Consider the following 225,648-nt stretch of genomic DNA (forward strand, 5'->3'; position numbering starts at 1 on the left):
TCGCGCGGGTCGTAACGCGTAGAAAGCGATTGGCCTTTGTTCAAAACAGGACGTGCCGACAGTCAGGACAGGTGGCAGCCACTGCCCGAAAAACAGGGCTCAGCGTGGCTGCATACAATAGCAGGATCGTGGATCAGCGGCTGCGAACTCGCTGTTCCAGCAGCGCACGGTTGGCCACGGAGACCAGCTCGCCATCCTCGGTCAGGAGGATGGTCTTGACCGTACCGATCTCTTCGATCACCCCTACGACCTCGTCGATCGTCACTTGTTGCCCGACCTCATACAACTCGCGGACATAGATGCCAGCGAGAATCTGCCCGGCGATGTCGCGACTGCCCAGCCCCAACGCCAGCGCAACAGCAAGGCCGACCGAGATCAGCACGATGGCGATGACGTTGTTGAGCAGATCGGTCTTCACTTCCAGCTGGCCTATAGCCACCGAGATGCTGATGATGATGACCAGTCCCTGGGCGATGCGCCCCAGGCCATTGGCGTAATCGAGACCGACGCCCTCGGCTGCGCCGCGCACCAGCCCGCTGACCAGTTGCGCCAGCAGCACACCGGCGAGCAGCACCAGCGCAGCACCAAAGACCTTCGGCAGGTACAGGGCCAGCACGTCCAGGGTCGCGGAAACCCGCTCCAGCCCCAGAGACTCGGCTGCAGAAACCAGGAAGATGAGCAATACGAACCAGTAGACGATTTTGCCGATCAGCGTCGATACCGAAACCTGGATACCCGCACGAGCCAGTATCTTGGTCAGGCCGGTTCCAGCCATCAGTCGATCCAGACCTACCTTGGCGAGCAGCTTGGACAGCAGGGTGTCCAGCAGTTTGGCGACCACGAAGCCTAGCAGCACCAGGATCAGTGCCACGAACAGGTTCGGGATGAAGCTGGCTACCTTGGTCCACAACGCTGTCATCGCGGTGACCAGGCTATGAGTCCAGGGGTCGAGTTCCATATCAGTCAGCCTTCTGTTCAGTACGTGCGGAAACGGAGCGCGAAACCGGCGTCACATGGTGCGAGCCGTTGTTGAGCGCGATCATCATGGCCTCGAAGCAATGCCCGATCAGGCTGAACAGATCGCCAACACCGACCTGCCGATTGGCCGTCTTGAGGACGCGACCAAGGGTAGCGTCATCGTCGTGCGGGGTTGCGTGCGAGCGCAAAAGATCTCGCAGGGATTCTTCGAATGGATCGTGCATACGCGCCTCGCGTGAGTATGTTGCCTAGACGTGCCCGCCATTGGCAGCGTCACATCTACAGCCAGCGCAATCGCCGGAACAGCCACCACTGGAACGTGGCTACGCCGCCGATCAGCGCGCAGGCAATCATGAAACCGTGGTCGCTGGACACACCCGGCAGGCCACCAACGTTTACGCCGAGAAGCCCGGTAATGAAGCTCATCGGCAGAAAAAAGCCGGTGATGATACTCAAGCGGTACATCGTCCGGTTCATCTTCTCGCTCAGCCGCCGGTGTTCGGACTCCAGCACCAGCCCTACCCGCTCGCGAATCAGCTCCAGCTCTTCCAGATACCGCGTCAGGCTGTTGTTGAGCTCGTTCCAGTAGTTGGTGTCGCTCTCGACGAACCAGCTGAAGCCGTTGCGCGCCAGCTGCGCATAGATGTCCCGCTGTGGTGCGAGGAATCTTCGCAGCCCTGCGGCACGTCGGCGGACCTGCAGCATTAGCCCGTGCTCCGGCATGTAGCGCTCGTCCGCGTCGAGGTGTTCTTCCTGGCCGTCAACCTGTTCGGAAAGACTGCTTACCAGCGCATCCACGCGATCGGTCAGGTAGTGCGCCAGATACAGGATCAGCTCTGCGGACGTCTTCGGCCCGCTGCCTTTTTCCAATTGGGCGATCAGCTCTTCGGTCGCCCACAAAGGCCGCAGACGCAGAGAAATAGTGCGCTTCGCGTCGGCGAAGATACGCACGGAGACCATGTCTTCCGGTTGCGCATCGGGATTCAGATTGACCCCGCGCAGAAACAGCAGCAACTCGTTACCCGGCAACGCCAGCAAGCGTGGCCGGGTATTTTCCTCCAGCAGCAGGTCACAGCTGAAACGACTGAGGCCACTCTGCTCGCGCAACCAGGTCTGCGCCAACGGGTGGCCGCGGTCCCAATGCAGCCAGATACTTTCTTCATCGCCGAGCTGCAGGTCCTCCAACTCGGCACGGGTAACGGCCCGGGCACCACCGCGTCCATCAAGGACATAGGCGTGCACCAGCCCCCACTGAAGATTGTCTTGCTCCTGCATCGGCTACCGCTACCTCTCTGCTAAGCCCCGTCTCTCAACGGGAGCGGCGGATCATTCCGGCATTTTCAGGGCTTGGGGGGAAACGACGATGCCGTTGTTGTCGGCATAGACGAACTCACCCGGGCGGAAGGTGACGCCGCCAAAGGTGACCACGACATTGAGGTCGCCGATGTTGCGCTTGTCGGTCTTCAGCGGGTTGCTGGCCAGCGCCTGCACGCCCAGGTCGGTCTGCGCCAGGACGTCGACGTCACGCACGCAGCCATAGATGACCATTCCTTCCCAGCCGTTCTTCGCCGCCTTCTCGGCGATCATGTCGCCCAGCAGCGCGCGACGCAGCGAGCCGCCGCCATCGACCACCAGCACCTTGCCCTTGCCAGACTCATCGGCCTGGGACTTCACCAGCGAATTGTCCTCATGACATTTGACGGTGACGATCTCGCCGCCGAAGGAATCGCGCCCACCGAAGTTGGCGAACATGGGCTCGACCACCTGCACCAGTTCCGGGTAGGCGTCACACAGGTCGGGAGTGATGTATTGCATGGGAAAGCTCCTTCTTAGGAAATGATCAGAGATCGACACCAACACGCTCGCCATCGTAGGCGAGAGTGAAGCGCTTGAGGCTGCTGCACGAGGCATTCAGCCCCGGCCCGATCAACAGGCTGAATGCCAGGTTGTGCCGCGAACAGCACAGGACCGCGCCAGTCAGAATCGCGTCGAGCCCTGGTGCGGGGAGCGGTTCTCGACAACACGCGCTGGCTCTTTACCACGGTCAGCAGCAAGCGGCCCCACCCCATTGAACTTGCTGGCGATAACCCTCATTGAGGTTGATCACGCGTTCAAGTGCGATGAACATGCCGGCATCCTCAAGCAGCCAGGCTGCAATGCGGCATATCTTAGCCGCATGCCAGAGCCCTTGTAACCTCAGTCCTGTGCGATCTCGCTCGGCAAACGCCCCACGCTCAGCCAATGCGCCACCAGCGGCCAGACTTCCTGCTGCGCCTCTTTGCTGATGAGCATTTCGACGTGACCGTAGTCACTGGCAAACCCTTGCTCCTTCGCCAGGCACAGATAGCGGCTCGGTACTGCCTTGAACTGCTCGGCGAGCTTGCGACAGGCCCAGGCCGGATCCTGCTGATCGCCAGCCGCGGTGACGGCCAACACAGGCACCTGTACCTCACTCAAACCTGCCCACCAGTCGCGCTCGGCATCACCGAAACGGCCAAACAGGCGATGCCAGCGCAGGCTTTCCAGCACCAGCCCCATCGGCTCGTCCTCGGGGCCGCGCTTGAAGCGAGAACCGGACACATGATCGAAGCCCTTGAGCAGCAATCGGCTCCCCCACTCCAGCGGTGGTAGCTTGAGTGGCCAGTACACGCGACTGACCTGGCTCCCAAACAGCGCCACCGATGCAGCCGACTGTTCGTTCAGATAATGCCCACCCAGGGCCGCGGCCAGCGTGATGCCGCCGAGCGAATGCCCCACCCAGTGCGGCATCTGCCCAGACTGCTCGCGGACGAAGGCTGCAATGGCCGGAAGGTCATAGCGGGCGTAGTCCGCCACGGTATTGCCCGAATAGGACTGGTTGCGCGGCGACAGGCCGTGCCCGCGCATTTCCGCGATCCACACATCGAAACCGGCACGCGCCAGGTGCGGCCCCAGGCCGATGCCTTTCGGCGAATACCAGAAGCGACGATTGGAAAAACTGCCGTGCAGCAGGATGACCGGCACGCCGCGCTGTTCCTGATTGGCCACGCCGAGGCGGGTCAGGGCCAGCTCCACGGAATAGTCGGGGCTATTGCCTGGTTTGAGGCGATAGACGTCCTCGCTCAGGTCGCCGCGAAATTCGGCACTGAGCAAGGCGACGGGGAACAACTCACTACTGCTTTGCATACTGTTTCTTGCACAAAAAAGGGCGGGTAACACCCGCCCTTCGTTGATGGATGGCGACCGGAATCAGGCCTGTTGCTGGCCTTCGGCGAGGAAGAACCAGGTGTCCAGAACCGAGTCAGGGTTCAGCGAAACGCTTTCGATGCCCTGCTCCATCAGCCATTTGGCCAGGTCCGGATGGTCAGACGGACCCTGGCCGCAGATGCCGATGTACTTGCCAGCCTTGTTACAGGCCTGGATGGCATTGGACAGCAGCTTCTTCACCGCCGGATTACGTTCATCGAACAGGTGCGCAATGATGCCCGAGTCGCGGTCCAGGCCCAGGGTTAGCTGGGTTAGGTCGTTGGAGCCAATGGAGAAACCGTCGAAGAACTCAAGGAACTCATCGGCCAGCAGCGCGTTGGACGGCAGCTCGCACATCATGATGACCTTGAGGCCGTTCTCGCCGCGCTTCAGGCCATTGCTGGCCAGCAGATCGACCACCTGGCTGGCTTCGCCGAGGGTACGCACGAACGGCACCATGATCTCGACGTTGGTCAGGCCCATCTCGTTGCGCACTTTCTTCAGCGCACGGCATTCCAGCTCGAAGCAGTCGCGGAACGACTCGCTGATGTAGCGCGACGCGCCACGGAAGCCCAGCATCGGGTTCTCTTCTTCCGGCTCGTACAGCTTGCCGCCGATCAGGTTGGCGTATTCGTTGGACTTGAAGTCCGACAGACGCACGATGACCTTCTTCGGCCAGAACGCCGCGGCCAGGGTGCTGATGCCTTCCACCAGCTTGTCGACATAGAAGCCAACCGGCTCGCCGTAACCGGCGATGCGCTTGTCGACGCTGTCCTTGATTTCGGCAGGCAGGCCCGCGTAGTTCAGCAGCGCCTTGGGGTGCACGCCGATCATGCGGTTGATGATGAATTCCAGACGCGCCAGGCCTACGCCTTCGTTCGGCAGCTGGGCGAAGTCGAAGGCGCGATCCGGGTTGCCGACGTTCATCATGATCTTGAACGGGATATCCGGCATGGCATCGACGGAGTTCTTGCGCACATCGAAGCCCAGCTGGCCTTCAAAGATGAAGCCGGTGTCGCCCTCGGCGCAGGACACGGTTACGCCCTGGCCATCGGTCAGCACCTGGGTGGCGTTGCCGCAGCCGACGACAGCCGGGATGCCCAGCTCACGGGCGATGATTGCCGCGTGGCAGGTACGCCCGCCACGGTTGGTGACGATGGCGCTGGCGCGCTTCATCACCGGCTCCCAGTCCGGGTCGGTCATGTCGGAAACCAGCACGTCGCCCGGCTGGACCTTGTCCATTTCGGACACGTCGTTGATCACCCGGACCTGGCCGGCGCCGATGCGTTGGCCAATCGCACGGCCTTCGACCAGTACGGTGCCCTTTTCTTTGAGCAGGTAGCGCTCCATGACGTTGGCCGTGGTGCGGCTCTTCACGGTTTCCGGACGGGCCTGGACGATGTACAGCTTGCCGTCATCACCGTCTTTGGCCCACTCGATGTCCATCGGACGCTCGTAGTGCTTCTCGATGATCAGCGCCTGCTTGGCCAGTTCGGTGACTTCGGCATCGCTGAGGCAGAAACGCGCACGGTCGGCACGGTCGACATCGACGGTCTTGACCGACTTGCCGGCCTTGGCTTCTTCGCCGTAGATCATCTTGATCGCCTTGCTGCCCAGATTACGGCGCAGGATGGCGGGACGACCGGCCTCGAGGGTCGGCTTGTGCACGTAGAACTCGTCCGGGTTCACGGCGCCCTGAACCACGGTTTCACCCAGGCCGTAAGCACCGGTGATGAACACCACATCGCGGAAACCGGATTCGGTATCCAGGGTGAACATCACGCCGGCAGTACCGGTTTCCGAGCGCACCATGCGCTGTACGCCGGCCGACAGGGCGACCAGCTTGTGATCAAAGCCCTGGTGTACGCGGTACGAAATAGCGCGGTCGTTGAACAGCGAGGCGAACACTTCCTTGGCCGCGCGGATCACGTTTTCCACACCGCGAATGTTCAGGAAGGTTTCCTGCTGGCCGGCGAAGGAGGCGTCCGGCAGGTCTTCGGCGGTAGCCGAGGAACGCACGGCGACAGCCATGTTGTCGTTGCCGGCGGACATCACGGCAAATGCTTCGCGGATTTCGGTGTTCAGGCGTTCGGGGAACTCGGCATCCATGATCCACTGACGGATCTGCGTGCCAGTCTTGGCCAGTGCGTTGACGTCATCCACGTCCAGCGCGTCGAGGGCGGCGTGGATACGGTCGTTCAGGCCGCTGAGTTCGAGGAAGTCACGGTAAGCCTGTGCAGTCGTAGCAAAGCCGCCAGGAACGGACACGCCAGCACCAGCCAGGTTGCTGATCATTTCGCCCAGGGATGCGTTTTTGCCCCCTACATGCTCCACATCGTGGACGCCGAGCTTATCGAGGGAAACTACGTACTCAACCAAGGTGAACTCTCCACTATGCTTGGCCCAGCCACGGCAGCGGTGCTGCATTCTGTGGCTTTGCCTCAAGGAAATAAGTCACAATGCCGGCCAGTACGGGCCCAGCAGAGCGGGCCTATGATAGCCAAGAATCGTTCCTGACTTAAGGCCTTTGGCGCAAATGAAACGAACAGCCTTCTTCATCTCCGATGGCACCGGCATTACCGCCCAAACCCTGGGGCAGAGCCTGCTGGCCCAATTCGAAACCATCAGCTTCACCAAGCTCACACGCCCCTATATAGACAGCGTGGACAAGGCGCGGGCCATGGTACAGCAAATCAATACGGCGGCAGAACGCGACGGCACTCGTCCGATCATCTTCGACACCGTGGTCAACCAGGATATCCGCGACATCATCGGTCAGTCGCAGGGTTTCATGATCGACATTTTCTCTACATTCTTGGCCCCGCTCGAACAGGAGTTGAGTTCGCACTCCTCCTATTCGGTCGGCAAGTCGCACTCCATCGCCCACAGTTCCAACTACATGGAGCGCATCGAGGCGGTGAACTTCGCCTTGGACAACGACGATGGCGCACGGACTCACTATTACGACAAGGCCGATCTGATTCTGGTCGGTGTTTCCCGCTGTGGTAAGACGCCCACCTGCCTGTACATGGCCATGCAGTTCGGTATCCGTGCGGCCAACTATCCGTTGACCGAGGAAGATATGGAGCACCTGCAGCTACCTGCGGCTCTGCGCACCTACAAACATAAGCTGTTCGGCCTGACGATCGACCCCGACCGACTGGCCGCAATCCGCAACGAACGCAAGCCCAACAGCCGCTACGCCAGCTTCGCCCAGTGCGAGTTCGAGGTGCGCGAAGTGGAAAACCTGTTCCGCCGCGAGAACATCGCCTTCATCAACTCCACGCATTTCTCGGTGGAAGAGATCTCGGCAAAGATCTTGGTGGAAAAAGGTGTAGAGCGTCGTTTGAAGTAACGCGTGACACCGATGAAGAGCCCGTCCTGTACGGGCTTTTTTATTGGCGCCAGCGATGGGAACTGCCCTTCAGGGCTCCGTGCGACTACCTTCGTCCAGCTCACGCTGCATCAGCACGGTATCGAGCCAGCGGCCGTGCTTTTGGCCAACTGCCTGGAACACCCCGACGCGGCGAAACCCCAGGCTCTCGAGCAGTGCAATCGCGCAGGATGATCGGATTCACGGCAGTTCTCGGCAAACGAACCGCCGGCGACCCTTGTACCGGTCAGCACAGGAGCGGCATCAGAACGCGTCGCCCGGCACCCGCACCCAGCCTTCCATCAAGATGCGCGCACTGCGGCTCATGATGGCTTTCTTGACCACCCATTCACCGTTTTCCTGGCTCGCCTCGGCGCCCACTCGCAGGGTCCCGGACGGATGGCCAAAGCGCACGGCTTCACGCTCACCGCCACCGGCTGCCAGGTTCACCAACGTACCGGGAATCGCCGCCGCCGTGCCAATAGCCACCGCCGCAGTGCCCATCATGGCGTGGTGCAGCTTGCCCATCGACAGCGCGCGCACCAGCAAATCCACCTCGCCGGCCTGCACGACTTTGCCGCTGGAGGCTTTGTAATCCCTGGCCTTGGCGACAAAGGCGACCTTCGGCGTGTGCTGGCGGGTCAGCGCCTCTTCGGCGTTTTTGATCAGGCCCATACCCAGCGCACCCGCCACCCGAATCGCCTCAAACCGCGCCAAGGCCTTGGCATCGCTATTGATGTCTTCACGCAGCTCGGTGCCTTGGTAGCCGATGTCTTCGGCATTGACGAATACCGTGGGAATCCCGGCAGTAATCAGCGTCGCCTTGAAGGTGCCAACACCCGGCACGTCCAGGTCATCGACCAGATTGCCGGTGGGGAACATTGAACCGCCCTCCTCGCCGTCATCCGACGGGTCGAGGAATTCCAGCACGATCTCCGCCGCCGGGAAGGTCACCCCATCCAGCTCGAAGTCACCGGTTTCCTGCACCTGGCCGTTGCTGACCGGCACATGGGCAATGATGGTTTTCTGGATATTGGCCTGCCAGATGCGCACCACGCACACGCCGTTCTCAGGAATGCGCGAGGGGTCGACCAGCCCGGCATGCAAGGCAAACGCCCCGGCGCCGGTGGACAGGTTGCCGCAGTTGCCGCTCCAGTCGACAAACGCCTTGTCGATCGACACCTGGCCGTAGAGGTAATCCACGTCGTGGTCCGACTGGCTGCTTTTGGACAAGATCACGCACTTGCTGGTACTGGACGTGGCGCCGCCCATGCCGTCGATCTGTGCCGAGTACGGGTCGGGGCTGCCGATCACTCGCATAAACAGGCGATCACGGGCCTCGCCCGGCACCTGGGCGCTGGCCGGCAGGTCCTGCAGGCGGAAGAACACGCCTTTACTGGTGCCGCCACGCAGATAAGTGGCGGGAATCTTGATTTGCGCTGCGTGAGACATGGCCAGTTTTCCTGAATTCGTCGAGTCCCTTCTCCCTCTGGGAGAAGGTGCCGAAGGGTGGATGAGGGTTGCCGTAGCGACGCCCCTCACCCCAGCCCTCTCCCAGAGGGAGAGGGCGTTATCGAGGGTTAAGCAGTTACCGTCGCTTCCAGGAAATCCTGGGCGAAGCGTTGCAGCACGCCACCGGCTTCGTACACCGACACTTCTTCGGCGGTATCCAGACGGCAGGTCACCGGCACTTCCAGGCGCTCGCCATTGCGGCGGGTAATCACCAGGGTCAGCGTGGCGCGTGGGGTGCGGGCACCTTCCACGTCGTACAGCTCGGTACCGTCCAGGCCCAGGGTCAGGCGGTTGGTGCCGGGTTTGAACTCCAGCGGCAACACGCCCATGCCCACCAGGTTGGTGCGGTGGATACGCTCGAAACCTTCGGCGGCAATCGCCTCCACGCCGGCCAGACGCACGCCCTTGGCCGCCCAGTCACGCGACGAACCCTGGCCGTAGTCGGCGCCGGCGACGATGATCAGCGGCTGCTTGCGTTCCATATAGGTTTCGATGGCTTCCCACATGCGGGTGACCTGGCCTTCCGGCTCGATCCGCGCCAGCGAACCCTTTTTCACCTGGCCATCGACCACAGCCATTTCATTCACCAACTGTGGGTTGGCAAAGGTGGCGCGCTGCGCGGTCAGGTGGTCGCCGCGGTGGGTGGCGTAGGAGTTGAAGTCCTCTTCCGGCAGGCCCATTTTCGCCAGGTATTCGCCGGCGGCGCTGTCCAGCAGGATGGCGTTGGACGGCGACAGGTGATCGGTGGTGATGTTGTCCGGCAGCAGCGCCAGGGGGCGCATGCCCTTGAGCGTGCGCTCACCGGCCAGCGCACCTTCCCAGTACGGCGGACGGCGAATATAGGTGGACTGCGGACGCCAGTCGTACAGCGGACTTTCCGCTTCTTCGAAGCTGCCCAGATCGAACATCGGGATGTAGATCTGCTTGAACTGCTCCGGCTTCACCGACGCGGCAACGATGGCGTCGATTTCTTCATCGCTGGGCCACAGGTCCTTGAGGGTGATCGGGTTGCCGGCCGGGTCGTGACCGAGCACGTCCTGCTCGATATCGAAGCGCACGGTGCCGGCAATCGCGTAGGCCACTACCAGCGGCGGCGAGGCCAGGAAGGCTTGCTTGGCGTAAGGGTGGATACGGCCGTCAAAGTTGCGGTTACCCGACAGCACCGCGGTGGCGTACAGGTCGCGGTCGATGATTTCCTGCTGGATCACCGGGTCCAGCGCGCCGGACATACCGTTGCAGGTGGTGCAGGCATAGGCCACGATGCCGAAACCCAGCTGCTCCAGCTCGCTCAGCAAGCCGGCCTCTTCCAGGTACAGCTTGGCCACCTTGGAGCCCGGCGCGAACGAGGTTTTCACCCAGGGTTTGCGCAGCAGCCCCAAGGCGTTGGCCTTCTTCGCCAGCAAACCGGCCGCCACTACGTTGCGTGGATTGGAGGTGTTGGTGCAGCTGGTGATCGCGGCGATGATCACCGCGCCATCGGGCAGCAGGCCATCCGCCTCTTCCACTTTCGACGCCGCCAGCATCGCCTCACCGGCAATGCCACGTTCCTGCAAGGCGGAAGTCGGCAGGCGTTTATGCGGGTTGCTCGGCCCAGCCATGTTGCGCACCACGGTGGACAGGTCGAAGCTCAGCACCCGCTCATACTCCGCGGTCACCAAAGCATCGGCCCACAACCCGGTGAGCTTGGCGTACTGCTCCACCAGCGCCACTTGCTCAGGCTCGCGGCCGGTGAGCTTGAGGTACTCGATGGTTTGCTGGTCGATGTAGAACATCGAGGCGGTGGCGCCGTATTCCGGGCACATATTGGAGATGGTCGCGCGGTCGCCGATGGACAGGCTGTCCGCCCCTTCGCCGAAGAACTCGACATAGGCACCGACCACCCGCTCCTTGCGCAGGAATTCGGTAATCGCCAGGACGATATCGGTGGCGGTAATGCCGGGCTGACGCTTGCCAGTCAGCTGCACGCCGACGATATCCGGCAGGCGCATCATCGAGGCGCGGCCGAGCATCACGGTTTCCGCTTCCAGGCCGCCCACACCAATGGCGATCACGCCCAGCGCATCGACGTGCGGGGTGTGGCTATCGGTACCGACGCAGGTATCCGGGTAGGCCACGCCGTCGCGCGCCTGGATCACCGGGCTCATTTTCTCCAGGTTGATCTGGTGCATGATGCCGTTGCCGGCCGGGATCACATCGACGTTCTTGAACGCAGTCTTCGTCCACTCGATAAAGTGGAAGCGGTCTTCGTTGCGACGCTCTTCCACGACACGGTTCTTCTCGAACGCATCCGGGTCAAAGCCAGCGAATTCCACGGCCAACGAGTGGTCGACGATCAGTTGCGTCGGCACCACCGGGTTGACCTTGGCCGGGTCGCCGCCCTTGTCGGCAATCGCGTCACGCAAACCGGCCAGATCCACCAGCGCGGTCTGGCCGAGAATGTCGTGGCACACCACACGGGCCGGATACCAGGGGAAATCCAGGTCGCGCTTGCGTTCGATCAGTTGCTTGAGCGAATCGGTAAGCATGGCCGGGTCGCATCTGCGAACAAGCTGCTCGGCCAGGACACGGGAGGTGTACGGCAGCTTGGCGTAGGCGCCCGGCTCGATGGCATCGACCGCCTCGCGGGTGTCGTAGTAGTCCAGCGCGCTGCCGGGCAGGTTCTTGCGGTAGAGGGTGTTCATCAGGATGCTCATTTGGCTGTCCATAACAATCAGGCACGGTCCTTGAGCGGCACGAACTTCAGGTCTTCAGGGCCTGTGTAGTTGGCGCTCGGACGGATGATCTTGCCGTCGATACGTTGTTCGATCACATGGGACGACCAGCCCGAGGTACGGGCGATGACGAACAGCGGGGTGAACATGGCGGTGGGCACGCCCATCATGTGGTAGCTGACGGCACTGAACCAATCGAGGTTGGGGAACATTTTCTTGATGTCCCACATGATGGTTTCCAGGCGCTCGGCGATATCGAACATCTTGCTGTTGTTCTGCTCGGCCGACAGCTCGCGGGCCACTTCCTTGATCACTTTGTTGCGCGGGTCAGCCACGGTGTACACCGGGTGGCCGAAGCCGATCACCACTTCTTTCTTCTCCACGCGCGCACGGATATCGGCTTCGGCTTCGTCCGGGTTGTCGTAGCGTTTCTGGATTTCGAAGGCCACCTCGTTGGCACCGCCGTGTTTCGGGCCGCGCAGTGCGCCGATGGCGCCGGCGATGCAGGAATACATGTCCGAGCCGGTGCCAGCGATCACCCGCGAGGTGAAGGTGGAGGCGTTGAATTCGTGTTCGGCGTACAGGTTCAGCGACGTGTGCATGGCGCGCACCCAGCTGTCGCGCGGTTTTTCGCCGTGCAGCAGATGGAGGAAATGGCCGCCGATGGAGTCATCGTCGGTTTCCACGTCGATGCGTTTGCCGTTATGGCTGAAGTGATACCAATACAGCAGCGCCGAACCCAAGGAGGCCATCAGCTTGTCGGCGATATCACGGGCGCCGGGGTGGTTGTGGTCGTCTTTCTCAGGCGACACGCAGCCCAGCACCGACACGGCGGTGCGCATCACATCCATCGGATGGGCCGACGGCGGCAGTTGCTCCAGTGAGGTTTTCAAAGCGGCGGGCAGACCACGCAGGGCCTTGAGTTTGGCCTTGTAGCCAGCCAGCTCGGAGACATTCGGCAGCTTGCCATGTACCAGCAGGTGGGCGATTTCTTCGAATTCGCAGCGGTTGGCGAAGTCGAGCACGTCATAGCCGCGGTAGTGCAGGTCATTGCCGGTACGGCCGACGGTGCACAGCGCGGTATTGCCAGCAGCGGTGCCGCTCAGGGCTACCGATTTCTTGGGTTTGAAACCCGGCGTGGTCGTCTCTGGGGTTGCGCTCATCGCGGGTGTCTCCTCATCTGATCCGGTTGGATTTCTTGTTTTCTGCAGGCTGCCCGTTCAAGCAGGCAGCCTGGAATCGATCACTTCTTGGCAGCGAACAAGGCATCGAGGCTCTGCTCGAAAGCGTGGTAGTTGATACGCTCGTACAACTCCATGCGGGTTTGCATGGTGTCGACCACATTCTTCTGGGTGCCGTCGCGGCGCACTGCGTTGTAGACGTTTTCCGCCGCCTTGTTCATGGCACGGAAGGCCGACAGCGGATACAGCACGATGCCGACGTCGACCGAGGCCAGCTCTTCGGTGGTGTACAGCGGCGTGGCACCGAATTCGGTGATGTTGGCGAGGATCGGCGCCTTAACCCGGTCGGCAAAGGTCTTGTACATCGCCAGCTCGGTGATGGCTTCCGGGAAGATCATGTCAGCGCCAGCCTCAATGCAGGCGGCGGCACGGTCCAGTGCCGAATTCAGGCCTTCCACGGCCAGCGCATCGGTACGCGCCATGATCACGAAGCTGTCATCGGTGCGCGCATCGACGGCGGCCTTGATGCGGTCGACCATTTCCTGCTGGGAAACGATTTCCTTGTTAGGACGATGACCGCAGCGCTTAGCACCGACCTGGTCTTCGATATGGATCGCCGCAGCACCGAACTTGATCATCGATTTCACGGTGCGGGCGACGTTAAAGGCCGAGGCACCGAAACCGGTATCGACATCCACCAGCAGCGGCAGGTCGCAGACATCGGTGATGCGGCGCACGTCGGTGAGCACGTCGTCCAGGCCGGTGATGCCCAGGTCCGGCAGACCCAGGGAGCCAGCCGCCACGCCACCGCCCGACAGGTAGATGGCCTTGAAGCCGGCGCGCTTGGCCAGCAGGGCGTGGTTTGCATTGATGGCGCCGATGACCTGCAGCGGATGCTCGCTGGCAACGGCATCGCGAAAGCGTTGGCCTGGGGTGTTCAAACTCATGATTCACCTCGTTTCGTGGATGCGGATGCGCCCTGCCCGGCCTGGCCGGTGTAATGGCGCTCGATATTGCGTTTGGATGCGGCGATATGGCGGCGCATGAGCAGCTCGGCCAACTCGCCATCGCGTTCGGAAATCGCGTCGAGAATGCGGTGGTGCTCGTTGAACGCGTGCCGCGGGCGATTCGGCGTGGCCGAGAACTGCAGGCGGTACATGCGCACCAGTTGATAGAGATCGCCGCAGAGCATCTGGCTCAGCGTCTTGTTGCGGCTGCCTTGGATGATCCGGTAGTGGAAGTCGAAATCGCCCTCCTGCTGGTAATAACCGACACCGGCCTGGAACGCCGCATCGCGCTCGTGCAGGTCAAGCACCCGACGCAGGTCGTCGATCTCGGCCTGGGTCATGCGTTTGGCCGCCAGGCGACAGGCCATGCCCTCCAGAGACTCACGAATTTCGTACAGCTCGATCAGTTCGGCGTGATCGAGCGAGACCACTCTGGCCCCCACATGTGGCACGCGCACCAACAGGCGCTGGCCTTCCAGGCGATGAATCGCCTCGCGCAGCGGGCCACGGCTGATGCCGTAGGTACGCGCCAATTCCGGCTCGGAAATCTTGCTGCCAGGGGCGATCTCGCCCTTGACGATTGCCGCCTGAATGCGCCGAAAGACGTGCTCCGAAAGTGTTTCGGACTCGTCCTGAGCGGTAGCAAGAGGTTCGAGGGACTCGAGCATGATTGTCGACAACGCCTAAAATTAGTCAGGCAAAATTATGCGCTAGAGCGGTAAAGGTCAACAGGGAAAGAAAGATTGTCGACAATCTTAAAATTCACAATTGTTCGGTTAGCTACCGATCTACCCGCACAAACGCTTATAAGCGTCTGTCGCCGCAGAAAAAGCCCATGCTAGAATGCCGCCCGCATGCGCCCTGCCAGGGCTTTCATCCGTGCCTGCTAGACTCACCCAGCTGGCTGGCGACATGCCGCCGGCAACCGGACCCGACGAAGCGAACATCATCAGGATTTATGAGACTCAATCCCTTCGCCCTCTGCCTTGGCAGCATCCTTCTTCCCGGCCTGAGTCTCGCCGCCGAAAAGACCGTCTATGGCCTGAACGAATACGTCAGCCTGGCCGACATCGACCTGCAGGTCGCCGCCAAGCTCGACACCGGCGCCAAGACCGCCTCGCTCAGTGCTCGCGACATCAAACGTTTCAAACGTGACGGCGAAACCTGGGTGCGTTTCTATCTGGCCATCGACGACGCCCACGCACACCCGATCGAGCGCCCACTGGCACGCATCAGCAAGATCAAGCGCCGCGCCGGCGACTATGATCCCGAAGAAGGCAAAACCTACACCGCACGGCCGGTCATCGAGCTGGAATTCTGCATGGGCACGGCCCGTCGCATGATCGAAGTGAACCTGACCGACCGTAGTGCATTCCAATACCCGTTGCTGATCGGCTCCGAAGCACTCAAACGCTTCGATGCGCTGGTCGACCCAAGCCTTAAATATGCTGCCGGCAAGCCCGGCTGCTCCCTAGACATCACCGCTGCCGAGTAACTGCTCATGCGCTCCCTGACCCTGCATCTGAAAGTCCTTATCACCATCCTGGTGACTGTGGGCATTCTGGTTACGGCCTACCAGATCTTCGTTCTTGGCATCCCGGTGACCGAGGACGAGACCGATGATCTGTGGAATATCGACGCCAAGGTCGAGTTCCAGGCCAGCCCGCGCGACCCGGTCAAGGTCCAGATGTTCGTGCCTCCGCTGAACCAGGACTACGTGAGCCTGAACGAGAGCTTCATCTCGAACAACTACGGGGTGAGCATCAACCGCATCGACGGCAACCGTAAGGTCACCTGGTCTGCGCGCCGCGCCAATGGCAGCCAGACCCTGTACTACCGCCTGGTGCTGACCAAGCGCTACAGCGGCGAGCAGCCCAAGGCCAAAGGCCCGATCTACCGCGACAGCATCGCCGTCGAAGGCGCCGAGAAGATTGCCGCCGAAGCCCTGCTGGCGCCGATCCGCCAGCACTCGGCGGACGTCGAGACCTTCATCAGCGAGACCATCAAGCGTGTCAACAATGTCGGCGACGACAACGTCAAGCTGCTGATGGCCGGTGATGCCTCCACACCGAACAAGGCGCGCATCATCGAACTGCTGCTGTCCATCGCCCACGTGCCGATGGAGCGCGTGCACACCATCCGCCTCGCCGCCGACATCCAGCAGAGCCCGGAGCTGTGGCTGCGCAGCTTCAACGGCAAGGACTGGTTGTACTTCAACCCGGAGACCGGCGAGCAGGGCCTGCCGGTCGATCGCCTGGTCTGGTGGACCGGCGACGATCAGCTGGTCAGCGTAGAGGGCGGCAAGAAGCCACAAGTCAGCTTCAGCCTGAACAACAGCGAGATGAACGCCATCCGCCTGGCCAAGCTGACCGACGAGAACACCGACGTCGATTTCCTCGAATACTCGCTCTACGGCCTGCCGCTGCAGACCCAGCAGACCTACCAGATCATGATCATGATCCCGATCGGTGTGCTGGTGATCCTGATCCTGCGCAACCTCGGTGGCCTGCAAACGCTCGGCACCTTCACCCCGGTTCTGATCGCCCTGGCCTTCCGCGAAACCCAGCTGGGCTTTGGTATCGCCCTGTTCACCATCATTACCGCGCTCGGCCTATCACTGCGCTCGTACCTCGAGCACCTGAAGCTGCAGATGCTGCCAAGGCTATCGGTGGTGCTGACGTTCGTCGTGGTGCTGATCGCGGTAATCAGCCTGCTCAGCCACAAACTCGGCCTTGAGCGCGGCCTGTCCGTCGCCCTATTCCCGATGGTGATCCTGACCATGACCATCGAGCGCCTGTCGATCACCTGGGAAGAACGTGGCGGTGGCCATGCCTTCAAGGTCGCCATCGGCACCCTGTTCGCCGCTACCCTGGCGCACCTGCTGATGAGCGTGCCGCAGCTGACCTACTTCATCTTCACCTTCCCGGCCGTGCTGTTGATCATGGTGGGCTTCATGCTGGCGATGGGTCGCTACCGCGGCTACCGCCTGACCGAGCTGTTCCGTTTCAAAGCCTTCCTGAAGGATTGAGCCCATGTTCGGTCTGATCAAGACGTGGAAAGCCCTGGAAGCCAAAGGCATCATGGGCATCAACAGGCGTAACGCGGACTACGTGCTGAAGTACAACAAACGGCACCTGTACCCGATCGTCGATGACAAGATCATCACCAAGGAGCGCGCGATCCAGGCCGGCATCCATGTGCCGGAGATGTACGGGATCATCTCCACCGAGAAGGAAATCGACAAACTCGACGAGATCATCGGTGGCCGCAGCGATTTCGTGATCAAGCCGGCGCAAGGCGCTGGCGGGGACGGCATCCTGGTGATCGCCGATCGCTTCGAGGGGCGCTACAAGACTGTCTCGGGCAAGATCATCAGCCACGAGGAAATCGAGCACCAGATTTCCAGCATTCTCACCGGCCTCTACTCCCTCGGTGGTCACCGCGACCGCGCGCTGATTGAGTACCGCGTGACGCCGGATCCGATCTTCAAGAGCATCAGCTACGAAGGCGTGCCGGACATCCGCATCATCGTGCTGATGGGCTACCCGGTGATGGCCATGCTGCGCCTGCCAACCCGTCAGTCCAACGGCAAGGCCAACCTGCACCAAGGCGCCATTGGCGTCGGTGTCGACCTGGCCACCGGCCTGACCCTGCGCGGCACCTGGCTGAACAACAAGATCACCAAGCACCCGGACACTACCAACGCGGTCGACGGCGTGCAGCTGCCGAACTGGGACGGCTTCATGAAGCTGGCCGCCGGCTGCTATGAGCTGTGTGGCCTTGGCTACATCGGCGTGGACATGGTCCTGGACCAGGAAAAGGGCCCGCTGATCCTTGAGCTCAACGCCCGCCCTGGCCTGAACATCCAGATCGCCAACGACTGCGGCTTGACCCATCGCGCCCACGCGGTGGAAGCGCACATCGCCGAGCTGGCGAAGAACGGTGTGCAGGAAAGCCCGGAAGAGCGCGTGCGCTTCTCCCAGCAACTGTTCGGCCACGTCAAACCCAAGGAAGTCTGAGCCGATCCGCAGCAACGAACAGCCCGGCCCTCGCCGGGCTTTTCATTAGAAATGCCGTGCCAGCCGTTCTACAATCGGCCTCCGCGACCAGTCGACCCAGCCGCATGTCCACCTGCCAACGCTACCCACTGCCCTATCGCCCCGACCCCGCCGGCTATTTCGCCGCGGTACGCCATGCGCCGGGCGCAGTACTGCTGGATGCGGGCCGGCCGGATGCGCAGCGCGGGCGTTTCGACCTGCTCAGCGCCTGGCCGCAACAGACCTTTCTCGCCGCGGATAGCGAGTCCGCCGCCTCGTTTTTTCAGCGCTTGCGGCAGGGCCTGACCACGCTCGGCCCCTGCGAAGCGCCGGAAGGCACCGACCTGCCCTTCACCGGCGGCCTGATCGGCTACCTGGCCTATGATTTCGGGCGCCGCATTGAGCAGTTGCCGGAATTATCTCAGGATGACCTGCTGCTGCCGGACGCACGCTTCGGCCTGTATGCCTGGGCGCTGATCAGCGATCACCAGCAGCAGACCAGCCAACTGGTGTTCCACCCGCGCCTGGACGATGCCGAGCGTACACGCCTGATCACCCTGTTCAGCACCCTGCCCGCCGTCGAAGACGCCACGTTCAGCCTGCGACAGCCGTTCCAGGCCGATCTCGCCCCAGAGACCTATCGCCAGGCCATCGAACGCATCCAGGCCTATATCCAGGCTGGCGACTGCTACCAGGTCAACTTTGCCCAACGTTTCCAGGCGCCCTGCCAGGGCGATCCCTGGGCTGCCTACCTGGCCTTGCGCGCCGCCTGCCCCACGCCATTCGCCGGCTTCCAGGCCCTGCCCGATGGCGGCGCGATTCTCAGCTTGTCGCCCGAGCGCTACCTGCAGGTCAGCCAGGGCCGCGTGGAAACCCGACCGATCAAGGGCACCCGCCCGCGGGGCGCGACGCCCGAAGCCGATGCCGCCGAGGCGCAACGGCTGCTCGCCAGCCTCAAGGACCGCGCGGAAAACCTGATGATCGTCGACCTGTTGCGCAATGACCTCGGCCGCAGCTGCCGTGTCGGCTCGGTGCAGGTGCCGGAGCTGTTCGCGCTGGAGAGCTATCCCAACGTGCACCACCTGGTCAGCGCCGTGACCGGCGAGCTCGATGCCGACAAGGACGCCCTCGACCTGATCGCCGGCAGCTTCCCGGGTGGCTCGATCACCGGCGCACCGAAGATCCGCGCCATGCAGATCATCGACGAACTCGAAGCCACCCGCCGCTCGCTGTACTGCGGCTCCCTGCTCTATCTCGACGTACGAGGCGAGCTGGACAGCTCCATCGCCATTCGCAGCCTGCTGGTCAAGGACGGGCAGATCAGCTGCTGGGGCGGTGGCGGCATCGTCGCCGACTCTGACTGGCAGGCCGAGTACCAGGAATCCCTGACCAAGGTGGACGTGCTGCTACGTACTCTCGAGTCTCTGTAACACGCCCACAAAAAAGGCCCGCATCTGCGGGCCTTTTTTGATCACCGAGCGTGTTACAGGCTCAGCGTGCGATTGGACGCCTTGAGGAACTCGCGCTTGAGGTCTTCATAGGTGTGCACCGCCGGGAACTGCGGGAACTCGCGAATGACGTTTTCCGGCGCATGGAACAGGATGCCGGCATGGGCCTCGCTGAGCATGGTGGTGTCGTTGTACGAGTCACCCGCGGCGATCACGCGGTAGTAGAGGCTCTTGAAGGCGATAACCGACTGGCGCTTGGGATCTTTCTGGCGCAGTTGGTAACCGACCACACGGTCGCTCTCGTCGACTTCCAGCTTGTGGCACAGCAGCGCGGGAAAACCCAGCTGGCGCATCAGCGGCTGGGAGAACTCGTAGAAGGTATCCGACAGAATCACCACCTGGAAACGCTCGCGCAGCCAGTCGACGAATTCGACGGCGCCGTCGAGCGGCTTGAGCGTGGCGATCACGTCCTGGATGTCCGCTAGCTTCAGGCCGTGCTCATCGAGAATGCGCAGGCGCTGCTTCATCAGCACATCGTAATCAGGGATGTCGCGGGTGGTCGCCTTGAGGGCGTCGATGCCGGTTTTCTCGGCAAAAGCGATCCAGATTTCCGGAACGAGCACACCTTCCAAGTCGAGACAGGCGATTTCCACGGGAGTCTCCCAAAATGCGGTTATTTGAGGGGCGGCACTCTAACAGCCGGCCATGGCAAAGGCTACCGGGCAGCCGCGCCGATCAGCATTCGATGGTCCCTGGCCGGCCTCGCTGCTACCATCTGCCACCCTGACTGCAGCCAACCGATTGGGAGCCTGAGATGACGCTGGATCTGGATCGCATCAACGCCGAACTGGGCAACGATGCCGAGAAACTCGTGGAGTGGGCACTGAGCCTGGGCAAGACGGCAATCTGCACCACCAACTTCCGCCCGTTCGAAGCGGTGATCCTGCACATGGTCACCCAGGTCAAACCGGACACGCGGGTCATCTGGATGGACAACGGCTACAACACCGAAGCCACCTACCGCTTCGCCGATGAAGTGACCAAGCAGCTCAACCTGAACCTGAGCATCTACCTGCCCAAGCGCTCCAGCGCACACCGCGACGCGGTCGACGGCCCGGTTCCGGCGCTCGATGACCCACGCCATGAAGCATTCACCGAAGAGGTCAAGCTCGAACCGTTCGCCCGCGCCCTGCGCGAAGCCGCACCGCAGGTCTGGTTCACCGCCCTGCGCGCCACCGACACCGCCGTGCGCGCACAGATGGACCCGGTCAGCATCAACCCGGACGGCCTGATCAAGGTCGCCCCGCTGCTGCATTGGAGTTCGAAGGATCTTTACGAGTACCTGGTCAAACACGGCCTGCCGAACAACTTCGACTACTTCGACCCGACCAAGGGCGAAGACAATCGCGAGTGCGGCCTGCACATCAGCCACTGATGGCGATGGATCGGACATAAAAAAACGGCGCACCTCGGTGCGCCGTTTTGCTATCTGCCGCGGACCGAGCTCAATAGGTCGGCAGCTCGACCCCGTCGAACAGCTCGTCCAGCTCGGCCTTGGTGTGGCATTGCACGGCCTTGGCCATCATGTCGCGGGTCAGGTGCGGAGCGAATTTCTCGATGAAGTCGCACATGAAGCCACGCAGGAAGGTGCCGCGACGGAAGCCGATCTTGGTCACGCTGGACTCGAACAGGTCGCTGGCATCGAGCACCACCAGATCACTGTCGAGCTTGGTGTCGACCGCCATGCGCGCGACGATGCCGACGCCCAGGCCCAAGCGCACGTAAGTCTTGATCACGTCGGCGTCGGCCGCGGTGAACACCACCTTAGGGCTCAGGCCGCGATGGCTGAACGCCTCGTCAAGCTTGGAGCGGCCGGTGAAGCCGAATACGTAGGTGACGATCGGGTGATCGGCCAGGGCTTCCAGGGTCAGCTTCGGCAATTTGGTCAGCGGATGGCCCTGCGGCACGATCACGCAGCGGTTCCAGCGGTAGCACGGCATCATCACCAGGTCGTTGAACAGCTCCAGACCTTCGGTGGCGATGGCGAAATCGACCGTGCCGTCAGCGGCCATCTCGGCGATCTGCATCGGCGTGCCCTGGTGCATGTGCAGGGCCACTTCCGGGTATTGCTTGATGAAGCCGCTGATCACCGGTGGCAGTGCATAACGTGCCTGGGTGTGAGTGGTGGCGATCGACAGGGTACCCTTCTTCTCGTTGGAGAATTCCTGGGCGATCTGCTTGATGCTCTCGACCTTGCGCAGGATTTCCCCGGCAGTGGTGATGATTCGCTCACCAGCAGGTGTCACGCGGGTCAGGTGCTTGCCGCTGCGGGCGAACACCTCGACGCCCAGCTCGTCCTCGAGTAAACGGATCTGTTTGCTGATGCCGGGCTGGGAGGTGTAAAGGCTCTGTGCGGTCGCGGAGACGTTCAGATCGTGATGCGCCACTTCCCAGATGTACCGCAGTTGCTGGAGCTTCATTCGATATCCCTCAAAGCAGATAGACGCTGTCTGACTGTGCCAGCGGCGTTATATAACCATATTAATGGTTTAAGGAATAAAGCTAGACGCTTTTTTCAGTTCTGCACGCCGTTTGTCTAGCCGTCCGCCCGACCACGGTGCTGCAGCATCGGCACCAGGTACACCGGTCGCTCGGCCAGCTGCAACACGCGCGCGGCGGTTCGCCCCAGTGGCCCGGCCTGCTCAGCCCCATGGCTGTGGCTGCCGACGATCAGCAGGTCGACGGCCAGCTTGCGCGCTTCGTCGAGAATCACCTGCGCGGAGTCCCCTTGTACCACCCGTACATTACGGATCAGCTGGCTCTCCTGCTGCGCATCACCCAGCTCGTCGCGAAACCCTTCCAGCACGCGCTGCTCGATGCTTGCCATCACGGTACTCAAGCCCTTGCTGCGCAGCTCACGCAAGGTCTTTTCATCCAGGTAGGTCTGCAGCACCGACTCGGCAAACAGCCCGAGCGGCTCCACCGCGTGCACCACGTAGAGTTCGGCATTGAACGAGCGGGTGATCGACAGCGCGTGCTGCAGCACGTAGGGCGCGTACAGCCCCAAGTCTGTCGCGTAAAGAATGGAACGGATCATGTGGCCTCCCACTGCCAACCACGGCCATTTCAGAGCTTAGCAGTGGCATGGCAGCTGGGCGCCCAACGGACCGACGGCCTAGGGTGCGGCCAAAAAGCGCAGGGCCTGCAACAGCATGCGCATCTTCGGCAATTCGCAGCCCGCCGCGGCGGCAGCGTCCAGCGGCGCCTGATAGATGGCCTGCAGCTCCAGCGGCCGGTGCTCTGCGAAGTCGTGGTACATGCTGGGCAGGTAGTCCGGCATGCGCTCGGTGGCCTTGAGCAGGCTGTCGGCATAGCCCGCCGGCAGACTGTAACCACAGGCCGCAGCACCCTGCACCACTTCCTCCATCAGCGCGTGGATCAGTGCGCGACTGTCAACGTTGGCCATCAAGCGCGTGGTGCCGGCATCGAACAGTACCGACAGGCCGTTGTAGGGCACGTTCCACACCAGCTTCTGCCAACGAGCCTGCTGCAGGTTGGCCATCGCCGTGGATTCCAGGCCGGCCTGCTGAAACAGTGCCGCCCCCTCTTCGACGATGGCCATGCGCGCGGCGGTGTCTTCCGCCGGCCCCGAGTGATACCCCAGATTGACCATACCCAACGCCTGATGCTCGACGACGCCCGGTGCGGAGCGGTGTACGCAGATGAAACAGAGCCCACCCAGCAGATGCACCGACTCCGGCAGCAGCGGCTGCAGCTGCTCCTCGACGCCCAGACCGTTCTGCAGCAGCACGATGCGCGTATCCGGCGCCGCAAGCTGTGCCAGCAGAGGCGCCAGCTCGGCATTGGCAGTGGTCTTGGTGCCGACCAGTAGCCAGTCACACGCAGGCATCTGTCCTGCATCCTGCCATGCATGAACCTGCGGTTCGTGCAATTTGCCATGCACGGCGCTGTTGACCCGCAACCCCTGCGCCTTCACCGCGGCGTATTCGCTTCGCAGCAGAAAATGCACCTCGAACCCGGCACGAGCCAGCATCAGGCCATAGAAACCACCGATCGCGCCGGTGCCGACAATACCGATGCGCGGACGTTTTTGTTCAGCCATCAGGGTAATTCCTCTGTGGGGTTGTTCAGCGTGATTGTGATCGCCGCGGCCAGTAATGGCGGGCTCAGACGTGAATGAACGGCTCCGTGGAACAGGCCGTCGCGGACCAGGAACAGGCTCGGCAGGTGGAACACCTCATAGCGCTGTACCAGGCCGCCGTTGCGCCCGGCATCCACCCAGCACAACCGGTCGACCGGCAGCGCCATGCCAGACAGCTCGCGCCGTGCCCAGCGACAACTGGCACAGCCTGTGCTGGTGAATACCAGTAAAGAGGTGCCCGGAAGCTCGAGAAGGCGGCGCTCCGCGTCAAAATCGGTCAATTCGAGCTCAGGAATGTTTCCGGTCACTATACTGTCCATCAGTGATGTCAAATCAGTGGCACTCGGAGAAGTAAGAATGCGCCGTTTTTTGCGCCATCCCAGTGATATGCCAGTCGAACTGGTGCAACGAAAGCATGCCTTCCTGCCGCGCCAACGCCTGAACAATATCAGCGTTGGCGGCGTCGCCTGCAATTCAACCAAAGGCTTTCGCAAGGGTACCGCCGTCGAACTTCGTGTACCGCTGCTCGGCGAACAGGCCCGCTATCCCGGCGTGGTGGCCTGGTGCCGCAAACGCTCCGACGACTATCTGGTCGGTATTGCGTTCATCGACGAGGACACCCTGTTCCGTGCGCGCATGGTGGAACAGGTCTGCCAGATCGAGTTGTACCGCCATCAGCGCGAACTGGAACTCGGCGAGCACGTTGCCGTCGAGAGCGTCGCCAGCGAATGGATCGCCCTGCATGCCACCGAGTACTCCAGCGCCAGCCTGAACTAGCCACTGGCCATATCCTGGCCGATTTCACACCCGCGCCCATTGTCGAGCCAGCCCGTAACGCGCTAAGGTTCCGCCTCCCCGCGACCATAATGATGCCGAGCCTCTGCCGCCCGGCACCCGTGACTGATGAGTAACACGATGGCTGATTTACCGATCGACGATCTCAACGTTTCATCCAACGAAACCCTGATCACCCCGGCGCAGCTCAAGCGCGAGATTCCCCTCACCGAAGCAGCTCAGCGCACCGTCACCCATGGTCGCGAAGTGGTCCGCAACATTCTCGACGGCAAGGATCACCGCCTGTTCGTGGTCGTCGGCCCCTGCTCCATCCACGACATCAAGGCCGCCCACGAATACGCCGAGCGCCTCAAGGTACTGGCTGCCGAGGTCTCCGACAGCCTGTTCCTGATCATGCGCGTGTACTTCGAGAAGCCGCGCACCACCGTCGGCTGGAAGGGCCTGATCAACGACCCGTACCTGGATGACTCCTTCAAGATCCAGGATGGCCTGCACATCGGCCGCCAGCTGCTGCGTGACCTGGCCGAAATGGGCCTGCCAACCGCCACCGAAGCACTCGATCCGATCTCCCCGCAGTACCTGCAGGATCTGATCAGCTGGTCGGCCATCGGCGCCCGTACCACCGAATCGCAGACCCACCGCGAAATGGCCTCCGGCCTGTCGTCCGCAGTCGGTTTCAAGAACGGCACCGACGGCGGCCTGACCGTGGCGATCAACGCCCTGCAGTCCGTCTCCAGCCCGCATCGTTTCCTCGGCATCAACCAGGAAGGTGGCGTATCGATCGTCACCACCAAGGGCAACGCATACGGCCACGTGGTTCTGCGTGGTGGCAACGGCAAGCCGAACTACGACTCCGTCAGCGTCGCCATCTGCGAGCAGGAACTGGCCAAGGCGAAGATTCGCCCGAACGTGATGGTCGACTGCAGCCACGCCAACTCCAACAAGGACCCGGCCCTGCAGCCGCTGGTGATGGAAAACGTCGCCAACCAGATTCTCGAAGGCAACAACTCGATCGTCGGCCTGATGGTCGAGAGCCATCTGGGCTGGGGGGCGCAGTCGATTCCGAAGAACCTTTGCGACCTCCAGTACGGGGTTTCCATCACCGATGCCTGCATCGACTGGGACGCTACCGAGAAGACCCTGCGCAGCATGCACGCCAAACTCAAGGACGTGCTGCCGAAACGCCAGCGCAGCTGATAGCGCAGAAATGAAAACGCCGGGCAATGCCCGGCGTTTTTGTATATGCTGCTCAGCGCGACTGGCGCTGGCGCCGCTCCATGTAGCGTTCGACATAGGAGCAGGAAGGAATCACCGTGTAACCCAGGCCGTCGGCATATTCCAGTGCCTGTTCGGTCAACGCCGCGGCGATGCCGCGACCACGCAGGGCATTGGGCACGAAGGTCCGATAGATATCGAGCGTCTGCTTACCCAGATCCATATACGCCAGATACGCCCGATGACCATCGATGGTGGTCTCGAACTGATGACCTGCCAGGTCATGGTGGATGGAGAGCGCCTCGCTCATCTCTGCTCCTCTACCTCAAACAAAACTGCCCCTACCTTATCGGTCTTTGCCCGAGGGATAAATGCCTCAGGTCATTCGTTGTGCAAAGTCGATTGGCTCCACGCACCAACGGGTTGCGTCACGAGTCGTCATCATAAGACAAAAACATGTAATTACTTAACGGCATATCTGCAGTTGCGCGAGTCGGTATCGCAACCACACGGGCTCTTTCAGCTAGACAACTAAATGCATCGGCCGTTTGAGCTCTTTGTCGGCGCCACATACTCACAGGAGAAAGTCCGAAAAGCGGCTTATCAGGAGTCCCATGCAACTGCGCTATATGCGAGCCTGCACTTTCAGTGAACAGCACCAAGTCTGTGCACCATCCAGTGGAAAAACTATGCGTTCGAGCCTGTATTTTCTGACGCACGAGTCATGCGCATTGTTGCTCGATCCCTCACAGCAAAAGGCCTTGCGGCGACTCGACAGCTAACTTGAACTGTATGTTTTTTAAACAAAAACTGAATGTATGTGGCAGGGAGCAAAAAAAACTGCTTGTCTTACGTTTGGTCAGTTTACTTACTACAACTAATGGGTAGTATGTAGCCCGGCTAATTTCCCAGCTTTGGGAGATTGCTTTTATGGAAAGTCCACCTTAAGGGGAACACGATGAACAACGTTCTGAAATTCTCTGCTCTGGCCCTGGCAGCAGTTCTGGCTACCGGTTGCAGCAGCGTCTCCAAAGAAACCGAAGCTCGCCTGACTGCAACTGAAGATGCAGCCGCTCGCGCTCAAGCCCGTGCCGACGAAGCCTACCGTAAGGCTGATGAAGCTCTGGCTGCTGCTCAGAAGGCTCAGCAGACTGCTGACGAAGCCAACGAGCGCGCTCTGCGCATGCTGGAAAAAGCCAGCCGCAAGTAATTCTTGCCAAGGCTTTGAGAAAAGCCGATCCGGTTCGCCGGGTCGGCTTTTTTTATTGCCCGAATTTCTGGCAATAAAAAACCGCTGACACGCTTCGGCGCATCAGCGGTTCTGTGTACAGCGACGACTTAGAACTCCAGGGTTTCGCTGTTCGCCACTGCCGGATCCTGAGGCACGGCGATCTCGATCGGCATGCCATCTTCCGCTGCGACCACTTCACGTACCACTTCCCAGTCCAGGCGCAGCTGACCAGCCAGATCATCACGCTTGAGCAGCGCGTTGATCACTGCGGTGTGCTTGTCGACCACCGACGGCTCGCCGTGGTCATCGAGCGGCGCATGCGCTTCGAGGTAGATGCGGCCATTGCTGGTACCGAACTTGTAGGGCTCATTTATGATGCGCAGCGGCGTGCCCACCGGCGCCATCTTGGCCAGCTCCAGCACGTTGTGGTTGAGCATGCGGAAGCAGCCATGGCTTACGCGCATGCCGATGCCGAACTTCTTGTTGGAGCCGTGGATCAGATAGCCCGGAACGCCCAGGGTGAACTTGAACGGCCCCAGCGGATTGTCCGGGCCCGGCGGCACATAGGTGGGCAGCGGATCGCCATCGGCAGCGTGTTCGGCACGGATCGACGCAGGCGGCGTCCAGCCCGGGTTGGCGGTCTTCGCGGTGATAGTGGTTTTCGCGATCGGCGAACCCCAGCCTTCACGACCGATTCCCAGCGGGAAGGTGTGCACCACGTTCTGCCCTTTCGGGAAGTAATACATGCGGTACTCGGCCAGGTTGATCACGATGCCTTCGCGTGGGCCTGCCGGCAGGATGTAGCGCGTCGGCAGAATGATCTCGGCGCCGGCGCCCGGTAGCCACGGGTCGACGCCCGGGTTGGCGGCGACCATCTCCAGGTAGCCAAGGTCGTTGGCCGCGCCGAGGTCGGCAAAGGTGTCTTCGTACTGGGCCTTGATGACCTGCACCTGGCCGACGATATCTTCACCTGGCGGCGGCAGAGGCAGTTCCAGCGCGGCAACGGGACCCGCAGCACAGAGGCTGGCGAGCGTCAGGGAACGGGCGACGACAGAAACGCGCGACAACATCCAAAAATCCTTGGCATTGATGGCTGATGGGAAAGGTCGGGATTGTACACGGCCGAAACAGGCGCCGGGAGGTTACAGGTCCGGCCACATGGGCCGCTCGCCGCGACGCTGGGCGTCGAGCACCAACCTGCAGTTCACGCACAAGCGCTTGTCACGCAGACTGGCCCGGTCCACCCCACGCATCACCGGCAATGCCGGAAGCAATCCGCCACACAGCGTACGGTCGGCAAAACCGCTCAACTCCAGCTGCCGGGCGACCAGGTGCACGCGCGCTTCGCGGCAGGCGAACAGGTCGAGCTGTTCGTCCGGCACGATCAACTGGTAAGCATGCAGAGACCAGACGGGACGCGGCATTCAGAGCTCCGGGGCGGGGGCGCAACGATAGCCGAAAGCCAGCAGGCTGGGAAGATTCAGAGCAGCGGTTTCAGGGTCGGCCAGACGTTGTCCAGCAGGCGCGGCTGGGCGCCCAGCGCAGGGTGCAGACCATCGGCCTGCATCATGCCGTCGACCCCGCCGACACCGTCGAGGAAGAACGGTACCAACGGTAGCTTCTTCTCTTCTGCCAGGGTGCTGAAAACCTGGGCGAAAGCCCCGGTGTAGCGCGCTCCGTAATTCGGCGGCAGCTGCATGCCAAGCAGCACCACCTCGGCCCCGACCGCACGGGACTGATCAACCATGCTGGCAAGATTCTGTTGCAATTGCGCTGGGGGCTGGCCACGCAGGCCGTCGTTGCCTCCCAGTTCGAGAATCACCCACTGCGGACGATGCTGTGCAAGCAGCGCAGGCAGCCGCGCCAAGCCGCCTGCGCTGGTGTCACCACTGATCGAGGCATTCACCACGCGGTGGTCGAAACCCTCGTCGGCGAGGCGTTTTTCTAGCAGGGCGACCCAGCCCACGCGGGTATCCAGGCCAAAAGCCGCGCTGATACTATCGCCAACGACCAGCACGGTGCCGGCCATCGCCCCCTGGGCCCACAGCATCAACGCCACGGCACCGCCAACCCACCACGTACGCATCGGACTCTCCATGAGCGCAAGCATTCTTTCTGCGCGGCACCTTAGCAAAGTGGTACCCAGCACGGAAGGCGAGCTGCACATCCTTCATGACCTCAGCTTCGACCTGGCCCGCGGCGACAGCCTGGCTATCGTCGGCAGCTCCGGCTCGGGCAAATCCACCCTGCTCGGCCTGCTCGCCGGCCTCGACCTGCCCAGCAGCGGCGAGGTCACACTGGCCAAACACAACCTCAGCCAACTCGACGAAGACCAGCGCGCCCGCGTGCGTGCCGAGCTGGTCGGTTTCGTCTTTCAGTCCTTTCAGCTGCTCGACAACCTCAACGCGCTGGAAAACGTCATGCTGCCTCTGGAGCTCGACGGCCGCCGTGACGCCCGCGAGCGTGCCCAGGAGCTGCTGCAACGTGTCGGCCTCGGCCAGCGCCTGACCCATTCGCCGCGCCAGCTCTCCGGTGGCGAACAACAGCGCGTGGCGATTGCCCGCGCGTTCGCCGCCGAACCGGCGGTGCTGTTCGCCGACGAGCCCACCGGCAACCTCGACAGCCACACCGGCGAGCACATCAGCGATCTGCTCTTCGCGCTCAACCAGGAGCAAGGCACCACGCTGGTTCTGGTGACCCACGACGAACGCCTGGCGCACCGCTGCCGACGCCTGATTCGCCTCGAAGGTGGTCGCCTGGTCGACAGCGTGGAGCCCTGAAATGCCCCTTACCCGCCTGCTGAGTTTGGCCAGCCGCCAGTTGCGCCGCGATGCCCGCGCCGGCGAGCTGCGCGTGCTGGTCTTCGCCCTGATCATCGCCGTCGCCGCCAGCACCGCCATCGGCTACTTCAGCGCACGCCTGAACGGCGCCATGCTGCTGCGCGCCACCGAATTCCTCGGCGCCGACCTGCTGCTTTCCGGCAGCTCGCCGGCAGCACCCGCGCAGGTCGACCGCGGGCAAAAGCTCGGCCTGGAGCACGCCCAGGTGGTCGAGTTCTCCAGCGTGATCGCCACCGACCAGGGCATCCAGCTCGCCAGCGTCAAGGCCGCCAGTGATGGCTACCCGCTGCGCGGCGACCTGAAGAGTGCTGCCGCCCCTTATGAGCCGGAGCAGTTGAGTGCCGGGCCGCGGCCTGGTGAAGCCTGGGCCGAGTCGCGCCTGTTCGCCGCGCTGGATCTGAAAATTGGCCAGCAGATCGAGGTCGGCAACCTGTCGCTGCGACTGACCCGCGTACTGACCTACGAACCCGACCGTGCCGGTGACTTCTACAGCCTGACCCCGCGCGTGCTCATGCACCTCGACGACCTGGCCGCGACCGGCGTGGTGCAGCCCGGCAGCCGCGTGCGCTACCGCGAGCTCTGGCGCGGCGAAGAGGCGGCACTCAAGGACTATCGCGCCGCGCTCAAGGACACTCTCGCCCCGCACCAGCGCATCGAAGACGCGCGCGACGGCAATCGGCAGATCGGTGGCGCGCTGAGCCGTGCCGAACGCTACCTCAACCTGGCCAGCCTGGCCGCCGTGCTGCTGGCCGGCGTGGCCGTGGCCCTGTCGGCGGCACGCTTCGCTGCGCGCCGCTACGACGCCAGTGCGCTGCTGCGCTGCCTGGGTCTGTCGCGACGCGAAGCCTTGGGAATCTTCACCCTGCAATTGGCCCTGCTCGGCATCGTCGCCAGCCTGATCGGCGCCCTGCTCGGCTGGCTCGCGCAACTGGTGCTATTCGAACTGCTGCGCAACCTGCTGCCGGCCGGCGTACCGCCTGGCGGCATCCTCCCGGCAATCACCGGGATCGCCACCGGGCTGGTGGCGCTGGCCGGTTTCGCCCTGCCGCCGCTGGCCGCTCTCGGCCGCGTGCCGCCGCTGCGGGTGTTGCGTCGCGACATGCTGCCCGTGCCACCCAGCTCCTGGCTGGTGTACGGCGCTGCGCTGCTGGCGCTCGGCGTGATCATGTGGCGCCTGAGCCTAGACCTCAAACTGACTCTGTCGCTGCTCGGTGGCGGCCTGCTGGCCACGCTGCTGCTCGGCGGCCTGTTGCTGCTCGGCCTGCACAGCCTGCGTCGTCTGCTGGCCAAGGCTTCCCTGCCCTGGCGCCTGGGCCTCGGGCAGCTGTTGCGCTACCCGCTGGCAGCTGCTGGTCAATCGCTGGCTTTTGGCCTGATCTTGTTGGCCATGGCGCTGATCGCCCTGCTGCGTGGCGAACTGCTCGACACCTGGCAGGACCAACTGCCCAAGGAGGCGCCCAACCACTTCGCCATGAACGTATTGCCCGCCGACAAGGACGCGTTCGCTGCGCGCCTGGCCGAACTGTCGCCGCACCCCGCGCCGCTGTACCCGATCGTGGCCGGGCGCCTGGTGCAGATCAACGGCGAGGCGGTGAAGCGCAGCGTCAGCAAGGAATCCGAAGGCGACCGCGCGGTAAGCCGCGATCTCAGCCTGACCTGGGCAGCCGAGCTGCCGGCCGGTAACGTGGTGCAGGCCGGACAATGGTGGGATGGCCAGCCACGCGAACTGCCTGGTGTGTCGGTGGAAGCCAAGCTGGCGGGCAGCCTGAACCTGGAACTGGGCGACGTGCTGACCTTCAACGTCGGCGGGCTGGAGCGCCAGGCGCGCGTGAGCAGCCTGCGTGAAGTCGAGTGGGACAGCTTCCAGCCGAACTTCTACATGATCTTCGAACCCGGCACGCTGCAGGATCTGCCGGCGACCTACCTGACCAGCTTCTACCTGCCGCCGGGCAGCGAGCGGCAACTGGTCGAGCTGGCCCGCGCGTTTCCAGCCGTGACTCTACTACAGGTCGAGGCGCTGCTGGAGCAGCTGCGCAGCATCCTCGCCCAGGTCACACTGGCGGTGGAGTATGTGCTGCTGTTCGTCCTCGCCGCGGGCCTGACGGTGCTCTTCGCCGGCCTGCAGACCACGCTGGATGAGCGTATCCGCCAGGGTGCGCTGCTGCGTGCGCTGGGCGCGGAACGCCGTCTGCTGGTGGCCGCACGGCGCAGCGAGTTTGCCCTGCTCGGTGCGGTCAGCGGCCTGCTCGCGGCGCTCGGTTGCGAGGTGGTGAGCTTCCTGCTCTACCGCTTCGCCCTGGATCTGCCGTGGCAGCCACACCCCTGGCTACTGGTGTTGCCACTGATCGGCGCACTGCTGGTGGGCACTGCCGGGATCATCGGCACGCGCCGCGCGTTGAACGCCAGCCCCTTGTCGGTGCTGCGCGAAGGGTGATGGTGGCTGCGGGCGAGCTCACGAGCTTGTTAAACTCGCCCGGCCTCCCTCATCCAAGAATCCCATGAGCCGCTATCGTCCGCCCCGCTCCGCCGGCACCCCGCTGATCACCCCCGAGGGCGAGGCGCGCCTGCGCGCCGAACTGCACGAGCTGTGGCACGTGCGCCGTCCGCAGGTAACCCAGTCGGTCAGCGAAGCGGCCGCCCAGGGGGATCGCTCGGAGAACGCCGAGTACACCTACGGCAAGAAGATGCTGCGCGAGATCGACAGCCGCGTGCGCTTTCTCACCAAGCGTCTGGAAAGCCTCAAGGTGGTCGACGCCCGCCCGAGCGACCCGGACAAAGTCTATTTCGGTGCCTGGGTCACACTGGAAGACGAAGACGGCGTCGAGGCGCGCTATCGCATCGTCGGCCCCGACGAACTCGATCTCAAGCAAGGCCTGATCAGCATCGACTCGCCCCTGGCCCGCGCCCTGATCGGCAAGGCGCTGGACGCCGAAGTGCGTGTGCAGACGCCCACCGGCGACAAGCTCTGGTACGTCGTGGCGATCGAATATCCCTGACGCTCAGCGCCGGGTGATCAGGCCCTGACGTGCCACCCGGGTCAGCTCGCGCACCAGTTCCTCCACCTCACCCGCTACAGGCGTCTGCACCACAGCCAGGTCGAAACTGTTGTCCGCGAAGCGCGCCAGCGACTCGCCGGTACGGCTGAACTGGATGAGGAAGCTGCGGCGCCCGCCCCAGCGCTTCGGCCAGCCGTCGAGATAGCGCAGCAACGCGGGTTGGTGGTCGCCACCGAGAAGGATCTTGGGATTGTGCTTGAGCAGCCCCGAGGTGATGGGGGCCAGGCGTATCTGCGGGAGTGCGCGGGTCATTTTGCTGTGTCTCCGCCTCGTGGGTCCGCTGGGCAGCGGTGAGAGGCGACACCGAACCAGCGCTTTAGCGGTATTTCGGAACCATTGATGGTCCCCGCGCCCCGCAAGTAGCTGACTAAATCGGCGCTGGACGGGGATGCTAGGAAATCCCCCTCCGAGCTGTCAAGACAAGCCGCTTGCGGGCAACCCGGCACAATCGCCACTGTGACCTCACGGGACACCCCGCGTTTCCCCAGGTAACACTTCAAGCAATCTCGTCATCCCTTTAACCATGCACCCTGCAGCTCAAACGCCTGTTTAGAGCCTGCGCTCTAAATTGGCATGTTTCCTGCCATACCTACCGCGCTGTCGTGCCCACCAAGGATGGATGGAGCTAGCCGCAAGGAGCTTGTCAAACTGCCCAATGACGTGTTGAGAGCGCCCCAATGAACAATAAGAAGAAGACGTTGCTCGCCTGCTGTATCGGCGCCACGCTGCTGATGTCAGCGCAAGCCCAAGCCGGACTTTTCGGCTCCACCGGTTACACCAAGACCAAGTATCCAGTCGTCCTGGCCCACGGCATGCTCGGTTTCGACAGCATCCTCGGTATCGACTACTGGTACGGCATTCCCAAGGCCCTGCGCTCCGATGGCGCCAGTGTCTACATCACCGAAGTCAGCCAGCTGAACACCTCCGAACTGCGCGGTGAAGAACTGCTCGAGCAGGTCGAGGAAATCGCGGCCATCAGCGGCAAGGGCAAGGTCAACCTGATCGGCCACAGCCACGGCGGCCCGACCATTCGCTACGTTGCTGCCGTACGCCCGGACCTGGTCGCCTCGGCCACCAGCGTTGGCGGCCCGCACAAGGGCTCCGAGACGGCCGACTTCCTGCGCCAGATCCCGCCGGGCTCGGCGGGTGAAGCGCTGCTGGCAGGCATCGTCAACGGCCTCGGCTCGCTGATCCATTTCCTCTCGGGCAGCCCGAGCAAGGCTCCGCAGAACTCCCTGGGTTCTCTCGAGTCGCTGAACAGCAAGGGCGCGGCGGTGTTCAACGCCAAGTACCCGCAAGGCATCCCGACCAGCGCGTGCGGCGAAGGCGCGTACAAGGTCAACGGTGTCAGCTACTACTCCTGGAGCGGCACCAGCCCGCTGACCAACGTCCTCGATATCAGCGACCTGCTGCTCGGCGCCAGCTCGCTGACCTTCAAGACGCCCAACGACGGCCTCGTCGGCAAGTGCAGCTCGCACCTGGGCAAGGTCATCCGCGACGACTACCGGATGAACCACCTGGACGAAGTCAACCAGACCTTCGGCCTCACCAGCCTGTTCGAGACCGACCCGCTCACCATCTACCGTCAGCACGCCAACCGCCTGAAGACCGCCGGTCTTTAACCCTGCGTCCGGGGCCGCAAGGCCCCGGTCCGTTGCGCTATTCGAGTACTGCCGTGAATCGAAAACTGTTGTTGGCCATCCCGCTGGTCGTGGGCGGCAGCATCGCGCTGACCCTCTACCTCAACCCGAATCCAGCCAGTGTCGCCCCTTCGCCAAGCGCTTCATCCGAACCCACCAGCAACCTCCCCGAAGCCCCAGCAGAACTGGCGACGCAGCAGAACCAGGCACCGACCCTGGCTCCCGGCGTGGCACCGCTTCCGCCCTCCTTCGGCGGCACCCAGGTGGACGGCGAATTCCATGTCGACGCGGCTGGCAACCTGCTGATTAGCGACGACATCCGTCGCATCTTCGACTACTTCCTCAGCGCCATCGGCGAGGAGACCATCCAGGCCAGTATCAAGCGCCTGCAGGCCTACATCACCGCGCAGCTGCAAGCGCCGGCCCGCGAACAGGCCCTGGCGCTGCTCGATCAGTACCTCGACTACAAGAAACAACTGGTTCAGCTCGAGCGCGACCTGCCGCAACTCGCCAGCCTGGATGCCATGCAGCAACGTGAACAAGCCGTGCAGGCCCTGCGCGCTTCGATCTTCAGCGCCGACGTGCACCAGGCGTTCTTCTCTGGTGAAGAGGCCTACAACCAGTTCACCCTGCAGCGCCTGGCGATTCGTCACGACCAGCGCCTGAGCGACGAGCAGAAGGCCGAAGCCCTCGACCAGCTGCGCGCCAACCTGCCGGAGCAGCTGCAGGATGCGGTAATCCCGCAGATGCAGACCGAGCTGCGCCAACAGACTGCGGCCTTGCAGGCCCAGGGCGGCAGCGCCGAGCAGATCCAGCAGCTGCGCCTACAACTGGTCGGTGCCGAAGCCACTGCGCGCCTCAACGAGCTCGACCAGCGTCGCCAGCAATGGACCTCCCGCCTGAACGATTACCGCCAGGAAAAGGCCCGTATCGAAGCCAGCGGCCTGAGCGACAGCGACAAGGAAAGCGCCCTGCAGGAGATCGCCGAAGAACGCTTCAACGAGCAGGAACGTCTGCGCCTGGCCGCAGCCGAAGAGCTGGCCAGCGAGCGCGAAAAGCAGAACTAGCGGTAGAAAAACGCAAAAAGGCCCGCATCAGCGGGCCTTTTTGAGCAGTAGGCGATCAGCCGGCGATGCGCCGGTCCAGGGAAAGCTTGCCGGCGCCTTCGATCAGCAGCACCGCACTGATCAGGCCGAGAATCATCGCGTACTCGTAGCCATTGGCAGTGATGAAGAAGCCGTTGACCCAGTGCACACTGAAAATCGCGACCAGCATTGCCACCAGCAGGGAAACCGCTGCAGGACGTACCAACAGGCCGATGATCAGGGCCAGGCCACCGAAGAACTCGGCGCTACCCGCCAAGCCTGCCATCAGGTAGCCGGGGGCGATGCCGATGCTTTCCAGCCACTGGCCGGTGCCGGCCAGGCCGTAGCCGCCGAACCAGCCGAAGAGCTTTTGCGAGCCGTGGGCAGCGAAGGTCAGGCCGGTGACGATGCGCAACAGGGTGATGCCGTAGCCGGCGTTGGTAGCGAGAGCGGATTTGATCAGTGCGTTCATGGGTTGCTGTCCTTGTGTTGGGGTGTGAGCAGTTGGTGAAGCACAGATTAAATCAATTAATAGATTATGAAGGCGCATTTTTACGCTAATAAATATCTAATTAATTGATATCAGCGTGTGCTCGCACGTTGCTTGCCCGGCTCCAGCAGCGCGCGCTCCCGATCAAACGCCAGGTAGTACTTGTTGACGCTGTTGACGTAGCTGACCACGCCCATGCCGACCTGCTCCATCGCCACCCGCTCGACCTGGAAGAACCACTGATTAGGGTTGAGTCCGCGGCGACGGGCCTCGGCCCGCAAGCCCTGAACCCGCTCCGGGCCCATGTTGTAGGCCGCCAGAACGAAGGCCATGCGTTCGCGCTCGTTGAGCTGGTTGCTGGCGAAGAACTTGCGGCGAATCATCGCCAGGTACTTCGCCGATGCCTGCACGTTGCCGTCCACGCCCTGGATATTGCCCACTCCAACGGCACGCGCGGCCGACGGCGTAATCTGCATCAGCCCGGTGGCGCCGCCGGCACCACGCGCCTTGGGGTTGAGGGTCGACTCCTTGAACGCCAGTGCGGCGAGTGCCAGCCAGTCGAGGTCTTGCTGGCCGGCATGTTTCTGCAGCACCGGGCGCACCTGCTCCAGACGCCGCAGGTCGGCACTGGCCAAGGGATAATGCACTTTGTACAGGCGCCGGTAGACGCGCTGCAGGGTGACATCCTGGTCGTCCGGGTTACGGTAGCTGGCGAGAAAACGATCGACGCTGGCGCGCAGCATCGGCGCATCGCGGCGCACGAACCAGCTCATGTCGCTCTTGTCCTCCAGCACCATGTGCTCATCCACCCGCAGTTTGGGCATCACCCGGGCCCAGCGCTGGGCGATCGGCTGCTCGACCACGGTGAAGGGATAGATACCGGCCTGGACCATCTCCAGCACATCCTCAACGGCCAGGCTCGGGTCAGCCCATTCGATGAGGATCGGCGCCAGCTTGCGGTCGGCCAGATTCAGGTTGAACGTGGCGATGGCCTCGCCCGCCGCACTGCCGGCCGGCAGCACCACGGTACGCCCGGCCAGCTGCAGGAAGTCCTGATAACGACGGTTGCCCTTGCGCGCAACGAACACCAGCGGCACATCCTTGCGAATCGCCGCGCTGGCACTAACCGCCTGGGTGTTGCGGGTATCGAGCAGCTCGCCGGGAGCGACCACGTCGCCTTCCCCACGGGCCAGGGCGCCGAGCAACTGGTCCTTGCTCCTAGGGACGATCTTCAGGCGCAGGCTGCGACCGTCACGGGCATTGCGGTTGAGGTACTGCTCGAAGGCCCGCACGCGGTGGTGCTCGCTGCCGATCACCTGGCCCTTGATTTCGCCCGAGCTGTTGCGACTCTGGTTGACCAGCACCCGCAGCTCGCCGCTCTTGCGCACCTCGGCCAGGTCACGCACCGGCGCACCGCCATGCCCCACCTCCAGCGGCCCGGCCAGGCGCGCGTGCACCGGCAGTGCCAGGCAGCAGAGGAGAAGCAGCAGAGCGCGGGTCATCCAGCCTCCAGGGGGCGCCTGGGAATGATCGAGGGGGCTGGCTGGATGGGCTCGCAGCCGCGCGAGTTCCGAAACAGCGGCGCGCAGCCTGCGGCAATCATTCGCTGGGCGCCAGTCAAATCGTGTATCTGACTTTAAATAGCATTGATAACTCTATGTAATTATTGATTTTATCAATAAACAATCGGCTTTGTTATGCTGGCCAGCTTCGACAGCGAGGTAGCACGATGCAGCTCATCGACATTGGCGTCAATCTGACCCACCCGAGTCTTGCCCGGGAGCGTGACGCGGTGCTCGCCCGGGCACAGGCCGCCGGTGTCTGCCAGTTGGTCCTGACCGGTACCAGCCTGGACGAGAGCGAAAATGCCCTGGCCCTGTGCCGTGAATTGGACGATGGCGGCCAGCGCCTGTTCAGCACTGCCGGCGTCCACCCGCACGACGCCAGCCAGTGGAGCACGGACAGCGCCCGACAGCTGCGCGCGTTGCTGGAGCAGCCGCAAGTGCGCGCGGTGGGTGAATGCGGCCTGGACTTCAACCGCGATTTTTCACCGCGTCCGCAACAGGAAAAAGCCCTCGAAGAGCAACTGGCGCTGGCCGTCGAGCTGCAACTGCCGGTATTCCTCCACGAGCGCGAGGCCAGTGAGCGCCTGCTGGCCATTCTGCGCGAGTTTCGTGACCGCCTGCCGGCGGCGGTGGTGCACTGCTTCACTGGCGAAAAGGCTGCGCTGTACGCCTACCTCGACTTGGACCTGCACATCGGCATCACCGGCTGGATCTGCGACGAGCGCCGCGGCACGCATTTGCATCCACTGGTGCGCGAAATCCCCGAAGGCCGCCTGATGCTGGAAAGCGATGCGCCTTACCTGCTGCCACGCAGCCTGCGGCCTAAACCGAAGAGTGGCCACAACGAACCGGCCTTTCTCACGGAAGTGCTGCGCGAGGTGGCGCTGCACCGTGGCGAAAGCCAAGAGAGCGTGGCCCGGCACACCACCGCCAGCGCACGGCAGTTCTTCGACCTGCCGGCACTGGCACACGACTGACTCAGCCGAATACGGTGACCGTCTGCCGGCTCATCGCCAGCAACTCGCCAGACGGGCTCCACAGCCCGGCAGCGATGTGCCCGTAGCCGTCACGCGCGTGCTCGATCTGCGCGTGATACAGGCACCACTCATGGGTATTCAGCGCCGCCACCGGCTGCACGAACTCGATGGTCCAGGTCAGCGAGCTGCCAGGGGCCGGCGCACTGAGGTGCGACAGCACCGCCGGTGGCCAGGCGTCGACCAGAGCCAGCAGATGCGCTTCGCTGACCTTGTCGTGGGAAATGTCGCTGCGCAGGCGCACCCAGCCGCCCATTTCGCGTGACGGGTTGTTGGTGAACGGCATGCCGCCCAGGCCCCAGCGCATGGCCAGAAAACGGGTGAACTCCGGCGTGACGTCCTTGATGTAGGGCAGCTCCTGGCACTCCTCCACGGCCTTCATCGCTGGTGCCGGCAACTGCTCGACATGCACTGCCGACTCGCGAGAGGCGCCGAAGCTGCCCTGCACCAGCGCCACCACCTGGCCATTCTGCACGGCCTTGCCGAGCACCTGGCTGACCGCCTTGCCCTCGCGCAGCAGCTCGGCCTCGAAGGCCACCGGCTCGCCCATCTGCAGCGGACCGATGAAGCTGATCGACAGCGAACGTACCGGGCGGCCGGGCGTCACCTTGCCACGCATGGCCTCGTACACCAACGCCGCCACCAGGCCGCCGAAGGTGGCCCGACCCTGCCCCCACAAGGGCGGCACCACGACGTGGTGCGGACGGGTGTGCACGGCATGCAGCAGTTCAGCAAAAGTCATTCAACGGTCTCCCTCGGATAAGGAATGCAGCTTAGGAGAAAAGCGTATCGACGCGGGAGGGTCACTCCGGCCAATTCAGCGGCGGAATTCCCGCTCATTCAGTGGCGGGATCAGCGGCCTGCGGGTAATGCTCGAGCAATTCCAGCAGCGCCTGGTCCGCCCGACTTTCGGCCTGCAGCATGCGTGTCTGCCACTGTTCGGCGCAGACCGCGAGCGTCGGCTCGGCCGAAACTCGCGTCAGCCACTGCAGCTGATCGTGCCAGTCGCCCAGCGCGCCCTGGGCCTTGCGCAGGGCCTTGGCAGTCGCCTTGGGCAACCCGACCAGTTGCGGGTAGATCTCCGCGCAATAGCGCACGCGCTTGATCAGCAGGCGCAGGCGGTGGCGATCATGGGCCGGATCGCGCAAGGCCTCGGCCAGCGTATCGCGCTGCTTGGCCATGTACTTGAGCACCCGTTTCTCGCCCATCCGCCACTCCCCCGCGGCGACACTGGCACGGCATTCCTCCGGCCAGTCGTCGAGCAGGATCAGCAGACGTCGCAGGGGCAATCCATCGAGCAATTGCCGATAGCCCTGCCGCACATCATCGGCATAGCGGCCAGCCAGCTCCAGATGCCCCTGGCGCTGCAGCTCGGCCATCAGCACTTCCAGATCACGCAACGGGCCGCTGGCCTGGCCCAGGGCCGCAGCGGCCTCCTCCAGGCGCGCACATTCCGGCTGGCGGCGCAGTGGCCGCAGCAAACTGCGCAGACGGCGCACGGCGATACGCAGGTCGTGCAACGCCTCGCTGTCGGTCGGCGCCTGCATTCGCGCCTGGCAGGCGTACAGACGCACCTGCAGCGTGATGACCTGGGCCTGCAGCGACTTCAAGAACTCGTACATCGAAACTCTCCCGAACAATCCTTCATAGGCGGCTTGCCTGGTTCATCTAGCACGGCGGGCATGACGGCATCAGGACGCTGCGCGGCGCCACGGCAACTCGCGACGCAGACGCCGCAACGCCGCGCGCAACTCGTCCGCCGCCAGCGTCGCGCCGGCATAGCGCTGCGCCTCGAAGGCACTGGCGAACGCCTGGATCGCCGCCGCCTGCACCGGCAGCGCCTGGCTCGCCCGCACGGCGAACGCTCGGATCCCCTCGCCCGTTCCTCGCCGCACGCCCTGGCGCGCCAGCAACCGCTCGAAACGACGCAGCAGTTGCTGCTGCGGATCACGCCGGTGCTGCCAGGGGCGGAACAGCAACAATGCCACCACCCCCAGCAGCACGGCACCACCACCCACCAGGGCCAGAACCAGGCGCCGCCACTCCAGCTCCCCGAACCAGCGGCGCAGGGTCTGCAGTTGCTCTTCGGACTGGTAGCCGAGCACCCAGCGCTGCCAGCCGTAATTGATGTTGTCCCAGGTCATGCGCAGGCCGTTGACCCAACTGACGTTGCGATAGCGCAACAGCGACAGGGGCGACTCTTCGAGGAAACTCTGCTCGGCGGAAACCGCTTCCTCCAGGCCCAGCTCGATCCGCTCCGGGGCGACCTGGAAGGTTGGGTCGACGGCGATCCAACCCTTCTCCGGCAACCAGTACTCGACCCAGGCGTGAGCATCGAACTGGCGCACCGATACGTAGCTGCGGTCGCCGCTCAGTTCACCGCCCTGGTAGCCCGCCACCACGCGCGCGGGAATCCCGGCGGCGCGCAACACGAAGGTCATGGCGCCGGCGTAATGGGCGCAGAAACCATTGCGCGTGGTGAAGAGGAAATCATCGATGCTGTTCTCGCCCACGGGTGGCGGTCGCAAGGTGTAGCCGTAGGGTTCGCGATTGAAATGCTGTAAAAGCGTGTCAACCAGCGCCTGCGGGCCCGCCGTCGAGGCTTTCAGCTCTTCGGCCCAGGCGCGCGCACGGGGGTCGCCCTGTGCCGGTAGCTGCAGGGCGAGGCGGCGCATGCCAGGTGCCAGTTCGGGGTCACGCACGGCGTCCGGCCAGGAGCTGGCCCGATAGAGCAGGTTCTGCACCACCGGTCGCACGTTCTGCAGACGGAAGTCGCTCATCTGCCGCACCCGCTCGTGGTCGCTCTGGCCGACGTCGAGCACGTACATCCACGGCCTGCCGGTGGGCTGCATGACGACGCTGTAATCGAGTTTCTCGCCGCGCTTCTCCCACTTCGCACCGGGGGCGATCAGGTCCCGCGATTGCGACCAGCGACGCCCGTCGAAGTGATCCATGGTCAACGCGCGCCAGTACAGGTCGCGGCGCTCGGGTACCGTGCCGTCGAAGCTGGCGCGGAAGGCCAGCCCGTCGGTACGGCTCAGCTCGGCGATGTCCGCCGGTGCCATGCTGTCGGACAGGCCACTGTAGGCCTTGTTCGGATTGGGCAGGCTCCACAGCGGGCCGATGCGCGGGAACAGCATGAACAGCAGTAGCATCAGCGGTACGGCCTGCAGCAACAGACCAGCGGCCAGCTTGAGCGTGGCCTTGGGCTGCACCGCAACACCGCTCTGCTGCAGACCGATCAAGGCGGCCAGTAGCGCGGTGACCGGCAGCAGGCTGTACAGCGCGGCGAGCAAGCTGTCATCGAACAGGTAGGCGGTCACCACCACGAAGAAACCGAGGAAGATCAGCACCAGTGCATCGCGCCGGCTGCGCAACTCCACCAGTTTGAGGATGAAGGTCGCCACCAGCAGCAGCACGCCAGCCTCCAGGCCGATCAGGCTGCCCCGCGAGAGGAACACCGCGATGCCCATGGCCAGCACCAGCACCACACGCTCCGGGCCGGACGGATAACGGGCGCGCATGCGAAACACCTGCACCCGCCAGCCAGCGCAGATCAGCCACAGGCCGATGATCCACAGCGGCAGGTGCAGCAGGTGCGGCAGAATCACCAGCACCTGGGCCACCAGCAGCCAGGTCAGGCTGATACGCGGAATGCTCGGTTCGACCCGGCTCATGTCGCTTCTCCGTACAGCGCCAGTGCGCGCAGGCAGGCCTCGCGGTGCGCGTCGCCGTAGTCGGGGCGTAGTTCCACTCCCGGTAGGCGCAGACCGTAAGCCTGCTGGCGGCTGTCCAGCTGCAGCACCCAGTGACAGAGCAGCGACAGACGGGTTTCCGGGTCGCCGCCCACGGCCAGGTAATCCAGCCACAAGTCACGCCCGGCCAGCGCGGCGAAGTCTTTGACCAGCAAGCCCTGCCCCCGCGAATAGGCTTTCCAGTGCAGGCGTCGGCGGTTGTCGCCGGGCTGGTAGGTTTTCAGTCCCTGGTAATCGTCGGCACCCTGGCCGACCGCGCGGACGCCCTCGTCCTCATCCTCGGGACTGCCGCCTCCGCCAAGCGGCAGATCGCCGGGAATCGGCAGCGGATAGACCAGCACCGCCTGGTCCAGGTCGACCCAGCTCCAGGCGACGAGGATGCCCAGCGGAAAACAGCTTTCCACACGAATGCGCTCCGGGCGCAGCCAGCCGCGGCGCTGCGCCTGCATTACCAGTTCGCACTCGCGCTGCCCTTCGGCGGGCACATCGGCCTGCTGCAACGGCTCCGGTGGCCAGCCCAGTGCAACCGCGTGATGGGCATGGCCGACGCTTTCCAGGCGCACGCGAAAGCGCGCCTGCTCGCCAACGAACACCGCGTTACTGACCCCGGCCTTGAGCACCAGCCCGCTGAAATTGCGGTAGGTGTGCAGGATGGCGATGATGAATACCGAACCGAGCAGGAAGGTCAGGCCGTAGGCCAGGCTGTTCTGGTAGTTGATCCCGGCAAGCAACAGCAGAAACAGCAGCAGGCCAAAGGCCGCGCCGACCCGGTTGGGCATGATGAAGATCCGTCGCTGGGTCAGCTGCACCTGCGCGGCGGCGGGTATGCGCCGCGCCAGCCAGCGTTTCCAGCGTGGTTTCAGACCGAGTGCCTCGCTCACACCGCAGGCACTTCGCGCAGCAGCCACTGCACCAGCGAGCCGCCGCCGTGACCACTAGGGTCGGCACGCTCGCGCAGGCGATGGCCGACCACCGAGGGCAGCACCGCCTGCACGTCTTCAGGAATCACGTACTCGCGGTTGGCCAGGAAAGCCCAGGCCCGCGCGGCGGCGAGCAAGGCCAGGCTGGCGCGTGGCGACAGGCCCCAGGCGAATTGCGGCTCGCTGCGCGTGGCCTCGACCAGGCGCAGCACGTAGTCGACCAGCGCATCACTGGTGCGCACCTGCGGGATCAGCGCCTGGATCGCTGCCAGCTCACTGTGGTCGAGCAGTGGCTCGATCTTCGGCAGCAGCTCGCGCCGTGCCTCACCCAGCAGCAGCGCCTTCTCCGCCGCACGGGCCGGATAGCCCAGCGACAGGCGCATGAGGAAGCGGTCGAGCTGCGACTCGGGCAAGGCGAAGGTGCCACCCTGGGTCACCGGGTTCTGTGTGGCAATGACGAAGAACGGATCGGGCAACGGCCGCGTGGCGCCCTCGATGGTCACCTGGCCCTCTTCCATGGCTTCGAGCAGCGCGCTCTGGCTTTTCGGCGTGGCGCGGTTGATCTCGTCGGCCAGTACCAGCTCGGCGAAGATCGGCCCGGGGTGGAAAGTGAACTGTCCACTGTCCTTGTCGAACACCGAGGTGCCGAGAATGTCGCCGGGCAGCAGATCGGAGGTGAATTGGATGCGCTGGAAGCTCAGGCCGAGAATCCGCGCCAGGGCATGGCTGAGGGTGGTCTTGCCCATGCCGGGCAGGTCTTCGATGAGCAGGTGGCCGCGCGCCAGCAGGCAGGTCAGCGCCAGCCGCACCTGCGGCTCCTTGCCCAGCAGAATCTGGTTAACGGCGTGCAGAACGGCATCCAGCTTGGTACGCATGCGTCACTCCTTCAGGTCAGGCGCACGATGCTACTGCGCGACGCCGGGCGGGCATAGCCGCCTGCAACCTTTGTTGACGATTAGGGCCGTTGCAGACTCAGCAGTTCCTGCGTGCGGCAGTAGTGGCTGCCACCCAGGCGCCCGATCAGATCCAGGCGCTGCGGGTCGATGCGCCCCTGCTCGGTGAGCACGGCATCATCGACATGCGCCAACAGCACTTCGGCAAAGATCAGGTGGCAGTTCGGTTGTGTCCGTGGATACGGCTGCACCTCGACCACCCGGCACTCGAACGCCACGGGGGCGCCGGCCACCCGGAGCGGGCGTACGCGAGTCGAAGGCTGGCTGGCGATGCCGCACTGCTCGAACTCGCTGACTCCGAGGGGCAGCACCACCGAGCTGGCATTCATCGCCTCGGCCTGGGCGAACGACACCAGCTGGATGACCAGCTCGCCGGTGGCCTGAATATTCTGCAGGGTGTCCTTGAGACCGCCGTCGGCGCGGTTGTTGACGTTCACCATCAGCGTTGGCGGCTCGTCGCTGATCACCTGGAAGAAGCTGAATGGCGCCAGGTTGTTGTGCCCCTGCGGCGACTGGCTGGAGACCCAGGCGATCGGTCGCGGGGTGACGGTGGACGCCAGCCAGCGATAGGCCTCCAGCGGGCTCAGACTGCTGAAATCAATGAGCATGGCGCTCTCCTGGTGGCCGACGGCGACGCGCTGATCAGCGTCCGGCGCGCGATTCGCGAATATAGAAGCGGGCCTTCTCGGCCTTGGATGTGCAGCCCTCGAACGCTTCGAACTGCTGCTGGGTTTTCGCCCCGGTCAGCAGCGACAGTGCCTTGGAGTAGCTGACGGTGCCGGCGAAGCCTTCGGCCTTGGCGATGTCCAGCTCGCGCCAGGCGGCATCCAGCTGGTTGCCGCAGCTGTCGCGGTAGGCGGTCTTGGCGGCGCAGCCGGTAAGGGCCAGGCCGAGCACGAGCAGCATGCTGATTCTCTTCATCGGTGGAGCTCCTGAACTACAAGGCCACTATGGATAGCGACTGACCGAAAAAGTGCCGGAGGGGGCGACCTTTCGCGGGCTTCTGCGATGCAGCACGCAAACGTATCGCCGGCCCCATCGCAGCCGTCTCATGCCTCGACCGCTGCCAGCGGATTCTAGCAAATGGCCGCTTGGCGGCGCCTGGCCGTGCGGGTATGGTCGGCTGATCTTTTGGGGGAGTGACGATGAGCAAGAAAGTGGCGCTGGTGCTGGGCTCCGGCGGTGCGCGCGGCTATGCGCACATCGGTGTGATCGAGGAGCTGGAAGCGCGGGGGTATGAAATCGGCTGCGTCGCTGGCTGCTCCATGGGCGCTGTGGTCGGCGGCATCTACGCCGCCGGCAAGCTCACCGAATACCGCGAATGGACCGAAAGCCTCGACTACCTCGACGTGCTGCGCCTGCTCGATGTCAGCTTCCGACTCGGCGCCATCCGCGGCGAAAAGGTCTTCGGCAAGATCCACGAGATCCTCGGCGAGATCGACATCGAAGACCTGCGCATCCCCTACACCGCCGTCGCCACCGACCTCAGCAACCAGCAGGAAATCTGGTTCCAGGAAGGTTGCCTGCACAAGGCCATGCGCGCTTCAGCGGCGATTCCCAGCCTGTTCACCCCGGTGATCCAGGGCAACCGCATGCTGGTCGACGGCGGCCTGCTCAACCCGTTGCCGATCGTGCCGGTGGTGTCCAGCCACTGCGACCTGATCGTCGCGGTCAACCTCAACGCGCTCAACCAGAAGCAGTACCAGCTGCCGGTGATCGAACGTCCGGCGGCGTTCAAGAACCGCATCGACCAGTTGATGACCTCGCTGAGCACCCGCCTGCCCTTCCTCAAGCGCGAGCCTGGCGAAGAACTGCAGATCGCCACCGAGATCGAGGAAAGCAATCCCTGGATCGAAAGCACCATACCGGCGGCCAAGGCCGAGGAAGAAGGCGCGCCAAAATCGGCGAGCAATTCGAAGGTGCTCAGCAACGTCGGCCCGGCCTCGCTGCTGGAGCTGGTCAACCAGAGTTTCGAGGTGATGCAGACCTCGCTGGCGCAGTACAAGATCGCCGGCTACCCGCCGGACATTCTGATCAACGTGCCGCGCCGGGTGTGCCGTTTCTTCGAGTTCCACAAGGCGCCGGAGCTGATCCAGCTCGGCCGGCAGATCGCCAGCGACACCCTCGACAAGTACGAGCGCAACCATTCCTGATGATCGCAGGGTGCGCACGGCGCACCCTGCGGTGATGGCTCGCTCACTACAGCGCCAGCAGGCGGTAGCCGACACCGGCCTCGGTGACGATGAAACGCGGCGCGGTCGGATCATCGCCGAGCTTCTGCCGCAGATGGCCGACCACCACACGCAGGTAATGGCTGTCGTCGACGTGGGTCGGCCCCCAGATGTCCTTGAGCAGTTGCTGCTGGGTGACCACGCGGCCCAGGTGACGGGCGAGCATGGCCAGCACGGCAAACTCCTTGCGCGTCAGGGCGATGTCCGCGTCGTCGAGGCTGACCCGGCGGTAGGCGAAGTCGATGCGCAGCCCGCCACTGCTGACCACCGCCTCCTGCTGTTCGCCGCTGCCGACCTGGCGCAACAGCACGCGCACCCGCGCCAGGAACTCCTGAATGCCGAAGGGCTTGGTCACGTAGTCGTTGGCGCCGCCATCCAGGGCCAGCACCTTCTCGCCCTCGCTGGCGCGCACCGACAGCACCAGCACCGGCACCTGCGACCACTCGCGCAGTTCGCGCAGCGCCTGCTGGCCGTCCATGTCCGGCAGGCCGAGGTCGAGCACCACCAGGTCCGGTTTGGCCAGCGCGGCCTGGGCCAGGCCGTCGCCACCATTGGCGCCTTCGAGCACTTTGTAGCCCTGGGCGGCGAGGCTGATGCGCAGGAACTTGCGAATCTGCGCCTCGTCGTCGATCACCAGAATGGTCGGTTGATTAGTGCTCATCGGCGTCATCGTCCTCCCACTGGGGTTGATGCTGCAACGGCAGGTGCAGGATCAGGCTGGCGCCCCGGCCGTCGAGCCCCTCGCCCACGCTGACCCGCCCGCCATGCGCGCCGAGCATACCCTGGCAGATCGCCAGGCCGAGGCCGGTGCCCTGGCCGCCGCGGTCGCCACGGGCGGCGGTGTAGAACATGTCGAAGATCTTTTCCCGCTCGTGTTCCGGAATGCCCGGCCCCTGGTCACTGACCACGAAGCGCAACTCGTCCTCGCCGCAATCCACGGCGATGCGCAGGCGACCGTCGAGCGGCGAAAAACGCGCGGCATTTTCCAGCACGTTGACCAGTGCCTGTTCGATCAGCGCCGCGTGCACATAGAGCAGCGGCAATTCGGTCGGCACCGCGAGCTGCACCTGCAGCGGCGCCAGCACCGGGCGCAGACGCTGCACGGCGCTGGCAACGATGTCGGCCGGCGCCACCCAGTCCCGCGCCAGCTTCAGGCCGCCGTGGCCGAGACGGGTCATGTCCAGCAGGTTCTGGATGTAACGGTCCAGCCGCTCGGCTTCATCGCGGGTGCCTTCCAGCAACTCGCGACGGTCGCTCAGCGGAATCGCCTCGCCAAGCGCCAGCAGGCTGTCGATGGAGCCGCGCATGGCCGTCAGCGGTGTGCGCAGGTCGTGGGAAACCGAGGCCAGCAGCGCGCTGCGCAGTTCTTCGGTTTGCCCGTGCAGGCGCGCAGCTTCGAGGTCTTCAGCCAGCTGCGCGCGCGCCAGCGCCTGGGCCAGCGGCTGCCCCAGTGCGGCGAGCAAGCGGCGTTGCTCCGGCGCCAGAGGCCGGCCATCACGCGGGCTGACGCCGAGCAGCGCCAGCGGGCCATCCTCACCGGACAGCGGCGACCACCACCAGCGCCCACCCGGCAAGGTGCCCGTGCCGAGGCCGGCTGGTTGGTCGTGCTGCCAGGCCCAGTCGGCGGCGGCGCGTTCCTGTTCGGCGAGCAGGCGCTGCACGCCGCCCTCGACCTTCCAGATGCCATCGGCACTGCGCGCAAGCACGGCAATATCGAGCTCGCTCCAGGCAGAAAACTGTTGCAGCGCAGCGGCCAACACCGCCTGGCGATCGGTCGCCGCGCTGAGCTTGCGCGACAGTTCGAGCAGCGCCGTGGTTTCCGCCTGGGTCTCGCGCAACGCCGCCAGCTGCCGGCGCTGGCGGCTGGCCAGGTTGCCGGTCAGGGCGGCCATGAGCAGGAAGAACAGCAGCGTCAGCACGTCCTGCTGGCGTTCGATCTTCAACGACAGCAGCGGCTCGATGAACAGCAGGTTGTAGGCCAGGAACGACAACCCGGCGCAGGCCAGCGACGGCCCGAGGCTGCTGCGCACCGCCACCAGCAACACGGCGGCGAGGAAGATCAGCGAGATGTTCGGCAATTCGAGGAAATGCGCCAGGCCGCGCGCCAGGGCCGCCGCGGTGAGGGTGGCGAGCAGCGCCAGCAGGTAGTCACGCCAGACCGGCGGCGCGCTGGCATGCCGAGGCGCCGGCAGTTGCTGCGCATCGCTGTCGAGCACGCTGATCTCCAGGCCCTCGCCCAGCGCCAGCAGACGCTCCGCCAGGCCTCGCCCGAACCACCAGCGACGACGCAGGCGCTGGCGGCTGCGCCCGACCAGGATCAGGCTGGCGCGGCGTTCGTAGGCGTGTTCGACCAGGGTGCGCGAGACCTCGCCACCCCGCAGGCTGACCACCTCGCCGCCGAGGCGTTCGGCCAGCTGCTGCGCCGACTGCAAATGCGCCAGGCGCTGCTCGTCACGCTCGCCGCCGGTGTCGACGTGCACCACCGACCAGGGCAGATGACGCCGTTCGGCCACGCGACAGGCGTGCCGCACCAGGCGCTCGGCCTGGGCATCACCGTCGATGCCGACCAGCAACCGGCCGCGCACGGTCGGTGCCTCCTGGCCCTGCTGGCGGTAGCGCCGGGCCAGGTCGGCATCCACCCGGGCGGCAGCAGTCTGCATCGCCAGCTCGCGCAAGGCGGTGAGGTTGGTCTGGCTGAAGAAGGCATCGATGGCCGCGCGCGCCTGCTCCGGCACGTAGACCTTGCCGTCGCGCAGGCGCTCGAGCAGCTCGCGCGGCGGCAGGTCGATCAGGAGGATCTCGTCGGCTTCCTGTAACACCCAGTCCGGCAGGGTTTCGCGGACCTGCACGCCGGTGATGTCGCGGACCTGATCGTTGAGGCTTTCCAAGTGCTGCACGTTGACCGTGGTGTAGACGTCGATACCCGCGGCCAGCAGCTCCTGCACGTCCTGCCAGCGCTTGGCGTGGCGGCTGCCGGGGGCGTTGCTGTGCGCCAGCTCGTCGACCAGCACCAGCTGCGGTGGCTGGGCGAGGATGCCGTCGAGGTCCATCTCGTTCATCGCCACGCCACGGTACTCCAGGCGCAGCGGTGGCTGTTGCGGCAGGCCGATGAGCATCGCCTCGGTCTCGGCGCGGCCGTGGGTCTCAACGACCCCGGCACGCAGGTCGACGCCCTGGCGCAAGCGGCTCTGCGCCGCCTGCAGCATGGCGAAGGTCTTGCCTACACCGGGCGCCGCACCGAGAAAGACCTTGAGCCGGCCCCGGCCATCGCGCGGCATGTCGGCTAGCAAGGCATCGGCGCGTACGGCATCACTCATCGCGGTCACTCGGTCGGGGCGGGTTGGCGATTGTCGGCCAGGGCCATGTTCAGCGCCAGTACGTTGACCACCGCGGGGCCGATCAGGGGCTGCTGCACATGCTGTTGCAGCAGGCGTTCCAATTGCTCCGCGGGAATACCGCGAGCCGCGGCGATCCGCGCGATCTGGTAGCGCGCCGCCGCTGGCGACAGGTGCGGGTCGAGGCCGCTGGCGGAGGTGGTCACCAGTTGCATCGGCACGTCGCCCTGCCCGGCCACGGCCAGGCGCTCGGCTTCGGCGGCAATGCGCATGGCCAGCGCCGGGTTGCTCGGCGCCAGGTTGCTCGCACCGCTGGCCACCGTGGCGAGACCGGCGGCCGAGGGCCGTGGCTGGAACCATTCGGCACCCTCGAAGTTCTGCGCCAGCAGCGCGCTGCCGCGCAGCTCGCCGCTGGCATCGCGCACCAGGCTGCCGTTGGCCTGCTCGGGGAACGCCACCTGGGCGATGCCGGTGACGGTCAGCGGGTAGATCACCCCGGTAATCAGGGTCATGAACGCCAGCACACTCAGGGCTGGGCGGATGTGTTTGAGCATGATCAATTCCTCAACAGTTGAAATACAACGCAGCGCCACCGGGTGATTCCCCTTTGGGCCAGCGCAAGCGCTGTTCAGCGATAAAGCCTCTGTCCCGTCTGCGCGGGCGGCCCCAGACAGGCCGTTACACCAGGCCCAGCGCCACCAGCAGCAGGTCGATCAGCTTGATGCCGACAAAGGGCGCCAGCAGGCCGCCGAGGCCGTAGATCAGCAGGTTGCGGCGCAGCAGGCTGGCGGCATCCGTGGCCTGCACGCGCACGCCACGCAGGGCCAGGGGAATCAGCGCGACGATGATCAGGGCGTTGAACACGATGGCCGAGAGGATCGCGCTCTGCGGGCTGTGCAGCTGCATCAGGTTGAGCACGCCGAGCTGCGGGTAGATGCCGGCGAACAGCGCGGGCAGGATGGCGAAGTACTTGGCCACGTCGTTGGCCACCGAGAAGGTGGTCAGGGCGCCACGGGTCACCAACAGCTCCTTGCCCACCTGCACCACGTCGAGCAGCTTGGTCGGGTCGGAGTCGAGGTCGACCAGGTTGGCGGCCTCGCGGGCAGCCTGGGTACCGTCGTTCATCGCCAGGCCGACATCGGTCTGGGCCAGCGCCGGCGCGTCGTTGGCGCCATCTCCGCACATGGCGACCATCTTGCCTTCGGCCTGCTCGCTGCGAATGCGCTGCAGCTTCTTCTCCGGCGTGGCCTCGGCGATCACGTCATCGACCCCCGCTTCGGCGGCGATGGCGGCGGCGGTCAGCGGGTTGTCGCCGGTGACCATCACCGTGCGAATACCCATCTGCCGCAGCTCGGCGAAGCGCTCGCGGATACCCGGTTTGACCACGTCCTTGAGGTGAATGGCGCCGAGCAAGCGGTCGCCGCCGGCCACCAGCAACGGCGTGCCACCGCTCTGGGCGATCTTCTCCACCTCGCGTGCCAGTGGCGCCGGCATCTCGTCGCGGCTCAGGCCCAGGTAAAGCAGCACTGCATCCACCGCGCCCTTGCGGTAGCTGACGCCGGCCCAGTCGACACCGGACAGCCGCGTTTCGGCGCTGAACGGGATCGCCTTGAGCTCGCTGCGCGGCGGCTCGATCAGGGTGTTCAGCGCGCGCAGGTACTCGACGATCGACTTGCCCTCCGCCGTGTCGTCGGCCAGCGAAGCCAGCAGCGCGGCGTCACTGAGTTCCTTGCCGCTCACGCCCGGCGCCTTGCACAGTGCACTGCAACGGCGGTTGCCGAAGGTGATGGTGCCGGTCTTGTCCAGCAACAGCACATGCACGTCCCCTGCCGCTTCCACCGCACGGCCGGACTTGGCGATGACGTTGAGGCGCACCAGGCGGTCCATGCCGGCGATGCCGATGGCCGAGAGCAGCCCGCCGATGGTGGTCGGGATCAGCGTCACCAGTAGCGCCACCAGGTACACCAGCGGCAGGTCGCCGCCGGCAAAACGGGCGAACGGCTGCAGCGTCGCCACCACCAGCAGGAAGATCAGGGTCAGGCCGATCAGCAGGATGTCCAGCGCCACTTCGTTCGGCGTCTTCTGCCGCTTGGCGCCTTCGACCAGGGCGATCATCCGGTCCAGGGTCGACTCGCCCGGGTTGGCGGTGATCTGCACCAGCAGCCAGTCGGACACCACGCGGGTATTGCCGGTGACGGCCGAGCGGTCGCCGCCGGATTCGCGGATCACCGGCGCCGACTCGCCGGTGATCGCCGCTTCGTTGACCGCGGCGATCCCGGCGATCACCTCGCCGTCACCAGGGATCAGTTCGCCGGCCTCGACACGCACGATGTCGCCGCGGCGCAGGCTGCTCGCCGGCACGGTTTCGTACTGTTGCGCGGCGGTCTGCCGACGCGCGCCGAGACCCTGGCTGCCAGCCTTGAGGCTGTCGGCGCGGGCCTTGCCGCGGCCTTCGGCCAGCGCTTCGGCAAAGTTGGCGAAGAGCACGGTGAACCACAGCCACAGGGCGATCTGCACCGCCAGGCCAGTGGACACCGCAGGGTTGGGCACGAAGCACAGCAGCGTGGTGACCAACGCGGTCAGCTCGACCACGAACATCACCGGCGAGCGCAGCAGCTGGCGCGGGTCGAGCTTGACGAAGGCTTGCAGCAGCGCGGGCTTCCACAGGGCCGCCAGGCTGGTACGCGGTTGCGTCTTGGTGCTGCCGGTGGCCGGCAGCTGGGTTTGAGTTCGGGCGTTCATCATGGTTCTCCCTTAGAGGCCCTGGAACATGGCGAGGTGTTCGGCAAGCGGGCCCAGGGCCAGCGCCGGAAAGAACGTCAGGCCGCCGACCAGGAGGATGGTCAGGGTCAGCAGGGTGACGAACAGCGGGCCGTGGGTGGGGAAGCTGTTGCTACCCAGTGGCGCGCTCTTCTTCGCCGCCAGGCTGCCGGCGATGGCGAGGATCGGCAGGATGTAGCCGAAGCGGCCGATGAGCATGGCCAGGCCGAGCATCAGGTTGTGGTACGGCGTGTTGCTGCTGAAGCCGCCGAACGCCGATCCGTTGTTGGCCGCACCGGAGGTGTAGCCATAGAGCAGCTGGCTGAAGCCATGCGCACCGGGGTTGCTGACCGACGCCGCCGGGCCCGGCAAGCTGGCCGCCAGGGCGCCGAGTACCAGCACGCCAACCGGCATCACCAGCAGCGTGGCGACCAGCAGGCGCACTTCGCGGGCCTCGAGTTTCTTGCCTAGGTACTCCGGCGTGCGGCCGATCATCAGCCCGGCGAGGAACACCGCGATCAGCACGAACAGCAGCATGCCGTAGAGCCCCGCACCGACGCCGCCGAAGACCACCTCGCCCAGCATCATGTTGAACATCGGCACCAGGCCGCCGAGCGCGCTGAAGCTGTCGTGCATGGCATTGACCGAACCGTTCGACGCCGCCGTCGTGGTCACCGCCCACAGCGCCGAGGCCGCGATGCCGAAGCGGCTCTCCTTGCCTTCCAGCGACCCGCCCTGCTCGATCGGCAACGCGGCCAGCGCCGGGGTGACCTGATGCTCGGCCCACAGCGTCACGCCCAGGCCGATGACGAACAGGATCAGCATGCTGGCGAGGATCGCACGGCTCTGGCGCAGGTCCTTGACGTAGTGGCCGAAAGTGAACACCAGCGCCGCCGGGATCAGGATGATCGACGCCAGCTCGAACAGGTTGCTCCACGCCGTGGGGTTCTCGAACGGGTGCGCCGAGTTGACGCCGAAGAAGCCGCCACCGTTGGTGCCGAGCTGCTTGATGGCGATCTGGCTGGCCGCAGGACCCAGCGGAATCACCTGGTCGGCACCCTGCAGGGTCAGGGCATGGGCGTAGTCGCTAAAGGTCTGCGGCACGCCGAACCAGACCAGCAGCAGCGCCAGCACCAGGCAGAACGGCAACAGTCCGTAGAGGATGGCGCGGGTCAGGTCGATCCAGAAGTTGCCCAGGTCGTGGGTCGAGCGTCGGGCGATGCCGCGGCACAGCACCACCAGCACCGCAAGGCCGACCGCCGGGCTGACGAAATTCTGCACGCCGAGGCCGACCATCTGGCTGAAATAGCTCAGCGAGGCTTCGCCGCTGTAGGCCTGCCAGTTGGTGTTGGTAACGAAGCTCACCGCGGTGTTGAACGCCAGGGTCCACTCCAGGCCCGGTAAGCCTTGCGGGTTGAGCGGCAAGGCGCCCTGCAGCATGAGGATGGCGAACAACACCAGCAGGCTGGCCAGGGTGAAGGACAGCAGTGCCAGGGCGTAGCCTTTCCAGTCCTGCTCGGCATCGGCATCGACGCCGGCGACGCGGTAGCACAGCCGCTCGACCGGACCAAGCAATGGCGTCAGCAGGGTCTTCTGCCCTTCCATGGCGCGGAACAGGTAGCGCCCGAGAAACGGTGCCGGCAGCAGCACCAGCACGAAGAAGGCCAGCAGCAGTGCGTAATCTTGAACCTGCATGCGGCCTCCCTAGCTGCGATCGGCGCGCAGCAGCGCCACCAGCAGATAAATGAAAAGTCCCGAGGCCAGGCCCAGGGACACCCCGTCGAGAATGCTCATGTGTGATGCTCCGTGAGGCGGTCGCTACCGCTGTGCGGTCATTCTCGGCAGGCAGGGCGTAAAGGAACGAGACACGCAGGAGCGACGCGGCATAAAGAAGGCGTAAAGAAGCGCGGCCACTGCATTACAACGGGCGGGAGGGGCAGTGACTGGACAGCGGCCCCGCCACTCCGGAGAAACGAGCGCGCGAAGGAAGGACGCAGTGTTGAAGATGTACAGAAGGCGGCAGCGTCATCGGCCGGGCCGCACCGACAACTGATTGAGCGCCCCATCCATAGCGCTTGAACGCACAACGGCCGACCACCCCGCGGGTGCGGAGTGGTCGGCCGTTGATCGTGCCTGGCGCCAGCGGCGCCTGCTTCTTACTGCAGCTCGACGCTGTCCTCGGACAGGCCTTCGAGGTCCAGCTCCGGCTCGGCGCCAGCTTCATCGGCGGCACCACCGCCCATACCGCCGGCCATCGCCATGACCATGCCGACGAACTCTTCGACGGTCATCTTCTGGCCGTTGAAGTCGACCTGATTGTTGGCGTATTGCAGGCTGGAGACGATGTCGTTGCCTTCCAGTCTGGCCAGCTGGGTGGACAGCGCCATGCCACTGGCCATCTCGGTCATCATCGACGCCTGCTGGGCAATCGCTTCCTGGTCGGCCTGGCCGTCGAAGGCCGCCTGCACGCTGACCACGTCACTGATCATCGGCTTGGACACCACCAGCCTGGCGCTCAGCTGGCCGATCAGTTGCTGGGCCAACAGCGGTGCCGGCAATTCCAGCGACTCCGGCTTGTTGAAGTCCACCGCCAGGGCGAAATGGCTCTCGCCATTGGCGGTCTTGAACGACAGTTTCTCCAGGGCCAGTTGCGGCTTGGCGGCCAGCAACTGGTTCACGTCGGCCAGCAGCTGGGCCTTCTCCGCGTCATTCAACTCCGGCACTGCAGCGGCGTCGTCATCGTTGGCCGCCTGCAGCGACTGCAGCTTGCTCTCGTAGAGTCTGGCCAGTGACTGGGTGGCCGGAATGTCCAGGTTCTTCAGGCCCCAGATCATCTGCGCGCCGCCGATGTCCTTGCCGTTGTAGCTGATCATGCCGATGTCGTAGACGACGCGGCCGGCCAGGTTGCTGCCGGTTTCTTCCAGGGTGTCGCTCTGGCTGAAATCCTTGAACAGCAGCGGCAGGCGCTCGCCAACTTTGACTTCGGCGCTGGCCAGTTTCACATCGTTGCGGCCCAGGTAGAAACCCGAGGTGCCCTTGAAGCGGTCGCTGTCCAGGCTCAGGCCGCGCAGCTCCATCAGCACCGGCTCCTGGTTTTCCGCGTTGACCGACAGCACCAGGCTGTCCATGTTGCCGCCGATGCGGATCTTCTCGGCCTCGGCGCTGGCGTCCACGTCGAGGATCAGGCCGGAAAAGGTCAGCTTGCTCGACTCATCGAGGGCGACGTCCAGCGGCAGCAGTTCGACGGTGCCGCTGGTGGCGCGGTCGTAGCCGAGGCTGACTTGGCCTTTGAGCGGGGACTCGCCCTTGCTCGCGGCAAACCATTTTTCGGTGAAGGCATTGGGCTGCAGCGCGTAATTGCTGGTGGCCATTACCGGCATCAGTTTGCCGGCCTTGAGGCGCGACAGCGGCAGCGGGCCGTGCTCGATATGGTCGACGAAAAGCAGTTCGACGTTCCTGTACTCGTCGCCGAAGGTGGCACTGTCGGCCTTCAGGCGGTAGTGCGCGGTGCTGGTGAAGAGGCTCTTCTCCAGCGAGACCAGTTCCAGGGTGACGCTGCCGTCGAAGCCGACCAGCGCGGTTTTCATTTGCTGATTGGCCTGCTCGACGGACGTGCGCAGCACGCCATCCAGTTGCTCGCCGGTGTACCACGCCCCAGCGGTACTCAGCGCCCCGACCGCCACGATGAGGCCTACAGCGATTCCTGCTGATTTTTTCATGAGTCTGTCCGTTGTATGTAGGTGTTGGTTGTCTTCCCTGCCCCCGTGACGGGCCCGACTCACGCCTGGCAGACCAGGTCGTCACGCGCCCCGCAAGGTGCGAGTGGGCCTGTGGTTAAGGGCGTCAGCTCGCACGGCGAAGCGGCCGTGGAAAAGCCGCGCAAGGTTATCACCGGCACTGCCGGCCACCAATGCGCGGCGTGGTGCCTATGGCTCGCGCCGCTGGTTCTCGATCGATTCTGTGACCAGGGGCGCACCGCGCACCCAGTCACCGAGCAGGCTGTAGGCCACCGCCAGCAGCGTCGGGCCGAGGAACAGGCCGATGAAGCCGAACGCGAGGATGCCGCCGAACACGCCGAGCAGTACCACCACCAGCGGCAGGTTGCCACCACGGCTGATCAGGTACGGCTTGAGCACATTGTCCACGCCGCTGATGATGAAGGTGCCCCAGATGCCGAGGAAGATGGCGAATCCGTACTCGCCCTGGCTGACCAGCCAGGCCGTGGCCGGCACCCAGACCAGCGGCGGCCCCATGGGAATCAGGCTGAGGATGAAGGTGACGATGCCGAGTACCAGAGCGCCCGGCACACCGGCGATCCAGAAGCCGATCAGCGCCAGCAGGCCTTGCGCCGCTGCCGTGCCGATCACCCCGTTGACCACCCGTTGCACGGTGCCGGCGACCAGTTGCAGGTAGTGTTCGGCGCGCACGCCGATCAGGCGCTCCAGCAGGCTCTCGGCGAAGGCCGCCAGGCGCGGACCGTCGCGGTAGAAGAAGAACACCAGGATCAGGCTGAGCACCAGTTCGAGCATGCCGCCGCCGATCTGCGCGCTGCGTGCCAGCAGCCAGTTGCCGACTTGGCCGAGGTACGGGCGCAGGCTGGCGAACAGCTCCGAACCTTCGCGACCGACCTGCTCCCACAGCGCCACCAGACGCTCGCCCACCAGCGGCAGGCTGCCCAGCCAGCTCGGCGGCGACGGCAGGCCGTCGACCTGCACATCCTTGAACAGCGTGGTGGCGTCGCGCACGTGATCGGCCAGGTTGAAGCCCAGCCACACCAGCGGCACTGCCACCAGCACCATCCAGGCCAGGGTCAGCAGCGCCGCGGCAGCGGATTCGCGGCCCTTCAGCCAGCGCGTCAAAAGGCGCATCAGCGGCCAGCTGGCGAAGGCCAGGACCGCAGCCCAGAACAGCGCGGAGAAGAACGGCGCCAGCACCCAGAAGCAGGCCCCGAGAAGCGCCAACAGAAGAATCTGCACCAACAGCCGGTCGTTGTTCAGCATCAGAGGAATTCCAGAAGATCAGCGGTAGAGGGTCGCAGATAGTCGCAGCGGCTGCTGGAAAACCGCTCACCGGCACAGCGCGCTGCAGAATAGCGGAGGCAGCTTACGCCAGCACGGTGACGGTTTCGCAGAAACCTGACGACCTCAACGCAGCTTGGTCAGGCGCAGGCCCGCCCCGCTTTCCTCGCCCAGTTGCAGGCGGTTGTCGCGCACGCGCTGGCTGAGCAGCAGGTCGCGCCAAGCCGCCGCACCTTCGCCGCTCAGGCTCACGCGCAACGTGCTGTCGAGCTTGAGCGTGCGCAGCAGCAGCGCGCTCCAGGCCTCGTCCGGGGTCGCCGGCAAGTGTGGCAGGGCCAGCTCGCCTTCGCTCTGCAGCTGACGCAGCAAGGTGGCGGCGGTCGGCAGCACGGCAGTCAGCGGTGCGCTGGCGTCGAGCTGCTCGACGTGCAGGTAGGAGCGGCGGTTGCCGCGGGTGATGCCGTACAGCGCGACGAGGCTGTCCTGCTGCGGTTCGGCCAGGCGCAACAGCAGGTAGATCTGCCGTTCCTCCGGGCCATACAGCTTGGCGTTGTCGAAGATGTTGTTGGCCCACAGGCTGCTCGAGCCGCACTCGCGGCCCTCGCACCAGTAGAGCAATTGTGCGCCGCCCTGCTGCAGGGTCTTGCGCGCATTCAGCGCCGCCTCGACAGGCGAATGCTGTTCGGCCATGCGGTAGGTTGGCGCGCGCAGGCGGCCTTCCACCAGGACCGACTCGTTGAGGCGCACCTGGCCGCTGATGCGCTGCACCGGCTCCTGCGGATAGCGGCGCTCCAGGCTGGCGACGTCACGGTAATCGACGATTTCGGCGTGGGCCGGGCGCGGCAGGACATCGAGGTCCCGAGGGTCCGGCGTGGCGGCGATGGCCGCGCTGCCGGTGAGCATGAGCAGGCAAACGAAAAGAGAGCGCATCCGGTTCCTCAGCGGGTCAGCATGTCTTGCGCGGTTTTCACCACGCGACTGTCTTCGGCACGCGGCGGAATCTGCAACCCGCGCTGCACAGCCGGGCGTGCGGCGATCTGGCCCATCCAGCGCTGCAGATGTGCCAGCCCGTCGACCGAGACCCCGGCCCATTCGTGAATGCGCACCCAGGGATAGGTGGCGATGTCGGCAATGCTGTAGGCGTCGGCCAGGTACTCGGCCTCACCCAGACGAGCGTCGAGCACTTCGTAGAGGCGCCGGGTTTCATTCTGGTAGCGGCTGATCGCACCGGGCAGTTTTTCCGGGAAATAGCGGAAGAACACATTGGCCTGCCCCTGCATCGGGCCGACCCCGCCCATCTGGAACATCAGCCACTGCAGCACGCGTGAACGGCCTTTTACGTCGGTTGGCATCAACTGGCCGGTCTTCTCGGCGAGGTAGATGAGGATCGCGCCGGACTCGAACACGGCGAAGTCGTCGTTCTCGCGATCGACGATGGCCGGGATACGTCCGTTGGGGTTGATGCGCAGGAATTCGGCGGTCTTCTGCTCCTGCTTGTCGAACGACAGGGCATGGACCTGATACGCCAGGCCCAACTCCTCCAGGGCGATGGACGCCTTGTGGCCGTTGGGCGTGGCGGCGGTGTAAAGATCGATCATGACGGACTCCTTACAAGGGTCCGCCCAGCCTCGGCAGTTGGCGGGGGCAAGTCAAGCCGTGGCGAAGAATCGATTGAAACAGTCTGCGACGAGCGTTGCGCCCGCCTCGTCGTTGAGGTGCAGGTGATGACCGCCGGGCTGCCGGTGCACCTCGAACGTGGTGCCTTCGAGGATGCGGGCGATACGCGGCTCGACGGCAGCATGGCCCTGCTCCGCCAGCACCAGGCAGGTCGGGCAGCGCACGCTTCTGACGAACTGCTCGGCGTGGGCCAGGGTCAGGCGCATCAGCGAGGGCAGCGTCAGGCGGATGTCGGTGCGCCAGGTGTAACCACCGGGCACCGGCTCCAGACCACGCTGGGCAAGGAACTCCGCCGCCTCGCGACTGACCGCGACCACACCCTTCATGCGCACCTCCACCGCGCGCTCGATATCGGCGTACACCGGCTTCTGCTTGTGGTGCAGGGCCAGACGCGCACGCAGCGCATCGCCCAGGCGTTGCGGCGCGCTGTCCGCCTCGCCGGTGTAAGGGATCAGCCCATCAATCAGCGCCAGGCGCTCGATGCGCTCGGGCATCGACGCCGCCAGCAGCACGGAGATGATTGCGCCCAGCGAATGGCCGAGCAGCGAAAAGCGCTGCCAGCCCATCTGGTCGGCCACGCGGATCACGTCCTCGGCGTACTCCCACATGCTGTAACTGGAGCCCGCCGCGTAATGCCCGGAATGGCCGTGGCCGGGGAAATCCAGGGCGACGATGCGCAGCCCCTGGAGCTTCGGCGCCAGGCGCGCGTAGGTCATGGCGTTATCCAGCCAGCCATGCAGGGCGATCACCGGAATACCGTCCTCGGGGCCGAATACATGCGCCGCCAGTTCGACGTGGGGCAGGCTGAAACGGACTTCCTCGACGCTGAAACTCATGCGGAATGCTCCTGATGGCGGCCCTGCCAGCGGCCGAACAGCGCCTTGAGCAGTTGCGCGGTGTCCTGTGGTCGCTCCAGCGGGAACATGTGCCCGCCCGGCAGCGTCAGGTACTCGCCCTTCGGTGCGCGGCTGACCAGCCGCGCATGATGCGGCAGCACCACACGGCTATGCCGACCGCGGATCACCGCCAGCGGCACCTGCAACTGCTGCGGGCGACCGGGGCTGATGTGCGGCACGCTGCGGTAAATGTCGATTTCCGTGGCCGGGTCGAAACGCAGGCGCAAGCCCTGCCCTTCACTGCGCAGGCCATGCTGCACGTAGGCGTCCAGGCAATCGGGATCGAAGCGGCTGAACAGGCTCTTGCCGGCGAAGTAGTCGCGCGCCTCGGCAAGGTCGGCGAACGCCTCGCGGCGGCCGATGGTGCGTCCGGCCGGGGTGATCCGGTCGATGAAGCCGAAACGCTTGGCCGCACGAATCACCATGCGGTCGACACCGGTCAGTAGCGGCGAGTCGAGCAACGCCACGCCGCGGTACAGCTCCGGGCGGCGCAAGGCGGCATGGTAGTGCAGCACGCCACCGAGCGAATGTCCCACACCCCACACCGGTTCGGCGCCCCGCTCCAGGTGCAGGATCAGCTCGTCGACCAGGTTGTTCCAGTTGTCATCCACCGGAAAGCGCGGGTCGTGACCGTGCTGCTCCAGGTGCTGGACCTGGTAGTCCGGGGCCAGCGCGGCAAACAGCTTGCCGTAGGTGGCGGAGGGAAAACCGTTGGCGTGGGCGAAGAAGATCGATTGCGACATGGCGGACGGACTGCGGAAGAATTCCCGCAGATTGTCCGGCACACCCGCGCAGGCGGCAATCGGTAGAAGGCGCCAGATGTGCCAAAGATCAGGCGCAGCGCGCCAAAAGGCGCGCTGCAGAGCGTTCGGGCCGCCTTTGCACGGCCCCGGAAGCGAGCTCAGACGGGCTGAGTGCCCGGCTCGCCGCGCAGGCGATCGAAGATCGCCGCCGCCAGCAGTGTCACTGCTACAGGTAGCAGCCAGCCAAGTCCCTGGGCGGCAAGTGGCAGGTTGGCGAAAAGGCTCGGCACCAGAGCCTTGAAACCTGCGGCATTGAATGCATCCGCGAGGCCGAAGATCAGCGTCACGGCCATGGTCGGCACGAACACCCGCGGTGCCGAACACCACAGACTGCTCAACAGACTCAGCGCAACCAGGACGATAGCCAGCGGGTAAAGCCCGACCAGTACCGGCACCGACACACTGATCAATTGGGTCAGCCCCTGGTTAGACACCACCAGGCTGAACAGACCGAAGACCAGCACCACCGTGCGATAGGAAACCGGCAGCATTTTGCTGAAGTATTCCCCGCAGGCGGTCAGCAGCCCAACTGCTGTGGTCAGGCAGGCCAGGGTAATGACAACGGCCAGGAGCAGGCTGCCATAGATACCGAACGTGTGCTGCACGTAGTGGATAAGTATCTGCACGCCATTCAACGCGTCGCCGGCGATGCCCTGGCTGGTCGCACCGAGGTAGAACAGCGCCAGGTAGACCACCGACAGCCCCGTGGCGGCAATGAGCCCCGCCACTACCGAATAGCGGGTGATCAGGCGACGATCACTGACGCCGCGATCCTTGATGGCAGTGGCAATGACGATGCCGAATACCAGCGCGCCCAGGGTATCCATGGTCAGGTAACCCTCCAGGAAGCCCTTGACGAACGGATTGGCCTGGTAGGCCTCGGTACTCTGGCCGATCTCGCCAGCCGGCGACATCAGCGCAGCCCCACCCAGCACCAGCAGCGCCGCGAGCAGCACCGGGGTCAGGAACTTGCCGATGCTGTCCACCAGCTTGCCCGGATTCAGGGCCAGGAACAGCACGGCGGCGAAATAGGCGACGCTGTATATCAGTAGCGCGCTCGATTCGTGGCCGGAGAACGGTGCCACTCCCATCTCGAAAGACACCGTGGCAGTGCGAGGAGTAGCGAACAGCGGACCGATGGCCAGGTATACGGCCACAGCCAGCAGCGTGCCGGCACGTCGACCGAGAGGAGCGGTCAGCTCGTTCATGCCTCCGCCGACACGCGCCAGCGCAACCACGGTAAGCAGTGGCAGGCCGACACCGGTGATGAGGAAGCCGAAGGCGGCAGACCAGACATGCTCCCCGGCAGCCATGCCCGCGCCGGGCGGAAAAATGATGTTACCGGCGCCGAGAAACAGGGCGAAGGTCATGAAGCCCAATGCCAGAAGGTCGAGGCTTTTCAAACGAGTCATAGCAGGGAGTACCACAGACAGGAATTCATGGAGAAATGCAGGGTTGGCGCTGGCTTGGGAAACGCCACCGAACCGTTGCGGCGCGGCGATCCGAGACCGGGCCAGGACTCTTGTGAAGCCGGGCAGCAAAATCGTTGCAAGCCTAACGAATTTTCTCGTCGACCGCGGCAGTCCACGGTCGGGCTGTCGAACAGTGACAACAATCTGTCGCCTCGCGAAAAATTTCCATTTCACCGCAAACCCTGCGCCTAGCACCTAACGCCATGCTATTGCAGATGTGCTGGGCGCACCGTCTCGCCAGGGTCATTGAATCCGCCCGATGGCTCGGACCTAACCTACGCCATACGCAGCATCCGGCAAGGACATGGCAATAAAAAAGGCCACCCGAAGGTGGCCTTTTTAGATCAAGTCAGCCTCAGGCTTTCTTGACTTCCCAACCGGTCAGCTCGGCCAGGGCCTTGCCGATGTCGGCCAGCGAACGCACGGTTTTCACACCCGCGTCCTGCAGGGCAGCGAACTTCTCGTCCGCAGTGCCTTTACCACCAGAGATGATGGCGCCGGCGTGGCCCATGCGCTTGCCGGGCGGCGCGGTGACACCAGCGATGTAGGACACCACCGGCTTGGTCACGTTGGCCTTGATGTAGGCAGCAGCTTCTTCTTCAGCGGAACCGCCGATCTCACCGATCATGACGATCGCTTCGGTCTTCGGGTCTTCCTGGAACAGCTTCAGGATGTCGATGAAGTTGGAGCCCGGGATCGGGTCACCACCGATGCCGACGCAGGTGGACTGACCGAAACCGGCGTCAGTGGTCTGCTTGACAGCTTCGTAGGTCAGGGTGCCGGAACGCGACACGATGCCTACTTTGCCTGGCAGGTGGATGTGGCCTGGCATGATGCCGATCTTGCACTCGCCGGGAGTGATCACGCCTGGGCAGTTCGGGCCGATCAGGGTAACACCCAGCTCGTCGCACTTGACCTTGGCTTCCAGCATGTCGATGGTCGCGATGCCTTCGGTGATGCAGACGATCAGCTTGATGCCGCCGAACGCTGCTTCCAGGATCGAGTCCTTGCAGAACGGAGCCGGAACGTAGATCACCGAAGCGGTAGCGCCGGTGGTCTCAACGGCTTCCTTGACGGTGTTGAACACCGGCAGGCCCAGGTGAGTGGTGCCGCCCTTGCCCGGCGTTACGCCGCCAACCATCTTGGTGCCGTAGGCGATGGCTTGTTCGGAGTGGAAAGTACCTTGCGAGCCGGTGAAGCCCTGGCAGATGACTTTGGTGTCTTTATTGATCAGGACGCTCATTACTTGCCCTCCGCAGCTTTGACGACTTGCTCAGCAGCGTCGGTCAGGCTGGTTGCCGCGATGATGTTCAGGCCGCTTTCGGCCAGGACCTTGGCACCCAGTTCGGCGTTGTTACCTTCCAGACGAACCACGACCGGAATCTTCACGCCGACTTCTTTCACCGCGCCGATGATGCCTTCGGCAATCATGTCGCAGCGAACGATGCCGCCGAAGATGTTGACCAGTACGGCCGCGACGTTGCTGTCGGACAGGATGATCTTGAAGGCTTCGGTCACGCGCTCTTTGGTAGCACCACCACCTACGTCGAGGAAGTTGGCTGGCTTGCCGCCGTGCAGGTTGACGATGTCCATGGTACCCATGGCCAGGCCGGCACCGTTGACCATGCAGCCGATGTTGCCTTCCAGGGCTACGTAGTTCAGTTCGAACTTGGCAGCGTGGGCTTCACGCGGATCGTCCTGCGACGGGTCATGCATGGCGCGCAGCTTGGGCTGGCGGTACATGGCGTTGCTGTCGATGTTGATCTTGGCGTCCAGGCAGTGCAGGTTGCCGTCTTTCTTGATGACCAGCGGGTTCACTTCCAGCAGTGCCAGGTCGTAGTCCTGGAACAGTTTGGCCAGGCCAACGAAGATGTGAGTGAACTGCTTGATCTGGTCGCCCTTCAGGCCCAGCTGGAAAGCCAGGTCGCGGCCCTGGTACGGCTGAGCGCCGACCAGCGGATCGATAGTGGCCTTGAGGATCTTCTCGGGAGTGTCGTGCGCGACTTTCTCGATGTCCACGCCACCTTCGGTGGACGCCATGAACACGATGCGACGGCTGGAACGGTCGACGACGGCGCCGAGGTACAGTTCCTGATCGATGTCGGTGCAGGATTCAACCAGGATCTTGGTGACCGGCTGACCGTTGGCGTCTGTCTGGTAAGTCACCAGACGCTTGCCCAGCCAGTTGGCGGCGAACGCCTTGGCGTCTTCCTTGCTCTTGACCAGTTTTACACCGCCAGCCTTGCCGCGACCGCCAGCGTGCACCTGGGCTTTGACGACCCACTCAGTGCCACCGATCTTGTCGCAAGCTTCTGCCGCTTCTTCCGGGGTGTCTACAGCAAAGCCTTTGGAAACAGGCAGGCCGTATTCAGCGAACAGCTGCTTACCCTGATACTCGTGAAGATTCATGCTTATCTACCGTTCTTCGTTTAGGTATTGCGCATTCGGTGCTGCGCTCGCGGCGCCGCACCACCTGTGACTGCTCTGGTTAGCAGTCCCGGCGCACATTCCTGCGTTTGCCAGAGGCTGACGCGGGCCGTGCACCGTGGTTGTTCCTGCGGAGAGATGCCCCAAGCCTCTGGGGCACCGTTCTTTTCTATCGAGCCTTAGCGCTTCTTGCGGTTGGCGATGTGGATGGCGTGGCCATTCACCGCCAGCGCTGCTTCGTGCAGGGCTTCGGACAGGGTCGGGTGCGAGAACACCATCATGCCCAGGTCTTCGGCGCTGGTGCCGAACTCCATGCCGATGGCGCCCTGCTGGACCAGTTCCGCAGCGCTTGGGCCAATCACGTGGACGCCCAGGACGCGGTCGGTCTTGGCATCGGCGATGACCTTGACGAAACCGGCGGTGTCATTGGCCGCCATGGCGCGACCGCTGGCAGCGAACGGGAAGGTACCGACGTTGATTTCAACGCCTTCGGCCTTCAGGCTCTGCTCGGTCTTGCCGACCCAGGCGATTTCCGGGTGGGTGTAGATCACGGACGGGATCAGGTCGTAGTTCATCTGGGCCTTGTGGCCGGCGATGCGCTCGGCAACCACGATGCCCTCTTCCGAGGCCTTGTGCGCGAGCATCGCGCCACGGACCACGTCGCCGATGGCGTAAACGCCCGGCACGCTGGTTTCGCAGTAGTCATCGACGAAGATGAAGCCACGCTCGTCCAGGTTCACGCCGCTATCGGCAGCCAGCAACTCGGTGGTCACCGGGCGACGGCCGACAGCCACGATCAGCTTGTCGAACACCTGCTTCTGCTCGCCCTGGGCGTCGGTGAAAGTCACAGTCACCTGCTTCTTCTTCACTTCGCTGCCGGTGACGCGTGCGCCCAGGCGAATGTTCAGACCCTGCTTGGTGAGGACCTTCATGGCTTCCTTGGAAACCTGGTCGTCGGCAGCCGGGAGGAACTTGTCCAGGGCTTCCAGTACGGTGACTTCAGCACCCAGGCGAGCCCAGACGGAGCCCAGCTCGAGGCCGATCACGCCAGCACCGATGACGCCCAGCTTCTTCGGCACGGCCTGGAATTCCAGGGCGCCGGTGGAGTCGACGATGACGTCCTGGTCCACCGGAGCCGGCGGGATGTCGACCGGGCGCGAGCCCGAGGCGAGGATCACGTTGCCGGCTTCGACGATCTGGGTCTTGCCGTCCAGACCGGTGACTTCGACTTTCTTGCCGGACAGCAGCTTGCCGTGGCCTTCCAGCAGGGTCACACCGTTGGACTTGAACAGGCCGGCGACGCCGCCAGTCAGGTTCTTGATGATGGTGTTCTTGCGCGCAACCATGGCCGGTACGTCCATGGTGACGCCCTTGGCTTCGATGCCATGGATTTTGAAGCCTTCGTGGGCCTCATGGTACTTGTAGGAGCTGTCCAGCAGTGCCTTGGACGGGATGCAACCCACGTTCAGGCAGGTACCGCCCAGGGCGACCTTGCCGTCCTTGTCCAGGTACTTCTCGATGCAGGCGGTCTTCAGACCAAGTTGCGCGGCCTTGATAGCGGCTACGTAGCCCCCTGGGCCCGCGCCAATCACTACCACGTCGAATTTCTGGGTCATAACTCGTTCCTTTTCGGATAAAACCGGGCGGCCCCTCGTGAGGACCGCCGCGCGCACAGCGTGATCAGATGTCCAGCAGCAGACGAGCCGGGTCTTCCAGCAGGTTCTTGATGGTCACCAGGAAGCTCACGGCTTCCTTGCCGTCGATCAGACGGTGATCGTAGGACAGCGCCAGGTACATCATCGGGCGGATGACGACCTGACCGTTGACGGCCATCGGGCGCTGAAGGATGTTGTGCATGCCGAGGATTGCGGCTTGCGGCGGGTTGACGATCGGGGTCGACATCATCGAGCCGAAGGTGCCGCCGTTGGTGATGGTGAAGGTGCCACCCGTCATCTCGTCGATCGACAGCTTGCCGTCACGCGCCTTCTTGCCGAAGGTGGCGATGCCGCCTTCGACTTCGGCCAGGCTCATCAGCTCGGCATTGCGCAGAACCGGGACCACCAGGCCGCGGTCGCTGGATACGGCAACGCCGATGTCCTGGTAACCGTGGTAGACGATATCGGTGCCGTCGATCGAGGCGTTGACCGCCGGGAAGCGCTTCAGCGCCTCGACGGACGCCTTGACGAAGAACGACATGAAGCCCAGGCGCACGCCGTTGTGGGTCTTCTCGAACAGGTCCTTGTACTTCGAACGCAGGGCCATGACTTCGGTCATGTCGACTTCGTTGAAGGTGGTCAGCATGGCCATGTTCGACTGGGCTTCGACCAGACGCTTGGCCACGGTGGCGCGTACACGGGTCATCGGCACGCGCTTCTCGGTGCGATCCCCCCCGGCGAACACCGGAGCCTCGGCAGCCGGAGCGGCCGGCTTGGCAGCAGCGGCCGGCGCAGCTTTCTTGGCAGCAACGGCAGCGACAGCGTCTTCCTTGGTCACACGACCACCTTTGCCGGTGCCGGTGATGCTGTTCGGGTCGATACCACCCTCTTCCGCGATTTTGCGCGCAGCAGGCGACAGGATCGCGTCGTCATCGCCAGCAGCAGCCGGAGCGGCGGCGGCAGGTGCGGCAGCCGGCGCAGCGGCAGCGGCCGGAGCAGCAGCGGCGGCACCTGGCGCACCGAGTTTGCCCAGCAGTTCGCCGGACAGGACGGTGTCGCCTTCGTTCTTGACGATCTCGGCGAGGACGCCGTCAGCTTCGGCAAGCACTTCCATCACGACCTTGTCGGTTTCGATGTCGACGATCAGCTCATCGCGCTTGACGGCATCACCCGGCTTCTTGTGCCAGGTTGCGACGGTACCGTCGGCAACCGATTCGGGGAAAGTCGGGGCTTTGATCTCGATAGCCATTGTCTGTGGTTCCTTAAATTCGGTTTCTTCTGGTCGAAGGCGTTAAACAGTAAAGGCGTCTTGCAGCAGTTTTTCCTGCTGTTCGGCGTGCAACGAGGCATAACCGCATGCCGGCGCGGCGGATGCATCGCGGCCTGCGTACTCGAGGAACAACGCCTTCTTGTGCGCCGAAGCGACACGTCGCATGTGGTGCTGGCTGCAGTACCAGGCGCCCTGGTTCATCGGCTCTTCCTGACACCAGACGATGTGCTTGAGGTTCTTGTACGGCGCCAGGGCTTCGGCCAGGTCCTCTTCCGGGAACGGATAGAGCTGCTCGATGCGCACGATGGCGATGTCCTCGCGACCTTCGGCACGGCGCTTGGCGAGCAGGTCGTAGTAGACCTTGCCACTGCACAGTACGACGCGTTCGACTTTCTTCGGATCGATCTGATCGATTTCACCGATGACGGTCTGGAACGAACCTTCAGCCAGATCTTCCAGGGTCGAGATGGCCAATGGATGCCGCAGCAGGGACTTCGGCGTCAATACGACCAATGGTTTACGCAGCGGGCGAATGACCTGGCGACGCAGCAGGTGATAGATCTGCGCCGGGGTGGTCGGCACCGCCACCTGCATGTTGTGCTCGGCGCACAGTTGCAGGTAACGCTCCAGACGCGCAGAGCTGTGCTCCGGGCCCTGCCCTTCATAACCGTGCGGCAGCAGCATGGTCAGGCCGCACAGACGACCCCACTTGTGCTCACCGCTGGAGATGAACTGGTCGAACACTACCTGGGCACCGTTGGCGAAGTCGCCGAACTGGGCCTCCCAGATCACCAGTGCGTTCGGCACAGTGGTCGAGTAGCCGTACTCGAAAGCCAGTACCGCTTCCTCGGAAAGGAAGGAGTCGTACAGGTCGAACTTCGGTTGGCCCTTGTACAGGTTCTGCAACGGCAGGTAGGTGGTCGCGTCCTTCTGGTTGTGCAGCGCCGCATGGCGGTGCGAGAAGGTACCGCGGCCAACGTCCTGACCGGTGATACGCACCGGGTGGCCTTCGAACAGCAGTGTGGCGTAAGCCAGGTTCTCGGCGTAGCCCCAGTTGATCGGCATGGCACCGGCGGTCATCTTGACCCGGTCTTCCAGCACCTTGGCCACCTGGCGCTGGAGCACCAGACCTTCAGGAAACTCCAGCAGTTTGCCGGCCAGATCCTGCAGGGTCTTGAGCTCGAAGCGGGTGTCGTGACGCGCGGTCCAGGCATGGCCCAGGTACGGACGCCAGTCGACGAACAGCTCCTTGTTCGGCTCCTTGACCAGGCTTTTTACCACGTGCTGACCGTTGTCCAGCGCGTTGCGGTACTCGTCGATCTTGGCCTGGATGCGTTCGTTGTCGAGACGACCGGACTGCATCAGGTTTTCCGCGTACAGCTCACGGGTGGTGCGCTGTTTGGCGATTTGCTGATACATCAGCGGCTGCGTGCCACTTGGCTCGTCGGCCTCGTTGTGACCGCGGCGGCGGTAGCAGACCAGGTCGATGACTACGTCACGCTTGAACTGCATGCGGTAGTCGACGGCCAGCTGGGTAACGAACAACACGGCTTCCGGGTCGTCGCCATTCACATGGAAGATCGGCGCCTGGATCATCTTCGCCACGTCGGTGCAGTACTCGGTGGAGCGCGAGTCTTCCGGACGGCTGGTGGTGAAACCCACCTGGTTGTTGATGACGATGTGGATGGTGCCGCCAGTCTTGTAGCCGCGGGTCTGCGACATCTGGAAGGTTTCCATGACCACACCCTGGCCAGCGAATGCAGCGTCGCCATGCAGGGAGATCGGCAGAACCTTGTCGCCGGTCGGGTCGTTGCGCCGATCCTGACGGGCACGCACGGAACCTTCGACCACCGGAGAGACGATCTCCAGGTGAGACGGGTTGAACGCCAGCGCCAGGTGAACTTCGCCGCCAGTGGTCATCACGTTGGACGAGAAGCCCTGGTGGTATTTGACGTCGCCGGAGCTCAGGCCCTCGACCTTCTTGCCTTCGAATTCGTCGAAGAGGTCGCGCGGGTTCTTGCCGAAGGTGTTGACCAGTACGTTCAGACGACCACGGTGGGCCATGCCGATGACGATTTCCTGGGTGCCGTAGGCGCCGGAGCGCTGAATGATTTCATCCAGCAGCGGAATCAGGCTCTCGCCCCCTTCCAGACCAAAGCGTTTGGTGCCTGGGTACTTGGTGCCCAGGTATTTTTCCAGACCTTCGGCGGCGGTGAGACGCTCGAGCAGGTGGCTCTGCACTTCGGCGGAGAACGCCGGGCGGCCACGCACGCTTTCCAGACGCTGCTGGAACCACTTGCGCTGCTCGGAATCGACGATATGGGTGAATTCGGCGCCAATGGTGCGGCAATATGTCTGCTGCAGCGCTTCGTGAATTTCCCGTAGAGTCGCCTCTTCCTTGCCGATGTAAAGCTCACCGGTACGGAAAGTGGTATCGAGATCGGCGTTGGTCAGACCGTAATGGTTGATCGCCAGGTCAGCCGGAGCCGGACGCTGCCACAGACCCAACGGGTCGAGCGTCGCAGCCTGGTGGCCACGCATGCGGTATGCCTGGATCAGACGCAGGACTTCCACCTGCTTCTTCTCGTGCTCACTGCTCACGCTCCCGGCGGACACCGGTTGAGCACGACGCTGGTTCTTGGCCAGCAGCACGAAATGATCGCGGACGGTGGAGTGCGAAACGTCGGTGGCGGAATTCCCGTCAGCCGGCAGTTTCTGAAAATAGGTGCGCCACTCTTCTGGCACAGCGTTGGGATCGTGCAGGTAGAGCTCATAGAGCTCTTCCACATAGGCAGCGTTACCACCGGATAGGTGGGCACTGTCCCACATGCGCTGCATCACGCTTTCTTGCATGCTTGGTCACCCTCGGTAAGGGGACACCACCGGCGTGGAGGCCGTATTGAGGCTCAAAGTCCTGAAGCAGCGACTGGTAAGCCACTACGGATCCCGCAGATAGTCCGGGCACCAGCCCGGATGCCCCTGCTGGTCGTCATTTCTTTTCAAGTAAGAGCCAAAGCTTTGTGAGCGACGGCTCGAGTTTTACTGCGACACCGGAGTTACGCCGATGTCGCAGGTGCAACGTAAATCAGGTACCGCTTTGCAGCAGCATGTTCCGCACGTGGCCGATTGCCTTGGTCGGGTTCAGACCCTTCGGGCAGACGTTCACGCAGTTCATGATGCCGCGGCAACGGAACACACTGAACGGATCGTCCAGCGAGGCCAGGCGCTCGGCAGTCTTGGTGTCACGGCTGTCGGCCAGGAAACGGTAGGCTTGCAGCAGTGCAGCAGGACCGAGGAACTTGTCAGGGTTCCACCAGAAGGACGGGCAGCTGGTGGAGCAGCAGGCGCACAGGATGCACTCGTACAGACCGTCCAGCTTCTCGCGCTCTTCCGGAGTCTGCAGACGCTCGATCGCCGGGGCAGGCGTGTCGTTCTGCAGGAAAGGCTGCACCTTCTCGTACTGCTTGTAGAAGATGCTCATATCGACAACCAAGTCACGAATGACCGGCAGGCCTGGCAGCGGGCGAATCACCAGCTTGTTGCCCTTGACCACGGTGGAGATCGGCGTGACACAGGCCAGGCCGTTCTTGCCACTGATGTTCATGCCATCGGAACCGCATACGCCTTCACGGCAGGAACGACGGTAGGAGAAACCCTCGTCCTGTTCCTTGATCAGGGCCAGTACGTCCAGCACCATCAGGTCTTTGCCGTCGATGGTGACGTCGAAGTCCTGCATGAACGGCGCAGCATCCTGTTCCGGGTTGTAGCGATAAACGCTGACTTTCAAAGTTTTGGCTAGCGACGACATATCAGCCACCCTTAATAAGTACGAATCTTAGGTTCAAACGCCGGAACGGTCTTCGGCGCGAAGTTGACAGCACGCTTGGAAACACGCTTCTCGCCTGGGAAGTACAGGGAGTGGCACAGCCAATCGGTGTCATCACGATCTTCGTAGTCTTCGCGAGCATGCGCACCACGGGACTCGGTACGAGTATCCGCCGCGATCGCAGTAGCCTCGGCCACTTCGAGCAGGTTCTGCAGCTCCAGCGCTTCGATACGCGCGGTGTTGAAGGCCTGGCTCTTGTCGGCAATCTTGACGGTAGCGATACGCTCGCGCAGATCGGCCAGTTGGGCGATGCCCTTCTTCATGTATTCGCCGGTACGGAATACGCCGAAGTAGTTCTGCATGCAGGCCTGCAGCTCTTTACGCAGCGGAGCCACGTCTTCGCCGCTGCTGCGCTCGTTGACGCCGGACAGACGCTTGAGCGACAGCTCGATGTCGGTTTCGCTGGCACCACGGACTTCCACGCCTTCTTTCAGCGCTTTTTCCAGGTGCAGGCCAGCGGCGCGGCCGAATACCACCAGGTCGAGCAGCGAGTTGCCGCCCAGACGGTTGGCACCGTGCACCGATACGCAGGCTACTTCACCTACGGCGAACAGACCGTCGATGATCTTGTCATTGCCGTTGGCGTCCTGGGTGATGGCCTGGCCATGAATGTTGGTGGCAACGCCGCCCATCATGTAGTGGCAGGTCGGGATCACTGGAACCGGCGCGAGGACCGGGTCGACGTGAGCGAAGGTCTTGGACAGTTCACAGATGCCTGGCAGGCGACTGTGCAGTACTTCTTCGCCGAGGTGGTCGAGCTTCAGCAGCACGTGGTCCTTGTCCGGGCCACAGCCGTTGCCGGCGATCACTTCCTTGACCATGGACCGCGCAACGACGTCGCGGCCGGCCAGGTCTTTGGCGTTCGGCGCGTAACGCTCCATGAAGCGCTCGCCATGGGCGTTGATCAGGTAACCACCCTCACCACGGCAACCTTCTGTGACCAGTACACCCGCGCCAGCGATGCCGGTCGGGTGGAACTGCCACATCTCGATGTCCTGCACCGGCACGCCGGCACGCAGGGCCATGCCCACGCCGTCGCCGGTATTGATCAGGGCGTTGGTGGTCGAGGAGTAAATGCGACCGGCACCGCCGGTGGCCAGAACCACGGCCTTGGAGCGGATGTAGACGGTTTCACCGGTTTCGATGCAGATGGCGATGACGCCGACTACCGCGCCGTCCTGGTTCTTCACCAGGTCCACGGCGTACCACTCGTTGAGGAACGAAGTGCCGGCCTTCAGGTTGGCCTGGTACAGGGTGTGCAGCAGTGCGTGACCGGTACGGTCGGCAGCGGCGCAGGTACGGGCAGCCTGGACGGACGGATTATCCGGGCCCTTGGACTGACCACCGAACGGACGCTGGTAGATACGGCCTTGTTCGGTACGGGAGAACGGCAGGCCCATGTGTTCGAGTTCGAACACGGCCTCCGGGCCAACGGAACACATGTATTCGATCGCGTCCTGGTCGCCGATGTAGTCGGAACCCTTGACGGTGTCGTACATGTGCCAGCGCCAATCGTCGTTCGGGTCGGCCGACGCAATGGCGCAGGTAATGCCGCCCTGGGCGGATACGGTGTGCGAACGGGTCGGGAAGACCTTGGTTACTACAGCAGTCTTGTGGCCGCCCTGGGCCAGTTGCAGCGCGGCACGCATGCCGGCGCCACCACCACCAACGATGATGGCGTCATAGGAGAGAGTACGAATGCTAGCCATGGATCAGACACCCCAGAGAATCTGTACGCCCCAGACGAAGTACGCAAACATCGCGATACCGCAGACAGCCTGGAACAGGAAACGCACGACAGTCGCCCACTTGCCCAGCGCCATCGGCGTCAGGTAGTCGGTGGAAATGGTCCACATGCCGACCCAGGCGTGTACGCCGAGGGCCACCAGGGCCAGCAGACTGAAGATACGCATCGCTGTGTGAGCGAACAGAGCGTGCCATTCGGCGTAGCCGAGGCCCGGGTTCACCACGAGGAAGCCGATCAGGAAAATGAAATACGCCGCGAGAACGACCGCAGACACACGCTGAGCCATCCAGTCATAGAGGCCCGAACGCGAGAAGTTCGTAACGTTGGTTACCATATCCACACCCCCGCCAGTACGATCACGACCGCAGAAACGGCGATGACGATTTTCGAGCCCAGTTTGCCGCCTTCCAGCGACTCACCGACTCCCGAGTCCATGACGAGGTGGCGGATACCTGCCACCAGGTGATACAGCAGTGCGGACAACAGACCCCAAACGATCAACTTGGCCAGAGGGCTGGTCAGGCATGCTTTAACGTCTGCAAAGCCTTCCTCGGACGCCAGCGACTTGTCGAGCGCGAACAGCAGCACGGCAAGACCGACAAAGAGGATGACACCGGAAATGCGGTGCAGAATGGACGTATAAGCGGTGATCGGGAGTTTGATTGTCCTGAGATCTAGGTTTACAGGTCGTTGGCTATTCACGGCTTTTTTCACACTAGAGGCCCCTAACAAACAGGGCAAGTTGTCGGGAAGTGCACTGGTCAGGTACCCCTCACCAAGGGAGTGCCAACCGCCAAAATGCAGGCCCTAAAGCCCCTGGCGGCCGGGCGCAGAGTATAGACAGTTAGGTAACTAATGACAACGTAAAGACCCTCGCTAAAAGCGGATTGCGCGACTGTAATAAATGACGTATTAGCGCAACTTCCAGCATTGCCAAACAGGGCTGAAACCCCTCTGCCATCTGGCTTACGGCAAATTGACATTCGAATTTATGTCTCTATAGTGTCCCGGGCCCTGCGTGGGGGGCTTCTGATGATTTCAAGCATAAACAGGAGGCCGAACATGGCTGACAAAAAAGCGCAGTTGATCATCGAGGGCAATGCCCCCGTAGAGCTGCCCGTTCTGACCGGCACAGTTGGTCCCGATGTAGTTGACGTACGGGGCCTAACCGCCACGGGTCGCTTCACCTTTGATCCTGGCTTTATGTCGACCGCCTCTTGCGAGTCGAAAATCACCTACATCGACGGCGACAAGGGTGTCCTGCTGCACCGTGGCTATCCGATCGAGCAGCTGGCAGAGCAGTCCGACTACCTGGAAACCTGCTACCTGCTGCTGAATGGCGAACTGCCCACCGTCGAACAGAAAGCCACCTTCGTCAGCATCATCAAGAACCACACCATGGTTCACGAGCAGTTGAAGAGCTTCTTCAACGGCTTCCGCCGCGACGCCCACCCGATGGCGATCATGTGCGGCGTGGTCGGCGCCCTCTCCGCCTTCTACCACGACTCTCTGGACATCAATAATCCGCATCACCGCGAAGTTTCGGCCATGCGCCTGATCGCCAAGATGCCGACCATCGCGGCCATGACCTACAAGTACTCCATGGGTCAGCCGATGATGTACCCGCGTAACGACCTGAACTACGCGGAAAACTTCCTGCACATGATGTTCAACACCCCGTGCGAGATCAAACCGATCAGCCCGGTACTGGCCAAGGCGATGGACCGCATCTTCGTCCTCCACGCCGACCATGAGCAGAACGCGTCGACTTCCACCGTACGCCTGGCCGGTTCGTCCGGTGCCAACCCGTTCGCCTGTATCGCTGCCGGCATCGCCGCGCTGTGGGGCCCGGCTCATGGCGGCGCCAACGAAGCCGTACTGAGCATGCTGGACGAGATCGGCAGCGTCGAGAACATCGACACGTTCATCGCCAAGGCGAAGGACAAGAACGATCCGTTCAAACTGATGGGCTTCGGCCACCGCGTCTACAAGAACCGCGACCCGCGCGCCACCGTGATGAAGCAGACCTGCGACGAGGTCCTCGGCGAGCTGGGCATCACCAACGATCCACAGCTGGAACTGGCCATGCGCCTGGAAGAGATCGCCCTGACCGATCCGTACTTCAAGGAACGCAACCTGTACCCGAACGTCGACTTCTACTCGGGGATCATCCTCAAGGCGATCGGCATTCCGACCAGCATGTTCACCGTGATCTTCGCCCTGGCGCGTACCGTCGGCTGGATTTCGCACTGGAAAGAAATGCTCTCCAGCCCGTACAAGATCGGCCGCCCGCGCCAGCTGTACACCGGTTACACCCAGCGCGATATCGAACCGCTGGACAAGCGCAAGTAAGCATTGCGCACACAAAAAAGGCTGCCAATTGGCAGCCTTTTTTCATTCCCGCGGCGACTGGCTCAATTCCCTTCGGCCTTGTCACGCATGCTTTTCAGGGTATTGAACGGCGCGTCCACCACGAAACTGTTGGCCAGCAGCGACGGCACGCTACCACCCGGCTCGGTGTGCAGCTGGTAGGTCACCTCTACTTCGCCGGCAGCCTTGGGCACGAAGACCCACGAACCCTTCACGCTGCTGACGCGCACGTAATCCTTGTCTTCCGGCTGGTAAGTCGGCACGCCTTCCAGTGTACGGGTCAGGCTGCCATCGGCGCCTTCGCTCGAGGTCACGTGCAGGATCGAATCCCGCGCCGTGACCGGCCACGGCATCTTGAAACGGGTGTAGACCCAGCTCTGCTCGCCTTCGCGCTTGAGCAGCTTCTGCTCGGCACAGGCATGGATCCAAGCGCAGGAGCCTGTGACATCCTCCTGCAGCTCGCGCAGCTTGGCCACGTCACTCTTGATCGTGACCACCCCCTTGTAGGCCTTGTACTTGGAACCGGGCACGGCACTGAGGTAGACACGGATACCATCCTCGTCCTTGGCCAGCTGCCAGTCCTCTGCCTGCGCGGTGCCCGTCAGTACCAGCACGCCCAGGCCGCAGATCGCGGTCACTCGACTCAACGAAACCATCATTGCTCCTTGGAAGGAAAAGGCCCGCACGAACCGTACGGGCGAGAACTCACTAAGCCGTCGCCTGCTCGAGCCAACCCAGCAGGCGGATGGCGTCCTCACGGCTGTCGCCACAGACCTCCAGGTCCGCACCGAAGCCGGAACACACGGCCGGACGCTGCGGGTGCGTGAAGATCGCGCACAGGTTTTCGAGCGTCAAATGCAGACAACGTTCCCCAGCGGGCTTACCGCCGGGGAGTCCGGGAATCGGCGAACTGATTGACGGCGCGATGCAGCAGGCACCGCACCCTGCACGGCATTGCATGGGAGGCCACTCTCGAATTGAACGGCGGCGATTCTAGCCGCTGGCACCGCGCCTCGACAGCCCGGCCGCATCGCACGACCGGGCCGATTGCGTCAGCCCTGACGCCAGACCGTCAGGATTTGGTCTGCTTGAGACGGGCGATCAGGCTGGAGGTGTCCCAGCGGTTGCCGCCCAAGGCCTGCACGTCGGCGTAGAACTGGTCGACCAGCGCAGTGACCGGCAGCTGCGCGCCATTGCGCCGAGCTTCGTCCAGCAGGATGCCCAGGTCCTTGCGCATCCAGTCCACGGCAAAGCCGAAATCGAACTTGCCCTCGAGCATGGTCTGGTGGCGATTCTCCAGCTGCCAGGACTGCGCAGCGCCCTTGCTGATCACCTCCATCGCCGCATGGCCGTCGAGACCGGCGCACTGGGCGAAATGCAGCGCCTCGGCCAGGCCTTGGACCACACCACCGATGCAGATCTGGTTGACCATCTTGGTCAGCTGGCCACTGCCCACCGGACCCATAAGCTTGATCATCTTGGCGTAGGCGTCGATTACCGGTTCGGCACGGTCGTAGAAGGCCTTGTCGCCGCCCACCATCACCGTGAGCATGCCGTTTTCGGCACCGGCCTGGCCGCCGGATACCGGCGCATCGAGAAAGCCCAGCTCACGCTCGGCAGCCAGCGTCGCCAGCTCACGCGCCACATTCGCCGAGGCGGTGGTGTGGTCGACCAGCACGCTGCCTGGTGCCATGCCGGCGAATGCACCATCGGCGCCGAGCAACACGCTGCGCAGGTCGTCATCGTTGCCCACGCAGGTCATCACGAACTCGGCGCCCTGCGCCACTTCGCGCGGCGTGGCGGCGGACTCGCCGGCAAATTCGTCCAGCCACAGCTGCACCTTGGCTGGCGAGCGGTTGTATACGCACACCTCATGACCTTCACAGGCCAGATGCCCGGCCATGTGGAAACCCATCACGCCCAGGCCGATAAACGCCACCTTAGCCATCACACACCTCCTGAATTCATCGTTGAAACAGCCTAACACGGGGTTTGCCGGGGCGAGCAAGGCGCACCATACTGCCCCGGATGCAACGGAGGGCTTATGCCGCATTGGCTGGTAATCGACCTGGAAGCCACCACCGAAGAAGGTGGCTGGCCAGTGAGCGAAATGGAAATCATCGAAATCGGCGCCAGCCTGGTGAATGGCGAAGGCCGCGAGGTCGATCATTTCCAGCGCTTCGTCCGCCCGTTACGTCGGCCGTGCCTGACCACCTTCTGCCGCGAACTCACCCATATCAGCCAGGCCAGCGTCGACAGCGCCGCGCCGTTGAGTGAAGTATGGCCGCAGTTCGAACGCTGGATTCTTACCCATCAGCCCCGCCTGGTCGGCTGGGCCAGCTGGGGCGACTACGACCGCCAACAGTTGTATCAGGACTGGCAGCAACATGACCTGCACAGTTGCCTGGAACATTTGCCGCACAGCAACCTGAAGCAGCGCTTTTCCGAAGCCCGGCAACTGACGCGCCCGGTCAGCCTGACCACGGCCCTGCAGATGGCCGGCCTGTCCTTCAGTGGCCAGCAGCACCGCGCGCTCGAAGACGCGCGCAACACCGCCCGCTTGCTGCCGCTGATCTTTGCCGCGTAATCCCCGCAAAGCGGATGACGCCCGGACAACCCTTGGGCATACTGGCCGACCTTTTTAACCCCTCGAGGAAACCCGCATGTTCAAGGTCAACGAGTACTTCGACGGCACCGTCAAATCCATCGGTTTCGCCATGAGCGAAGGCCCGGCCACCATCGGCGTGATGGCACCGGGTGAATACGAGTTCGGTACCAGCCAACTGGAAGTCATGCACGTCGTCGCTGGCGCCCTGACCGTCAAGCTGCCGGGCAGCGAGAACTGGGAAACCTTCGCCGCCGGCAGCAAGTTCACCGTACCGGCCGACAGCAAGTTCCAACTGCAAGTGGCCGTCGACACCGCGTACCTCTGCGAATATCGCTGATCACTGCGGCGTCAGAGAAACCGGCCCAGGTGGCCGGTTTTTTTATTCAAGAACCCGCGCAGACGGGCTCATGGAATTACCTTGAATGCCTCGTTCCAACTCGTTCAGCCTGATCATCCTGCCCATTGCCCTGCTGCTGGTGGCGATGGTGTCCATCCAGAGCGGCGCCTCGCTGGCGAAAAGCCTGTTCCCGCTGGTGGGCCCCGAGGGCACCACGGCACTGCGCCTGACCCTCGGCGCACTCATCCTGACTCTGATCATGCGCCCGTGGCGTGCACGCCTGACGCTGGCCTCGTGCCGCTCGCTGCTCGGTTACGGCCTGGCGCTGGGCGGAATGAACCTGATGTTCTACATGTCGCTGAAGACCATCCCGCTGGGCATCGCCGTGGCCCTGGAGTTCACCGGTCCGCTGGCCCTGGCGCTGCTGTCGTCGCGGCGCCTGCTGGATTTCGTCTGGATCGCTCTGGCTGTGTTCGGCCTGTGGCTGCTGCTGCCCACCCAGCAATCCGAAGCGCACCTTGACCCGCTGGGCATGGCCCTGGCCCTGGCTGCGGGGCTGTGCTGGGCGCTGTACATCGTCTTCGGCCAGAAGGCCGGTGCCGAGCATGGCACCCACACCGTGGCGCTGGGCACCATCGTCGCGGCGCTGCTGGTGATTCCAGTGGGTCTGTACAGCGCTGGCGGTGCGCTGTTCTCAGTAGACCTGTTGCCAGTGGCATTGGCCGTGGCCGTGATGTCCTCGGCGCTGCCCTACTCGCTGGAAATGGTCGCCCTGACCCGCCTGCCGGCGCGCACCTTCAGCATCCTGATGAGCATGGAGCCGGCGATTGCCGCGCTGTCCGGCCTGCTGTTCCTCAGTGAGAAGCTGACCACCCATCAATGGCTGGCGATCGGCGCGATCATCCTCGCCTCGGCCGGTGCGGCGGCGACCATCAAACCGAAGGGCCCGGCTCACTAGACAGAACCGCCCGCGACGGGCTATGCCCCGTCTCTTAGGGCGCGCCCTACGTGAGCCTTGCCTCAGAGTCCGGGACCGATCACAGCGTGCGCAGCGCGCTGCTGATCGCCAACCCGTCTAGCTCGGCCAGGTAGTCGTCGAGCGTTAGCAGGCCGACGCAGGGCATCGCCCCGCGCGCCTCCAGACTGCCTGCCGCCAGCTTGCGCGCCAGGGCCACGGCGGCCATGCACGGGATGTTGGGGCCATCGTTGTGCAATGCCTGCAGTTCCCAGCAGAGGGTCTGCGCCTGCCCGGCCTGGTCCAGCCCACGCAGGCGTACGAACATGCCGGAGAGGCCATTGCCGAAGGGTTCGAGCATCACCGCGCCACGGCGCAGGAAGCCGGCCAGCGGCACGCCACTGCGCAGCAGGCCGCCGCGCACCAGCCAGGACAACAGCCAGGTGCCGAACTGGGTCACGCGCAAGCCCACGCCTGCCGAAAATCGCACGCTGCGCACAGCGGGGTAGCGCGCGGGGAACAGTTCGAGATCGGGAATATCGCAGTTGCCCACCCAGCGCCGTCCCAGCGGTGCGGCAAAGTCGTGTGGGCTGAGATCCTGCCAGCCGTGCACGGTCTGCCAACGCCCCTCGCGCCACTGGCTCAGCGGCTTGCCGCAGTAGTCGAGCACCGCGGCGAGGGTCGAAACGCCCGGGGTCTTCTCCGACGAGCTGATGCCATGCCAGATCTCGTCGAGCCGCGAGAAACGCGGCAGCAGGCTGTCGATCACCGCCGCGGCAAGCGCCGGCACCGAGCTGGCACCGGCGCAGACCAGCACGCCGGCCTCACGCGCCACCACATCCAGCTCGCCGATGGCGCAGACGAACTGCCGCGCATCGGCCAGGTCGGCGTAGTGCAGGCCCGCGGCGATGGCGGCCTTGGCGACCCGATAGTCCTGCCCCTGAAATGGCCCGGCCGTGGAAATCAGCATGCGGGCGCCGGTTTCGCGCAGGCGCTCGCTCAGCTCGGCGCTGTTCATGTCCAGCACCAACACCTCGGCGCCCGTCTCCCGGGCCAGCGCCTCCGCTTTGCGCCGGTCACGCCCGGCCACCCACACACGCATGCCAGGCATGGCGCACAGGCGGCGCACGATCACCGTGCCGAAGTTGCCGTAGCCACCGAGCACCACCACGCCGAAATCCCTTTCCGCCACGCTCATTCCTCGTCGTTGTTGAATTGCAGTTCGGCCAGCCGCGCATACAGCGGGTTACTCGCCACCAGTTCGCCGTGCGTGCCGATGGCCACCAGCTTGCCGTGTTCGATCACGGCGATGCGATCGGCGCTCTTCACCGTGGCCAGGCGATGGGCGATCACCAGCGTGGTGCGACCCTGCATCAGCGTCGGCAGGGCCTGCTGGATCAGGTGCTCGCTTTCCGCATCGAGGGCGCTGGTGGCCTCGTCGAGCAGCAGGATCGGGGCATCTACCAGCAGCGCGCGGGCAATCGCCAGGCGCTGGCGCTGGCCGCCGGACAAGCCGAGGCCGGCGTCGCCCAGGTGAGTCTGGTAGCCCTGCGGCAGACGCAGGATGAATTCGTGGGCGTGCGCGGCGCGGGCCGCAGCCTCGACCTCGGCCTGGGTGGCGTCGGGCTTGCCGTAGCGCAGGTTGTCCTCGACGGTGCCGAAGAACAGCGCCGGGTTCTGCGACACCAGGGCGAAGCTGCGGCGCAGATCGGCGGGGTCGAGCTGATCGATGGGCAGGCCGTCGACCCGCAGCTGACCTTCCTGCGGGTCGAAGAAACGCAGCAGCAGATCGAACAGCGTCGACTTGCCGGCACCGGACGGGCCGACCAGGGCCAGAGTTTCCCCCGGACGTACCTGCAGGCTGATGCCATCGATGGCGAAATGCTCGGGCCGCGAGGGATAGGAGAAGCGTACGGCGTCGAGTTCCAGCGCGCCGCTGACCCGCTGCGGCAAGTGCAACAGGCCCTCGCTCGGCGCGGTGATGATGCTGCGCGTCTGCAACAGCTCGGCAATGCGCTCGGCGGCACCGGCGGCGCTCTGCAGCTCGCCGATCACCTCGCTGATGGCGCCGAAGGCCATGCCGACGATCAGGCTGTAGAAGACGAAGGCGGCCAGGTCACCACCGGAAATCCGCCCGGCGATCACATCCATGCCGCCGACCCAGAGCATCACCCCGACCGCGCCGAGCACTAGGATGATCACCACGGTGACCAGCCAGGCGCGCTGCTTGATGCGCTTGCGCGCGGTGTCGAAGGCAGCCTCGGCGGTCTGGCCGAAACGGGCCTTGTCCTGGGCCTGGTGGTTGTACGCCTGCACCGTCTTGATCTGGCCAAGCGTCTCGCCGACGTAGCTGCCGACGTCCGCCACGCGGTCCTGGCTCTGCCGCGACAGCGCACGCACGCGGCGGCCAAAGATCAGGATCGGCGCCACCACCAGCGGCAGCGCGACGATGACGATGGCGCTGAGCTTGGGGTTGGTGATGAACAGCAGGACGATGCCGCCGAGCATCATGATGATGTTGCGCAGGGCCATCGACAGCGAGGAGCCGATCACCGTCTGCAGCAGGGTGGTATCGGCGGTCAGCCGTGACTGGATTTCCGAGGCACGATTGCTCTCGTAGAAGCCCGGGTGCAGCTCGATCAGGTGGTTGAACACGCGCTTGCGGATATCCGCGACGAAGCGCTCGCCAATCCACGAGACCAGGTAGAAGCGGCTGAACGTGCCGAACGCCAGCGCCAGTACCAGCACGAAGAACAGCCCGATGGAGTGGTTGAGCGCCTCCTGCGACTGGGTCGCCAGGCCCTGGTCGACCAGCAGCCGGATGCCCTGCCCCATCGACAGGGTGATGGCCGCAGTGAACAGCAGCGCCAGCAAGGCGCCGATCACCCGCCAGCGGTACGGCGCGACGAAACGCCCGGCCATGCGCAGGGCGTTGCGCTGGCGGGAGGACAGGATCGAAAGCATGGGGCACTCGCAGATGGGCCGCAGCCCAGGAATGGGACCAGATCGGGCTCGCGAGCCGACCGCTTCAGCCTACTGCATGACGACGGTCGGCCTCAGCAGCAGATGGGGGCGATAGCGCGCAACATCAAGCCGCCTCAATCGTGCAGGAAGCGCCCGGCGTGGTCGGCGGACGGCAACAGGCAACTGTCGTAGCGGCCGAACAGCCGGTAGCGATTCAGGGCGATGCGGTCGTAGGCCCAGTCGCGCAGCGCGCGCGGCAGCACACGCAACAACGCGGCCCAGCGCCACGGCGCCGGCAGCTGGGCGACGACGCGCAGCACCGCGTCGGAGCGCACGAACAGCACGCCGTTCTCGACATAGGCCATGGTGTCGAAGCGCTCGGTGGGCAAGCCGAAGTGCTGGAGGATTGCCTGGCCTTCGCTCGACTGCACCGACGCCAGCCTGAAACGCTGCGCACGGTCGTGGCGGATGAGAAACGTCGCCCAGCCATTGCACAGTTTGCAAACACCGTCAAAGAGCACCACGCGGTCGCCCGGCTGGGTGAACGGTGGCAGGTCGTAGGCGCTCATGCGGGCTCCTGTCAGGACGCGGGGAAACGGTAGTGGCCGATGATGGTGAAGCGGAACAGGATGTCTTCCTCCTGCGTGCCGCGGCCGATGTTGTGCAGCACCAGGGGGACGCCGGCGGCGCTGCGCTGGTCGGAGACGATGCCGATATGGGTCAGGCCGCGGCCCAGATCCCAGGTGACGATATCGCCAGCGCGGTAGGCGCCGGCCTCGTCGCTGATCGCCTGCGCCATGCCCTGGCGGCGGAACCAGGTCATCAGGTTCGGCACGCGGCGGTGGTCGATGTTGCGGTCGGTGCTGCGCAGCCCCCAGTTCTTCGGGTACGCCGAGAAATGCCCGCGCATGTCTTCGTGCACCGTTTTCTGCAGGTCCAGCCCCTGGGGGCGCAATGCGCGGATGACCACATCCGTGCACACGCCGGTGGCCAGCGGCACGTCGCCACCGGGGTAATCGATACGCCGGTAGACCGGGTCGTAGCTCAGCGTCACGCCGACCTGGCTGCGCGCGGCGCTGATCAGCTGCTCGGGCTGGATCGCCTGGGCGCATGCGGGCCCGGCGACGAGCAGGATCAGGGCGAGAATCAGATGGCGCATCGCTTTACTCCTGCCGCTCGGCGTAGCGTGGCAGTTCATCGTCCAGCGTCCACCAGTTGGCCTTGGACGCGACGAAGGAATGCGCGATCGGCCGCGTTTTCAGCTCACCCTCGAGCAGCCCGGCGCGTACACGCAGCACACCGGGAACCTGCACATGACGGCTGAATACCGGCGAGCCGCACTGGCGACAGAACACCCGCTGCTTGCCTGGCGAGGACTCGTAAGGCTGCAGCAGCTCCGCCCCTGCGAGCAGCTGGAAGGCGCCCTCGGCGACCGGAATATTGCTGGCGAACGCCCCGCCCTGAGCCTGGCGGCACTGGCCGCAGTGGCAGAGCTGGATCGGCGCCAGCTCGCCCGCGATCTGAAACCGTATCCCACCGCACAAACAACGTCCCTGCTGCATGGCCTGTTCTCCTGATCGTGATGGCTGGTTCAAACGCTCCCGCGCACGGGATACAGCAACTCTTCCTTATACCCGGCCCATACCCGCACGGCATCCGGGAAGGCGTCGTCGAGGGCCGGGTCGCCGCTGTCGACCAGCAACGCGCGGCCTTCGAGGGTGCCGAGCTTGCGCTTGGTGGCGACCACGCGCAGATGGTCCAGGCCGATGGCGCGCAGCACACGAGGGCTGATCTGCTGGTTGCCGCGGCCGATGATGTGGCCCTGGCCGCCGATGGCGGTGACCAGCAGGCGGCTCGGGTGGCCGTCGACCAGCTCGAACAGCTGCTGCTCGGTGACGTCGCGGGCGATCACTTCGCCGTTCTCGATCACGTCGACGCCGAGCAAGGTGGTCTGCAGGCCGAGGTTGTCGGCCAGGCCCTGCAGCGTCGAGCCGGGGCCGAACACGTAGCGCACGTCGTCTTCCCAGACGTTGCGCAGCCAGTCGGCGATGTCCACCAGCACCAGCTCTTCGGACTCCACGCCCGCCTGTTTGACGTGCTGCATGAAGTCGCCTTCCTCGGGCACCGTCAGCTCGCCGTACCAGCGCGCGCTGACCTTGCCCTCGCGCAGCGCGGCTTCGTCGATGTCGCGCACCTCGCCACTGGCCAGACGCACCAGGCCGCCCTCGACCAGGCGCCGGGCCATGGCACCGGCCGCCCGCGGGCTGATGGCGTAGACCCCGGAATGGATCTTCACCCCGGCCGGAATGCCCAGCACCGGCTGGCCCTCGCGCACCGCGGCGCAAACGTCCCGCGCGGTGCCGTCGCCGCCGGCGAACAGCAGCAGCGCGCAATCAGCGTCCTGCAACGCCTCGACCGCGCGGCGAGTGTCAGCGGCGCTGGTCGGGCCGTCGCCCAGGCTGCCGAGCACGCGATGGGCGAACCCCAGTTCGGCGAGCAGGTCAGCGCCCATGGCGCCGGGAAAGGTCAGGAACTCCAAGCGCTCGGCCAACGGCAGCAGGCATTGCAAGGCGATGCGCGTGCGCTCGGCGGCGCGCGGTTCGGCGCCCAAGGCCAGGGCCTGCTCGGCCACGCCATCGCTGCCCTTGAGCGCAGCGGTGCCACCGAGGCCGGCGAGCGGGTTGATGATCAGGCCCATGTGAAAGGCGCTCATGCGTTCTCCTGAAGCGGTACTAGGCCGGTAGGCCCTGACTGTCTACATACAAGGTCTGATTGGCAGGCGGCTGATTTTGCCCAACAGTTGCCACTCAGTCGATTGTGCCGTTCAACGGTTGAACACCTGCAGCTCGTCACGGTCACTTTTTTCAGGACCGAACGATGGCGAGCGTTTGGCACGATGACTGCTAAACCTGGTTTCGGCCCTGAATTTTTGGCGCTTTTTTGGCGCCCAGGACTGTCACCGCGCGTTCATATAACCGTCTTAGACTGCGCGCACCACCTGATGAGGAGACAGGCTATGAGCTTGAATGACAACAGTTCCAACCGTCACCGTGTCGTTGCGTTGAAGCCGCAGCAGCCGGTGGGTGGCTCGATCATCGATGCCCAGGGTCGTGAAGTTCCGATCACCGAAGGCATGATCCAGCACGCGTGCCGCGAGCTGGAGAAGAACTGGTCCATCCCCAAACAGGCTTGAGCCTTACCCCTCGCCCTTCGGGGTTGAATGACCCGGGCACTGCCCGGGTTTTTTATGCGCGCTTTCCGCAGGACGCGCCATAACGCTCCCGGGTTTCGGTGCGCACGGCGCACCCTACGACAGCGTCGCTCCCAGCGCGGTGACTACCTGACCCAGCGCGGCAGGCTGCCCCGCCACGCTCACCGTCAGACCGTCGATTTCACGGCGCGGTGGGTAATGCTTGCGCAGGGCGTCGAACGCCGCGCGGCGCTGAGCTTCATCGCCATGCAGGCTGCGACGGAAATCCGCATCGTCGCGACGCGGGTCGTACACCGCGCGGCAAAGCGTGGCCAGGGCCCAGTCCGGAGCCGTGCCGGCAGCGAGCTGCACCTGTTGCAACCAGGCCGGCGGCAACAGGTCGGCCAGGTGCACCTGCTCGGCGAGGCCCATGGCGGCGCAGTAGGCCTGGTAGATCTGCGCGGTACCGCGCAGCTTGCCGTCGAGGCTGTAACCGGCGATGTGCGGCGTGGCGATGTGACACAGCGCGGCCAGGTCGACATCGGCCAGCGGCTCGCCTTCCCAGACATCCAGCGCCACGTGCAGGTCGGCACCGCTGCGCAGGTGGGCGAGCAGCGCCTTATTGTCGACCACCGCGCCGCGGCTGGCGTTGATCAGCCAGGCGCCGGGGCGCAGTGCCCGCAGCTGATCGGCGCCGATCAGGTGGCGCGTGCCGGCATCCAGCGGCGTGTGCAGGCTGATCACCTCGCACTCGCGCAGGATCTGCTCCAGTTCGACGAAATCGCCGCCCTCCGCCGCCTGACGCGGTGGATCGCAGACCTGCACATCCCAACCCAGCCCTTGCAGCACCTTGACCAGGCGCCCGCCGACCTGGCCAGCACCGACCACACCGTAACGCAGCGGCGCCAGCGGCCGGGCATGCTTTTCCGCCAGCGAGAGCAGGCAACCGAGTACGTAGTCCACCACGCCACGGGCGTTGCAGCCCGGCGCGCTGGACCAGACGATGCCGGCTTCGGCGAAGTAATCGAGGTCGAGGTGGTCGGTGCCGATGGTGCAGGTGCCGACGAAGCGCACGCGGCTGCCTTCGAGCAGCGCACGGTCAACGCGGGTCACCGAGCGCACCAGCAGCACCTCGGCGTCGCCCAGCGTGGCGCGGTCGATGGCTCGGCCGGGGCTGCGGCGCAGCGTGCCGAAGCCGGCGAAGAACTCATTGAGCAGGGGAATGTTTTCGTCGGCGACTATGTGCATGCGACCTCCAGAAGCGAGGCGCCATTCTAGGCGCTATGCCGGCAACCGGGTAAGCCCGTCGCCCGGCGCTTTCCTGAGCGATCGGCCAGGGCGTAGAATGCGCCGCCTCGCGCACTCCCCCGCCGGTCCCCCGATGCTCGCTCAATCCCGCTCCACCCGCGTGTTCACCGAACTGCGCGCCCTGCTGTCCCTGGCTACTCCAATCATCATCGCGCAGCTCGCGCACACCGCCATGGGCTTCGTCGATGCGGTGATGGCCGGCCGCGTCGGCCCGCATGACCTTGCTGCCGTGGCCCTGGGCAACTCGCTGTGGGTGCCGGTGTACCTGCTGATGACCGGCCTGCTGCTGGCCACCACGCCGAAAGTCGCCCAGCACTTCGGTGCCGGGCAACAGGCGCAGACCGGCCCGCTGGTGCGCCAGGCGTTGTGGCTGGGCCTGGCAATCGGTTGCGCCGCGGCCGCGCTGCTATGGAGCGCCACGCCGGTGCTGCGCCTGATGCGGGTCGATGCAGAGCTGACCGACATGTCCATGCGCTACCTGCACGGCATCGCCTTCGGCTTCCCGGCGGTGGCGGTCTATCACGTGCTGCGCTGCTTTAGCGACGGCCTCGGCCATACCCGCCCGAGCATGATCCTCGGCATCGGCGGCCTGCTGCTGAACATCCCGCTCAACTACGTGCTGATCTACGGCCATCTGGGTATGCCGGCGCTGGGCGGCGTCGGCTGTGGCTGGGCCAGCGGCATCGTCATGTGGGCAATGCTGCTGGGGTTGCTCTGGTGGGTGCACCGCGCGCCGTACTACCAGGCCAGTCAGCTGTTCAGCCGCTTCGACTGGCCGCAGTGGCCGGTGATCAAGCGCCTGTTGTCGATTGGCGTGCCGATTGGCGTGTCGGTGTTCGCCGAGGCGAGCATTTTTTCGGTGATCGCCCTGCTCATCGGCGGGCTCGGTGCCACGGTGGTCGCCGGGCACCAGATCGCGCTGAACTTCAGCTCACTGGTCTTCATGATCCCCTATTCGCTGGGCATGGCTGCCACCGTGCGCGTCGGCCAGGCCCTGGGGCGTAGCCAGCCACGCGAGGCGCGTTTCGCTGCTGGCGTCGGCATGGCCACCGCACTGGCCTATGCCTGCCTGTCGGCGAGCCTGATGTACCTGCTGCGCCACGAGATCGCGCAGATCTACACCTCGGCGCCGGAGGTGATCGCCATCGCCAGCGGCCTGATCGTCTACTCGGCGCTGTTCCAGTTCTCCGACGCCATCCAGGTCACCGCGGCCGGTGCCCTGCGTGGCTATCAGGACACCCGAGCGACGATGATCTTCACCCTCTTCGCCTACTGGGGCATCGGCTTGCCGGTGGGTTACGCGCTGGGGCTGAGCGATGTGTTCGGCGAGCCATCCGGGCCGAAGGGCCTGTGGCAGGGCCTGGTGGTCGGCCTGACCTGCGCTGCGGTGTTGCTCGGCATCCGCCTGCAGCGCAGCTCGCGGCGCTACATCCGCATGGTGCGTTGATCGCGCCTGGCACTTGAGCGGCCGGGCTCAGTCGAGTTTTTTGCGGATCCAGTACAGGTAGGCGCCGCCTTCCTCGCCCTGCTCGACCAGCTCATGGCCGAGAAACACGCAGAACTTGGGAATGTCGCGCTTGGTCGAGGGGTCGGTGGCGAGCACCTTGAGCAGGCCGCCGGCCGGCAGATCGCGCACCTTGTTGTGCAGCATCATCACCGGTTCGGGGCAGTTCAGGCCGCTGGCATCGAGAATCGCGTCGGCGTGCAGGGATTGGGACATCGTGGGGCTCCGGAAAACGGCCGGCATTGTCGCGCAAAGCCGGGCTTCAGGTCACGCCGGGCTCACAGCCGGCGCAGGTGACAGGTGACCTCTTCGCGGTCGTGATAAAGCTGCTTGCAGGCGATCGACACCCTGATCTTGCGTGCGGCAAAACTCTCTTCCAGGCGCAGCAGCAGACGCCGCACCTCGGCATAACGCTGCTTCATCGGCAGCTTGAGGTTGACCACCGCCTCGCGGCAATGCCCTTCACCGATCCAGCTTTCCAGCAGCGCGGCATTGCGCGCGGGCTTCTCGACGATGTCGCAGACCATCCAGTCCACCGGCTGCTTGGGCTTCCAGGTGAAGCCGTCGACCATCAGGTGCTGCACCAGGCCGGTGTCCATCAGGCTCTCGGCCATCGGGCCGTTGTCGATGGCGGTGACCAGCATGCCGCGCTTGACCAGTTGGTAGGTCCAGCCGCCCGGCGCGGCGCCGAGGTCGACGCCGGTCATCTCGTCCGACAGGCGCGTGTCCCACTGCTCGCGCGGGATGAAGGTGTGCCAGGCCTCTTCCAGTTTCAGCGTCGAACGGCTCGGTGCCTCGCGGGGGAATTTCAGCCGCGGGATACCCATCGGCCAGATCGCCGAATTGTTCGCCTCGGCCAGGCCGAGGAATACCTCACGACCGCTCTTGAACGTCAGCAGCAGGCGCGGCTTGCTCGTGTCCTCGACCAGGCGACCGGCGCCCATCAGCGCCTTGCGCAGCGGGGCCTCGAACTTCTTGCAGAAGTTCGACAGCTCCTTGCCGTCGTTGGTATCGAGCACCTCCAGCCACAAACTGCCGCACACCGGGTACGCAGCCAGGCTTGCGAGCAGCACGCTGATGCGATCGGTTTCCGGCAACTGCACGTAGCCGCCGCGCGCCCACTGGCGCGGGAAGATCAGCCGGCTGAACTTCAGCCCCTGCATCAGGCGCTGTGCGCCGCCGTCTTCGCTGCAAATGAATTCGGCGTGGGCGCTACTCGGCTTGCTCTTGGCATAACCGGCCACCTCAAGGCGTGCGGCGTGTTCGGCGATCTCGGCACAGACCTCACCCTCGAAGCCGGGGCGGCAGTGCAGCAACAAAGTATTCATCGGGGCGTCTCCTCAGGCCGCGCATGATAGCCGAGACGGGGAACCCTGGATGCAGCTGGCGAGTCCAGTGATTGGCGGCGGCGCAGCTAAAGGGCTAGCTTCATGAAGTTGTTCGCCCGTGTCGCCGAGCCTAGAGGAGAACGTGATGCCATCGCTGGATAGCCTGAAGACCCGCCGCAGCCTGACCGTCAGCGGCAAGACCTACCACTATTACAGTCTGCCAGAGGCCGCCAAGAGCCTCGGCGACATCGACCGCCTGCCCATTTCGCTGAAAGTCCTGCTGGAAAACCTGCTGCGCTGGGAAGACAACGTCACCGTCAGCGCCTATGACATCAAGGCCATTGTCGACTGGCTCAAGCAGCGCCGCTCCGACCAGGAGATCCAGTACCGCCCCGCGCGCGTGCTGATGCAGGACTTCACCGGCGTGCCGGCGGTGGTCGACCTGGCGGCCATGCGCGCGGCGATGGCCAAGGCCGGCGGAGATCCGCAGAAGATCAACCCGCTGTCGCCGGTGGACCTGGTCATCGACCACTCGGTGATGGTCGACCGCTACGCCAGCGCCGAGGCCTTCGGCGAGAACGTCGACATCGAGATGCAACGCAACGGCGAGCGTTACGCGTTCCTGCGCTGGGGCCAGAGCGCCTTCGACAACTTCCGCGTGGTGCCACCGGGCACCGGCATCTGCCACCAGGTCAACCTCGAGTACCTGGGGCGCACCGTGTGGACCAAGGAAGAAGGCGGCGAGACCCTGGCCTTCCCCGACACCCTGGTCGGCACCGACTCGCACACCACCATGATCAACGGCCTCGGCGTACTCGGCTGGGGCGTCGGTGGCATCGAGGCGGAAGCGGCCATGCTCGGCCAGCCGGTGTCGATGCTGATTCCCGAGGTGATCGGCTTCAAGCTCAGCGGCCAGCTCAAGGAAGGCATCACCGCCACCGACCTGGTGCTGACGGTGACGCAAATGCTGCGCAAGAAAGGCGTGGTCGGGAAATTCGTCGAGTTCTACGGCGACGGCCTGGCCACCCTGCCCCTGGCCGACCGCGCGACCATCGCCAACATGGCCCCGGAGTACGGTGCCACCTGTGGTTTCTTCCCGGTGGACGACATCACCCTCGGCTACTTGCGCCTGTCCGGTCGCCCGGACGACACCGTGGCGCTGGTCGAGGCCTACAGCAAGGCCCAGGGCATGTGGCGCGAACCTGGCCACGAGCCGCTGTTCAGCGACACCCTGGAACTGGACATGGGCAGCGTCGAGGCCAGCCTGGCCGGGCCCAAGCGCCCACAGGACCGCGTCGCCCTGGGTGACGTGCAGAAGGTCTTCAACGACCTGGTCGGCCTGCAGCTCAAGCCCGACAGCAAGGAAGAAGGCCGTCTGCTCAGCGAAGGCGGTGGCGGTGCGGCCGTCGGCGCCACGGCGAGCAACGGCGAAGTCGATTACGAAGATGAAGGCCAGACCCATCGCCTGAAGAATGGCGCGGTGGTGATCGCCGCCATCACCTCCTGCACCAACACCTCCAACCCCAGCGTGATGATGGCCGCCGGCCTGCTGGCGAAGAAGGCGGTGGAAAAGGGCCTGCAACGCAAGCCGTGGGTGAAGAGCTCGCTGGCACCCGGCTCCAAGGTGGTCACCGAATACTTCGCCGCCGCCGACTTGACCCGCTACCTCGACCAGCTCGGCTTCGCCCTGGTCGGTTATGGCTGTACCACCTGCATTGGCAACTCCGGGCCGCTGCTCGAACCTATCGAGCGCGCCGTGCAGCAGGCCGACCTGACGGTCGCCTCGGTGCTCTCCGGCAACCGCAACTTCGAGGGTCGCGTGCACCCGCTGGTAAAAGCCAACTGGCTGGCCTCGCCGCCATTGGTGGTGGCGTACGCCCTGGCCGGGACCGTGCGCATCGACCTGAGCAGCGAATCGCTGGGCACTGGCAAGGATGGCCAGCCGGTATTTCTGCGCGACATCTGGCCCAGCCAGCAGGAAATCAGCGAGGCCATCGCCAAGGTCGACACGGCGATGTTCCGCAAGGAATACGCCGAAGTGTTCAGCGGCGAGGCCCAATGGCAGGCCATCGAGGTGCCGCAGGCCGCGACCTACGTCTGGCAGGACGACTCGACCTACATCCAGCACCCGCCGTTCTTCGAGAACATCGCCGGGGCGCCGCCGCATATCGGCGATATCCACGGCGCACACATCCTCGCGCTGCTCGGCGACTCGGTGACCACCGACCACATTTCCCCCGCCGGCAATATCAAGAAGGACAGCCCCGCCGGCCGCTACCTCAGCGAGCACGGCGTCGACTACCTCGACTTCAACTCCTACGGCTCACGCCGCGGCAACCATGAAGTGATGATGCGCGGCACCTTCGCCAACATCCGCATCCGCAACGAGATGCTCGGCGGCGAAGAAGGCGGCAACACCCTGCACGTACCCACCGGCGAGCGCCTGGCAATCTATGACGCAGCCATGCGCTACCAGGCCGAAGGCACGCCGCTGGTGATCTTCGCCGGCCAGGAGTACGGCACCGGCTCCAGCCGCGACTGGGCCGCCAAGGGCACCAACCTGCTGGGGGTCAAGGCGGTGATCGCCGAGAGCTTCGAGCGCATCCACCGTTCCAACCTGGTCGGCATGGGCGTGCTGCCGTTGCAGTTCAGCAACGGCCAGAGCCGCAAGACGCTCAAGCTGACCGGCCAGGAGACGGTCGCCATCAGCGGCCTGGACGGCGTCGAACTGCGCCCGCAGATGAACCTGACGCTGCAAATCGGCTACCTCGACGGGCGCAAGGAGGATGTGCAGGTGCTCTGCCGCATCGACACGCTCAACGAGGTCGAGTACTTCAAGGCCGGCGGCATCCTGCACTTCGTGCTGCGCCAGCTACTCGCCGAGTAGAACGCGCCGGGCCGGCAGCATCTGGCTGCCGGCCCAGGCGCATTCACCGTCGCCGACATCACTGACAGATCCATTCTTTTCGCTGCCATTCGGGCTTTTTGACGCTCAAGCACGGGCTCGCGCGATACACTGAAAACCTGACCGTTGATTAAACTTTCACGCTCGACGGCCGATGCCTCCTGACATACGTCTAATAAAAGAACCCGATGCCATGCGAAACAATCAGCCGGTCACCCAGCGCGAGCGCACTTTCCCGGCCCAGCAGCGACTGATCTCCACCACGGACATCAAGGGCCAGATCACCTACTGCAACGAAGCGTTCATCGAGATCAGCGGCTTCAGCCGCGACGAGCTGACCCGCTCCCCGCACAACATCGTGCGCCACCCTGACGTGCCGTCGGCGGTGTTCGAACACATGTGGACCACCCTGAAGAAGGGCCGCCCGTGGATGGGCATCGTCAAGAACCGCAGCAAGAACGGCGACCACTACTGGGTCAACGCCTACGTCATCCCGATGCTGGAAAACGGCCAGGTAGTCGGCTACGAGTCGGTGCGGGTCAAGCCCACGGCCGAGCAGGTACGTCGCGCCGAAGCGCTGTACGCACGCATCAACGCCGGCAAGGCCGCCATCCCCAGTGTCGACCGTTGGCTGCCGGTGGTGCAGGCCTGGTTGCCGTTCATTCTGGTCAGCCAGATCGGCTTTCTGATCGGCCACTGGATCGGCTCCAGTTGGGGCTTCCTCATCGCCGCCCTGCTCTGCGTGCCGCTCGGCCTGTTCGGCCTGGCCTGGCAGAACCGTGGCGTACGCCGCCTGCTGCGCTTGGCCGAGCAGACAACCTCCGACCCGCTGATCGCGCAGATGTACACCGACAGCCGGGGCGCCGAGGCGCGCCTGGAAATGGCCATGCTCAGCCAGGAAGCGCGCCTGAAGACCTGCCTGACGCGCCTGCAGGACACCGCCGAGCGCCTCACCAATCAGGCGCGCCAGGCCGATACCCTGGCGCACAACAGCTCCGCCGGCCTCGAGCGCCAGCGCGTGGAGACCGAACAGGTCGCCACCGCGGTCAACGAGATGGCCGCCACCACGCTGGAAGTCGCCAGTAACGTCGCACGCACCGCCATCGCCACCCAGGAAGCCAACCGCCTGACCGGCGAAGGCCGCAACGTCACCGCCGATACCCGTGCGGCGATCCAGCGCCTGTCGGTATCGGTGGGCGAAACCGGCGAGACCGTGTCGCGCCTGGCCCAGGACAGCAACGAGATCGGCGGTGTGGTCGATGTGATCAAGGGCATCGCCGACCAGACCAACCTGCTCGCTCTCAACGCCGCCATCGAGGCCGCGCGCGCCGGGGAAATGGGCCGCGGTTTCGCCGTGGTCGCCGACGAGGTGCGTTCGCTGGCGCAGCGCACCGCCGAGTCCACCGGACAGATCCACGCCCTGATCGCCAAGCTGCAGCGCACTGCCGAAGAAGCGGTGCTGACCATGGAAGTCGGCCGCAAGCATGCCGACGAAGGCGTCGAGCGCGTGTTGCAGGCCGACCAGGCGCTGGTCGGCATCAGCGAAGCGGTCAGCAACATCACCGACATGGCCAACCAGATTGCCGCGGCGGCCGAGGAACAGAGCGCGGTGGCCGACGAGATCAACCAGAACATCACCACCATCGCGCAACTGGCCGACCAGACCTCGGCCGAGGCACAGAGCACCGCACAGCTAAGCAAGGAACTCACCGCTACCGCGCAGGACCAGTACTCGCTGGTCGACCGCTTCAACCGCTGAGTCGATGCCTCCAAAAAAAGCCGGCTGATGCCGGCTTTTTTCATGGTGCGGCTGAGCGGCCAGGTGGATAGGTGCTTGTCGTACGCCTGCGCGGCAATGTCGGCGATTGCCCGTAGGGTGGACAATGCGCAGCGTGGCCACCAGCCAAGGCGAGATGAAGCGCCGACTCTCTCGGCCAGCTTTCCTGTGGAAAACGCTTCGCGGTTTTCCACCCTACGTTCAGCCCTTCACTCGGCGCAGGAATGTGGCAATCGCATCGGCAACACTGGCCAAATGCTGCTCATGGTTGAAACCCGAGGCTTTGAGCGGCTTCAGGTCGTGGTCGGCGGCCGCCAGCCACAGCAGCTCGATGCTCGCAGCCAGCTCATAGCCACTCACCGTGTCCCGGTTGCCGAGGGCATCGCGCTCGCCCTGCACGATCAACGTCGGCGTGCGCAACCCGGCCAGGTGCGCCACTCGCGGCTTTTCCGGCTTGCCCGCGGCATAGAAGGGGTAACCGAGGCACACCAGCGCGTCGGCGCCCAGCTCGTCGGCCAGCAGGCTGGCCATGCGCCCGCCCATGGACTTGCCGCCGATCGCCAGCGTCCCGCTCACCTGCCCACGCACCGTGTGGTAGACCTCACGCCAGCAGTCCAGCAACTGCGCCTGCGGGTTGGGTGGGCGCTTGCCGCCATCGCGTCGACGCGCGGCCATGTACGGAAACTCGAAACGCACCACGCCGACGCCGCGCTCGACCAGCAGTTCGCTGATGCGCTGCATGAAGGTACTGTCCATCGGAGCCCCCGCGCCATGGGCGAGGATCAGGGTGGCCTGCGACATTTCGCCCACCCCGTCCAATAGCCAATCGCCAGCTCCGCATTGATCCCCGTCAATACCCGCCTTATCGCCTTTATCCATGCTTGCCCTGCTTTTCATAAACCGTGGATGGAAGCCCAACACATGAACACAACCAGCAGCGCCGCCTACAACTATAAGGTGGTCCGCCAGTTCGCCATTATGACGGTGGTTTGGGGCATAGTCGGGATGGGGCTCGGCGTGTTCATCGCCGCGCAGCTAGCCTGGCCGGACCTTAACTTCAACTTGCCGTGGACCAGTTTTGGTCGCTTGCGGCCTTTGCACACCAACGCGGTGATCTTCGCCTTCGGTGGTTGCGCCCTGTTTGCGACTAGCTACTACTCGCTGCAGCGCACCTGCCAGACGCGCCTGATCTCCGACAAACTCGCTGCCTTCACCTTCTGGGGCTGGCAACTGGTGATCGTCCTCGCGGCGATCAGTCTGCCCATGGGCTGGACGTCTTCCAAGGAATACGCCGAGCTCGAGTGGCCGATCGACATTCTCATCACCATCGTCTGGGTCAGCTACGCCATCGTGTTCTTCGGCACGCTGGTCAAGCGCAAGACCAAGCACATCTATGTGGGCAACTGGTTCTTCGGCGGGTTCATCCTCACCGTGGCCCTGCTGCACGTGGTGAACAACCTGGAACTGCCGGTCAGCCTGACCAAGTCCTACTCGCTGTACGCCGGCGCCACAGACGCCATGGTGCAGTGGTGGTACGGCCACAACGCCGTGGGCTTCTTCCTCACCGCCGGCTTCCTCGGGATGATGTACTACTTCGTGCCCAAGCAGGCCGAGCGTCCGGTGTATTCCTATCGCCTGTCGATCGTGCACTTCTGGGCGCTGATCACCCTGTACATCTGGGCCGGTCCGCACCACCTGCACTACACCGCGCTGCCGGACTGGGCTCAGTCCCTCGGCATGGTCATGTCGCTGGTACTGCTCGCGCCGAGCTGGGGCGGCATGATCAACGGCATGATGACCCTCTCCGGGGCCTGGCATAAGCTGCGTAGCGACCCGATCCTGCGCTTCCTGGTCGTGTCCCTGGCGTTCTACGGCATGTCGACCTTCGAAGGCCCGATGATGGCCATCAAGACCGTCAACGCCCTGTCCCACTACACCGACTGGACCATCGGCCACGTGCACGCTGGCGCCCTCGGCTGGGTCGCGATGATCTCCATCGGTTCCCTGTACCACCTGATCCCGAAAGTGTTCGGTCGTGAGCAGATGTACAGCCTGCCGCTGATCAACGCGCACTTCTGGCTCGCGACCATCGGCACCGTGCTGTACATCGCCTCCATGTGGGTCAACGGCATCACTCAAGGCCTGATGTGGCGCGCAGTCAACGAAGACGGCACCCTCACCTACTCCTTCGTCGAAGCCCTGGAAGCCAGCCACACCGGCTTCGTCGTCCGCCTGCTCGGTGGCGCGATCTTCTTCGCCGGCATGGTGCTCATGGCCATCAACACCTGGCGCACCGTGCGTGCCGCGCAACCGGCCGAATATGACGCCTCTGCCCTGATTGCCGAAGGAGCCCACTGATGAGCAGCAAGCACGAGATCCTCGAAAAGAACGTCGGTCTGCTGGCCTTGATGATGGTGTTCGCCGTCAGCATCGGCGGCCTGACCCAGATCGTTCCGCTGTTCTTCCAGGATGTGGTCAACGAACCGGTGCAGGGCATGAAGCCCTACACCGCGCTGCAACTGGAAGGTCGTGACATCTACATCCGCGAAGGCTGCGTCGGCTGCCACTCGCAGATGATCCGTCCGTTCCGTGCCGAAACCGAGCGCTACGGCCACTACTCGGTCGCCGGCGAGAGCGTCTGGGACCACCCGTTCCTGTGGGGTTCCAAGCGTACCGGTCCGGACCTGGCCCGCGTCGGCGCCCGCTACTCGGACGACTGGCACCGCGCCCACCTGTACAACCCGCGCAACGTGGTACCGGAGTCGAAGATGCCGGCCTACCCGTGGCTGGTCGAGCACACGCTGGATGGCAAGGACACCGCGGCCAAGCTCAACGCCATGCGCACCCTCGGCGTGCCCTACACCGACGAGGACATCAATGGCGCGCAGGCGGCCGTGAACGGCAAGACCGAAATGGACGCACTGGTCTCCTACCTCCAGGTCCTCGGCACCAGCCTGAAGAACAAGAGGTAAGCATGGCCGTTCACGACCCTATCCCGTTTCTGTATCGGAGTATTCAGCCATGACATCCTTCTGGAGTGGCTACATCACCCTGCTCACCCTCGGTAGCCTGATCGCTCTGCTCGCCCTGATCTTCGCCACACGCAGTGGCGAGAAACCGGGCACCACCGACCAGACCATGGGGCATGCCTTCGACGGCATCGAGGAGTACGACAACCCGCTGCCGCGCTGGTGGTTCCTGCTGTTCGTCGGCACCATCGTCTTCGCCCTGATCTACCTGGTGCTCTACCCGGGCCTGGGCAACTGGAAAGGCGTGCTGCCGGGCTACGACAACGGCTGGACCCAGGTCAACCAGTGGCAGCGCGAGATCGACAAGGCCAACCTGCAATACGGCCCGATCTACGCCAAGTACGCCGCCATGCCGATCGAGGAAGTGGCCAAGGACGAGCGCGCCCTGAAAATGGGTGGCCGCCTGTTCGCCTCCAACTGCTCGGTCTGCCACGGCTCCGACGCCAAGGGGGGCTACGGCTTCCCCAACCTGACCGACAACGAGTGGCGTTGGGGCGGTGCCGGCGACGTGATCAAGCACAGCATCAGCGCCGGTCGTACCGGCATGATGCCGCCGCAGGGTGCGGTCATCGGTGAAGACGGCGTGCGCAACGTCGCCGCCTTCGTGCTCACCGAACTGGGTGGGCGCAAGCTGCCGGAAGACGCGGTAGCCGATGTCGAAGCGGGTCGCACCATCTTCAACAGCACCTGCTTCGCCTGCCACGGCGCGGACGGCAAGGGTACCGCCATGCTCGGCGCGCCGAACCTGACCAACCCGGCAGCGTTCATCTACGGCAGCAGCTTCGCCCAGCTGCAACAGACCATCCGCTACGGCCGTACCGGCAGCATGCCGAGCCAGGAACCCTTCCTCGGCCCGGACAAGGTTCACCTGCTCGCCGCCTACGTCTACAGCCTGTCGCAACAGGCGCCGGCCGAACAGGAGGTCGCGGTCAGCCAGTAAGCACGTCACAACCGAAGGGCGTCAGCCGACGCCCTTCATCCCCCACCCCGCACCACAACGTCCAGACCGCCTGCCACACCGGCAATTGCGGCGCACCGTTGTGCGACCCAGTGTCGCACCCCGACGACCAATTGCACCCGCCCAGATCGGACTTGCGCTAAGCTTGCGCACAGTCGCACTCGGTAACAATTCCAAGCGATCCCTTCATTTGCGCCGCACTCTGGCGTGCACAGTGGATTTTTGGCCCGCTCCCGGAGCCCTCGGTCAGCCATCGCCAAAACCCTGTAAAACCTTGATCGTACAGGCATGTAGCGTTGCAATGGCACCATCGTTTCTCCATACTGCCGCCGTTTTTTACCCCCTAAGAAAGTCCATTAACCGTGGAACCCCTAGCATGAGCACAGCAATCACTCCGACTGCTTATAACTACAAGGTGGTTCGCCAGTTCGCCGTCATGACGGTGATCTGGGGAGTCATCGGGATGGGTCTGGGCGTGTTCATCGCCGCACAACTCGTGTGGCCTGAACTCAACCTGAACCTGCCGTGGACCAGCTTCGGCCGTCTGCGTCCCCTGCATACCAACGCGGTGATCTTCGCCTTCGGTGGTTGCGCCCTGTTCGCCACTTCTTATTACGTGGTGCAGCGTACCTGCCAGACCCGCCTGATCTCCGACAGTCTGGCTGCGTTCACCTTCTGGGGTTGGCAAGCGGTGATCGTGGCTGCTGTGATCACCCTGCCGCTGGGCTACACCAGTTCCAAGGAATACGCCGAGCTCGAGTGGCCGGTGGACATTCTGCTGGGCATCGTGTGGATCACCTATGCCGTGGTGTTCTTCGGCACCATCGTCAAGCGCAAGGCCAAGCACATTTATGTAGGTAACTGGTTCTACGGTGCCTTCATCCTCGTGACCGCCATGCTGCACATCGTCAACAGCGCAGAGATGCCGGTCAGCCTGTTCAAGTCGTACTCCATGTACGCGGGCGCTACCGATGCGATGGTGCAATGGTGGTACGGCCACAACGCCGTGGGCTTCTTCCTGACCACCGGCTTCCTGGGGATGATGTACTACTTCGTGCCGAAGCAGGCCGAGCGTCCGATCTACTCCTATCGCCTGTCCATCGTGCACTTCTGGGCGCTGATCACCCTGTACATCTGGGCCGGTCCGCACCACCTGCACTACACCGCGCTGCCGGACTGGGCCCAGTCCCTCGGCATGGCCATGTCGATCATCCTCCTGGCACCGAGCTGGGGCGGCATGATCAACGGCATGATGAGCCTGTCGGGCGCCTGGCATAAGCTGCGCAGCGACCCGATCCTGCGCTTCCTGGTCGTGTCCCTGGCGTTCTACGGCATGTCGACCTTCGAAGGCCCGATGATGGCCATCAAGACCGTCAACGCCCTGTCCCACTACACCGACTGGACCATCGGCCACGTACACGCTGGCGCCCTCGGTTGGGTCGCGATGATCTCCATCGGTTCCCTGTACCACCTGATCCCGAAAGTGTTCGGCCGTGAGCAGATGCACAGCATCGCCCTGATCAACGCGCACTTCTGGCTCGCGACCATCGGCACCGTGCTGTACATCGCCTCCATGTGGGTCAACGGCATCACCCAGGGTCTGATGTGGCGTGCAGTCAACGAAGACGGCACCCTCACCTACTCCTTCGTCGAAGGCCTGGTGGCCAGCCATGAAGGCTTCCTGGTGCGCATGATCGGCGGTGCGTTCTTCGTCACCGGCATGCTCCTGATGGCCTACAACACCTACCGCACCGTGCGTGCTGCCAAAGCGGCCGAATACGACGCCGCTGCCCGCATCCCTGCCGAGGTTGCTCACTGATGAAAAGCCACGAAATAGTCGAGAAGAATATCGGCCTGCTGGCGCTGTTCATGGTGATTGCCGTCAGCATCGGCGGCCTGACCCAGATCGTTCCGCTGTTCTTCCAGGACGTCGTCAACGAGCCGGTCGAAGGCATGAAGCCGCGCACTGCGCTGGAACTCGAAGGCCGCGACATCTACATCCGCGAAGGCTGCGTCGGTTGCCACTCGCAGATGATCCGTCCGTTCCGCGCCGAGACCGAGCGCTACGGCCACTACTCCGTTGCCGGCGAAAGCGTCTGGGACCACCCGTTCCTGTGGGGTTCCAAGCGTACCGGCCCGGACCTGGCCCGCGTTGGCGGCCGCTACTCCGATGACTGGCACCGCGCGCACCTCTACAACCCGCGCAACGTGGTACCGGAATCGAAGATGCCGGCTTACCCGTGGCTGGTCGAGAACAAGCTGGACGGCAAGACTACCGCTACCAAGCTCGAAGTCTTGCGCTCCATGGGCGTGCCCTACACCGATGAAGACATTGCCGGCGCCAAAGACGCTGTCAAAGGCAAGACCGAGATGGAAGCCCTGGTGGCTTACCTGCAAGGTCTGGGCACCTCAATCAAGAACAAACGGTAACGCATGATGGATATCGGGATGCTTCGCGGTATTGGCACCGCAGTGGTTTTCATCGCTTTCATCGGCGTCGTGCTCTGGGCCTACAGCAGCCGACGCAAGGACAGCTTCGACGAGGCCGCCAACCTGCCCTTCGCCGACGACACTCCCGCCAACAAGCGTGACGAGCAAGCTTCTGGGAGCAATAAAGAATGACTACCTTCTGGAGTCTGTACATCACCGTTCTGAGTCTGGGCACCATCGTTGCCCTGACCGTGCTGCTGCTCAGCGTACGCAAGGGCCAGCGTCAGGACGCGACGGAAGAAACCGTCGGCCACGAATTCGACGGCATCGCCGAGTTCGACAACCCGCTGCCGAAATGGTGGTTCATGCTGTTCATCGCCACCGTGGTTTTCGCGGTCGCCTACCTGATCGTCTATCCGGGTCTGGGTACCTGGAAAGGCGTTCTGCCGGGCTATTCGGAAGTCGCCGAAGGCAAGCCGTTCGCCAATGGCGAGCCAGGCTGGACTGGCGTGCACCAGTGGGAAAAGGAAATGTACAAGGCTGATGCCAAGTACGGTCCGATCTTCGCCAAGTACGCCGCCATGCCGATCGAGGAAGTGGCCAAGGACGAGCGCGCCCTGAAAATGGGTGGCCGCCTGTTCGCCTCCAACTGCTCGGTCTGCCACGGCTCCGACGCCAAGGGCGCCTACGGCTTCCCCAACCTGACCGATAACGAATGGCGCTGGGGCGGCGACGCGGCCACCATCAAGACCACCATTCTGGCGGGTCGCCATGGCGAAATGCCGGCGCAGGGTCCGATGATCGGCGATGCCGGCGTGCGTGACGCTGCGGCCTACGTGCTGACCGAACTGGGCGGCCGCAAGCTGCCGGAAGGCGCGGTTGCCGACGTCGAAGCGGGTCGCAAGATCTTCAGCACCACCTGCTTCGCCTGCCACGGCGCGGACGGCAAGGGTACGCCGATGCTCGGCGCACCGAACCTGACCAACCCATCAGCGTTCATCTACGGCAGCAGCTTCGCGCAACTGCAACAGACCATCCGCTACGGCCGCAAGGGCAACATGCCGAGCCAGGAAGCCTTCCTCGGCAACGACAAGGTCCACCTGCTGGCTGCGTATGTGTACAGCTTGTCGCACGGCAACGCGGTAGAGAAGTAAAACGCGTCACCGGCCCGGGAGCGCGACCCGAAGTCGCACCCGGGCCTCGCCTTATCAGGCGTACCATAGGGCATCCGTGAAACAAAGACTTCGTCGGCATGTACTGACGAGGCACTTATCCAAGGCCGTGGTACGCACTGATGAGCGAAAAGATACCTGTCCACAACATTACACCCCCTCCTGCCAAGAACAGCGGTAACGATCTCTACGCCAGCCGCGAAAAGATCTACACCCGCGCGTTCACCGGTCTGTTTCGCAACCTGCGACTGAGCGGCGGCGCCTTCCTCTTCCTCCTCTACTTCGGCACTGCCTGGCTGAGCTGGAACGGCCGTCAAGCCGTCTGGTGGGACCTCCCCGAGCGCAAGTTCTACATCTTCGGCGCCACCTTCTGGCCGCAGGACTTCGCCCTGCTCTCCTGGCTACTGATCATCTGCGCCTTCGGCCTGTTCTTCATCACCGTGTTCGCCGGCCGCGTCTGGTGCGGCTACACCTGCCCGCAAAGCGTGTGGACCTGGGTGTTCATGTGGTGCGAAAAAGTCACCGAAGGCGACCGCAACCAGCGCATGAAGCTCGACAAGCAGCCCATGAGCGCCGAGAAATTCGCGCGTAAGCTGGCCAAGCACAGCCTGTGGATTCTCATCGGCCTGGTCACCGGCCTGACCTTCGTCGGCTACTTCTCGCCGATCCGCGATCTGCTGCCGAGCCTGTTCAGCGGCGAGGCCGATGGCTGGGCCTATTTCTGGGTCGGCTTCTTCACCCTCGCCACCTACGGCAACGCCGGCTGGCTGCGCGAGCAGGTGTGCATCTACATGTGCCCGTATGCGCGCTTCCAGAGCGTGATGTTCGACAAGGACACCCTGATCGTCTCCTACGACCCGCGTCGTGGCGAACACCGCGGGCCGCGCAAGAAGAACGCCGACTACAAGGCCGAGGGCCTGGGTGACTGCATCGACTGCACCATGTGCGTCCAGGTCTGCCCGACCGGCATCGACATCCGCGACGGCCTGCAGGTCGAGTGCATCGGCTGCGCCGCGTGCATCGACGCCTGCGACAGCATCATGGAGAAGATGAACTACCCGAAAGGGCTGATCAGCTACACCACCGAGCACAACCTCTCCGGGCAGAAGACCCAGCTCATGCGCCCGCGCCTGATCGGCTACGCCGCCGCGCTACTCGGCATGATCGTGCTGTTCGGCTGGACCGTGGCGCACCGCTCGCTGGTCGAGCTGGACGTGATCAAGGACCGCTCGATGTTCCGCGAGAACCAGGAAGGCTCGATCGAGAACGTCTACACCCTCAAGCTGATGAACAAGGCGCAGAACGACCTGACCTTCACCATCACCGCCGAAGGCCTCGACAGCCTGACCTACGAAGGCCGCAAAGAGGTCAGGGTCGCCGCCGGTGAGGTACTCTCCGTGCCGGTCGGCCTGTCCGTACCGCCGGAAAAACTGCCTTCGAGCACCAATACCGTGGTCTTCAAGATCCAGGCCGTCGAAGACCCCAGCATCCAGAGTGACACTGACAGCCGCTTCATCGGCCCCAGCGTCCGCTAACCACAGGTAACCGCATGCAATCGGAAAACCCCGTCAGACCCTGGTACAAAGAATTCTGGGTCTGGTTCATCCTCGGCCTGCTCGGCATGTCCGTGGTCCTCGGCACATCGATGCTGGTGATCGCCACGAAGAACCCGCCAGGGCTGATTTCGGACAATTATTACGACGTGGGCAAGGGCATCAACACCTCGCTGGAGCGCGAGAACCTCGCCCAGCGCCTGCAGCTCAAGGCCAGCCTGGTGCTGGACAACGAAGCTGGCACGGTCACCCTGCACCTGTCCGGCAACAGCGGTCCGCGCCAGCTGACCCTGAACCTGCTCTCACCGACCCAGCCCGAGCGCGACCGCCGGGTGATCCTGCAGCCGCAGGGCGACGGCAGCTACTTCGGGCAGATGATCGATGCGGTCGAAGGCCGCCGTTTCGTCGAGCTGATCGGCCAGGAAGGTGGCAAGGACTGGCGCCTGTTCGAGGAAGAAGAGGTGCAGAACGGCGTCACCCTGAAACTGGGTGAATGACGCGCACCCGGCCATGACCCAGCCCCTGCCCTGCTACCACTGTGGCCTGCCGGTTCCTGCCGGCAGCCACTTCGAGGCCCGCGTGCTCGGCGAGACGCGGGCCATGTGCTGTCCGGGCTGCCAGGCCGTGGCGGAGGCCATCGTCGCCGGTGGCCTGGAAAGCTACTACCGCCACCGCAGCGACAGTGCGGTCAACCCGCAGGCGCTGCCCAAGGCGCTGCCGGACGAGCTGGAGCTGTATGACCGCGACGAAGTGCAGCGCGGTTTCGTCCTCCACGAGGGCGACCTCAGTGAAACCTGCCTGCTGATCGAAGGCATCAGTTGTGCTGCCTGTGGCTGGCTGATCGAAAAACACCTGCGTGGCCTGCCCGGCGTCGCCGAGGCCAGCCTCAACCTGTCCAACCAGCGCCTCAACGTACGCTGGGCCGACAGCCAGCTGCCGCTCAGCCAGTTGCTCAAGGAGCTGCGCGCCATCGGCTACGCCGGGCACCCCTGGCAGGCCGACGAGGCCAGTGCGCGGCTGGCCGAGGAAAACCGCAAGTCGTTGCGCCAGATCGGCGTCGCCGGCCTGCTGTGGATGCAGGTGATGATGGCGGCGATGGCCACCTGGCCGGAGTTCAACATCGACCTCTCCGCCGAGCTGGATACCATCCTGCGCTGGGTCAGCCTGTTCCTCACCACGCCCATCGTCTTCTACTGCTGCGGCCAGTTCTTCCGCGGCGCCCTGCGCGACCTGCGCACTCGCCACCTGACCATGGACGTCTCAGTGTCGCTGGCCATCGGCGGCGCCTACGTCGCCGGCATCTGGTCGACAGTGACCGGCGTCGGCGAGCTGTATTTCGATGCAGTCGGCATGTTCGCCCTGTTCCTACTCGCCGGCCGCTACCTGGAGCGCCGTGCCCGCGAACGCACGGCCGCCGCCACCGCCCAGCTGGTCAACCTGCTGCCGGCCTCCTGCCTGCGCGTCGATGTCCAGGGCCAGACCGAGCGCGTGCTGCTGCGCGAGCTGCGCGTCGGTGACCAGGTGCGCGTGCCGCCCGGCTCGCTGCTGCCGGCCGATGGCTGCATCCTCGACGGCCAGTCCAGCGTCGACGAATCGCTGCTCACCGGCGAGTACCTGCCGCTGCCGCGTATCGCCGGCGATCTGGTCACCGCCGGCACGCTCAACGTCGAAGGCCCGCTGACCATCGAGGTGCAGGCGCTGGGCAACGACACGCGCCTGTCAGCCATCGTCCGCCTGCTGGAGCGCGCGCAGGTCGACAAGCCGCGCCTGGCCCAGCTGGCCGACCGCGTGGCGCAGTGGTTCCTGCTCATCGTCCTTGGCGTCGCCGCCATCGTCGGCCTGGTCTGGTGGCAAATCGACGCCGAGCGCGCCTTCTGGATCGTCCTCTCGCTGCTGGTCGCCACCTGCCCGTGCGCACTGTCGCTGGCCACGCCGACCGCACTGACCACCGCCACCGGCAGCCTGCACAAGCTCGGCCTGCTGCTGACCCGCGGCCATGTGCTCGAAGGGCTGAAGCACATCGATACGGTGATCGTCGACAAGACCGGCACACTCACCGAGGGCCGCCTGACCCTGAGCAGCGTGCAGCCCCTGCGCGACCTCGACCAGGACCACTGCCTGAGCCTGGCAGCCGCCCTCGAACACGGCTCCGAGCACCCGATTGCCCGCGCCTTCGGCCACCGTAACGAAGGCGCCGAACAGATCGTCAGCACTCCGGGCCAGGGCCTGGAGGGCGTGATGGAACAACGCCGCCTGCGCATCGGCCAGCCCGCCTTCGTCGCGGCCCTCAGCGGGCAGGCGGCGCCAGCGATTCCCGGCAATCAGGGCCAATGGCTGCTGCTCGGCGATGAGCAGGGCCCGCTGGCCTGGTTCGTCCTCGACGACCGCCTGCGCGAGGACGCCGGCGAACTGTTGCTGGCCTGCCGCGAACAGGGCTGGAACGTGATCCTGCTGTCCGGCGACAGCTCGCCGATGGTCGCCGACGTCGCCCGCCGCCTGGAAATCAGCGACGCCCGCGGTGGCCTGACTCCGGACGCCAAACTGGCGGTGCTGCACGAGCTGCACCAGAACGGCCACCGTGTGCTGATGCTTGGCGACGGCGTCAACGATGTGCCGGTGCTGGCCGGCGCCGACATCAGCGTGGCAATGGGCAGCGCCACCGACCTGGCCAAGACCAGTGCCGATGCGGTGCTGCTGTCCAACCGTCTGTCGAGCCTGGTGCAGGCCTTTGCCGTGGCCAAGCGCACGCGGCGCATCATCATCGAGAACCTGCTCTGGGCCAGTCTGTACAATGGCCTGGTGCTGCCGTTCGCCGCGCTCGGCTGGGTCACCCCGCTGTGGGCCGCCTTCGGCATGTCGATCAGCTCGCTGCTGGTGGTCATCAACGCTCTGCGCCTGGCCCGCGTGCGTTGATGAACCCACTCGACTAGCACTCACCACGCCATGGTGGATGCAAGAAGCGACATCCACCCTACGCTCTGTTAGCCGCATCCCGGAGTCTCCATGTCCGCCATCTACATCCTGATTCCGATTGCCGTGGGCCTGGTCGCGTTCGCCATCTTGCTGTTCATCTGGTCGGTGAACAGCGGCCAGTACGACGACCTCGACAGCCCGGCGCACAGCATCCTGTTCGACGACGAAGACCCGCAGCACGCCGCCGGTATCGCCGAAGCCGACGAGACCGAACAGGACCGGCAGGAGCCGCCTCGTGCTTGAACTGGCGCCACTGCTGGTTTCCGCGCTGATCCTCGGCCTGCTCGGCGGCGGTCACTGCCTGGGCATGTGCGGCGGCCTGATGGGCGCACTGACCCTGGCCATCCCGCCGGAGCAGCGCGCGCGGCGCTTGCGCCTGCTGCTCGCCTACAACCTCGGCCGCATCCTCAGCTACACCCTCGCCGGCCTGCTCATCGGCCTCGCCGGCTGGGCCGTAGCCAGCAGCCCGGCGGCGATGGTGCTGCGGGTGATCGCCGCCCTGCTGCTGATCGCCATGGGCCTGTACCTGGCCGGCTGGTGGAGCGGGCTGACGCGCATCGAAGGCCTCGGCCGCTACCTGTGGCGCTACCTGCAACCCATCGCCAGCCGCCTGATGCCGGTCAGCAGCCTGCCACGCGCATTGCTGCTGGGAGCGATCTGGGGCTGGCTGCCGTGCGGCCTGGTCTACAGCACCCTGCTCTGGGCCGCCAGCCAGGGCTCGGCGCTGGACAGCGCGCTGTTGATGCTCGCCTTCGGCCTTGGCACCTGGCCAGTGCTGCTGGCCACCGGCATGGCCGCCGAGCGGCTCACCGCGCTGCTGCGCAAGCGCGGCGCGCGCATGGCCGGGGGCCTGCTGGTGATCCTTTTCGGCCTGTGGACCCTGCCCGGACCGCACCAGCACTGGCTGATGGGCCACTGAGCGCGGCACTCGCCGCCCAGCCCCGAGCCTGCGACGAGCTGCCGCCCTCTTGATACAGGTCAAGATCACCTGTCGCTCAGCTCCCTAGACTCGCAGGCATTGCTCGCCATTCCAGGGACCACAGCATGCTCGACGCCATCCGCTGGGACACCGACCTGATCCGCCGCTACGATCTGCCCGGTCCACGCTACACCTCCTACCCGACTGCCGTGCAGTTCCGCAACGCGGTCAGCTCGTTCGACCTGCTGCACGCCCTGCGCGACAGCCGCAAAGCGCTGCGCCCGTTGTCGCTGTACGTGCACGTGCCGTTCTGCGCGAACATCTGCTACTACTGCGCCTGCAACAAGGTCATCACCAAGGACCGCGGCCGCGCCCTGCCCTATCTGGAAAGCCTGGAGCGGGAAATCGCCTCCATCGCCTGCCACCTGGACGGTCAGCAGGTCGTCGAGCAGCTGCACTTCGGCGGCGGCACGCCGACCTTCCTCAGCCACGACGAACTGCGCCGCCTGATGACCAGCCTGCGCCAGCACTTCACCCTCAAGGATGACGATTCCGGCGACTACGGCATCGAGATCGATCCACGCGAGGCCGACTGGTCGACCATGGGCCTGCTGCGCGAACTCGGCTTCAACCGCGTCAGCCTCGGCGTGCAGGACCTCGACCCGGTGGTGCAGCGCGCGGTCAACCGCCTGCAGAGCCTGGAAGAGACCCGCGCCATCGTCGAAGCCGCACGCACCCTGCAGTTCCGCTCGGTGAACATCGACCTGATCTACGGCCTGCCCAAGCAGACCCCGGAGAGCTTCGCCCGCACCGTAGCCGAAATCATCGCCCTGCAGCCGGACCGCCTTTCGGTGTTCAACTACGCGCACCTGCCGGAACGTTTCATGCCGCAGCGGCGCATCAACAGCGAAGACCTGCCCAGCCCCGGCGACAAGCTGGCCATGCTCCAGGGTAGTATCGAGCAGCTCACCGCAGCGGGTTACCGCTACATCGGCATGGACCACTTCGCCCTGCCCGACGACGAGCTGGCCACCGCCCAGGAAGACGGCAGCCTGCAACGCAACTTCCAGGGCTATACCACCCACGGCCATTGCGACCTGATCGGCCTGGGGGTTTCCGCGATCAGCCAGATCGGTGACTTGTACTGCCAGAACAGCAGCGACCTGGGCAACTACCAGCAGAGCATCGACAACGGCCAGTTGGCCACCTTGCGCGGCCTGAACTGCAACGACGACGACCGCATTCGCCGTGCGGTGATCCAGCAACTGATCTGTGAGTTCCAGCTGGAGTTCGCCGCCATCGAACGGCAGTTCGAGATCGATTTCCGCTGCTACTTCGGTACCATCTGGCCGCAGCTGCAACAGCTCAACCGCGACGGCCTGATCGCCCTGACCGAGCGCGGTATCGATGTGCGCCCGGCGGGCCGCCTCCTGGTGCGCTCGCTGTGCATGCTGTTCGACCGCTACCTGGAGCAGCAGAACAACCAGCGTTTCTCACGGGTGATCTGAGAACCTGTTTCGGACTTCCCGCAGTTATCCGCGAGCTGGCTGACGCAACCCGGCGCGAGCTGAATGCCAAACAGAATTGAGCGGCGCCGAGGCCGCTCAGCCCAGCGCCAGCGTGCCGGCGGTCTGCATCTGCTCCGGGCTCAGGCCGGCGTCGCGCATGGCCTTGATCAGGCTGGCGTTGGCCCCGGTGAGTGCGCTCTGCAGCGAGTTGATCTCGGTCTGCAGCGCCTCGGTCTTGGTCCGCCGGCTGTCGTCGAGGTTCTGTGCGGCCATCAGCGCGTCCAGCTCGGCCTGCTTGGCGGCCAGTTGCTGTTTGAGCGAACGGATCATCTTCAACAGGTCCTTGACCGTGTCCGGCAGGTCGCTGTCGTCGATGTCCTTGTTCTTTTCCGTCGAACGGGCGCGGCCCAGTTCGGAAAGCGTGACACGCACGCCCTCCTGCACACTGCCGGTGACCGTGTTTTCGCCGCTTTCAACGCTATCGGCGGCGTTGCGCGCGGCCGGTCGCTGGACACTGGCGGCCAGCCGTTCGGTGAGATGTCCCGCGTCAATGCGCATGTCGAGCACGTTGAATATCCATGCCCGGTTATCGGTGCCACGCAGCGAAACTTGAACACCCAGTCAGCCTGCGACGCCACATCGCTGGCGATAACTGCTCGCCTTGCGTTAACCTTGCGCTTCATGGGTGTTTAGCAAGGATCTTCCCTGATGTCCGAGACCATCAAAGTGCACGCGCCACACCAGGCCCACTGCAAGGATTGCAGCCTGGCGCCGCTGTGCCTGCCCCTGTCGCTGAATATGGAAGACATGGATGCCCTGGATGAAATCGTCAAGCGCGGGCGCCCGCTGAAGAAGGGCGAATTCCTGTTCCGCCAGGGCGATGGTTTCGATTCGGTGTTCGCCGTGCGCTCCGGCGCGCTGAAGACCTTCACCCTCACCGACGGCGGTGAAGAGCAGATCACCGGTTTCCACCTGCCGAGCGAACTGGTCGGCCTCTCCGGCATGGACACCGAGACCTACCCGGTCTCGGCCCAGGCGCTGGAAACCACCTCGGTGTGCGAAATCCCCTTCGAGCGTCTCGACGAACTCTCCGTACAGCTGCCGCAGTTGCGCCGCCAGCTGATGCGCGTGATGAGCCGCGAGATCCGCGACGACCAGCAGATGATGCTGCTGCTGTCGAAGAAGACCGCCGACGAGCGCATCGCCACCTTCCTGGTCAACCTCTCTGCACGCTTCCGCGCCCGCGGCTTCTCGGCCAACCAGTTCCGCCTGGCCATGTCGCGCAACGAAGTCGGCAACTACCTGGGCCTCGCGGTGGAAACCGTGTCCCGCGTGTTCACCCGCTTCCAGCAAAACGGCCTGCTCGTCGCCGAGGGCAAGGAAGTGCAGATTCTCGACCCCATCGAGCTGTGCGCGCTGGCCGGCGGCAGCATGGATGGCTGATAATCCTCGGCCCAGCGCAGCCGCAGGAGCGTGCCGATGATTTTCGACGAATTCAGCATCAAATCCCTGATCCGCCCGGTGCCGGATTTCCCCAAGGCGGGCGTGGTGTTTCGCGACATCACCCCGTTGTTCCAGTCGCCGCGCGCGCTGCGCATGGTTGCCGACAGTTTCATCCAGCGTTACGTCGAGGCCGAGTTCAGCCATATCGCGGCGATGGATGCACGCGGTTTCCTGATCGGCTCGATCATCGCCTACGAACTGAACAAGCCGCTGATCCTGTTCCGCAAGCAGGGCAAGCTACCGGCCGACGTGCTCGCCGAGAGCTACCTCACCGAGTACGGCGAATCGCTGCTGGAAGTCCACGCCGACAGCCTCTGCGAAGGCGATTCGGTGCTGATTTTCGATGATCTGATCGCCACGGGCGGCACCCTGCTGGCCGCCACTCGCCTGGTGCGACGCATGGGCGCCAGCGTGCACGAAGCCGCGGCCATCATCGACCTGCCCGAGCTGGGCGGCTCGCGCAAGCTGCAGGACATGGGCATTCCCACCTTCACCCTGACGGCCTTCGAACTCAGCGAGCGCTGAGAACCGTTTTACGATCTCTTGTCCGTCAGCCAGACCGCGTTAAAAGCAGTCTCGGATGCGAGTCCAATCGGAATGCTCATTTACAGCTCGTAAACTCCGCTTCCTCGACTGCTTTTGCCTTGTCTGGCTCTAGTCCAAAAAATCGTAAAGCGGTTCTACGTTCGCTGGAGTTCCTAAAAAAGCTCCTGACGCGGCAGCCACACCCGAATCAGCGAGAACAGCCGCTCCAGATCGAGCGGCTTGGCCAGGTAGTCGCTGGCACCGGCCGACAAACACTGTTCCTGATCGTCCTTCATCGCCTTGGCCGTCACCGCGATGATCGGCAACTTGCCCCAGCGCGGGTTCTGGCGAATCCGCCGCATGGCCTCGAAGCCATCCATCACCGGCATCATCACATCCATCAGCACCAGGTCGATTCCGGGGTTCTTCTCCAGCTTGTCCAGCGCCTCCTGGCCGTTGCTCGCGCTGACCACCTTGACGCCCTTCTCGTCCAACGCGCTGATCAGCGCATAGACGTTGCGCATGTCGTCGTCGACCACCAGCACCTGGCGGTTCTCGAACACCTTGTCACGGTTGCGCGCACTAAGCTGGCGCTGGGCGTCGCTGGCATGCGGCGCTTCGACCTTGTGCAGGAACAGGGTGACCTCGTCGAGCAGACGCTCCGGTGAGCGGGCACCCTTGATGATGATTGAGCGTGAATGCTTGCGCAGGTCCTCTTCCTCGCCACGGGTCAGCGGCCGCGAAACGTAGACGATCACCGGCGGGTAGCCGTCGATGCGCTCGCCGGCCATGCGCGTGAGCAGTTCGTTGCCGTGCATGTCCGGCAGTTTCAGATCGGTGATCATGCAGTCGAACGAGGTCTGCCGCAGCAGCTCCAGGGCCTGTTCGCCGTGGGAAACGCCGGTGACCTCGATGTCCTCGTCATCCACCAGTTGGCTGATGCTGTCGCGCTGCTGGGCATCGCCCTCCACCACCAGTACGCGCTTGACCTTCTGCGTCAGCTTGGCCTCCAGGCGCGAGAACACCTCGACCAGCGACTCGCGCGTCGCCGGCTTCTGCGCGTAGCCAATGGCGCCTAGGTGCAGCGCCAGCTCGGTGCGGTCGTCGGTGGAGATCACGTGCACCGGGATGTGTCGGGTGCTCGGCTCCTCCTTCAGCCGCTGCAGCAGCGACAGGCCCGGCTCGTCCGGCAGGCGCATGTCGAGCAGAATCGCATCGATGCGATGCTCCCTGAGCAGGCTCAGCGCCTCGGTGGAGCTGTGCGCGACCAGGCAGCGGTAGTTCAGCTCACGGGCCAGGTCATAGAGAATCTGCGCGAACTTGGCTTCATCCTCGACCACCAGCACGCAGCGCCCGGCGGCTTCGCGTTCGCGGTCATCGGCGAAGCTCGGCGGCAGCCGCGGCACATTCTCGGGTACAGCAGCTGGCTGCGGCGGTGGCGCAACGAACAGCTCGTGCCCGCCCGCCAGGGCTTCGTCGATAGCGTCGATATGTTGCGGGTAGTCGAGCGGCAGCCACAGGGTGAATACGCTGCCCTGCCCCGGCGTGCTGTTGACCGAGATATGCCCGCCCAGCACCTGCGCCAGGTTGCGCGAAATGGACAGGCCCAGGCCGGTGCCGCCGAACAGCCGGTTGGTGCTGCCATCGGCCTGGCGGAAGGCCTCGAAGATGATGCCCTGCTGCTCTTCGCTGATGCCGATGCCGGTATCGCTGACGGCGAAGGCAATGCCGTCCTCGGCCGCGCTCACCTGCAGCCCGACCTTGCCGGCGCGAGTGAACTTGAAGGCGTTGGACAGCAGGTTCTTGATGATCTGCTCGACCCGCTGGCTATCGCTGACGAACTGCGCCGGCGTCCCCGCAGCGATGCTCACCGCAAAGTCCAGTTGGCGCTCCACGGCCTGCGGGCGGAACAGGTTCTCGAGGTTTTCCGTGAGGCGCTGCAGCGAAGTTTCCTCGGGGCGCAGCTCCAGCCGCCCGGCCTCGACCTTGGACAGGTCGAGGATGTCGTTGATCAGGTTGAGCAGATCCTTGCCGGAGGAGTAGATCAGTTCGGCGTACTTTGTCTGCTGTTCGTCGAGGTTGCCCTTGCGGTTGTCGGCCAGCAGCCGCGAGAGGATCAGCGAACTGTTCAGCGGCGTGCGCAGCTCATGCGACATGTTGGCGAGGAACTCGGACTTGTAGCGGCTGGCGCGCTGCAGCTCGACCGCGCGGGTTTCCAGCTCGCCCCTCGCCTCGGCCAGGGCATGGTTGCGCTGGTCCAGCTCGTCGCGCTGGTGGGTCAGGAAACGGGTCTGGTTGCTCAGCTGTTCGTTGGTCTGCTCCAGCTCGGCTTGCTGCACCTCCAGGCTGGCCTGGGATTCGCGAATCATCTGCGCCTGGTGCTCGAGCTCTTCATTGGCGCTTTTCAGCTCCTCCTGCTGCACCTGCAATTCTTCGTTGAGCTGTTGGGTTTCGCTGAGCACCTCGTGCAGGCGCTGGCGGTAGCGGGCGACCTCAAGGGCCGTGCCCAGGTTGCTGCCAATCGCGCGAAGCAGCGTCTGCTCCTGCTCGCTCACCGGGCGCAGGAAGCCCAGTTCGATCACCCCGTTGACCACACCCTCGTTCTCCAGGGGCGCCAGGATCACCGCCAACGGATCATCGTGGCCCAGGCCCGAGTTGACCTGCAGGTAATTGGTCGTCAGCCCCTCCAACACGCGTACACGGCGCTCCACCGCAACCTGACCGACCAGGCCGACGCCATCCTTGAACGACTGCGGCTGCGCCTGCTGCTCCGGAGAAAAGCCATAATCGGCCACGCGCTGCAGGCTGCCGTCGTCCTGGCGCACGTAGAAGGCACCTACCACCATATCCAGGTAATGGCCGATGAAGGCCAGGGCCGTACGACCGATGGCGACCATGTTCGGCTGGCCGACGATGCGCTCGGCCAGTTGCGACTGCCCTTCGCGCAGCCAGGCCTGCTGTTTGAGTTGTTCGTTGTGCGCCTGCTGCTGCTCCAGCATGCGCCCGTAGAAGGTCGAGAGGCCGAGCAGCTCGCGCCGCCCGACGAACGCCAGCAACCCGCTGAAGGAGAAGTTGAACAGCAGGTACAGGGCAATGGTGATAATGGCGGTGGAGCCAGCCTTGTCGTTGCGGTCATGGCGCAGCTGCTGTTCGGTGGCAATGAAACTGTTGAATTGCTCGCGGATGCTCTCCATCACCCGCCCGCCGCTCTCACGCACCCGGGTGGTGATGTCCTGCCCGCTGCGGCGCATCTCGATCAGTTCAGCCGCCGATTCCGCCCACTGCGCCTGCAGGCTCTCGATGCGCCGTAATTTTTCCAGCTGCGGGGCGTTGTCGCGCACCAGGTCACGCAGGCCCTGCATCTGCGGGCCCAGGCGCGAGCGGGCATCCTGGTACGGCGCCAGGTAATGCTCCTCGCCGGCAATCAGGTAACCCCGCAACCCCGACTGCTGCTCGATGGACAGGCGAAAGCCCTCGTTGGCCTGGTTGATCACCGCATCGGTGTGCTCGACCCAGCTCAGCACGTACAGCAGGTAGGCGATCAGGGAGACGAACAGCCCGGCGCCCAGGACTCCCGTGCCGATTGGCAACGCCACGTTGCGGGTCAGAATGCGGCGAAAACTCTTCTCATCGACACTGACGGCACTGCTCATCTCGAATCCCCCGACCTGAACATTTTTGTGGCATGGCTGCAGGAATGGGCGCCCGGTCCTCGGGCGCCCGCGCACGGCCGGGAAAACCTGACCGCGCAGAAAGAATGTAGCCCGCTACGGGGCTACGCGCAGGGTTGGATGCTCTATCGTGCGGCAGGGTTCGACCGCGCGACGTGGCCGGGCCGGGAAATGCCGGGCTACAGGCCCATCTGCTTGCTGATGATCTCGTGCATGATCTCGCGCGAGCCACCGCCGATGGAAAGGATGCGGTTGTCGCGATACAAGCGCTCCACGAGGCTCTCACGCATGTAGCCCATGCCGCCGAGGATCTGCACCGCGTCATAGGTGACGCGGTCGGCCATGTCGGTGGCGAAGTTCTTGGCCATGGAGATTTCCTTCACCACACTCTTGCCGGCAGCCATCTTCGCGGCCTGGCGGTAGGTGAATTCGCGCGACACTTCCAGTTCCGTGGCCATCTCCGCCAGGCGGTGCTTGAGCACCTGGAACTTGCCGATCGGCTTGCCGAACGCCTGGCGCTCGCGGCCCCAGCGCAGTGCCTCTTCCAGCGCCAGCTCGGCGGTCATGTTGGCCATCAGCGCCAGCGACAGGCGCTCGCTCTGGAAGTTGGCCATGATCCCGGCAAAACCCATGTTCTCCATGCCGATCAGGTTGCCCACCGGCACCTTGCAGTCATCGAAGAACAGCTCGGCAGTGTCCGACGCCCACCAGCCCATCTTCTTCAGCTTGCGGCCGACGGTGAAACCGGGCGTGCCTTTCTCGATCAGCAACAGGCTGACGCCGCCGAAGCCTTCACCACCGGTGCGCACGGCCACCGTGTAGTAGTCGGCGCGTACGCCGCTGGTAATGAAGGTCTTGCTGCCGGTCACCCGGTAGAAGTCACCATCACGCACGGCGCGGGTTTTCAGGTTGGCCACGTCGGAACCGCCGGACGGCTCGGTGACGGCCAGGGCCATGATCTTCTCGCCGGCCAGCACCTGCGGCACCACGCGGTCACGAATCTCCGGGCGCGCCCACTTGAGCACCGGCGGCAGGCCGATATCCAGTGAACCGAGGCCGGCGACCAGGCCGCCGGAGCCGGAGCGCATCAGTTCTTCGCTCGCCGCCACCTTGGCGAACAGGTCGCCTTCGTGACTGCCACCGAAGCGCTCCGGATAGCCGATACCGAGAATCCCGGCGGCACCGGCCTTGAGGTACAGCTCACGGGGAAACTCCTCGGCTTCCTCCCAGTCCGCTACGTGCGGCAGGATCTCGCGCTCGACGAAACGGCGCACCGAATCACGAACCAGTTGGTGGGAGTCGTCGAAGTATTCCTGGAACGCGCTCATGGGCAGCTCTCGGTTATTGTTTCCGACAACCCTAACCGAGCGCTTGCTTGGTTTTCAAGCGGCATTCGAGCAAGCGCTCTACTGCGTGCTCTTCACTGGCCGCGACGCAGGGCCTGGGACACCTTGATCTGCACCTCATAGGCCGGCGCCTCGACGGCATCGAAATCGCGGGTGTAGCGCCGGGCGAATTCCTGCACGCCCCAGTGCTGGTATTGCTCGACGTGCTTGAGCTCGTGGGCCCACAACGCAACATCGCTCTGCGCCGCCTGCTGGGTGCGAAAGACGATGATGTCGACCAGGGTCACGGCACGGATGTCCGGGTTCTGCAGCATGGCCGTGGCAGCACCGCGCTGGTCGTTGCTGCCGACCTTGTAGCGCGCCGCGTCGAGCAACTGGGCCGGGTAGTAGGCCAGCAGGTGTTGGCGAATCGCCGGCGGCATCGGCAGCACGCCCTCGGCCTGAGCGGTATCACGTGAGCGCAGCAGCCAGTCAGCCAGGGCCGGCGCGGCGGTATGGCTCATGTCCTCCTGCACCTGGCGTGGGTCGGGAACGCACACGCACATGCCCATGCACACCGGAAACTGCCCCGCCGGGCAGGATGCAGCCTGCGCCGCGAGACTCAGGCCGAGCCACAGGAAAAGGCCATACAGCGTTCTGGTGTACAGGGTCATTGATTGGGAATACCGAGCTTGGGGGCGCCATCTTGGCACAGCCACTGACTTCTATGACCGCGCACTGGGGGGGGAAATCCGTCGTGCTGGCTATGCTGAAGATAAGCCGTCGTACACAAGGAGACTGCCATGCACCGAATCTGGATCGGACTGCTTGCCTGCCTGCTGAGCGCCTGCACCTCGACGCTGGTCGAGTACCCGGCGCAGACCATCGCCGAGCGCGACGCCTACAGGGTGATCGAGGATGTGGTGATGGCCCAGCCACAACCGCTGCGCCCTACCTCGCTGTACATCGATCGCAATTTCATGGGGTTCAACGAACCAGCCGCCGCCGGGGAGGCGGTGACGGTGGACACCAAGGCCGCTGGTGAGCGCATCTACTTCAACTCCATCGACGCCGTGCAGCTGTATAAGCTGCGCGGCCGCTACACCGTGCAGCTGTTCCGCGTCGATGGCCAGGCCCAGCGCGGCTTCTCCATGGACAGCCGCGAGCAGGCCGAACGCTTCGTCGATGCCATCGAGTACTACCGCAGCCAGGCACCGGAGTCCGGTGGCTTCAACTGAGCGCGCTCACCTTTTGCAGTCGACAGCGCTCGCCGTTCAGCCCTCGATTGGCCGGCGCCCGGCGAAGGCATGGGCCAGGGTGCCGCCGTCCACCAGCTCCAGCTCGCCACCCAACGGCACGCCGTGGGCGATGCGCGAGAGGATGATGCCCTTGCCGGCGAGCATCTGCGCGATGTAATGCGCCGTGGCCTCGCCTTCCACCGTCGGGTTGGTGGCCAGAATCATCTCGCGAAAGGCGCCGGCCGACACACGCGCCAGCAGCTCGGGAATACCGATGGCTTCCGGGCCCAGGCCATCGAGCGGCGACAGATGGCCCTTGAGCACGAAATAGCGCCCGCGGTAACCGGTCTGCTCCACGGCGAACACATCCAGCGGCCCCTCCACCACGCACAGCAACGCATCATCGCGACGCGGGTCGGCGCACTGCGGGCACAGCTCGTCCTCGCACAGCGTGCGGCAGCGCGTGCAATGCCCGACCCCTTCCATCGCCTGGGTCAGCGCACTGGCCAGGCGCAGGCCGCCGCTGCGATCACGCTCGAGCATCTGCAACGCCATGCGCTGCGCCGTCTTCTGCCCCACACCCGGCAGGATGCGCAGCGAATCGATGAGTTGGCGGATCAGCGGGCTGAAGCTCATGGAAGGTACCGACGTGGGTTCGAATAAAGGGGTCGTGCGGTCGCAGGGTGGGCGATGCTCTACTGCCACCTCGGCACGCTATGGTGGATGGGTGAAGCGACATCCACCCTACTGCTGCGACCTGCTCACATGCCGCGCACGGAGCGAGTGGTGATCAGACGCGGTGCAGAGCAAGGCGCGCTTCGGCCCGGGCAGCGGAGTTTACTGAGCGTAAATGAGCATGCCCGGGCCGAAGTGCAACGCCGCTATGTGCTGCGGCTGGGCACCACGTCTAGAAGGGCATTTTGAAGCCGGGGGGGAGCTGCATGCCTGCAGTCATGCCCGACATCTTGTCCTGGCTGTTCTGCTCGATCTTGCGCACCGCGTCGTTGACCGCCGCGGCGATCAGGTCTTCGAGCACTTCCTTGTCTTCCTGCATCAGGCTGTCGTCCAGGTTGATGCGCTTGACGTCGTGACGACCGGTCATCACCACGCTCACCAGGCCGGCGCCGGACTGGCCGGTGACCTCGGCGTTGGCCAGCTCTTCCTGCATCTTCTGCATTTTTTCCTGCATCTGCTGAGCCTGTTTCATCAGGCCTGCCATGCCACCTTTCATCATGGTGAACTCCTTAACTGTTCACGGGTTCGATGGAGTCGGCGCGGATCACCGCGGCGAACTGTTGAATCATCTGTTGCACCAGCGGGTCGTCGTGGATCGACTGCTCGGCCAGGCGCTGGCGCTCGGCACGCTTGCGCGCGGCGGCCTGGGCCGGGGTTTCCTGCTGCGGCAGGATCAGCTCGATGCGCAGGTTGATGGTGCGCGTCAGGTGCTGGTTCAGCGCGTCGTTCAGGCGGCGCTGCTGGGTCGGGTTGAACAGCGCGCTGTGGCCCGGATCCAGGTGCAACAGCCAGTCGTCGCCATTGGCTTCGATCAGCGTGCAGTTGGCGCCGATGCTGCCGGTCATGCCGGACAGGCCCAGGCGCGGGAACAGCTCCAGCCACTCCGCCGCCAGCCCGGTGGCCGGCATCGCGGCAGGCAGAGGCTCGGGCTCAGCCACCGGTTCCGCCGCCGAAACGTCGAAATCATAGTCGAGGCTGTCGCCATCCACTTCGGCGTAGTCGTAATCGCCGGGCGGCGGCTCGTCGTCATCGCCCTCCTCGGCTTCAGCGACCTGGGCCAGGACCGGCGCAGCTGCTACGGACTGCGGCGCCACGGCGACGGCAACCGGTTCGGCCTGAACAGGCGCCGCCACGACGGGTTCGACTGCCTGCACGGCCACCACTGGCACGTCGGCTGGCGGCTCGCTGATGGCGGGGGCTACCGGCTCGGGTACAGCCGGCGTATCCCAGGGTACATCGACCACCGGAGCGGGAGCCTCGGCCACAGCCGCCTCAGCGACGGCGACCTGCGCAGCTGGCGCAACAACGGCGGCACCCGCCGCGACCGGAGCCACGGGCGTCGCAACCAGCGCCGGTGCCAGCGCAGGCGCTACGGTCTGGGCAACCACCGGAGCGGCGGGCGGGGCAATGGCAACAACCGGTGCAGCAACGGCAGCCGCACCGGCCACTGGGGTTGTTGAGGAATCAGCCGTGGCCTTGCTGATTCCCAGGTCCTTTAACGGTGACCTCGGCGCCCCGTCGGCATCCGCCGGGCGGAACGCCAGCATGCGCAGCAGGACCATCTCGAAGCCGCCGCGCGGCTCTGGCGCCAGGGGCAGGTCACGGCGACCGATCAACCCCATCTGGTAGTAGAACTGCACATCTTCGGCAGGCAGCGCCTGGGCCAGGGCCAGCACGCGATCACGGTCGCCCTGGCCATTGTCCACCGCTTCCGGCAACGCCTGGGCAACAGCCACGCGGTGCAGCACATTGAGCATTTCGGAAAGCACGCCGTTCCAGTCCGGGCCCTGCTCGGCCAGGTGACGCACGGCTTCGAGCAGCGCGCGGGCATCACCTTCGAGCAGCGCGTGCAGCACGCCGTAGACTTGACCGTGATCGAGCGTGCCGAGCATCGAACGCACATCGGTCGCCAGCACCTTGCCTTCACCGAAGGCGATGGCCTGGTCGGTGAGGCTCATGGCGTCACGCATCGAACCATCGGCGGCGCGGCCGAGCAGCCACAGGGCGTCTTCCTCGAACGGGATGCTCTCGGCGGTCAGCACGTGGGTCAGGTGCTCGACCACGCGCTCCGGCGGCATGTTCTTCAGGGAGAACTGCAGGCAGCGCGAGAGGATAGTGACCGGCAGCTTCTGCGGATCGGTGGTAGCCAGCAAGAACTTGACGTGGGGCGGCGGCTCTTCGAGGGTCTTGAGCAGCGCGTTGAACGAGTGCGTGGAGAGCATGTGCACTTCGTCGATCAGGTAGACCTTGTAGCGACCGCGGCTGGGTGCGTACTGCACGTTTTCCAGCAGCTCACGGGTGTCTTCGACCTTGGTGCGGCTGGCGGCGTCGACTTCGATCAGGTCGACGAAGCGGCCCTCGTCGATCTCCCGGCACACCGAACAGGTGCCGCAGGGGGTCGAGCTGATGCCGGTTTCGCAGTTCAGGCACTTGGCGATGATCCGCGCGATGGTGGTCTTGCCCACGCCGCGAGTGCCGGTGAACAGGTACGCATGGTGCAGGCGCTGGCTGTCCAGGGCGTTGATCAGGGCCTTGAGCACATGAGTCTGGCCGACCATTTCGCGGAACGAGCGCGGACGCCATTTACGTGCAAGAACCTGATAACTCATCGAAAACCGTCGCAGCTGGAGGGCGGAAGGGGCTAATCCTAGCGGAGCACCGGGTAAATTGCATCCGCGCTGCGACCGCACGCCGAAACTCCACTGATCGGCCGCACTTGCACGCCAGTGGCTGCGCCAATTACTGTATTTATATACAGTAATTTCGAGCTTGAGCCATGCAGCACATTGTCATCTTCCCAACCCTGTCGCTGCGTTACGCCGACATCGTCGGACCCCGCTGATGGGTGCCGTAGTAGCCCTGGATGCCCTACTCGATGCGCGGCGCATCTGGAAAGGCCAGCACAGCGCGCCGCCACCCGGTAGCCAGCCGACCGGCCATGCCACGCTGGACGCTGCTCTGCCCAGCGGTGGCTGGCCAGACGCGGCATTGAGCGAGTTGCTGATCGCCGAGCCGGGCATCGGTGAACTGCAGCTGCTCTGGCCGACGCTCGCTCGTCTCAGCCAGACCCGCGAACGTGTAGTTCTGGTCGGCCCGCCTCACCTGCCCTACCCAGTCGCCTGGGAGGCGGCCGGTGTCGATTTGCGCCAGCTGCAGATCATTCAAGCCAGCGGCCGCGATGCACTGTGGGCAGCCGAACAATGCCTGCGCTCGGGCAGTTGCGGTGCGGTGCTGTGCTGGCCGCAACAGGCCGACGACCGCACCCTGCGCCGCTTGCAGGTCGCTGCGGAAACTGGCGCTACCCTGGCGTTCGCCTACCGGCCGTTACGCGAAGCAGTGAACCCTTCACCGGCGGCACTGCGCCTGGCGGTGGAAGCCAACCCGGCGCAACTGCGCGTGCTCAAGTGCCGTGGCGGGCTGGCGCCGGCGCGACCGATCCCGGCCGTCTGGCACTGAGGCGCGCATGCTCTGGGCCTGCATCCTGCTGCCACAACTGGCCATGGATGGCGTGCTGCGCCAGCGCGTCGACGCCGACGCACCGCTGGTGCTGCTCAGCGGTTCGGCGCAGCGCCGTGTACTGCAGGCGGTGAACCCGGCTGCCCGCGCTCTGGGCTTGAAGCCCGGCCAGGCATTGAGCGCGGCCCAGGCCCTGAGCCGCGACTTTGCCGCCGCCGAATACGACCTGGCGCAGATCGAGCGCTGGCGCCAGTTGCTGGCCGCCTGGGCCTATCGCTTCAGCTCGCAGGTCAGCCTCGATCATCCGCGTGCCTTGCTGCTGGAGGTGCAATCGAGCTTCAGTCTGTTCGGCCCCTGGCCGCGCTTCGAAGCACGCCTGCGCGAGGAGCTGGCCGCTCTGGGCTTTCGCCACCGCATCACTGCCGCGCCAAACCCGCTGGCCGCACGTGTGCTGGCCAACGCCCACGATGGCCTGCTGGTCGACAACGAGACCACGCTGCAGCCACTACTTGGACAACTGCCACTGGATCGCGCCGGCCTGCCCCGCGAGGTGGCGACCGCGTTCACCCGCATGGGCCTGCGTACGCTGCGCCAGGTCCTGGCCCTGCCACGCGATACCTTGGCCCGGCGCTTCCCCGCCGAGGTATTGCACCATCTCGACGTGCTGCACGGCACCCGGCCGCACGCACTGAATTTCTATCTGCCACCTGACCGCTTCGAGTCGCGCATCGAGCTGAACTTCGACGTCGAATCGCACCAGGCCCTGCTGTTTCCCGTGCGCCGCCTGACCGCCGACCTCGCCGCCTACCTGGCCGGGCGCGACAGCGGCGTACAGCGCTTCACCCTGCACCTGGAGCACCACGAGCGCGAAGACACCCAGCTCACGGTCGGCCTGCTCAGTGCCGAACGCGAACCGGCGATGCTCTTCGAGCTGACCCGCGGCCGTCTCGAGCACCTGCAACTGCCCGCACCCGTGCAGGCTCTGCGCCTGATCGCCCGCGACCTGCCGGCCTTCGTTCCGGAGCACCGCGAGCTGTTCAATGAACGGCCACAGCAATCCCTGCCCTGGGAGCAGTTGCGTGAACGTCTGCGCGCGCGTCTCGGTGACGAAGCCGTGCATGGTTTGCATGCCGTGGCCGACCACCGCCCCGAGTGCGCCTGGCGTGGAGCCAGTGCTAGCACGCCCCCGCCACCGATGAGCCACGCTCCGCGGCCGGGTTGGCTGCTAGGAGAGCCGATCCCGCTGCGCGGCGCACCACGCCTGCTCGCCGGCCCCGAGCGCATCGAGTCCGGCTGGTGGGACGGCGGCGACGTACGCCGCGACTACTACCTGATCGAAACCCGCAGCGGTCAGCGCGGCTGGGCCTATCGCGCAGTCGGCAGCGACGGGCCGTTGCTGCTGCACGGCTGGTTCGCATGAACGCCGGGTATGCCGAGCTGCACTGCCTGTCCAACTTCAGCTTCCAGCGCGGCGCCTCCAGCGCCCAGGAACTGTTCGAGCGTGCCAAACGCCTCGGCTATCGCTCGCTGGCGATCACCGACGAGTGCACCCTGGCCGGCATCGTTCGCGCCTGGCAGGCGGCCAAGGCCTGTGAACTGCCGCTGATCATCGGCAGTGAGATGCACATCGAGAACGGCCCCAAGCTGGTGCTGCTGGTGGCCGACCTCACCGGCTACCAGGCCCTCTGCCGCCTGATCACCCTCGCCCGCCGCCGCGCCGAGAAAGGCCGCTATCGCCTGCTGCACGAAGACTTCGATGCACCACTGAGCGGCCTGTTGGCGATCTGGCTGCCGAGCGACGAGAACCCGCAGCACGGCGATTGGCTGCGCCAACGCTTCGGTGCGGACCTGTGGCTGGGCGTGGCGCTGCACCGCGGCCCGGACGATGCAAGGCAGCTGCAGCGCCGGCTCGCTCTCGCGGCCCAGCTGGGCCTGCGTGCGGTGGCCTGCGGCGACGTGCACATGCACGCCCGCGGACGCCGCGCCCTGCAAGACTGCATGACCGCTATCCGCCACCACCTGCCAGTGGCGGAAGCCGGCCTGCACCTGTACGCCAATGGCGAGCGCCACCTGCGCCGGCACGAGGAGCTGGCCGAGCTCTACCCGAGCGAACTGCTCACCGAGACACTGCAGATCGCCGCGCGCTGTCATTTCGATCTCGGCCAACTGCGCTATCAATACCCACGGGAACTGGTGCCCGAGGACCATACGCCGACCACCTGGCTGCGCCATCTGGCCGAGAAAAACATCCCCTGGCGCTGGCCGAGAGGCATCCCCGAGCAGGCGCGGAAAAACCTGGAGAAAGAGCTGAGCGTGATCGAAGAGCTCGAGTACGAAAGCTACTTCCTCACGGTACACGACATCGTCCAGTTCGCCCGCCAGCAGCACATCCTCTGCCAGGGCCGTGGTTCGGCCGCCAACTCCACGCTGTGTTTCGTGCTCGGCATCACCGAGCTGGACCCGGCGAACTCCAACCTGCTGTTCGAACGCTTTCTCTCCAAAGAGCGCAACGAGCCGCCGGACATCGACGTGGACTTCGAGCACGAGCGCCGCGAGGAAGTCATTCAGTACGTGTTCCGCCGCTACGGCCGCGACCGCGCCGCGCTCACCGCCGTGGCCAGTACCTACCACGGCGCCGGTGCGGTGCGCGATATTGCCAAGGCACTCGGCCTGCCACCGGATCAGGTCAATGCCCTGGCGGCCTGCTGCGGCCGCTGGACCGACAAGCTGCCACCGGCCGAACGTCTGCGGGAAGCCGGCTTCGATCCCGACAGCCCGATCCTGCGCCGGGTCCTGGCCCTCACCGACCAGTTGATCGGCTTTCCCCGGCATCTGTCGCAGCACCCAGGCGGCTTCGTCATTTCCGAGCAACCGCTGCACCAACTGGTGCCGGTGGAGAATGCCGCGATGGCCGAGCGCAGCATCATCCAGTGGGACAAGGATGACCTCGACCTGATCGGCCTGCTCAAGGTCGATGTACTGGCACTGGGCATGCTCAGCGCGCTGCGGCGCTGCTTCAACCTGATCGAACGCTACCGCGGCAAGCGCTGGAGCATCGCCAGCATTCCTCCAGGCGACAAACCGACCTACGAAATGATCAGCCGCGCCGACACCGTGGGCGTGTTCCAGATCGAATCCCGCGCACAGATGGCCATGTTGCCGCGGCTCAGGCCGCAGAACTTCTACGACCTGGTGATCGAAGTGGCGATCGTGCGCCCGGGGCCGATCCAGGGCGACATGGTTCATCCCTACCTGCGGCGCCGCAACAAAGAGGAGGCAGTCACCTACCCGTCCGAGGAGCTGAAACCGGTGTTCGAGCGAACCCTGGGCGTGCCGCTGTTTCAGGAACAGGTCATGCAGCTGGCCATCGTCGCCGCTGAGTACACGCCCGGTGAAGCCGACGAACTGCGCCGCTCGATGGCGGCCTGGAAGCGTCACGGCGGGTTGGAACACCATCGCGACAAGCTGATGACGAAAATGACCGCACGCGGCTACACCGCGGAATTTGTCACACGCATCTTCGAACAGATCAAAGGCTTTGGCAGTTACGGCTTCCCCGAATCCCACGCCGCCAGCTTCGCCTTGCTCACCTATGCCAGCTGCTGGCTCAAATGCCACGAGCCGGCGGCCTTTGCCTGCGCCTTGATCAACAGCTGGCCGATGGGCTTCTACAGCCCCGACCAGGTGCTGCAGGACGCCCGCCGCCATCGCATTCAGATCCGTCCGGTGGACGTGCGTCACAGCGACTGGGACTGCAGCCTGGAGCCCTGCGACGGCGCGCAGCCGGCGATCCGTCTCGGTCTGCGCATGGTTCGCAGTCTGCGTGAGGAGGTAGGCCAGCGAATTGCCGATGCCCGTCAGCGCGGAGCGTATGTCGATATCGACGACCTCAGCCGCCGCGCCAATCTGGATGCCCGCGCCCGCGAACTGCTGGCCGATGCCGGCGCCCTGCGCGGGCTGGTCGGCCATCGGCACCGTGCGCGCTGGGCGGTGGCCGGGGTGGAAGCACCGCTGCCGCTGTTCGCCGAGCAACCGGCCCGCCACGAAACAGCGGTGGCCCTACCGTTGCCCAGTGCAGGCGAGGACATGCTTACCGACTACGCCACCCTCGGCACCACCCTCGGCCCACACCCACTGAAGCTGCTGCGCAGCCAGTTACACGCCAGACGCTGTCGCAGCTCGCGCGAGCTGCCGGGCATCGAACACGAGCGGCCCGTGCGCGTCGCCGGCCTGGTGATCGGCCGCCAGCGCCCGCAAACCGCCAGCGGGGTGACCTTCGTCACCCTGGAAGACGAGTTCGGCATGATCAACGTAGTGGTCTGGCACGACCTCGCCGAGCGCCAGCGCCGTGTGCTGCTGCAGTCGCAGCTGTTGCAGATCGATGGGCGCCTGGAGTCCCACCAAGGTGTACGTCACGTGATCGCCGGGCGCCTGATCGACCTGACCCCGCTGCTGACCGGACTCAATGTGCGCAGCCGCGACTTTCACTAGGCATGGCTATGAATATCAAGGCACACATCATGTCGGTCAGGACTACGCAGCAGCCGTCTGTGCACCGGCGAGCAATACCTCGGCGGCCGCGCGGGCGATCAGCGCCTGATCGCCCGGACCCTGCACGTGGGCCATGCTCATCGCGCCTTCCAGTAGAAACTGCAGCTGCAGGGCCAGCGCCCCGGGCTGCGCCACGCCCAGTGCGTCCACCAGCTCATGGAAATGCGCAGTGGATGCCGCCTTGAACAGCGCCGCCTGGCGGTGAATCGGGTGTGTGCGGTCCTGGAACTCAGCGGTGGCGTTGGCGAAGCTGCAACCGCGGAAACCGTCCTGATGGATCCACAGGTGCAAGCCATCGAAGGTGCGCAGCAGCGCCTCGCGCGGCGGCAGTTGCTGGCGGATCACTGCGAGTTGCTGCAGCGTGCCCTCCTGCAGCATGTCGAGCACGGCGAGGATCAGTTCGTCCTTGGACTTGAAGTGCTTGTACAGGGTCATCTTGGCCACGCCAGACTCGGCCAGGATGCGGTCGATGCCGGTGGCGTGATAGCCCTCGCGGGAAAACAGCGCCTGGGCGGTCAGGATCAGCTGCTCGCGTTTGTTCGAAGCCATTGGGGGTCCTCCACGGGCGGCCATTATGCGCAGCCGTTCGGGACGGCTCCACTGTGGTGGCGAATTGCCGCTTGAAATATACAGACCTGTCTGTCTAATATCCAGGCACTTTCTTCCCACGAGAACCATCATGCGTGCCGTCGTCGCCCTGCTCCTGATTCTGCTCAGCCTGCCCAGCTTCGCCGCCGGCATCCGCTTCGCGCTGGTGAAAACCGCAGAAACCGAAACCCGCGACGCGTTCACCGTCGAGGATGGCGCCTGGACCGAGAAGGTCGTCGCCAACCATGTCGCGGTGCTGATCGAGCACCACGCTGCCACCCTGCTGCTCGACACCTCGCTCGGGCGCCAGGTCGACAAGCAGTTTCAGAGCGAGATGCCCTGGTGGGACAAGCCGCTGCTGCAGTACGGCGCGGTGACCCCGGTGCGCGACCAGCTCGAGCGTGCCGGCATCCGCGTTGACCGCATCCTGCTTACCCACAGTCACTGGGATCACGCCTCGGGCCTGGTGGACTTTCCCGAGGTGCCGGTGTGGGCACCGTATGAAGAGATCGAGTTCAGCCAGATTTCCACGCCGCCGGCGGTGCTGCCCAGCCAGTTCCGCCATCCGATCAAATGGGTGCCGTTCAGCTATGAGTCGCAGCCGTTCATGGGCTTTGCCGCGAGCCACGACCTGTTCGGCGACGGCAGCCTGGTCATGGTGCCGCTCGATGGGCACACGCCAGGCTCGGTCGGCCTGTTCCTGACGCTGGAGGACGGCCGGCGTTTCTTCTTCACCGGCGATGCCAGCTGGCGCCTGGAAGGCTTTACCGGGCCGCGGGAAAAGTTCTGGATCAGCCGCAACATGGTCGACAACGACCGCGAACGCACCCGTGAGCAGTTGCAGACCGTGCACGACCTGTTGCTGCAACAGCCGAACCTGCGCGTGGTCCCCGCCCACGACGAAGCCGTGCATCGCCAGCTAGGCTACTTCCCGCAGTGGGTGCAATGACGGCCTCGTAACTCGACCAATGTCTAAAGGTGTTGGACGTTACGAAATGTTTTAGTCATGCCGCTGTAACAGACCGTTGCCCTCGCTTTCAACGGTCTGGCAACAGGGTGGCCCATCCGCCCTGCAACCCCAAGCCGAGGAAACAATAACAATGAGCAAGTCTCTTCTCGCCCGCAGCGTGGCTCTTGCCGCACTGGGCACCAGCCTCACCCTGCCAGGCATGGCGCACGCGGACTTCATCAAGGACAGCAAAGCCGGCATTGAACTGCGCAACTTCTATATGAACCGCGACTTCCGCCAGGACGGGGGCCCGAATCCACCGGCCATCCCGGGCAAGGGCGGTGAACTGCGCAGCAAGGCGGAAGACTGGGCACAAGGCTTCATCCTGCGCTACGAATCCGGCTTCACCGAAGGCACCATCGGCGTCGGCGTCGATGCCATCGGCACCCTGGGCATCAAGCTCGACTCCGGCCGCGGCAGCACCGGTACCGGTGTCCTGCAGCTGGACCGCGAAACCGGCCGCGCCCAGGACGACTACGGCGACTTCGGCGTGACCGCCAAGCTGAAGGCCTCCAACAGCGTTCTCAAGCTCGGCACCCTGATGCCGAAATTGCCGACAGTTGGCTCCAACGATTCGCGCCTGCTGCCGCAGAGCTTCCAGGGCGGCTGGCTGAATTCGGCCGAGATCGAAGGCCTGACCCTCGACGCCGGCCAGCTGAGCCGCGTCAACCAGCGCGACTCGTCCGACCACGAAGCCATGACCATGACCGGCGGTACCGGCCGTGGCATCACCGGCACCGCCGGCGTGACCAGCGACGAGTTCAACTTCGCCGGCGCCAGCTACAAGTGGAACAGCCAGCTGACCACCAGCTACAACTACGGCGAACTGGAAGACTTCTACAAACAGCACATCCTCAACGCCGTGCACGTGCTGCCGCTGGGCGAAGGCCAGAGCCTGAAGTCCGACCTGCGCTTCGCCCGCTCCACCGACGACGGCACCACCAACGTCGACAACAAGGCGCTGGGTGCGATGTTCACCTATACCCTGAGCGGCCACTCCTTCGGCCTCGGCTACCAGAAGATGAGCGGCGACACCGGCTACGCCTACATCGGCGGCACCGACCCGTTCCTGGTCAACTACGTGCAGATCGGCGACTTCGCCTTCAAGGACGAGAAATCCTGGCAGGCGCGCTATGACTTCAACTTCGCCAGCATCGGCATTCCCGGCCTGACCTTCATGACCCGCTACCTGAGCGGCGATAACGTCGACCTGGGCGCCGGCGTCGCCGATGGCAAAGAATGGGAACGCAACACCGACATCGCCTACGTGTTCCAGGACGGCCCGATGAAGAATCTGGGCATCAAATGGCGCAACGCGACCACCCGCTCCACCTTCGGCAATGACCTGGACGAAAACCGCCTGATCGTCAGCTACACCCTGCCGATCTGGTAATACCGGCCGCTCTTGCAGCCGCCATGAGGTTGCAGCGCCCAAGAAAAAGCCCGCCAATTGGCGGGCTTTTTTATTGGCGTTTTCCTGACGCAGACATGTGCGCTCAACCCATCGAAGGGTGCGCCATTGATCGCTTGATCGTTCCCACGCTCCGCGTGGGAACGCGGCTGCAGACGCTCTGCGTCTGTGGGACGCGGAGCGTCCCTGGATCAGATTCCCACGCAGGAGCGTGGGAACCATCGGACACCCTGCCGATCTGGTAATACCGGCCGCTCTTGCAGCCGCCATGAGGTTGCAGCGCCCAAGAAAAAGCCCGCCAATCGGCGGGCTTTTTCATTGGCGTTCCTGACGCTGACCTGTTCGCTCAGGCGCACCCTGCAACGACCATCGTGCCTTTTTTACTGTGCCGGGCTCAGTCCTGCGCCGTAGCGCCGATCTTGTGGATCGACAGGTCGGCACCGTAGTACTCCTGCTCCTGATCCAGGCGGATACCCACACTCAACTTGAGCACGCCATACACGGCAAAGCCGCCGACCAGCGCGACCATCACACCCAGGCCGGTACCGATCACTTGGCTGATCAGGCTGACGCCGCCGATACCGCCCAGGTATTGCTGGCCGAAAATGCCGCAGGCGATGCCGCCCCACACACCGCACAGGCCATGCAGCGGCCACACGCCCAGTACGTCGTCGATCTTCCAGCGCACCTGAGTCGCGGTGAACGCCCAGACGAACAGCGCACCGGCGATGCAGCCAGTGACCAGCGCGCCAATCGGGTGCATCAGGTCGGAACCGGCGCAGATCGCCACCAGCCCGGCCAGCGGACCGTTGTGCAGGAATCCGGGGTCGTTGCGCCCGACTACCAGCGCGGTGATGGTGCCGCCGACCATGGCCATCAGCGAGTTCACCGCCACCAGGCCGCTGATGCTGCCCAGGGTCTGTGCGCTCATCACGTTGAAGCCGAACCAGCCGATGATCAGGATCCACGAGCCCAGGGCGAGGAACGGAATGTTCGACGGCGCGAACGCCACCAGCCGGCCATCACGATAACGTCCGTCACGGCGGCCCAGCAGGATGACTGCGCCGAAGGCCAGCCAGCCACCGACCGCATGCACCACCACCGAACCGGCGAAGTCATGGAACGCCGCGCCGAAGCGCTCGGTCAACCAGGCCTGCAGGCCGAAGTTGCCGTTCCAGATCAGGCCTTCGAAGAACGGGTAAACGAACGCCACGATCAGCAGCGTCGCGCACAGCTGCGGGCCGAACCGTGCGCGCTCGGCGATGCCGCCGGAGATGATCGCCGGGATCGCCGCGGCGAAGGTCAGCAGGAAGAAGAACTTCACCAGCGCATAACCGCTGCCGGCGGTGAGCTGCGCGGCGGGTGCGAAGAAGTTGACCCCGTAGGCGACCCAGTAGCCGATGAAGAAGTACGCCAGCGCCGAGACGGCGAAGTCGGAAATGATCTTCGACAGGGCGTTGACCTGGTTCTTGTGGCGGACGGTACCCACCTCGAGAAAGGCGAAACCGGCGTGCATGGCCAGCACCATGATCGCGCCAAGCAGGATGAACAGCGTGTTGGAGCCGTGGATCAGGGTTTCCACGGCACTGTTGAGGTTTTCCATCAGGGCCTCGGCAGAAAAAGCACCAAAAGCGATCTCGACCTCGCTCAATCGCACCACCTCGGTGCCACACCAGGCTTTTCAGCCTGGCGCTCGTGCCCCAAGAAAAAGCAGCGATTCAACGAAAACGCTTCGCTCACGATTTTTATTGATTGTTTTCAACGCGCTAGAGCGGTTGAATCCAGACTGGTCGCGCCCCGCTTGCGCCCTCAAAGAGCGCGAACGGATCGCAACGCACCAGATTGCAGCAAAAGCTGTACCAGCCCGCGCCGTGCAAATACTTGGAACCATCGTCGGAGGCTCTGGCTCGAAACCTGAGAGTCGTCAATCCGTCCCCGGAAACATCAGGAGAGCGCCATGACTGTGCAAAAAAAACCGATCAGCGATTTTTCCAGCACCCCTACCGCCGCCGAACTGGGCGAAGAGGTCACCCGCGGCATCGACAAGGAAGAGCACAAGCGCAACCTGCGTGCAGCGCAGACCGCGCTCTCCGCTGAATTCCATGCCCTGATCGGCGACACCGAGCGCCTGCTCAGCCAGACCGCCGAAGTGGCCGGTGCCCAGGCTACCGAGCTGCGCGCCAAGATCAGCGAAAACCTGAGTCGCGCCAAGGACATGCTCAAGGACACCGAGGTGACGCTGCAGGAACAGGGTCGCGCCGCGGTACAAGCCACCGAGGAGTATGTCCACTCGCACCCGTGGCAAACCCTCGGCATCGCGGCCAGCGTCGGCTTCCTCCTCGGACTGCTCGCGGGCCGTCGCTAAGGGAGGCCGGCATGGATGACACCACCGAGCCAGGACCAGAAGCACCCAGACCGTCGCTGAAGAAGCTCGGTGGTGCCGCCGTCAGCCTTCTGCAAGGCCATCTCGAACTCCTCGGGATCGAATTCCAGGAGGAGAAGTCGCGCACCTTCCAGCTGTTCATCTTCTCCGGGCTGAGCCTGATATTCGGCCTGCTGGTGCTGTTGGCGATCTCCACCCTGGTGCTGATCGTCTTCTGGGACACCTATCGTCTGCAGGCTGCCCTGGGGCTCTGCCTGGTCTACGCCATCGCGCTAGCGGTCAGCGTGATCCGCACCGTGGACCTGGCTCGCAAGGGTGAATCGCCCTTCCACGCCACCGTCGAAGAGCTGGCTCGCAACCGCGAGCGCCTACTGCCATGAATGAGCGACTGCCATGAGTGAAACGTTGTCCAGTTCGGCCCGCCGCCAGATGCGCAAGGACCTCGTGCGCCTGCGCATGGAGTTGAATCGTCAGCAGCTGCGCTACCACGCGCAGCCGGTGACCAACCCCTTGCAGCATCTCAAGCAATGGGCCACGTCGGGCCAGGCCATTGGCCATTCCCGCTCGTCCAGTGCAGCCAAGACACCGGTGATGATTGCCGCGGGGCTGTTCCTCACCCTGTTCGGCAAACGTCTCGGCACGTTCGGCCGTCTGGCGCGTACCGGGCTGGCGCTGTACCCCATCGTGCGCAGCCTGCAAGCGAGCAGAAGCGAAACCACGGTGATGGAAAAACATCGCTGACCGGACAGGAAATGGCCGCATTCTTGCAAACCTGAAAGGATCGGCCGGGCGCGCCCCGGCCCTCCTATTCAGCAGTTTAAGGAATCGGCCGTGATCAACGGGCAACCCCTTGCCAGTTTCCAGCCTTTCATCGACACCGCCACCGGCCGCATCGCCGGAATCGAAGCCCTGGGCCGACTACGCCAGGACGATGGGCGGCTGTTGTCGGTAGGCCCTCTGTTCACCGATCCAAAAGTCTCGCCTTCCATCCTGCGCCGCCTCGATAGGCAGATCCGCGACAACGCCCTCGACCGCCTGCATGAAGCGCCAGCCGACTGGTTCCTCAGTATCAATATCTCGCCACGCTGGATCAGCCGCCTGCGGCCGAACCAGGCGCTGCCGAGCCTGAAGCAGCTGGAACGCAGTGGCGTGCCGCCGGAACGCGTGGTGTTCGAGATCACCGAACTGGGCGGTGGCAGCCAGAAACTGCCAGAAGTAGTGGCCCGCTATCGCGAGGCCGGCGCCCGCATCGCCATCGACGACTTCGGTGCCGGCTATTCGCAGCTCGACCGCGTGCTGGCCCTGCAACCGGACATCCTCAAGCTGGACATGCGCCTGTTCCAGGAAGCCGCGCGTGGCGGGCCGAGTGGCGAAGTGGTCAAGGCCCTGGCGCAAATGGCCGAGAAGACCGGTTGCTGGATCATCGCCGAGGGCGTGGAAACCGAAGCCGAACTCGACTTCGCCCTCGAATGCGGCGCGCGCTATGTACAGGGTTTCCTGTTCGCCAAACCGGAATTGGAGTTCTTCGCCGCCGATGCCTTCGTCGCCCGCTTCGCCAGCCTGCGCGACCGCTACGTGCAGGGCAAACTCGCCGAGCGTGCGCGGCTGATGGCCCTGCGTCAGCAGCTCTCCGAACTCATGGGCAAGCTCAAGAGCTGGGCCGATGGCGAATCGAGCACCCAGCACTTGCCGCACCCTGGCGAGTACCCGTGGCTGCTGCGCATCTACCAGTGCGACCGCCACGGCACGCAGCTCACGCCCAACCTGGAGTGGAACGGCAAAGGCTGGGAGGAAGACCCGCGCTACCTGGGCCACAACTGGTCGTGGCGGCCCTATTTCTACCAGTTGCTGGCCGAAGGCTGGGAAGAACGGCGCCTGACCCTGTCGAGCACCTACCGCGACGCCACCACCAACCAGTACTGCCTGACGGCCGGGCAATTCACCGGCAACGGCCGGCGCCTGCTGCTGCTCGACATCGACGCCGCCGGGCTCTAGCCGCGCCTACTTGAGCAGTACCGGCCGAGCGAACGAGGCCAGCTCCATGCGGTCACGGCCGTTCTGCTTGGCCCGGTACAGGGCCTTGTCGGCGCGCTCGATCAATTGCGGAATATTTTCCTGCAGGTAGTACTGCGCGACGCCAATCGAGGCAGTTATACGAAAGCCCTCCGGCAGCCCCTCGTAGGCGGTGCCGGCCAGCCCTTCCTGGATGCGCCGGATGCAGTGCTGGGCCATCTCCAGCGAGGTCTGCGGCAGGAACAGGAGGAACTCCTCGCCACCGTAGCGGGCGAAGAAGTCGGTGCTGCGCAGCAACGGCTCGACGGTGCTGGCAAAGGTCTTCAGCACCACATCCCCCGCCGTGTGGCCGTGGGTATCGTTGACTCGCTTGAAGTGGTCAAGGTCGAACAGGCACACGCAGAATCCCCCGCCGCCGCGGTCGGTGCGGTTCTTCTCGTGGTTGAGCATTTCCAGCAGGTAGCGCCGGTTGTAGGCACCGGTCAGTTCGTCATGGGTCGCCAGTTCGGTGACCTGCTGCAGTACCTCCTGCAACTGCGCGTTGCTCGACACCAGTTTCTTGCGCAGCTCGCTGATGCTGCCGCCGAGGATGGAAATGAACGGCAGGAAGGTCGAGAAGCTGCACCAGAGGATGATTTCCACCGCCAGGTTGAACGACTCACCCTCGACCTGGCGCACCAGCGGGATGGTCAGGCCGTAGGCGAGAATGGTCAGCAGGCTGAGGGTGAACAGCTGGCGCGTGCGCAGCTTGAAGCAACCGAACACGGTGATGATCAGCAGCACCACCAGGTAGGCACCGCGCGCCTGGCCGGCATACACCTGGGTGAACAGCACCAGGGCAATGGCCACCACCATCTGCGCCACGGTCAGGCTGGGGTCGCGAAAACGCAGGTTGAAGTTGGTGCGGAAGGCCAGGTAGAAGCCGAGGTTGAAGACGATCGCGTAGCCGGCCCAGACGTACATGACCCAGGCCGGCGAGATGCCGTTGATCAACGACACGCCCTGTGGCACGGCGCTGAGGAAGTACATGGCCACGCTCATCAGGAAGCGGCGGATGCGCAAACGCTGATGCGGGTCCTCGTGCAGAGCTGCACCTGAAATCACGTCGATTCTCTTTTTTATGTACGCGATGGCCCGACGATATCATTGTGATCACAAACTTCCTACGCCCCGGCAAATGCCACCGGTCGCCTGCCCGAGCGGTCGAATCCGCCGCCCTGAGCGCCACGCCCCTTGCGGTGATGCGCGCCAGGCACGAAGCTAGGCGCACCCCACTCGGCGAGGACAGCCCTTGGACTGGCAAACACTGCTTACCCGCGAACGTCTCGGCAAACCCGTGCACAGCACTGACGAACTCGGTCGCAGCCCGTTTCACAAGGATCATGACCGCATCATCTTTTCCGGCGCCTTCCGCCGTCTGGGCCGCAAGACCCAGGTTCATCCGGTCTCCAGCAACGATCACATCCACACCCGCCTGACCCACTCGCTGGAAGTCAGCTGCGTCGGCCGCTCGCTGGGCATGCGCGTGGGCGAAATGATCCGCGAAGAGCTGCCGGATTGGTGCGACCCGGTCGACCTCGGCGTGGTCGTGCAATCCGCCTGCCTGGCCCACGATATCGGCAACCCGCCATTCGGCCACTCCGGCGAGGATGCCATCCGCTACTGGTTCCAGCAGGCTGCCGGGCGCGGCTGGCTGGATGCGATGAGCGATGCCGAGCGTGCCGACTTCCTCAACTTCGAGGGCAACGCCCAGGGTTTTCGCGTCCTGACCCAGCTGGAATACCACCAGTTCGACGGCGGTACGCGCCTCACCTACGCGACCCTCGGCACCTACCTCAAGTACCCTTGGACCGCCCGCCACGCCGAGGCCCTGGGCTACAAGAAGCACAAGTTCGGCTGCTACCAGAGCGAACTGCCCCTGCTCGAACAGATCGCCGGCAAGCTCGGCCTGCCGCAGCTCGAGGAGCAGCGCTGGGCGCGCCATCCGCTGGTGTACCTGATGGAGGCGGCAGACGACATCTGCTACGGCCTGATCGACCTGGAAGACGGTGTGGAAATGGAGCTGCTCGACTACAGCGAGGTGGAAGCGCTGCTCCTCGACCTGGTTGGCGACGACATTCCGGAAACCTATCGCCAGCTCGGCCCGCAGGACTCGCGCCGACGCAAACTGGCCATCCTGCGCGGCAAAGCCATCGAACACCTGACCAACGCCGCCGCCGAGGCCTTCGTCAACCAGCAGCCGGCGTTGCTGCGTGGCGCCCTGGAGGGCGACCTGGTCGAGCACATGCATGGCCCGGCCAAGCACTGCGTGCAGCAGGCCAAGGGCCTGGCGCGGGAGAAGATTTTCCAGGACAAGCGCAAGACGCTGCATGAAATCGGCGCCTATACCACCCTGGAAATTCTCCTCAACGCCTTCTGCGGCGCCGCGCTGGAACAGCATGGCGGGCGCACACCGTCGTTCAAGAACCGGCGCATCATCGATCTGCTCGGCCACTACGCACCAGACCCAGACTGGCCGCTGCATCGCTCGTTCCTGCGCATGATCGACTTCATCGCCGGCATGACCGACAACTACGCCACCGAGATGGCCCGGGAAATGACCGGCCGCTCCAGCCCGGTATGAGCCGATGAAGGCGCTGCTGCGCGAGGTCTTCACCTGGCACGCGGGCCCTCCGGCCTGGGGCCCGGCGATGGTCGCCGGGATCGGCTGCGCACTGCCGTTGCTGCTCGGTCTGTTCAGCGGTCACCCGGGGTTTCTCTGGGCCTCGGCCGGCGCCTTCCAGGCCGCCCAGGCCAACCCGTTGCACCGCTTCGGCATGCTCCGCCTGCTGCTGCTCACCTTGCTCGGCGCCTGCAGTGCCGGGCTGGGGTTCTGGGCGGCGGATCATTCCCTGCTCAGCCTCGGCATCTTCGCCGCGTACGGGTTCCTCCTCGCCTGGCTGCAACGCTTCGGCACCGAAGCCGGCAAGCTGGGTATCGGCCTCGCGGTCTGTCTGTGTCTCGGCCAGGGCCAGTACGGCATGGGCAGCCTGAAGAATGCCGATGCTGTGGCTGCGCTGTTCATCCTCGGCGGCCTCTGGGTCGCCCTGCTCGCCTTCGGCCTGCGTGGCCTGCACGGCCTGCGCATGTGGCCACACATGCCGCGCTTCGTGAGCATTCTCAAAGTGCTCAAGCGCCATGCCCGGCGCATGCCACAGCAACGTTGGCGCCTGCACGCCCTCGGCTGCACCCTGGCCTGCGCGGGCGCGGGGCTGATCGTCAACCTCGCCAGCCTGCCGCGTGGCTACTGGCTGACCCTGGCGGTGATCGGCACCCTGCGCCTGGAGTTTCAGGTCAGCCTGGTGCGCGCTCTGCAGGCCAGCATGGGCAGCCTGTGCGCCGCCGTGCTGCTGATCTACCTCGGTCACAGCCTGCAGAGCCCGCCGCTGATGGTCGCCACCATCCTGCCGCTGATCCTGCTCAGTCGCGCCTTCCAGGCACACCACTACGGCCTGTTCGTGCTGCAGGTGACCCTGAGTTTCGTGCTGCTCGCCGAGAGCCTGTCGCAGGACTGGCACCTGGCCCAGCTGCGCCTGCTCAACAGCCTGATCGGCGTGGTTCTGGCGATGCTCGTGGCACTGCTGATCTATGGTCTCGAACAGTGGCTGCAGCGCCGCAATGGGCTCCCGCCGGCCTGACCTTCGCAGCACGTATTGCCAGCAGATATCGCGCGGCGTCACTATGCTCTGGCTCTGCCCTTTTGCAGTCATGGAGTGAGGCAAATGCACGCGAAAGCCAAGCCACGGCAATTCCCGCTCCATGTCCATATCAGCGTGCTGTTCACCCTGCTGCTGGTCGGCACCGGCGTGGTGCTGGGCATCTTCAACTACCGGCAGACCAGCGCCATCATTCTCTCCAGCAGCGACCAGCTGTTCGGCCAGATGCGCAACGAAGTCGAGACCGACCTGTGCCATACCTACCAGCCGATCCGCCAGTTGCTCAGCCTGCTCGCCCTCAACGAGCGCAACCAGACCGCCGACGGTTACCAGCGCCTCGCCCTACTGCCGACCTTCGCCCAGGCACTGCGTGACAACCCCAAGCTGTCCTCGCTGTACCTGGGGTTCGAGGACGGTGACTTCTTCATGGTGCGGCCCCTGCGCACGCCGGCCCTCAAGCAGATGTTCGATGCCCCCGACAACGCCGCCTACCAGGTCTGGAGCATCGACCGCAGTGGCGCGGCGCGGCCGATTTCCGAGTCGCAGTACTTCGACGCCGACCTGCAGCTGATCAGCCGCCGGCAGAACCTCAGCGAGCGCTACGACCCCCGCACCCGCCCCTGGTACAAGAGCGCGCTGGAAAATGGCGAGCAGATCACCACCGAGCCCTATGCCTTTTTCTCCACCGGCGATGTCGGCACTACCCTGGCGCGGATCAGCCAGGGCTCCACGGTGCTCGCCGCCGACCTGACCCTCGCCGAGCTGTCCGAGACCCTGGCCCGGCACCGCGTCACGCCATCGACCGAGGTGGTGCTTTACCGCCCCGATGGCCTGGCCGTCGCCTACCCGGACAGCAGCAAGCTGGTGGTGCGCAACGGCACCGTGCACCTGACCAAGGTCGAGCAGCTCAGCCCGGCGCTGGGCGAACTGTTCGAGCGCGACCTGCAGCAGGACAAGCGCGGCGCCATGGAGCTGGCCAAGCGCCGTTGGCAGGTGTCCTACACCCAGCTCGATGAAGGCGGCCCGCAGGGGTTGCGCCTGGCCCTGCTGGCGCCGGAAGACGAGCTGCTGGCCGACGCCTACCGCATTCGCTGGCAGGGCGCGGTACTCACCCTGGGCATCCTGCTGCTGTGCATCCCGCTCGGCTGGCTGATGTCGCGCCTGCTGGTCAAACCCTTGCGCGCGCTGGTCGGCGAGGCCGAGGCGATCCGCAGTTTCGACTTCTCACACCCACCCAGCGGTCGCTCACCCGTGCTGGAAATCGACCAGCTCGCCGTGGCGATGGGCAAGATGAAGGACACCATCGCCAGTTTCCTCGACATCACCGCCAGCCTTTCGGCGGAGACCCGCTTCGATGCCCTGCTGCGCCGCGTGCTACGCGAAACGGTGGAGCTCAGCGAAGCCGACGGCGGCCTGCTCTACCTGCGCGACGCCAGCAGTGGCGAGCTGCAGCCGCACGGCCTGTTCATCAACGCCGAACTGCACAACCTCAGCGAACACCGCGTCCCCGCCTTCACCCGTGAGCAAGCCGACCTGCCGGCCTGGCTGGCGCAACCCGCCGGCGGCGGTGACAGCGTGGTGGTATCACTCGGTTTCGATCAGGCCACCGGCTTCCAGAGCCTGCTGCACACCCTCGACAGCCCGCGCGTGCACCTGGTCAGCACCGGCCTGCACAACCGCCAGGGCGAAACCCTCGGCGTGCTGGTGCTGCTGCACCGCGACACCGGCGAGGACGATGACCTGAAGATGCTGCGCCCCGAGCGCATCGCCTATGTCGAAGCCGTTTCCGGCGTCGCCGCGCTGTGCATCGAAAGCCAGCGCCTGCTGGAGCAGCAGAAGCGCCTGCTCGACGCCTTCATCCAGCTCATCGCCGGCGCCATCGATGCCAAGAGCCCCTACACCGGCGGTCACTGCCAGCGCGTACCGGAGCTGGCGCTGATGCTCGCCCGTGCCGCGGCCGACAGTAACGAAGCGCCCTTCCAGAGCTATCAGCCAACGGACGAGGACTGGGAAACACTGCACATCGCCGCCTGGCTGCACGACTGCGGCAAGGTCACTACACCCGAGTACGTGGTCGACAAAGCGACCAAGCTGGAAACCATCCACGACCGCATCCATGAAATCCGCATGCGTTTCGAAGTGCTCAAGCGCGATGCCTGGGTCGATTACTGGCAAGGCCGCGCCGAAGGGGGCGATGACGCCGCGTTGCGCAGCCTGCGCGAGGCGACCCTGGCTGCGCTGGACGACGAATTCGCCTTCGTCGCGCGCTGCAACCTCGGCGGCGAAGCCATGGCCGATGCCGACCTTGAACGCCTGCGCAGCATCGCCGGGCGCACCTGGACGCGTACCCTGGATGACCGCATCGGCGTGTCCTGGGAAGAGAACCAGCGCCAGGCGCGCACACCGGCAGCGCCCTTGCCGGTCGAGGAAGCGCTGCTTGCCGACAAGCCCGAACACCTGCTGGAGCGCCCGGCCAGCGAGCTGATCGCACCCGACAATCCCTGGGGCTTCCAGCTCGATGTCCCCGCGTACAAGCTCAACCGTGGCGAGCTGTACAACCTCGGCATCGGCCGCGGCACGCTGACCAACGAGGAGCGCTTCATCATCAACGGGCATATGGTGCAGACCATTCGTATGCTCGACCACCTACCCTTCCCGCCGCACCTGGCCCAGGTCGCCGAGATCGCCGGCGGCCACCACGAGAAGATGGACGGCAGCGGCTACCCGAAACGCCTGACCCGCGAACAGATGAGCCTGCCGGCACGGATGATGGCGATCGCCGATATCTTCGAGGCACTCACTGCAGTCGACCGCCCCTACAAGAAGGGCAAGACCCTGACCGAGTCGCTGCAGATCATGGCCGGCATGTGCCGCGGCGCGCACATCGACCCCGAGCTGTTCGGCCTGTTCGTGCGCAGCGGTATCTACCAGCAGTATGCCGAACGCTTCCTCAGGCCCGAGCAGATCGACACGGTGGACACCGCCGCGATCCTGGCCAAGGCCGGACTCGACTAGCGCGACAGCTTTATTGCGGACATGAAAAAGCCCGGCCGAAGCCGGGCTTTTCATGTATCCATGCCTCGACTGGAGTCGAGGGGAAAATCAGGCCGGGTTGACGGCGTTTTCCGGATACCACACGTCCATCAGTGGGCTGAGGGTGAAGCTGCTCAGTTCGCTGCGGGCTTTCAGCCAGGCTTCCACCTGGGTGCGCTGTTCGGCGCTCATCGAGCCGCGCTTGCCGAGGCAGACGAAGCCGTAGTCGTCGCCGCCGACGTAGCCCAGGCCATTGCCTTCTACGGCGTCGCGCAGGAACTGTTCAACGAAAGCGTCCATGTCCGCGTCGGACAGACCCTCGTTGAAATTCAGGGTCAGCTCGCAGCCCAGCTCCTGGAATTCGTCGACGCAGAGTTTCTTGCGCAGACGACGGGAACGGTTAGTGGCCATGTAACACTCCTCAAAAACTCGACAGTAAATAACCGGCGGCACTTTAGCAGTTCGCCGCGTCCGCCGCTTGCCCGCAGACACCCGCGCGGGAAAAAACCGCCGCGCGGCGCCGCCTGGCGCCCCACCACGCTGGAGCTTGGGGCATAATGCCCGCACTTTCAGATTCGCCGTACGACCTCGTCGAGGTCCTACATTTTTTCGCCCTCGTCTTTTTTCGGGCTCTGCCAATGATCAAATCGCTTCGCTGCATCGCGCTCGCCACGCTTCTTCTGCCCCTGGCCCCCTCCGTTTCCGCTACCGTCAGCAACACCCTGCCCGCCAAGGTCCAGCAGGCCCTCAAGGCCAACAAGCTGGGCGGCAACAGCCTGTCGCTGATGGCCGTACCACTCAACGGCCCCGGCACCAGCATCATCTACAACGCCGATGTGTCGGTGAACCCGGCCTCGACCATGAAGCTGGTCACCACCTATGCCGCCCTGGAACTGCTCGGGCCCACACATCAGTGGCGCACAGAGTTCTACAGCGACGGCCCGCTGAAGAATGGCGTGCTCAACGGCAACCTCTTCCTCAAGGGTGGCGGCGATCCGAAACTGAACATGGAGAAACTCTGGCTGCTGATGCGTGACCTGCGCGCCAACGGCGTGGAGCGCGTCACCGGCGACCTGGTTCTGGACCGCAGCCACTTCAACCTGCCGCAACTACCGACCTTCAACGACGACGGCGGCGACAAGAACAAGCCATTTTTGGTCGGCCCCGACTCGCTCCTGGTCAACCTCAAGGCCGTGCGCATGATCACCCGCAACGAAGGCGGCAAGGTCAGTGTGCAGATGGACCCGCCGCTCGCCAACGTGCGCATCGACAACCAGATCAAGGCGCTGCCGGCGGCCAAGTGCCCAGGCTGGCCGGACGTGCGCTTCAACCCGGTGAGCCAGTTCGACGGCACCACCCTGGTGGTCACCGGCAAGCTGGCCGACGGATGCAGCGGGCAGAGCTACCTGTCGCTGCTCGACCACCCGGCCTACACCGCCGGCGCGATCCGCGGCATCTGGCAGGAACTGGGCGGCAGCATCGCCGGCAAGGACCGCCAGGCCGAAGTACCGAAGAGCGCCCGCCTGCTGGCCCGCGCCTACTCGCCAGACCTGGTCGAGGTCATCCGCGACATCAACAAGTACAGCAACAACACCATGGCCCGCCAGCTGTTCCTCAGCCTCGGCGAGACCTTCCGCGACAAGGCCGACCCGGACGATGCCAAGGCCGCACAGCGAGTGATCCGCAGCTGGTTGGCGCGCAAGGGCATCACCGCGCCGCACCTGGTGATCGAGAATGGCTCGGGGTTGTCGCGTGACGAGCGCGTCAGCGTGCGCGAGATGTCAGCCATGCTCCAGGCCGCCTGGCAGGGCCCGTACGCCGCCGAGTTCATCGCCTCGATGCCGCTGGTGGGTATGGACGGCACCATGCGCAAGCGCCTCAAACGCACGGGCATGGAAGGCCAGGGCCACATCAAGACCGGCACCCTGAACAACGTGCGCGCCATCGCCGGCTTCAGCCGTGACGCCAAGGGCACCACCTGGGCGGTGGTGGCGATTCTCAACGATCCGCGCCCGTGGGGCGCTTCCGCCGTGCTGGATCAGGTCCTGCTGGACATCTATCGCCGCTGACCGGCCTTGAGCAGGGAGCGGCCGCGCCGCTCCCTCTGCGCCATCAACCGCGCGCGGTCAGACGCCAGGCGCGATGGATCTTCGGATTGCGCGCGAAGTCCTGGTCGATGGTGCTGGCGCTGATTTCCTCTACCGCATAACGCGCACTCAAGCCCTCATCGAGCTGGAACTTGCGGAAGTTGTTGGAGAAATACAGCACGCCGTCGCGGGCCAGGCGATTCATCGCCAGGTCCAGCAGTTGCACGTGGTCACGCTGCACATCGAACACGCCCTCCATGCGCTTGGAGTTGGAGAAAGTCGGCGGGTCGATGAAGATCAGGTCGTACTCGCCACGGTCCTCTTCCAACCAGCCCATCACGTCGCCCTGCTCCAGACGGTTCTTGTCGGAGAAGCCGTTGAGCGACAGGTTGCGCCGCGCCCAGTCCAGGTAGGTTTTCGACAGGTCGACGCTGGTGGTGCTGCGCGCGCCGCCCTTGGCCGCATGCACACTGGCCGTGGCGGTGTAGCAGTAGAGGTTGAGGAAGCGCTTGCCGGCCGCCTCGCGCTGGATACGCAGGCGCATCGGCCGGTGGTCGAGGAACAGGCCGGTATCCAGGTAATCGGTGAGGTTGACCAGCAGCTTGATGCCGCCTTCGTTGACTTCCATGAACTGGCCCTGGGCCGCCTGGCGCTCGTACTGCTTGGTGCCACTCTGGCGCTCGCGACGCTTGATCACCACCTTGTCCTGGGACACGCCAAGGGCCACGGGAATCGCCGCCAGGGCATCGAGCAGACGGGTCTGCGCCTTTTCCGGGTCGATCGAGCGTGGCGGTGCGTATTCCTGCACATGCACCCAGTCGTGGTACAGGTCGATGGCCAGGGCGTACTCGGGCATGTCGGCGTCATACAGACGGTAGCAATCGATGCCCTCACGGCGCGCCCATTTGCCCAGCAGCTTGAGGTTCTTCTGCAGGCGGTTGGCGAACATCTGCCCGCCTTCGGACAGCCGCGCGGCCTCGACCACCGGTGCGCTCGGCGCGGCCTTGCGCTCACCCGGACTGGCCTGCGCGGCCGCAGCGGCCTTCTGTTGCTGCTGAGTGCCGGAGCGGCGCTCACCGGTGACGAACTGGTCCGGCAGGATCTTGAACAGCAGCAGACGGCACGGCAGAGCGCCGTTCCAGAAGGCGTACTGCTTGTGGCTGCGCAGGCCCATGCGCTTGCCCAGTTCCGGCGCACCGGTGAACACCGCCGCTTCCCAGTTCAGGCAGGCCTGGCGCAGGCGCTCGCCGAGGTTCTGGTAGAGATAGAGCATGCTCGCCTCATCGCCCAGGCGCTCGCCATAAGGTGGGTTGCTGACCACCAGGCCGGTCTGGTTCTGGTCCGGGCGCGGCTCGAAGGTCGCCACTTCGCCCTGGTAGACCTTGATCCAATCACCCAGGCCGGCGCGCTCGATGTTGTTGCGTGCCGGCTGGATCAGCCGCGGGTCGGCCTCGTAGCCACGAATCCACAACGGCGGGCGCGCCAGGCCGGCGTCGGCGCGGGCCTGGGCCTCGGCGTGCAGCTTGCTCCAGATCGCCGGCACATGCCCCAGCCAGCTGGAGAAGCCCCAGCGCTCTCGCTTGAGGTTGGGCGCCAGGTCCGCAGCGATCATCGCCGCCTCGACCAGGAAGGTACCGACACCGCACATCGGGTCCGCCAGGGCACCGCCCTCGGCAGCGATGCGCGGCCAACCGGCACGTAGCAGCACTGCCGCGGCGAGGTTTTCCTTGAGCGGCGCGGCGCCCTGCTGCAGGCGATAGCCGCGCTGGTGCAGGCTCTGCCCGGAAAGGTCGAGCGAGAGTACCGCCTCGCCCCGGTCCAGGCGCAGGTGAACGCGCAGGTCCGGGCTGATCTTGTCGATCGACGGGCGCGTGCCATCGGCCTGGCGCAGTTTGTCGACGATCGCATCCTTGACCTTCAAGGCGCCGAAGTGGGTGTTGTCGATGCCCGAACCATTGCCGCTGAACTCCACCGCCAGACTGCCGGACGGCTCCAGGTGCTCGGCCCAGTCGACATCGAGCACGCCCTGGTACAGCGACTCGGCGTCCTGCACCGGGAAACGGCGCAGCACCAGTAGCACGCGGTTGGCCAGGCGCGACCAGAGACACAGGCGGTAGCCGGTTTCCAGGCTGCCAAAGCCGCGCACAGCGGCGGTCTGCTCGCGGACCTCTTCCAGGCCGAGGCTGCCGGCCTCATCGACGAGCAGGCCTTCCAGGCTCTTCGGGCAGGTAAGGATCAGTTCATAACGGTCCGACATGTGTCACCCAGTCAAATAGCGGCGGCTTGCTAGCCAAAATATGTGACAGAAAGTCGCGCGGCGACCCTTCGTCGAAAAAATAACCTGTCCAGTCGCGACTCGTTCGCAATGGCAAAAGGCCTCTGTACAAGTCTCAGACTCCCGTATGCCGGGGGCTCTGCGTGAACGTAGAAAAAAATAGGTGGAACCTTATGGCCTACACCCCAATTGCGTTACGTGCTTATGACAAAACGATCATTCACACGCCCCGATGCATTCGATAGAAATCTACTCAGGCCGACATCGCAATGATGTTCGGCAGGCAGTCCGCCACGCCGGCAGCGGACTCCAACGGCAGATCGTTTCTGCCTGGTCCCGACAGCGGACCCACAGGACATAACAGTCAACAAGTGAGGGCAACACCCTATGAGAAGACTTAAGCGTGATCCTTTGGAAAGAGCTTTTTTGCGCGGCTATCAGCACGGCGTTCACGGCAAATCTCGCGACATGTGTCCATTCACCATTGCATCCACACGCCAGGCCTGGATCAACGGTTGGCGCGAGGGGCGTGGTGACAACTGGGACGGCCTGACCGGCACCGCCGGTATTCATCGACTCAACGAACTGCACGCCGTCGGCTGAACTAGGATCACCCCGACTTCATCCAGACCGTCCCATCCGGGCGGTGGGCGCAAGCCCAGGGCTCCTCAGGGAGCCCTTTTTATTGCCTTTCGGTTTTCCTCTCGCGCCACTTAGCCCCGTGCAGCGGCGATGGCATCCACCGCCTCGTGGATCAGCGCCGGCCCGCGGTAGATAAACCCGGAATAGATCTGCACCAGGCTCGCACCGGCAGCGATCTTCTCGGCCGCATGCTGGCCTTCAGTAATGCCGCCAGCGGCAATGATCGGCAGACGGCCCTTGAGCTCACCCGCCAGCACCTTGACCGTGTGCGTGCTCTTCTCGCGCACTGGCGCACCGGACAGGCCACCGGCCTCATCGGCGAAGCGCAGGCCCTCGACGCCTTCGCGGCTCAGCGTGGTGTTGGTGGCGATCACCGCGTCCATGCCGGTTTCGACCAGCGCTGCCGCGACCTGCACGGTTTCCTCATCGGTCATGTCCGGGGCGATCTTGATCGCCAGCGGTACGCGCTTGCCGTGCTGCGCGGCCAGGTCTTCCTGGCGCTGGCGCAGGGCTTCGAGCAGTTGCTTGAGCGAATCGCCGAACTGCAGGCTGCGCAAGCCGGGGGTGTTCGGCGAGCTGACGTTGACCGTGACATAGCTGGCGTGGGCGTAGACCTTGTCCAGGCAGATCAGGTAGTCGTCCACCGCGCGCTCGACCGGGGTATCGAAGTTCTTGCCGATGTTGATACCGAGGATCCCGCGGTATTTGGCCGCCTGGACCCGGCTCAGCAGGTGCTCGACGCCGTGGTTGTTGAAGCCCATGCGATTGATGATCGCGGTGGCTTCCGGCAGGCGGAACAGGCGCGGCTTGGGGTTGCCCGGTTGCGGGCGTGGTGTCACGGTGCCAATCTCGACGAAACCGAAGCCGAGCTGGGCGAAGCCGTCGATCGCATCGCCATTCTTGTCCAGGCCAGCGGCCAGGCCCACCGGGTTGGGGAAATCCAGGCCCATCACCTGCACCGGCAGCTTGGCCGGAGTCTTGCCGAGCAGGCCGTTGAGGCCCAGGCGGCCGCCGGCACCGATCAGGTCGATGGACAGCTCGTGGGAGGTTTCCGGGGACAGTTTGAACAGCAGGGCGCGGGCCACGTCATACATGGGCGATTGGGCTCGGTGATGAGTTGGGAAGCAGGCCGCGATTATAGCCGTCTGGACTAGCCGGCGGCGAGGCAACAGCGTAATAAGGAGCCCGGGCGTCGCACCGCAGGCAGGCCGCTAGCGCAAACGGCGCAGTTCGAGCAGCTCGCCCGCTGCACTGAACTCCAGCTCGAAGGTGCCGTGAATCCCCTCATGCTGCAGGAACGGCTTGAGGTGGTGGGCCGGCAAACTGACCTTGCGTCCGTCGCGACTCCACAGCATCACCCGATTGGCACGGCCCTGATAAACCGCAAGAAACCGCTCTGCAGGCAAAGCGATATCCAGCACGAGGCTGGGCATGGAGGCTACCTCAACAATGTTTGACCGGATTTTGCCATACGTCCTTCGACCGTCATACGCGGAATTAGTCCCTGCTAGTGCGCGCCAGGCGCGGCTCTGCCACACTGGCACAGACGTCCCTGGAGCACCTTGCGGGTCATGAGTCTGTCCGACACCACAACCAACCTGGCATCCCGTCTGACGGCTCTGGCACAACGCCTGGGGCTGAGCGGACGTGTGCCACGCATGGTGTTCGAACGCTCGCGCAACCTGCGCCTGCCCTTCCAGGCGTTGCCACTGCCGGCGGACAACATTTGGTGGCAGGACGGCCCGCCCCTACACCGCCTCGTCGACCTGCCGCGTGACGCGCTGTCCGGCCCGGTGCAGGAAGACAAGGCCGCTGCCCGCGCGGTACTGATGCGCGTGGTCGAGCAGGAGCAGCAGCTGTTCGCCGACTTCGACCTGCTGCGGATCGACGGCCTGTGCGGCACGCCCAGTGCCAGTGGCGAAGGGTTCCGCAGCTTCGAGGAATTCGCCGCCACGCAAACCTGCCGCAACGTGCGCATCATCAGCTACAAGGACTTCCTCAAGACCATCAACCAGGCTCTGCCGCGCTTTCTCGGTGCCGAACCGATCGAATTGCGCCAGGCCAGCTGGTATGGCCCCCGCCTGTTCTGGGCCTCCGAGCAGCAAGGCGAAGCCTTCGCCTGCGCCATCGCCTATGCACGCCTGCGCGGCCTGGAAGTCAGCCTGCCGGCAGAGCTGACGCGCTATCGCATCAGCCGCAACGGCCTGGCCGAACTCAAGCAGCAGTACCACATGCTGGCGATGCCGGTGCAGGCCTGGGCCGATCCGGCGTTCATGGCGCTGCTGCTGGACAACGGCCTGCCCTACGCGCGCCTGTCGCTGCTGCGCAGCCCCGGAGCGCCCGAGGTGCTTCTGCTGCCCAAGGGCTCGGCCGAAGCCAACGCCCTGGGCGAAGGCCTGCGCCAGGCTGGCGCGCCGGATGTGGTGGCGTATCTGGAACAACTGGAAAACCGCACGTTCGCCTGAACGCGGGTGGTCGAGAGAAGGAAAGTTCAGGGGACACCGGCCGACCCGTGGGCCAGCCGGCGATGGTTGCCGACGGCTGTCAGGCTCCGGCCATGCGGACTTCCTGAGTCACCCCCCAACCATCCAGCACACCGCCCAGGGGCGTGACCAGCGACTCCAGATCCTGCTCGAAATCACCGATCCCCGAATGGGTGGCGTACATCACCTTGCTCACTTGCAGGTGCCAGGCGCCGTCCTCACGCACGCTGACCTGCGCATTGGTGGATTCACCGCGAAACTCACTGGCAGCCTTTCTGGCCCGGTCCTCGTCCGGGAAGATGGCGTAGAACTCGATGGGATGGACGCGGGCGAAATCGAATCCGCCCTCCTTCATGCGGCGCAAAACGGTGTTGCTGACATCATCGTGGAAGGCTGTGCTCATGTAAGACCTCCTCTCAGGCGATGGATAGACCGCAACCGCCCATGCCTGGGCGGCTCGGGCACCCGGCGGTGCCCCGAAAGCCAGACGGAGAGCCGCCTGGCTGGTCATGCACCGGATCACGAACGATCACGGTCGACGGCTGGTTCATGAGAAGAGAAACCGGCACCGTCAATTGCAGACTAGCGCCTCGACCGGCGATCTGCCCAGCGGATCGTCCATCTGCCCGCCCGGCCCGCGACGGGCGGCGGTGCCTCTAGTCGCGGCTGAGCCAGCCCATCACCCAGCGATTGAGCCAGGACGGCGACACCTGCGCCGACCAGTACATCAGCTTGAACTGCCAGTGGATCGGTCGATGCACCGCCGGTTCGTGAGCCTGCTGCCAGGCGGCTTCGGCGATGTGCTCGGCCTTCAGGTGCACGCCGAGACGACGCAGTGCGGGCGGCTCGAAGGTCTGGCTGTCGACCATCGGCGTACGCACGAACGGCGGCATCAGGTCGCTGACACGGATGTCGTGGCGGCGCCATTCCAGCTCCAGCGCCTCGGTCAGGCCACGCACGGCAAACTTGGACGCCGAGTAACTGACCATGTGCGGCGTGCCATACAGACCCGAGGCGGAACCCATGTTGATCACCTGGGCGCCCGGCGTGACCTTGAGGTAGGGAAACGCCGCGTGAGTCACCTGCAGCAGGCCGAGCACGTTGATCTGCAGGATGCGCGCATGCTCTTCGAGGCTGATTTGCTCGAAGAGACCGAAACGCAGGATTCCCGCGCAGTTGAACAGCAGGCGCAAGCGGCCCTGGTGCTGCGCAGCGAAACTGGCCAGCGCGACCTGTGCAGCCGCCGCATCGGTGACATCCACGGCCACATGCCAGGCGCCACCCAGCTCGTCGGCCAGGGCCGCCAGGGCGGCCTGGTTGACGTCGAGCAGGCCGACCCGCCAACCGCGAGAATGGAACAGACGCGCCGTGGCGGCGCCGATACCCGAAGCAGCGCCGGTGATCAGGATGGTGTTCATGCCAGCCCTCGCGTGCGAATAAAAGTCAGGGCGCGCTGCAACGCCAGGTTGGCGATGGCCAACGCCCCGCAATTGATCTGGAACACGTGCCACTGCCGCGGGTACAGCTCCAGCTCGCAGTCAACGCCCGCCGCCCTCGCCTGCTCGGCGAGCAACTGGCTCTGCGGCAACAGCCATTCGTCCTCGCCGACCTGGATCAACAGTGGCGGCAGGCCTGTCAGCTCGGCATACAGCGGAGAAACCAGGGCCCGGCGACGCTGGTCGGCCTGCGGGCAATAGGCCTCGGCGCCCTGCTGCAGCCAGCGCGGCTGAATCAATGGATCACCCGCCGGCGGGCGCAGCAGGTTGGCGCCGGTGCAATCGGTCACCGGGGAAAAACACACCAGCGCGCCCGGCAGCGGCAAGCCGGCATCACGCGCGCGCAACGCCGTACCCAGCACCAGGTTGCCGCCGACCGAATCGCCGGCGATGACGATGCGCGACGCCGCATGGCCCTGCTCCAGCAAGGCCTGGTAGGCGGCGAAGGCATCGTCGCTGGCCGCCGGAAAAGCGTGCTCCGGCGCCAGGCGGTAGTCCAGGGCGAACACCGTCAGCGCGCCGTGGCGGGCGAAGTAGCTGGTGATGCTGCGGTGGCTCTGCGGGCTGCCGACGATGAATGCGCCGCCGTGCAGGTAGAGCAGCACGTTGCCGCTGTCGCGCGGCGGGCGCAGCCATTCACCGGACAAACCGCCCAGCGAACCGGCTTCGATGCGTACGCCACGGCTGACCCAGCACAGCCGCGTGCCCAGGCGCAGCAGGTGGCGCTGCACCCGCGGGCTCACGCCCGGATGGAAACCGGCGCGAAACAGCAGCCAGGTCGTGCCGCGCAGCGCCGCTGCCAGCGCGCGCTGCAACAGGCCGCCAGGCAACTCAACGGACGTGGTCATAGTCGCTCCATTGCGGCTGACGCGTCAGCCAGCGATAGCTCAGGGTGAACCCCGACCAGTTGTTGGTGTGTTTACCCGCCGCGTTCTGGTACCAGCTGTTGCACCCCTGCTGCCACACCGAATGCTGCAGGGCGTGCTGCAACTTGTGGTTCCACGCCTGCTGCGCCGGCGGACGCAGGTCGAGGTAGCGCACGCCTTCGTCCAGTCGCTGCAGGCAGGCCAGCACGTAGGCGAACTGGCTCTCCAGCATGTAGATGATCGAGTTGTGGCCCAGGTTGGTGTTCGGCCCGTAGAGCAGGAACAGGTTGGGGAAACCGCTGACGCTGATGCCCTTGTAGGCCTCGGCGCCGTCACGCCATACCACCTCCAGCGCCACCCCGCCGAGCCCGCGGATGCGCATCGGCGCGAGGAAGTCGCTGGCGGCAAAGCCGGTGCCGTAGATCAGCACGTCGACCGGGTGCTCGCGGCCGTCGGCGGTGACCACGCCGCGCTCGCTGACTTCGGCGATGGCCTCGTCGACCACCTCCACATGGGCCTGACGCAGGGCCGGGTAGTAGTCGTTGCTGATCAGGATGCGCTTGCAGCCCAGCGGGTAGTCCGGCGTCAGCTTGGCGCGTAGTTTGGGTTCCGGCACCTCCTTGGCCAGGTGGCGGAAGAAGTGCCAGCGGTACAGCTTCATCATCCCCGGCAGGATGAAGAACCCCACGCCACGCAGTTCGTGATGAACGTACTGGACCAGGCGGTCGAGCTTCTGCGTCCATGGCCAGCGCTGCATCAGCCTCAGCTCGAACGGTCGATAGGGCCGATCGGGCTTGGGCAGCACATAGGCCGCCGAGCGCTGGAAGAGCGTCAGGCGCTGCACCTGCGGGACGATCTGCGGCACGAACTGGATGGCGCTGGCACCGGTGCCGATCACCGCCACGCGCTTGCCACGCAGGTCGACATCGTGCCGCCAGCGCGCCGAATGGAAACTTTCGCCGGCGAAACGCTCGATGCCCTTGAGCCGTGGAATGGCCGGGCGATTGAGCTGGCCGCAGGCGCTGATCAACGCCCGCGCGCTGAAGCGACTGCCGTCCACGCAGGTGACCTGCCACAGCCCCTGCGTTTCGTCGAACGCCGCCTCGGCCACTTCGCTGTCGTGGCGAATGTGCCGCTGCAGGTCGTGACGCTCCACGCACTGCTGCACGTAGGCGAAGATTTCCGCCTGCGGGGCAAAGCGCCGACTCCAGTCGAGCTTGGGTTCGAAGGAAAACGAATAGAGGTGCGACGGCACATCGCAAGCGGCGCCCGGATAGCTGTTGTCGCGCCAGGTGCCGCCGGATTCGGCGGCCTTTTCCAGGATCAGGAAATCATCCATGCCCTGTTGGCGCAGGCGCATGGCCAGGCCCAGACCGGCAAAACCGGCGCCAATGATCAGCACGCGCAGGGGCGCATGCTCCGGAGTGTTGTTATGCATTGTTATCTCCATGAGCCGCATCGCAGCGGACGCCCCCATGCTAGTTGCCGCGCGCCGCCTGGGTTATGGCATAGTCGGCCATAAAATTGTGACTTTCGGACAACCCGCATGGCCACTTCCCCCGCCCGTTCCCGCCGCAGCGCCGTCAGCGTGCAGCTTCTGGTTCAGTTCGGCCTCGACCATGGCCTGTCGCTCGATACCTGCCTGGCCGGCACCGGCCTGAGCTGGAACCTGCTCGCCGACCCGGCTGCCGAGGTCGATGCCGAACAGGAGCTGGCACTGATCGGCAACCTGGTCGCCGCTCTCGGCGAACGCCCCGGCCTGGGCCTGCAGCTGGGCCGCCGCTACCTGCTCAACACCTACGGCATCTGGGGCTTTGCCCTGCTCAGCAGCTCGACCTACCGCGACGCGGCGACACTCGGCCTGCGCTACATCGACCTGACCTTCGCCTTCCACGGCATGCGCCTGGAGGAACATGGCGATGAAGCCCACCTGCTACTCGACGACAGCCAGGTGCCGCCGGCGCTGCGCAACTTCATCCTCGAACGCGACTTGTCCGGCATGCTCTGCGTGCAACGCGAGCTGATCAACGCACCGCTGCCGATCAAGCGCGTCGACCTGCGTATTTCGCGCCCCGCCGATACCGCCCCGTTTCTCGCCGAGCTGGGGGTGATGCCGCAGTTCGGCCAGGCACACAACCGCTTCGTCTTCGAACGCCAGCTGCTCGACCGCCCGCTGCCCGGCGCCAACCCGGGAACCGCCGCGCTCTGCGAGCAACACTGCCAGCGACTGCTGGACAAGCGCCGCCAGCGCGACGGCCTGGCCGGGCAGATCCGCGGCCTGCTGCTCAGCCGTCCCGGACGCCTGCCGGACATGGAGCAACTGGCCAACAGCTTGCACATGAGTTCACGCACCCTGCGCCGCCGCCTGCAGCAGGACAACGTCAACTTTCGCACGCTGCTCGAAGAGGTACGCCAGACCCTCGCCGAGGAACTGCTGGGGATTGCCGGCCTGAGCCTTGAGGAAGTCGCCGAGCGCCTGGGCTATGGCGAAGTGTCGAACTTCATCCACGCTTTCAAGCGCTGGAAAGGCGTGACCCCGAGCCAGTTTCGCAAGGGTCGGCAATCGGCCTAGTCAGAGAAACCACGGGTAAGCAGATCCGCCGGCATTGCACCGGCGGCGTGGCAGGGACAGTAACGGCACTCCCGTCCTGCGGCTTACTGCTCGGTCTTGCTGGCGCGGGCGCCCGCAGTGTTGTCCAGCAGGCTCTTGGTCGCGACCTGCAGGAAGGCTTCGAGCTGCCGCTGCAACTGCGGCTGCGCCGGATCATCCTTGAGCACGCTGACCTTGGCCCCGGCGCCCAGCTGGTACTGGTACAAGCGCGGCTCCAGGCCCTTGGGCTGCACGAGGATCTTCTCGCCGTTGACGATCGCCACGGTCTGGTCGCTGCCCGACGGCTTGATCACGCCGATACCCTGGTCGCCGGCCGGCAGGTTGAGCAGGTCGCGGCCCCAGCACTGATGCTGGGTCTGCCCGCCAAGGCGACCCATGATGGTCGGCACCACGTCGATCTGCGTGCCGACAGTGTCACAGGTTGCACCGAACTTGTCCTGAATGCCCGGGGCGATCAGCAGCAACGGCACGTTGAAGCGGAACAGGTCCATCTCGGTCAGCTGCTCGCTGCTGCCAAAGCCGTGGTCGCCGAGCACCACGAACAGGGTGTCCTTGTAGTACGGCTCCTTGCGCGCTTTCTCGAAGAACTGGCCCAGCGCCCAATCCGAGTAACGCATGGCGGTGAGGTGCATGTCGGACGAGCCCTGTCCGGTCACCGGCTCTACCGGCAGATCTTCGGGCAAAGCGTACGGCGTGTGGTTGGACAGGGTCTGCAGCAACGCATAGAACGGCTTGCTCGGGTCCAGCTTGGCCAGTTCGACGGCGCCGCGGTCGAACATGTCCTGATCGGACACACCCCAGGTCGGATCGATGTAGACCGGATCGACGAAGTCCTCGCGACCGATGAAGCGGCGCATGCCCTGGTTGCTGAAGAAACCGGACTGGTTGTCCCACTGGAAGTTGCCGTTGTAGACGTAAACGTCGTCGTAATCGCGGGCACTCAGCTGCTGCGGCAGGCCGGAGAACTGGTGGCTGCCCTCGGGCGTGCGCATCAGGTACTCGAAACTTGGCAGATTGGGGAAGCAGGCCATGGTGGCGAACATGCCCTGGTGGGTGTGCGTGCCGTTGGAAAAGAAGCGCTTGAACAGCAGGCCCTCGCGGCTCAACCGATCAAAGTTGGGGGTGATGTTGGCATCGCTGCCCAGCGCACCGACCCAGCGGCCGGCGAAGCTTTCCATGAGGATCACCACCACGTTGCGGATCGGCAGGGTGTTCTCCTGCGGCGGCGTATACACGCGGCGCACGGCGGCGTGGTCTGCATCGATCAGTTGCTCATGCTCACCGACCAGCATGGTTCGCACGGTCTGCAGCGCCTCGGCATCGCCCATGGTCGATTTCCAGGCGTTGTCACGATGGTCGGAGAAGTAGTTATCCGCCGCGTCGACCAGGGTCAGTGTTCCGTTCAGGCCCAGGTGGTTGGCGAACATCGAATCGGTGGTGTAGGCATCGCCCCAGCGCAGCGGCGGGCCTTGCTTCACTGTCCCGCGCGCAGCGAGCACCGCCACCAGCAGGCACAGCACGAACACCGCCACGCGCCAGTACCAGGCCAGTGCGGGTTGCACGCTGTGCGGCCGGGTAGAACGCTCGATGAGCATGAACAACCAGGCCAGCGCCAGGGTCGCAAGGGCCCAGGCCAACAGATAGCGCAGCACCGGGAAACCGTACCAGAGCATGCTCAGCACGGTCTGCGTGTCTTCCTCAAGATACTGGAACACCAGGCCGTTCAAGCGCTGGTGGAATTCACGGTAGAAGTCCAGCTCGCTGACGCCGATGAACAGGGTCAGGCTGGCGAACACCGTCAACCAGGCGACATGCGCCCGCCGCGCCGCCATCATCGCCGGGCTGAGCACTGACAGCAGCAAGGGAATGCAGGCGTAAACCACCACGCGCAGGTCGAAGCGCAGGCCGTTGAAGAAAGCTTCGGCGAACACGCTGGCCGAGGTATCGCCGATCTGTTCGTGGTTATAAACCAGCAGCGCCACACGCAGCAGCGTGTACATCAGCATCAGCAGCAGGGCGCTACCGGCGAGAAAGGCAAAGTGGCTGGAAAGGCTGAATTGACGACTGCGAGCGGCCAGGGGCCGCTGAGTCAAAGCATCCGTTGACATGGGTGGGGTTCCGATCACGCAGGGGAAGGACTGAGGCTGGTCTGAGCCAGCTCGGCAGCGGCGCATCATCCGTACGGTGATGTGAAAGTTTCGTAGCTGCGCACAGCTCCCTTTCGACAGCGCTACCCGCGACAGGGCGGCGCAGCGCGGTAGCTGAGCAGGCCAGCGCGGGCCCCTGAACGACCGGGCTTCGCTACGGGAACGCGACATAGGCGGGGCCATGGGGCGGAAACGATCACGCCGCTATCTGGCGGTCATTTTCGTCGAGCTGCGACAAACATCGTTACAAATAGCGCAACGATCAGGCGACGCTTACGCCTTTTCTACGGCGGTTCCGGCCATTGAGCGGCTTGTAGCCCCCGAAAATCGTGCCCAATCTCCCTCGAAAGGATGAGAGACGGACCGGAAGCTATCGTCCTTACCACTTTGGCGCGGTACTCTCGCGTTCAAGGCCAGTGGCCATCACGGCACTCGCCGCGCGTCGCCATCAAGCCTGCGCGCTACGTGCCGATAGACGCGTTAACCCATAACAAGAAACGGAGCCCACCCCATGCAGCAGGGCCTTTTGACCACTTTCATGCCGCGTGCCGAGCTGAATCCCAGCGATCAGCTGCTCAGCCGCATGCTCGCCTTCTTCTCCATCTGCGGCCTGGTCATCGGCCTCTACAGCGGCATCAAGTGGGGCCGCTTGGGCAACGATGCGCTGATGCAGGGCTCGTTTCTGCTGATCGTCGGCATGCCCCTGGTGCTGGCGGTGCTGCGCAGCGGCATCCTGCCGGTGCGCGGCGTGGCCAACCTCTCGCTGGCGCTGATCAGCAGCTACGCCATGGTGCTGATCTACCACCTCGGCGGTCTGCATTCGGCCCACGTGTTCTGGCCCTTGGTGGTGATCGGCTTCGCCTACCTGTTGCTCGGCGGGCGCAGTGCGGCATTCTGGAGCCTGCTGCAGCTGCTCTTCGTGTTCTGGCTGATCCGCCTGGACCGCAGCGGCGCCGTGCTGCCGAGCTTCGAACTGAGTGCGCGCGATGCCATGCTCAACGAATACTCGGGCTACATGCTGCCGGTGATCACTGCCTGGCTGGCCCAGTGGTACAGCGCGCGGGTGCGCCAGCAGGCGCTGGATGGCGCCCAGGTCAACCTTGAGGAAGCCGAAGCCGTCGGCAAGCAGGCCACACTGAGCAGCCAGCAACTGGCTTCGCTGTTCGAGGAGATCCGCCACAGCGCCGGCGACCTGCGCCAGCTTTCGCAGCAGCTCTACGGCACCCTGGACAGCATGCGCGCGCGTTGCCAGAGCATCGACCAGGACGTGCAGCAGCAGGCCGATGCCATGCAGCAACTCGACCTCGCCGTGCACCAGGTGCTCGACAACCTCGCCGACAGCACCGCACGCATGCAGCAGCTGAGCCAGGACACCCAGCACAGCAGCCGCGAGGTGAACAACTGCGCCGAGCGCATGCAGGACGCCCAGCAGAGCATGCAGGCGATCCAGCAGAGCAACCAGCGCATCGCCGAATCGATGCAGATGATCAGCGCCATTGCCCAGCAGACCAACCTGCTGGCGCTCAACGCCGCCATCGAAGCGGCGCGCGCCGGCGAGCATGGCCGCGGTTTCGCCGTGGTGGCGGATGAAGTGCGCAGCCTCTCCCAGCGCAGCAACCAGACCGCCGATACGGTGCAGAGCGTGCTCAGCCAGTCGCAGCAGATCGTCGACACCGGCGCCACCCAAGTCAGCGACGTGGGCGAAGCACTGAGCGGCAATGCGGCGCTGACCGAGAACCTCTCCAGCTCGATCCTGCAGCACAGCAGCGCGCTGGATCAGGCCCACCGGCAACTGGCCCAGGTGCGCGACAACAGTGCCGCGCAACGCGAAGCCAGCCAGCGCCAGCGCGAAGCCAGCGCCGAGCTGCTGCAGGCCCAGGAGTCCCTGGTGGCGCTGGGCGAGCGTCTGGAACAGCTGTCTCACCAGTTGCACCAGCGCGTGGCGGAGTGATCACCCGAGGAAACATCCGGGCACGATTGCCCCGCCGCTGAAACTTTATCCGGGTCGGCTGTTGTCGTAAAAACGGTGCCTGCACGCGCGGCACCGTTTGCGCACTCCAGCCCCCGATAAGGTTTTAACAATGAACAGATTCGTCATGGCGCTGACCCTGAGCCTCGGCGCCGCCTTCGCCCATGCCGATGCACCGGCCAGCTACGGTGCCAAGCTCGAAGGTTTCGACTACCCCTACCCGCTGCAGCAGTTCAGCCTCGATTCACAGGGCCAGGCCCTGTCCATGGCCTACCTGGATGTCGCCGCCAAGGCGCCCGCCAATGGTCGCACGGTGGTGCTGCTACACGGCAAGAACTTCTGCGCCGCGACCTGGGAACACTCGATCAAGGTGCTCAGCGAGTCCGGCTACCGGGTCATCGCCCCGGACCAGATCGGCTTCTGCGCCTCGTCCAAACCGCGTGGCTACCAGTTCAGCTTCAACCAGCTGGCGCACAACACCCAGGCGCTGCTCACCGCCAAGGGCGTGAGCAAGGCCACGGTGATCGGCCACTCCATGGGCGGCATGCTCGCCGCACGCTACGCCATCAACTACCCGCAGGCGGTCGAGCAGCTGGTGCTGGTCAACCCCATCGGCCTGGAGGACTGGCAGGCCGCCGGCGTGCCCTACGCGACCATCGACCAGCTCTACCAGGGCGAGCTGAAAACCAGCTACGACAGCATCAAGGCCTACCAGCTGAAGTTCTACTACAACGGCCACTGGAAGCCCGAGTACGGCCGCTGGGTGTCGATGCTCGCCGGCATGTACAACGGCCCGGACAAGGAGATCGTCGCCTGGAACCAGGCGCAGACCTCGGACATGGTGTTCACCCAGCCGGTGATCCACGAATTCGGCCGCATCGCCGCACCCACCCTGCTGCTAATCGGCGGCAAGGACCGCACCGCACCCGGCGCCGCCCGTGCGCCGGAAACCGTGGCCAAGGCCCTCGGCAACTACCCGGTACTGGGTCGCCAGGCGGCCGAGTTGCTGGCCCAGGGCACGCTGGTCGAGTTCCCCGAGCTGGGCCACTCGCCGCAGGTCGAGGCACCGGAGAAATTCCACGAAGCGCTGCTCAAGGGCCTCGAGGCGCTGAAGTAACCCCGTAGGGTGGGTCACGCTCCATCGATCCACCAGACAATGCCTCACGGAAATGCCGCGTCGTGCGCCGGCTTGCCGATGTCACCCGCACACCCCGTAAAGCGCTGCGCACGGCGCACTCTACATCGCGTTCAACAGGCGTGAATGCGGTTGCAACAGCCACAAAAAAGCCGGCGCAAGCCGGCTTTTTCATGCCCGTACGACCTCAGTCGTTGCTCGGCTTGTTCACCGCCTGCAGTACGTACTGCGGCAGGGCGAACGCGCCCAGGTGGATTTCCGGGTTGTAGTAACGGGTGATGATGCCGGCACCGGCAAAGCGCTGGCGCAGGGTGTCCAGCGGCAGCTTGCGGTAATCGGCCACGGTACTGCCCCAGGCGAAGGTCATGCTGCCGCCGATGTAGGTCGGCACCGCCGCGGTGTAGAAGTGCCAGTCGGCGAACAGCCCGTCCATGCGCCCGGCGGTGGTCTGCACCTCGGACAGCTGCATGAACGGCGTGCCGTTTTGCGTGACCAGGATGCCGCCATCGTTCAGGCAGCGGCGGCAGGCTTGGTAGAAGTTCTCCGAAAACAGCACTTCGCCCGGCCCGATCGGGTCGGTGGAGTCGGAGATGATCACGTCGAACTTCTCCGTGGTGGTAGCCACGAAGTTCATGCCGTCGTCGATCACCAGGTTCAGGCGCGGGTCGTCGAACGCGCCGCAGGAATGGTTGGGCAGGAACTCGCGGCACATGTCGACCACAGTGCCGTCGATCTCGACCATGGTGATGCTGTCCACGCTGCGATGGCGCCGCACTTCACGCAGGATGCCACCGTCGCCCCCACCGATGATCAGTACGCGCTGGGCATTGCCATGGGCCAGGATCGGCACGTGGGTGAGCATCTCGTGGTAGATGAATTCATCGGCCTCGGTGGTCTGGATCACGCCGTCCAGGGCCATCACGCGGCCCATGCGGGCGTTCTCGAAGATCACCAGATGCTGGTGCTCGGTGCGCACCTCGTGCAGCAGCTTGTCCATGCGAAAACGCTGGCCATAGCCTTCGTAGAGAGTTTCCTGGTAGTCGCTCATGGGAGTCCTCCGGAACGCGGGTGGATTCGGACGGCGCAGCAAAGCCGCCCGCCCATGAAGAAGGCGCGCATTGTAAGGGCATACTCGGAGTGGCTCCACCGCCATGCTGCGTCGGCATGTGTAGGCGGCGGATACCGGGCGTTACAGCGTTATCGCGCTAGATGCGCACATCGCCTCGCGGGCCGGCCAGGGCCCAGATGATCAGCCCGACCACGGGCAGAAAGAGGATCAGCAGCACCCACAGCACCTTGATCCCAACTTCCGCGCTGCTGCGCACGATATGCAGGATTGCCCAGATATCCAGGGCGAGGATCGCCAGACCGATCAGACCGCTCAATGCTGAGCCCATGGGGAAACTCCTGTCAGGGAAACTGTCTGACGAGCATAGCCCGAGGGCTTGCCGTACACATCCGCCCGCCAGCAAGACCCTGATAAAACGGTTACATGCGACATATTTCTATGTTTTCACGACAAGATGTGACTCCAAGGTCAGGTTCCGCCATCAACGCTATACAGGCCACCGGTAGCGCGTTCTCTCGATGGCCGGATTGCATATCGGGCCCCCATGGAGAATGACCCTATGAACACCCTGCTCCGCGTCAACGAAGCACTGATTATCGCCGGCCGCGCCTTTCAACCTTTTCAATGCGTGGCCTGGTCCCAGCAGGACGGCGCCGGCGAGCTGAACCTCACGGTGATCGACCGCACCAACACCCGCGTCGGCCAGACCCGCATCGCCAGCAGCACCTACCGTGATCCGGCCCAGCTGGCCAGCGCCCTGCGGCAATCACGCGAACAGCTGAGCCAGCAAGGCTACAGCCTGGAGCCGTGGAGCATGCCCGAATAAGGCACACTCCCGCTCCAGTACCCGGCGGGTAAGCGCAGTACCCGCCGGCGCTTCACGCCGCAACACCTCCTCGCTCCACCTCGCCACTCACGCCTCGCCGACACCGGCAAAATCGCCAGCGAACCTATTGCCGCACCGCCACGTCTATCCAGTAGAGCCCGATAGATGGAGGAGCAGGCATGAGCCTTACCTTGAGCCTCGAAGAAGCGCTCGGCGTCGTCCAGCAGGCCTTCCTGCCGCACCGCTGTGAAACCACCGCGCACAACGAAGACGCCAGCTTCGCCTTCCGCGTGTTCGACGACAGCGAAGTCGAGCTGCTCTCCCAGTGCCATGTCGCCCGCACCCAGTACAGCGACGCCACGCGCCTGGCCGGATTGATCGAGCTGGCGCGCCTGGAGCTGAGCAAGGACGGTTACGAACTGACGCCCTGGTCGATGCCCGGCAGCAACCCACAGCCCTTCTGAAGGAACACCGCATGGAAGCCTTCGACTGGCAGCGCATGCTCCTGGATGAGTTCCCCCCGGCCTTTCTCGGCGAAGTCGTATTGCGCGCGCTATTCGCCTACGTGGCCGTCTTCGCCTTCCTGAAAATCTCCGGGCGCCGCGGAGTCCGTCAGCTGTCGCTGTTCGAAGTGGTGGTGATCCTCACCCTCGGCTCGGCGGCCGGCGACGTGTCTTTCTATGAAGACGTGCCGCTGCTGCCGATCGTCGTGGTGTTCGCCACCCTGCTGATGCTCTACCGCCTGACCACCAGCCTGATGAAACGCAGCGCGCGCTTCGGCGGCTGGGTCGAGGGGCAGCCGGTGGTGATCATTCGCGACGGCCTCTACGAGCTGCATGTACTGGCCGAGCAGAATATCTCCAGCGACGAGTTCTACATGGAGCTGCGCCAGGCCGGCGTCGAGCACTTGGGTCAGGTACGCCTGGGCATTCTCGAGGTCAACGGCGACGTCAGTCTGTACTTCCAGGACGTCTGCGATACACGCCCGGGCCTCTCGGTACTGCCCGAGCCGCTGCGCCCGACCTTCCACCTGATCCCCACCAAAGGCCTCTACGCCTGCACCCACTGCGGCCACACCCAAGAGCTGGTCGCCGGCCAATCCGCCGCCTGCACGCGCTGCCACAGCACCCTGTGGAGCGACGCACTGAATAGAGAGCGCACCCGATGACCGCCATCGCCCCACCGCTGGCCGAGGGCACGCGGCCGGTACCCGAAAGCGAGGCATGCGACACCGGCACCCTGCTGTGCCCCGCCTTGCCGCCCGATCTGCGCTACGTCGACGACCGCCAGCCCGGCATTCGCCGACGCAAAGTGCGCGGCAAATTTGCCTATTTCGCTGCCGACGGCGAGCGCATCCGCGATGAAGAGGAAATCCGCCGGATCAATCAGCTGGCGATTCCGCCGGCCTACAGCGACGTGTGGATCTGCGCCGACTCCAAGGGCCACTTGCAGGCCGTGGGCCGCGATGCGCGTGGGCGCAAGCAATACCGCTACCACCCACGCTGGCGGGAAATCCGCGACAGCGACAAGTACGAACGCCTGCTCGACTTCGGCCGCGCCCTGCCCAAGCTGCGCGAACAGGTCGATCAACACCTGAGCTTGCGCGATCACGGCCATGACAAGGTGATGGCCACCGTGGTGGCCCTGCTCGACTCGACGCTGATCCGCGTCGGCAACCAGCAGTACGCCCGCGAGAACAAATCCTTCGGCCTGACCACCCTGCGCAACCGCCATGTCGAGGTGGCGGGCAACTCGATCCGTTTCCACTTCCGCGGCAAGAGCGGCATCGAGCACCAGGTCAGCCTCAGCCATCCGCGCCTGGCCCGTGTGGTGCGACGCTGCATGGAGCTGCCCGGCCAGCATCTGTTCCAGTACCTCGATGACAACGGCGAGCGCCGCGCGGTCAGTTCGGCGGACGTCAACCTGTACCTGCAGACCCACACCGGCAGCGACTTCACCGCCAAGGACTACCGCACCTGGGCCGGCACCGCGCTGGCCCTGCAGCAATTGCGTGAGGTGGCGGTGGACGACGACAGCAACGCCAAGCAGCGCGTGGTGGAGATCGTCAAGCAGGTGGCCAAGCAGCTCGGCAACACGCCGGCGATCTGCCGCAAGTGTTACATCCACCCGGCAGTGATCGAGGCGTTTCTCGCAGGCGAGCTGGGCAACGTGCGCGCCGGCGGCGTGCGCAAGGGTCTGCGCGAGGAAGAAAGCATGCTGATGCGCTTTCTCGAACAGCTGCCAGCCAGCTGATTGGCCATATCTGTGGGGTTATTGTCCTTGTAGCCACGCCGCGCGCCGGACACACTGCGTCCATCACTCGCGCCGAGCCCACCCATGGACGCCGTCAAAACCATCGCCTGCCTGATCTATCCCGATGTCATGAGCCTGGATGTCACCGGCCCGTTGCAGGTGTTCGCCTCAGCCAACGTCGAATGTCAGCGCCAGGGCCTGCCTGCGGCCTATCGCCTGCGCCTGCTGGCCGATGCGCCCGGTCCGATCGCCACCTCCGCCGGCTTCCAGCTGGTCGCCGAACAGGCCTGGTGCGCGACCGATCCCGCCAGCCTGGATACCCTGCTGGTGCCCGGCGGCCTCGGCGAAACCGCACAATTCGACAACCAGCCGCTCCTGGCCTGGCTGCGTGACGCCGAACCGCAAGTGCGCCGCTTCGGTTCGGTATGCTCCGGTGCGCTGATCCTCGCCTGCGCCGGCGTACTGGCCGGGCGCCGCGTCACCACCCACTGGGCCGATGCCGAAGCGCTGAGCGGTTACTGCGGCGTCGATGTCGATGCCAATCGTCTGCACACTTACGACCCCAGCGGCCGCGATGGCGACGCCCATGTCTTCACCTCCGCCGGCGTCACCGCCGGTATCGACCTGGCCCTGGCGCTGGTCGAAGCGGATCTGGGCCGCAGCATGGCCCTGGTGGTCGCCCGGCGCCTGGTGCTGTACCTGCGCCGCCCCGGTGGCCAGGCGCAGTTCAGCCCGCTGCTGGCACCGGAACCGAGCCGCACGCCGAAGCTAGCCGCCCTGCTCGACTGGATTCCCGCCAACCTCGGCCACGACCTGTCCCTGGAAACACTGGCCAGCCAGGCGAGGATGGCGCCACGCAGCCTGTCGCGCGCGTTCGTCAGTGAACTGGGCATGGGCCCCGGTCGCTATGTCGAGCGTGTGCGCCTGGAAGCGGCACGCACGCTGCTGCAGGACGCCCAGGCGTCCATCGCCACCGTGGCGCGCCTGACCGGCTTCGGCCATGCGGAGAACCTGCGTCGCACCTTTCACAAACACCTGTCCGTCAGCCCCCAGGAATACGCCGAGCGCTTCGGCCGTTCCGCCCAGGAGAAACGCCATGCTTGAACTACGCCCCGGTTGCGAATGCTGTGACCGCGATCTGCCCGGTGACTCGACGGAGGCGCTGATCTGCTCGTTCGAATGCACCTTCTGCCGCGACTGCGCCGAGCAGCACCTGAACCTGCGCTGCCCGAACTGCAGCGGCGAACTGCTGCGCCGTCCGGCCCGCCCCGCCGACGCCCTGGCGCGCAACCCAGCCAGCGCCACTCGCGTGTTCAAACCCGCCGGTTGCGTCTGAATAGCGGTTCAACGCGCGACCCGGCTGCGTTTGGCCATCACTCGCGGTGCTGCAGGCCTGCTCCGGCGTCCCGTCAGGTGCGCCGTGCGCAGCAAGCCCGCAGGTAACCGCTGGTGCGCACGGCGCACCCTGCGTGGGGCTTTCCAGGCTGTGGTCAGGGACCGCAAAGATCGTAATCAGGTTTCGAGGACGCCTTCATGTTGCTGTGGCGCAATCCCACGCTGCTCAAACTGTTCGTCGCCCAGGCGCTGTACTGGAGCTGCGCGATGATCAGCATCACCCTCACCGCCCTGGTCGGCCTGCAGCTTGCACCGCTGAACGGCCTGGCCACCCTGCCACTGGCGCTGCTGGTGCTCGGCACCCTGTTGGCCACGCAACCGCTGTCGCTGTTCATGCAACGCCGCGGACGCCGGCCGGGGCTGTTGCTGGGGGCTGCAGCCGGGATCAGCGGCGGCCTACTCAGCGCGCTCGGTGTGTGGCTGGCGGACTTCACCCTGTTCTGCCTCGGCGCCCTGCCCATCGGCATCTACCAGGCCTCGGCCACGTACTACCGCTTCGCCGCACTGGAGGCGGTGGATGATGCGCACAAGGGCCGGGCAACCGCCTGGGTGATCGGCGGTGGCGTGTGCGCCGCGCTGCTCGCGCCGACGCTGACCCTGTGGGCGCGCGGCCTGCTGGCTACGCCCTTCGTTGGCGCCTACCTGCTGATGGCCGTGCTCGCGGCACTGGCGCTGCTGCTGCTCACCACCTTGCGCGAAGGCGCCCTGCCGGCACCCACCGGCGGCGGCTTGCGGATGCTCCGTGACCTGCTCGCCCGCCCGCCGATTCGCGCAGCGCTGGCGACCACCGCCATCGGCTATGGACTGATGGTTCTGGTGATGAACGCCACACCGCTGGCCATGAGCCTGTGCGGCCTGTCCCTGGAAGCCGGAGCGCAGGTAATCCAGTGGCACATGCTCGGCATGTTCCTGCCGGCCTTCGTCGCCGGGCCATTGGTCGACCGTCTCGGCAGCCGGCGTGTGGCCTTCATCGGTATCGCGCTGCTCGCGGTCAGCGCCGCGATTGCCCTGAGCGGGCAGGCGCACGGGCAGTTTCTGCTGTCCTCGTTCCTGCTCGGCATCGGCTGGAACCTGATGCTGGTGGCCGGCACCACCCTGCTCGGCAGCGGCCACGCGCCCGCCGAACGCGGCCAGGCCCAGGGGCTGATGGAATTGGGGAACGGTGCGGTGGCGGCAGCTGCGTCATTCGCCTCGGGCGCGCTGATCAGTACGGTCGGCTGGGCCCCGGTGAACATCGCCATGGTGCCGCTGCTGGTGCTGGCCGCGCTGGCATTGAGCGGCAAGGCCGCCCGGCCGCTGACGCAGCCGGGCTGAACGACGCCTCAGGCGCCGTGGACGCTGACCTGGTTGCGGCCGTTGCGCTTGGAGTTGTACAGGGCGTGGTCGGCCCACTCGATCAGCTGCTTGTGGTCGTTGCTGCTCTGCGCCAGATCGGCGACACCGAGGCTGATGGTGAACGGAATCGTCTGACCTTCGTAGCTGACCTTGAGGTTCTCCACGGCCTGCCGCAGACGCTCGGCGAACAGGCGCGCGCCGGCACTGTCGACGTCCGGCAGGAGCACGACGAACTCCTCGCCGCCGTAACGCCCGGCGATATCGGTGTCACGAATTTCCTGGCGCACCACGTCGGCGACCGCTTGGATGACCTTGTCACCGGCCGGGTGGCCGTAGGTGTCGTTGACCTTCTTGAAGTGGTCGATATCGAAGATCACCAGCGACGCTGTGCTGCCGTAGCGACGATGACGCGAGTACTCGCGCTTGAGCTCTTCTTCCCAATGGCCACGGTTGTTCAGGCCGGTCAGGCGGTCGGTGCGCGACAGGTGCTTGAGCTGGTTGTTGGCCGACTGCAGCTGGTGCTTGTTGACCGCCACGTCGGTCACGTCATAGATGATCAGGCAGACGTGCTCGATCTGGCTGTTGGTCGCCTGCAGCGGCAGGATCGTGGTGTTCTGATACATGAAATCTTCCTGGCCGGTGATCGGCTGGTAGTTCTTGAACCGCACCAGGTAAGGTCGCTGCTCCCAGATGGTGAAGGCCGGCGTGCCGAGGGTGACCACGCTTTCCACCTTGTGCCGGAACCAGGCCTCCTCGACCTCGGGGAACAGGCTGAAGAAGGACTTCTGCACCGCGTCCTCGGGCGTGCGCCCGGAGCGGTTCTCCATGAAGCTGTTCCACACTTCCACGCGGTAATTACGGTCGAGCACCACCACGCCGACGTCGATGCTCTGCACGATCGCCAGCAGCCAGTGAAACTCGTTGAGGTCCATGTTCTCGGCCATGCGTCATCCCATCAGGTAGGCGAGTTTGTTGGTCAGCAGTGGCACCGAGTCTTCGGTGAACAGCAGCAACAGATCGAAATGGATGTCGTGCCCCTCGATGCTGTAGCTGATTTCTACTGCCAGGGTCTTCTGCCAGCGCTGCTGGTTGAGGCGGATCAGCTCATCGATGGAGGCGTGCTCGCCAAGAATCTGCGGGTGGCCCTGGGAGAACTTCACGTTGACCTGCTCGGCGATGCCGCTGAGGCAGGCGCCGATCAGCACGCTGGACATGTCCAGGAGCATTTCCATCGAGGAATAGTCCTGCTCGCGCCAGTGCATCAGCTTGGCCATGTCGGCCACTTCCGAGTCGTGGAAGATCAGCAGCGCTTCGCCGCAGATGCCACCGCCGATGTAGCCCTGGCACACGGCGGTGAGGTTGCCGCCGCTCTGCGCATCGGCCAGGGCCATGTGCAGTTCGCCGACTTCGAGAATATTTACGTTGGGTACCGGCAGTTGCACGAACACCCCGAGCACCCGCGCCAGCAGCGCCGCGGCGCGGCCCATGGCGACGTTGATCACCTCGCGGAAGGCATCGCGGAAGCTGACGCTCGGCTCGGTGAGCGCACCGCGGGGTTCGGCGCGCTCGCCGCTGGAGAGCAGGTCGAGGTCGATCAGGGTCTGGCGCAGCAGCGCCGGATCGGCCGGCTTCTTCAGGAAGGCCAGGGCCCCTAGTTCGGTGACGCGGCGCACCGCTTCGTCCTGCACGTCACCGGAGACCACGATGACCTTGCAGCGCAGGCCTTCGGCCTTGATCGCCGCCAGCACGCCATAGCCGTCGAGCTCGGGCATGGTCAGGTCGAGAAGCACCAGGTCAATGCCACCCTGGCGGATCAGGTCGAGCCCTTCCTGACCGTTGCCGGCCTGACTGACGGTAACCGGCCAGTCCGCGGGCAAGGCGCGCAGCAATTGCTTGCGGGCCATGCCTGAGTCGTCGCAGATGAGCAAGGAAAGATCCGGCATTGCCAAAAACCCTCATGACTTCCGGGAAAGATACGCCGCCTTGGCTTTTTCTTGTGGGTTTCGAGTCCGGCAGAGGCAGAAGGTTGCCGAATCGAACGAGGCAGTCGCAAAAGCGCGATAAGGAAACATTATTTCCGCGCCAGCGCCATAGCAAAGTGCCATTACCGCAGCGATATAGCGAGCTTTTGCGAAGAAACGCAAATTTCAGAAACGCCAAGGGCGACCGAAGTCGCCCTTGGCAGAACCGTCTGCACGTATGAACGCCGGCTCAGTAGTAGGCGTTTTCACGCACGCTGTGGTCGGTGACGTCGCGTACGCCCTTGAGCTCCGGAATGCGCTCAAGCAGGGTTTTCTCGATGCCTTCCTTGAGCGTCAGGTCGGCCTGGCCGCAACCCTGGCAACCGCCGCCGAACTGCAGCACGGCGATGCCTTCGTCGACCACGTCGATCAGCGTGACCTGGCCGCCATGGCTGGCCAGACCGGGATTGATCTCGGTTTGCAGGTAGTAGTTGATGCGCTCGGTGATCGGGCTGTCTTCGTTGACCATCGGCACCTTGGCGTTCGGTGCCTTGATGGTCAGCTGGCCGCCCATGCGGTCGGTGGCGTAGTCGACCACGGCGTCTTCGAGAAACGGCTCGCTGACGGCATCGATCCAGGCGGTAAAGCTAGCCAGGGCCAGGGCGGTGTCTTCCGCCTTCTGCTCGCCTGGCTTGCAATAGGCGATGCAGGTTTCCGCGTACTGGGTACCCGGCTGGGTGATGAACACGCGAATGCCGATCCCGGTGGTGTTCTGCTTGCTCAGCAGATCAGCCAGGTAGTCGTGGGCAGCTTCGGTAATGGTGATGGTGCTCATGGCAACTCCTCGCAAACATGGGCGCAGTGTACGCCAGTCGCCCCCATGGATAAAGTCCTAGTAATTTAGTAGGAATAGATCGCGACAAGCGGAACCGGTCTGGCTCCGCCCGTTCGGCGTCACAGGTTCTTGTAGCGGTTCATGTCCAGCACGCCCGCCTCGACCGGTTCGGTCTCCTCGATGTAGCGGCTGAGGTCATGGAAGTAGAACCAGAACTGTGGATGGCTGCGGCGGATGCCCCAGCGCTCGACCACCTGGTCGAACGCCGCTTGATCGCGTACCTGCTCCATGGCCGCGACGAACGCCGGCACGTCCTGCGCGGCGATGTTGAACATGAAGTTCGGGTAGCTGGTGAGCACGCCCGGGTAGATGGTCAGCGTGTCCAGGCCCTTCTGGTAGCGCAGCGATTCACCGGTCATGAAGGCGACGTTACTGTGCGCGCGGTTGCGCAGCATGCTGTAGACCGCGCGTTTGCCGTTCGGCAGCTCGATGCGCAGCAGGGTCGACTCCGGCAGTTGCGTGATCACCTTGAGCCCCGCCGCAGGGCGGCCCGGCAGGCGGCTCAGCGCCTGCTCGGCACTGCGCTGCAGCGGCGAAAGGCCGTTGCGGTAACAGTGCGCGCCCTGGCAACGGTTGATCGGGTCCGGCGCGGCATTCAGCCCGTCGTAGCGCTGGATCAGCGCGTTGGCGAAGGCCCGCTTGGGATCGCCGGCCGGCCACTTGAAGCCAGTCGGCGTATCGACGTCGATCGCCTGGTAGTCCATCCACACCTTGAGCTTGCCGCTGTTCTGGTACCAGTCGTCGAGGTAGCCCTGGCGGGTTTCCGGCGGCATCAGGCGGAGGAAATTCTGCTCGGCGCCGTTGCGGATCAGGTCGAAGTACAGGCGCGTCTGCGCCTGGTGCGAGACGTTGCCGAACACGTCGAAGTTGACCACCAATTGGTAGTAGGTGCGCTCCAACAGCGGGTAGTCCATCAGCCACAGGGTCTGCGGGATCTCGCCGATCAGGCCCTTGCGCACCATGGCGCTGTCGAAGTGGCGGTAGATCGACAGCAGCGCGTTGTCGTTGCCGGCCCACAGGGTCGACCAGCTCGGTGCCGGCGCATCGGCGTAGGCGTCCTGGCGCAGGTCTTCATAGGCGTTGCGCTTGTCGCGGTAGCTGTGCCACAGGCCCAGCACGTCGCCGATGTCGTCCAGCTGGCCGGGCATCGCCAGCAACGGCGTGGCGGCTTCGCGGTACTTGGCATCGGTCAGGTAGAGGTCGTGCGCGGGGTCCTGGAACAGCGCCCAGAAGTTGTCGCGGATCACGTCGGTGGCGATCTGCCCGCGGCACACGGGGCCGCGAATGAAGGTGCGCACGAAGTACTCGGCGTTATCCAGCATGAACTGGTAGCGCGCCTGGGGCGGAATAGCCGCGAAGGTCTCGAACGGGTTGGCGCGGCGCTGCAGGCCATAGCCCGGCACCTTGTCGGTGGTCCAGTCGCTGGCGAAGAACAGCTCGTTGACCCGCGCCAGCTTCTGCGGGCTGAGCGCATAGGTAATGTGCGTCTTGTGCACGATCACGCCCTGGATCGGCAGCAGGCGGTAATAGAAGTCGCTACCCGGATCGTCATTGGGGCGGCGCGTGGCAATCGGGTCGATCGGCTTGCCGCTCGGCGTGCGTGAACGCACCAGCTGGAAGAAATGCCCGCGCTCGCCACCTTCGAAATACAGGTGGGCAAGGAACAGGTGCTCGAACAGCCAGCGGCCGACCAGCACCTCCCGCGCGCCCGGCGCGTTGAGCAGCTTTTCCCAGGTGGCGACCTGCATCTGCTCCGCGGCACTGGCCTGCAGCACCGTAGCATCGACCGGCGCGCCCTGGGCCAGCCACTGCTGCACGGTAGCGTATTCGGCATCGCTCAGGCCGGTGACGGCGAACGGCATGCCGGCATGGGCGAACTTCTTCGCGTAGGCGTCGAACTCGCCCGGCAGCGGGCACTGGTTCTCGCGGTCGATGGCAATGTTCAGGTCGGCTGGCAGCTTGGCGTTGGCTTCAGGCGGGTTGGCCCGGCCCAGCTCGAGCATGCGTGCCATCAGCGCGGCCTGCGCGCCCTGGGGGTCGAGCACCGAAGTGAAGCCCTTGCGCCGCCAGGCCTCTTCGCCTTGGGCATCGATGAACAGCCGCGTGGTCGCCTCGGCCTTGGTGCGCGCGCCGTCATACACCGGCACCTTGCTCGCACCACGCAGAATGCCTTCGTCACCGCCCAGGTTGAGCTGGCACGGTGCGTCGTAGCAGGCGTGGCAGGCCACGCACTTCTGCGTGAGGATCGGCTGGATATCGCGGCTGTAGGACAGTGCCTCGGCGCCCGGAGCAGACGCGCAGAACAGCGAGAGGAGGAATACGACGGCAAGTCCCTGGCGCAACATGGAGCGATCCTGAGTGGAATGAGCGGCGATTCTAGCGTTGTGAGGCGCACCTCGACCAACATGAATGAAATTCATGCACTGGCCCACCCCGCTGCACAGGGCCGGTGCTTTGCTATCATCGCCACCCTTTTGTGTGCCTTCGTTTCCTCCAGGTGTCCCCCATGTCCGACCACGCCGCCCGCCAGTCCGCCCTCCAGCAAGCCCTGAAGGAGCGCATCCTGATTCTCGATGGCGGCATGGGCACCATGATCCAGAGCTACAAGCTGGAGGAAGCGGACTACCGCGGCGCGCGCTTCGCCGACTGGCCGAGCGACGTGAAGGGCAACAACGACCTGCTGCTGCTCAGCCAGCCGCAGATCATCGCCGCCATCGAGAAAGCCTACCTGGATGCCGGCGCCGACATCCTGGAAACCAACACCTTCAACGCCACCCAGGTGTCCCAGGCCGACTACGGCATGGAAGGCCTGGCCTACGAACTGAACGTCGCCGGCGCCCGTGTGGCCCGTGAAGTGGCGGACGCCAAGACCAAGGAAACCCCGGACCGCCCGCGTTTCGTCGCCGGCGTCCTCGGCCCGACCAGCCGCACCTGCTCGATCTCCCCGGACGTCAACGACCCCGGTTACCGCAACGTCACCTTCGACGAGCTGGTGGAGAACTACACCGAGGCCACCCGTGGCCTGATCGAGGGCGGCGCCGACCTGATCCTGATCGAGACCATCTTCGACACCCTCAACGCCAAGGCGGCGATCTTCGCCGTGCAGCAGGTGTTCGACGAGGACGATGTCGAGCTGCCGATCATGATCTCCGGCACCATCACCGACGCCTCCGGCCGCACCCTGTCCGGGCAGACCACCGAAGCCTTCTGGAACTCGGTGGCGCATGCCAAGCCGGTTTCCGTGGGGCTGAACTGCGCCCTCGGCGCCGCCGACCTGCGCCCGTACCTGGCCGAACTGTCGGCCAAAGCCGGCACCCACGTGTCCGCCCACCCCAACGCCGGCCTGCCCAACGCCTTCGGCGAGTACGACGAAACCCCGGCGGAAATGGCCGCGGTGGTCGAAGAGTTCGCCGCCTCGGGCTTTCTCAACATCATCGGCGGCTGCTGCGGCACCACGCCGGGCCACATCCAGGCCATCGCCGAAGCCGTGGCCAAGTACCCGCCGCGGCCGATCCCGGATATCCCGAAGGCCTGCCGCCTGTCCGGCCTCGAGCCGTTCACCATCGACAGGCAATCGCTGTTCGTCAACGTCGGCGAGCGCACCAACATCACCGGTTCGGCCAAGTTCGCCCGACTGATCCGCGAGGAGAACTACACCGAGGCCCTGGAAGTCGCCCTGCAGCAGGTGGAAGCCGGCGCCCAGGTGATCGACATCAACATGGACGAGGGCATGCTCGACTCCAAGGCGGCGATGGTGAAGTTCCTCAACCTCATCGCCGGCGAGCCGGACATCTCCCGCGTGCCGATCATGATCGACTCTTCCAAGTGGGACGTGATCGAGGCTGGCCTCAAGTGCATCCAGGGCAAGGGCATCGTCAACTCGATCTCGATGAAGGAAGGCGTCGAGCAGTTCAAACACCACGCCAAACTGTGCAAACGCTATGGCGCCGCCGTGGTGGTGATGGCCTTCGACGAAGCCGGCCAGGCCGATACCGAAGCGCGCAAGGCGGAAATCTGCCAGCGCAGCTACGACATCCTGGTCAACGAAGTCGGCTTCCCGCCGGAAGACATCATCTTCGACGCCAACATCTTCGCCGTGGCGACCGGCATCGAGGAGCACAACAACTACGCAGTCGACTTCATCAATGCCTGCGCCTACATCCGTGACAACCTGCCCTACGCACTGAGCTCGGGCGGCGTGTCCAACGTGTCGTTCTCGTTCCGCGGCAACAACCCGGTGCGCGAAGCGATCCACTCGGTGTTCCTCTACTACGCGATCCAGAACGGCCTGACCATGGGCATCGTCAACGCCGGCCAGCTGGAGATCTACGACGAGATCCCCAAGGAGCTGCGCGACGCGGTCGAAGACGTGGTGCTCAACCGCACGCCCAACGGCACCGAAGCTTTGCTGGCCATTGCCGACAAGTACAAGGGTGACGGCAGCGTCAAGGAAGTCGAAGACGAAGCCTGGCGCGCCCTGCCCGTCGACAAGCGCCTGGAGCACGCCCTGGTCAAGGGCATCACCGCGTTCATCGTCGAAGACACCGAGGAATGCCGCCAGCAATGCGCGCGGCCCATCGAGGTCATCGAAGGCCCGCTGATGAGTGGCATGAACATCGTTGGCGACCTGTTCGGCTCGGGCAAGATGTTCCTGCCCCAGGTGGTCAAGTCCGCCCGCGTGATGAAGCAGGCCGTGGCCCACCTGATTCCCTTCATTGAGCTGGAAAAAGGCGACAAACCGGAGGCCAAGGGCAAAATCCTCATGGCCACGGTCAAGGGCGATGTGCACGACATCGGCAAGAACATCGTCGGCGTGGTGCTGGGCTGTAACGGCTACGACATCGTCGACCTCGGCGTGATGGTGCCGGCGGAGAAGATCCTGCAGACGGCGATTGCCGAGAAGTGCGACATCATCGGCCTATCCGGCCTGATCACTCCGTCGCTCGACGAGATGGTCCACGTCGCCCGCGAAATGCAGCGCCAGGGCTTCAGCCTGCCGCTGATGATCGGCGGCGCCACCACCTCCAAAGCCCATACCGCGGTGAAGATCGAGCCCAAGTACCAGAACGACGCGGTCATCTACGTCACCGACGCCTCGCGCGCCGTGGGCGTGGCGACCCAGCTGCTGTCCAAGGAAATGAAGCCGGCGTTCGTCGAGAAGACCCGCGCCGAATACGTCGAAGTGCGCGAGCGCACCGCCGCCCGCAGCGCGCGCACCGAACGCCTGCCCTACGCCGCAGCTGTGGCCAACAAGCCGCAGTTCGACTGGACCGGGCACCAGCCGACCGCGCCGACCTTCACCGGGGTCAAGGTGCTCGACGACATCGACCTCGCGGTGCTCGCCGAGTACATCGACTGGACGCCGTTCTTCATCTCCTGGGACCTGGCCGGCAAGTACCCGCGCATTCTCACCGACGAAGTGGTCGGTGAAGCGGCCACCGCGCTGTTCAAAGACGCCCAGGCGATGCTGAAGAAGCTGATCGACGAGAAGCTGATCAGCGCCCGCGCGATCTTCGGCTTCTGGCCGGCCAACCAGGTCGAGGACGACGACATCGAGGTCTACGGTGATAACGGCCAGCCGCTGGCCCGCCTGCACCACCTGCGCCAGCAGATCATCAAGCCGGACGGCAAGCCGAACCTGTCCCTGGCCGACTTCGTCGCGCCCAAGGACAGCGGCGTGACCGATTACGTCGGTGGCTTCATCACCACCGCCGGCATCGGCGCGGAAGAGGTGGCCAAGGCCTACCAGGACGCCGGCGACGACTACAACTCGATCATGGTCAAAGCGCTGGCCGACCGCCTCGCCGAAGCCTGCGCCGAGTGGCTGCACCAGGAAGTGCGCAAGCACTACTGGGGCTACGAGCCGGACGAACAGCTGAGCAACGAAGAGCTGATCAAGGAAGCCTACAAGGGCATCCGCCCGGCTCCCGGCTACCCGGCCTGCCCGGACCACACCGAGAAGAAAACCCTGTTCACTCTGCTCGACCCCGAAGCCGGCTTCGACAAGGCCGGGCGCAGCGGCGTATTCCTCACCGAGCACTACGCGATGTTCCCGGCAGCGGCCGTCAGCGGCTGGTACTTCGCCCACCCCGAGGCGCAGTACTTCGCCGTGGGCAAGGTCGACAAGGACCAGGTGCAAAGCTACACCGCCCGCAAACAGCAGGACCTGGCTGTCACCGAGCGCTGGCTGGCACCGAACCTGGGTTACGACGACTGAGGACTGGCCAGAGCCTGGGGCAATGAGGGTGGAAACTGCTGCGCGGCTTCCACCCTACTTGACCGACGCCCCGATCAGCGCCTAGACCTTGCAGAGCCTCACCTCAGGAACGTCCATGTCTCCCGCCACCTATGTCACCCGCCATCCCTCCGCCGGCCTGCTGTTCGTGCAGTTGCTCGGCGTGCTGCTCTACCCCTGGATGGAGGACACGCCAATCGGTCGCGCGCTGTTCGGTGCCTTCGGCCTGGTGGTGCTGGGGCTGGCGCTGCATGTGGTCAAGCGCAGTGCCGCGCAGACCTGGATCGCCGTGCTGCTGGCGGTACTGGTGCTGATGCTGTCGTTGATCGATGCGCTGATGCCCAGCCTGTTCCTCGAGTGGCTGATCGCGATACTCGAGGCGGCGTTCTACTTCTATGCCGCGACCGCGCTGATCATCTACATGAACAAGGACCAGCACGCGACCACCGACGAGCTGTATGCCGCCGGCGCGACCTTCACCCTGCTCGCCTGGGCTTTCGCCCACCTCTACACCTTCTGCCAGCTGCTGATCCCTGGCAGCTTCGCCGCGATGATCGAGCCGCAGGCCGCACGCAGCTGGATGGAACTGCTGTTCCTCAGCTTCACCACCCTCTCCGGCGTCGGCCTGGGCGATATCGTGCCGATCACGCCGATGGCCCGCTCGCTGGTGATGATCGAGGAGTTCGCCGGGGTGATGTACCTGGCGCTGGTGGTGTCGCGGCTGATCGCGCTGACGGTGATCAAGCGCTAAGCGTTAGCTTGGGATCATTCGTAGGGGAAGCGCCCTCGCCGGCTGTTCAGGAATAAAAAGCCCGCAGATGCGGGCTTTTTTCGTGGCGACTCAGCGGCTCACTTCTTCACCTCGAAGTCGCGGCCCCACAGGCGGATCGACTGCACGCCCTCGACCGGGCCCTCGAAGACGAATTTCTGCCGCACGCCGGTCTTCGCCGGGATGGTCACGTCGTCGGGATTGAGCAGGCCCGGCAGCGGCGCACTGGAATAGCCTTCCTGATCGATGGCCAGCAAGGCGCCGGTCTGGCGCAGGTTGATCAGGCGCAGTGGCTTTTCCGTGGTGTTCTTGAAGCCGAGCAAGGCGTTCAGGCTGCCATCCTCGGCGGTCTCGACCTTGAGCAGCTGCACGCTGACCTGGCCATCGAGCTGCTCCAGGCTGGAGACGACGATCGAACCGTCGCTGCCCTGGGCTGACTCACGGCCCTCGGTGACGCCATCCGTCACGCCGCCCAGCAGGTTCTTGCCCGCCGAAATCGCCGAGGACACGGCCGCCTTGGCGGAATCCTTGATCGCACTCGGGTCGGTTGCCGCTTCATCGGCAAAGGCGCTCGGCACGCCGAGTGCGAGGGCCAGGGCGATGGCCAGCGGTGAAATCCTGTTCATGATCGTACTCCTGTCATGGCGACGGCTAAGAGGCGCACAGATTGACCGCAGGCCGCGGAAAAAGCGAGGTGACGAAGGCGGATTTGCCGGCTGGCTAACGATTTTCCCGCCTGCGCTCCGCCCCATGCGAATGACTGGAAGCCCACGCAAAAACATCGAACTCCGGCGACGGGCAAAAGCTCCAAGCAATACGGGCCAGTCCGGCTCATTCGACGGAGCGAAACCATGTACAAGCAAACCCTGGCAGCACTGTGCGTACTGACGTCGGTCGTGGGTTGTTCGACCACCCCGGAAAATCCGGTGGACCACGTCACCTTCCGCCATGAACCCTTGGTCAAGCAGATCGAAGACGGCATGACCAAGCAACAGGTCCTGACCATCGGCGGCCCGCCCTCCACCGAAATCGACCGCACCGATGGCGCCGGCACCTGCAACAACTACGTGCTCAACCGCGATGGCCACGAGCAGGTCTACTTCGTCAGCTTCGACGGCAATGGCCGCGTCGACGACAAGGGCTTCCTGACCTGCGAGCAGCACGCGACCAATAACAAGGAAACGCGTATCTGACGTTTCGCGCAGACACAAAAAACCGCTGCCTGGGCAGCGGTTTTTTTATGCGTTGGCGTCTAGAAAATCAGCTGGAACAGGCCGATCACCACGATCAGGCCGATGATGAAGATGATGCCTATCGTACCGCCGAGAAATTTCAGCATTCTGGTGCTCCTTGTCGTTATCAGGGCATTCAGAATTGGGACAGCGTGGCGACAAGCTCGGTTCGAGCTAAATCGGCGGCTCAGCTGAACGTGGAGCTGGAACGACGGACGATCTTGATCGAGTGCTTGAGGGTCGGCTTGCGCGTGACGCTCACCGCACGACGCGTCACCGTGTCGATGGTGATGTTCCAGAAACCGGTGCTGGGCACGGTGATCTTCGCCGGGAACTTGTCGAACGCGCCGCCATGGTAGGTATGCCGGCCGCCATTCTTGAAGCTGCGGAAGTTGGCATCGTTCATCAGGCGGATATTGCACATCTGCGAGCATTCGATGATGACGATGTCGTCCTCGTTGAGGTGCTCGCGCTGGTGTATGTATTTCATCGGGGTTCCGTACAGCTTGCTGCGAAAGCGCGACGATAGCATGTGTCGGCCGCGCTAGCCTCCACGGCCTGCACCGCTGCGGCAATCGGGCGACCAAACGGCGGCAGCCTTGGGGTAGGCTTGAGCCTGGTGTTCGGCACAGGAAGCTCGGCCATGAAACCCCGTATCAGCGTGCTCACTCTGGCCGTCGACGACCTCGACCGCGCCCTGCGCTTCTACCGTGACGGCCTCGGCCTGCACAGCGACGGTATCGTCGGCAGCCAATTCGAACACGGCGCGGTGGTCTTCTTCGACCTGCAGCACGGCCTGAAACTGGCCCTCTGGCCGCGCACGAGCCTTGTCCACGACAGCGGTCTGGCGCCGCATGCCCCCAGCCCCGTCGAGTTCAGCCTCGGCCACAACGTCGCCAGCCGCGCGCAGGTCGATGCCGTCCTGGCCCAGGCCCACGCCGCCGGTGCACGACTGGTCAAGGCCGCCCACGAGACCTTCTGGGGTGGCTACGCCGGCTACTTCCAGGACCCGGACGGCCACCTCTGGGAAGTGGTCTTCAACCCGCAGCTGCTCCCCGATGACACGTGACCGACAGGTGTGGAAATGGACGTCAAAGCCGTACTGATCAAGCTCAAACCCGACTCGCAGGTCCATCTCGCCACCTGGCTGAGCGAAATCACCCGCCTCAAGGACGAAGCCATCACCTCGATCCGCAACGAAGGCATCAGTGTCGAATCCTGGTTCGAAGTGCAGATCGCCGGCGAGCAGTACCTGCTGGCCTACATCCGTGCAGGTGACGCCGCCAGGGCCGCGGAAGTGGCGGCCAGCTCTACCCTGGAAGTCGATCGCATGCACCAGCAGTTCAAGCGCGACACCTGGGAACGCAGCGGAATGATCGACTGCAAACTGCTGATCGACCTGCACAGCGAGGCCGAGTCGGCATGAATGCCACCATCGTCAGCGTTGCCGTGCCGCCCCACAGCGCCCTCGCCCTCTGGCTGAACGGCGCGGACTTTCACGATTGCCACGCCCTGAGCATCGCCGCCAACTTGAGCAGCGCGTTGCAGCTGTACCTGACGGTGGTGCGGCAAACGCCGGGCTGGGTCGATGTCCTGATGCGCCTGCGCAATCGCGTGGTGGCGCTGTTCGGCCTGAAGAATCTTGGCGGGCTGGCGGACGTGCCCGCGACCCGGCAGGCCGCCGACTACCGCGTTGGCGACCGCGTGGGGATTTTTTCCCTGCTGCACCTGAGCGACGACGAGGTGATTCTCGGCGACGCCGACCGGCATCTGGAGGTGCGGGTGTCGGTGTGCAAGGTGCCGCACGCAGAGGGCATATTGCTCGCGGTATCGACCGTGGTGCACATCCACAACCGCCTCGGCCGGGTGTACATGGCCCTGGTCGGCCCGGTCCACCGGCGGATCGTCCCGGCGATGCTGCGCCGGGCCGCCCGTGTGCTCGATACGCGCTAGGCCTCGGCCAGGCCGCGTTCGTAGTCGCTGAAGTAGCCCTTGGCCAGCTCGACCTTCTGTTTCTCGCTGAGCAGCTTGCCGGCCATCTGGAAGAACTTCTGCTCCTCTTCCTTGAGGTGATGGAAGACCTTTTCCTCGAGCTTCTTGGCCATCGCCAGCCATGCCGGGCTGGAGCGCTCGAGTTCGTCGAGCTGTTCGATCATCTCGTCCATCTCGTGGTGCTCGGCGATGGCATGGCGCGACAGGTCGACGCCGTTGTCGTACTCCAGCAGCGGGCTGTAGAAGTGCCGCTCCTCGGCCCGTTCGTGGGCCTGCAGCTCGGCTTTGAGCTGTTTGTAGGCCGCGTCGCGCTCCGGGGTGTCGCCGCTGGTGGCGATCACCGCCCGGGCATAGCCGCGCTGCTTCTCGTGGCTTTCGCGCAAGGCTTCGAAAATATTCATCGGTGGATCTCCGTATCAGGCCATTCATGCATACCGGCGAGCCGGCAGGCGGGTGTCCGACCGGCAACTGCCAGGGCCCCACACAGAGCAGACCCTGGCCGGACAGACACGGTTCAACCCCTTTCGCGCCGCCGGCCGGCGTGGTTTCGTGCCTGCCCCGGTGGTAGGATTCGCGCCCCATGCGCATCCCCGACATCCACCAACGCCTCGCCGATCTCGGCGCCCTGCCTGCCCATAGCGGTCGGGTGGTGCGTGCCTGGCTGCAGGGCAAGCCGCTGAACACCGGCACCCGCCGCCAGCAGAGCGAGAACTTCCTGCCGCTGTCGGTGCGCGCCGGCCTGCCGCAGCTCAGCGATGACCTCGACAACCTGGTGCGCCTGCGCTCCGAACACCCGGCCAGCGACGGCTCGGCGCGCCTGCTGGTAGCGCTCAACGACGGCCAGATGGTCGAGAGCGTGCTGCTGCCGCGTGGTGGCCTGTGCGTGTCCAGCCAGGTAGGTTGTGCGGTGGGCTGTGTGTTCTGCATGACCGGCAAGAGCGGCCTGCTGCGCCAGCTCGGCAGCGCCGAGATCGCCGCCCAAGTGGCCCTGGCGCGGCGTTTTCGGCCGGTGAAGAAAGTGGTGTTCATGGGCATGGGCGAGCCGGCGCACAACCTCGACAACGTGCTCGAAGCCATCGACCTGCTCGGCACCGACGGCGGCATTGGCCACAAGAACCTGGTGTTCTCCACCGTCGGCGACCCGCGCGTGTTCGAACGCCTGCCGCAGCAACGGATCAAGCCGGCCCTGGCCCTGTCGCTGCACACCACCAACGCCGAGCTGCGCCAGCACCTGCTGCCGCGCGCGCCGCGCATCGACCCCGAGGAACTGGTCGAGCTGGGCGAAGACTACGCCCGCCGCTTCGACTACCCGATCCAGTATCAGTGGACACTGCTCGCCGGCATCAACGACAGCCAGGAGGAACTCGACGGCATCCTGCGCCTGCTCAAGGGCAAGTACGCGGTGCTCAATCTGATCCCCTATAACAGCCTGGAAGACGACGAGTTCCAGCGCCCGCGGGGCGAGCGCATCGTGCAGATCGTGCGCTACCTGCACAGCCGCGGCGTTCTCACCAAAGTGCGCAATTCCGCCGGCCAGGACATCGACGGCGGCTGCGGCCAGCTGCGTGCCCGCGCGGTGGACATCGTCAACACTACGCGCCTGCGGCGCCCGCCGAGCTGACGCTTGCCCACGGAGGGGCGGCGGGCCATGCTCGCGCCTTCGTGCCACAGAGCCCCGCCATGTTCACGCTGCTTCGCCGCATTCTCTGGTTATCGCTACCACCCTGCCTGTTCGGCTTGCTTCTACCCTGGCTGCTGCGCTCGTTCGCCCATCATCAGGGCGCGCTGATCTGGCTGCTCGAGCTGGCGGTGCACTGGCAATGGCTGTTTCTCGCCGGCCTGCTGGGCGGTAGCGCACTCGCCCTGCTGGTGCAGCGGCGCTGGCTACCGGTCCTGCTAGCCGCGCCGTTGCCATGGCTCAGCGCTGCACCGAGCCTGCCCGAAAGTGAAGGTGCACCACAGCTACGCCTGGCCAGTGCCAACCTCAACCTCGACAACCGTGACGCCGGTGCCCTGCGCGACTGGTTAGCGCTGGTGCAGCCGGACGTGGTGGTACTGCAGGAGCTGTCGCCCGCGTTCGCCCAGAGCCTGCAGCCGCTACCCGGCTATCTCTATCGCAGCCTGAGCCCGCAGCCATCACCGTTTGGTATCGGCGTACTGTCGACTATGCCGTTGCTCGATCCACGGGTGATCACGGACGACGAAGGCGTTCAGCGCATCGAGACCGGCCTGCTCATCCCCGGTTGCCGTGTCGAGTTGACTGTTTTGCATCCGATGCCGCCCATCTCGCCGCGGCAACGGGCGCGCCGTGATCGCACTCTGAGTGAGCTGGCGCAGCACAAGCAGAAGCCCAGCCTGCTGGCCGGCGACCTCAATACCAGCCCGTGGGCGCCGGCTTTCGTCGCGTTGCAGATGCAGGGCTGGCGGCGTGCTAGTGGACTGATGCCGACCTGGGGCGGTCCGCTGGGTATTCCCATCGACCACGTTGTGGCGTCCGCGCACTGGCAGGTAGTCAGACAGTCGCGCGGCCCGAGTCTGGGCTCGGACCACCTGCCGGTGTTGGTCGATCTCAGGCTGCAGCAAGACTGCCCCGCAGCGCAGCCCTAGCTGTTCCACTCGCGGGGTCAACTCGGCTAGGCTCAGCGTTCGCGCTTACTCACCGGAGCTGCCATGCGCCCGCTATCGCACATTACTCATCTCCTGCTTGGGCTCGTGCTCTGCACGTCCAGCTACGCCGGCCCGTTGCGTGACCTGCTGCAGGAGCGCCGCGAAGAGCGTCTGGAAAACCGCAACCAGGCCGCGCTACCCGCGGGCGGCCGGGTGTTGCGCGATCAGGCCTACGGCAGCGACCCGCGTCAGCGCTTCGATGTCTATCTGCCGGCGCAGGCCAAGGCTGCGCCGATCATCTTCATGGTCCATGGTGGTGGCTGGTACACCGGCGACAAGGCGATGTCCGCGGTGGTGGACAACAAGGCCGCACACTGGCTGAAGCGGGGTTACGTGCTGGTCTCCAGCAATTACCGGCTGATCCCCGAGGCGGGCCCGCTGCTGCAGGTCGAGGATATCGCCCTGGCCTTCGCCACGGTGCAGCGCCAGGCACCGAGCTGGGGCGGCGACCCTGGCCGGATCGTGCTCATGGGCCATTCCGCCGGCGCTCACCTGGTCAGCCTGCTCGCCAGCGACCCGCGCCTGGCTGCAAAGGCCAAGCCGCTGTGGCTGGGTACGGTGGCACTGGACAGCGCCGCGTTCGATGTCAGCGCGATCATGCGCGAGCGCCATTACCCGCTGTACGACAAGGCCTTCGGCACGGACCAGGCGCTGTGGCGCGCGGCATCGCCAATCACCGCGCTGACGGCCTCAGCCAGACCCTTCCTCGCCGTATGCTCCACCCGCCGCACCGAAGCCTGCGCTCAGGCCGACGCCTTCGCCAAGCACGCTACTGACCTGGGCGTTTCGGTCACGATCCTGCGCAAGGACTATTCGCACAAACAGATCAACCAGCTACTCGGCGCAGACCCGACCTACACCGCCGAAGTCGATGCCTTTCTCAGTGGCCTAGACACCTTTCCAGCACCTGCTGCTGACCGCTAAAGCAGTTCGATATTTTTCGGCACCTCAGTGAGTGACCAGCACTGGATAGCAAACCTGCGCACGCACCCTTCTCGATGCGGACCGGCGGAGTGAACATCAGCGCCACGTGATGCCGCAGTCGCAGCTGTTGCAGATCGCCGGGCGCCTGATCGACCTGACCCCGCTGCTGACCGGGCTCAACGTGCGCAGCCGCGACTTTCACTAGCTATACGGCTGCCGGCTCGTTCAGAAGATGTAATCGGTGGTGATGAAGCCCGACTCGCGGTTGCGGATGATCTCGCTGATCAGTTCTTTGTTCTCCGGGTTGAAGCGGGTCGCCACCAGGGTGCGGATGGAGAACACGCGCAGGGCGTCCTGCACCGACAGGGTGCCTTCGGCGGAATTCTTGCGGCCGTTGAAGGGAAAACTGTCCGGGCCACGCTGGCACTGGGCATTGATGTTGATGCGACCGACCTGGTTGACGAAGGCATCGACCAGGCGGCCGACTTGCGCCGAGTCGTTACCGAAGATGCTCAGCTGCTGGCCGTAGTCGGAATGCAGCACGTAGTCGATCACCTCCTTCACCTCACGGTATGGCACCACGGGCACCAGCGGGCCGAACTGTTCTTCCTGGTAAAGGCGCATGGCCGGCGTCACCGGGCTCAGCAGCGCCGGGTAGAAGAAGCTCTGCCGGTGCGTGCCGCCGCCCGGGTTGACCACCCGTGCGCCCTTGGCCACGGCGTCGTCGAGCAGGTCGCTGAGGTACTCGACCTTGCCCGGTTCGGGCAGCGGGGTCAGCGCCACGTCGTCATCCCAGGGCATGCCGGGTTTCAGCGCGGCGAGCTTGGCGGTGAATTTCTCGAGGAAGGCATCGAGCACCGTCTCGTGCACGAAGAGGATCTTTAGCGCCGTGCAGCGCTGGCCGTTGAACGACAGCGCGCCGGTGATGGCCTCGTTCACCGCGTTGTCGAGGTCGACCTGCGGCAGGACGATGCCCGGGTTCTTCGCATCCAGGCCCAGCGCGGCACGCAGGCGATGCGGGCGTGGGTGCAGCTTCTTCAGGTCACTGGCGCCCTTGTGCGTGCCGATGAAGGCGAACACGTCGATCTTGCCGCTGGCCATCAGCGCGCTGACGGTCTCGCGGCCGCGGCCGTAGATGACGTTGATCACCCCGGGCGGGAAGCTGTCGCGAAACGCCTCGAGCAGCGGGCGGATCAACAGGACGCCGAACTTGGCCGGCTTGAACACCACGGTGTTGCCCATGATCAGTGCCGGAATCAGCGTGGTGAAGGTCTCGTTCAGCGGGTAGTTGTACGGCCCCATGCACAGCGCCACGCCAAGCGGCACGCGGCGGATCTGCCCGAGGGTACCTTGCTCCAGCTCGAAGCGGCTGGAATGGCGATCCAGCTCCTTGAGCGATTCGATGGTGTCGACGATGTAGTCGCAGGTGCGGTCGAACTCCTTCTGCGAGTCCTTGAGGTTCTTGCCGATCTCCCACATCAGCAGGTGCACCACCGCCTCGCGCTGTTCGCGCATGCGCGTGAGGAAGCCTTCGACATGCTGGATGCGCTCGGCCACGCGCAGGTTCGGCCACAGGCCCTGGCCGTGGTCGTAGGCCTGCACGGCGGCATCCAGGGCAGTCAGCGCAGCTTCGGCGTCGAGCAGCGGCGTGCTGCCCAGCAGCACCTGCTCATCGCCCTGTTCGGTGGCCAGGAAGATCGGGCTGCGCACGCTCACCAGCGGGCCGTCCCAGCGGCGCAACTCGCCATTGACCAGGTACTCGCGCTGCTCGATGGGCGCGCCCTGGCGGTAGCGTTCGGGAATGTCGGCGGCGCGGGGAAAGAGGCTGTTGAGTTGGCGTGCTGTGCTCATGATTCTGCCTGGAGAAGGATTATCGAGCGCCTGGGATCGGCACCTGGAGTTACGCGGACTGCCGCGCGCGGATGCCGACAGTGACCTGCTCAGCCCGTGAGTTCATTGTAGGAGCCGATGCAGCGTCGGCTCAGCTCAGCAACTGCAAGGCTTCGGCGCTGGCGGCCTGGATGCGCGCCCAGTTACCCTGGCGAATCCACGCGCGCTCCATCATCCAGGTACCGCCCACACACATCACGTTGGGCTGCGCCATGTAGCTGCGCACGTTGTCCGGGGTGACGCCGCCGGTTGGGCAGAACCGCACGTTGCCGAACGGCCCGCCAAGCGCCTTGAGCGCCGCGACGCCACCGGAAATCTCCGCGGGGAACAACTTGAAGCGACGATATCCGAGGGCGTAGCCGAGCATGATTTCCGAGGCGCTGCTGATCCCCGGCAACAGCGGCAGCGGGCTGTATACGCCGGCACGCAACAGCTCGGCGGTGCAGCCGGGGGTCACGATGAACTGCGCGCCGGCAGCTTCGGCCTCGGCCAGCATCAGCTCGTCGAGCACGGTGCCAGCACCCACGCAGAGGTTGGGCCGCTGCTCGCGCAGGGTGCGAATGGCGCCCAGGCCATGCTCGGAGCGCAGGGTGATCTCCAGCGTCGACAGGCCGCCCGCAGCCAGGGCATCGGCCAGCGGCAGCACATCCTCTTCGCGCTCGATGGTGATCACCGGCAGGATGCGCGCACGGGCACACAGCGTGTCAATCCGCTCGACCTTGTCGGCCATGCTTGGAACGGCATCACGCCGGCTCGCACTGCGTTGCGAAATGCTGCTCATGGCGGATTCCTCGGGCTCAGGGGCACCAGTAGATTTCGAGTGGCTCGCGCAGGAAGGCGCGGATCGGCATCTGCGCCGCATCCGTACCCGCCAGGGCCTGGCGCAAGGTGGCGAGCTTGGTCAGGCCCTCGATGGCCAGCAGGGTCAGGCGCGCGCTAGCGAGTACCGGCAACGTCAGGGTCAGGCGCTGACGCGGTACCGTAGGCGCCTGCATCGGCAGACAGCGCCGCGGGCAATCGGCGCTCAGGGCCCGGTCGAGGTTGGCGCTGGCCGGGAACAGCGAGGCGCAGTGGCCGTCTTCGCCCATGCCCAGCACCAGCACATCGATCAGTTGCGGGAGCTCGCTCAGGGCCTGTTCGGCCAGCTGCGCGGCCTCTTCCAGGCTCGGCGCCGCCTGGTACAGGCCGATGAAGCGCGCCTTGGCCGCACGCTCCTGCAACAGATGGCGACGCACAAGGCCTTCGTTGCTGTCGGCGTGGGCCACCGGCACCCAGCGCTCGTCCGCCAGGCTCACCGTCACCCGCGACCAGTCCAGCTCCTGTTGCGCCAGACGCTGGAAGAACGGGATCGGACTGCGCCCGCCGGACACCACCAGGCTCGCCGCGCCGCGTTCGGCGATAGCGCCGCGCAGCGCATTGGCCACGCTGACCGCCAGTTCGCTGGCCAGCTGTTGCGCAGTACCCAGGCCGAAGCCCAGCACATGCGTGGGAAGTTCGAGATCAGAAATCGCCATACCAGTCCTTGCCGTCACGGGTGATCAATGCAATGGAGGCCGCCGGCCCCCAGGTTCCTGCCGTATAAGGTTTGGGCGCGCTGCCCTGTCGCTGCCAGCCGGCGATCAGTTGATCACACCACTGCCAGGCGTACTCGACTTCGTCCTTGCGTACAAACAGATTCTGGTTGCCCTTCATCACTTCCAGCAGCAGGCGTTCGTAGGCATCGGGGATGCGCATGCTGCGGTAGGTGTCGGAAAAACTCAGCTGCAGCGGGCCACTGCGCAACTGCATGCCCTTGTCCAGACCCTGCTCCTTGGTCATCACCTGCAGGGAAATACCCTCGTCCGGTTGCAGGCGGATGATCAAGCGGTTACTGATCAACGGCCGCTGCTCGGGAGCGAAGATGTAGTGCGGCGGCTCCTTGAAGTGGATGACGATCTGCGACAGCTTCTGCGGCATGCGCTTGCCCGTGCGCAGGTAGAACGGCACGCCTGCCCAGCGCCAGTTGCGCACCTCGGCGCGCAGGGCGACGAAGGTCTCAGTGTCGCTCTGCGTGTTGGAGTTTTCCTCCTCGAGATAGCCCGGCACCACCTTGCCTTTGATGCTGCCGGCCACGTACTGACCACGCACGACCTGCTGGCCAAGCTGTTCGGCGGTGATCGGCGCCAGCACCTTGAGCACCTTGACCTTCTCGTCGCGAATGCTGTCGGCCGAGAGGTCCGAGGGCGGGTCCATGGCGATCAGGCAGAGCAACTGCAGCAGGTGGTTCTGGATCATGTCGCGCAGTTGCCCGGCCTGGTCGAAATAGCCCCAGCGCCCCTCGATGCCGACCTGCTCGGCCACGGTGATTTCCACGTGGGAGATGTGGTTCTGGTTCCACTGGGTCTCGAACAGGCTGTTGGCGAAACGCAGGGCGATCAGGTTCTGCACCGTCTCCTTGCCCAGGTAATGGTCGATGCGATAGATGCGGCTCTCGGGGAAATGCCGGGCCACCGCCTCGTTCACCGCACGGGACGATTCCAGGTTGTGGCCGATGGGCTTCTCCAGCACCACGCGGGTTCGTGCGGCCAGGCCAACCTCGGCCAGCCCGGCGCAGATCGCCCCGTAGACCTTGGCCGGCGTGGCGAAGTAGGCGATCAGCCGCTCGGCCGTAGCCACACGTTCGGCCAGCAGCGTATAAGCCTCGGTGCTGAGAAAATCCATGCTCATGTGATCGAGACGGGCGAGGAAACGCTGCAGGGTGGCGGCGTCGATCTCCTGCGCCGGCACGTAGTTTTGCAGGTGGCCCTCGATCACCACCAACTGTGTGTTCTCACCCTGCTCGCGGCCGAGGGCGAGGATGCGCGTGTCGGCATGCAGCAAGCCGGCACGGTCCAGCTGGTAGAGGGCGGGAAACAGCTTGCGCAGCGCCAGGTCGCCAAAGCCGCCGAACAGGGCGAAGGTGCAGGACTCGACAGGGTCAATGCTGACTGTCTGGGGTCTCTCGTCAAACATGGCCATATGGATACACCTGAGAAAGCGGTCCTGGGGCAGCGCGCACGCCGGGCAAACAAGCAGTGGCCGCCGACGGCGAGGCGCGACTCACCGCAGCACAGTGCATGACGGGTGACCCATCTGAACGCCCGGTGTTCCCCGTGACGGACGAACAGCCGGCACACCACAGGCAGCAAACGCCGGATTGAGGCGGTAGCACAGGCTGTCCCCAGCGGCAGGTCGCACCGCCTGCAACGCAGAGCTTAGCGGCGCTGTTGCAATGCCACGCCGGCTCCTTCCAGGCCTGGGTAGTCGGCGGTCACCAGCCATACCGGAACGCCTTCGAAATAACCGCTCATGCAGCCCTTGCTGGAGAACGCGCGCAAAAAACCGCTGGCCTGGAAAAACGCTGCGAAGCGCGGCACCATCCCGCCGACGATGTATACGCCGCCGCGCGCACCGAGGGTCAGCACGTTGTTGCCGGCAACCCGGCCAAGCCACACGCAGAACTGGTCGAGCACCTGCACCGCCAGCGAATCGCCGGCCAACGCTGCCGCGGTGAGCTGCGCGGGCGAGTTCAGCGTCGGCGTCTGCCCATCCACCGTGCACATGGCCAGGTACAGTTGCAGCAGCCCCCTGCCGCTGAGCACGTCCTCGGCGCGCACGTGGCCGAGCTGATTGAACAGCTGCTGCCATAACTGCGCCTCGCGCGGGCTGCCGATGGGCAGGTCGACATGCCCGCCCTCGCCCGGCAACGCCTGCCAGCGGTCTTCGCCCAGCGACAGCAAGGTGCCGACACCGAGGCCGGTGCCCGGCCCGATCACCACCGCCGGGCTGCCGACCTCGGCCACGCCGGGGCAGATCGGCACGCGCTGATGCTCAGCCACGCGGGTCATGCCCAGGGCCATCGCGGTGAAGTCGTTGATCAGCAGCAGCTCCTGCACCTGCAGGGCCGCGCAGAACGCGCCGCGGCTCAGGCGCCAGTGGTTGTTGGTGAAGCGAAAATGCTCGCCGCTCACCGGCCCGGCCACCGCCAGGCACACCGAACCGATGCTGCCCGGCGCCAGGCCGAGGTCGGCGAGGTAACGGCTGATCGCCTGCTCCGGGCTGGCGAAGTCAGCGGTCGCCAGGACGCGCACCGAGGTCAGTTGCTGGTCATGCCACAGGGCGAAACGCGCGTTGGTGCCGCCGATGTCGCCGACCAACGCCAACGTCAACGCAGCGTTTCCAGGTTCGAGGTGAACGCGCTGGCGCCCTGCTCCGCCGAGCTGAAGGACGCGCGCATGAAGGCGAACAGCTCGCGACCGCAGCCCACGCCCTGCCCGCTGGGCGGCGTGGCCAGCTCACGCGCGGCCAGTTCGGCCGGGTCGATCAGTACCTGCAGGGTGCCGGCCTCGCCATCCACGCGAATCCTGTCACCGTCACGCACCCGCGCCAGCGGACCTCCGTCGAAGGCCTCTGGGCAGACGTGGATCGCCGCCGGGATCTTGCCCGAGGCGCCGGACATGCGCCCATCGGTGACCAGGGCCACCTTGAAGCCGCGGTCCTGCAGCACGGCGAGGAACGGCGTCATCTTGTGCAGCTCGGGCATGCCGTTGAAGCGCGGCCCCTGGAAACGCATCACGGCGACCAGGTCCTGTTCCAGCTGGCCGGCCTTGAAGGCGTCGGCCAGTTCCTGCTGATCGTGGAACACCCGCGCCGGTGCCTCGACCACCTGATGCTCGGGCGCCACGGCGGAGACCTTCATCACCCCACGGCCAAGGTTGCCGACCATCACGCGCAGGCCGCCCTCGGCGGAGAACGGCCGCGACACGGGACGCAGGATCTTCTCGTCGAGGCTCTCGCTACGGCCTTCGCGCCATACCAGCTGGCCATTCTCGAGGAACGGCTCCTGGGTGTAGCGACGCAGGCCGCGGCCCATCACCGTGTTGACGTCCTCATGGAGCAGCCCGGCGTCGAGCAGCTGGCGCACCATGAAGGCCACGCCACCCGCGGCATGGAAGTGGTTGATGTCGGCCTTGCCGTTGGGATAGACGTGGGCCAGGGTCGGCACCACCTCGGAGAGGTCGGCCATGTCCTGCCAGGTCAGCTGGATGCCGGCGGACTGGGCAATCGCCGGCATGTGCAAGGTGTGGTTGGTCGAACCGCCAGTGGCGTGCAGGGCGACGATGGAGTTGACCAGCACGCGTTCGTCGATGATCTCGCCCAGCGGTAGGAAGCTGCCGCCCTGTTTGGTCAGGCGCACCACCTGGCGCGCGGCCTCGGCGGTCAGGGCCTCGCGCAGCGGCGTGTTCGGGTTGACGAAGGACGAGCCCGGCAGGTGCAGGCCCATCATCTCCATCAGCATCTGGTTGGTGTTGGCCGTACCGTAGAATGTGCAGGTACCGGGCGCGTGATAGGCCTTCATCTCCGACTCGAGCAGCTCGTCACGACTGGCCTTGCCCTCGGCGTAGCGCTCGCGCACATCGGCCTTTTCCTTGTTCGACAGCCCGGAGGGCATCGGCCCGGCAGGAATGAACAGCGACGGCAAGTGCCCGAAGCGCAGTGCGCCCATCATCAGGCCGGGGACGATCTTGTCGCAGACACCGAGGAACACCGCGGCATCGAACATGTTGTGCGACAAGGCCACGGCGGTGGACATGGCGATCACTTCGCGGCTGGCGATACCGATCTCCATGCCCGGCTCGCCCTGGGTCACGCCATCGCACATGGCCGGCACACCACCGGCGACCTGGCCGACCGAGCCGATATCGCGCAGCGCCTGGCGGATCCGCTCCGGGTACACCTCGTAGGGTTGATGAGCCGAGAGCATGTCGTTGTAGGCGGTGACGATGGCGACGTTGGCCGAGTCCATCAGGCGCAGGCGCTGCTTGTCGTCGCTGCCGCAACCCGCCACGCCGTGGGCGAAGTTGGCGCACTGCAGCTTGCCGCGCATCGGCCCTTCGCTGGCGGCCGCATGGATCATCGCCAGGTAACGCGCGCGGGTGGCGCGGCTGCGTTCAATCAGGCGCTCGGTGACTTCAAGAACACGCGGATGCATGGCAATCCACTCCGACTGGGTATCTGGTTTTTATACCGATCAAAGCAGGGCACAGCAAACGAGCGCTCTGCAGCCACGGGAACAGGTTGCCGTTAACGACAACAATCTTCCCCGCTACTGATTGGGACACTGTGTCGGCGAAATGGTGTAACCAAGCCCCGAAAAGCGGACGCACGTCATCGCGTCGCCGAATACCGGGCAACCGCACATGAAGAGAAAGAGACTTGGGAGACACACAACCCGAGCGGGTTATGGAGGCGGCCCCACCAGCCACACCCCGGCACACAATGTTCCCGCCGTGGCTGCTTCCTTCCGGACCTGACCGGATGGAGTGTTTGCACTCCTCGCAGCTTGCTGAAAGCTGCACTGCGTCTGGACTGGTGAGAGGCGATGGGGTTTCACCGACATTCTTTTCGGGCGAACAATCATGCCTGAAACAAGGCCAAAAATCTGGGGTGTGACCAGCAGTGTTCCACTTTGCTGTACCACTCTGGTGTACCACTTTGACTTACATCACCCGACGCGGAGCCGTGTACTACCTAAACTTGCGGCTACCTAAGCACCTCTACCCCAACCGTACCACTCTCCGCCTGAGCCTCAGCATCAGAGACCGAAGGGCCGCCGTATTCATTGCATCTGAGCTTGCTCGTCTAGTGCACGAGTGAATAGCCCCAGACTCCCTAGAGACCCCCAAGCCTCATAATGAGGCCCACTAGGAGGTGTCATGAGCTTCCCCGAAGATTCAACATCGAAGCGGTCAAGCAAGTGGCCGAGCGCGACCTGCCTGTCGCCTAGGTAGCCACCCGGTTAGGCACGCCTTGTTATGAATGGGGCAGTTATCCACCCCACCCTCCATTAAGCGCTAAAGCTGTTATGACGTATGGCAAACGGGCGAGCAGAAAGCGCACCCGTTGGCCCGCCGGTAGTAGACGCGCGCAGCAAGAACCGCCCCCTGACAGCCAGAGTGGTAACCAAGGTAATGCTGATTCTGCGGCAACGGCATGTATGCACACCCTTCCTTGTGCACCTCATTGTCACCATTGGCTTGAGCCACTTTATTCACACAGTACTGGTACATGGCCTTCTCCTCAGCGCTTCTTGTCAGACTGCGAAACCACCGAACCTGCAAGGCTTTTCGTGGCATCACTGTACTTGTCGCTTTGGAGCGCCTTGGCAGCTTTGGCCTCCATTTCAGCGCTAGTCTGCTTACTCGTTGAGTGCTGAGCCAAGGCCGAGCCTGCTAGGCTTTTGGCGATTGCTGAGGCGTTGGGATCACGCAGCGTCTCCGCTGCTTTCTTGGCGATGTCCGAGGACGTCTGCTTGGAATTAGGCATGATAGGCTCTCCTATGTTGCCGGTTCAGTGGAAAAACCAGACCCCAAAAAGGAGAACCGTTCAGCACTGAGCAGTTGACGCTACCGTCACTTGTTGGCTCAATGTGAACCCTTATCAGGGTCTGGCACGGTCGCTACCGTCTGGCCTCTGGTGGTGCGGATGGGTACGTTCGGTCGCCAAACTTGTGCGTACTCATTCGCAGCTTTTACCTTTCGCTCAGTCCTCTTTCGAGGCAGTAGCTACGCTGAAAACCCAACATATAGGGAGCCTTCAGCGCTTGAGACCCAAGATAGTGCGGTGCTCAGGCGAAGGCAAGCCCGCAAATCTTTACCGCCTGTGGATAAATCTGTGGGTTACTTTGGTGCAAGTTTCGCCAAGCCCCGTAGATACTGTGTTTTTCAACAGTGCACCGTTCGTCGGATTTAAAAAATACCCTTTGATTCGTGAACATGAAACATACGGCTACCTGCACACGGCTCAACAAAGGGTTATTCAAAATCCCTCATAGAGAACAAAAAGGAGCTGGCTAGAGACGACATTCGCAGTCGTACAGGCTGACCTCTAGCTCGGGCAGTACCGCTTGCTCTGTGGGGAGATGTAGAGATTTCCAAACCCGCCCCAACTCGATTAGCTAGCAGGGAGCAATGGGGCAATCGAGAGCTTGTCGAGCAGAATCAAGCAGATGTAGGCTGCCGCCTTGGAACACTTTTGTGTTCTACACGGCTGTCACACTTCGAGATTTTTGACTTAGAAATCCTTGAGAATTCAAGGACTTACGATATGGAGGCGACCCCACCAGCCACACCCCGGCACACAATGTTCCCGCTGTGGCTGCTCCCTTCCGGGCCTGACCAGGTTAACGGGTAATCGTTGCGGGGGGACCGATGGGGCCACCATAACGAAGCCCGTCAGGCGACGGGCCGCGCCATTGTACTGGTTCGAAACAAACTTACAACCGCTTCAACCACTTACGGACGAACAAGGCCTCAGACGCGGAAACGTCCGACCAGTTGCGCCAAACCGGAGGACAGCTCGGACAGGCGCTGGCTGGCTTGCGTGCTCTGCTCGGACGTCTGCGCCGCCTCGTTGGACAGGTCGCGGATGTCGCTGATGTTGCGTGCGATCTCCTCGGTCACCGCGCTCTGCTCTTCGCAGGCGGTGGCGATCTGCGCGGCCATGTCGTTGATCCGCGCCACCGAGTCGCCGGTGGCGGACAGCGCATCGTCGACGCCGGCAGCGCGGTCGACGCTGTCGCGCGCCTTGACGCTGCCCGAGTGCATGGCCTTGACCGCGTTCTGCACACCGGACTGCAAGCGCTCGATCATCTGCTGGATGTCCTTGGTCGAGTCCTGGGTGCGTGCGGCCAGCGCCCTCACCTCGTCGGCGACCACGGCAAATCCCCGGCCCTGCTCGCCCGCTCGCGCCGCCTCGATGGCCGCGTTGAGCGCCAGCAGGTTGGTCTGCTCGGCGATGCCCTTGATCACCGCCAGCACCGCGCCGATGTTGGCGGTTTCCTGGGCCAGGGTCTGGATGGTGTCGGAGGCGCCCTCCACTTCCTGGGCCAGCTGACGAATCGCATGGATGGTCGCACCGACCACCTGTGCGCCCTCGCGCGACTGCACCTCGGCACCGCGCGCGGCATCGGCGGCGTTCTGCGCATTGCGCGCCACCTCGTGCACCGCCGCGCTCATCTCGGTAGCCGCCGTGCTGACCTGATCCACCGCCGCATGCTCGCTGTTGATCAGACGATCATTCGCCGCCGCCATCCCCGCCAGGCTCTGCGCCGAATCGGCGACCTCGCCGGTGACCCGACCGACCTCCTTGATCAGCGGCTGCAGCTTGTCGAGGAAGCGGTTGAAGGCATGGCTGAGCTTGCCCAGCTCGTCGCGTGACATCACTTCCAGGCGTACGCGCAGGTCGCCATCGCCATCGGCGATCTGTTCGATGCGGTTGAGCAGGTTGTGCAGCGGACGGGTAATCAGGATCGGGAAGCCAAGCACCAGCACCACGCAGATCAACAGGCCGACGGCGATGATCGCGCCCTGCTGCCAGCTGCGCTTCTCGCCCAGGGCGATGGCGGCCTGGCCTTCGGCATTGGCGGCGTTGTCTTCCAGCTCGCCGAGCTGGTCGATCGGCCCACGCATGATCTCGAACTGCGCTTCGCTGTCGCCGAAGCTCAGCGCGGAAGCGGCATCGGGATCGCTGCTGGCCAGTTCGAGCACGCGGTTGGAGGTCGCCTTCCACTGCGCCCAGCCACGGTCGAAATCGGCGACCAGCTTCAGCGCTTCACTGCTCGGCTGCATCTGCGCGTACTTGTGCACGCGGTCAGCCGCCTGCTGGATGTTTTCCGCGTGCGCCGCACGCAGCCCGGCGATGTGCTCGCCGGCCGCTTCGTCGAGCAGCCCGCGCTCGGCCACCAGTGCCTGGTAGAGGTCACGGTCGGCATTCAGCAGCAGGCTGATCGCCGGCAGCGAACGCTGGGTCAGGCGGCTGCTGGAGTCCGCCACCTGGCTGATGCCCTGCATGCCGAGCGCGCCCATCAGCACCAGCAGCACCGCCAGGAGAAAAATCGGCAGGGCAATCTTCCAGCGAAACGCGAGGTCGGCAAATATGCGAAGCATGATGAAACTCCAGCGGCAGATGGTCGTGTTGTTATGCCCTGAGCATAGCCAGTTTTGCGCCGTTGCAGTGCGTCCGATGCGCGCAGCAGAGCCTGCCGGCTGGCACCTGCGTGACAAGCCGCCAACGGCGGCTATGGTTGTCGACAGCGGGCGCTTACGACCCGCCTCCGCCCCGCCCTGACGCTCGCCCGAAGTCCGGCAGTGCCGCGCCAATGCAGGAGCCCTCGGCAACCGCCCCAGGAGCGCCCCATGGTCAGCAGACACACGCCCTTCCACCCGATCATCTATGTACGCGGCTATGCCATGACGCCCTCGGAGATCGACGCCACCAGCGCCGACCCGTTCTGCGGCTTCAACCTTGGCTCCACGGTGTACCGCGCGGTGGCCAACCGGCAGAAACAGCCGCGCAAGTTCATCTTCGAGTCACCGGTGATTCGCCTGGCATCGGACTTCGGCTACCGCGACGTCTACGAGGACGGCTACGACATCCTCGACGCCGAGTGGCACGACGACCCCGAGCATCGCCTGAACAGCCGTTCGATCATCGTTTATCGCTATTACGACGAGGCTTCGACCTTGCTCGGCATCGGCAAGGTGCCGAGCCTGGAGGTCTTCGCCAGCAAGCTCGGCGAACTGATCCTCAAGGTCCGCGAGCTGGTCTGCGGCAACCCGGACAACGCCATCGCCCCGGCGGACTTTCGCTGCTACCTGGTGGCGCATTCGATGGGCGGCCTGGTCTGCCGTGGCCTGCTGCAGAACCCCAAGCTCGACAGCAAAGGCGCGGCGAAATACGTCGACAAGTTCTTCACCTACGCCACCCCGCACAACGGCATCGACGTGCTGGGCAAGAACATCCCGAGCTGGCTGACCTGGAACGACATCAGCAACTTCAACCGGCCGAACCTGGCGCGCTTTCTCGCGCTGGAGGATGTCTATAAAAAGGATGAGGACCGGGTCAACTGGCTGCCCGGCAAGATCGCCGAGCGCACTTTCTGCATGGTGGGCACCAACCGCAGCGACTACGAAGTGGCGATGGGCCTGTCGCGCAGCTTCGCCGGCCACGGCAGCGACGGCCTGGTGCGCATCGAGAGCGCCACCCTGCAAGCCCTGACCGACACACGCAAGCCAGGGCTGGCCTGCGCCAAGGCCTTCGCCTACCGCGCCCACTCGGGCTACTTCGGCATCGTCAACAGCGAGGAGTCCTACCAGAACCTCACGCGCTTCCTGTTCGGCGACGTACGCGCCGACCTGTGGGTCGATATCACGGAGATTCGCCTGCCGCGCGAGGTGCAGACGGCGCAGGACCAGGGCCGCAACGTGGATGCGCTGTACCAGTTCGAGGCGCTCGCCTCGCCGCGCGGCAAGCTCTGGTACCTGACCCGCCGGGTGAGCGAGGAAGACTCGGTCGCCTGCCTGGCGCACCGTGACTGGAAAAGCGCACCGAAGAAGAACGGCCTGCTGTACCTGTCTTCGGTGTTTCTCTCCAATCGTGCCAAGGTGGTGCCTTCGCGCCGGTCGCTGGCCTACAACCTGATCTTCAACGTGCGCGTGCCGGACTACGAGATCGAGCAGAAGCTCTGGGTCAACCAGCACTACGAAGGCAGCTACCTGTACCGCAATGCGCTGGTGCTGGAGCTGGTGGCGCCGGATGCGCCCAAAGGCGACTGGACCATCCACTACGCCTGGCAGGATCAGGGCGTAAGCCCGGCCAGTGAAGTGCTGGATGCCAAGAGCCTGGCCGGCGGTCGGGTCGAAGTGCGCATCCCGTTCGACAGCAACAGCACACCCGGAATCAAGGGCGACCTGCGCTTCATCATCCAGTTGTGGAACCCGGATGCACAGATGACGGACTAAGCCACGGGCCAGGGCTTTGTGCTAGCTTGCGCTCTACCATGGGCCCTGCAGCCCACCGGCTTTCCTACATGACTCACGGAGCACCACCATGGCCTTGACCAAAGACCAACTGATCAGCGACCTCGCCGAAGCGGTCGACAGCCCGAAAGCGACCATTCGTGCCGTCCTCGAGCACCTCGCGGAAATCGTTGGCGACTCGCTGGAAAACAGCGACGAAATCACCCTGCCAGGCATCGGCAAGCTCAAGGTCAGCGAGCGCCCGGCACGCACCGGCCGCAACCCGCAGACTGGCAAGAGCATCGAGATCGCCGCGAAGAAAGTCGTCAAGTTCGTGCCAGCCAAGGCACTGACCGACTCGCTGAACTGAGTGCATCGTCCTGGTTCCGGGCGCCCCGGAACCAGGGCCGAAGCGCAGGCTAGGCCTGCACCCCGTATTCACCCAGCGCGGCCACGAACTGCGCCTCGTCCAGTACCCGCACCCCCAGCTCGTTGGCCTTGGCCAGTTTCGAGCCTGCCCCAGGCCCCGCCACCACGCAGGTGGTTTTCGCCGACACCGAACCCGCCACCTTGGCGCCCAGCGCCTCCAGCTTGTCCTTGGCGACATCGCGACTCATCAGCTCCAACGTGCCGGTCAGCACCCAGGTCTGCCCTGCCAGCGGCAAGCCTTCGACGACTTTCTTCTCGCTCTCCCAGTGCATGCCGAACTCGCGCAGTTGCTGCTCGATGGCACGGGCAAGTCGAGCGTTTTCCGTATTATCGAAAAAATCGCGCACCGCCTTGGCCTGCTTCTCCGGCAGCGTCTGACGCATATCCAGCCAGTCGCCGGCCAACACACCTTCAAGGCTGATAAAACGCTCGGCCAGCTTCTGCGCCGCACCCGGCCCGACGCTGGGGATATTCAACTTGTCGAGCATGCCGCCCAGGGTGGCGATGGCGGTGAACTCGGCATTTAGCCCACCCTCATCCTGCAGCTGCAGTCCGCACTCGCCGAGCAGGGCATCGATCACCTGCCGGTTGTGCTCGTCCTCGAAGAAGCTGTGAATCTCGTGCGCAACCTCTAGGCCAATATCCGGCAGGTAGGTCAGCACCTGCGGCAACGCCTGGCGTACACGTGCCAGCGAGGCCAAAGAGCGAGCCAGCACCTTGGCGGTTTCCTCACCCACATCCGGAATTCCCAGGGCGTATATAAAACGCGCCAGCGTCGGCTTGCGGCTATCGGCGATGGCCTTGAGCAACTTGTTGCTGGAGACCTCTGCAAAGCCTTCCAGGCCGATGATCTGCTCGTACGTGAGCTTGTACAGATCCGCCGGCGAGCCAATCAGCTTCTCGTCCACCAGTTGTTCGATGGTCTTGTCGCCCAGACCTTCAATATCCATGGCACGCCGCGAGACGAAGTGGATGATCGCCTGCTTGAGCTGCGCCTGGCAGCTCAGACGGCCAACGCAGCGATAGACCGAACCCTCGCTGAGCGATTCCTTGCCCTTGCTGCGTTTGATCAGCTGGGTGCGCTCCACCGCCGAACCGCACACCGGGCATTCGCTAGGAATCTGTACAGGACGAACAACGCTCGGATCGCGGCGCTCAAGCACTACTTGCATCACCTGCGGAATCACATCACCGGCGCGGCGGATGATCACCGTGTCGCCAATCATCACCCCCAGGCGCGCCACTTCGTCCATGTTGTGCAGCGTGGCGTTGGCCACCATCACGCCGGCCACCTTGACCGGATTGAGTCGCGCAACAGGCGTGACCGCGCCGGTACGACCGACCTGGAACTCCACGTCGAGCAGCTCGGTGAGTTCTTCCTGCGCCGGAAACTTGTGAGCGATGGCCCAGTGCGGCGTGCGCGCGCGGAAGCCCAGCTGCTGCTGATCCTCGATGGTGTTGACCTTGAACACCACGCCATCGATGTCGTAGGCCAGGCTCATGCGCCGTTCGCCGATATCGCGGTAATAGTCGAAACAGGCCTCGATACCCTTGGCCAGTTTCAGCTCGCGGCTGATGGGAATGCCCCAGCTCTTGAGCTGCTGCAACATCGTCACCTGAGTGCCCGGCAACTCGCCGCTGACCTGGCCGACGCCATAGCAGCAGAACTCTAGCGGGCGGCTGGCAGTGATCTTCGGATCGAGCTGGCGCAGGCTGCCGGCAGCAGCATTGCGCGGGTTGGCGAAGGTCTTGCCGCCGATTTCCGCCTGGCGTGCGTTGAGCTCTTCAAAGCCGGACTTGGGCATAAACACCTCGCCACGCACTTCCAGCACCTGCGGCCAGCCCTCGCCCTGCAGTTTCAGCGGCACATTGCGAATGGTGCGCACGTTACTGGTAATGTCTTCACCGGTGCTGCCGTCGCCACGGGTGGCGCCACGCACCAGTTGACCGTCGCGATACAACAGGCTGACCGCCAGGCCGTCGAGCTTGGGTTCGCAGCTGTACTCGACCTCGACGCCACCACCGAACAGATCGCCACCCTGCAAACCCAGGCCGCTCTGCACGCTGCGGTCGAAGGCACGCAGATCTTCATCCTCGAAGGCGTTGCCCAGGCTGAGCATGGGCACCTCGTGGCGCACCTCGCCAAACGCACTCAGCGCTTCGCCGCCGACGCGCTGGGTCGGCGACTCCGGCGTGACCAGTTCGGGATGCTCGGCCTCCAGGGCCTGAAGCTCGCGGAACAGGCGGTCGTACTCGGCATCCGGGATGCTCGGCTCGTCCAGCACGTAGTAGCGGTAGTTGTGCTGATCCAGCTCGCTACGCAGTTCGAGAATACGGGAGGCGGCGGAAGTGGCGTCGGTCATGGCGGCGGTCTCTCAAACGAAAAGAGCAGCCGGAGCTGCTCTTTCTGCAAAACGGTGCGGTTAGCGCTTGTTGGTCAGCTGCTTGCGCTCGAACTCGGCAATACGCTGACGGTAGTGTTCGATGGTCTGCGCGGTCATCACGCTGCGCTGGTCATCCTTCAGCTCACCGTTCAGTTCGTGAGCCAACTTGCGTGCGGCGGCGACCATCACGTCGAACGCCTGCTTGGGATGACGCGGGCCTGGCAGGCCGAGGAAGAAGCTCACGGCGCGGGTGCTGAACAGCTCGATGTCGTCCAGGTCGAAGGTACCCGGCTTGACACCGTTGGCCATGGAGAACAGCACTTCGCCATTGCCGGCCATGCTCTCGTGACGGTGGAAGATGTCCATCTCGCCGAAACGCAGGCCGCTTTCCAGAATGTTCTGCAGCAGTGCCGGGCCCTTGAAGCCGTCCTCGTCACGGGCGACGACGTTGATCACCAGCACCTCCTCCACCGGCAACGCTTCACGGGCGCTGCCCAGGTTCGGTTCGATGTCGTCGTCGACCGGATTCAACAGAGTCGGTACCGGCTCGTCGGTATCCAGATTGAGATCGCCCTGCTGCGGCTCGATGTTGCGACGGCGATTGAGCTCGGTGGCGCTCATCGACGGCATGTCTTCTTCGACGAACTCCGGGTCGCGCTTGCGCTCGACGACCCGCGGCGGGCTAAGCAGGTCGGGGTCGGAGCCGTCATCCGGCACGTTGCTGAAACTGTGGTCGAGCCTGAACTTCAGTTTTCCCTTGCCGCCGCGCATGCGCCGCCAACCGTCGAAGAGAATGCCAGCGATAACGATGATACCGATGACGATCAGCCATTCGCGCAGACCGATTTCCATGAAGTTTTCGAGCCCCTGAACCAGTAAAAATGATAGTGAAGAAAGGGCGTCCCGCCCCCTGAAAAACGCAGACAACTGTATGTTCTTACAGGTATTTTCTGCGTGTAACAAAATTGTGGCTTAAGCTAGCACGACGAACGGTAAAAGTGCAGCGGTGCAAGCCAATCTTGGTCGTATGGACGCGGTACAAAACGTTTCCCCGACGCCCCTTCGCGGTCAGGATTCGACCAGCGACAAGGCCTCCTCTACGTCCACCGCCACCAAGCGCGAGCAACCCGGCTCGTGCATGGTCACGCCCATCAGCTGATCGGCCATCTCCATGGCGATCTTGTTGTGGGTGATATAGATGAACTGCACGGTTTCCGACATCTCCTTGACCAGTCGCGCATAGCGGCCGACGTTGGCGTCATCCAGCGGTGCATCCACTTCGTCGAGCATGCAGAACGGCGCCGGATTGAGCTTGAAGATGGCGAAAACCAGAGCCAGGGCAGTAAGCGCCTTCTCTCCACCGGAGAGCAAATGGATGGTGCTGTTCTTCTTGCCCGGCGGCCGCGCCATGATCGCCACCCCAGTATCGAGTAGATCTTCGCCAGTGAGTTCCAGGTATGCATGGCCGCCACCGAAAACTTTCGGGAACAGTGCCTGCAGGCCGGCGTTGATCTGGTCGAAGGTGTCCTTGAAACGGTTGCGGGTTTCCTTGTCGATCTTGCGGATGACGTTTTCCAGGGTTTCCAGCGCTTCCACCAGATCCGCGTTCTGCGCGTCCAGGTAGCGTTTGCGCTCGGACTGCTGCTGGTACTCGTCGATGGCGGCCAGGTTGATCGGGCCCAGGCGCTGGATGCGCGCGGCGATGCGCTCCAGCTCCTCTTCCCAAGCCTGCTCGCTGGCCTCGCCAGGCAAGGTGGCGAGCACGCCGTGCAGGTCGTAGCCGTCTTCCAGCAACTGGTCCTGCAGCGCCTTGCGCCGCACGCTGAGGCCCTGCCAGTCCATGCGCTGCTGTTCGAGCTGGCTGCGCAGCAGCTGGGATTGCTGCTCGGCCTGGGTGCGGCGCTTTTCCGCATCGCGCAGCTCGCGGTCGGCGTCTTCCAGGGCCAGGCGCGCCAGCTTGAGTTCGTCTTCGACGCCCATGCGCTTGTCGAGCAGCTCTTCGAGCTTGATGCGCAGCTCTTCCAGCGGCGCCTCGCCCTCCTCCAGATTGAGGTTGAGCTGCTCGCGACGCTCGATGGCGCGCTCGAACTGCAGTTCCAGGCGCTCCAGGGCCTGACGGGTCGATTCATGCTGCGCGCGGATGCTGCCCAGGCGCACGGCCAGCTGATGGGCATGGTCCTTGTGCTGACGCGCGTCCTGGCGCACCCGGTCAAGGCGCTCACGCAACTGGTCACGACTGGCCAGCAGTAGCTCGCGCTGCTCGGTGTCGACGGCCATCGTATCCAGCGCGTCCTGCAGGATCAGCCGCGACTCACCGAGTTGTTCCTGCTCCAGCTCACGTTGCTCAGCCAGCTCGAACAGTTCGCTGTCCAGGCGCTGGCGGCGCAGGGTCAGTTGCTCGGCCTTGGCCTGGCCGGCGGACAGTTGCGCCTTCAGCTCACCCTGACGCCGGGCCTCTTCCTGCACGCGGCGGCGCTGCTGTTCGCGCGCCTCTTCCTGTTGGCGCTGGCTGGCTTGCAGCTGTTGCAGGCGCTCGTCGAGATCGGCCAGTGCCGCCTCACGCTCCTCGCGCTCCAGGCCCAGTTTTTCCAGCTCCTGACCACGCGCCAGCACACCGCTTTCGGCGGCGCTGGCACGGCGCACCCGGAGAAAATTGCGCCCAACCCAGTAGCCATCACGGCTAATCAGGCTTTCACCCTCACCCAGCTGTGTGCGGCGCGCCAAGGCATCGTCCAGCGTCTCGACGGGGAGTACTTGGCCAAGCCACGGCGTCAGGTCGAATGGCGCCTCGACCTTGTCCAGCAGGCTGCCTGCACTACGTGTACCGCCACGTTGCGGGTTGACCAGGCGCAGCTCGCCCTGGTCGAAGCCCTGCAGGTCGAGACCGGCAAAATCGTCGAGGAGCACCGCCTGCAGGTCGGCGCCAAGCACGGTTTCCACCGCCAGCTCCCAGCCACTGTCGACGCGCAGGCCTTCGGCCAGGCGCGGACGGGTGTGCAGTTGCTGCTCACGCAGCCATTCGGCGGCGCCCTTGCCCGGGTTCAGAGCAGCCTGCTGCAGGGCCTCCAGGGAAACGATGCGGCCACTCAGGCGCTGCAATTCGCCCTGCGCCTGCTGCTGGGCCTGGCTGGCCTGCTGCAGCTCGCCACGCAATTGCTCGAGGCGCTCGATCAGCGCTTCCTCACCGACATGCAGCTCTTCGAGGTTGAGTTCGCTGATCGCCAGTTGCTCGGCGACTTCGAGAATCGCCGCGTCTTCCGGGTCGGCAGTCAGCTGCGCCAACTCTTCGGCCAAACGGCGCTGACGCTCGGCCAGGCGCTCCAGGCTGTGTTCGAGTTGCTGGCTGCGCGACTGCTGCACTTCGGCCTGACGGCGCGGCTCAGCGCTGCGCTGGTTGAAGCCGTCCCACTGTTCCTGCCAGCCGTGCATCGCCCCTTCGGCTTCTTCCAGCGCGGCGGCCGACTCTTCGGCAGCGGCGCTGGTCAGTTCCTGTTCGGGTTCGAGCATGGCCAGCTCTTCGCCCAGGGTCGCCAGCAGAGTGCGGTCATGGCCCAGGTGCGATTCGGTTTCCAGGCGCGCGCGCTCGGCTTCGTTGAGATCGTCCTGCAATTGGCGCAGGCGCTGCTGACCGTGCTGGATGCTCTGCTCGACACGGGCAATATCGCCGCCCACGGAATAGAAACGCCCCTGCACCAGATTGAACTGCTCGGACAGCTCGTGGTGACCATCGCGCAGGCGCTCGATGCTGGCGTCGGCATTGCGCTGCTCGGCGACCAGGGCCTCGAAGGCCACTTCCTGATCGCCGATGACCTTCTCGCGCTGACCAACCTGCTGGTTCAGCGCCTGCCAGCGCAGGGCCGACAGCTGGGCCTTGAGCTGACGCTCCTCGGCCTTGTATTCCTGGTACTTCTCGGCGGACTGGGCCTGGCGGTGCAGGCGTTCGAGCTGGCGTTCCAGTTCGTCGCGCAGGTCGGTCAGGCGCGCCAGGTTCTCGTGGGTACGACGGATGCGGCTTTCCGTCTCACGGCGGCGCTCCTTGTACTTGGAGATGCCGGCGGCTTCCTCGATGAAATTGCGCAGGTCCTCGGGCTTGGCCTCGATCAGCTTGGAGATCATGCCCTGTTCGATGATCGAGTAGCTGCGCGGGCCGAGACCGGTGCCGAGGAAAATGTCGGTGATGTCACGCCGGCGGCATTTCACGCCATTGAGGAAGTAGGTGTTCTGCGAGTCGCGGGTCACCCGACGGCGAATGGAGATTTCGGCGAAGGCGGCATATTCGCCACCGAGGCTGCCGTCCGCGTTGTCAAAGATCAGCTCGATGGACGCCTGGGTCACCGGCTTGCGCGTGTTGGAGCCGTTGAAGATGACGTCGGTCATCGACTCGCCCCGGAGGTTCTTCGCCGAACTTTCGCCCATCACCCAGCGAACGGCGTCGATGATGTTGGATTTACCGCAGCCGTTGGGGCCGACTACGGCCGCCATGTTGCTCGGAAAGGTGACGGTAGTAGGGTCGACGAAGGATTTGAAGCCTGCCAGCTTGATGCACTTCAGGCGCATGCCGGAACCTCCGCGCCGCTGCGCACGGAGAACTGCAGAACAGGGCTGTCCGCTGCCGTGAAGGTCATGCTTTTCCTTGATATGCGGGGGTGCTGAACGCAAGATCGGCGGAGTTTACCACAGGGCTTTTCGCGGCCAAGACCGCTGCTTACAGGCCGCAGGCACGATACGCGCGGCGGCACTTGCAGCGGCAGGGAAAACCTTCCTAGGCTGTGTCGCATCACCCACGGAGACGTCCATGCCACACGATGATCACCCGCTAAGTGAGCCGCGTTGGCTGGAACTCTGGCAGCGTCTGGGCAGTGACGCTCTGGATGGCAGCTTTGCAGAGTTACTGACCGCCTACGGCGAGCCGCAGCGCCACTACCACAGCCACGCCCACATCCTCGCCTGCCTGCGCCACTTCGATGAATGGCGCCACCTGGCCGAACAGCCGGACCACGTCGAACTGGCGCTGTGGACCCACGACCTGGTCTACGACACCCGCCGGCAGGACAACGAAGCCGCCAGCGCCGAGCGCACCGCGCAGTGGTTGCGCGAGGCGGATCTGCAGCAACTCGCCGCACCGGTCAGTGCGTTGATCCTCGCCACCTGCCATCAGCAACCAGCGCAAGGAATCGATACCGCGCTGGTGGTGGATATCGACCTGGCCATTCTCGCCACGCCGCCGGCGATCTATGCCGAGTACGAAAGCGCCGTACGTGCCGAGTTCGCATGGGTGCCGGAGCCGCTGTTTCGCGCAGGGCGCAGCAAGGTACTGCGGCATCTGCTGGAAATGCCCGCGCTGTATCAACACGAGGCGTTGGCGCGGCGCTGGGAACAACCGGCGCGGGGCAATCTGCAGCGGGCGCTGGCCGCGCTGCAGGACTAGCGGTTACTGAGGGTACTTGCGGCCGAGGCCGGCGGGGATGCCACTGCTGTCGGTCGGCTGCCAGGGGCCGCTCGGGCTGCTCGCCCAGCTCCAGCCATCGCTCCAGCGGTAGTAGGTGCGGTCGCGGTAGTAAAGATCCGGCTGACTCTTGATCACGTAGACGTTGAGGCCGTTGTCCCAATAGCTGTTACCGCCCGGTGGCGGCGCGAAGCGCGGATGGGTCTGCTGCTGCGAGGGTTTCGGTGGCAGGCTCGGCAACGACGGCTGCGGCGTGGCCGGATAGCCAGGCTGCTGCGGTGGTTGTGGCGGCTGGCTCGGCACTGGCGGTTGCTCGCTGGGCTGGCGGCCGGTAAGGCTGCAGCCCGAGAGCACCATCAGCGCCAGCACCAGGCTATGGCGGGCTAGTGAGGTCATTTAGCTTGGTCAGCGCTGTCGATGGTCAGTTCCTGCAATTCTTGCGCAGTACTGGCGATCGGCTGGCCGCGACCGATCCACTCGCCCGCCGTGGCGTTGCCGGCGCGGGAAATACGCGCCACCAGCTGCACCTCGGGGAAACCGGAGAGCTTCAGCTGCGGCATCATCGCGTCGCTGTCACTCAGCTCGACCTCGACCGGCAGATCGGCCACGCTCAGGCGCTTGGCCGCCAGCGGCATCGGTGGACCGGAGGCGGCGCGGGCGAAGACGAATACGCTGTCGCCCGGCTGGACCTTCTCCTGCAGCGCAGCCGCCAGGGTTACGCGAACCCTGATCGCATTCACCGCCTGCTTGGCCGGCTCGGCTGCTTGCTCAGGCGCGGTTTCACCGCCCGCCAGCAAACGCTCGCGAGCACGCTCGATACCGCCCTGGATCGACGCACGCGACGGGTCTTCCGCCGGCATCTGCGCAACCAGGCGCTGCCAGTAGTCGATGGCCTCGGCGTAACGCTCGCCCTCGAAGGCGGCGATGCCGAGCAGACCGAGGCTGGTCACTTCGTTCGGATCGGCCTGCAGCGCTTCGCTGGTCAGCGCGGCGATCGACTCGGACCACTGCTTGCCATTGGCGAAGTACAACGCCTGCGCCCACTGGCCGAGCAGCTCCGGCGCGCGACCGGCAATACGCACCGCCTGCTCATAGGCCTTGACGGCGTCCGGCGCGCGGTCCTGGGCCATGTAGATACGGCCGAGGAAATACCAGGACTCGGCGGAATCCGGCTCAGCCTTGACCGAAGCCTCGAGGCGCGCAGTCATCTCGGCCATGCTCGGCTCGCGCGGCTGCTCGCCCATCGCGGCGATCTGCTGGCTGGCCCCCCAGTGCAGGTACAGACCGCCACCGACCAGCGGCACCAGCAAAGCGGCAATCAGCGGCAACGCCTTGCCCAGGCGCGAGACGCGCTCACCGGTGACGCCTTCGGTATCAGCCAGCAGCTCACGGGCCGCCTCGGCCTGCCCGGCCTGCAGTTGTTCATCGGTCAGCACGTTAGCTGCGCGCTGCCCCTGCAATTCAGCCAGGCGCTCTTGGTACAGGGCGACGTTGAGGGCGGTGCGGTCTTCTTCGGCCTGGGCCTTGCGGCCGCGCAGCACGGGAATCAGCAGGAAAGCCAGGGCGGCCAGCAACAGCAGGCCGGCGGCGAGCCAGAATTCGATCATTTGGGGTCCTGGGAGTTTTGCTGGAGCAGCGCGCTCAGGCGCTCGCTTTCAGTGGCCGACAGTGCGGCCTGCTCGGGGGCGTTTTCCACGCGACGACGGCGCACCACCAGCACGCCGAGTAGCAGCAAGCCGCCACCGAGCAGCGCGGCCGGGCCGAACCACAGCAGGTAGGTGCGTGCATCCATCGGCGGCTTGTAGCGCACGAAGTCGCCATAGCGCATGACCAGGAAGTCGACGATTTCGTCGTTGCTGCGGCCCTCTTCCAGCATGCGGAAGATTTCCCGCCGCAGGTCGGTGGCAATGGGCGCGTTGGAGTCGGCGATGTTCTGGTTCTGGCACTTCGGGCAGCGCAGCTCTTCGGTCAGGGTGCGAAAACGCTCGCGCTCGGCCTCGTCACGGAACTCGTAGGTGTCGATGGCGGCACGCGCCACGCCGACCAGGCTCAGGCCCAGCAGGCAGATGATCAACAGGCGCTTCACTGTTTTTCCTCCACCAGGGCCTGATAACGCGGCGCCAGCTCTTCACGCCAGACGCGCTCGTCGATGGCACCGACGTACTTGTGGCGGATGATGCCCTGGGCATCGATGAGGAAGGTCTCCGGCGCGCCATAAACGCCAAGGTTGATGCCCAGCGAGCCCTGCGGATCGGCGACGTTGACCTGATAAGGGTCGAGGTAGTCCTTCAACCACTTGCGCGCGGCCTCGCTGTCGTCCTTGTAGTTGACGCCGTGGATCACCACGCCGGCCTCGGCCAGGCGATTGAGCATGTGATGCTCGGCCTTGCAGGTCGGGCACCAGGTGGCCCAGACGTTGACCAACGCCGGCCCCTTGAGGTCCTTCTCGGTGATCAGGCGCTGGTCGTTCTTCAGATCCGGCAGGCTGAACGCCGGCAACGGCTTGTCGATCAGTGCCGACGGCAGCTCCGCCGGATCGAGAAACAGGCCGCGATAGAGAAACACCACCATGGCCAGGAACAGTGCCAGCGGCAGCAGCAGGATCAGGCGTTTCATGCAGTCACCCCGTTCATGCCAAGGGCGTCGCGCACGCGCGTCTTCACCTTGACCCGGTAGCGTTTGTCGAATGCCGCGAGCAGGCCGCCGAAGCCCATCATCAGGCCACCCAGCCAGATCCAGCGCACGAACGGCTTGATATGCACACGCACCGCCCAGGCGCCGTTTTCCAGCGGCTCGCCGAGGGCGACGTAGAGGTCGCGGGTGAAGCCCGCGTCGATGCCGGCTTCGGTCATCGGCATGTTCTGCACGGTGTACAGGCGCTTTTCCGGGTGCAGCACGGCGACTTCCTTGCCGTCGTCGAGCACGCGCACGGTGCCACGGTCGGAGGTGAAGTTCGGCCCCTCATGGTGCTCGGCACCTTCGAAGACGAAGCGATAGCCACCCAGCTCCAGCGACTCACCGGGCGCCAGGCGCAGGTCGCGCTCGCTGCTGTTGAGGCTCACCAGCACCACACCAACGGCGCAGACGGCGATGCCCAGGTGGGCCAGCTGCATGCCCCAGTAGCTGCTGTTGAGTGCCAGGATGCCCTTGAACAGGCCCTTGTGGCGGGTCTTGTCGAGCAGATCGCGCACGCCAGCCAGCACCACCCAGGCCGCGAGCAGGAACACCGCCAGCGCCGACCAGTGGAAATCGTCCATCAGCAGACTGGCGACTACGCCCAGAACGACGCTGCCGAGCAGCACCGGCGCGAGCATGCCGAGCAGCCACTTGACCGGCGTGTCTTTCCAGCGCACCAGCACACCGATGGCCATCACCACCATCAGCACGCCCATCAGCGGCACGAACAGGGCGTTGAAGTACGGCGGGCCGACCGACAGCTTGGCCCCGCTCATGGCGTCCAGCACCAGCGGATAGAGCGTGCCGAGCAGGATCATCGAGGCCGCGACCACCAGCACCAGGTTATTGACCAGCAGCAGCGTCTCACGCGACCACAGGGCGAAGCCGACCTGGCTCTTGACCACCGGCGCACGTATGGCGAACAGGGTCAGCGAGCCGCCGATCACCAGCAGCAGGAAGGCCAGGATGAACACCCCGCGCTCCGGGTCGGTGGCGAAGGCGTGCACCGAGGTCAGCACGCCGGAACGAACCAGGAAGGTGCCGAGCAGGCTCAGGGAGAAGGCGGCGATGGCCAGCAGCACGGTCCAGCTCTTGAACACGCCGCGCTTCTCGGTCACGGCCAGCGAGTGGATCAGCGCGGTGCCAACCAGCCAGGGCATGAACGAGGCATTTTCCACCGGGTCCCAGAACCACCAGCCGCCCCAGCCGAGTTCGTAGTAGGCCCACCAGGAGCCGAGTGCGATACCGATGCCGAGGAAGGCCCAGGCGACGATGGTCCACGGCCGCGACCAGCGCGCCCAGGCCGCATCCAGCTTGCCACCGAGCAGCGCGGCGATGGCGAAGGCGAAAGCCACGGAGAAGCCGACGTAGCCCATGTAGAGCATCGGCGGGTGAACGATCAGGCCGAAATCCTGCAGCAGCGGGTTGAGGTCGCGGCCATCGGCCGGGGCATTGGGCAGCAGGCGCTCGAACGGGTTGGAGGTGATGATCAGGAACAGCAGGAAGCCGATGCTGATCATGCCCATCACCGCCAGCACGCGGGCCAGCATCACTTCCGGCAGCTGGCGGGAGAAGATCGAGACGGCGAAGGTCCAGCCGGCGAGGATCAGCGCCCACAGCAGCAGCGAGCCTTCGTGCGCGCCCCACACGGCGCTGAACTTGTAGTACCAGGGCAGCGCGCTGTTGGAGTTGCTGGCGACGTAGGCCACGGAGAAATCGTCGGCCATGAACGCCCAGGCCAGGCAGGCGAAGGAGAACAGCAGGAAGGCGAACTGGCCCCAGGCGGCCGGCTGCGCCAGGCTCATCCACTGGCGATCACCGCGCCAGGCACCGATCAGCGGCAGGGTGGCCTGGACCACCGCCAGGCACAGGGCGAGGATCATGGCCAGGTGGCCGAGTTCTGGAATCATCAGGTTCAGGTCCATGCTCAACCCTCTTTCTTGTCGGGTTGCAGTTGGCCGCTTTCCTTGAGCGCCTTGGTCACTTCTGGTGGCATGTAGTTCTCGTCGTGCTTGGCCAGCACTTCATCGGCGATCAGCACGCCCTCCTCGTTCAACTTGCCGAGGGCGACGATGCCCTGCTCCTCGCGGAACAGGTCGGGCAGGATGCCGCGGTAGCGGATGGTCACGTTCTTGGCGAAGTCGGTGACCACGAACTCGACGTCCAGCGAATCGCCGGTGCGCTTGAGCGAGCCCTTGGCGACCATGCCGCCGGCGCGGATGCGCGAATCCTTTGGTGCTTCACCATTGGCGATCTGCGTTGGCGTGTAGAACAGGTTGATGTTCTCCTGCAGCGCCGAGAGCGCCAGGGTAACGGCGACGCCGACCCCGGCGAGAATGGCGAGGACGATGTACAGGCGTTTCTTGCGGACCGCGTTCACTGATTGTTCTCCCGGCGCAAACGGCGCGCCTCGTCTTGCAGGTAACGGCGCCGCGCCAGGATCGGCAGGGCGACGTTCAGAGCCAGCACGGCCAGGCTGATGCCGTAGGCCGACCATACGTAGGGGCCGTGGCTGCCCATGGCAAGGAATTCGGCGAAAGAAGAGAAACTCATGCCTTGCCTCCGACCAGTCGCGCCACTTCGGCCTTGACCCAGCTGGCGCGGGATTCGCGCTTGAGCACTTCCAGGCGCATGCGCAACAGCAGCACCGTGCCGAAGAAGCAGTACAGGCCGAGCACCGAGATCATCAGCGGCAGCCACATGTCCGCGCTCATGCTGGCCTTGCCGGTGACCTTGAAGGTGGCCGGCTGGTGCAGCGTGTTCCACCACTCCACCGACTTCTGGATGATCGGGATGTTCACCGCACCGACCAGCGCCAGCACGGCACAGGCCTTGGCGGCGCTGTCGCGATTACTGATGGCGTTGCCCAGGGCGATGATGCCGAAGTAGAGGAACAGCAGGATCAGCATCGAGGTCAGCCGCGCGTCCCACACCCAGTAAGTGCCCCAGGTCGGCTTGCCCCACACCGCGCCGGTCACCAGGGCGATGAAGGTCAGCCAGGCACCGATGGGCGCGGCCTGCTGCAGGGCGACGTCGGCCAGCTTCATCTTCCAGATCAGCCCGACCGCGCCGGCCACCGCCATCAGCAGGTAGCAGGACTGGGCGAGAAAGGCCGCCGGTACGTGGATGTAGATGATCCGATAGCTGTTGCCCTGGTACTTCTCCGGCGGCGCAAACGCCAGCCCCCAGATCAGACCGATGGCCAGCAGCAGAACAGCGGCCACGGCGAGCCAGGGCAGCCAGCGCCCGCTCATCTCATAGAACCACTTGGGGGAGCCCCATTTGTGAAACCACGTCCAGTTCATCACGGCAACTCTATTGTTATTCGCCGACGCTGATCTTCAGGCCGGCGGCAATCGCGAAAGGTGTCAGGGTGACCGCCAGGGCAGTCAGGCTGGCCAACCACAACAGGTGACCAGTCGTCGGCAATCCTTGCAGGGCCGCCTGCAACGCCCCGCTGCCAAGAATCAGCACCGGGATGTACAGCGGCAGAATCAGCAGCGCCAGCAGCAAGCCGCCGCGCTTGAGACCAACCGTCAGTGCCGCGCCGACCGCGCCAAGCAGGCTCAAGATCGGCGTGCCCAGCAGCAGCGACAGCAACAGCACCGGCAGGCAGTTGCCCGGCAAACCGAGCATCAACGCCAGTACGGGCGACAACACCACCAGCGCCAGCCCGGAAAAAACCCAGTGTGCCAGTACCTTGGCCAATACCAGAAGAGGCAGGGGGTGCGACGAAAGGACCCACTGCTCCAGCGAACCGTCCTCGAAATCACTGCGAAACAGTCCGTCCAGCGAGAGCAGCACCGCGAGTAGCGCGGCCACCCACACCAAGCCTGGCGACAGACGTTGTAACAGTTGGGTTTCCGGGCCGACGGCCAGAGGAAACAGGGCAATGACGATAGCGAAGAACACCAGCGGGTTGGCCAGCTCCGCCGGGCGGCGGAACAACAGGCGTGATTCACGCGCGACCAGTTGCAGGAACACACTCATGCTGCGCGCCGCCCCAGGTCCAGTTCGCGATAGCCGGACGGTTTTTCGCCGAGCGTGTGGTGCGTAGTCAGCACCACGATGCCGCCCTGCTCGCAGTGCTGAGCCAGATGCGCCTCGAGCTGTGCAACGCCAGCCTTGTCGAGCGCAGTAAACGGTTCGTCGAGAATCCACAGTGGCGGCGAGTCGAGGTACAAGCGAGCCAGAGCAACGCGGCGCTGCTGGCCGGCGGACAGGGTGTGGCACGGCACGTCTTCGAAGCCACGCAGGCCAACCGCCGCCAGTGCCTGCCAGATCGCCTCGCGCGGCGCCGGCCGGTGTAACGCGCAGAGCCAGGCAAGGTTTTCCTCGGCGGTAAGTAAGCCTTTGATGCCGGCTGCGTGGCCGATCCAGACCAGGCTGCTGCCCAGTTCGCCCTGTTGTCGCGTCAGCGGTTTGCCATGCAGCAGCACCTGACCGGCGGTGGGCTGCATCAGCCCGGCGAGCAGACGCAGCAGGCTGGTCTTGCCACTGCCGTTGGGGCCGCTGACCTGCAGCATGGCGCCATTCGCCAGACTCAGATCGAGGCCCTCGAACAACAGGCGCCAGTCCCGCTCGCAGGCAAGGGCTTGGGCTTCTAGGTGCGAACTGGTCAAGTCATGGCTACCCATCAGGGGTTCAAGTCGGCAGTGTCGCGGCCGCTATACTGACGCAAGTTGAATGCGCAGCCGGCCCGAACGGGGCGGCATTATACATGCCGGGCTCCGCCCTCGAACCCGGCTTTTTCGACAGGGTGTAACCCGGCAATGGCAGAAATCAGTAGCCCTCGCCCACTTCCCGCAACAGCCCCCACGGTACGCCCGAGCAATGTCGCGGCGGACATGGCGGTGAAGCTGCTGCAGCCGCTCGACGGCCTGCTGGCCGCCGGGGAAACGGCCAAGGCCGAAGTCGTCTCGCTCAAGGAGTCGGCGCAGAGCTTCCAGGTGTTGCTCAAGCTGACGCTGGAAAGTGGCAAGCAGGCCACGCTGGAAGCCAGCAGCTCACGTCCGCTGGCGCAGGGCACCGCCCTGGCCGTCACCGCCCTGTCGGAAACCCGCCTGGCGCTGGCCCTGCAAACCGGCGGCAGCACTGCGCTGACCAGCCTGGACCTGGAGCAGCTGCCGCTGGGCACCGTGCTGCAGGGCAAGGTCGAGGCCCGCGAATTGCTCACCCAGCCACGCGCACAGCAGGCCATCTACAAGGTGCTGGTCAATCTGCTCAATACGCCGTTGGCCGGCAGCAAGCTGGCCGTGGAGACGCCGCTGCAACTGCCCATCGGCAGCCTGCTCACCGCCCAGGTACAGGGCAGTCAGTCACTGAACTTCCTACCGCTAACCGGTCGCCTCGATCAATTGGTACTGGGCCAGCAACTGGCGGCGCAGCAAAGCCGTCAGGGCTCGCTGGAGGGGCTGTTCAAGGCCCTGCAAAGCCTCGGCGACAACGCCCCCGACGGCGTGCGCCCGAGCATTGAAAAACTTCTTGGCCTGCTGCCGGACGGTGGCCAGCTGAGCACGGCCAAGGGCCTGGCCCAGGCGCTGGAGAACAGCGGCCTGTTCCTCGAAGCCAAGCTTCTCGGCGGCCAGGCCAATGGCCTGCCCAATGACCTCAAAGCCAACCTGCTGCGCCTGGTCGCCCAATTGCTACCGAACCTGCCGGCTGGCGCAACCTCGCTGCAGGCTGCCAACGCGGGCGGCGCGTTAGCCCAGGCGCTGCCGGCATTCGTGCGCAATGCGCTGGGCAACCTTGGCCAGAACAATCTGCGCCAGCAGGCAATGAGTTTTCCGCTGCCCTCGCGGCTGCTGCAGGCGATGGGCGAAGACGCCGACCTGGAAGCCCTGCTCAAACTCGCCGCCGCCGCGGTCTCGCGCCTGCAGACTCATCAGCTGTCGAGCCTGGCGCAGACCCAGACCACCGCAGAAGGCAACCTGCTGACCACCTGGCAACTCGAACTGCCAATGCGCAACCAGCAGGACATCGTGCCGTTGCAGATCAAGCTGCAGCACGAGGAACAGGCGGCCAGTAGCAAGAAGGATCAGAAAGAGGCCGTGTGGCGCGTGGAGCTGGCGTTCGACCTGGAACCACTGGGCCCGCTGCAGGTACAGGCGCAGCTGATGCACGGCAGCTTTTCCAGCCAGCTGTGGGCGGAACGCGCCAGCACCGTCGAACTGGTCGATCACGAACTCGGCCACCTGCGCGAACGCCTGCAAGCCGCCGGCCTCGAGGTGGGCGACCTGGCCTGCCGTCAGGGCATGCCACCACAGGGCCGCAAGGCTCATCTGGAACAACGCTGGGTGGATGAAACCGCATGAAGCAGAAACCCAGCCGCCAGGCGATCGCCCTCTCGTATGACGGCAGCAGCGCACCGAACCTGACCGCCAAGGGTGACGACGAGCTGGCGGAAGCGATCCTGGCGATCGCCCGCGAGTACGAAGTGCCGATCTACGAGAATGCCGAACTGGTGCGCCTACTCGCGCGTCTGGAACTGGGTGACGCGATCCCCGAGCAGCTGTACCGCAGCATCGCCGAGATCATCGCCTTCGCCTGGTACCTCAAGGGCAAGTGCCCGGCCGGCTTCGGTGAGGATCGCGACGTAACCCCACCGCTGCCGCTGCTTAACGGGCCTCGCGGATAAAAGCCAGCAGCCCGCTCTGCCCTCCCTTGTCGAGCGGGAAATCCAGCAACTGCCAGGCAAAGTAGCCGGAGCGAAAGTAGAACACCTGCTGATAGCCCCAATCGACCGCCAGCTGCGCCGCCTGTGCGCTGGCCGGGCAGAAGTCATTGTCGCAATACATCACCAGCGGCGTTTCCCGGGGCCAGTGCGGCTGCGCCAGGCTGGCGAAGTGCTCATCCAGGCTCAGGTGCACCGCCCCCTTCACGTGCCCCCACTGCCACTCCCGGGCCGAGCGGACATCAACGAACAGCGCACCGTACTCGTACAGCCGTCGCGCCTGCAGCGCGTCCACGGTGGTGGCGCCGCTCACCGCTTGCGGCGCCTCGCTGGCGTGGGCAGGAGAAATAATCAGCAGAAAGATCACGAGCATGCCAATGCGCATGAGCGGCCTCCGGACGGGAATCGGCAGACTTTTCAGCTTAGGCAGGCTGGCGCACGAGGTTTAGAACCCTTTGCATGGGTTCCCGGCGGCTTAAGAACAACAGAGGGAGGACAGGCCCGCGTTCAGGAGCGCTGTTTCTGTACTTTGTGCAGCTTGCTGACCAGCTCGGCCTCGGCCTTGGTCAGCCCGCAGGACTGGGTCAGATCATCGACGCTGGCGCCCATGCCGACCAGGCGCGCGGCCTGGGTGAACGACAGGCTGGAGGGGTCGCGCTGCTCGATCTGGGTCAGCTTGTCCGGCAAGGGCGCGACGATGCGGCGCAGGTCGTGCAGCTCCTCACCCATGCGAATGCTGCCGGTGAGGTAGGTATCGAGACGGCGACTGAGCTCCTTAATCCGCTGATCACGAACGGCGTCGCGCTCGCTCTGCAACTGGGCCTGCTGACGCAGGCCCATCGACAGCCACAGGCAGGTGCCTGCCAGCGCCACGCAGAACACGCCCAGTACCGCCACCGCGATCTCGAGCATGAATCAGATGCTCTCCAGCTCGGACCATTCCTCTTCAGACATCATCTTGTCCAGCTCGACCAGGATCAGCAGCTCGCCGTTCTTGTTGCAAACGCCCTGAATGAACTTGGCCGACTCGTCGTTACCCACGTTAGGCGCGGTTTCGACCTCGGACTGACGCAGATAGACCACTTCGGCCACGCTATCGACCAGGATACCCACCACCTGCTTGTCCGCCTCGATAATGACGATGCGGGTGTTGTCGGTGACCGGCGCCGGATCGAGACCGAAACGCTGGCGCGTGTCGATCACGGTGACCACGTTGCCGCGCAGGTTGATGATGCCCAGCACGTAGGCCGGCGCACCCGGAACCGGGGCGATCTCGGTATAGCGCAGCACTTCCTGGACCTGCATCACGTTGATGCCATAGGTCTCGTTATCCAGGCGGAAGGTTACCCACTGCAGAATGGGATCTTCGGAACCTTGCGCGGACGTTTTCTTCATATCCCTAGCCTCGTCTAAAACCGCCCACGGCGGCATACGCGGGTGCACCCCGCTGTCATCACTATAGAGCCCCGTGTGAAACGTGGCCTGTTCAATTTATCGGCCGAGCGCGTTGCCCTGCTTGCGAGTCGCGCCGCTGGCGATCAACTCGGCCAGGGCCGCTACATCGACCAGCGCGCACATGTGTTCGATCACCGTACCAGCCAGCCAGGGGCGCTGCGCGCGCTGGCTACGCCATTTCACCTCATCAGGCTCCAGGCGGATAGAGCGGCTGACCTGATGCACTGCTAGCCCCCACTCGTAACCTTGTACCGAAATCACGTACTGCAGGCCATCGCGAAAATCGTCGCGGTAGCGTTCGGGCATGACCCAGCGTGCGGTATCCAGCACCTTCAGGTTGCCCGCTTGGCTCGGCAGGATACCGAGGAACCAGTCCGGTTGGCCAAACAACGGCGTGAGTTCGGCATTCGCCAGCGGATAGATCGATCCCAGGCAGACCAGCGGAACCGCCAGGGTCAGGCCGGCGACATCGAACAACAGGCACTCGAACGGCTCGTCGGCCCAACTCGGCCGCCCCTCGAAACTCAGCGGTGGCGGTGGCGTTTCCAGCTGCGGTTGCAACTCGGCAACGGGCTCAATCACCGGCGCCTGCACTACCGGCTCCGGCTCGTCGGGCACGTCGATGACGTCGGGAATCTTCAATTCGATGGTCGGCAGCACCTGTGGTCGCGCTTCGGCCACAGCCAGCGGGCGTTCGGCCAAGGTAGTGGCCAACACTGGACGCGGTGTCAGCCGCGCGTCACGTACTTGCTCTTCGAGCACTGCCGCTTCGAACTCATCGAAATTGACGTCAGCATGCAGCTCGACGACCTTTTGCTCCGGCTCGACGCTCTGTTGCAGCTCGACAGCCGCCTCCTGCAGCAATGCATCCAGATAGGACTGCAGCGCCAGCTGGGGTCGGTTGGAGGTGGCAACAGGACGACTCATAGGGGAATTCCAGAAAACGGGCCTGTACAACCTATCGGCAGGCCAGCCGGGTGACTTGAATGCGGGTATGCAAGCGCGGTGCGCATCAGGCCACCCGACTCGACAACTGGGTCGCCAGCAGGTGCTTGAGCAACGCCCGGTAGGCGATCACGCCACGGCTGTTGCCATCGAATTGCGAGGGCGTCAGCCCTGCCCGGCTGGCGTCGCGCAAGCGCGTATCTATAGGGACATAAGCCTGCCACAGATGTTCCGGATAGGCATTGCGCAGCGTGCGCAGCGTGGTCATGGACGCCTGCGTGCGGCGGTCGAACAGGGTCGGCACGATGGTGTACGGCAGCGCCTGCTTGCGCGAGCGGTTGATCATCGCCAGCGTGCTGACCATGCGCTCCAGCCCCTTCACCGCGAGAAACTCGGTCTGCACTGGAATCACCAGCTGCTGGCTAGCTGCCAGCGCATTGACCATCAGCACCCCGAGCAGCGGCGGGCTGTCGATGATGGCGTGGTCGAAGCGCTCCCACAGCTGCGCCAGACTCTTGGCGATCACCAGCCCCAGGCCGTTCTGCCCGGGCGACTGGCGTTCCAGTGTGGCCAGCGCCGTGCTCGATGGCAGCAAGGCGATGTTTTCATGGCTGGTCGGCAACAGCAGGTCCGCAGGCAGGCCTTCAGGCACGCTGCCCTGATGCAGGAACAGGTCGAAGTTGCTGTGCTCCAGGGAATCCGGATCGTGACCGAAGTAGCTGGTCATCGAGCCGTGCGGGTCGAGATCGACCACCACCACACGCTTGCCGGCATCAGCCAGCAGGCCCGCCAGTGCGATGGATGAGGTGGTCTTGCCGACCCCGCCTTTCTGATTGGCTACTGCCCAGACTTTCATGTTCTTCGTCCCCCCGGCACGGTGCACACCTTACCGAGACGTAATGGCTGGCTCATGGCGCAGGCGTCGGATTATTGGCGGAACCCGCATCGGGAACCGCGCCTGACGTCGCCGGTGCAGGTTGCGTGCCAGCGCGTCGCAGGGCTTCATCCGGTTTGGCATTGGCACTGCCGACCCCGCTGATACTGCGCCGTACATCCAGATTGCGCGAGACCACCAGTACCACACGACGGTTACGCGCACGCCCTTCCTCGGTGGCGTTATCGGCTACGGGCTGGAATTCGCCGTAACCCACCGCAGCCATACGTCCGGGATTCACCCCGTCCATGGCCAACATACGCACGATGCTGGCAGCGCGCGCGGTGGACAACTCCCAGTTGCTGGGAAACATCGGTGTACTGATCGGCTTGTTGTCGGTGAAGCCTTCAACATGCACGGGATTTTCGTAGGGCGCGAGGATCTTCGCCACCTTCTCGATCAACTGGAAGGCCATGTCGTTCGGCACCGCGTCGCCACTGGGAAACAGCAGGCTGGAATTCAGCTCGATCTCGATCCACAGCTCATTGCCACGCACGGTGAGCTGCTCGGAATTGATCAGGTCACCAAAGGCCTCGCGTACGCTGTCCGCGATCTCCACCAGGGGATCGCTGGGCGTGCTCGACTGGCTGGGCTCGCTTTCGTCGACCATCGACTGGTCCGGTGCGGTGGTCTTGGGGCGCGTTTCACCAATAGGAATAGGCTTGATCGCCCGTTCGGGCTCGCTGAACACGCCGACCAAGCTGTCCGACAAGACCTTGTACTTGCCCTCGTTGATCGAGGAAATCGAGTACATCACCACGAAAAAGGCGAACAGCAGGGTGATGAAATCCGCGTAGGACACCAGCCAGCGTTCGTGATTCTCGTGTTCTTCCTGACGGCGCCGACGGGCCATGGCTGCCCTACTCCATCAGTCCATGAAGCCTTGCAGCTTCAGCTCGATGGAACGGGGGTTTTCACCCTCGGCGATGGAGAGGATGCCTTCGAGCAACATCTCCCGGTAGCAGGACTGGCGCGCAGCGATGGCCTTGAGCTTGTTGCCGACCGGCAACAACAGCAGGTTGGCGAACGCGACGCCGTAGATGGTCGCAACGAACGCCACGGCGATGCCACTGCCGAGCTTGCTCGGATCGGCCAGATTGCCCATGACATGAATCAGGCCCATCACCGCGCCTATGATGCCGATGGTAGGGGCATAACCGCCCATGCTCTCGAACACCTTGGCAGCCTGGATATCGCGGCCTTCCTGGGTGTACAGATCAACCTCGAGGATGCTGCGGATCGCTTCTGGCTCGGCGCCATCGACCAGCAGCTGTAGGCCTTTGCGTGCGTACGGGTCGGTCTCGCTGTCGGCAATCGGCTCCAGGCCCAGCAGGCCTTCCTTGCGCGCGGTCATGCTCCAGCCGACAACGCGGTTGATGCCGCCAGCCAGGTCGATATGGGGAGGAAAGATGATCCAGCGCAGAATCACCAGCGCGCGCTTGAACACGCTGAGCGGCGCCTGTAGAAACGCCGCGCCCAGCGTACCGCCGATGACGATCAGCGCCGCCGGGCCATTGAGCAATGCACCGACGTGCCCACCCTCGAGGTAATTGCCGCCGATAATCGCGACAAACGCGAGGATGACGCCGATGAGGCTCAATACATCCATCAGACGCAGGCCTCTGCCAGGTGCCGACCGATGTCTTCGAGCCCGTATACCGCATCCGCCAGGTTGGCTTTAACCACCGCCATCGGCATGCCATAGATCACGCAACTGGCCTCATCCTGCGCCCAGACCTGGCTACCGCTCTGCTTCAGCAGGCGCGCGCCTTCGCGGCCATCGGCGCCCATGCCGGTCAGTACCACGGCCAGCACCTTGTCGTTGAACGACTTGGCGGCCGAACCGAAGGTGATGTCGACGCAGGGCTTGTAGTTCAAGCGCTCGTCACCGGGCAGGATGCGCACCGAACCGCGCGAGTCGATCATCATCTGCTTGCCGCCTGGGGCCAGCAGCGCTACGCCCGGGCGCAGCAGGTCGCCGTCCTCGGCTTCCTTGACGGAAATTCGGCACAGCTTGTCCAGACGCTCGGCAAAAGCCTTGGTGAAGGCCGCCGGCATGTGCTGGATCAATACGATCGGCGCCGGGAAGTTGGCCGGCAGCTGGGTCAGAACGCGTTGCAGGGCAACCGGCCCGCCGGTAGACGTGCCAATCGCCACCAGTTTGTAGGCCTTACGCTTTGGGCTCGCACCACCTGCCGTCGGGCTCGCCGGCGCGGCTGCGCCAGCGCTGCTTGAAGTACGCGCCGGAGCCGCAGGCGCCGCACTCTTGCTGGCAGGAGCAGGCGCGCTCGACGGCGTCGGCGCAACCGGGTTGTAGGCGCTGTAGCGACGATTGCTGCGCGCGATGGTGTGAACCTTCTCGCACAGCATCGCCTTGACCTTGTCCGGGTTGCGCGAGATGTCTTCGAAGTTCTTCGGCAGGTAATCGACCGCCCCCGCATCCAGCGCATCGAGGGTAACGCGCGCGCCTTCGTGGGTGAGCGAGGAGAACATCAGCACCGGTGTCGGGCAGCGCTGCATGATGTTTCGCACAGCGGTGATGCCGTCCATCATCGGCATCTCGTAATCCATGGTGATCACGTCCGGCTTGAGCGCCAGCGCCTGATCGATCGCCTCGCGGCCATTGGTCGCGGTGCCGATTACCTGGATATTCGGGTCGGCGGAGAGGATTTCCGAAACCCGGCGTCGGAAGAAGCCGGAATCGTCCACCACCAGGACCTTGACTGCCATAAACACTCCTGAGCGCCCTGGCGTCATGCCAGGGCGCAATCAATCAGATGCGACGTGCGTAGCGCTTGAGCATGCTCGGCACATCGAGAATCAGCGCAATGCGGCCGTCGCCGGTGATGGTTGCACCGGACATGCCTGGAGTGCCTTGCAGCATCTTGCCGAGCGGCTTGATCACCACCTCTTCCTGGCCGACCAATTGATCGACCACGAAGCCGATGCGCTGGCTGCCCACGGTGAGAATCACCACATGCCCCTCACGCTGCTCCTCGTAGCCAGCGCCACGCACCAGCCAACGCTTGAGGTAGAACAGCGGCAGCGCCTTGTCGCGCACGATGACCACTTCCTGACCGTCGACCACGTTGGTGCGCGACAGGTCGAGGTGGAAGATCTCGTTGACGTTGACCAGCGGGAAGGCAAAGGCCTGGTTACCGAGCATGACCATCAGCGTCGGCATGATCGCCAGGGTCAGCGGCACCTTGATGACGATGCGCGTGCCCTGGCCTTTGGCCGAGTAGATGTTGATGGTGCCGTTGAGCTGGGAGATCTTGGTCTTCACCACGTCCATGCCGACACCGCGGCCGGAAACGTCGGAAATCTCGGTCTTGGTCGAGAAGCCCGGGGCGAAGATCAGGTTGTAGCACTCGGATTCGCTCAGGCGATCGGCCGCATCCTTGTCCAACAGGCCCTTCTCGACCGCCTTGGCACGCAGAACGTCCGGGTCCATGCCGTTGCCGTCGTCGGAGATCGACAGAAGGATGTGGTCACCCTCCTGCTGCGCGGCGAGGATGATCTTGCCACCACGGCTCTTGCCCGCGGCTTCGCGCTTCTCCGGCAGTTCGATGCCATGATCGACCGAGTTGCGCACCAAGTGGACCAGCGGATCGGCAAGTGCTTCGACCAAGTTCTTGTCCAGGTCGGTCTCTTCGCCGACCAGCTCGAGAATGATCTCTTTCTTCAGGTTGCGCGCCAGATCGCGGACCAGGCGCGGGAAGCGTCCGAAGACCTTCTTGATCGGCTGCATGCGGGTCTTCATGACCGAGGTCTGTAGATCCGCGGTGACCACGTCAAGGTTGGAGACGGCCTTGGCCATCGCCTCGTCGCCACTGTTCAGGCCCAGGCGCACCAGACGGTTACGCACCAGGACCAGCTCACCGACCATGTTCATGATCTCGTCCAGGCGAGCGGTATCGACGCGTACCGTGGTTTCGGCTTCGCTGGCGCTGTTGGCCTTCTCGGCAGCAGGTGCCTGGGCGGCAGCGGCGGGAGCAGGCGCAGGGGCGGCAGCTGGTTTGCTCGCTTCCACCTTGGCCGCCGGTTTGGGCGCAGGCTTGGCCGGCGCAGGCGCAGCGGCCGGTTTGCTGACGGGGGCAGCAACCACGGGCGCGGCCTGGACAACCTCTTCGCTGAACTTGCCCTTGCCGTGCAACTGGTCGAGCAATGCCTCGAATTCGTCGTCGGAGATGTTATCGCCACCGCCCGCTGCGGCGGGAGCCGGTGCTACAGCGGCGACAGGAGCAGGTGCTGGCGCGGCAACTGCCGGCTCGACGAACTTGCCCTTGCCATGCAGCTGATCGAGCAGCGCTTCGAATTCGTCGTCGGTGATTTCATCGCCGCCACCGGCAGCCGGGGCTGCAACAGGCGCCGCTGCTGGAGCAGGTGCGGCGGCCGGAGCCTTGGCCTCGGGCTCGACGAACTTGCCCTTGCCATGCAGCTGATCGAGTAGCGCTTCGAATTCGTCGTCGGTGATTTCATCACCCGATGCAGCAGCAGGTGCCGGCGCTTCGCTCGGGGTATCACCGATAGCATCGAGCAGTTGCTCGAATTCACTGTCGGTGATGTCGCCGGAAGCCGCCTGCGGTGCAGCCGGCGCTTCAGGTTCCTCCTCGACCGCGGCCGCCGGCGCCTCATCGGCTCCTTGCGGTTCGGCCAGGCGCGCCAAGGCAGCCAGCAGCTCCGGCGAGGCCGGCGTCGGCTCGACGCGCTCGCGCACCTGACTGAACATTTCGTTGACGGCATCCAGTGCCTGCAACACCACGTCCATCAGCTCGGCAGTGACCCGACGTTCACCCTTGCGCAGGATGTCGAATACGTTCTCGGCAATGTGGCAGCACTCCACCAGCTCATTGAGCTGGAGGAACCCGGCCCCACCCTTGACGGTGTGGAATCCACGGAAAATCGCATTGAGCAGGCCCGTGTCATCTGGGCGGCTTTCCAGCTCAACCAGTTGCTCGGACAATTGTTCAAGAATTTCGCCGGCCTCTACCAGAAAGTCCTGGAGGATTTCTTCATCGGCGTCGAAGCTCATCATTGCGCTCCAAAGGCTCTGTTAGAGCCTTAAAATCCTAGGCTGGACAGCAGATCGTCGACATCATCCTGATTGGATGCTACATCCTCACGCTTATCGGCATGAATCTGCGGACCTTCACCCTTGGAAGGCTCTTTTTGTTTTTCTTGCTCTACGCGCAGTGTTTCGTGGTCATGCTTGATACCGGCAAAGCGGTCCACATGACTGGCCATCAACACCAGTTTCAGCAAGTTACCTTCCACTTCCGTAACCAACTGGGTTACACGCTTGATCACCTGACCGGTGAGGTCCTGGTAATCCTGCGCCAGCAGAATATCGTTGAGGTGCGCCGAGAGTTTCTGGCTGTCGCGGTCGCTGCGGGCCAGAAACAGTTCGATACGCTTGGCCAGCTCGCGGAACGCATCGGCGCTGAGTTCCCGGCGCATGAAGCGCCCCCAGTCAGCACTCAGGCTCTGCGCTTCGCTGCCCAAATCGTTGACCAGCGGCGCGCTCTGCTCGACCAGGTCCATGGTGCGATTGGCCGCGTTCTCGGTCATCTGCACAACGTAGGACAGCCGCTCGGTAGCGTCGGTGATCTGTGAAATTTCCTTGGCGTGCGGCATCCGCGGATCGATCTGGAAATTGACGATCGCGCTGTGCAGCTCGCGGGTAAGCTTGCCTACTTCCTGATACAGGCCACGGTCGCGTGTCTGGTTCAGTTCGTGGATCAGTTGCACCGCCTCGCCGAAGTGACCTTTTTCGAGGCTGTCGACGAGCTCGCGGGCATGAACTTTCAGGGTCGACTCTAGTTCGCCCAGTGAAGAATCTTCGTTTGCCATAGCGCCCTCGCGGCGGACATCAGCCGTTAACCCGTTCGAAGATCTTCTCGATCTTCTCTTTCAGTACCTGGGCAGTGAACGGCTTTACTACATAACCGTTAACGCCAGCCTGGGCCGCTTCGATGATCTGATCGCGCTTGGCTTCAGCTGTCACCATCAATACAGGCAGGGTTTTCAGACGCTCATCGGCACGCACCGCGCGCAACAGGTCGATACCCGTCATGCCCGGCATGTTCCAGTCAGTCACCAGAAAATCGAAGCTACCGCTTTGCAGCATCGGCAATGCTGTGGTGCCGTCATCAGCCTCGGCGGTATTGGTGAAACCCAAATCGCGCAAGAGGTTCTTGATGATCCGTCGCATCGTCGAAAAGTCGTCAACGATGAGGATTTTCATGTTCTTGTCCAAGTCGACCTCCGTACAGTCCTAAACGTCATCGGCACCCGATGACGCTGCAATCATGAAACCGGTGACGCCGTCAGTGCGCTCGCCACTCACCCAGTCGGGCCCGCAAGCGTGCGGCACACTGACTGTGCAACTGGCTGACACGCGACTCGCTGACCCCCAGGACCTCACCGATTTCCTTGAGATTCAGCTCTTCGTCGTAATACAGCGCCAGGACCAGACGTTCACGCTCCGGCAGGTTGGAGATGGCATCAGCCAACGCCGCCTGGAAACGCTCGTCTTCCAGGTCATGCAGAGGTTCGGTCTGGGTACTACCGGTGTCTTCCTGCAGCCCGCCATGTTCGCCGTCCTGCACGAGGTCGTCGAAACTGAACAGACGGCTGCCCAAAGTGTCGCCAAGAATGCCGTAGTAATCCTCGAGACTCAATTGGAGTTCGGCCGCAACTTCTTGATCTTTAGCGTCTCGCCCCGTTCTGGCCTCGATTGTTCGAATCGCGTCGCTGACCATACGGGTGTTGCGGTGGACCGAACGCGGCGCCCAGTCACCCTTGCGCACCTCGTCGAGCATTGCGCCGCGGATGCGAATACCGGCGTAGGTTTCGAAGCTGGCGCCCTTGCTGCCGTCGTATTTCTTCGAAGCTTCGAGCAGGCCGATCATGCCCGCCTGCATCAGGTCGTCGACCTGGACACTGGCCGGCAGACGCGCCAGCAGGTGGTACGCGATGCGCTTGACCAGCGGTGCGTAACGCTCGATCAGTTGGTGCTGAGAGTCCCGAGCCTGCGCCTTGTTGTACATAAGAAGTCCATTGGCTGCTGTCATACGGCCGAACCCGCGATCGGCTGCTGCACCAGACGTTCGACGAAGAACTCAAGATGGCCACGCGGGTTGGCCGGCAACGGCCACGTGTCAACTTTCTGAGCTATCGCTTTGAACGCCAGTGCGCATTTCGAGCGCGGGAAGGCTTCGTATACCGCGCGCTGCTTCTGCACGGCCTTGCGGACCGACTCGTCGTAGGGCACTGCCCCCACGTACTGCAGCGCCACATCGAGAAAACGGTCAGTCACTTTGGTCAGCTTAGCAAACAGGTTGCGACCTTCCTGCGGGCTATGAGCCATGTTGGCCAGAACGCGGAAGCGGCTCATGCCGTAGTCACGGTTGAGCAGCTTGATCAGCGCATAGGCATCGGTGATCGAGGTGGGCTCGTCGCACACCACCACGATCACTTCCTGGGCCGCGCGGACGAAACTCACCACGCCGTCGCCGATACCGGCCGCGGTGTCGATCACCAGAACGTCGAGGTTGTCGCTGATATCGCTGAATGCCTGGATCAGGCCGGCGTGCTGCATGGGCGTGAGCTGCACCATGCTCTGCGTGCCCGAAGCCGCCGGGACGATACGAATACCGCCGGGGCCCTGGATCAGCACGTCCTTGAGGTCGCACTCGCCGGAAATCACGTCGGCAAGGGTGCGTTTGGCGGTAAGGCCGAGCAGGACATCGACGTTGGCAAGGCCGAGGTCGGCGTCCATCAGCATGACCCGACGGCCGAGATCGGCCAGGGCCAGCGACAGATTCACCGACACATTGGTCTTGCCGACGCCGCCTTTGCCGCCGGTCACTGCAATCACCTGTACGGGATGAATACTACCCATGTCCTCTACACACCTTGTCTTGCCTGCACTGGGCTGAGTGGGCACTACACCCTACCTCAACACTAGATCGCCGTGGAGCCTGGCGCCTGCTCTAACTCGCCCGGCGTGCCGGATTCTGGTACAGCCCGGCGAATACATCGGCCATGGCTTCTTCACTTGGATCTTCCTGGGTCTGCAGACTGACCGCTCGGCTGACCAGCTGATGACTGCGCGGAACCTGCAGATCATCAGGAATCTTGGGCCCATCAGTGAGATAGGCTACCGGTAGATGCTGGCCGATAGCCAGTCCTAAAACTTCGCCGAGGCTGGTCGCCTCGTCCAGTTTGCTCAGAATGCAGCCGGCCAGGCCGCAGCGCTTGTAACTATGGTAGGCCGCTTTCAGCACCTGGCTCTGGCTGGTTGCCGCCAATACCAGGTAGTTCTTCGCTTTGACACCGCGCGCCGCCAGACTTTCCAGCTGCATGCGCAGCGCCGGATCATTGGCCGGCAGGCCGGCGGTGTCGATCAAGATAACGCGCTTGCGGGCCAGCGGGGCCAGGGCCTGCAACAGCGATTCGCCCGGATCGACCTGGGTCACGGAGACATTGAGGATGCGCCCCAGGGTCTTCAGTTGCTCCTGCGCGCCGATGCGGAAGCTGTCCATGCTCACCAGTGCGATGCTCTGCGGACCGTATTTGAGCACGTAACGCGCGGCCAGCTTGGCCAGCGTGGTGGTCTTGCCCATGCCGGCAGGGCCGACCAGGGCGATCACACCACCCTCTTCCAGCGGCTCAACCTTCGGCGTCTTGATCGCGTGGGCCAGGTGGGCCAGCAGCATGCGCCAGGCCTGACGCGGCTCCGCGACCTTGGCCACACGTTCCAGCAGCGCCTTGGACAGCTCGGCGGACAGGCCCATGCGTTGCAGGCGGCGCCACAGGTTGGCTTGTTGAGGACGACGGTTCTGCATCTGGCCCCAGGCGATGGAACCCAGCTGCACTTCGATCAGTTCGCGCAGACCGTGCAGCTCGAAGCGCATGGCGTCGATCACACGCTGATCGGCGACGGGTGCAGCGGCAACCGGTTGCGGCTGCGGCGCGGCCGGGCGCTGCGGCTTGTACAGCGATGCCGGCAGCTCGGGAGCGACGATGGACTCATTGGCGAACAGCTGGCGGTCCTTGCGTTCGTCAGCCACCGCACGGCTGGTCAGTTCGGCCTGGGCACTGGCGATCTTCGCCTGGGTCTTGCGCAGCTCGGCTTCCAGCGCAGGGTTCGGCGCACGCACGGGCTCGGGCATCTGGTAGTCCAGCGCGGCAGTCAGCTCGACACCACCGGCCACCCGGCGATTGCCGATGATGGCCGCATCAGCGCCCAGCTCATCGCGCACCAGTTTCATGGCTTGGCGCATATCGGCGGCGAAGAAGCGTTTGACTTGCATGGCTTAGAACCCTCAGTTCTGGCCCACCGTCGCAACGATGGTGACCTGCTTGTTGTCCGGTATTTCCTGGTAAGCCAGTACATGCATGCTGGGTACGGCGAG

Annotated in this window: 209 protein-coding genes, 1 other RNA gene and 4 pseudogenes (2 of these 214 running past the window's edge); 81 read left to right on the forward strand and 133 right to left on the reverse strand. The window is 64.5% G+C overall.

From position 1 onward, the window contains the following. The 7 genes from sigX to ppsA all read right to left on the reverse strand — a co-directional run. On the reverse strand, nucleotides 1–44 hold the beginning of the coding sequence (gene sigX, locus IB229_RS14180; protein WP_192330013.1) for an RNA polymerase sigma factor SigX. 547 nt of this gene lie to the left of the window's left edge; 44 of the gene's 591 nt are visible here — the first part of the coding sequence; it begins with the start codon at nucleotides 42–44; the stop codon falls past the left edge of the window. 89 nt (nucleotides 45–133) lie between these two features. Continuing rightward, complete coding sequence (locus IB229_RS14185; protein ID WP_192330015.1) at nucleotides 134–958, reverse strand: mechanosensitive ion channel family protein; 825 nt, start codon at nucleotides 956–958, stop codon at nucleotides 134–136. 1 nt (nucleotide 959) lies between these two features. Further along, nucleotides 960–1,202: a CrfX protein gene (locus IB229_RS14190; RefSeq protein WP_192330017.1), complete on the reverse strand. Its 243-nt coding sequence runs from the start codon at nucleotides 1,200–1,202 to the stop codon at nucleotides 960–962. A gap of 55 nt (nucleotides 1,203–1,257) precedes the next feature. Further along, nucleotides 1,258–2,253: a zinc transporter ZntB gene (locus tag IB229_RS14195; protein WP_192330019.1), complete on the reverse strand. Its 996-nt coding sequence runs from the start codon at nucleotides 2,251–2,253 to the stop codon at nucleotides 1,258–1,260. Between the two features lie 51 nt (nucleotides 2,254–2,304). Further along, the gene (gene rraA, locus IB229_RS14200; RefSeq protein WP_192330021.1) at nucleotides 2,305–2,793 is read right to left on the reverse strand and encodes a ribonuclease E activity regulator RraA; all 489 of its coding nucleotides are present in this window, start codon (nucleotides 2,791–2,793) and stop codon (nucleotides 2,305–2,307) included. 381 nt (nucleotides 2,794–3,174) lie between these two features. Next, nucleotides 3,175–4,143, reverse strand: coding sequence for an alpha/beta fold hydrolase (locus IB229_RS14205; RefSeq protein ID WP_192330023.1), 969 nt, complete (start codon nucleotides 4,141–4,143; stop codon nucleotides 3,175–3,177). Nucleotides 4,144–4,206: 63 nt separating this feature from the next. Beyond that, on the reverse strand, nucleotides 4,207–6,582 hold the full coding sequence (gene ppsA / locus IB229_RS14210; protein ID WP_192330025.1) for a phosphoenolpyruvate synthase: 2,376 nt from the start codon (nucleotides 6,580–6,582) through the stop codon (nucleotides 4,207–4,209). Nucleotides 6,583–6,739: 157 nt separating this feature from the next. Here ppsA and IB229_RS14215 point away from each other — a divergent pair, with 157 nt between their 5' ends. Beyond that, nucleotides 6,740–7,558, forward strand: coding sequence for a pyruvate, water dikinase regulatory protein (locus IB229_RS14215; RefSeq protein WP_192330027.1), 819 nt, complete (start codon nucleotides 6,740–6,742; stop codon nucleotides 7,556–7,558). Between the two features lie 69 nt (nucleotides 7,559–7,627). On the opposite strand, the pseudogene IB229_RS21930 reads toward IB229_RS14215, so the two are convergent. The 6 genes and pseudogenes from IB229_RS21930 to IB229_RS14240 form a co-directional block, all read right to left on the reverse strand. Continuing rightward, nucleotides 7,628–7,762: pseudogene (locus tag IB229_RS21930) on the reverse strand (N-acetyltransferase family protein); the annotation flags it as partial. A gap of 78 nt (nucleotides 7,763–7,840) precedes the next feature. Beyond that, nucleotides 7,841–9,028 (reverse strand): 2-methylaconitate cis-trans isomerase PrpF, encoded by a 1,188-nt coding sequence (gene prpF, locus IB229_RS14220; protein ID WP_192330029.1) that lies wholly within the window; start codon nucleotides 9,026–9,028, stop codon nucleotides 7,841–7,843. Between the two features lie 128 nt (nucleotides 9,029–9,156). Further along, nucleotides 9,157–11,769 (reverse strand): Fe/S-dependent 2-methylisocitrate dehydratase AcnD, encoded by a 2,613-nt coding sequence (gene acnD / locus IB229_RS14225; RefSeq protein WP_192331581.1) that lies wholly within the window; start codon nucleotides 11,767–11,769, stop codon nucleotides 9,157–9,159. A gap of 29 nt (nucleotides 11,770–11,798) precedes the next feature. After that, on the reverse strand, nucleotides 11,799–12,962 hold the full coding sequence (gene prpC / locus IB229_RS14230) for a 2-methylcitrate synthase (RefSeq protein WP_192330031.1): 1,164 nt from the start codon (nucleotides 12,960–12,962) through the stop codon (nucleotides 11,799–11,801). A gap of 80 nt (nucleotides 12,963–13,042) precedes the next feature. Continuing rightward, nucleotides 13,043–13,927, reverse strand: coding sequence for a methylisocitrate lyase (gene prpB / locus IB229_RS14235; RefSeq protein WP_192330033.1), 885 nt, complete (start codon nucleotides 13,925–13,927; stop codon nucleotides 13,043–13,045). Further along, on the reverse strand, nucleotides 13,924–14,655 hold the full coding sequence (locus IB229_RS14240; RefSeq protein WP_192330035.1) for a GntR family transcriptional regulator: 732 nt from the start codon (nucleotides 14,653–14,655) through the stop codon (nucleotides 13,924–13,926). The genes prpB and IB229_RS14240 overlap by 4 nt, the downstream gene beginning before the upstream one ends. Nucleotides 14,656–14,945: 290 nt before the next feature. Here IB229_RS14240 and IB229_RS14245 point away from each other — a divergent pair, with 290 nt between their 5' ends. The 4 genes from IB229_RS14245 (at nucleotide 14,946) to pabB (ending at nucleotide 19,454) form a co-directional block, all read left to right on the forward strand. Further along, nucleotides 14,946–15,482: an ATP-dependent zinc protease gene (locus tag IB229_RS14245; protein ID WP_192330037.1), complete on the forward strand. Its 537-nt coding sequence runs from the start codon at nucleotides 14,946–14,948 to the stop codon at nucleotides 15,480–15,482. 6 nt (nucleotides 15,483–15,488) lie between these two features. Next, the gene (locus tag IB229_RS14250) at nucleotides 15,489–17,015 is read left to right on the forward strand and encodes an inactive transglutaminase family protein (protein ID WP_192330039.1); all 1,527 of its coding nucleotides are present in this window, start codon (nucleotides 15,489–15,491) and stop codon (nucleotides 17,013–17,015) included. A 4-nt stretch (nucleotides 17,016–17,019) separates the two neighbouring features. Beyond that, nucleotides 17,020–18,006: an alpha-L-glutamate ligase-like protein gene (locus IB229_RS14255; protein WP_192330041.1), complete on the forward strand. Its 987-nt coding sequence runs from the start codon at nucleotides 17,020–17,022 to the stop codon at nucleotides 18,004–18,006. A 104-nt stretch (nucleotides 18,007–18,110) separates the two neighbouring features. Next, complete coding sequence (pabB, locus tag IB229_RS14260; RefSeq protein WP_192330043.1) at nucleotides 18,111–19,454, forward strand: aminodeoxychorismate synthase component I; 1,344 nt, start codon at nucleotides 18,111–18,113, stop codon at nucleotides 19,452–19,454. A gap of 53 nt (nucleotides 19,455–19,507) precedes the next feature. Here pabB and thrH read toward each other — a convergent pair whose 3' ends face one another. Beyond that, complete coding sequence (gene thrH / locus IB229_RS14265) at nucleotides 19,508–20,125, reverse strand: bifunctional phosphoserine phosphatase/homoserine phosphotransferase ThrH (RefSeq protein ID WP_192330045.1); 618 nt, start codon at nucleotides 20,123–20,125, stop codon at nucleotides 19,508–19,510. 161 nt (nucleotides 20,126–20,286) lie between these two features. On the opposite strand from thrH, the gene IB229_RS14270 reads away from it, so the two are divergent. Further along, entirely contained in the window at nucleotides 20,287–20,907 is a 621-nt protein-coding gene (locus IB229_RS14270) for a phosphoadenosine phosphosulfate reductase family protein (protein ID WP_192330047.1), read from the forward strand. A gap of 70 nt (nucleotides 20,908–20,977) precedes the next feature. Here the strand turns inward: IB229_RS14270 and cysB are convergent, their stop codons facing one another. The 4 genes from cysB to IB229_RS14290 form a co-directional block, all read right to left on the reverse strand. Further along, a complete protein-coding gene (cysB, locus tag IB229_RS14275; RefSeq protein WP_192330054.1) occupies nucleotides 20,978–21,952 on the reverse strand; it encodes an HTH-type transcriptional regulator CysB in 975 nt (324 codons plus the stop codon). A gap of 116 nt (nucleotides 21,953–22,068) precedes the next feature. Further along, nucleotides 22,069–22,569, reverse strand: coding sequence for a universal stress protein (locus IB229_RS14280; RefSeq protein ID WP_192330056.1), 501 nt, complete (start codon nucleotides 22,567–22,569; stop codon nucleotides 22,069–22,071). Between the two features lie 78 nt (nucleotides 22,570–22,647). Continuing rightward, nucleotides 22,648–23,595: a putative 2-dehydropantoate 2-reductase gene (locus IB229_RS14285; RefSeq protein ID WP_192330058.1), complete on the reverse strand. Its 948-nt coding sequence runs from the start codon at nucleotides 23,593–23,595 to the stop codon at nucleotides 22,648–22,650. After that, a complete protein-coding gene (locus IB229_RS14290; RefSeq protein ID WP_192330060.1) occupies nucleotides 23,595–23,954 on the reverse strand; it encodes a thioredoxin family protein in 360 nt (119 codons plus the stop codon). The genes IB229_RS14285 and IB229_RS14290 overlap by 1 nt, the downstream gene beginning before the upstream one ends. 37 nt (nucleotides 23,955–23,991) lie before the next feature. Between IB229_RS14290 and IB229_RS14295 the strand changes: the two genes are divergently transcribed. Both IB229_RS14295 and IB229_RS14300 read left to right on the forward strand, forming a co-directional pair. Then, a complete protein-coding gene (locus tag IB229_RS14295) occupies nucleotides 23,992–24,411 on the forward strand; it encodes a PilZ domain-containing protein (protein ID WP_192330062.1) in 420 nt (139 codons plus the stop codon). 138 nt (nucleotides 24,412–24,549) lie between these two features. Beyond that, nucleotides 24,550–25,626 (forward strand): 3-deoxy-7-phosphoheptulonate synthase, encoded by a 1,077-nt coding sequence (locus tag IB229_RS14300; RefSeq protein ID WP_192330064.1) that lies wholly within the window; start codon nucleotides 24,550–24,552, stop codon nucleotides 25,624–25,626. Between the two features lie 52 nt (nucleotides 25,627–25,678). Here the strand turns inward: IB229_RS14300 and IB229_RS14305 are convergent, their stop codons facing one another. Beyond that, entirely contained in the window at nucleotides 25,679–25,954 is a 276-nt protein-coding gene (locus IB229_RS14305; protein ID WP_192330066.1) for a GNAT family N-acetyltransferase, read from the reverse strand. A 648-nt stretch (nucleotides 25,955–26,602) separates the two neighbouring features. Here IB229_RS14305 and oprI point away from each other — a divergent pair. After that, nucleotides 26,603–26,854, forward strand: coding sequence for an outer membrane lipoprotei OprI (gene oprI, locus IB229_RS14310; RefSeq protein WP_003448337.1), 252 nt, complete (start codon nucleotides 26,603–26,605; stop codon nucleotides 26,852–26,854). Nucleotides 26,855–26,982: 128 nt separating this feature from the next. Here the strand turns inward: oprI and IB229_RS14315 are convergent, their stop codons facing one another. The 3 genes from IB229_RS14315 to IB229_RS14325 form a co-directional block, all read right to left on the reverse strand. Further along, nucleotides 26,983–27,945, reverse strand: coding sequence for a L,D-transpeptidase family protein (locus IB229_RS14315; protein ID WP_192330068.1), 963 nt, complete (start codon nucleotides 27,943–27,945; stop codon nucleotides 26,983–26,985). 72 nt (nucleotides 27,946–28,017) lie between these two features. Beyond that, nucleotides 28,018–28,299: a hypothetical protein gene (locus IB229_RS14320; RefSeq protein WP_192330070.1), complete on the reverse strand. Its 282-nt coding sequence runs from the start codon at nucleotides 28,297–28,299 to the stop codon at nucleotides 28,018–28,020. A gap of 56 nt (nucleotides 28,300–28,355) precedes the next feature. After that, nucleotides 28,356–28,961, reverse strand: coding sequence for an arylesterase (locus tag IB229_RS14325; protein WP_192330072.1), 606 nt, complete (start codon nucleotides 28,959–28,961; stop codon nucleotides 28,356–28,358). A 10-nt stretch (nucleotides 28,962–28,971) separates the two neighbouring features. Here IB229_RS14325 and IB229_RS14330 point away from each other — a divergent pair, with 10 nt between their 5' ends. From IB229_RS14330 to greB, 3 genes are all read left to right on the forward strand, one after another. After that, a complete protein-coding gene (locus IB229_RS14330) occupies nucleotides 28,972–29,655 on the forward strand; it encodes an ABC transporter ATP-binding protein (protein ID WP_192330074.1) in 684 nt (227 codons plus the stop codon). 1 nt (nucleotide 29,656) lies between these two features. Next, entirely contained in the window at nucleotides 29,657–32,149 is a 2,493-nt protein-coding gene (locus IB229_RS14335; RefSeq protein WP_192330076.1) for an ABC transporter permease, read from the forward strand. Between the two features lie 64 nt (nucleotides 32,150–32,213). Then, the gene (gene greB, locus IB229_RS14340; RefSeq protein WP_192330078.1) at nucleotides 32,214–32,711 is read left to right on the forward strand and encodes a transcription elongation factor GreB; all 498 of its coding nucleotides are present in this window, start codon (nucleotides 32,214–32,216) and stop codon (nucleotides 32,709–32,711) included. A 3-nt stretch (nucleotides 32,712–32,714) separates the two neighbouring features. Here the strand turns inward: greB and IB229_RS14345 are convergent, their stop codons facing one another. Continuing rightward, entirely contained in the window at nucleotides 32,715–33,023 is a 309-nt protein-coding gene (locus tag IB229_RS14345; protein ID WP_192330080.1) for a class I SAM-dependent methyltransferase, read from the reverse strand. Nucleotides 33,024–33,448: 425 nt separating this feature from the next. Here IB229_RS14345 and IB229_RS14350 point away from each other — a divergent pair, with 425 nt between their 5' ends. After that, nucleotides 33,449–34,393 (forward strand): triacylglycerol lipase, encoded by a 945-nt coding sequence (locus IB229_RS14350; RefSeq protein WP_192330082.1) that lies wholly within the window; start codon nucleotides 33,449–33,451, stop codon nucleotides 34,391–34,393. 53 nt (nucleotides 34,394–34,446) lie between these two features. Then, a complete protein-coding gene (locus IB229_RS14355; RefSeq protein ID WP_192330084.1) occupies nucleotides 34,447–35,478 on the forward strand; it encodes a lipase secretion chaperone in 1,032 nt (343 codons plus the stop codon). Between the two features lie 55 nt (nucleotides 35,479–35,533). Here IB229_RS14355 and IB229_RS14360 read toward each other — a convergent pair whose 3' ends face one another. After that, entirely contained in the window at nucleotides 35,534–35,968 is a 435-nt protein-coding gene (locus tag IB229_RS14360) for a DoxX family protein (RefSeq protein ID WP_192330086.1), read from the reverse strand. A 110-nt stretch (nucleotides 35,969–36,078) separates the two neighbouring features. After that, nucleotides 36,079–37,488 (reverse strand): transglycosylase SLT domain-containing protein, encoded by a 1,410-nt coding sequence (locus tag IB229_RS14365; protein WP_192330088.1) that lies wholly within the window; start codon nucleotides 37,486–37,488, stop codon nucleotides 36,079–36,081. Between the two features lie 227 nt (nucleotides 37,489–37,715). On the opposite strand from IB229_RS14365, the gene IB229_RS14370 reads away from it, so the two are divergent. Further along, nucleotides 37,716–38,528 (forward strand): TatD family hydrolase, encoded by an 813-nt coding sequence (locus IB229_RS14370; RefSeq protein WP_192330090.1) that lies wholly within the window; start codon nucleotides 37,716–37,718, stop codon nucleotides 38,526–38,528. A 1-nt stretch (nucleotide 38,529) separates the two neighbouring features. On the opposite strand, the gene IB229_RS14375 is transcribed toward IB229_RS14370, so the two are convergent. From IB229_RS14375 to IB229_RS14405, 7 genes are all read right to left on the reverse strand, one after another. Next, the gene (locus IB229_RS14375; RefSeq protein ID WP_192330092.1) at nucleotides 38,530–39,327 is read right to left on the reverse strand and encodes an acyl-CoA thioesterase; all 798 of its coding nucleotides are present in this window, start codon (nucleotides 39,325–39,327) and stop codon (nucleotides 38,530–38,532) included. A 94-nt stretch (nucleotides 39,328–39,421) separates the two neighbouring features. Next, nucleotides 39,422–40,207, reverse strand: a complete 786-nt coding sequence (locus IB229_RS14380; RefSeq protein ID WP_192330094.1) for a CHAD domain-containing protein — start codon at nucleotides 40,205–40,207, stop codon at nucleotides 39,422–39,424. 69 nt (nucleotides 40,208–40,276) lie between these two features. Then, nucleotides 40,277–42,262 carry a DUF3488 and DUF4129 domain-containing transglutaminase family protein gene (locus IB229_RS14385; protein WP_192330097.1) on the reverse strand — a complete coding sequence of 662 codons (1,986 nt, stop codon included), beginning with the start codon at nucleotides 42,260–42,262 and terminating at the stop codon, nucleotides 40,277–40,279. Next, nucleotides 42,259–43,221 carry a DUF58 domain-containing protein gene (locus tag IB229_RS14390; RefSeq protein WP_318652113.1) on the reverse strand — a complete coding sequence of 321 codons (963 nt, stop codon included), beginning with the start codon at nucleotides 43,219–43,221 and terminating at the stop codon, nucleotides 42,259–42,261. Before IB229_RS14390 ends, IB229_RS14385 begins: the two co-directional genes overlap by 4 nt. After that, on the reverse strand, nucleotides 43,218–44,135 hold the full coding sequence (locus tag IB229_RS14395; RefSeq protein WP_192330099.1) for an AAA family ATPase: 918 nt from the start codon (nucleotides 44,133–44,135) through the stop codon (nucleotides 43,218–43,220). The genes IB229_RS14390 and IB229_RS14395 overlap by 4 nt, the downstream gene beginning before the upstream one ends. Nucleotides 44,136–44,215: 80 nt before the next feature. Beyond that, entirely contained in the window at nucleotides 44,216–44,821 is a 606-nt protein-coding gene (locus IB229_RS14400; RefSeq protein WP_192330101.1) for a flavin reductase family protein, read from the reverse strand. Nucleotides 44,822–44,855: 34 nt separating this feature from the next. Continuing rightward, nucleotides 44,856–45,134: a hypothetical protein gene (locus IB229_RS14405; RefSeq protein ID WP_192330103.1), complete on the reverse strand. Its 279-nt coding sequence runs from the start codon at nucleotides 45,132–45,134 to the stop codon at nucleotides 44,856–44,858. Between the two features lie 224 nt (nucleotides 45,135–45,358). Here IB229_RS14405 and IB229_RS14410 point away from each other — a divergent pair, with 224 nt between their 5' ends. Further along, nucleotides 45,359–46,366: a patatin-like phospholipase family protein gene (locus IB229_RS14410; protein ID WP_192330105.1), complete on the forward strand. Its 1,008-nt coding sequence runs from the start codon at nucleotides 45,359–45,361 to the stop codon at nucleotides 46,364–46,366. Between the two features lie 46 nt (nucleotides 46,367–46,412). Here the strand turns inward: IB229_RS14410 and IB229_RS14415 are convergent, their stop codons facing one another. From IB229_RS14415 to sdhC, 22 genes are all read right to left on the reverse strand, one after another. Then, nucleotides 46,413–47,105 carry a response regulator gene (locus IB229_RS14415; protein WP_192330107.1) on the reverse strand — a complete coding sequence of 231 codons (693 nt, stop codon included), beginning with the start codon at nucleotides 47,103–47,105 and terminating at the stop codon, nucleotides 46,413–46,415. Further along, the gene (locus IB229_RS14420) at nucleotides 47,095–49,761 is read right to left on the reverse strand and encodes a sensor histidine kinase (RefSeq protein WP_192330109.1); all 2,667 of its coding nucleotides are present in this window, start codon (nucleotides 49,759–49,761) and stop codon (nucleotides 47,095–47,097) included. The genes IB229_RS14415 and IB229_RS14420 overlap by 11 nt, the downstream gene beginning before the upstream one ends. A gap of 5 nt (nucleotides 49,762–49,766) precedes the next feature. After that, on the reverse strand, nucleotides 49,767–50,333 hold the full coding sequence (kdpC, locus tag IB229_RS14425; protein ID WP_192330111.1) for a potassium-transporting ATPase subunit KdpC: 567 nt from the start codon (nucleotides 50,331–50,333) through the stop codon (nucleotides 49,767–49,769). A gap of 124 nt (nucleotides 50,334–50,457) precedes the next feature. After that, entirely contained in the window at nucleotides 50,458–52,521 is a 2,064-nt protein-coding gene (gene kdpB, locus IB229_RS14430; protein ID WP_192330112.1) for a potassium-transporting ATPase subunit KdpB, read from the reverse strand. Between the two features lie 12 nt (nucleotides 52,522–52,533). Continuing rightward, nucleotides 52,534–54,234 (reverse strand): potassium-transporting ATPase subunit KdpA, encoded by a 1,701-nt coding sequence (gene kdpA / locus IB229_RS14435; RefSeq protein WP_192330113.1) that lies wholly within the window; start codon nucleotides 54,232–54,234, stop codon nucleotides 52,534–52,536. Between the two features lie 9 nt (nucleotides 54,235–54,243). After that, a complete protein-coding gene (gene kdpF, locus IB229_RS14440; protein ID WP_192330115.1) occupies nucleotides 54,244–54,333 on the reverse strand; it encodes a K(+)-transporting ATPase subunit F in 90 nt (29 codons plus the stop codon). 362 nt (nucleotides 54,334–54,695) lie between these two features. Next, nucleotides 54,696–56,258, reverse strand: coding sequence for a YdgA family protein (locus IB229_RS14445; RefSeq protein ID WP_192330117.1), 1,563 nt, complete (start codon nucleotides 56,256–56,258; stop codon nucleotides 54,696–54,698). 207 nt (nucleotides 56,259–56,465) lie between these two features. Then, nucleotides 56,466–57,539, reverse strand: coding sequence for an AI-2E family transporter (locus tag IB229_RS14450; protein ID WP_192330119.1), 1,074 nt, complete (start codon nucleotides 57,537–57,539; stop codon nucleotides 56,466–56,468). A 144-nt stretch (nucleotides 57,540–57,683) separates the two neighbouring features. Next, nucleotides 57,684–58,487 carry a DUF4892 domain-containing protein gene (locus IB229_RS14455; RefSeq protein ID WP_192330121.1) on the reverse strand — a complete coding sequence of 268 codons (804 nt, stop codon included), beginning with the start codon at nucleotides 58,485–58,487 and terminating at the stop codon, nucleotides 57,684–57,686. 8 nt (nucleotides 58,488–58,495) lie between these two features. Beyond that, a complete protein-coding gene (locus tag IB229_RS14460) occupies nucleotides 58,496–59,155 on the reverse strand; it encodes a glutathione S-transferase family protein (RefSeq protein WP_192330123.1) in 660 nt (219 codons plus the stop codon). A 51-nt stretch (nucleotides 59,156–59,206) separates the two neighbouring features. Continuing rightward, the gene (locus IB229_RS14465) at nucleotides 59,207–60,070 is read right to left on the reverse strand and encodes an alpha/beta fold hydrolase (protein WP_192330125.1); all 864 of its coding nucleotides are present in this window, start codon (nucleotides 60,068–60,070) and stop codon (nucleotides 59,207–59,209) included. After that, nucleotides 60,067–60,873 carry an alpha/beta fold hydrolase gene (locus tag IB229_RS14470; RefSeq protein WP_192330127.1) on the reverse strand — a complete coding sequence of 269 codons (807 nt, stop codon included), beginning with the start codon at nucleotides 60,871–60,873 and terminating at the stop codon, nucleotides 60,067–60,069. Before IB229_RS14470 ends, IB229_RS14465 begins: the two co-directional genes overlap by 4 nt. A 158-nt stretch (nucleotides 60,874–61,031) precedes the next feature. Continuing rightward, entirely contained in the window at nucleotides 61,032–62,345 is a 1,314-nt protein-coding gene (gene brnQ / locus IB229_RS14475; RefSeq protein WP_192330129.1) for a branched-chain amino acid transport system II carrier protein, read from the reverse strand. Nucleotides 62,346–62,760: 415 nt separating this feature from the next. Beyond that, entirely contained in the window at nucleotides 62,761–63,648 is an 888-nt protein-coding gene (gene sucD / locus IB229_RS14480; RefSeq protein WP_192330131.1) for a succinate--CoA ligase subunit alpha, read from the reverse strand. Then, nucleotides 63,648–64,814, reverse strand: a complete 1,167-nt coding sequence (gene sucC / locus IB229_RS14485) for an ADP-forming succinate--CoA ligase subunit beta (RefSeq protein ID WP_192330133.1) — start codon at nucleotides 64,812–64,814, stop codon at nucleotides 63,648–63,650. The genes sucD and sucC overlap by 1 nt, the downstream gene beginning before the upstream one ends. A 197-nt stretch (nucleotides 64,815–65,011) precedes the next feature. Next, nucleotides 65,012–66,448: a dihydrolipoyl dehydrogenase gene (lpdA, locus tag IB229_RS14490; protein WP_192330135.1), complete on the reverse strand. Its 1,437-nt coding sequence runs from the start codon at nucleotides 66,446–66,448 to the stop codon at nucleotides 65,012–65,014. A gap of 64 nt (nucleotides 66,449–66,512) precedes the next feature. Beyond that, on the reverse strand, nucleotides 66,513–67,736 hold the full coding sequence (gene odhB, locus IB229_RS14495) for a 2-oxoglutarate dehydrogenase complex dihydrolipoyllysine-residue succinyltransferase (RefSeq protein ID WP_192330137.1): 1,224 nt from the start codon (nucleotides 67,734–67,736) through the stop codon (nucleotides 66,513–66,515). A 42-nt stretch (nucleotides 67,737–67,778) separates the two neighbouring features. Next, a complete protein-coding gene (locus tag IB229_RS14500) occupies nucleotides 67,779–70,610 on the reverse strand; it encodes a 2-oxoglutarate dehydrogenase E1 component (protein WP_192330139.1) in 2,832 nt (943 codons plus the stop codon). Nucleotides 70,611–70,842: 232 nt separating this feature from the next. Beyond that, nucleotides 70,843–71,565 (reverse strand): succinate dehydrogenase iron-sulfur subunit, encoded by a 723-nt coding sequence (locus tag IB229_RS14505; RefSeq protein WP_192330141.1) that lies wholly within the window; start codon nucleotides 71,563–71,565, stop codon nucleotides 70,843–70,845. 11 nt (nucleotides 71,566–71,576) lie between these two features. Further along, nucleotides 71,577–73,352, reverse strand: a complete 1,776-nt coding sequence (gene sdhA, locus IB229_RS14510) for a succinate dehydrogenase flavoprotein subunit (RefSeq protein WP_192330143.1) — start codon at nucleotides 73,350–73,352, stop codon at nucleotides 71,577–71,579. Nucleotides 73,353–73,355: 3 nt separating this feature from the next. Next, on the reverse strand, nucleotides 73,356–73,724 hold the full coding sequence (gene sdhD / locus IB229_RS14515) for a succinate dehydrogenase, hydrophobic membrane anchor protein (RefSeq protein WP_192330145.1): 369 nt from the start codon (nucleotides 73,722–73,724) through the stop codon (nucleotides 73,356–73,358). Further along, complete coding sequence (gene sdhC, locus IB229_RS14520) at nucleotides 73,718–74,104, reverse strand: succinate dehydrogenase, cytochrome b556 subunit (protein WP_192330147.1); 387 nt, start codon at nucleotides 74,102–74,104, stop codon at nucleotides 73,718–73,720. Before sdhC ends, sdhD begins: the two co-directional genes overlap by 7 nt. A gap of 348 nt (nucleotides 74,105–74,452) precedes the next feature. On the opposite strand from sdhC, the gene gltA reads away from it, so the two are divergent. Next, nucleotides 74,453–75,742: a citrate synthase gene (gene gltA / locus IB229_RS14525; RefSeq protein ID WP_192330148.1), complete on the forward strand. Its 1,290-nt coding sequence runs from the start codon at nucleotides 74,453–74,455 to the stop codon at nucleotides 75,740–75,742. Nucleotides 75,743–75,804: 62 nt separating this feature from the next. Here the strand turns inward: gltA and IB229_RS14530 are convergent, their stop codons facing one another. From IB229_RS14530 to IB229_RS14540, 3 genes are all read right to left on the reverse strand, one after another. After that, nucleotides 75,805–76,416, reverse strand: coding sequence for an START domain-containing protein (locus tag IB229_RS14530; RefSeq protein WP_192330150.1), 612 nt, complete (start codon nucleotides 76,414–76,416; stop codon nucleotides 75,805–75,807). A gap of 52 nt (nucleotides 76,417–76,468) precedes the next feature. After that, nucleotides 76,469–76,720, reverse strand: a complete 252-nt coding sequence (locus tag IB229_RS14535; RefSeq protein WP_192330152.1) for a YkgJ family cysteine cluster protein — start codon at nucleotides 76,718–76,720, stop codon at nucleotides 76,469–76,471. A 112-nt stretch (nucleotides 76,721–76,832) separates the two neighbouring features. After that, on the reverse strand, nucleotides 76,833–77,708 hold the full coding sequence (locus tag IB229_RS14540; RefSeq protein ID WP_192330154.1) for an NAD(P)-dependent oxidoreductase: 876 nt from the start codon (nucleotides 77,706–77,708) through the stop codon (nucleotides 76,833–76,835). Between the two features lie 96 nt (nucleotides 77,709–77,804). On the opposite strand from IB229_RS14540, the gene IB229_RS14545 reads away from it, so the two are divergent. The 3 genes from IB229_RS14545 (at nucleotide 77,805) to rhtA (ending at nucleotide 79,663) form a co-directional block, all read left to right on the forward strand. Continuing rightward, nucleotides 77,805–78,347, forward strand: a complete 543-nt coding sequence (locus IB229_RS14545) for an exonuclease domain-containing protein (protein WP_192330156.1) — start codon at nucleotides 77,805–77,807, stop codon at nucleotides 78,345–78,347. A gap of 76 nt (nucleotides 78,348–78,423) precedes the next feature. After that, on the forward strand, nucleotides 78,424–78,705 hold the full coding sequence (locus IB229_RS14550; protein WP_192330158.1) for a pyrimidine/purine nucleoside phosphorylase: 282 nt from the start codon (nucleotides 78,424–78,426) through the stop codon (nucleotides 78,703–78,705). Between the two features lie 85 nt (nucleotides 78,706–78,790). Then, nucleotides 78,791–79,663: a threonine/homoserine exporter RhtA gene (gene rhtA / locus IB229_RS14555; protein WP_192330160.1), complete on the forward strand. Its 873-nt coding sequence runs from the start codon at nucleotides 78,791–78,793 to the stop codon at nucleotides 79,661–79,663. A gap of 79 nt (nucleotides 79,664–79,742) precedes the next feature. On the opposite strand, the gene IB229_RS14560 is transcribed toward rhtA, so the two are convergent. From IB229_RS14560 to IB229_RS14585, 6 genes are all read right to left on the reverse strand, one after another. After that, a complete protein-coding gene (locus tag IB229_RS14560; RefSeq protein ID WP_192330162.1) occupies nucleotides 79,743–80,858 on the reverse strand; it encodes a saccharopine dehydrogenase family protein in 1,116 nt (371 codons plus the stop codon). Further along, on the reverse strand, nucleotides 80,855–82,624 hold the full coding sequence (locus tag IB229_RS14565) for an ABC transporter transmembrane domain-containing protein (protein WP_192330171.1): 1,770 nt from the start codon (nucleotides 82,622–82,624) through the stop codon (nucleotides 80,855–80,857). The genes IB229_RS14560 and IB229_RS14565 overlap by 4 nt, the downstream gene beginning before the upstream one ends. A 134-nt stretch (nucleotides 82,625–82,758) precedes the next feature. Then, nucleotides 82,759–83,193, reverse strand: coding sequence for a thiol-disulfide oxidoreductase DCC family protein (locus tag IB229_RS14570; RefSeq protein ID WP_192330173.1), 435 nt, complete (start codon nucleotides 83,191–83,193; stop codon nucleotides 82,759–82,761). A gap of 11 nt (nucleotides 83,194–83,204) precedes the next feature. Then, nucleotides 83,205–83,783 (reverse strand): DUF1287 domain-containing protein, encoded by a 579-nt coding sequence (locus IB229_RS14575; RefSeq protein WP_192330175.1) that lies wholly within the window; start codon nucleotides 83,781–83,783, stop codon nucleotides 83,205–83,207. Nucleotides 83,784–83,787: 4 nt separating this feature from the next. After that, entirely contained in the window at nucleotides 83,788–84,186 is a 399-nt protein-coding gene (locus tag IB229_RS14580; protein ID WP_192330177.1) for a GFA family protein, read from the reverse strand. Between the two features lie 29 nt (nucleotides 84,187–84,215). After that, entirely contained in the window at nucleotides 84,216–85,337 is a 1,122-nt protein-coding gene (locus IB229_RS14585; RefSeq protein ID WP_192330179.1) for an ATP-NAD kinase family protein, read from the reverse strand. A 303-nt stretch (nucleotides 85,338–85,640) separates the two neighbouring features. On the opposite strand from IB229_RS14585, the gene IB229_RS14590 reads away from it, so the two are divergent. After that, nucleotides 85,641–85,817, forward strand: coding sequence for a PA1571 family protein (locus IB229_RS14590; protein WP_192330181.1), 177 nt, complete (start codon nucleotides 85,641–85,643; stop codon nucleotides 85,815–85,817). A 114-nt stretch (nucleotides 85,818–85,931) separates the two neighbouring features. On the opposite strand, the gene pdxB is transcribed toward IB229_RS14590, so the two are convergent. Further along, a complete protein-coding gene (pdxB, locus tag IB229_RS14595) occupies nucleotides 85,932–87,062 on the reverse strand; it encodes a 4-phosphoerythronate dehydrogenase PdxB (RefSeq protein ID WP_192330190.1) in 1,131 nt (376 codons plus the stop codon). 133 nt (nucleotides 87,063–87,195) lie between these two features. Between pdxB and IB229_RS14600 the strand changes: the two genes are divergently transcribed. After that, entirely contained in the window at nucleotides 87,196–88,569 is a 1,374-nt protein-coding gene (locus IB229_RS14600) for an MATE family efflux transporter (RefSeq protein ID WP_192330192.1), read from the forward strand. A gap of 27 nt (nucleotides 88,570–88,596) precedes the next feature. On the opposite strand, the gene tusA is transcribed toward IB229_RS14600, so the two are convergent. Next, nucleotides 88,597–88,842 carry a sulfurtransferase TusA gene (gene tusA / locus IB229_RS14605; RefSeq protein ID WP_192330193.1) on the reverse strand — a complete coding sequence of 82 codons (246 nt, stop codon included), beginning with the start codon at nucleotides 88,840–88,842 and terminating at the stop codon, nucleotides 88,597–88,599. A gap of 62 nt (nucleotides 88,843–88,904) precedes the next feature. Beyond that, nucleotides 88,905–89,954: a 23S rRNA (cytidine(2498)-2'-O)-methyltransferase RlmM gene (gene rlmM, locus IB229_RS14610; RefSeq protein ID WP_192330195.1), complete on the reverse strand. Its 1,050-nt coding sequence runs from the start codon at nucleotides 89,952–89,954 to the stop codon at nucleotides 88,905–88,907. A 145-nt stretch (nucleotides 89,955–90,099) separates the two neighbouring features. On the opposite strand from rlmM, the gene acnA reads away from it, so the two are divergent. Continuing rightward, the gene (gene acnA, locus IB229_RS14615; protein WP_192330197.1) at nucleotides 90,100–92,841 is read left to right on the forward strand and encodes an aconitate hydratase AcnA; all 2,742 of its coding nucleotides are present in this window, start codon (nucleotides 90,100–90,102) and stop codon (nucleotides 92,839–92,841) included. Nucleotides 92,842–93,052: 211 nt separating this feature from the next. After that, nucleotides 93,053–94,618, forward strand: a complete 1,566-nt coding sequence (locus IB229_RS14620) for a methyl-accepting chemotaxis protein (RefSeq protein WP_192330199.1) — start codon at nucleotides 93,053–93,055, stop codon at nucleotides 94,616–94,618. 219 nt (nucleotides 94,619–94,837) lie between these two features. Here the strand turns inward: IB229_RS14620 and IB229_RS14625 are convergent, their stop codons facing one another. Beyond that, complete coding sequence (locus IB229_RS14625; RefSeq protein ID WP_318652114.1) at nucleotides 94,838–95,515, reverse strand: alpha/beta family hydrolase; 678 nt, start codon at nucleotides 95,513–95,515, stop codon at nucleotides 94,838–94,840. Nucleotides 95,516–95,557: 42 nt separating this feature from the next. On the opposite strand from IB229_RS14625, the gene ccoN (IB229_RS14630) reads away from it, so the two are divergent. The 13 genes from ccoN (IB229_RS14630) (at nucleotide 95,558) to hemN (ending at nucleotide 109,178) form a co-directional block, all read left to right on the forward strand. Then, nucleotides 95,558–96,994 carry a cytochrome-c oxidase, cbb3-type subunit I gene (gene ccoN, locus IB229_RS14630; protein WP_192330203.1) on the forward strand — a complete coding sequence of 479 codons (1,437 nt, stop codon included), beginning with the start codon at nucleotides 95,558–95,560 and terminating at the stop codon, nucleotides 96,992–96,994. Further along, nucleotides 96,994–97,608 (forward strand): cytochrome-c oxidase, cbb3-type subunit II, encoded by a 615-nt coding sequence (ccoO, locus tag IB229_RS14635; protein WP_192330205.1) that lies wholly within the window; start codon nucleotides 96,994–96,996, stop codon nucleotides 97,606–97,608. Before ccoN (IB229_RS14630) ends, ccoO (IB229_RS14635) begins: the two co-directional genes overlap by 1 nt. Nucleotides 97,609–97,657: 49 nt before the next feature. Further along, nucleotides 97,658–98,605 (forward strand): cytochrome-c oxidase, cbb3-type subunit III, encoded by a 948-nt coding sequence (ccoP, locus tag IB229_RS14640; protein ID WP_192330207.1) that lies wholly within the window; start codon nucleotides 97,658–97,660, stop codon nucleotides 98,603–98,605. Nucleotides 98,606–98,999: 394 nt separating this feature from the next. After that, nucleotides 99,000–100,442 carry a cytochrome-c oxidase, cbb3-type subunit I gene (gene ccoN / locus IB229_RS14645; protein WP_192330209.1) on the forward strand — a complete coding sequence of 481 codons (1,443 nt, stop codon included), beginning with the start codon at nucleotides 99,000–99,002 and terminating at the stop codon, nucleotides 100,440–100,442. Next, entirely contained in the window at nucleotides 100,442–101,053 is a 612-nt protein-coding gene (ccoO, locus tag IB229_RS14650; RefSeq protein WP_192330211.1) for a cytochrome-c oxidase, cbb3-type subunit II, read from the forward strand. The genes ccoN (IB229_RS14645) and ccoO (IB229_RS14650) overlap by 1 nt, the downstream gene beginning before the upstream one ends. Nucleotides 101,054–101,059: 6 nt before the next feature. After that, on the forward strand, nucleotides 101,060–101,245 hold the full coding sequence (locus tag IB229_RS14655) for a cbb3-type cytochrome oxidase subunit 3 (RefSeq protein WP_192331583.1): 186 nt from the start codon (nucleotides 101,060–101,062) through the stop codon (nucleotides 101,243–101,245). After that, nucleotides 101,242–102,207, forward strand: coding sequence for a cytochrome-c oxidase, cbb3-type subunit III (ccoP, locus tag IB229_RS14660; protein ID WP_192330213.1), 966 nt, complete (start codon nucleotides 101,242–101,244; stop codon nucleotides 102,205–102,207). The genes IB229_RS14655 and ccoP (IB229_RS14660) overlap by 4 nt, the downstream gene beginning before the upstream one ends. Before the next feature lie 140 nt (nucleotides 102,208–102,347). Continuing rightward, nucleotides 102,348–103,760: a cytochrome c oxidase accessory protein CcoG gene (gene ccoG, locus IB229_RS14665; protein ID WP_192330215.1), complete on the forward strand. Its 1,413-nt coding sequence runs from the start codon at nucleotides 102,348–102,350 to the stop codon at nucleotides 103,758–103,760. Nucleotides 103,761–103,774: 14 nt separating this feature from the next. Continuing rightward, nucleotides 103,775–104,275 (forward strand): FixH family protein, encoded by a 501-nt coding sequence (locus IB229_RS14670; RefSeq protein WP_192330217.1) that lies wholly within the window; start codon nucleotides 103,775–103,777, stop codon nucleotides 104,273–104,275. Nucleotides 104,276–104,288: 13 nt separating this feature from the next. After that, nucleotides 104,289–106,691: a heavy metal translocating P-type ATPase gene (locus IB229_RS14675; RefSeq protein ID WP_192330219.1), complete on the forward strand. Its 2,403-nt coding sequence runs from the start codon at nucleotides 104,289–104,291 to the stop codon at nucleotides 106,689–106,691. Between the two features lie 90 nt (nucleotides 106,692–106,781). Beyond that, a complete protein-coding gene (gene ccoS / locus IB229_RS14680; protein ID WP_192330221.1) occupies nucleotides 106,782–106,994 on the forward strand; it encodes a cbb3-type cytochrome oxidase assembly protein CcoS in 213 nt (70 codons plus the stop codon). Further along, entirely contained in the window at nucleotides 106,987–107,670 is a 684-nt protein-coding gene (locus IB229_RS14685) for a sulfite exporter TauE/SafE family protein (RefSeq protein WP_192330223.1), read from the forward strand. Before ccoS ends, IB229_RS14685 begins: the two co-directional genes overlap by 8 nt. Before the next feature lie 125 nt (nucleotides 107,671–107,795). Continuing rightward, on the forward strand, nucleotides 107,796–109,178 hold the full coding sequence (hemN, locus tag IB229_RS14690; RefSeq protein ID WP_192330225.1) for an oxygen-independent coproporphyrinogen III oxidase: 1,383 nt from the start codon (nucleotides 107,796–107,798) through the stop codon (nucleotides 109,176–109,178). A 96-nt stretch (nucleotides 109,179–109,274) separates the two neighbouring features. Here hemN and IB229_RS14695 read toward each other — a convergent pair whose 3' ends face one another. After that, entirely contained in the window at nucleotides 109,275–109,736 is a 462-nt protein-coding gene (locus IB229_RS14695; RefSeq protein WP_192330227.1) for a hypothetical protein, read from the reverse strand. 150 nt (nucleotides 109,737–109,886) lie between these two features. Here IB229_RS14695 and fnr point away from each other — a divergent pair, with 150 nt between their 5' ends. Together fnr and IB229_RS14705 are read left to right on the forward strand one after the other, a co-directional pair. Then, nucleotides 109,887–110,621 (forward strand): fumarate/nitrate reduction transcriptional regulator Fnr, encoded by a 735-nt coding sequence (gene fnr / locus IB229_RS14700; RefSeq protein ID WP_192330229.1) that lies wholly within the window; start codon nucleotides 109,887–109,889, stop codon nucleotides 110,619–110,621. 36 nt (nucleotides 110,622–110,657) lie between these two features. Further along, on the forward strand, nucleotides 110,658–111,206 hold the full coding sequence (locus tag IB229_RS14705) for an adenine phosphoribosyltransferase (RefSeq protein ID WP_192330231.1): 549 nt from the start codon (nucleotides 110,658–110,660) through the stop codon (nucleotides 111,204–111,206). 173 nt (nucleotides 111,207–111,379) lie between these two features. On the opposite strand, the gene IB229_RS14710 is transcribed toward IB229_RS14705, so the two are convergent. The 3 genes from IB229_RS14710 to IB229_RS14720 all read right to left on the reverse strand — a co-directional run bounded on the left by IB229_RS14710 (nucleotide 111,380) and on the right by IB229_RS14720 (nucleotide 116,876). Beyond that, on the reverse strand, nucleotides 111,380–114,859 hold the full coding sequence (locus tag IB229_RS14710; protein WP_192330233.1) for a response regulator: 3,480 nt from the start codon (nucleotides 114,857–114,859) through the stop codon (nucleotides 111,380–111,382). Nucleotides 114,860–115,056: 197 nt separating this feature from the next. After that, on the reverse strand, nucleotides 115,057–116,205 hold the full coding sequence (locus IB229_RS14715) for an acyl-CoA dehydrogenase family protein (RefSeq protein WP_192330235.1): 1,149 nt from the start codon (nucleotides 116,203–116,205) through the stop codon (nucleotides 115,057–115,059). Between the two features lie 92 nt (nucleotides 116,206–116,297). Beyond that, a complete protein-coding gene (locus tag IB229_RS14720) occupies nucleotides 116,298–116,876 on the reverse strand; it encodes a DUF4157 domain-containing protein (RefSeq protein WP_192330237.1) in 579 nt (192 codons plus the stop codon). A gap of 129 nt (nucleotides 116,877–117,005) precedes the next feature. Here IB229_RS14720 and IB229_RS14725 point away from each other — a divergent pair, with 129 nt between their 5' ends. Further along, nucleotides 117,006–117,440, forward strand: coding sequence for a hypothetical protein (locus IB229_RS14725; RefSeq protein ID WP_192330239.1), 435 nt, complete (start codon nucleotides 117,006–117,008; stop codon nucleotides 117,438–117,440). A 36-nt stretch (nucleotides 117,441–117,476) separates the two neighbouring features. Here the strand turns inward: IB229_RS14725 and recR are convergent, their stop codons facing one another. From recR to dnaX, 3 genes are all read right to left on the reverse strand, one after another. After that, a complete protein-coding gene (recR, locus tag IB229_RS14730; RefSeq protein ID WP_192330241.1) occupies nucleotides 117,477–118,076 on the reverse strand; it encodes a recombination mediator RecR in 600 nt (199 codons plus the stop codon). Between the two features lie 271 nt (nucleotides 118,077–118,347). Next, entirely contained in the window at nucleotides 118,348–118,674 is a 327-nt protein-coding gene (locus IB229_RS14735; RefSeq protein WP_179621669.1) for a YbaB/EbfC family nucleoid-associated protein, read from the reverse strand. 10 nt (nucleotides 118,675–118,684) lie between these two features. Continuing rightward, nucleotides 118,685–120,784, reverse strand: a complete 2,100-nt coding sequence (dnaX, locus tag IB229_RS14740; protein WP_192330243.1) for a DNA polymerase III subunit gamma/tau — start codon at nucleotides 120,782–120,784, stop codon at nucleotides 118,685–118,687. Between the two features lie 232 nt (nucleotides 120,785–121,016). Between dnaX and imuA the strand changes: the two genes are divergently transcribed. From imuA to IB229_RS14755, 3 genes are read left to right on the forward strand one after another with little or no spacing between them, the layout of a single operon-like run. Further along, complete coding sequence (imuA, locus tag IB229_RS14745; RefSeq protein WP_192330245.1) at nucleotides 121,017–121,631, forward strand: translesion DNA synthesis-associated protein ImuA; 615 nt, start codon at nucleotides 121,017–121,019, stop codon at nucleotides 121,629–121,631. A gap of 7 nt (nucleotides 121,632–121,638) precedes the next feature. Continuing rightward, on the forward strand, nucleotides 121,639–123,051 hold the full coding sequence (locus IB229_RS14750; RefSeq protein ID WP_192330247.1) for a Y-family DNA polymerase: 1,413 nt from the start codon (nucleotides 121,639–121,641) through the stop codon (nucleotides 123,049–123,051). Next, a complete protein-coding gene (locus IB229_RS14755; RefSeq protein ID WP_192330249.1) occupies nucleotides 123,048–126,122 on the forward strand; it encodes an error-prone DNA polymerase in 3,075 nt (1,024 codons plus the stop codon). Before IB229_RS14750 ends, IB229_RS14755 begins: the two co-directional genes overlap by 4 nt. Nucleotides 126,123–126,164: 42 nt before the next feature. Here the strand turns inward: IB229_RS14755 and IB229_RS14760 are convergent, their stop codons facing one another. Then, nucleotides 126,165–126,731 carry a TetR/AcrR family transcriptional regulator gene (locus IB229_RS14760; RefSeq protein ID WP_192330251.1) on the reverse strand — a complete coding sequence of 189 codons (567 nt, stop codon included), beginning with the start codon at nucleotides 126,729–126,731 and terminating at the stop codon, nucleotides 126,165–126,167. 130 nt (nucleotides 126,732–126,861) lie between these two features. On the opposite strand from IB229_RS14760, the gene IB229_RS14765 reads away from it, so the two are divergent. Both IB229_RS14765 and IB229_RS14770 read left to right on the forward strand, forming a co-directional pair. Continuing rightward, a complete protein-coding gene (locus IB229_RS14765) occupies nucleotides 126,862–127,719 on the forward strand; it encodes an MBL fold metallo-hydrolase (RefSeq protein WP_192330253.1) in 858 nt (285 codons plus the stop codon). A 151-nt stretch (nucleotides 127,720–127,870) separates the two neighbouring features. Further along, the gene (locus IB229_RS14770; protein ID WP_192330256.1) at nucleotides 127,871–129,172 is read left to right on the forward strand and encodes an OprD family porin; all 1,302 of its coding nucleotides are present in this window, start codon (nucleotides 127,871–127,873) and stop codon (nucleotides 129,170–129,172) included. A 412-nt stretch (nucleotides 129,173–129,584) separates the two neighbouring features. On the opposite strand, the gene IB229_RS14775 is transcribed toward IB229_RS14770, so the two are convergent. Further along, nucleotides 129,585–130,793: an ammonium transporter gene (locus IB229_RS14775; protein ID WP_192331584.1), complete on the reverse strand. Its 1,209-nt coding sequence runs from the start codon at nucleotides 130,791–130,793 to the stop codon at nucleotides 129,585–129,587. Nucleotides 130,794–131,255: 462 nt separating this feature from the next. Between IB229_RS14775 and IB229_RS14780 the strand changes: the two genes are divergently transcribed. The 4 genes from IB229_RS14780 to IB229_RS14795 all read left to right on the forward strand — a co-directional run bounded on the left by IB229_RS14780 (nucleotide 131,256) and on the right by IB229_RS14795 (nucleotide 133,568). After that, nucleotides 131,256–131,555, forward strand: a complete 300-nt coding sequence (locus tag IB229_RS14780) for a DUF883 family protein (protein WP_412547802.1) — start codon at nucleotides 131,256–131,258, stop codon at nucleotides 131,553–131,555. A gap of 11 nt (nucleotides 131,556–131,566) precedes the next feature. Further along, nucleotides 131,567–131,953 (forward strand): phage holin family protein, encoded by a 387-nt coding sequence (locus tag IB229_RS14785; RefSeq protein WP_192330260.1) that lies wholly within the window; start codon nucleotides 131,567–131,569, stop codon nucleotides 131,951–131,953. 13 nt (nucleotides 131,954–131,966) lie between these two features. Beyond that, complete coding sequence (locus IB229_RS14790; protein WP_192330262.1) at nucleotides 131,967–132,314, forward strand: hypothetical protein; 348 nt, start codon at nucleotides 131,967–131,969, stop codon at nucleotides 132,312–132,314. 90 nt (nucleotides 132,315–132,404) lie between these two features. Further along, nucleotides 132,405–133,568: an EAL domain-containing protein gene (locus IB229_RS14795; protein ID WP_192330264.1), complete on the forward strand. Its 1,164-nt coding sequence runs from the start codon at nucleotides 132,405–132,407 to the stop codon at nucleotides 133,566–133,568. Between the two features lie 6 nt (nucleotides 133,569–133,574). Here IB229_RS14795 and IB229_RS14800 read toward each other — a convergent pair whose 3' ends face one another. Next, nucleotides 133,575–134,690: a GGDEF domain-containing protein gene (locus tag IB229_RS14800; RefSeq protein ID WP_192330266.1), complete on the reverse strand. Its 1,116-nt coding sequence runs from the start codon at nucleotides 134,688–134,690 to the stop codon at nucleotides 133,575–133,577. Nucleotides 134,691–134,877: 187 nt separating this feature from the next. On the opposite strand from IB229_RS14800, the gene IB229_RS14805 reads away from it, so the two are divergent. The 3 genes from IB229_RS14805 to IB229_RS14815 all read left to right on the forward strand — a co-directional run bounded on the left by IB229_RS14805 (nucleotide 134,878) and on the right by IB229_RS14815 (nucleotide 140,296). After that, on the forward strand, nucleotides 134,878–136,209 hold the full coding sequence (locus tag IB229_RS14805; RefSeq protein ID WP_192330268.1) for a deoxyguanosinetriphosphate triphosphohydrolase: 1,332 nt from the start codon (nucleotides 134,878–134,880) through the stop codon (nucleotides 136,207–136,209). Nucleotides 136,210–136,213: 4 nt separating this feature from the next. Next, nucleotides 136,214–137,263, forward strand: coding sequence for an FUSC family protein (locus IB229_RS14810; protein ID WP_192330270.1), 1,050 nt, complete (start codon nucleotides 136,214–136,216; stop codon nucleotides 137,261–137,263). A gap of 84 nt (nucleotides 137,264–137,347) precedes the next feature. Next, nucleotides 137,348–140,296 carry an HD domain-containing phosphohydrolase gene (locus tag IB229_RS14815; RefSeq protein WP_192330272.1) on the forward strand — a complete coding sequence of 983 codons (2,949 nt, stop codon included), beginning with the start codon at nucleotides 137,348–137,350 and terminating at the stop codon, nucleotides 140,294–140,296. Between the two features lie 87 nt (nucleotides 140,297–140,383). Here IB229_RS14815 and IB229_RS14820 read toward each other — a convergent pair whose 3' ends face one another. Continuing rightward, nucleotides 140,384–140,725: a YggL family protein gene (locus tag IB229_RS14820; protein WP_192330274.1), complete on the reverse strand. Its 342-nt coding sequence runs from the start codon at nucleotides 140,723–140,725 to the stop codon at nucleotides 140,384–140,386. A 227-nt stretch (nucleotides 140,726–140,952) separates the two neighbouring features. On the opposite strand from IB229_RS14820, the gene dacB reads away from it, so the two are divergent. Next, the gene (dacB, locus tag IB229_RS14825) at nucleotides 140,953–142,383 is read left to right on the forward strand and encodes a D-alanyl-D-alanine carboxypeptidase/D-alanyl-D-alanine-endopeptidase (protein ID WP_192330276.1); all 1,431 of its coding nucleotides are present in this window, start codon (nucleotides 140,953–140,955) and stop codon (nucleotides 142,381–142,383) included. A 43-nt stretch (nucleotides 142,384–142,426) separates the two neighbouring features. Here the strand turns inward: dacB and rlmKL are convergent, their stop codons facing one another. Continuing rightward, nucleotides 142,427–144,658, reverse strand: coding sequence for a bifunctional 23S rRNA (guanine(2069)-N(7))-methyltransferase RlmK/23S rRNA (guanine(2445)-N(2))-methyltransferase RlmL (gene rlmKL / locus IB229_RS14830; RefSeq protein WP_192330278.1), 2,232 nt, complete (start codon nucleotides 144,656–144,658; stop codon nucleotides 142,427–142,429). A gap of 405 nt (nucleotides 144,659–145,063) precedes the next feature. Here rlmKL and rmf point away from each other — a divergent pair, with 405 nt between their 5' ends. Next, entirely contained in the window at nucleotides 145,064–145,279 is a 216-nt protein-coding gene (rmf, locus tag IB229_RS14835; protein WP_192330280.1) for a ribosome modulation factor, read from the forward strand. A gap of 110 nt (nucleotides 145,280–145,389) precedes the next feature. Here the strand turns inward: rmf and IB229_RS14840 are convergent, their stop codons facing one another. Both IB229_RS14840 and IB229_RS14845 read right to left on the reverse strand, forming a co-directional pair. Next, the gene (locus IB229_RS14840; protein ID WP_192330282.1) at nucleotides 145,390–146,412 is read right to left on the reverse strand and encodes a quinone-dependent dihydroorotate dehydrogenase; all 1,023 of its coding nucleotides are present in this window, start codon (nucleotides 146,410–146,412) and stop codon (nucleotides 145,390–145,392) included. A gap of 117 nt (nucleotides 146,413–146,529) precedes the next feature. Continuing rightward, nucleotides 146,530–146,751 (reverse strand): DUF2835 domain-containing protein, encoded by a 222-nt coding sequence (locus IB229_RS14845; RefSeq protein WP_192330284.1) that lies wholly within the window; start codon nucleotides 146,749–146,751, stop codon nucleotides 146,530–146,532. A gap of 138 nt (nucleotides 146,752–146,889) precedes the next feature. Between IB229_RS14845 and IB229_RS14850 the strand changes: the two genes are divergently transcribed. Then, nucleotides 146,890–147,783, forward strand: coding sequence for a DUF6685 family protein (locus IB229_RS14850; protein WP_192330286.1), 894 nt, complete (start codon nucleotides 146,890–146,892; stop codon nucleotides 147,781–147,783). A gap of 79 nt (nucleotides 147,784–147,862) precedes the next feature. Here the strand turns inward: IB229_RS14850 and IB229_RS14855 are convergent, their stop codons facing one another. The 4 genes from IB229_RS14855 to IB229_RS14870 all read right to left on the reverse strand — a co-directional run bounded on the left by IB229_RS14855 (nucleotide 147,863) and on the right by IB229_RS14870 (nucleotide 151,601). Beyond that, nucleotides 147,863–148,204: a ribonuclease E inhibitor RraB gene (locus tag IB229_RS14855; RefSeq protein ID WP_192330288.1), complete on the reverse strand. Its 342-nt coding sequence runs from the start codon at nucleotides 148,202–148,204 to the stop codon at nucleotides 147,863–147,865. Nucleotides 148,205–148,457: 253 nt separating this feature from the next. After that, nucleotides 148,458–149,219 carry an SDR family oxidoreductase gene (locus IB229_RS14860; RefSeq protein WP_192330290.1) on the reverse strand — a complete coding sequence of 254 codons (762 nt, stop codon included), beginning with the start codon at nucleotides 149,217–149,219 and terminating at the stop codon, nucleotides 148,458–148,460. Then, nucleotides 149,216–150,145 (reverse strand): alpha/beta hydrolase, encoded by a 930-nt coding sequence (locus IB229_RS14865; protein WP_192330292.1) that lies wholly within the window; start codon nucleotides 150,143–150,145, stop codon nucleotides 149,216–149,218. The genes IB229_RS14860 and IB229_RS14865 overlap by 4 nt, the downstream gene beginning before the upstream one ends. Beyond that, complete coding sequence (locus IB229_RS14870; RefSeq protein WP_192330294.1) at nucleotides 150,129–151,601, reverse strand: flavin-containing monooxygenase; 1,473 nt, start codon at nucleotides 151,599–151,601, stop codon at nucleotides 150,129–150,131. The genes IB229_RS14865 and IB229_RS14870 overlap by 17 nt, the downstream gene beginning before the upstream one ends. 108 nt (nucleotides 151,602–151,709) lie before the next feature. On the opposite strand from IB229_RS14870, the gene IB229_RS14875 reads away from it, so the two are divergent. After that, entirely contained in the window at nucleotides 151,710–152,735 is a 1,026-nt protein-coding gene (locus tag IB229_RS14875) for an AraC family transcriptional regulator (RefSeq protein WP_192330296.1), read from the forward strand. 83 nt (nucleotides 152,736–152,818) lie between these two features. On the opposite strand, the gene IB229_RS14880 is transcribed toward IB229_RS14875, so the two are convergent. Then, entirely contained in the window at nucleotides 152,819–154,882 is a 2,064-nt protein-coding gene (locus IB229_RS14880; RefSeq protein WP_192330298.1) for an LTA synthase family protein, read from the reverse strand. 1,453 nt (nucleotides 154,883–156,335) lie between these two features. On the opposite strand from IB229_RS14880, the gene IB229_RS22305 reads away from it, so the two are divergent. Both IB229_RS22305 and IB229_RS14890 read left to right on the forward strand, forming a co-directional pair. After that, nucleotides 156,336–156,872: a methyl-accepting chemotaxis protein gene (locus tag IB229_RS22305; RefSeq protein ID WP_412547803.1), complete on the forward strand. Its 537-nt coding sequence runs from the start codon at nucleotides 156,336–156,338 to the stop codon at nucleotides 156,870–156,872. Between the two features lie 130 nt (nucleotides 156,873–157,002). Then, nucleotides 157,003–158,007 (forward strand): alpha/beta fold hydrolase, encoded by a 1,005-nt coding sequence (locus IB229_RS14890; protein ID WP_192330302.1) that lies wholly within the window; start codon nucleotides 157,003–157,005, stop codon nucleotides 158,005–158,007. Nucleotides 158,008–158,212: 205 nt separating this feature from the next. Here the strand turns inward: IB229_RS14890 and speE are convergent, their stop codons facing one another. Together speE and IB229_RS14900 are read right to left on the reverse strand one after the other, a co-directional pair. Beyond that, nucleotides 158,213–159,073 (reverse strand): polyamine aminopropyltransferase, encoded by an 861-nt coding sequence (gene speE / locus IB229_RS14895; protein ID WP_192330304.1) that lies wholly within the window; start codon nucleotides 159,071–159,073, stop codon nucleotides 158,213–158,215. A 157-nt stretch (nucleotides 159,074–159,230) separates the two neighbouring features. Further along, nucleotides 159,231–159,422: a PLDc N-terminal domain-containing protein gene (locus IB229_RS14900; protein ID WP_192330306.1), complete on the reverse strand. Its 192-nt coding sequence runs from the start codon at nucleotides 159,420–159,422 to the stop codon at nucleotides 159,231–159,233. 231 nt (nucleotides 159,423–159,653) lie between these two features. On the opposite strand from IB229_RS14900, the gene IB229_RS14905 reads away from it, so the two are divergent. From IB229_RS14905 to IB229_RS14935, 7 genes are all read left to right on the forward strand, one after another. Next, nucleotides 159,654–159,920 carry a hypothetical protein gene (locus tag IB229_RS14905; RefSeq protein ID WP_192330308.1) on the forward strand — a complete coding sequence of 89 codons (267 nt, stop codon included), beginning with the start codon at nucleotides 159,654–159,656 and terminating at the stop codon, nucleotides 159,918–159,920. 179 nt (nucleotides 159,921–160,099) lie between these two features. Further along, nucleotides 160,100–160,384, forward strand: a complete 285-nt coding sequence (locus tag IB229_RS14910; RefSeq protein ID WP_192330310.1) for a DUF1652 domain-containing protein — start codon at nucleotides 160,100–160,102, stop codon at nucleotides 160,382–160,384. A gap of 11 nt (nucleotides 160,385–160,395) precedes the next feature. Further along, nucleotides 160,396–161,088 carry a DUF421 domain-containing protein gene (locus IB229_RS14915; protein WP_192330311.1) on the forward strand — a complete coding sequence of 231 codons (693 nt, stop codon included), beginning with the start codon at nucleotides 160,396–160,398 and terminating at the stop codon, nucleotides 161,086–161,088. Further along, a complete protein-coding gene (locus IB229_RS14920) occupies nucleotides 161,085–162,173 on the forward strand; it encodes a DNA topoisomerase IB (RefSeq protein ID WP_192330313.1) in 1,089 nt (362 codons plus the stop codon). Before IB229_RS14915 ends, IB229_RS14920 begins: the two co-directional genes overlap by 4 nt. Nucleotides 162,174–162,257: 84 nt before the next feature. Further along, nucleotides 162,258–163,277, forward strand: coding sequence for a GlxA family transcriptional regulator (locus IB229_RS14925; protein ID WP_192330315.1), 1,020 nt, complete (start codon nucleotides 162,258–162,260; stop codon nucleotides 163,275–163,277). After that, a complete protein-coding gene (locus IB229_RS14930) occupies nucleotides 163,270–163,509 on the forward strand; it encodes a DUF1272 domain-containing protein (RefSeq protein WP_192330317.1) in 240 nt (79 codons plus the stop codon). The genes IB229_RS14925 and IB229_RS14930 overlap by 8 nt, the downstream gene beginning before the upstream one ends. A gap of 200 nt (nucleotides 163,510–163,709) precedes the next feature. After that, on the forward strand, nucleotides 163,710–164,882 hold the full coding sequence (locus tag IB229_RS14935) for an MFS transporter (RefSeq protein WP_225579206.1): 1,173 nt from the start codon (nucleotides 163,710–163,712) through the stop codon (nucleotides 164,880–164,882). Between the two features lie 8 nt (nucleotides 164,883–164,890). Here IB229_RS14935 and IB229_RS14940 read toward each other — a convergent pair whose 3' ends face one another. The 4 genes from IB229_RS14940 to IB229_RS14955 form a co-directional block, all read right to left on the reverse strand. After that, the gene (locus IB229_RS14940; protein ID WP_192330327.1) at nucleotides 164,891–165,847 is read right to left on the reverse strand and encodes a GGDEF domain-containing protein; all 957 of its coding nucleotides are present in this window, start codon (nucleotides 165,845–165,847) and stop codon (nucleotides 164,891–164,893) included. Nucleotides 165,848–165,850: 3 nt separating this feature from the next. Beyond that, nucleotides 165,851–166,846: a response regulator gene (locus tag IB229_RS14945; RefSeq protein ID WP_192330329.1), complete on the reverse strand. Its 996-nt coding sequence runs from the start codon at nucleotides 166,844–166,846 to the stop codon at nucleotides 165,851–165,853. Nucleotides 166,847–167,114: 268 nt separating this feature from the next. Then, entirely contained in the window at nucleotides 167,115–167,699 is a 585-nt protein-coding gene (gene nfuA, locus IB229_RS14950; protein ID WP_192330331.1) for a Fe-S biogenesis protein NfuA, read from the reverse strand. Between the two features lie 119 nt (nucleotides 167,700–167,818). After that, nucleotides 167,819–170,104 carry a fatty acid cis/trans isomerase gene (locus IB229_RS14955; RefSeq protein WP_192330333.1) on the reverse strand — a complete coding sequence of 762 codons (2,286 nt, stop codon included), beginning with the start codon at nucleotides 170,102–170,104 and terminating at the stop codon, nucleotides 167,819–167,821. Nucleotides 170,105–170,265: 161 nt separating this feature from the next. Between IB229_RS14955 and metH the strand changes: the two genes are divergently transcribed. After that, nucleotides 170,266–173,976, forward strand: coding sequence for a methionine synthase (gene metH, locus IB229_RS14960; protein WP_192330344.1), 3,711 nt, complete (start codon nucleotides 170,266–170,268; stop codon nucleotides 173,974–173,976). 115 nt (nucleotides 173,977–174,091) lie between these two features. Next, nucleotides 174,092–174,745, forward strand: coding sequence for a potassium channel family protein (locus IB229_RS14965; RefSeq protein WP_192330346.1), 654 nt, complete (start codon nucleotides 174,092–174,094; stop codon nucleotides 174,743–174,745). Between the two features lie 98 nt (nucleotides 174,746–174,843). On the opposite strand, the gene IB229_RS14970 is transcribed toward IB229_RS14965, so the two are convergent. Next, on the reverse strand, nucleotides 174,844–175,389 hold the full coding sequence (locus IB229_RS14970) for a hypothetical protein (RefSeq protein ID WP_192330348.1): 546 nt from the start codon (nucleotides 175,387–175,389) through the stop codon (nucleotides 174,844–174,846). Between the two features lie 225 nt (nucleotides 175,390–175,614). Between IB229_RS14970 and osmE the strand changes: the two genes are divergently transcribed. Next, nucleotides 175,615–175,956 carry an osmotically-inducible lipoprotein OsmE gene (gene osmE / locus IB229_RS14975; protein WP_192330350.1) on the forward strand — a complete coding sequence of 114 codons (342 nt, stop codon included), beginning with the start codon at nucleotides 175,615–175,617 and terminating at the stop codon, nucleotides 175,954–175,956. A gap of 226 nt (nucleotides 175,957–176,182) precedes the next feature. Here the strand turns inward: osmE and IB229_RS14980 are convergent, their stop codons facing one another. Continuing rightward, a complete protein-coding gene (locus tag IB229_RS14980) occupies nucleotides 176,183–176,485 on the reverse strand; it encodes a DUF1883 domain-containing protein (RefSeq protein WP_192330352.1) in 303 nt (100 codons plus the stop codon). 153 nt (nucleotides 176,486–176,638) lie between these two features. Between IB229_RS14980 and IB229_RS14985 the strand changes: the two genes are divergently transcribed. The 3 genes from IB229_RS14985 to IB229_RS14995 are packed head-to-tail and all read left to right on the forward strand — an operon-like array spanning nucleotide 176,639 to nucleotide 177,948. Beyond that, nucleotides 176,639–177,064: a VOC family protein gene (locus IB229_RS14985; RefSeq protein WP_192330354.1), complete on the forward strand. Its 426-nt coding sequence runs from the start codon at nucleotides 176,639–176,641 to the stop codon at nucleotides 177,062–177,064. Between the two features lie 15 nt (nucleotides 177,065–177,079). Beyond that, a complete protein-coding gene (locus tag IB229_RS14990; protein WP_192330356.1) occupies nucleotides 177,080–177,421 on the forward strand; it encodes a DUF6176 family protein in 342 nt (113 codons plus the stop codon). Further along, the gene (locus IB229_RS14995; protein WP_192330358.1) at nucleotides 177,418–177,948 is read left to right on the forward strand and encodes a DUF2867 domain-containing protein; all 531 of its coding nucleotides are present in this window, start codon (nucleotides 177,418–177,420) and stop codon (nucleotides 177,946–177,948) included. Before IB229_RS14990 ends, IB229_RS14995 begins: the two co-directional genes overlap by 4 nt. On the opposite strand, the gene IB229_RS15000 is transcribed toward IB229_RS14995, so the two are convergent. Further along, a complete protein-coding gene (locus IB229_RS15000) occupies nucleotides 177,945–178,388 on the reverse strand; it encodes a hemerythrin domain-containing protein (protein WP_192330360.1) in 444 nt (147 codons plus the stop codon). The genes IB229_RS14995 and IB229_RS15000 overlap by 4 nt on opposite strands. 179 nt (nucleotides 178,389–178,567) lie before the next feature. Here IB229_RS15000 and IB229_RS15005 point away from each other — a divergent pair, with 179 nt between their 5' ends. The 4 genes and pseudogenes from IB229_RS15005 to IB229_RS22310 form a co-directional block, all read left to right on the forward strand. Beyond that, the gene (locus tag IB229_RS15005; RefSeq protein WP_192330362.1) at nucleotides 178,568–179,608 is read left to right on the forward strand and encodes an RNA methyltransferase; all 1,041 of its coding nucleotides are present in this window, start codon (nucleotides 178,568–178,570) and stop codon (nucleotides 179,606–179,608) included. Nucleotides 179,609–179,667: 59 nt separating this feature from the next. Beyond that, complete coding sequence (locus IB229_RS15010; RefSeq protein ID WP_192330364.1) at nucleotides 179,668–180,594, forward strand: endonuclease/exonuclease/phosphatase family protein; 927 nt, start codon at nucleotides 179,668–179,670, stop codon at nucleotides 180,592–180,594. 63 nt (nucleotides 180,595–180,657) lie between these two features. After that, complete coding sequence (locus tag IB229_RS15015; protein ID WP_192330367.1) at nucleotides 180,658–181,578, forward strand: alpha/beta hydrolase; 921 nt, start codon at nucleotides 180,658–180,660, stop codon at nucleotides 181,576–181,578. An 88-nt stretch (nucleotides 181,579–181,666) separates the two neighbouring features. Next, a pseudogene (locus IB229_RS22310) lies at nucleotides 181,667–181,783 on the forward strand (hypothetical protein); the annotation flags it as partial. 20 nt (nucleotides 181,784–181,803) lie between these two features. On the opposite strand, the gene IB229_RS15020 reads toward IB229_RS22310, so the two are convergent. From IB229_RS15020 to edd, 6 genes are all read right to left on the reverse strand, one after another. Then, on the reverse strand, nucleotides 181,804–183,429 hold the full coding sequence (locus IB229_RS15020) for an NADP-dependent glyceraldehyde-3-phosphate dehydrogenase (RefSeq protein WP_192330369.1): 1,626 nt from the start codon (nucleotides 183,427–183,429) through the stop codon (nucleotides 181,804–181,806). A gap of 130 nt (nucleotides 183,430–183,559) precedes the next feature. After that, nucleotides 183,560–184,249: a bifunctional 4-hydroxy-2-oxoglutarate aldolase/2-dehydro-3-deoxy-phosphogluconate aldolase gene (locus tag IB229_RS15025; RefSeq protein ID WP_192330371.1), complete on the reverse strand. Its 690-nt coding sequence runs from the start codon at nucleotides 184,247–184,249 to the stop codon at nucleotides 183,560–183,562. 16 nt (nucleotides 184,250–184,265) lie between these two features. Continuing rightward, a complete protein-coding gene (pgl, locus tag IB229_RS15030; RefSeq protein ID WP_192330373.1) occupies nucleotides 184,266–184,982 on the reverse strand; it encodes a 6-phosphogluconolactonase in 717 nt (238 codons plus the stop codon). Then, entirely contained in the window at nucleotides 184,969–186,459 is a 1,491-nt protein-coding gene (zwf, locus tag IB229_RS15035) for a glucose-6-phosphate dehydrogenase (RefSeq protein WP_192331585.1), read from the reverse strand. The genes pgl and zwf overlap by 14 nt, the downstream gene beginning before the upstream one ends. A 242-nt stretch (nucleotides 186,460–186,701) precedes the next feature. Next, complete coding sequence (locus IB229_RS15040) at nucleotides 186,702–187,655, reverse strand: glucokinase (RefSeq protein ID WP_192330375.1); 954 nt, start codon at nucleotides 187,653–187,655, stop codon at nucleotides 186,702–186,704. Continuing rightward, a complete protein-coding gene (edd, locus tag IB229_RS15045; protein WP_192330378.1) occupies nucleotides 187,652–189,478 on the reverse strand; it encodes a phosphogluconate dehydratase in 1,827 nt (608 codons plus the stop codon). The genes IB229_RS15040 and edd overlap by 4 nt, the downstream gene beginning before the upstream one ends. Nucleotides 189,479–189,981: 503 nt before the next feature. Between edd and IB229_RS21935 the strand changes: the two are divergent. Beyond that, nucleotides 189,982–190,137 (forward strand): annotated as a pseudogene (locus IB229_RS21935) (integrase); the annotation flags it as partial. Nucleotides 190,138–190,566: 429 nt separating this feature from the next. Here the strand turns inward: IB229_RS21935 and IB229_RS15050 are convergent. The 4 genes and pseudogenes from IB229_RS15050 to IB229_RS22320 form a co-directional block, all read right to left on the reverse strand. Beyond that, nucleotides 190,567–190,812 (reverse strand): hypothetical protein, encoded by a 246-nt coding sequence (locus tag IB229_RS15050; protein ID WP_192330380.1) that lies wholly within the window; start codon nucleotides 190,810–190,812, stop codon nucleotides 190,567–190,569. A 790-nt stretch (nucleotides 190,813–191,602) separates the two neighbouring features. After that, nucleotides 191,603–191,699, reverse strand: an RNA gene (ffs, locus tag IB229_RS15055) — signal recognition particle sRNA small type. Between the two features lie 99 nt (nucleotides 191,700–191,798). Next, nucleotides 191,799–192,578 (reverse strand): methyl-accepting chemotaxis protein, encoded by a 780-nt coding sequence (locus IB229_RS22315; protein ID WP_412547804.1) that lies wholly within the window; start codon nucleotides 192,576–192,578, stop codon nucleotides 191,799–191,801. A gap of 78 nt (nucleotides 192,579–192,656) precedes the next feature. Further along, a pseudogene (locus IB229_RS22320) lies at nucleotides 192,657–193,433 on the reverse strand (MCP four helix bundle domain-containing protein); the annotation flags it as partial. A 249-nt stretch (nucleotides 193,434–193,682) separates the two neighbouring features. Here IB229_RS22320 and IB229_RS15065 point away from each other — a divergent pair. Further along, nucleotides 193,683–195,287 carry a hypothetical protein gene (locus IB229_RS15065; RefSeq protein ID WP_192330384.1) on the forward strand — a complete coding sequence of 535 codons (1,605 nt, stop codon included), beginning with the start codon at nucleotides 193,683–193,685 and terminating at the stop codon, nucleotides 195,285–195,287. 88 nt (nucleotides 195,288–195,375) lie between these two features. After that, on the forward strand, nucleotides 195,376–195,654 hold the full coding sequence (locus tag IB229_RS15070) for an HU family DNA-binding protein (RefSeq protein WP_192330386.1): 279 nt from the start codon (nucleotides 195,376–195,378) through the stop codon (nucleotides 195,652–195,654). Nucleotides 195,655–195,703: 49 nt separating this feature from the next. On the opposite strand, the gene ligA is transcribed toward IB229_RS15070, so the two are convergent. The 3 genes from ligA to smc form a co-directional block, all read right to left on the reverse strand. Beyond that, entirely contained in the window at nucleotides 195,704–198,076 is a 2,373-nt protein-coding gene (gene ligA / locus IB229_RS15075) for an NAD-dependent DNA ligase LigA (RefSeq protein ID WP_192330388.1), read from the reverse strand. A 60-nt stretch (nucleotides 198,077–198,136) separates the two neighbouring features. Continuing rightward, the gene (zipA, locus tag IB229_RS15080; RefSeq protein ID WP_192330390.1) at nucleotides 198,137–198,949 is read right to left on the reverse strand and encodes a cell division protein ZipA; all 813 of its coding nucleotides are present in this window, start codon (nucleotides 198,947–198,949) and stop codon (nucleotides 198,137–198,139) included. 216 nt (nucleotides 198,950–199,165) lie between these two features. Next, on the reverse strand, nucleotides 199,166–202,654 hold the full coding sequence (smc, locus tag IB229_RS15085; protein WP_192330392.1) for a chromosome segregation protein SMC: 3,489 nt from the start codon (nucleotides 202,652–202,654) through the stop codon (nucleotides 199,166–199,168). A gap of 238 nt (nucleotides 202,655–202,892) precedes the next feature. Between smc and IB229_RS15090 the strand changes: the two genes are divergently transcribed. Beyond that, nucleotides 202,893–203,525, forward strand: a complete 633-nt coding sequence (locus IB229_RS15090) for a hypothetical protein (protein WP_192330394.1) — start codon at nucleotides 202,893–202,895, stop codon at nucleotides 203,523–203,525. A gap of 3 nt (nucleotides 203,526–203,528) precedes the next feature. On the opposite strand, the gene IB229_RS15095 is transcribed toward IB229_RS15090, so the two are convergent. The 10 genes from IB229_RS15095 to ccmA are packed head-to-tail and all read right to left on the reverse strand — an operon-like array spanning nucleotide 203,529 to nucleotide 210,856. Then, a complete protein-coding gene (locus IB229_RS15095; protein ID WP_192330396.1) occupies nucleotides 203,529–203,939 on the reverse strand; it encodes a hypothetical protein in 411 nt (136 codons plus the stop codon). After that, complete coding sequence (ccmI, locus tag IB229_RS15100; protein ID WP_192330405.1) at nucleotides 203,936–205,150, reverse strand: c-type cytochrome biogenesis protein CcmI; 1,215 nt, start codon at nucleotides 205,148–205,150, stop codon at nucleotides 203,936–203,938. The genes IB229_RS15095 and ccmI overlap by 4 nt, the downstream gene beginning before the upstream one ends. Continuing rightward, a complete protein-coding gene (locus IB229_RS15105) occupies nucleotides 205,147–205,629 on the reverse strand; it encodes a cytochrome c-type biogenesis protein (RefSeq protein WP_192330407.1) in 483 nt (160 codons plus the stop codon). Before IB229_RS15105 ends, ccmI begins: the two co-directional genes overlap by 4 nt. Continuing rightward, a complete protein-coding gene (locus tag IB229_RS15110; protein WP_192330409.1) occupies nucleotides 205,626–206,159 on the reverse strand; it encodes a DsbE family thiol:disulfide interchange protein in 534 nt (177 codons plus the stop codon). The genes IB229_RS15105 and IB229_RS15110 overlap by 4 nt, the downstream gene beginning before the upstream one ends. Then, nucleotides 206,156–208,129, reverse strand: coding sequence for a heme lyase CcmF/NrfE family subunit (locus IB229_RS15115; protein ID WP_192331586.1), 1,974 nt, complete (start codon nucleotides 208,127–208,129; stop codon nucleotides 206,156–206,158). Before IB229_RS15115 ends, IB229_RS15110 begins: the two co-directional genes overlap by 4 nt. A gap of 17 nt (nucleotides 208,130–208,146) precedes the next feature. Beyond that, nucleotides 208,147–208,599, reverse strand: coding sequence for a cytochrome c maturation protein CcmE (gene ccmE / locus IB229_RS15120; RefSeq protein WP_192330411.1), 453 nt, complete (start codon nucleotides 208,597–208,599; stop codon nucleotides 208,147–208,149). Then, nucleotides 208,596–208,772 (reverse strand): heme exporter protein CcmD, encoded by a 177-nt coding sequence (gene ccmD / locus IB229_RS15125; protein WP_192330413.1) that lies wholly within the window; start codon nucleotides 208,770–208,772, stop codon nucleotides 208,596–208,598. The genes ccmE and ccmD overlap by 4 nt, the downstream gene beginning before the upstream one ends. After that, a complete protein-coding gene (locus tag IB229_RS15130; protein ID WP_192330415.1) occupies nucleotides 208,769–209,527 on the reverse strand; it encodes a heme ABC transporter permease in 759 nt (252 codons plus the stop codon). The genes ccmD and IB229_RS15130 overlap by 4 nt, the downstream gene beginning before the upstream one ends. A gap of 13 nt (nucleotides 209,528–209,540) precedes the next feature. Beyond that, on the reverse strand, nucleotides 209,541–210,209 hold the full coding sequence (gene ccmB / locus IB229_RS15135; protein ID WP_192330417.1) for a heme exporter protein CcmB: 669 nt from the start codon (nucleotides 210,207–210,209) through the stop codon (nucleotides 209,541–209,543). Further along, complete coding sequence (ccmA, locus tag IB229_RS15140; RefSeq protein ID WP_192330419.1) at nucleotides 210,206–210,856, reverse strand: cytochrome c biogenesis heme-transporting ATPase CcmA; 651 nt, start codon at nucleotides 210,854–210,856, stop codon at nucleotides 210,206–210,208. Before ccmA ends, ccmB begins: the two co-directional genes overlap by 4 nt. Before the next feature lie 135 nt (nucleotides 210,857–210,991). Between ccmA and IB229_RS15145 the strand changes: the two genes are divergently transcribed. After that, nucleotides 210,992–212,533, forward strand: coding sequence for a flagellar hook-length control protein FliK (locus tag IB229_RS15145; protein WP_192330421.1), 1,542 nt, complete (start codon nucleotides 210,992–210,994; stop codon nucleotides 212,531–212,533). Then, nucleotides 212,530–212,856, forward strand: coding sequence for an EscU/YscU/HrcU family type III secretion system export apparatus switch protein (locus IB229_RS15150; RefSeq protein ID WP_192330422.1), 327 nt, complete (start codon nucleotides 212,530–212,532; stop codon nucleotides 212,854–212,856). Before IB229_RS15145 ends, IB229_RS15150 begins: the two co-directional genes overlap by 4 nt. On the opposite strand, the gene IB229_RS15155 is transcribed toward IB229_RS15150, so the two are convergent. The 15 genes from IB229_RS15155 to flhA form a co-directional block, all read right to left on the reverse strand. Next, nucleotides 212,837–213,277, reverse strand: a complete 441-nt coding sequence (locus IB229_RS15155) for a rhodanese-like domain-containing protein (RefSeq protein ID WP_192330423.1) — start codon at nucleotides 213,275–213,277, stop codon at nucleotides 212,837–212,839. The genes IB229_RS15150 and IB229_RS15155 overlap by 20 nt on opposite strands. A gap of 122 nt (nucleotides 213,278–213,399) precedes the next feature. Continuing rightward, nucleotides 213,400–213,804, reverse strand: a complete 405-nt coding sequence (locus tag IB229_RS15160; RefSeq protein ID WP_192330425.1) for a DUF2802 domain-containing protein — start codon at nucleotides 213,802–213,804, stop codon at nucleotides 213,400–213,402. 3 nt (nucleotides 213,805–213,807) lie between these two features. Next, nucleotides 213,808–214,287, reverse strand: coding sequence for a chemotaxis protein CheW (locus tag IB229_RS15165; RefSeq protein WP_192330427.1), 480 nt, complete (start codon nucleotides 214,285–214,287; stop codon nucleotides 213,808–213,810). A 96-nt stretch (nucleotides 214,288–214,383) separates the two neighbouring features. Beyond that, entirely contained in the window at nucleotides 214,384–215,274 is an 891-nt protein-coding gene (locus IB229_RS15170) for a CheW domain-containing protein (protein ID WP_192330429.1), read from the reverse strand. An 85-nt stretch (nucleotides 215,275–215,359) separates the two neighbouring features. Continuing rightward, nucleotides 215,360–216,148 carry a ParA family protein gene (locus IB229_RS15175; RefSeq protein WP_192330431.1) on the reverse strand — a complete coding sequence of 263 codons (789 nt, stop codon included), beginning with the start codon at nucleotides 216,146–216,148 and terminating at the stop codon, nucleotides 215,360–215,362. A 52-nt stretch (nucleotides 216,149–216,200) separates the two neighbouring features. Further along, complete coding sequence (gene motD / locus IB229_RS15180) at nucleotides 216,201–217,079, reverse strand: flagellar motor protein MotD (RefSeq protein WP_192330433.1); 879 nt, start codon at nucleotides 217,077–217,079, stop codon at nucleotides 216,201–216,203. Nucleotides 217,080–217,094: 15 nt separating this feature from the next. Then, entirely contained in the window at nucleotides 217,095–217,835 is a 741-nt protein-coding gene (locus tag IB229_RS15185; protein WP_192330435.1) for a flagellar motor protein, read from the reverse strand. After that, nucleotides 217,835–218,956, reverse strand: a complete 1,122-nt coding sequence (locus IB229_RS15190; protein WP_192330436.1) for a protein-glutamate methylesterase/protein-glutamine glutaminase — start codon at nucleotides 218,954–218,956, stop codon at nucleotides 217,835–217,837. The genes IB229_RS15185 and IB229_RS15190 overlap by 1 nt, the downstream gene beginning before the upstream one ends. Nucleotides 218,957–218,999: 43 nt before the next feature. Then, a complete protein-coding gene (locus IB229_RS15195; protein WP_192330438.1) occupies nucleotides 219,000–221,261 on the reverse strand; it encodes a chemotaxis protein CheA in 2,262 nt (753 codons plus the stop codon). Nucleotides 221,262–221,290: 29 nt separating this feature from the next. Beyond that, nucleotides 221,291–222,079 (reverse strand): protein phosphatase CheZ, encoded by a 789-nt coding sequence (locus IB229_RS15200; protein ID WP_192330440.1) that lies wholly within the window; start codon nucleotides 222,077–222,079, stop codon nucleotides 221,291–221,293. 19 nt (nucleotides 222,080–222,098) lie between these two features. Then, nucleotides 222,099–222,473, reverse strand: a complete 375-nt coding sequence (locus IB229_RS15205) for a chemotaxis response regulator CheY (RefSeq protein WP_178113450.1) — start codon at nucleotides 222,471–222,473, stop codon at nucleotides 222,099–222,101. An 82-nt stretch (nucleotides 222,474–222,555) separates the two neighbouring features. Further along, nucleotides 222,556–223,302 carry an RNA polymerase sigma factor FliA gene (gene fliA, locus IB229_RS15210; RefSeq protein WP_192330442.1) on the reverse strand — a complete coding sequence of 249 codons (747 nt, stop codon included), beginning with the start codon at nucleotides 223,300–223,302 and terminating at the stop codon, nucleotides 222,556–222,558. Next, entirely contained in the window at nucleotides 223,299–224,132 is an 834-nt protein-coding gene (fleN, locus tag IB229_RS15215) for a flagellar synthesis regulator FleN (RefSeq protein ID WP_192330444.1), read from the reverse strand. Before fleN ends, fliA begins: the two co-directional genes overlap by 4 nt. Before the next feature lie 91 nt (nucleotides 224,133–224,223). Then, nucleotides 224,224–225,546, reverse strand: a complete 1,323-nt coding sequence (flhF, locus tag IB229_RS15220; RefSeq protein ID WP_192330446.1) for a flagellar biosynthesis protein FlhF — start codon at nucleotides 225,544–225,546, stop codon at nucleotides 224,224–224,226. A 12-nt stretch (nucleotides 225,547–225,558) separates the two neighbouring features. Further along, nucleotides 225,559–225,648 carry the end of a flagellar biosynthesis protein FlhA gene (gene flhA, locus IB229_RS15225; RefSeq protein ID WP_192331587.1) on the reverse strand. 2,007 nt of this gene lie beyond the right edge of the window, so only the last 90 of its 2,097 coding nucleotides appear in the window; the start codon falls outside the window, past its right edge — the gene reads right to left on this strand; it ends in the stop codon at nucleotides 225,559–225,561.

Origin of the sequence: Pseudomonas sp. PDM14 (genome assembly GCF_014851905.1) — a bacterium.
Lineage (GTDB): Bacteria > Pseudomonadota > Gammaproteobacteria > Pseudomonadales > Pseudomonadaceae > Aquipseudomonas.

Bases quoted from the DNA above. Each gene is read 5' to 3' on its own strand.
- prpC (WP_192330031.1), bottom strand. From the start codon at position 12,962: ATGAGCGCAACCCCAGAGACGACCACGCCGGGTTTCAAACCCAAGAAA.
- IB229_RS14415 (WP_192330107.1), bottom strand. From the start codon at position 47,105: ATGAGCACTAATCAACCGACCATTCTGGTGATCGACGACGAGGCGCAG.
- IB229_RS14450 (WP_192330119.1), bottom strand. From the start codon at position 57,539: ATGCTGAACAACGACCGGCTGTTGGTGCAGATTCTTCTGTTGGCGCTT.
- IB229_RS15190 (WP_192330436.1), bottom strand. From the start codon at position 218,956: ATGGCAGTCAAGGTCCTGGTGGTGGACGATTCCGGCTTCTTCCGACGC.
- IB229_RS14940 (WP_192330327.1), bottom strand. From the start codon at position 165,847: ATGGCCGAGAACATGGACCTCAACGAGTTTCACTGGCTGCTGGCGATC.
- IB229_RS14550 (WP_192330158.1), top strand. From the start codon at position 78,424: ATGTTCAAGGTCAACGAGTACTTCGACGGCACCGTCAAATCCATCGGT.
- IB229_RS14300 (WP_192330064.1), top strand. From the start codon at position 24,550: ATGGCTGATTTACCGATCGACGATCTCAACGTTTCATCCAACGAAACC.
- IB229_RS14970 (WP_192330348.1), bottom strand. From the start codon at position 175,389: ATGAACAGGATTTCACCGCTGGCCATCGCCCTGGCCCTCGCACTCGGC.
- IB229_RS14980 (WP_192330352.1), bottom strand. From the start codon at position 176,485: ATGAAATACATACACCAGCGCGAGCACCTCAACGAGGACGACATCGTC.
- IB229_RS14270 (WP_192330047.1), top strand. From the start codon at position 20,287: ATGACGCTGGATCTGGATCGCATCAACGCCGAACTGGGCAACGATGCC.
- pdxB (WP_192330190.1), bottom strand. From the start codon at position 87,062: ATGCACATAGTCGCCGACGAAAACATTCCCCTGCTCAATGAGTTCTTC.
- IB229_RS14295 (WP_192330062.1), top strand. From the start codon at position 23,992: ATGCGCCGTTTTTTGCGCCATCCCAGTGATATGCCAGTCGAACTGGTG.
- prpF (WP_192330029.1), bottom strand. From the start codon at position 9,028: ATGTCTCACGCAGCGCAAATCAAGATTCCCGCCACTTATCTGCGTGGC.
- fliA (WP_192330442.1), bottom strand. From the start codon at position 223,302: ATGACAGCAGCCAATGGACTTCTTATGTACAACAAGGCGCAGGCTCGG.
- IB229_RS14530 (WP_192330150.1), bottom strand. From the start codon at position 76,416: ATGGTTTCGTTGAGTCGAGTGACCGCGATCTGCGGCCTGGGCGTGCTG.
- IB229_RS15020 (WP_192330369.1), bottom strand. From the start codon at position 183,429: ATGAGCACAGCACGCCAACTCAACAGCCTCTTTCCCCGCGCCGCCGAC.
- IB229_RS14910 (WP_192330310.1), top strand. From the start codon at position 160,100: ATGAGCCTTACCTTGAGCCTCGAAGAAGCGCTCGGCGTCGTCCAGCAG.
- ccmB (WP_192330417.1), bottom strand. From the start codon at position 210,209: ATGAGTGTGTTCCTGCAACTGGTCGCGCGTGAATCACGCCTGTTGTTC.
- IB229_RS15145 (WP_192330421.1), top strand. From the start codon at position 210,992: ATGGCAGAAATCAGTAGCCCTCGCCCACTTCCCGCAACAGCCCCCACG.
- IB229_RS15195 (WP_192330438.1), bottom strand. From the start codon at position 221,261: ATGAGCTTCGACGCCGATGAAGAAATCCTCCAGGACTTTCTGGTAGAG.
- IB229_RS14290 (WP_192330060.1), bottom strand. From the start codon at position 23,954: ATGGACAGTATAGTGACCGGAAACATTCCTGAGCTCGAATTGACCGAT.
- IB229_RS14655 (WP_192331583.1), top strand. From the start codon at position 101,060: ATGGATATCGGGATGCTTCGCGGTATTGGCACCGCAGTGGTTTTCATC.
- IB229_RS15175 (WP_192330431.1), bottom strand. From the start codon at position 216,148: ATGAAAGTCTGGGCAGTAGCCAATCAGAAAGGCGGGGTCGGCAAGACC.
- smc (WP_192330392.1), bottom strand. From the start codon at position 202,654: ATGCGCCTGAAGTGCATCAAGCTGGCAGGCTTCAAATCCTTCGTCGAC.
- IB229_RS15155 (WP_192330423.1), bottom strand. From the start codon at position 213,277: ATGCGCATTGGCATGCTCGTGATCTTTCTGCTGATTATTTCTCCTGCC.
- IB229_RS14875 (WP_192330296.1), top strand. From the start codon at position 151,710: ATGGCCACTTCCCCCGCCCGTTCCCGCCGCAGCGCCGTCAGCGTGCAG.
- IB229_RS14470 (WP_192330127.1), bottom strand. From the start codon at position 60,873: ATGTCGCAATCGATCTTCTTCGCCCACGCCAACGGTTTTCCCTCCGCC.
- motD (WP_192330433.1), bottom strand. From the start codon at position 217,079: ATGGCCCGTCGGCGCCGTCAGGAAGAACACGAGAATCACGAACGCTGG.
- rlmM (WP_192330195.1), bottom strand. From the start codon at position 89,954: ATGAATACTTTGTTGCTGCACTGCCGCCCCGGCTTCGAGGGTGAGGTC.
- ccmA (WP_192330419.1), bottom strand. From the start codon at position 210,856: ATGGGTAGCCATGACTTGACCAGTTCGCACCTAGAAGCCCAAGCCCTT.
- IB229_RS15000 (WP_192330360.1), bottom strand. From the start codon at position 178,388: ATGAATATTTTCGAAGCCTTGCGCGAAAGCCACGAGAAGCAGCGCGGC.
- IB229_RS14990 (WP_192330356.1), top strand. From the start codon at position 177,080: ATGGACGTCAAAGCCGTACTGATCAAGCTCAAACCCGACTCGCAGGTC.
- IB229_RS14400 (WP_192330101.1), bottom strand. From the start codon at position 44,821: ATGCTCATTGATTTCAGCAGTCTGAGCCCGCTGGAGGCCTATCGCTGG.
- lpdA (WP_192330135.1), bottom strand. From the start codon at position 66,448: ATGACCCAGAAATTCGACGTGGTAGTGATTGGCGCGGGCCCAGGGGGC.
- IB229_RS15065 (WP_192330384.1), top strand. From the start codon at position 193,683: ATGGTCAGCAGACACACGCCCTTCCACCCGATCATCTATGTACGCGGC.
- IB229_RS14620 (WP_192330199.1), top strand. From the start codon at position 93,053: ATGCGAAACAATCAGCCGGTCACCCAGCGCGAGCGCACTTTCCCGGCC.
- IB229_RS14365 (WP_192330088.1), bottom strand. From the start codon at position 37,488: ATGACCCGCGCTCTGCTGCTTCTCCTCTGCTGCCTGGCACTGCCGGTG.
- IB229_RS14565 (WP_192330171.1), bottom strand. From the start codon at position 82,624: ATGCTTTCGATCCTGTCCTCCCGCCAGCGCAACGCCCTGCGCATGGCC.
- acnD (WP_192331581.1), bottom strand. From the start codon at position 11,769: ATGAACACCCTCTACCGCAAGAACCTGCCCGGCAGCGCGCTGGACTAC.
- IB229_RS14370 (WP_192330090.1), top strand. From the start codon at position 37,716: ATGCAGCTCATCGACATTGGCGTCAATCTGACCCACCCGAGTCTTGCC.
- IB229_RS14585 (WP_192330179.1), bottom strand. From the start codon at position 85,337: ATGAGCGCCTTTCACATGGGCCTGATCATCAACCCGCTCGCCGGCCTC.
- IB229_RS14785 (WP_192330260.1), top strand. From the start codon at position 131,567: ATGGATGACACCACCGAGCCAGGACCAGAAGCACCCAGACCGTCGCTG.
- IB229_RS14695 (WP_192330227.1), bottom strand. From the start codon at position 109,736: ATGCGCATTGACGCGGGACATCTCACCGAACGGCTGGCCGCCAGTGTC.
- IB229_RS14995 (WP_192330358.1), top strand. From the start codon at position 177,418: ATGAATGCCACCATCGTCAGCGTTGCCGTGCCGCCCCACAGCGCCCTC.
- IB229_RS14320 (WP_192330070.1), bottom strand. From the start codon at position 28,299: ATGCCGCGTCCCGTCTGGTCTCTGCATGCTTACCAGTTGATCGTGCCG.
- hemN (WP_192330225.1), top strand. From the start codon at position 107,796: ATGCTCGACGCCATCCGCTGGGACACCGACCTGATCCGCCGCTACGAT.
- IB229_RS22305 (WP_412547803.1), top strand. From the start codon at position 156,336: ATGCAGGACGCCCAGCAGAGCATGCAGGCGATCCAGCAGAGCAACCAG.
- IB229_RS14810 (WP_192330270.1), top strand. From the start codon at position 136,214: ATGAAGGCGCTGCTGCGCGAGGTCTTCACCTGGCACGCGGGCCCTCCG.
- IB229_RS14410 (WP_192330105.1), top strand. From the start codon at position 45,359: ATGAGCAAGAAAGTGGCGCTGGTGCTGGGCTCCGGCGGTGCGCGCGGC.
- nfuA (WP_192330331.1), bottom strand. From the start codon at position 167,699: ATGAGCACCATCACCATTACCGAAGCTGCCCACGACTACCTGGCTGAT.
- IB229_RS14255 (WP_192330041.1), top strand. From the start codon at position 17,020: ATGTTCGGTCTGATCAAGACGTGGAAAGCCCTGGAAGCCAAAGGCATC.
- gltA (WP_192330148.1), top strand. From the start codon at position 74,453: ATGGCTGACAAAAAAGCGCAGTTGATCATCGAGGGCAATGCCCCCGTA.
- IB229_RS14560 (WP_192330162.1), bottom strand. From the start codon at position 80,858: ATGAGCGTGGCGGAAAGGGATTTCGGCGTGGTGGTGCTCGGTGGCTAC.
- IB229_RS14710 (WP_192330233.1), bottom strand. From the start codon at position 114,859: ATGAGCAGTGCCGTCAGTGTCGATGAGAAGAGTTTTCGCCGCATTCTG.
- oprI (WP_003448337.1), top strand. From the start codon at position 26,603: ATGAACAACGTTCTGAAATTCTCTGCTCTGGCCCTGGCAGCAGTTCTG.
- IB229_RS14675 (WP_192330219.1), top strand. From the start codon at position 104,289: ATGACCCAGCCCCTGCCCTGCTACCACTGTGGCCTGCCGGTTCCTGCC.
- rmf (WP_192330280.1), top strand. From the start codon at position 145,064: ATGAGAAGACTTAAGCGTGATCCTTTGGAAAGAGCTTTTTTGCGCGGC.
- ccoO (WP_192330211.1), top strand. From the start codon at position 100,442: ATGAAAAGCCACGAAATAGTCGAGAAGAATATCGGCCTGCTGGCGCTG.
- ccoP (WP_192330207.1), top strand. From the start codon at position 97,658: ATGACATCCTTCTGGAGTGGCTACATCACCCTGCTCACCCTCGGTAGC.
- greB (WP_192330078.1), top strand. From the start codon at position 32,214: ATGAGCCGCTATCGTCCGCCCCGCTCCGCCGGCACCCCGCTGATCACC.
- zipA (WP_192330390.1), bottom strand. From the start codon at position 198,949: ATGGAAATCGGTCTGCGCGAATGGCTGATCGTCATCGGTATCATCGTT.
- kdpF (WP_192330115.1), bottom strand. From the start codon at position 54,333: ATGAGCATTCTCGACGGGGTGTCCCTGGGCCTGGCCTCGGGACTTTTC.
- IB229_RS14600 (WP_192330192.1), top strand. From the start codon at position 87,196: ATGCTCGCTCAATCCCGCTCCACCCGCGTGTTCACCGAACTGCGCGCC.
- IB229_RS14535 (WP_192330152.1), bottom strand. From the start codon at position 76,720: ATGCAATGCCGTGCAGGGTGCGGTGCCTGCTGCATCGCGCCGTCAATC.
- osmE (WP_192330350.1), top strand. From the start codon at position 175,615: ATGTACAAGCAAACCCTGGCAGCACTGTGCGTACTGACGTCGGTCGTG.
- IB229_RS14855 (WP_192330288.1), bottom strand. From the start codon at position 148,204: ATGAGCACAGCCTTCCACGATGATGTCAGCAACACCGTTTTGCGCCGC.
- IB229_RS14250 (WP_192330039.1), top strand. From the start codon at position 15,489: ATGCGCTCCCTGACCCTGCATCTGAAAGTCCTTATCACCATCCTGGTG.
- IB229_RS14360 (WP_192330086.1), bottom strand. From the start codon at position 35,968: ATGAACGCACTGATCAAATCCGCTCTCGCTACCAACGCCGGCTACGGC.
- IB229_RS14775 (WP_192331584.1), bottom strand. From the start codon at position 130,793: ATGGAAAACCTCAACAGTGCCGTGGAAACCCTGATCCACGGCTCCAAC.
- IB229_RS14925 (WP_192330315.1), top strand. From the start codon at position 162,258: ATGGACGCCGTCAAAACCATCGCCTGCCTGATCTATCCCGATGTCATG.
- IB229_RS14380 (WP_192330094.1), bottom strand. From the start codon at position 40,207: ATGTACGAGTTCTTGAAGTCGCTGCAGGCCCAGGTCATCACGCTGCAG.
- IB229_RS15025 (WP_192330371.1), bottom strand. From the start codon at position 184,249: ATGAGCAGCATTTCGCAACGCAGTGCGAGCCGGCGTGATGCCGTTCCA.
- IB229_RS15095 (WP_192330396.1), bottom strand. From the start codon at position 203,939: ATGACCTCACTAGCCCGCCATAGCCTGGTGCTGGCGCTGATGGTGCTC.
- IB229_RS15115 (WP_192331586.1), bottom strand. From the start codon at position 208,129: ATGATTCCAGAACTCGGCCACCTGGCCATGATCCTCGCCCTGTGCCTG.
- rhtA (WP_192330160.1), top strand. From the start codon at position 78,791: ATGCCTCGTTCCAACTCGTTCAGCCTGATCATCCTGCCCATTGCCCTG.
- IB229_RS14755 (WP_192330249.1), top strand. From the start codon at position 123,048: ATGAACGCCGGGTATGCCGAGCTGCACTGCCTGTCCAACTTCAGCTTC.
- IB229_RS14920 (WP_192330313.1), top strand. From the start codon at position 161,085: ATGACCGCCATCGCCCCACCGCTGGCCGAGGGCACGCGGCCGGTACCC.
- IB229_RS14900 (WP_192330306.1), bottom strand. From the start codon at position 159,422: ATGGGCTCAGCATTGAGCGGTCTGATCGGTCTGGCGATCCTCGCCCTG.
- sucD (WP_192330131.1), bottom strand. From the start codon at position 63,648: ATGAGCGTCCTGATCAATAAAGACACCAAAGTCATCTGCCAGGGCTTC.
- IB229_RS14880 (WP_192330298.1), bottom strand. From the start codon at position 154,882: ATGTCAACGGATGCTTTGACTCAGCGGCCCCTGGCCGCTCGCAGTCGT.
- kdpC (WP_192330111.1), bottom strand. From the start codon at position 50,333: ATGCTCAAACACATCCGCCCAGCCCTGAGTGTGCTGGCGTTCATGACC.
- ccoO (WP_192330205.1), top strand. From the start codon at position 96,994: ATGAGCAGCAAGCACGAGATCCTCGAAAAGAACGTCGGTCTGCTGGCC.
- IB229_RS14335 (WP_192330076.1), top strand. From the start codon at position 29,657: ATGCCCCTTACCCGCCTGCTGAGTTTGGCCAGCCGCCAGTTGCGCCGC.
- IB229_RS14465 (WP_192330125.1), bottom strand. From the start codon at position 60,070: ATGAGTTTCAGCGTCGAGGAAGTCCGTTTCAGCCTGCCCCACGTCGAA.
- sdhD (WP_192330145.1), bottom strand. From the start codon at position 73,724: ATGGTAACCAACGTTACGAACTTCTCGCGTTCGGGCCTCTATGACTGG.
- IB229_RS15010 (WP_192330364.1), top strand. From the start codon at position 179,668: ATGTTCACGCTGCTTCGCCGCATTCTCTGGTTATCGCTACCACCCTGC.
- IB229_RS14890 (WP_192330302.1), top strand. From the start codon at position 157,003: ATGAACAGATTCGTCATGGCGCTGACCCTGAGCCTCGGCGCCGCCTTC.
- IB229_RS14305 (WP_192330066.1), bottom strand. From the start codon at position 25,954: ATGAGCGAGGCGCTCTCCATCCACCATGACCTGGCAGGTCATCAGTTC.
- IB229_RS14865 (WP_192330292.1), bottom strand. From the start codon at position 150,145: ATGACCACGTCCGTTGAGTTGCCTGGCGGCCTGTTGCAGCGCGCGCTG.
- IB229_RS14350 (WP_192330082.1), top strand. From the start codon at position 33,449: ATGAACAATAAGAAGAAGACGTTGCTCGCCTGCTGTATCGGCGCCACG.
- IB229_RS14850 (WP_192330286.1), top strand. From the start codon at position 146,890: ATGAGTCTGTCCGACACCACAACCAACCTGGCATCCCGTCTGACGGCT.
- IB229_RS14580 (WP_192330177.1), bottom strand. From the start codon at position 84,186: ATGCAGCAGGGACGTTGTTTGTGCGGTGGGATACGGTTTCAGATCGCG.
- IB229_RS15165 (WP_192330427.1), bottom strand. From the start codon at position 214,287: ATGAAGAAAACGTCCGCGCAAGGTTCCGAAGATCCCATTCTGCAGTGG.
- IB229_RS14540 (WP_192330154.1), bottom strand. From the start codon at position 77,708: ATGGCTAAGGTGGCGTTTATCGGCCTGGGCGTGATGGGTTTCCACATG.
- fleN (WP_192330444.1), bottom strand. From the start codon at position 224,132: ATGGGTAGTATTCATCCCGTACAGGTGATTGCAGTGACCGGCGGCAAA.
- ccoS (WP_192330221.1), top strand. From the start codon at position 106,782: ATGTCCGCCATCTACATCCTGATTCCGATTGCCGTGGGCCTGGTCGCG.
- flhF (WP_192330446.1), bottom strand. From the start codon at position 225,546: ATGCAAGTCAAACGCTTCTTCGCCGCCGATATGCGCCAAGCCATGAAA.
- kdpB (WP_192330112.1), bottom strand. From the start codon at position 52,521: ATGAACGCCCGAACTCAAACCCAGCTGCCGGCCACCGGCAGCACCAAG.
- IB229_RS14905 (WP_192330308.1), top strand. From the start codon at position 159,654: ATGAACACCCTGCTCCGCGTCAACGAAGCACTGATTATCGCCGGCCGC.
- IB229_RS14330 (WP_192330074.1), top strand. From the start codon at position 28,972: ATGAGCGCAAGCATTCTTTCTGCGCGGCACCTTAGCAAAGTGGTACCC.
- dnaX (WP_192330243.1), bottom strand. From the start codon at position 120,784: ATGAGTTATCAGGTTCTTGCACGTAAATGGCGTCCGCGCTCGTTCCGC.
- prpB (WP_192330033.1), bottom strand. From the start codon at position 13,927: ATGAGTTTGAACACCCCAGGCCAACGCTTTCGCGATGCCGTTGCCAGC.
- acnA (WP_192330197.1), top strand. From the start codon at position 90,100: ATGCCATCGCTGGATAGCCTGAAGACCCGCCGCAGCCTGACCGTCAGC.
- IB229_RS14845 (WP_192330284.1), bottom strand. From the start codon at position 146,751: ATGCCCAGCCTCGTGCTGGATATCGCTTTGCCTGCAGAGCGGTTTCTT.
- IB229_RS15070 (WP_192330386.1), top strand. From the start codon at position 195,376: ATGGCCTTGACCAAAGACCAACTGATCAGCGACCTCGCCGAAGCGGTC.
- dacB (WP_192330276.1), top strand. From the start codon at position 140,953: ATGATCAAATCGCTTCGCTGCATCGCGCTCGCCACGCTTCTTCTGCCC.
- speE (WP_192330304.1), bottom strand. From the start codon at position 159,073: ATGAGCGACTACCAGGAAACTCTCTACGAAGGCTATGGCCAGCGTTTT.
- IB229_RS14280 (WP_192330056.1), bottom strand. From the start codon at position 22,569: ATGATCCGTTCCATTCTTTACGCGACAGACTTGGGGCTGTACGCGCCC.
- IB229_RS14205 (WP_192330023.1), bottom strand. From the start codon at position 4,143: ATGCAAAGCAGTAGTGAGTTGTTCCCCGTCGCCTTGCTCAGTGCCGAA.
- IB229_RS14870 (WP_192330294.1), bottom strand. From the start codon at position 151,601: ATGCATAACAACACTCCGGAGCATGCGCCCCTGCGCGTGCTGATCATT.
- IB229_RS14455 (WP_192330121.1), bottom strand. From the start codon at position 58,487: ATGCGCTCTCTTTTCGTTTGCCTGCTCATGCTCACCGGCAGCGCGGCC.
- ccoP (WP_192330213.1), top strand. From the start codon at position 101,242: ATGACTACCTTCTGGAGTCTGTACATCACCGTTCTGAGTCTGGGCACC.
- IB229_RS14840 (WP_192330282.1), bottom strand. From the start codon at position 146,412: ATGTATGACGTGGCCCGCGCCCTGCTGTTCAAACTGTCCCCGGAAACC.
- IB229_RS14445 (WP_192330117.1), bottom strand. From the start codon at position 56,258: ATGAAAAAATCAGCAGGAATCGCTGTAGGCCTCATCGTGGCGGTCGGG.
- ccoN (WP_192330209.1), top strand. From the start codon at position 99,000: ATGAGCACAGCAATCACTCCGACTGCTTATAACTACAAGGTGGTTCGC.
- IB229_RS14705 (WP_192330231.1), top strand. From the start codon at position 110,658: ATGATTTTCGACGAATTCAGCATCAAATCCCTGATCCGCCCGGTGCCG.
- IB229_RS15170 (WP_192330429.1), bottom strand. From the start codon at position 215,274: ATGAGTCGTCCTGTTGCCACCTCCAACCGACCCCAGCTGGCGCTGCAG.
- IB229_RS14715 (WP_192330235.1), bottom strand. From the start codon at position 116,205: ATGAGCGCGTTCCAGGAATACTTCGACGACTCCCACCAACTGGTTCGT.
- rraA (WP_192330021.1), bottom strand. From the start codon at position 2,793: ATGCAATACATCACTCCCGACCTGTGTGACGCCTACCCGGAACTGGTG.
- kdpA (WP_192330113.1), bottom strand. From the start codon at position 54,234: ATGCAGGTTCAAGATTACGCACTGCTGCTGGCCTTCTTCGTGCTGGTG.
- brnQ (WP_192330129.1), bottom strand. From the start codon at position 62,345: ATGACTCGTTTGAAAAGCCTCGACCTTCTGGCATTGGGCTTCATGACC.
- IB229_RS14545 (WP_192330156.1), top strand. From the start codon at position 77,805: ATGCCGCATTGGCTGGTAATCGACCTGGAAGCCACCACCGAAGAAGGT.
- IB229_RS15050 (WP_192330380.1), bottom strand. From the start codon at position 190,812: ATGCCTAATTCCAAGCAGACGTCCTCGGACATCGCCAAGAAAGCAGCG.
- IB229_RS14285 (WP_192330058.1), bottom strand. From the start codon at position 23,595: ATGGCTGAACAAAAACGTCCGCGCATCGGTATTGTCGGCACCGGCGCG.
- IB229_RS14790 (WP_192330262.1), top strand. From the start codon at position 131,967: ATGAGTGAAACGTTGTCCAGTTCGGCCCGCCGCCAGATGCGCAAGGAC.
- sdhA (WP_192330143.1), bottom strand. From the start codon at position 73,352: ATGGCTAGCATTCGTACTCTCTCCTATGACGCCATCATCGTTGGTGGT.
- IB229_RS14420 (WP_192330109.1), bottom strand. From the start codon at position 49,761: ATGAGTGATGCCGTACGCGCCGATGCCTTGCTAGCCGACATGCCGCGC.
- IB229_RS14815 (WP_192330272.1), top strand. From the start codon at position 137,348: ATGCACGCGAAAGCCAAGCCACGGCAATTCCCGCTCCATGTCCATATC.
- IB229_RS14945 (WP_192330329.1), bottom strand. From the start codon at position 166,846: ATGCCGGATCTTTCCTTGCTCATCTGCGACGACTCAGGCATGGCCCGC.
- zwf (WP_192331585.1), bottom strand. From the start codon at position 186,459: ATGTTTGACGAGAGACCCCAGACAGTCAGCATTGACCCTGTCGAGTCC.
- IB229_RS14750 (WP_192330247.1), top strand. From the start codon at position 121,639: ATGCTCTGGGCCTGCATCCTGCTGCCACAACTGGCCATGGATGGCGTG.
- IB229_RS14315 (WP_192330068.1), bottom strand. From the start codon at position 27,945: ATGTTGTCGCGCGTTTCTGTCGTCGCCCGTTCCCTGACGCTCGCCAGC.
- IB229_RS14195 (WP_192330019.1), bottom strand. From the start codon at position 2,253: ATGCAGGAGCAAGACAATCTTCAGTGGGGGCTGGTGCACGCCTATGTC.
- IB229_RS15110 (WP_192330409.1), bottom strand. From the start codon at position 206,159: ATGAAACGCCTGATCCTGCTGCTGCCGCTGGCACTGTTCCTGGCCATG.
- imuA (WP_192330245.1), top strand. From the start codon at position 121,017: ATGGGTGCCGTAGTAGCCCTGGATGCCCTACTCGATGCGCGGCGCATC.
- IB229_RS14405 (WP_192330103.1), bottom strand. From the start codon at position 45,134: ATGAAGAGAATCAGCATGCTGCTCGTGCTCGGCCTGGCCCTTACCGGC.
- metH (WP_192330344.1), top strand. From the start codon at position 170,266: ATGTCCGACCACGCCGCCCGCCAGTCCGCCCTCCAGCAAGCCCTGAAG.
- IB229_RS14395 (WP_192330099.1), bottom strand. From the start codon at position 44,135: ATGCGTACCAAGCTGGATGCCGTTCTGCACGCCGTTAACCAGATTCTG.
- IB229_RS15090 (WP_192330394.1), top strand. From the start codon at position 202,893: ATGCCACACGATGATCACCCGCTAAGTGAGCCGCGTTGGCTGGAACTC.
- IB229_RS14385 (WP_192330097.1), bottom strand. From the start codon at position 42,262: ATGAGCCGGGTCGAACCGAGCATTCCGCGTATCAGCCTGACCTGGCTG.
- IB229_RS14345 (WP_192330080.1), bottom strand. From the start codon at position 33,023: ATGACCCGCGCACTCCCGCAGATACGCCTGGCCCCCATCACCTCGGGG.
- ccoG (WP_192330215.1), top strand. From the start codon at position 102,348: ATGAGCGAAAAGATACCTGTCCACAACATTACACCCCCTCCTGCCAAG.
- cysB (WP_192330054.1), bottom strand. From the start codon at position 21,952: ATGAAGCTCCAGCAACTGCGGTACATCTGGGAAGTGGCGCATCACGAT.
- IB229_RS14215 (WP_192330027.1), top strand. From the start codon at position 6,740: ATGAAACGAACAGCCTTCTTCATCTCCGATGGCACCGGCATTACCGCC.
- IB229_RS14735 (WP_179621669.1), bottom strand. From the start codon at position 118,674: ATGATGAAAGGTGGCATGGCAGGCCTGATGAAACAGGCTCAGCAGATG.
- IB229_RS14190 (WP_192330017.1), bottom strand. From the start codon at position 1,202: ATGCACGATCCATTCGAAGAATCCCTGCGAGATCTTTTGCGCTCGCAC.
- IB229_RS15150 (WP_192330422.1), top strand. From the start codon at position 212,530: ATGAAGCAGAAACCCAGCCGCCAGGCGATCGCCCTCTCGTATGACGGC.
- pgl (WP_192330373.1), bottom strand. From the start codon at position 184,982: ATGGCGATTTCTGATCTCGAACTTCCCACGCATGTGCTGGGCTTCGGC.
- IB229_RS14185 (WP_192330015.1), bottom strand. From the start codon at position 958: ATGGAACTCGACCCCTGGACTCATAGCCTGGTCACCGCGATGACAGCG.
- sucC (WP_192330133.1), bottom strand. From the start codon at position 64,814: ATGAATCTTCACGAGTATCAGGGTAAGCAGCTGTTCGCTGAATACGGC.
- IB229_RS15015 (WP_192330367.1), top strand. From the start codon at position 180,658: ATGCGCCCGCTATCGCACATTACTCATCTCCTGCTTGGGCTCGTGCTC.
- IB229_RS14930 (WP_192330317.1), top strand. From the start codon at position 163,270: ATGCTTGAACTACGCCCCGGTTGCGAATGCTGTGACCGCGATCTGCCC.
- edd (WP_192330378.1), bottom strand. From the start codon at position 189,478: ATGCATCCGCGTGTTCTTGAAGTCACCGAGCGCCTGATTGAACGCAGC.
- IB229_RS14915 (WP_192330311.1), top strand. From the start codon at position 160,396: ATGGAAGCCTTCGACTGGCAGCGCATGCTCCTGGATGAGTTCCCCCCG.
- IB229_RS14770 (WP_192330256.1), top strand. From the start codon at position 127,871: ATGAGCAAGTCTCTTCTCGCCCGCAGCGTGGCTCTTGCCGCACTGGGC.
- IB229_RS15185 (WP_192330435.1), bottom strand. From the start codon at position 217,835: ATGGATGTATTGAGCCTCATCGGCGTCATCCTCGCGTTTGTCGCGATT.
- IB229_RS14985 (WP_192330354.1), top strand. From the start codon at position 176,639: ATGAAACCCCGTATCAGCGTGCTCACTCTGGCCGTCGACGACCTCGAC.
- IB229_RS14720 (WP_192330237.1), bottom strand. From the start codon at position 116,876: ATGACCCTGTACACCAGAACGCTGTATGGCCTTTTCCTGTGGCTCGGC.
- IB229_RS14820 (WP_192330274.1), bottom strand. From the start codon at position 140,725: ATGGCCACTAACCGTTCCCGTCGTCTGCGCAAGAAACTCTGCGTCGAC.
- IB229_RS14240 (WP_192330035.1), bottom strand. From the start codon at position 14,655: ATGCTCGAGTCCCTCGAACCTCTTGCTACCGCTCAGGACGAGTCCGAA.
- IB229_RS15005 (WP_192330362.1), top strand. From the start codon at position 178,568: ATGCGCATCCCCGACATCCACCAACGCCTCGCCGATCTCGGCGCCCTG.
- rlmKL (WP_192330278.1), bottom strand. From the start codon at position 144,658: ATGTCGGACCGTTATGAACTGATCCTTACCTGCCCGAAGAGCCTGGAA.
- IB229_RS14860 (WP_192330290.1), bottom strand. From the start codon at position 149,219: ATGAACACCATCCTGATCACCGGCGCTGCTTCGGGTATCGGCGCCGCC.
- pabB (WP_192330043.1), top strand. From the start codon at position 18,111: ATGTCCACCTGCCAACGCTACCCACTGCCCTATCGCCCCGACCCCGCC.
- odhB (WP_192330137.1), bottom strand. From the start codon at position 67,736: ATGGCTATCGAGATCAAAGCCCCGACTTTCCCCGAATCGGTTGCCGAC.
- tusA (WP_192330193.1), bottom strand. From the start codon at position 88,842: ATGTCCCAATCCCTGCACGCCGACGCGATTCTCGATGCCAGCGGCCTG.
- IB229_RS14375 (WP_192330092.1), bottom strand. From the start codon at position 39,327: ATGACTTTTGCTGAACTGCTGCATGCCGTGCACACCCGTCCGCACCAC.
- IB229_RS14590 (WP_192330181.1), top strand. From the start codon at position 85,641: ATGAGCTTGAATGACAACAGTTCCAACCGTCACCGTGTCGTTGCGTTG.
- IB229_RS15200 (WP_192330440.1), bottom strand. From the start codon at position 222,079: ATGGCAAACGAAGATTCTTCACTGGGCGAACTAGAGTCGACCCTGAAA.
- IB229_RS14625 (WP_318652114.1), bottom strand. From the start codon at position 95,515: ATGGATAAAGGCGATAAGGCGGGTATTGACGGGGATCAATGCGGAGCT.
- IB229_RS14955 (WP_192330333.1), bottom strand. From the start codon at position 170,104: ATGTTGCGCCAGGGACTTGCCGTCGTATTCCTCCTCTCGCTGTTCTGC.
- IB229_RS14575 (WP_192330175.1), bottom strand. From the start codon at position 83,783: ATGCGCCATCTGATTCTCGCCCTGATCCTGCTCGTCGCCGGGCCCGCA.
- IB229_RS14965 (WP_192330346.1), top strand. From the start codon at position 174,092: ATGTCTCCCGCCACCTATGTCACCCGCCATCCCTCCGCCGGCCTGCTG.
- IB229_RS14725 (WP_192330239.1), top strand. From the start codon at position 117,006: ATGCACCGAATCTGGATCGGACTGCTTGCCTGCCTGCTGAGCGCCTGC.
- IB229_RS15160 (WP_192330425.1), bottom strand. From the start codon at position 213,804: ATGCTCGAGATCGCGGTGGCGGTACTGGGCGTGTTCTGCGTGGCGCTG.
- IB229_RS22315 (WP_412547804.1), bottom strand. From the start codon at position 192,578: ATGGCGGCGGCGAATGATCGTCTGATCAACAGCGAGCATGCGGCGGTG.
- IB229_RS15205 (WP_178113450.1), bottom strand. From the start codon at position 222,473: ATGAAAATCCTCATCGTTGACGACTTTTCGACGATGCGACGGATCATC.
- IB229_RS14670 (WP_192330217.1), top strand. From the start codon at position 103,775: ATGCAATCGGAAAACCCCGTCAGACCCTGGTACAAAGAATTCTGGGTC.
- ccmD (WP_192330413.1), bottom strand. From the start codon at position 208,772: ATGAGTTTCTCTTCTTTCGCCGAATTCCTTGCCATGGGCAGCCACGGC.
- recR (WP_192330241.1), bottom strand. From the start codon at position 118,076: ATGAGCTTCAGCCCGCTGATCCGCCAACTCATCGATTCGCTGCGCATC.
- IB229_RS14500 (WP_192330139.1), bottom strand. From the start codon at position 70,610: ATGCAAGAAAGCGTGATGCAGCGCATGTGGGACAGTGCCCACCTATCC.
- IB229_RS14460 (WP_192330123.1), bottom strand. From the start codon at position 59,155: ATGATCGATCTTTACACCGCCGCCACGCCCAACGGCCACAAGGCGTCC.
- IB229_RS14245 (WP_192330037.1), top strand. From the start codon at position 14,946: ATGAGACTCAATCCCTTCGCCCTCTGCCTTGGCAGCATCCTTCTTCCC.
- IB229_RS14325 (WP_192330072.1), bottom strand. From the start codon at position 28,961: ATGCGTACGTGGTGGGTTGGCGGTGCCGTGGCGTTGATGCTGTGGGCC.
- IB229_RS14760 (WP_192330251.1), bottom strand. From the start codon at position 126,731: ATGGCTTCGAACAAACGCGAGCAGCTGATCCTGACCGCCCAGGCGCTG.
- IB229_RS14765 (WP_192330253.1), top strand. From the start codon at position 126,862: ATGCGTGCCGTCGTCGCCCTGCTCCTGATTCTGCTCAGCCTGCCCAGC.
- ccmI (WP_192330405.1), bottom strand. From the start codon at position 205,150: ATGATCGAATTCTGGCTCGCCGCCGGCCTGCTGTTGCTGGCCGCCCTG.
- ccoN (WP_192330203.1), top strand. From the start codon at position 95,558: ATGAACACAACCAGCAGCGCCGCCTACAACTATAAGGTGGTCCGCCAG.
- ligA (WP_192330388.1), bottom strand. From the start codon at position 198,076: ATGACCGACGCCACTTCCGCCGCCTCCCGTATTCTCGAACTGCGTAGC.
- fnr (WP_192330229.1), top strand. From the start codon at position 109,887: ATGTCCGAGACCATCAAAGTGCACGCGCCACACCAGGCCCACTGCAAG.
- IB229_RS14570 (WP_192330173.1), bottom strand. From the start codon at position 83,193: ATGAGCGCCTACGACCTGCCACCGTTCACCCAGCCGGGCGACCGCGTG.
- IB229_RS14505 (WP_192330141.1), bottom strand. From the start codon at position 71,565: ATGTCGTCGCTAGCCAAAACTTTGAAAGTCAGCGTTTATCGCTACAAC.